At 64.7% G+C, this 229,196-nt stretch carries 220 protein-coding genes and 1 tRNA gene (1 of these 221 running past the window's edge); 129 read left to right on the forward strand and 92 right to left on the reverse strand.

The window, feature by feature from the left end:
- From PSET11_RS12915 to PSET11_RS12930, 4 genes are all read left to right on the forward strand, one after another.
- Positions 1–418 (forward strand): aggregation-promoting factor C-terminal-like domain-containing protein (locus PSET11_RS12915; protein ID WP_462897918.1); only part of this gene is annotated, 418 nt, incomplete at its 5' end.
- Positions 419–436: 18 nt separating this feature from the next.
- Positions 437–796 carry a TraR/DksA family transcriptional regulator gene (locus tag PSET11_RS12920; RefSeq protein WP_124092738.1) on the forward strand — a complete coding sequence of 120 codons (360 nt, stop codon included), beginning with the start codon at positions 437–439 and terminating at the stop codon, positions 794–796.
- On the forward strand, positions 793–1,335 hold the full coding sequence (locus PSET11_RS12925) for a DNA alkylation repair protein (protein WP_124093015.1): 543 nt from the start codon (positions 793–795) through the stop codon (positions 1,333–1,335). The genes PSET11_RS12920 and PSET11_RS12925 overlap by 4 nt, the downstream gene beginning before the upstream one ends.
- Positions 1,336–1,354: 19 nt before the next feature.
- On the forward strand, positions 1,355–1,864 hold the full coding sequence (locus PSET11_RS12930; protein WP_124092739.1) for an NUDIX domain-containing protein: 510 nt from the start codon (positions 1,355–1,357) through the stop codon (positions 1,862–1,864).
- Here PSET11_RS12930 and PSET11_RS12935 read toward each other — a convergent pair.
- A complete protein-coding gene (locus tag PSET11_RS12935; protein ID WP_124092740.1) occupies positions 1,861–2,538 on the reverse strand; it encodes an endonuclease/exonuclease/phosphatase family protein in 678 nt (225 codons plus the stop codon). The genes PSET11_RS12930 and PSET11_RS12935 overlap by 4 nt on opposite strands.
- A 169-nt stretch (positions 2,539–2,707) precedes the next feature.
- Here PSET11_RS12935 and PSET11_RS12940 point away from each other — a divergent pair, with 169 nt between their 5' ends.
- From PSET11_RS12940 to PSET11_RS12955, 4 genes are all read left to right on the forward strand, one after another.
- On the forward strand, positions 2,708–3,511 hold the full coding sequence (locus PSET11_RS12940; RefSeq protein WP_124092741.1) for a thioesterase family protein: 804 nt from the start codon (positions 2,708–2,710) through the stop codon (positions 3,509–3,511).
- Between the two features lie 81 nt (positions 3,512–3,592).
- Complete coding sequence (locus tag PSET11_RS12945) at positions 3,593–4,141, forward strand: PadR family transcriptional regulator (RefSeq protein WP_124092742.1); 549 nt, start codon at positions 3,593–3,595, stop codon at positions 4,139–4,141.
- A gap of 5 nt (positions 4,142–4,146) precedes the next feature.
- Positions 4,147–5,862, forward strand: coding sequence for an ABC1 kinase family protein (locus PSET11_RS12950; protein WP_124092743.1), 1,716 nt, complete (start codon positions 4,147–4,149; stop codon positions 5,860–5,862).
- Between the two features lie 100 nt (positions 5,863–5,962).
- On the forward strand, positions 5,963–6,700 hold the full coding sequence (locus PSET11_RS12955; protein ID WP_124092744.1) for a lipoate--protein ligase family protein: 738 nt from the start codon (positions 5,963–5,965) through the stop codon (positions 6,698–6,700).
- A gap of 11 nt (positions 6,701–6,711) precedes the next feature.
- Here PSET11_RS12955 and PSET11_RS12960 read toward each other — a convergent pair whose 3' ends face one another.
- The 3 genes from PSET11_RS12960 to PSET11_RS12970 form a co-directional block, all read right to left on the reverse strand.
- A complete protein-coding gene (locus tag PSET11_RS12960) occupies positions 6,712–7,353 on the reverse strand; it encodes an MBL fold metallo-hydrolase (protein ID WP_124092745.1) in 642 nt (213 codons plus the stop codon).
- Positions 7,350–8,435, reverse strand: a complete 1,086-nt coding sequence (locus PSET11_RS12965) for an S-(hydroxymethyl)mycothiol dehydrogenase (protein WP_124092746.1) — start codon at positions 8,433–8,435, stop codon at positions 7,350–7,352. Before PSET11_RS12965 ends, PSET11_RS12960 begins: the two co-directional genes overlap by 4 nt.
- Positions 8,436–8,543: 108 nt before the next feature.
- Positions 8,544–8,801 (reverse strand): mycoredoxin, encoded by a 258-nt coding sequence (locus tag PSET11_RS12970; protein WP_124092747.1) that lies wholly within the window; start codon positions 8,799–8,801, stop codon positions 8,544–8,546.
- Positions 8,802–8,892: 91 nt separating this feature from the next.
- Between PSET11_RS12970 and PSET11_RS12975 the strand changes: the two genes are divergently transcribed.
- Complete coding sequence (locus PSET11_RS12975) at positions 8,893–9,651, forward strand: SOS response-associated peptidase (protein WP_124092748.1); 759 nt, start codon at positions 8,893–8,895, stop codon at positions 9,649–9,651.
- 74 nt (positions 9,652–9,725) lie between these two features.
- Entirely contained in the window at positions 9,726–10,046 is a 321-nt protein-coding gene (locus tag PSET11_RS12980) for a chorismate mutase (RefSeq protein ID WP_124092749.1), read from the forward strand.
- On the opposite strand, the gene PSET11_RS12985 is transcribed toward PSET11_RS12980, so the two are convergent.
- Both PSET11_RS12985 and PSET11_RS12990 read right to left on the reverse strand, forming a co-directional pair.
- Positions 10,043–10,432 carry a hypothetical protein gene (locus PSET11_RS12985; RefSeq protein ID WP_124092750.1) on the reverse strand — a complete coding sequence of 130 codons (390 nt, stop codon included), beginning with the start codon at positions 10,430–10,432 and terminating at the stop codon, positions 10,043–10,045. The genes PSET11_RS12980 and PSET11_RS12985 overlap by 4 nt on opposite strands.
- A gap of 79 nt (positions 10,433–10,511) precedes the next feature.
- Entirely contained in the window at positions 10,512–10,862 is a 351-nt protein-coding gene (locus tag PSET11_RS12990) for an ArsR/SmtB family transcription factor (RefSeq protein WP_124092751.1), read from the reverse strand.
- A 100-nt stretch (positions 10,863–10,962) separates the two neighbouring features.
- Here PSET11_RS12990 and arsB point away from each other — a divergent pair, with 100 nt between their 5' ends.
- From arsB to PSET11_RS13035, 9 genes are all read left to right on the forward strand, one after another.
- The gene (arsB, locus tag PSET11_RS12995) at positions 10,963–12,087 is read left to right on the forward strand and encodes an ACR3 family arsenite efflux transporter (RefSeq protein ID WP_377946853.1); all 1,125 of its coding nucleotides are present in this window, start codon (positions 10,963–10,965) and stop codon (positions 12,085–12,087) included.
- The gene (locus PSET11_RS13000; RefSeq protein WP_124092752.1) at positions 12,068–12,490 is read left to right on the forward strand and encodes an arsenate reductase ArsC; all 423 of its coding nucleotides are present in this window, start codon (positions 12,068–12,070) and stop codon (positions 12,488–12,490) included. Before arsB ends, PSET11_RS13000 begins: the two co-directional genes overlap by 20 nt.
- A 104-nt stretch (positions 12,491–12,594) precedes the next feature.
- On the forward strand, positions 12,595–12,963 hold the full coding sequence (locus PSET11_RS13005) for a DUF6504 family protein (RefSeq protein ID WP_124092753.1): 369 nt from the start codon (positions 12,595–12,597) through the stop codon (positions 12,961–12,963).
- Positions 12,960–16,445 (forward strand): DNA polymerase III subunit alpha, encoded by a 3,486-nt coding sequence (locus PSET11_RS13010; RefSeq protein ID WP_124092754.1) that lies wholly within the window; start codon positions 12,960–12,962, stop codon positions 16,443–16,445. Before PSET11_RS13005 ends, PSET11_RS13010 begins: the two co-directional genes overlap by 4 nt.
- 127 nt (positions 16,446–16,572) lie before the next feature.
- Positions 16,573–18,582 (forward strand): threonine--tRNA ligase, encoded by a 2,010-nt coding sequence (gene thrS, locus PSET11_RS13015; protein ID WP_124092755.1) that lies wholly within the window; start codon positions 16,573–16,575, stop codon positions 18,580–18,582.
- Positions 18,583–18,600: 18 nt separating this feature from the next.
- Complete coding sequence (locus tag PSET11_RS13020) at positions 18,601–19,215, forward strand: HIT family protein (protein WP_124092756.1); 615 nt, start codon at positions 18,601–18,603, stop codon at positions 19,213–19,215.
- On the forward strand, positions 19,208–19,831 hold the full coding sequence (gene pgsA, locus PSET11_RS13025; protein WP_124092757.1) for a phosphatidylinositol phosphate synthase: 624 nt from the start codon (positions 19,208–19,210) through the stop codon (positions 19,829–19,831). Before PSET11_RS13020 ends, pgsA begins: the two co-directional genes overlap by 8 nt.
- Positions 19,832–19,984: 153 nt before the next feature.
- On the forward strand, positions 19,985–20,911 hold the full coding sequence (gene pdxS, locus PSET11_RS13030) for a pyridoxal 5'-phosphate synthase lyase subunit PdxS (protein WP_124092758.1): 927 nt from the start codon (positions 19,985–19,987) through the stop codon (positions 20,909–20,911).
- A gap of 111 nt (positions 20,912–21,022) precedes the next feature.
- The gene (locus tag PSET11_RS13035; protein WP_238989152.1) at positions 21,023–22,255 is read left to right on the forward strand and encodes a CapA family protein; all 1,233 of its coding nucleotides are present in this window, start codon (positions 21,023–21,025) and stop codon (positions 22,253–22,255) included.
- Positions 22,256–22,270: 15 nt separating this feature from the next.
- On the opposite strand, the gene PSET11_RS13040 is transcribed toward PSET11_RS13035, so the two are convergent.
- Genes PSET11_RS13040 through PSET11_RS13055 form a run of 4 tightly spaced genes read right to left on the reverse strand, consistent with a single transcriptional unit; the run spans position 22,271 to position 26,227 of the window.
- A complete protein-coding gene (locus PSET11_RS13040) occupies positions 22,271–23,119 on the reverse strand; it encodes a class I SAM-dependent methyltransferase (RefSeq protein WP_124092759.1) in 849 nt (282 codons plus the stop codon).
- Positions 23,116–24,201 carry a glycosyltransferase family 4 protein gene (locus tag PSET11_RS13045; RefSeq protein ID WP_203415974.1) on the reverse strand — a complete coding sequence of 362 codons (1,086 nt, stop codon included), beginning with the start codon at positions 24,199–24,201 and terminating at the stop codon, positions 23,116–23,118. The genes PSET11_RS13040 and PSET11_RS13045 overlap by 4 nt, the downstream gene beginning before the upstream one ends.
- A complete protein-coding gene (locus tag PSET11_RS13050) occupies positions 24,198–24,923 on the reverse strand; it encodes a type 1 glutamine amidotransferase (protein ID WP_282432709.1) in 726 nt (241 codons plus the stop codon). The genes PSET11_RS13045 and PSET11_RS13050 overlap by 4 nt, the downstream gene beginning before the upstream one ends.
- Positions 24,920–26,227 carry a Mur ligase family protein gene (locus tag PSET11_RS13055; RefSeq protein ID WP_203415975.1) on the reverse strand — a complete coding sequence of 436 codons (1,308 nt, stop codon included), beginning with the start codon at positions 26,225–26,227 and terminating at the stop codon, positions 24,920–24,922. The genes PSET11_RS13050 and PSET11_RS13055 overlap by 4 nt, the downstream gene beginning before the upstream one ends.
- 90 nt (positions 26,228–26,317) lie before the next feature.
- Here PSET11_RS13055 and pdxT point away from each other — a divergent pair, with 90 nt between their 5' ends.
- The 9 genes from pdxT to PSET11_RS13100 all read left to right on the forward strand — a co-directional run bounded on the left by pdxT (position 26,318) and on the right by PSET11_RS13100 (position 36,083).
- On the forward strand, positions 26,318–27,004 hold the full coding sequence (pdxT, locus tag PSET11_RS13060) for a pyridoxal 5'-phosphate synthase glutaminase subunit PdxT (protein WP_124092761.1): 687 nt from the start codon (positions 26,318–26,320) through the stop codon (positions 27,002–27,004).
- 3 nt (positions 27,005–27,007) lie between these two features.
- Positions 27,008–27,763 (forward strand): YebC/PmpR family DNA-binding transcriptional regulator, encoded by a 756-nt coding sequence (locus PSET11_RS13065; protein WP_124092762.1) that lies wholly within the window; start codon positions 27,008–27,010, stop codon positions 27,761–27,763.
- A 31-nt stretch (positions 27,764–27,794) separates the two neighbouring features.
- Positions 27,795–28,373, forward strand: coding sequence for a crossover junction endodeoxyribonuclease RuvC (ruvC, locus tag PSET11_RS13070; protein ID WP_124092763.1), 579 nt, complete (start codon positions 27,795–27,797; stop codon positions 28,371–28,373).
- 86 nt (positions 28,374–28,459) lie between these two features.
- Positions 28,460–29,104 carry a Holliday junction branch migration protein RuvA gene (gene ruvA / locus PSET11_RS13075; protein ID WP_124092764.1) on the forward strand — a complete coding sequence of 215 codons (645 nt, stop codon included), beginning with the start codon at positions 28,460–28,462 and terminating at the stop codon, positions 29,102–29,104.
- Complete coding sequence (gene ruvB / locus PSET11_RS13080; protein WP_124092765.1) at positions 29,097–30,176, forward strand: Holliday junction branch migration DNA helicase RuvB; 1,080 nt, start codon at positions 29,097–29,099, stop codon at positions 30,174–30,176. The genes ruvA and ruvB overlap by 8 nt, the downstream gene beginning before the upstream one ends.
- A gap of 119 nt (positions 30,177–30,295) precedes the next feature.
- Complete coding sequence (yajC, locus tag PSET11_RS13085; protein ID WP_124092766.1) at positions 30,296–30,691, forward strand: preprotein translocase subunit YajC; 396 nt, start codon at positions 30,296–30,298, stop codon at positions 30,689–30,691.
- Between the two features lie 90 nt (positions 30,692–30,781).
- The gene (secD, locus tag PSET11_RS13090) at positions 30,782–32,539 is read left to right on the forward strand and encodes a protein translocase subunit SecD (RefSeq protein ID WP_124092767.1); all 1,758 of its coding nucleotides are present in this window, start codon (positions 30,782–30,784) and stop codon (positions 32,537–32,539) included.
- Positions 32,539–33,555, forward strand: a complete 1,017-nt coding sequence (secF, locus tag PSET11_RS13095) for a protein translocase subunit SecF (RefSeq protein WP_124092768.1) — start codon at positions 32,539–32,541, stop codon at positions 33,553–33,555. The genes secD and secF overlap by 1 nt, the downstream gene beginning before the upstream one ends.
- Before the next feature lie 140 nt (positions 33,556–33,695).
- Positions 33,696–36,083: a RelA/SpoT family protein gene (locus PSET11_RS13100; protein WP_377946779.1), complete on the forward strand. Its 2,388-nt coding sequence runs from the start codon at positions 33,696–33,698 to the stop codon at positions 36,081–36,083.
- Here the strand turns inward: PSET11_RS13100 and PSET11_RS13105 are convergent.
- The 3 genes from PSET11_RS13105 to PSET11_RS13115 form a co-directional block, all read right to left on the reverse strand.
- A complete protein-coding gene (locus PSET11_RS13105; protein ID WP_124092770.1) occupies positions 35,964–36,680 on the reverse strand; it encodes a type IV toxin-antitoxin system AbiEi family antitoxin in 717 nt (238 codons plus the stop codon). The genes PSET11_RS13100 and PSET11_RS13105 overlap by 120 nt on opposite strands.
- Before the next feature lie 114 nt (positions 36,681–36,794).
- Positions 36,795–38,411: a DUF349 domain-containing protein gene (locus PSET11_RS13110; RefSeq protein WP_203415976.1), complete on the reverse strand. Its 1,617-nt coding sequence runs from the start codon at positions 38,409–38,411 to the stop codon at positions 36,795–36,797.
- 66 nt (positions 38,412–38,477) lie between these two features.
- On the reverse strand, positions 38,478–39,311 hold the full coding sequence (locus PSET11_RS13115) for a peptidylprolyl isomerase (RefSeq protein ID WP_124092772.1): 834 nt from the start codon (positions 39,309–39,311) through the stop codon (positions 38,478–38,480).
- Positions 39,312–39,539: 228 nt separating this feature from the next.
- On the opposite strand from PSET11_RS13115, the gene hisS reads away from it, so the two are divergent.
- The 4 genes from hisS (at position 39,540) to PSET11_RS13135 (ending at position 44,518) form a co-directional block, all read left to right on the forward strand.
- A complete protein-coding gene (gene hisS, locus PSET11_RS13120) occupies positions 39,540–40,883 on the forward strand; it encodes a histidine--tRNA ligase (RefSeq protein WP_124092773.1) in 1,344 nt (447 codons plus the stop codon).
- A gap of 109 nt (positions 40,884–40,992) precedes the next feature.
- On the forward strand, positions 40,993–42,756 hold the full coding sequence (aspS, locus tag PSET11_RS13125) for an aspartate--tRNA ligase (protein WP_124092774.1): 1,764 nt from the start codon (positions 40,993–40,995) through the stop codon (positions 42,754–42,756).
- A gap of 108 nt (positions 42,757–42,864) precedes the next feature.
- A complete protein-coding gene (locus PSET11_RS13130; protein ID WP_427846148.1) occupies positions 42,865–43,665 on the forward strand; it encodes a GNAT family N-acetyltransferase in 801 nt (266 codons plus the stop codon).
- A 55-nt stretch (positions 43,666–43,720) separates the two neighbouring features.
- Positions 43,721–44,518, forward strand: coding sequence for a dioxygenase family protein (locus PSET11_RS13135; RefSeq protein ID WP_124092775.1), 798 nt, complete (start codon positions 43,721–43,723; stop codon positions 44,516–44,518).
- Here the strand turns inward: PSET11_RS13135 and PSET11_RS13140 are convergent.
- Positions 44,515–45,159 carry an acVLRF1 family peptidyl-tRNA hydrolase gene (locus PSET11_RS13140; protein ID WP_124092776.1) on the reverse strand — a complete coding sequence of 215 codons (645 nt, stop codon included), beginning with the start codon at positions 45,157–45,159 and terminating at the stop codon, positions 44,515–44,517. The two genes, PSET11_RS13135 and PSET11_RS13140, sit on opposite strands and share 4 nt — an antisense overlap.
- A 50-nt stretch (positions 45,160–45,209) precedes the next feature.
- Here PSET11_RS13140 and PSET11_RS13145 point away from each other — a divergent pair, with 50 nt between their 5' ends.
- The 14 genes from PSET11_RS13145 (at position 45,210) to nusB (ending at position 58,570) form a co-directional block, all read left to right on the forward strand.
- On the forward strand, positions 45,210–46,622 hold the full coding sequence (locus PSET11_RS13145) for a replication-associated recombination protein A (RefSeq protein ID WP_124092777.1): 1,413 nt from the start codon (positions 45,210–45,212) through the stop codon (positions 46,620–46,622).
- A gap of 168 nt (positions 46,623–46,790) precedes the next feature.
- A complete protein-coding gene (rpsD, locus tag PSET11_RS13150) occupies positions 46,791–47,417 on the forward strand; it encodes a 30S ribosomal protein S4 (protein WP_124092778.1) in 627 nt (208 codons plus the stop codon).
- Positions 47,418–47,564: 147 nt separating this feature from the next.
- On the forward strand, positions 47,565–47,939 hold the full coding sequence (locus PSET11_RS13155; RefSeq protein WP_124092779.1) for a DUF948 domain-containing protein: 375 nt from the start codon (positions 47,565–47,567) through the stop codon (positions 47,937–47,939).
- A gap of 18 nt (positions 47,940–47,957) precedes the next feature.
- Positions 47,958–48,191 carry a hypothetical protein gene (locus PSET11_RS13160; RefSeq protein ID WP_238989153.1) on the forward strand — a complete coding sequence of 78 codons (234 nt, stop codon included), beginning with the start codon at positions 47,958–47,960 and terminating at the stop codon, positions 48,189–48,191.
- Between the two features lie 123 nt (positions 48,192–48,314).
- Complete coding sequence (gene alaS, locus PSET11_RS13165) at positions 48,315–50,993, forward strand: alanine--tRNA ligase (RefSeq protein WP_124092780.1); 2,679 nt, start codon at positions 48,315–48,317, stop codon at positions 50,991–50,993.
- Between the two features lie 7 nt (positions 50,994–51,000).
- Positions 51,001–51,600, forward strand: a complete 600-nt coding sequence (gene ruvX, locus PSET11_RS13170) for a Holliday junction resolvase RuvX (protein ID WP_124092781.1) — start codon at positions 51,001–51,003, stop codon at positions 51,598–51,600.
- The gene (mltG, locus tag PSET11_RS13175; RefSeq protein ID WP_124092782.1) at positions 51,597–53,189 is read left to right on the forward strand and encodes an endolytic transglycosylase MltG; all 1,593 of its coding nucleotides are present in this window, start codon (positions 51,597–51,599) and stop codon (positions 53,187–53,189) included. Before ruvX ends, mltG begins: the two co-directional genes overlap by 4 nt.
- A complete protein-coding gene (locus PSET11_RS13180) occupies positions 53,186–54,046 on the forward strand; it encodes a shikimate dehydrogenase (RefSeq protein ID WP_124092783.1) in 861 nt (286 codons plus the stop codon). The genes mltG and PSET11_RS13180 overlap by 4 nt, the downstream gene beginning before the upstream one ends.
- A gap of 23 nt (positions 54,047–54,069) precedes the next feature.
- Positions 54,070–55,269 carry a chorismate synthase gene (gene aroC, locus PSET11_RS13185; protein WP_124093022.1) on the forward strand — a complete coding sequence of 400 codons (1,200 nt, stop codon included), beginning with the start codon at positions 54,070–54,072 and terminating at the stop codon, positions 55,267–55,269.
- A gap of 59 nt (positions 55,270–55,328) precedes the next feature.
- The gene (locus PSET11_RS13190; RefSeq protein WP_124093023.1) at positions 55,329–55,838 is read left to right on the forward strand and encodes a shikimate kinase; all 510 of its coding nucleotides are present in this window, start codon (positions 55,329–55,331) and stop codon (positions 55,836–55,838) included.
- On the forward strand, positions 55,835–56,926 hold the full coding sequence (gene aroB, locus PSET11_RS13195; RefSeq protein WP_124092784.1) for a 3-dehydroquinate synthase: 1,092 nt from the start codon (positions 55,835–55,837) through the stop codon (positions 56,924–56,926). Before PSET11_RS13190 ends, aroB begins: the two co-directional genes overlap by 4 nt.
- A complete protein-coding gene (locus PSET11_RS13200; protein WP_124092785.1) occupies positions 56,926–57,444 on the forward strand; it encodes a tetratricopeptide repeat protein in 519 nt (172 codons plus the stop codon). Before aroB ends, PSET11_RS13200 begins: the two co-directional genes overlap by 1 nt.
- A gap of 152 nt (positions 57,445–57,596) precedes the next feature.
- Positions 57,597–58,160 carry an elongation factor P gene (gene efp, locus PSET11_RS13205; protein ID WP_124092786.1) on the forward strand — a complete coding sequence of 188 codons (564 nt, stop codon included), beginning with the start codon at positions 57,597–57,599 and terminating at the stop codon, positions 58,158–58,160.
- A complete protein-coding gene (gene nusB / locus PSET11_RS13210; RefSeq protein ID WP_124092787.1) occupies positions 58,160–58,570 on the forward strand; it encodes a transcription antitermination factor NusB in 411 nt (136 codons plus the stop codon). Before efp ends, nusB begins: the two co-directional genes overlap by 1 nt.
- 79 nt (positions 58,571–58,649) lie before the next feature.
- Here nusB and PSET11_RS13215 read toward each other — a convergent pair whose 3' ends face one another.
- Complete coding sequence (locus tag PSET11_RS13215; protein WP_124092788.1) at positions 58,650–59,888, reverse strand: PrsW family intramembrane metalloprotease; 1,239 nt, start codon at positions 59,886–59,888, stop codon at positions 58,650–58,652.
- Between the two features lie 174 nt (positions 59,889–60,062).
- Here PSET11_RS13215 and pyrR point away from each other — a divergent pair, with 174 nt between their 5' ends.
- From pyrR to PSET11_RS13280, 13 genes are all read left to right on the forward strand, one after another.
- Complete coding sequence (gene pyrR, locus PSET11_RS13220) at positions 60,063–60,650, forward strand: bifunctional pyr operon transcriptional regulator/uracil phosphoribosyltransferase PyrR (protein ID WP_124092789.1); 588 nt, start codon at positions 60,063–60,065, stop codon at positions 60,648–60,650.
- Positions 60,647–61,672: an aspartate carbamoyltransferase catalytic subunit gene (locus tag PSET11_RS13225; RefSeq protein ID WP_124092790.1), complete on the forward strand. Its 1,026-nt coding sequence runs from the start codon at positions 60,647–60,649 to the stop codon at positions 61,670–61,672. Before pyrR ends, PSET11_RS13225 begins: the two co-directional genes overlap by 4 nt.
- Positions 61,672–63,003: a dihydroorotase gene (locus PSET11_RS13230; RefSeq protein ID WP_124092791.1), complete on the forward strand. Its 1,332-nt coding sequence runs from the start codon at positions 61,672–61,674 to the stop codon at positions 63,001–63,003. Before PSET11_RS13225 ends, PSET11_RS13230 begins: the two co-directional genes overlap by 1 nt.
- The gene (locus PSET11_RS13235) at positions 63,003–63,512 is read left to right on the forward strand and encodes a PH-like domain-containing protein (RefSeq protein ID WP_124092792.1); all 510 of its coding nucleotides are present in this window, start codon (positions 63,003–63,005) and stop codon (positions 63,510–63,512) included. Before PSET11_RS13230 ends, PSET11_RS13235 begins: the two co-directional genes overlap by 1 nt.
- Before the next feature lie 6 nt (positions 63,513–63,518).
- Complete coding sequence (carA, locus tag PSET11_RS13240; RefSeq protein ID WP_238989154.1) at positions 63,519–64,754, forward strand: glutamine-hydrolyzing carbamoyl-phosphate synthase small subunit; 1,236 nt, start codon at positions 63,519–63,521, stop codon at positions 64,752–64,754.
- The gene (carB, locus tag PSET11_RS13245) at positions 64,754–68,068 is read left to right on the forward strand and encodes a carbamoyl-phosphate synthase large subunit (RefSeq protein WP_124092794.1); all 3,315 of its coding nucleotides are present in this window, start codon (positions 64,754–64,756) and stop codon (positions 68,066–68,068) included. The genes carA and carB overlap by 1 nt, the downstream gene beginning before the upstream one ends.
- The gene (gene pyrF / locus PSET11_RS13250) at positions 68,061–68,915 is read left to right on the forward strand and encodes an orotidine-5'-phosphate decarboxylase (RefSeq protein WP_124092795.1); all 855 of its coding nucleotides are present in this window, start codon (positions 68,061–68,063) and stop codon (positions 68,913–68,915) included. Before carB ends, pyrF begins: the two co-directional genes overlap by 8 nt.
- Before the next feature lie 114 nt (positions 68,916–69,029).
- The gene (gene mihF, locus PSET11_RS13255; protein ID WP_124092796.1) at positions 69,030–69,347 is read left to right on the forward strand and encodes an integration host factor, actinobacterial type; all 318 of its coding nucleotides are present in this window, start codon (positions 69,030–69,032) and stop codon (positions 69,345–69,347) included.
- Between the two features lie 40 nt (positions 69,348–69,387).
- Entirely contained in the window at positions 69,388–69,960 is a 573-nt protein-coding gene (gene gmk / locus PSET11_RS13260) for a guanylate kinase (protein WP_124092797.1), read from the forward strand.
- A gap of 40 nt (positions 69,961–70,000) precedes the next feature.
- Positions 70,001–70,261 (forward strand): DNA-directed RNA polymerase subunit omega, encoded by a 261-nt coding sequence (gene rpoZ, locus PSET11_RS13265; RefSeq protein WP_003800778.1) that lies wholly within the window; start codon positions 70,001–70,003, stop codon positions 70,259–70,261.
- Between the two features lie 38 nt (positions 70,262–70,299).
- Positions 70,300–71,574 (forward strand): bifunctional phosphopantothenoylcysteine decarboxylase/phosphopantothenate--cysteine ligase CoaBC, encoded by a 1,275-nt coding sequence (coaBC, locus tag PSET11_RS13270; RefSeq protein ID WP_124092798.1) that lies wholly within the window; start codon positions 70,300–70,302, stop codon positions 71,572–71,574.
- Between the two features lie 77 nt (positions 71,575–71,651).
- Positions 71,652–72,887, forward strand: coding sequence for a methionine adenosyltransferase (metK, locus tag PSET11_RS13275; RefSeq protein WP_124092799.1), 1,236 nt, complete (start codon positions 71,652–71,654; stop codon positions 72,885–72,887).
- A 114-nt stretch (positions 72,888–73,001) separates the two neighbouring features.
- On the forward strand, positions 73,002–75,104 hold the full coding sequence (locus tag PSET11_RS13280) for a primosomal protein N' (protein WP_124092800.1): 2,103 nt from the start codon (positions 73,002–73,004) through the stop codon (positions 75,102–75,104).
- Here the strand turns inward: PSET11_RS13280 and PSET11_RS13285 are convergent.
- Genes PSET11_RS13285 through PSET11_RS13295 form a run of 3 tightly spaced genes read right to left on the reverse strand, consistent with a single transcriptional unit; the run spans position 75,101 to position 78,066 of the window.
- Positions 75,101–76,186 carry a glycosyltransferase family 4 protein gene (locus PSET11_RS13285; RefSeq protein ID WP_124092801.1) on the reverse strand — a complete coding sequence of 362 codons (1,086 nt, stop codon included), beginning with the start codon at positions 76,184–76,186 and terminating at the stop codon, positions 75,101–75,103. The two genes, PSET11_RS13280 and PSET11_RS13285, sit on opposite strands and share 4 nt — an antisense overlap.
- Entirely contained in the window at positions 76,183–77,082 is a 900-nt protein-coding gene (locus tag PSET11_RS13290; RefSeq protein WP_124092802.1) for an alpha/beta fold hydrolase, read from the reverse strand. The genes PSET11_RS13285 and PSET11_RS13290 overlap by 4 nt, the downstream gene beginning before the upstream one ends.
- A gap of 9 nt (positions 77,083–77,091) precedes the next feature.
- Positions 77,092–78,066, reverse strand: coding sequence for a sugar-binding transcriptional regulator (locus tag PSET11_RS13295; RefSeq protein WP_124093024.1), 975 nt, complete (start codon positions 78,064–78,066; stop codon positions 77,092–77,094).
- A 123-nt stretch (positions 78,067–78,189) separates the two neighbouring features.
- Here PSET11_RS13295 and PSET11_RS13300 point away from each other — a divergent pair, with 123 nt between their 5' ends.
- From PSET11_RS13300 to glpK, 3 genes are all read left to right on the forward strand, one after another.
- Positions 78,190–80,004 carry a glycerol-3-phosphate dehydrogenase/oxidase gene (locus PSET11_RS13300; protein WP_124092803.1) on the forward strand — a complete coding sequence of 605 codons (1,815 nt, stop codon included), beginning with the start codon at positions 78,190–78,192 and terminating at the stop codon, positions 80,002–80,004.
- A gap of 90 nt (positions 80,005–80,094) precedes the next feature.
- Positions 80,095–80,844: an MIP/aquaporin family protein gene (locus tag PSET11_RS13305; RefSeq protein ID WP_124092804.1), complete on the forward strand. Its 750-nt coding sequence runs from the start codon at positions 80,095–80,097 to the stop codon at positions 80,842–80,844.
- Between the two features lie 97 nt (positions 80,845–80,941).
- Positions 80,942–82,456 (forward strand): glycerol kinase GlpK, encoded by a 1,515-nt coding sequence (glpK, locus tag PSET11_RS13310; RefSeq protein WP_124092805.1) that lies wholly within the window; start codon positions 80,942–80,944, stop codon positions 82,454–82,456.
- Between the two features lie 66 nt (positions 82,457–82,522).
- On the opposite strand, the gene PSET11_RS13315 is transcribed toward glpK, so the two are convergent.
- Positions 82,523–83,221, reverse strand: coding sequence for a cation efflux transmembrane domain-containing protein (locus tag PSET11_RS13315; RefSeq protein ID WP_124092806.1), 699 nt, complete (start codon positions 83,219–83,221; stop codon positions 82,523–82,525).
- Positions 83,218–83,544 carry an ArsR/SmtB family transcription factor gene (locus PSET11_RS13320; protein ID WP_124092807.1) on the reverse strand — a complete coding sequence of 109 codons (327 nt, stop codon included), beginning with the start codon at positions 83,542–83,544 and terminating at the stop codon, positions 83,218–83,220. Before PSET11_RS13320 ends, PSET11_RS13315 begins: the two co-directional genes overlap by 4 nt.
- A gap of 277 nt (positions 83,545–83,821) precedes the next feature.
- Between PSET11_RS13320 and leuS the strand changes: the two genes are divergently transcribed.
- The 5 genes from leuS (at position 83,822) to holA (ending at position 91,433) form a co-directional block, all read left to right on the forward strand.
- Positions 83,822–86,347 (forward strand): leucine--tRNA ligase, encoded by a 2,526-nt coding sequence (leuS, locus tag PSET11_RS13325; RefSeq protein WP_124093025.1) that lies wholly within the window; start codon positions 83,822–83,824, stop codon positions 86,345–86,347.
- Positions 86,348–86,405: 58 nt separating this feature from the next.
- The gene (locus tag PSET11_RS13330; protein ID WP_124092808.1) at positions 86,406–87,401 is read left to right on the forward strand and encodes a DegV family protein; all 996 of its coding nucleotides are present in this window, start codon (positions 86,406–86,408) and stop codon (positions 87,399–87,401) included.
- 234 nt (positions 87,402–87,635) lie between these two features.
- Positions 87,636–88,379, forward strand: a complete 744-nt coding sequence (locus PSET11_RS13335; RefSeq protein ID WP_238989155.1) for a ComEA family DNA-binding protein — start codon at positions 87,636–87,638, stop codon at positions 88,377–88,379.
- A 694-nt stretch (positions 88,380–89,073) separates the two neighbouring features.
- The gene (locus tag PSET11_RS13340; RefSeq protein WP_238989156.1) at positions 89,074–90,507 is read left to right on the forward strand and encodes a ComEC/Rec2 family competence protein; all 1,434 of its coding nucleotides are present in this window, start codon (positions 89,074–89,076) and stop codon (positions 90,505–90,507) included.
- Positions 90,417–91,433, forward strand: a complete 1,017-nt coding sequence (gene holA, locus PSET11_RS13345; RefSeq protein ID WP_124092810.1) for a DNA polymerase III subunit delta — start codon at positions 90,417–90,419, stop codon at positions 91,431–91,433. Before PSET11_RS13340 ends, holA begins: the two co-directional genes overlap by 91 nt.
- Before the next feature lie 259 nt (positions 91,434–91,692).
- On the opposite strand, the gene rpsT is transcribed toward holA, so the two are convergent.
- Positions 91,693–91,953 (reverse strand): 30S ribosomal protein S20, encoded by a 261-nt coding sequence (gene rpsT / locus PSET11_RS13350; RefSeq protein ID WP_124092811.1) that lies wholly within the window; start codon positions 91,951–91,953, stop codon positions 91,693–91,695.
- A gap of 204 nt (positions 91,954–92,157) precedes the next feature.
- The gene (locus tag PSET11_RS13355; protein ID WP_124092812.1) at positions 92,158–92,748 is read right to left on the reverse strand and encodes a type II toxin-antitoxin system PemK/MazF family toxin; all 591 of its coding nucleotides are present in this window, start codon (positions 92,746–92,748) and stop codon (positions 92,158–92,160) included.
- Positions 92,749–92,932: 184 nt separating this feature from the next.
- Here PSET11_RS13355 and lepA point away from each other — a divergent pair, with 184 nt between their 5' ends.
- A complete protein-coding gene (gene lepA, locus PSET11_RS13360) occupies positions 92,933–94,789 on the forward strand; it encodes a translation elongation factor 4 (protein ID WP_124092813.1) in 1,857 nt (618 codons plus the stop codon).
- 25 nt (positions 94,790–94,814) lie between these two features.
- The gene (gene hemW, locus PSET11_RS13365; RefSeq protein ID WP_124092814.1) at positions 94,815–96,044 is read left to right on the forward strand and encodes a radical SAM family heme chaperone HemW; all 1,230 of its coding nucleotides are present in this window, start codon (positions 94,815–94,817) and stop codon (positions 96,042–96,044) included.
- Here hemW and PSET11_RS13370 read toward each other — a convergent pair.
- The 3 genes from PSET11_RS13370 to PSET11_RS13380 all read right to left on the reverse strand — a co-directional run bounded on the left by PSET11_RS13370 (position 96,041) and on the right by PSET11_RS13380 (position 97,971).
- The gene (locus tag PSET11_RS13370; RefSeq protein ID WP_124092815.1) at positions 96,041–96,559 is read right to left on the reverse strand and encodes a 2'-5' RNA ligase family protein; all 519 of its coding nucleotides are present in this window, start codon (positions 96,557–96,559) and stop codon (positions 96,041–96,043) included. The two genes, hemW and PSET11_RS13370, sit on opposite strands and share 4 nt — an antisense overlap.
- Before the next feature lie 31 nt (positions 96,560–96,590).
- On the reverse strand, positions 96,591–97,010 hold the full coding sequence (locus tag PSET11_RS13375; protein ID WP_124092816.1) for a DUF4870 domain-containing protein: 420 nt from the start codon (positions 97,008–97,010) through the stop codon (positions 96,591–96,593).
- 112 nt (positions 97,011–97,122) lie between these two features.
- Positions 97,123–97,971: a DUF3097 family protein gene (locus tag PSET11_RS13380; protein WP_124092817.1), complete on the reverse strand. Its 849-nt coding sequence runs from the start codon at positions 97,969–97,971 to the stop codon at positions 97,123–97,125.
- Between the two features lie 177 nt (positions 97,972–98,148).
- Here PSET11_RS13380 and hrcA point away from each other — a divergent pair, with 177 nt between their 5' ends.
- The 3 genes from hrcA to PSET11_RS13395 all read left to right on the forward strand — a co-directional run bounded on the left by hrcA (position 98,149) and on the right by PSET11_RS13395 (position 101,168).
- Positions 98,149–99,162: a heat-inducible transcriptional repressor HrcA gene (hrcA, locus tag PSET11_RS13385; RefSeq protein WP_124092818.1), complete on the forward strand. Its 1,014-nt coding sequence runs from the start codon at positions 98,149–98,151 to the stop codon at positions 99,160–99,162.
- Positions 99,163–99,261: 99 nt separating this feature from the next.
- Entirely contained in the window at positions 99,262–100,389 is a 1,128-nt protein-coding gene (gene dnaJ, locus PSET11_RS13390; protein ID WP_124092819.1) for a molecular chaperone DnaJ, read from the forward strand.
- Positions 100,390–100,391: 2 nt separating this feature from the next.
- A complete protein-coding gene (locus tag PSET11_RS13395; protein WP_124092820.1) occupies positions 100,392–101,168 on the forward strand; it encodes a 16S rRNA (uracil(1498)-N(3))-methyltransferase in 777 nt (258 codons plus the stop codon).
- A gap of 4 nt (positions 101,169–101,172) precedes the next feature.
- On the opposite strand, the gene PSET11_RS13400 is transcribed toward PSET11_RS13395, so the two are convergent.
- Entirely contained in the window at positions 101,173–102,117 is a 945-nt protein-coding gene (locus PSET11_RS13400; protein ID WP_124092821.1) for a GerMN domain-containing protein, read from the reverse strand.
- Positions 102,118–102,458: 341 nt separating this feature from the next.
- On the opposite strand from PSET11_RS13400, the gene PSET11_RS13405 reads away from it, so the two are divergent.
- From PSET11_RS13405 to PSET11_RS13425, 5 genes are all read left to right on the forward strand, one after another.
- On the forward strand, positions 102,459–103,544 hold the full coding sequence (locus tag PSET11_RS13405; RefSeq protein WP_124092822.1) for a PhoH family protein: 1,086 nt from the start codon (positions 102,459–102,461) through the stop codon (positions 103,542–103,544).
- Complete coding sequence (gene ybeY, locus PSET11_RS13410; protein ID WP_124092823.1) at positions 103,541–104,014, forward strand: rRNA maturation RNase YbeY; 474 nt, start codon at positions 103,541–103,543, stop codon at positions 104,012–104,014. The genes PSET11_RS13405 and ybeY overlap by 4 nt, the downstream gene beginning before the upstream one ends.
- Positions 104,011–105,342 carry a hemolysin family protein gene (locus PSET11_RS13415; protein WP_124092824.1) on the forward strand — a complete coding sequence of 444 codons (1,332 nt, stop codon included), beginning with the start codon at positions 104,011–104,013 and terminating at the stop codon, positions 105,340–105,342. The genes ybeY and PSET11_RS13415 overlap by 4 nt, the downstream gene beginning before the upstream one ends.
- Positions 105,326–106,285, forward strand: a complete 960-nt coding sequence (gene era, locus PSET11_RS13420; RefSeq protein WP_124092825.1) for a GTPase Era — start codon at positions 105,326–105,328, stop codon at positions 106,283–106,285. The genes PSET11_RS13415 and era overlap by 17 nt, the downstream gene beginning before the upstream one ends.
- A 98-nt stretch (positions 106,286–106,383) precedes the next feature.
- Entirely contained in the window at positions 106,384–107,958 is a 1,575-nt protein-coding gene (locus PSET11_RS13425; RefSeq protein ID WP_124092826.1) for an LCP family protein, read from the forward strand.
- Positions 107,959–108,030: 72 nt separating this feature from the next.
- Here the strand turns inward: PSET11_RS13425 and PSET11_RS13430 are convergent, their stop codons facing one another.
- Positions 108,031–109,983 carry a M13 family metallopeptidase gene (locus tag PSET11_RS13430; protein WP_124092827.1) on the reverse strand — a complete coding sequence of 651 codons (1,953 nt, stop codon included), beginning with the start codon at positions 109,981–109,983 and terminating at the stop codon, positions 108,031–108,033.
- Positions 109,984–110,233: 250 nt separating this feature from the next.
- On the opposite strand from PSET11_RS13430, the gene leuA reads away from it, so the two are divergent.
- The 3 genes from leuA to PSET11_RS13445 all read left to right on the forward strand — a co-directional run bounded on the left by leuA (position 110,234) and on the right by PSET11_RS13445 (position 113,710).
- Positions 110,234–111,973, forward strand: coding sequence for a 2-isopropylmalate synthase (gene leuA, locus PSET11_RS13435; RefSeq protein WP_124092828.1), 1,740 nt, complete (start codon positions 110,234–110,236; stop codon positions 111,971–111,973).
- A gap of 157 nt (positions 111,974–112,130) precedes the next feature.
- Positions 112,131–112,883, forward strand: coding sequence for a DNA repair protein RecO (gene recO, locus PSET11_RS13440; RefSeq protein WP_124092829.1), 753 nt, complete (start codon positions 112,131–112,133; stop codon positions 112,881–112,883).
- Between the two features lie 2 nt (positions 112,884–112,885).
- Positions 112,886–113,710, forward strand: a complete 825-nt coding sequence (locus PSET11_RS13445; RefSeq protein WP_124092830.1) for an isoprenyl transferase — start codon at positions 112,886–112,888, stop codon at positions 113,708–113,710.
- On the opposite strand, the gene PSET11_RS13450 is transcribed toward PSET11_RS13445, so the two are convergent.
- Entirely contained in the window at positions 113,671–114,660 is a 990-nt protein-coding gene (locus PSET11_RS13450) for an alpha/beta hydrolase (protein ID WP_124092831.1), read from the reverse strand. The genes PSET11_RS13445 and PSET11_RS13450 overlap by 40 nt on opposite strands.
- Positions 114,661–114,721: 61 nt before the next feature.
- Between PSET11_RS13450 and PSET11_RS13455 the strand changes: the two genes are divergently transcribed.
- The gene (locus tag PSET11_RS13455) at positions 114,722–115,798 is read left to right on the forward strand and encodes a quinone-dependent dihydroorotate dehydrogenase (RefSeq protein WP_124092832.1); all 1,077 of its coding nucleotides are present in this window, start codon (positions 114,722–114,724) and stop codon (positions 115,796–115,798) included.
- Between the two features lie 85 nt (positions 115,799–115,883).
- On the opposite strand, the gene PSET11_RS13460 is transcribed toward PSET11_RS13455, so the two are convergent.
- Positions 115,884–116,483, reverse strand: a complete 600-nt coding sequence (locus tag PSET11_RS13460) for a DUF3043 domain-containing protein (protein WP_124092833.1) — start codon at positions 116,481–116,483, stop codon at positions 115,884–115,886.
- An 82-nt stretch (positions 116,484–116,565) separates the two neighbouring features.
- On the opposite strand from PSET11_RS13460, the gene PSET11_RS13465 reads away from it, so the two are divergent.
- From PSET11_RS13465 to PSET11_RS13485, 5 genes are all read left to right on the forward strand, one after another.
- The gene (locus tag PSET11_RS13465; RefSeq protein WP_124092834.1) at positions 116,566–118,014 is read left to right on the forward strand and encodes a dipeptidase; all 1,449 of its coding nucleotides are present in this window, start codon (positions 116,566–116,568) and stop codon (positions 118,012–118,014) included.
- Positions 118,015–118,187: 173 nt separating this feature from the next.
- Positions 118,188–118,577, forward strand: a complete 390-nt coding sequence (locus PSET11_RS13470; RefSeq protein ID WP_124092835.1) for a HesB/IscA family protein — start codon at positions 118,188–118,190, stop codon at positions 118,575–118,577.
- Positions 118,578–118,763: 186 nt separating this feature from the next.
- On the forward strand, positions 118,764–119,636 hold the full coding sequence (gene ctaC, locus PSET11_RS13475) for an aa3-type cytochrome oxidase subunit II (protein WP_124092836.1): 873 nt from the start codon (positions 118,764–118,766) through the stop codon (positions 119,634–119,636).
- A 10-nt stretch (positions 119,637–119,646) separates the two neighbouring features.
- A complete protein-coding gene (gene ctaD, locus PSET11_RS13480; RefSeq protein ID WP_124092837.1) occupies positions 119,647–121,374 on the forward strand; it encodes an aa3-type cytochrome oxidase subunit I in 1,728 nt (575 codons plus the stop codon).
- Positions 121,371–121,772 carry a cytochrome c oxidase subunit 4 gene (locus PSET11_RS13485; RefSeq protein ID WP_124092838.1) on the forward strand — a complete coding sequence of 134 codons (402 nt, stop codon included), beginning with the start codon at positions 121,371–121,373 and terminating at the stop codon, positions 121,770–121,772. Before ctaD ends, PSET11_RS13485 begins: the two co-directional genes overlap by 4 nt.
- 120 nt (positions 121,773–121,892) lie before the next feature.
- Here PSET11_RS13485 and PSET11_RS13490 read toward each other — a convergent pair whose 3' ends face one another.
- On the reverse strand, positions 121,893–122,216 hold the full coding sequence (locus PSET11_RS13490; RefSeq protein WP_124092839.1) for an HPr family phosphocarrier protein: 324 nt from the start codon (positions 122,214–122,216) through the stop codon (positions 121,893–121,895).
- 199 nt (positions 122,217–122,415) lie between these two features.
- On the opposite strand from PSET11_RS13490, the gene PSET11_RS13495 reads away from it, so the two are divergent.
- The gene (locus tag PSET11_RS13495; RefSeq protein WP_124092840.1) at positions 122,416–123,186 is read left to right on the forward strand and encodes a GntR family transcriptional regulator; all 771 of its coding nucleotides are present in this window, start codon (positions 122,416–122,418) and stop codon (positions 123,184–123,186) included.
- Between the two features lie 114 nt (positions 123,187–123,300).
- Here the strand turns inward: PSET11_RS13495 and qcrB are convergent, their stop codons facing one another.
- From qcrB to ctaE, 4 genes are all read right to left on the reverse strand, one after another.
- The gene (gene qcrB, locus PSET11_RS13500; protein ID WP_124092841.1) at positions 123,301–124,971 is read right to left on the reverse strand and encodes a cytochrome bc1 complex cytochrome b subunit; all 1,671 of its coding nucleotides are present in this window, start codon (positions 124,969–124,971) and stop codon (positions 123,301–123,303) included.
- Positions 124,949–126,019, reverse strand: a complete 1,071-nt coding sequence (gene qcrA / locus PSET11_RS13505; RefSeq protein ID WP_124092842.1) for a cytochrome bc1 complex Rieske iron-sulfur subunit — start codon at positions 126,017–126,019, stop codon at positions 124,949–124,951. The genes qcrB and qcrA overlap by 23 nt, the downstream gene beginning before the upstream one ends.
- 99 nt (positions 126,020–126,118) lie before the next feature.
- The gene (qcrC, locus tag PSET11_RS13510; protein ID WP_124092843.1) at positions 126,119–126,907 is read right to left on the reverse strand and encodes a cytochrome bc1 complex diheme cytochrome c subunit; all 789 of its coding nucleotides are present in this window, start codon (positions 126,905–126,907) and stop codon (positions 126,119–126,121) included.
- A gap of 86 nt (positions 126,908–126,993) precedes the next feature.
- Entirely contained in the window at positions 126,994–127,632 is a 639-nt protein-coding gene (ctaE, locus tag PSET11_RS13515; protein ID WP_203415977.1) for an aa3-type cytochrome oxidase subunit III, read from the reverse strand.
- Between the two features lie 148 nt (positions 127,633–127,780).
- On the opposite strand from ctaE, the gene trpD reads away from it, so the two are divergent.
- Positions 127,781–128,836 (forward strand): anthranilate phosphoribosyltransferase, encoded by a 1,056-nt coding sequence (gene trpD / locus PSET11_RS13520; protein WP_124092844.1) that lies wholly within the window; start codon positions 127,781–127,783, stop codon positions 128,834–128,836.
- Between the two features lie 24 nt (positions 128,837–128,860).
- On the opposite strand, the gene PSET11_RS13525 is transcribed toward trpD, so the two are convergent.
- Both PSET11_RS13525 and PSET11_RS13530 read right to left on the reverse strand, forming a co-directional pair.
- The gene (locus PSET11_RS13525; protein ID WP_124092845.1) at positions 128,861–129,136 is read right to left on the reverse strand and encodes an Lrp/AsnC family transcriptional regulator; all 276 of its coding nucleotides are present in this window, start codon (positions 129,134–129,136) and stop codon (positions 128,861–128,863) included.
- Between the two features lie 109 nt (positions 129,137–129,245).
- Positions 129,246–129,653 (reverse strand): DUF3054 domain-containing protein, encoded by a 408-nt coding sequence (locus tag PSET11_RS13530; RefSeq protein ID WP_124092846.1) that lies wholly within the window; start codon positions 129,651–129,653, stop codon positions 129,246–129,248.
- A 169-nt stretch (positions 129,654–129,822) separates the two neighbouring features.
- Here PSET11_RS13530 and PSET11_RS16755 point away from each other — a divergent pair, with 169 nt between their 5' ends.
- Positions 129,823–129,972: a hypothetical protein gene (locus PSET11_RS16755; RefSeq protein WP_203415978.1), complete on the forward strand. Its 150-nt coding sequence runs from the start codon at positions 129,823–129,825 to the stop codon at positions 129,970–129,972.
- Positions 129,973–130,030: 58 nt separating this feature from the next.
- Positions 130,031–130,783 carry a DNA alkylation repair protein gene (locus PSET11_RS13535; protein ID WP_124092847.1) on the forward strand — a complete coding sequence of 251 codons (753 nt, stop codon included), beginning with the start codon at positions 130,031–130,033 and terminating at the stop codon, positions 130,781–130,783.
- On the opposite strand, the gene PSET11_RS13540 is transcribed toward PSET11_RS13535, so the two are convergent.
- The gene (locus tag PSET11_RS13540) at positions 130,765–131,163 is read right to left on the reverse strand and encodes a VOC family protein (RefSeq protein WP_124092848.1); all 399 of its coding nucleotides are present in this window, start codon (positions 131,161–131,163) and stop codon (positions 130,765–130,767) included. The two genes, PSET11_RS13535 and PSET11_RS13540, sit on opposite strands and share 19 nt — an antisense overlap.
- A 238-nt stretch (positions 131,164–131,401) precedes the next feature.
- Complete coding sequence (locus PSET11_RS13545; RefSeq protein WP_124092849.1) at positions 131,402–131,893, reverse strand: DUF4188 domain-containing protein; 492 nt, start codon at positions 131,891–131,893, stop codon at positions 131,402–131,404.
- 76 nt (positions 131,894–131,969) lie between these two features.
- On the opposite strand from PSET11_RS13545, the gene PSET11_RS13550 reads away from it, so the two are divergent.
- A complete protein-coding gene (locus PSET11_RS13550; protein ID WP_238989157.1) occupies positions 131,970–132,566 on the forward strand; it encodes a TetR-like C-terminal domain-containing protein in 597 nt (198 codons plus the stop codon).
- 1 nt (position 132,567) lies between these two features.
- Here PSET11_RS13550 and PSET11_RS13555 read toward each other — a convergent pair whose 3' ends face one another.
- The 4 genes from PSET11_RS13555 to PSET11_RS13570 are packed head-to-tail and all read right to left on the reverse strand — an operon-like array spanning position 132,568 to position 137,009.
- Complete coding sequence (locus tag PSET11_RS13555) at positions 132,568–133,158, reverse strand: DinB family protein (RefSeq protein WP_124092850.1); 591 nt, start codon at positions 133,156–133,158, stop codon at positions 132,568–132,570.
- A gap of 50 nt (positions 133,159–133,208) precedes the next feature.
- A complete protein-coding gene (locus PSET11_RS13560) occupies positions 133,209–134,330 on the reverse strand; it encodes an ABC transporter ATP-binding protein (RefSeq protein WP_124092851.1) in 1,122 nt (373 codons plus the stop codon).
- Positions 134,331–134,365: 35 nt separating this feature from the next.
- The gene (locus tag PSET11_RS13565) at positions 134,366–135,958 is read right to left on the reverse strand and encodes an ABC transporter permease (RefSeq protein ID WP_203415980.1); all 1,593 of its coding nucleotides are present in this window, start codon (positions 135,956–135,958) and stop codon (positions 134,366–134,368) included.
- A gap of 4 nt (positions 135,959–135,962) precedes the next feature.
- A complete protein-coding gene (locus PSET11_RS13570; protein WP_124092852.1) occupies positions 135,963–137,009 on the reverse strand; it encodes an iron ABC transporter substrate-binding protein in 1,047 nt (348 codons plus the stop codon).
- 224 nt (positions 137,010–137,233) lie between these two features.
- On the opposite strand from PSET11_RS13570, the gene PSET11_RS13575 reads away from it, so the two are divergent.
- The 3 genes from PSET11_RS13575 to PSET11_RS13585 are packed head-to-tail and all read left to right on the forward strand — an operon-like array spanning position 137,234 to position 140,296.
- Positions 137,234–138,427 carry a type III polyketide synthase gene (locus PSET11_RS13575; RefSeq protein WP_124092853.1) on the forward strand — a complete coding sequence of 398 codons (1,194 nt, stop codon included), beginning with the start codon at positions 137,234–137,236 and terminating at the stop codon, positions 138,425–138,427.
- Positions 138,428–138,429: 2 nt separating this feature from the next.
- Positions 138,430–139,149, forward strand: coding sequence for a methyltransferase domain-containing protein (locus tag PSET11_RS13580; protein WP_238989158.1), 720 nt, complete (start codon positions 138,430–138,432; stop codon positions 139,147–139,149).
- Positions 139,139–140,296 carry an FAD-dependent oxidoreductase gene (locus PSET11_RS13585; RefSeq protein WP_238989159.1) on the forward strand — a complete coding sequence of 386 codons (1,158 nt, stop codon included), beginning with the start codon at positions 139,139–139,141 and terminating at the stop codon, positions 140,294–140,296. The genes PSET11_RS13580 and PSET11_RS13585 overlap by 11 nt, the downstream gene beginning before the upstream one ends.
- A 10-nt stretch (positions 140,297–140,306) precedes the next feature.
- Here PSET11_RS13585 and PSET11_RS13590 read toward each other — a convergent pair whose 3' ends face one another.
- Positions 140,307–140,723, reverse strand: coding sequence for a nuclear transport factor 2 family protein (locus PSET11_RS13590; protein WP_124092854.1), 417 nt, complete (start codon positions 140,721–140,723; stop codon positions 140,307–140,309).
- Positions 140,724–140,776: 53 nt separating this feature from the next.
- Between PSET11_RS13590 and PSET11_RS13595 the strand changes: the two genes are divergently transcribed.
- The 5 genes from PSET11_RS13595 (at position 140,777) to PSET11_RS13615 (ending at position 144,560) form a co-directional block, all read left to right on the forward strand.
- Entirely contained in the window at positions 140,777–141,457 is a 681-nt protein-coding gene (locus PSET11_RS13595) for a peptide deformylase (RefSeq protein WP_124092855.1), read from the forward strand.
- A 54-nt stretch (positions 141,458–141,511) separates the two neighbouring features.
- Positions 141,512–142,378: a putative RNA methyltransferase gene (locus PSET11_RS13600; RefSeq protein WP_124092856.1), complete on the forward strand. Its 867-nt coding sequence runs from the start codon at positions 141,512–141,514 to the stop codon at positions 142,376–142,378.
- Positions 142,379–142,505: 127 nt separating this feature from the next.
- Positions 142,506–142,970, forward strand: a complete 465-nt coding sequence (locus PSET11_RS13605; protein ID WP_124092857.1) for an NfeD family protein — start codon at positions 142,506–142,508, stop codon at positions 142,968–142,970.
- A gap of 53 nt (positions 142,971–143,023) precedes the next feature.
- Positions 143,024–143,968, forward strand: a complete 945-nt coding sequence (locus PSET11_RS13610; RefSeq protein ID WP_124092858.1) for an SPFH domain-containing protein — start codon at positions 143,024–143,026, stop codon at positions 143,966–143,968.
- Between the two features lie 244 nt (positions 143,969–144,212).
- On the forward strand, positions 144,213–144,560 hold the full coding sequence (locus PSET11_RS13615) for an RNA polymerase-binding protein RbpA (protein WP_124092859.1): 348 nt from the start codon (positions 144,213–144,215) through the stop codon (positions 144,558–144,560).
- A gap of 68 nt (positions 144,561–144,628) precedes the next feature.
- On the opposite strand, the gene PSET11_RS13620 is transcribed toward PSET11_RS13615, so the two are convergent.
- From PSET11_RS13620 to PSET11_RS13705, 18 genes are all read right to left on the reverse strand, one after another.
- Positions 144,629–145,363: a polyprenol monophosphomannose synthase gene (locus tag PSET11_RS13620; protein ID WP_124092860.1), complete on the reverse strand. Its 735-nt coding sequence runs from the start codon at positions 145,361–145,363 to the stop codon at positions 144,629–144,631.
- Positions 145,364–145,458: 95 nt separating this feature from the next.
- Positions 145,459–147,102: an amidohydrolase gene (locus tag PSET11_RS13625; RefSeq protein ID WP_124092861.1), complete on the reverse strand. Its 1,644-nt coding sequence runs from the start codon at positions 147,100–147,102 to the stop codon at positions 145,459–145,461.
- A gap of 46 nt (positions 147,103–147,148) precedes the next feature.
- Complete coding sequence (locus PSET11_RS13630; RefSeq protein WP_124092862.1) at positions 147,149–150,055, reverse strand: DEAD/DEAH box helicase; 2,907 nt, start codon at positions 150,053–150,055, stop codon at positions 147,149–147,151.
- 20 nt (positions 150,056–150,075) lie between these two features.
- Entirely contained in the window at positions 150,076–150,870 is a 795-nt protein-coding gene (gene tatC, locus PSET11_RS13635; RefSeq protein ID WP_124093032.1) for a twin-arginine translocase subunit TatC, read from the reverse strand.
- Positions 150,871–150,920: 50 nt separating this feature from the next.
- Positions 150,921–151,193, reverse strand: coding sequence for a Sec-independent protein translocase subunit TatA (gene tatA, locus PSET11_RS13640; RefSeq protein WP_124092863.1), 273 nt, complete (start codon positions 151,191–151,193; stop codon positions 150,921–150,923).
- Between the two features lie 32 nt (positions 151,194–151,225).
- Entirely contained in the window at positions 151,226–151,573 is a 348-nt protein-coding gene (locus PSET11_RS13645) for a hypothetical protein (RefSeq protein WP_124092864.1), read from the reverse strand.
- Positions 151,574–151,583: 10 nt separating this feature from the next.
- A complete protein-coding gene (locus tag PSET11_RS13650) occupies positions 151,584–153,587 on the reverse strand; it encodes a helix-turn-helix transcriptional regulator (protein ID WP_124092865.1) in 2,004 nt (667 codons plus the stop codon).
- Between the two features lie 102 nt (positions 153,588–153,689).
- Complete coding sequence (locus PSET11_RS13655) at positions 153,690–154,085, reverse strand: FKBP-type peptidyl-prolyl cis-trans isomerase (RefSeq protein WP_124092866.1); 396 nt, start codon at positions 154,083–154,085, stop codon at positions 153,690–153,692.
- Positions 154,086–154,155: 70 nt separating this feature from the next.
- The gene (locus PSET11_RS13660) at positions 154,156–155,082 is read right to left on the reverse strand and encodes an FKBP-type peptidyl-prolyl cis-trans isomerase (protein ID WP_124092867.1); all 927 of its coding nucleotides are present in this window, start codon (positions 155,080–155,082) and stop codon (positions 154,156–154,158) included.
- A 106-nt stretch (positions 155,083–155,188) separates the two neighbouring features.
- Positions 155,189–156,553 carry a Pup--protein ligase gene (gene pafA / locus PSET11_RS13665; protein ID WP_124092868.1) on the reverse strand — a complete coding sequence of 455 codons (1,365 nt, stop codon included), beginning with the start codon at positions 156,551–156,553 and terminating at the stop codon, positions 155,189–155,191.
- A 7-nt stretch (positions 156,554–156,560) separates the two neighbouring features.
- The gene (gene prcA, locus PSET11_RS13670; RefSeq protein ID WP_124092869.1) at positions 156,561–157,304 is read right to left on the reverse strand and encodes a proteasome subunit alpha; all 744 of its coding nucleotides are present in this window, start codon (positions 157,302–157,304) and stop codon (positions 156,561–156,563) included.
- A gap of 1 nt (position 157,305) precedes the next feature.
- Positions 157,306–158,127, reverse strand: coding sequence for a proteasome subunit beta (prcB, locus tag PSET11_RS13675; protein WP_124092870.1), 822 nt, complete (start codon positions 158,125–158,127; stop codon positions 157,306–157,308).
- 76 nt (positions 158,128–158,203) lie between these two features.
- Complete coding sequence (locus PSET11_RS13680) at positions 158,204–158,407, reverse strand: ubiquitin-like protein Pup (protein WP_124092871.1); 204 nt, start codon at positions 158,405–158,407, stop codon at positions 158,204–158,206.
- Between the two features lie 74 nt (positions 158,408–158,481).
- A complete protein-coding gene (gene dop / locus PSET11_RS13685; protein WP_203415987.1) occupies positions 158,482–160,101 on the reverse strand; it encodes a depupylase/deamidase Dop in 1,620 nt (539 codons plus the stop codon).
- Positions 160,102–160,151: 50 nt separating this feature from the next.
- A complete protein-coding gene (gene arc, locus PSET11_RS13690; protein ID WP_124092873.1) occupies positions 160,152–161,903 on the reverse strand; it encodes a proteasome ATPase in 1,752 nt (583 codons plus the stop codon).
- An 81-nt stretch (positions 161,904–161,984) separates the two neighbouring features.
- Positions 161,985–163,049 (reverse strand): tRNA (adenine-N1)-methyltransferase, encoded by a 1,065-nt coding sequence (locus PSET11_RS13695; protein ID WP_124092874.1) that lies wholly within the window; start codon positions 163,047–163,049, stop codon positions 161,985–161,987.
- Positions 163,050–163,201: 152 nt separating this feature from the next.
- A complete protein-coding gene (locus tag PSET11_RS13700) occupies positions 163,202–164,350 on the reverse strand; it encodes a site-2 protease family protein (RefSeq protein ID WP_124092875.1) in 1,149 nt (382 codons plus the stop codon).
- Complete coding sequence (locus PSET11_RS13705; RefSeq protein WP_124092876.1) at positions 164,337–165,035, reverse strand: HAD family hydrolase; 699 nt, start codon at positions 165,033–165,035, stop codon at positions 164,337–164,339. The genes PSET11_RS13700 and PSET11_RS13705 overlap by 14 nt, the downstream gene beginning before the upstream one ends.
- A gap of 110 nt (positions 165,036–165,145) precedes the next feature.
- Here PSET11_RS13705 and PSET11_RS13710 point away from each other — a divergent pair, with 110 nt between their 5' ends.
- The gene (locus PSET11_RS13710; protein WP_124092877.1) at positions 165,146–166,054 is read left to right on the forward strand and encodes a PAC2 family protein; all 909 of its coding nucleotides are present in this window, start codon (positions 165,146–165,148) and stop codon (positions 166,052–166,054) included.
- A 47-nt stretch (positions 166,055–166,101) separates the two neighbouring features.
- Here the strand turns inward: PSET11_RS13710 and mshC are convergent, their stop codons facing one another.
- Both mshC and PSET11_RS13720 read right to left on the reverse strand, forming a co-directional pair.
- On the reverse strand, positions 166,102–167,379 hold the full coding sequence (gene mshC / locus PSET11_RS13715; protein ID WP_124092878.1) for a cysteine--1-D-myo-inosityl 2-amino-2-deoxy-alpha-D-glucopyranoside ligase: 1,278 nt from the start codon (positions 167,377–167,379) through the stop codon (positions 166,102–166,104).
- 15 nt (positions 167,380–167,394) lie between these two features.
- Positions 167,395–168,228 (reverse strand): undecaprenyl-diphosphate phosphatase, encoded by an 834-nt coding sequence (locus PSET11_RS13720; RefSeq protein ID WP_124092879.1) that lies wholly within the window; start codon positions 168,226–168,228, stop codon positions 167,395–167,397.
- 51 nt (positions 168,229–168,279) lie between these two features.
- On the opposite strand from PSET11_RS13720, the gene PSET11_RS13725 reads away from it, so the two are divergent.
- Positions 168,280–169,218, forward strand: coding sequence for an aldo/keto reductase (locus tag PSET11_RS13725; RefSeq protein WP_124092880.1), 939 nt, complete (start codon positions 168,280–168,282; stop codon positions 169,216–169,218).
- Between the two features lie 11 nt (positions 169,219–169,229).
- Here the strand turns inward: PSET11_RS13725 and PSET11_RS13730 are convergent, their stop codons facing one another.
- A complete protein-coding gene (locus PSET11_RS13730) occupies positions 169,230–169,487 on the reverse strand; it encodes a hypothetical protein (RefSeq protein ID WP_124092881.1) in 258 nt (85 codons plus the stop codon).
- A gap of 39 nt (positions 169,488–169,526) precedes the next feature.
- Here PSET11_RS13730 and PSET11_RS13735 point away from each other — a divergent pair, with 39 nt between their 5' ends.
- Positions 169,527–169,760: a DUF5703 family protein gene (locus tag PSET11_RS13735; RefSeq protein WP_124092882.1), complete on the forward strand. Its 234-nt coding sequence runs from the start codon at positions 169,527–169,529 to the stop codon at positions 169,758–169,760.
- A gap of 4 nt (positions 169,761–169,764) precedes the next feature.
- Here PSET11_RS13735 and PSET11_RS13740 read toward each other — a convergent pair whose 3' ends face one another.
- Complete coding sequence (locus PSET11_RS13740; protein WP_124092883.1) at positions 169,765–170,928, reverse strand: acyl-CoA dehydrogenase family protein; 1,164 nt, start codon at positions 170,926–170,928, stop codon at positions 169,765–169,767.
- Positions 170,929–170,936: 8 nt separating this feature from the next.
- A complete protein-coding gene (locus PSET11_RS13745; RefSeq protein WP_124092884.1) occupies positions 170,937–172,241 on the reverse strand; it encodes a M20/M25/M40 family metallo-hydrolase in 1,305 nt (434 codons plus the stop codon).
- Positions 172,242–172,408: 167 nt separating this feature from the next.
- On the opposite strand from PSET11_RS13745, the gene PSET11_RS13750 reads away from it, so the two are divergent.
- Positions 172,409–172,491, forward strand: a tRNA-Leu gene (locus tag PSET11_RS13750).
- A 74-nt stretch (positions 172,492–172,565) separates the two neighbouring features.
- Here the strand turns inward: PSET11_RS13750 and PSET11_RS13755 are convergent.
- Entirely contained in the window at positions 172,566–173,411 is an 846-nt protein-coding gene (locus tag PSET11_RS13755) for a polysaccharide deacetylase family protein (RefSeq protein ID WP_238989160.1), read from the reverse strand.
- Between the two features lie 354 nt (positions 173,412–173,765).
- On the opposite strand from PSET11_RS13755, the gene PSET11_RS13760 reads away from it, so the two are divergent.
- From PSET11_RS13760 to PSET11_RS13775, 4 genes are all read left to right on the forward strand, one after another.
- Positions 173,766–174,068: a DUF4193 domain-containing protein gene (locus PSET11_RS13760; protein ID WP_124092885.1), complete on the forward strand. Its 303-nt coding sequence runs from the start codon at positions 173,766–173,768 to the stop codon at positions 174,066–174,068.
- 177 nt (positions 174,069–174,245) lie between these two features.
- Positions 174,246–174,983 (forward strand): M50 family metallopeptidase, encoded by a 738-nt coding sequence (locus PSET11_RS13765; RefSeq protein WP_124092886.1) that lies wholly within the window; start codon positions 174,246–174,248, stop codon positions 174,981–174,983.
- A 9-nt stretch (positions 174,984–174,992) separates the two neighbouring features.
- Positions 174,993–176,078 carry a glutathione S-transferase family protein gene (locus tag PSET11_RS13770; protein WP_124092887.1) on the forward strand — a complete coding sequence of 362 codons (1,086 nt, stop codon included), beginning with the start codon at positions 174,993–174,995 and terminating at the stop codon, positions 176,076–176,078.
- A gap of 53 nt (positions 176,079–176,131) precedes the next feature.
- Positions 176,132–177,196, forward strand: coding sequence for an FUSC family protein (locus tag PSET11_RS13775; protein WP_124093034.1), 1,065 nt, complete (start codon positions 176,132–176,134; stop codon positions 177,194–177,196).
- Here PSET11_RS13775 and PSET11_RS13780 read toward each other — a convergent pair.
- From PSET11_RS13780 to PSET11_RS13790, 3 genes are read right to left on the reverse strand one after another with little or no spacing between them, the layout of a single operon-like run.
- Positions 177,193–178,104: a MaoC family dehydratase gene (locus PSET11_RS13780; protein WP_124092888.1), complete on the reverse strand. Its 912-nt coding sequence runs from the start codon at positions 178,102–178,104 to the stop codon at positions 177,193–177,195. The two genes, PSET11_RS13775 and PSET11_RS13780, sit on opposite strands and share 4 nt — an antisense overlap.
- Complete coding sequence (locus PSET11_RS13785; RefSeq protein ID WP_124092889.1) at positions 178,101–179,441, reverse strand: 3-oxoacyl-ACP reductase; 1,341 nt, start codon at positions 179,439–179,441, stop codon at positions 178,101–178,103. The genes PSET11_RS13780 and PSET11_RS13785 overlap by 4 nt, the downstream gene beginning before the upstream one ends.
- 9 nt (positions 179,442–179,450) lie before the next feature.
- Positions 179,451–180,806 (reverse strand): acetyl-CoA C-acetyltransferase, encoded by a 1,356-nt coding sequence (locus tag PSET11_RS13790; protein ID WP_124092890.1) that lies wholly within the window; start codon positions 180,804–180,806, stop codon positions 179,451–179,453.
- Between the two features lie 60 nt (positions 180,807–180,866).
- Here PSET11_RS13790 and PSET11_RS13795 point away from each other — a divergent pair, with 60 nt between their 5' ends.
- Together PSET11_RS13795 and PSET11_RS13800 are read left to right on the forward strand one after the other, a co-directional pair.
- Positions 180,867–181,553, forward strand: coding sequence for a TetR/AcrR family transcriptional regulator (locus tag PSET11_RS13795; protein WP_238989162.1), 687 nt, complete (start codon positions 180,867–180,869; stop codon positions 181,551–181,553).
- A gap of 47 nt (positions 181,554–181,600) precedes the next feature.
- Positions 181,601–183,721, forward strand: a complete 2,121-nt coding sequence (locus PSET11_RS13800; protein ID WP_124092891.1) for an acyl-CoA dehydrogenase family protein — start codon at positions 181,601–181,603, stop codon at positions 183,719–183,721.
- Between the two features lie 82 nt (positions 183,722–183,803).
- Here PSET11_RS13800 and glgA read toward each other — a convergent pair whose 3' ends face one another.
- Positions 183,804–185,009, reverse strand: a complete 1,206-nt coding sequence (gene glgA / locus PSET11_RS13805) for a glycogen synthase (RefSeq protein WP_124092892.1) — start codon at positions 185,007–185,009, stop codon at positions 183,804–183,806.
- Between the two features lie 100 nt (positions 185,010–185,109).
- Here glgA and glgC point away from each other — a divergent pair, with 100 nt between their 5' ends.
- Positions 185,110–186,507, forward strand: coding sequence for a glucose-1-phosphate adenylyltransferase (gene glgC, locus PSET11_RS13810; RefSeq protein WP_124092893.1), 1,398 nt, complete (start codon positions 185,110–185,112; stop codon positions 186,505–186,507).
- A gap of 77 nt (positions 186,508–186,584) precedes the next feature.
- Positions 186,585–188,036 (forward strand): SDR family oxidoreductase, encoded by a 1,452-nt coding sequence (locus PSET11_RS13815; RefSeq protein ID WP_124092894.1) that lies wholly within the window; start codon positions 186,585–186,587, stop codon positions 188,034–188,036.
- A 3-nt stretch (positions 188,037–188,039) separates the two neighbouring features.
- On the opposite strand, the gene PSET11_RS13820 is transcribed toward PSET11_RS13815, so the two are convergent.
- From PSET11_RS13820 to PSET11_RS13830, 3 genes are all read right to left on the reverse strand, one after another.
- On the reverse strand, positions 188,040–188,891 hold the full coding sequence (locus PSET11_RS13820) for a transglutaminase family protein (protein WP_124092895.1): 852 nt from the start codon (positions 188,889–188,891) through the stop codon (positions 188,040–188,042).
- Complete coding sequence (locus PSET11_RS13825) at positions 188,888–189,814, reverse strand: alpha-E domain-containing protein (RefSeq protein ID WP_018761308.1); 927 nt, start codon at positions 189,812–189,814, stop codon at positions 188,888–188,890. Before PSET11_RS13825 ends, PSET11_RS13820 begins: the two co-directional genes overlap by 4 nt.
- Positions 189,815–189,880: 66 nt before the next feature.
- Positions 189,881–191,437 (reverse strand): circularly permuted type 2 ATP-grasp protein, encoded by a 1,557-nt coding sequence (locus tag PSET11_RS13830; RefSeq protein ID WP_124092896.1) that lies wholly within the window; start codon positions 191,435–191,437, stop codon positions 189,881–189,883.
- Positions 191,438–191,550: 113 nt separating this feature from the next.
- Between PSET11_RS13830 and PSET11_RS13835 the strand changes: the two genes are divergently transcribed.
- On the forward strand, positions 191,551–192,597 hold the full coding sequence (locus PSET11_RS13835; protein ID WP_377946805.1) for a YeiH family protein: 1,047 nt from the start codon (positions 191,551–191,553) through the stop codon (positions 192,595–192,597).
- 33 nt (positions 192,598–192,630) lie between these two features.
- On the forward strand, positions 192,631–195,237 hold the full coding sequence (gene pepN, locus PSET11_RS13840) for an aminopeptidase N (RefSeq protein WP_124092897.1): 2,607 nt from the start codon (positions 192,631–192,633) through the stop codon (positions 195,235–195,237).
- 74 nt (positions 195,238–195,311) lie between these two features.
- Here pepN and lplAB read toward each other — a convergent pair whose 3' ends face one another.
- The 5 genes from lplAB to PSET11_RS13865 all read right to left on the reverse strand — a co-directional run bounded on the left by lplAB (position 195,312) and on the right by PSET11_RS13865 (position 199,307).
- Complete coding sequence (gene lplAB, locus PSET11_RS13845) at positions 195,312–196,397, reverse strand: lipoate-protein ligase LplAB (RefSeq protein ID WP_124092898.1); 1,086 nt, start codon at positions 196,395–196,397, stop codon at positions 195,312–195,314.
- A gap of 93 nt (positions 196,398–196,490) precedes the next feature.
- A complete protein-coding gene (locus tag PSET11_RS13850; protein ID WP_124092899.1) occupies positions 196,491–196,748 on the reverse strand; it encodes a type B 50S ribosomal protein L31 in 258 nt (85 codons plus the stop codon).
- A 163-nt stretch (positions 196,749–196,911) separates the two neighbouring features.
- Positions 196,912–197,721 (reverse strand): TrmH family RNA methyltransferase, encoded by an 810-nt coding sequence (locus tag PSET11_RS13855; protein WP_124092900.1) that lies wholly within the window; start codon positions 197,719–197,721, stop codon positions 196,912–196,914.
- On the reverse strand, positions 197,718–198,503 hold the full coding sequence (locus PSET11_RS13860; protein WP_124092901.1) for a sulfite exporter TauE/SafE family protein: 786 nt from the start codon (positions 198,501–198,503) through the stop codon (positions 197,718–197,720). Before PSET11_RS13860 ends, PSET11_RS13855 begins: the two co-directional genes overlap by 4 nt.
- Positions 198,504–198,521: 18 nt before the next feature.
- Positions 198,522–199,307, reverse strand: a complete 786-nt coding sequence (locus tag PSET11_RS13865) for an ABC transporter ATP-binding protein (protein ID WP_124092902.1) — start codon at positions 199,305–199,307, stop codon at positions 198,522–198,524.
- A 135-nt stretch (positions 199,308–199,442) separates the two neighbouring features.
- Between PSET11_RS13865 and serB the strand changes: the two genes are divergently transcribed.
- The gene (gene serB / locus PSET11_RS13870; protein WP_124092903.1) at positions 199,443–200,327 is read left to right on the forward strand and encodes a phosphoserine phosphatase SerB; all 885 of its coding nucleotides are present in this window, start codon (positions 199,443–199,445) and stop codon (positions 200,325–200,327) included.
- A gap of 72 nt (positions 200,328–200,399) precedes the next feature.
- Here serB and PSET11_RS13875 read toward each other — a convergent pair whose 3' ends face one another.
- Together PSET11_RS13875 and fabG are read right to left on the reverse strand one after the other, a co-directional pair.
- Positions 200,400–201,164, reverse strand: coding sequence for an SDR family oxidoreductase (locus PSET11_RS13875; protein ID WP_124092904.1), 765 nt, complete (start codon positions 201,162–201,164; stop codon positions 200,400–200,402).
- A gap of 120 nt (positions 201,165–201,284) precedes the next feature.
- A complete protein-coding gene (gene fabG, locus PSET11_RS13880) occupies positions 201,285–202,010 on the reverse strand; it encodes a 3-oxoacyl-ACP reductase FabG (RefSeq protein ID WP_124092905.1) in 726 nt (241 codons plus the stop codon).
- Positions 202,011–202,155: 145 nt separating this feature from the next.
- Here fabG and PSET11_RS13885 point away from each other — a divergent pair, with 145 nt between their 5' ends.
- The 3 genes from PSET11_RS13885 to PSET11_RS13895 are packed head-to-tail and all read left to right on the forward strand — an operon-like array spanning position 202,156 to position 203,753.
- Positions 202,156–202,608, forward strand: coding sequence for a DUF3099 domain-containing protein (locus PSET11_RS13885; protein WP_124092906.1), 453 nt, complete (start codon positions 202,156–202,158; stop codon positions 202,606–202,608).
- Positions 202,605–202,871: a hypothetical protein gene (locus PSET11_RS13890; protein WP_124092907.1), complete on the forward strand. Its 267-nt coding sequence runs from the start codon at positions 202,605–202,607 to the stop codon at positions 202,869–202,871. Before PSET11_RS13885 ends, PSET11_RS13890 begins: the two co-directional genes overlap by 4 nt.
- Entirely contained in the window at positions 202,872–203,753 is an 882-nt protein-coding gene (locus PSET11_RS13895) for an SURF1 family cytochrome oxidase biogenesis protein (protein WP_124092908.1), read from the forward strand.
- A gap of 52 nt (positions 203,754–203,805) precedes the next feature.
- Here the strand turns inward: PSET11_RS13895 and PSET11_RS13900 are convergent, their stop codons facing one another.
- On the reverse strand, positions 203,806–205,404 hold the full coding sequence (locus tag PSET11_RS13900; protein ID WP_124092909.1) for an ABC-F family ATP-binding cassette domain-containing protein: 1,599 nt from the start codon (positions 205,402–205,404) through the stop codon (positions 203,806–203,808).
- A gap of 223 nt (positions 205,405–205,627) precedes the next feature.
- On the opposite strand from PSET11_RS13900, the gene PSET11_RS16685 reads away from it, so the two are divergent.
- From PSET11_RS16685 to PSET11_RS13920, 5 genes are all read left to right on the forward strand, one after another.
- Positions 205,628–205,975, forward strand: a complete 348-nt coding sequence (locus tag PSET11_RS16685; protein WP_162604192.1) for a hypothetical protein — start codon at positions 205,628–205,630, stop codon at positions 205,973–205,975.
- Positions 205,976–206,012: 37 nt separating this feature from the next.
- Positions 206,013–206,771: a phosphotransferase gene (locus PSET11_RS13905; RefSeq protein WP_238989163.1), complete on the forward strand. Its 759-nt coding sequence runs from the start codon at positions 206,013–206,015 to the stop codon at positions 206,769–206,771.
- Positions 206,772–206,947: 176 nt separating this feature from the next.
- The gene (locus tag PSET11_RS13910) at positions 206,948–207,580 is read left to right on the forward strand and encodes a biotin transporter BioY (protein ID WP_124092910.1); all 633 of its coding nucleotides are present in this window, start codon (positions 206,948–206,950) and stop codon (positions 207,578–207,580) included.
- 10 nt (positions 207,581–207,590) lie between these two features.
- Positions 207,591–208,322, forward strand: a complete 732-nt coding sequence (locus PSET11_RS13915) for an energy-coupling factor ABC transporter ATP-binding protein (protein WP_124092911.1) — start codon at positions 207,591–207,593, stop codon at positions 208,320–208,322.
- Positions 208,319–208,942 carry an energy-coupling factor transporter transmembrane component T family protein gene (locus PSET11_RS13920; RefSeq protein WP_124092912.1) on the forward strand — a complete coding sequence of 208 codons (624 nt, stop codon included), beginning with the start codon at positions 208,319–208,321 and terminating at the stop codon, positions 208,940–208,942. Before PSET11_RS13915 ends, PSET11_RS13920 begins: the two co-directional genes overlap by 4 nt.
- On the opposite strand, the gene PSET11_RS13925 is transcribed toward PSET11_RS13920, so the two are convergent.
- Together PSET11_RS13925 and PSET11_RS13930 are read right to left on the reverse strand one after the other, a co-directional pair.
- A complete protein-coding gene (locus PSET11_RS13925) occupies positions 208,943–210,136 on the reverse strand; it encodes a thiolase family protein (protein WP_124092913.1) in 1,194 nt (397 codons plus the stop codon).
- Positions 210,126–211,532: a class I adenylate-forming enzyme family protein gene (locus PSET11_RS13930; protein ID WP_124092914.1), complete on the reverse strand. Its 1,407-nt coding sequence runs from the start codon at positions 211,530–211,532 to the stop codon at positions 210,126–210,128. Before PSET11_RS13930 ends, PSET11_RS13925 begins: the two co-directional genes overlap by 11 nt.
- 58 nt (positions 211,533–211,590) lie before the next feature.
- Here PSET11_RS13930 and ypfJ point away from each other — a divergent pair, with 58 nt between their 5' ends.
- Positions 211,591–212,490, forward strand: coding sequence for a KPN_02809 family neutral zinc metallopeptidase (gene ypfJ / locus PSET11_RS13935; protein ID WP_124092915.1), 900 nt, complete (start codon positions 211,591–211,593; stop codon positions 212,488–212,490).
- A gap of 77 nt (positions 212,491–212,567) precedes the next feature.
- Here ypfJ and PSET11_RS13940 read toward each other — a convergent pair whose 3' ends face one another.
- The 6 genes from PSET11_RS13940 to PSET11_RS13965 all read right to left on the reverse strand — a co-directional run bounded on the left by PSET11_RS13940 (position 212,568) and on the right by PSET11_RS13965 (position 217,741).
- Positions 212,568–212,900 (reverse strand): metal-sulfur cluster assembly factor, encoded by a 333-nt coding sequence (locus PSET11_RS13940; protein WP_124092916.1) that lies wholly within the window; start codon positions 212,898–212,900, stop codon positions 212,568–212,570.
- Between the two features lie 9 nt (positions 212,901–212,909).
- Positions 212,910–213,698 carry a Fe-S cluster assembly ATPase SufC gene (gene sufC / locus PSET11_RS13945; RefSeq protein ID WP_124092917.1) on the reverse strand — a complete coding sequence of 263 codons (789 nt, stop codon included), beginning with the start codon at positions 213,696–213,698 and terminating at the stop codon, positions 212,910–212,912.
- 77 nt (positions 213,699–213,775) lie between these two features.
- Positions 213,776–214,135 (reverse strand): non-heme iron oxygenase ferredoxin subunit, encoded by a 360-nt coding sequence (locus PSET11_RS13950; protein WP_124092918.1) that lies wholly within the window; start codon positions 214,133–214,135, stop codon positions 213,776–213,778.
- An 11-nt stretch (positions 214,136–214,146) separates the two neighbouring features.
- Complete coding sequence (gene sufD / locus PSET11_RS13955; protein ID WP_124092919.1) at positions 214,147–215,433, reverse strand: Fe-S cluster assembly protein SufD; 1,287 nt, start codon at positions 215,431–215,433, stop codon at positions 214,147–214,149.
- A 2-nt stretch (positions 215,434–215,435) separates the two neighbouring features.
- The gene (sufB, locus tag PSET11_RS13960; RefSeq protein ID WP_124092920.1) at positions 215,436–216,899 is read right to left on the reverse strand and encodes a Fe-S cluster assembly protein SufB; all 1,464 of its coding nucleotides are present in this window, start codon (positions 216,897–216,899) and stop codon (positions 215,436–215,438) included.
- Positions 216,899–217,741 (reverse strand): helix-turn-helix transcriptional regulator, encoded by an 843-nt coding sequence (locus PSET11_RS13965; protein WP_203415981.1) that lies wholly within the window; start codon positions 217,739–217,741, stop codon positions 216,899–216,901. The genes sufB and PSET11_RS13965 overlap by 1 nt, the downstream gene beginning before the upstream one ends.
- A gap of 108 nt (positions 217,742–217,849) precedes the next feature.
- Here PSET11_RS13965 and PSET11_RS13970 point away from each other — a divergent pair, with 108 nt between their 5' ends.
- Genes PSET11_RS13970 through PSET11_RS13980 form a run of 3 tightly spaced genes read left to right on the forward strand, consistent with a single transcriptional unit; the run spans position 217,850 to position 220,582 of the window.
- Positions 217,850–218,818 carry an ABC transporter ATP-binding protein gene (locus tag PSET11_RS13970; RefSeq protein ID WP_124092921.1) on the forward strand — a complete coding sequence of 323 codons (969 nt, stop codon included), beginning with the start codon at positions 217,850–217,852 and terminating at the stop codon, positions 218,816–218,818.
- The gene (locus PSET11_RS13975) at positions 218,815–219,612 is read left to right on the forward strand and encodes an ABC transporter permease (RefSeq protein WP_124092922.1); all 798 of its coding nucleotides are present in this window, start codon (positions 218,815–218,817) and stop codon (positions 219,610–219,612) included. Before PSET11_RS13970 ends, PSET11_RS13975 begins: the two co-directional genes overlap by 4 nt.
- Positions 219,613–219,619: 7 nt before the next feature.
- On the forward strand, positions 219,620–220,582 hold the full coding sequence (locus tag PSET11_RS13980) for a COX15/CtaA family protein (RefSeq protein ID WP_124092923.1): 963 nt from the start codon (positions 219,620–219,622) through the stop codon (positions 220,580–220,582).
- A gap of 106 nt (positions 220,583–220,688) precedes the next feature.
- Here the strand turns inward: PSET11_RS13980 and PSET11_RS13985 are convergent, their stop codons facing one another.
- Positions 220,689–223,004 carry a SulP family inorganic anion transporter gene (locus PSET11_RS13985; protein ID WP_124092924.1) on the reverse strand — a complete coding sequence of 772 codons (2,316 nt, stop codon included), beginning with the start codon at positions 223,002–223,004 and terminating at the stop codon, positions 220,689–220,691.
- Positions 223,005–223,200: 196 nt separating this feature from the next.
- Here PSET11_RS13985 and PSET11_RS13990 point away from each other — a divergent pair, with 196 nt between their 5' ends.
- Complete coding sequence (locus tag PSET11_RS13990; protein ID WP_124092925.1) at positions 223,201–224,445, forward strand: Nramp family divalent metal transporter; 1,245 nt, start codon at positions 223,201–223,203, stop codon at positions 224,443–224,445.
- Between the two features lie 190 nt (positions 224,446–224,635).
- On the opposite strand, the gene PSET11_RS13995 is transcribed toward PSET11_RS13990, so the two are convergent.
- A complete protein-coding gene (locus tag PSET11_RS13995) occupies positions 224,636–225,595 on the reverse strand; it encodes a heme o synthase (protein WP_124092926.1) in 960 nt (319 codons plus the stop codon).
- Between the two features lie 453 nt (positions 225,596–226,048).
- Between PSET11_RS13995 and tkt the strand changes: the two genes are divergently transcribed.
- Together tkt and tal are read left to right on the forward strand one after the other, a co-directional pair.
- Positions 226,049–228,175, forward strand: coding sequence for a transketolase (tkt, locus tag PSET11_RS14000; RefSeq protein ID WP_203415982.1), 2,127 nt, complete (start codon positions 226,049–226,051; stop codon positions 228,173–228,175).
- A gap of 24 nt (positions 228,176–228,199) precedes the next feature.
- Positions 228,200–229,196, forward strand: partial view of a transaldolase gene (gene tal, locus PSET11_RS14005; protein ID WP_124092927.1) — the 5' portion only. Its footprint extends 119 nt past the window's final position; the window shows 997 of its 1,116 coding nt (coding positions 1–997); it begins with the start codon at positions 228,200–228,202; its stop codon lies off the right edge, out of view.

The raw sequence follows: 229,196 nt of genomic DNA on the forward strand, positions 1-229,196 counted from the left end.
GGCGAATCCCGCCCCCGCCAACCCGGTAAATCAGGCCCCGGCACCCCAGCCGGCGCCAGCACCGAGCCCGCCACCCGTCGTCGTACCTTCCGTTCCTGGCGGGGCAGTCAACGATCCCGCCGCCGCCAAGAACTACGCCGCTTCTCGACTGGCGGCCTACGGCTGGGGCCAGGACCAGTTTCCCTGCCTTTCACAGCTGTGGACCAAGGAATCCAACTGGCTGACCACCGCCACGAACCCTTCCTCCGGCGCCTACGGCATCGCCCAATCGCTCCCCGCCGGCAAATACGCCAGCGCGGGCGGCGACTGGCTCACCAATTACCGCACCCAGGTGGACTCGGGCCTGGGCTACATCAGCGGCCGCTACGGCTCACCGTGCGCCGCGTGGAACCACTCGATGGCCACGAACTGGTACTGATTTGGCTAGGCTGCTGGGATGGCAGGCGTTGAACATTTCCGCAGACTTCTCGAGGCGGAGCGCGCCCTCAAATTGACGCTGATTGCCTCCCTCCGGGCGGACATCGCCGCGGCAAACGCTGCTAGGCAAGACTCCAACGTGGACGACGAACACGATCCAGAAGGCGCCACCATCGCCTTCGAGCTCTCCCAGGCTGCCGCCCTGGCCGCCCAATCAGACGCCGGGCTGGCAGCCATCGAGGCTGCCCTCAGCCGCATCGAGGCTGGCACGTATGGGCTGTGCGCGGTCTGCGGCCAAGCGATCGCAGCCGGTCGGCTTGAGGCGCGACCATGGACTCCGTTCTGCATCACGCACGCCAGCGCCGGCCGGAACGCATGACGGATCCCACCGTGGTAGCCGCGGCAGCGGACTTCATCGACGCCACGCTCCAGAAGGAGGGCGCCTGGTATCGGGCGGACGATGTCGGGTCCCGGCTGGGTGGCCTGCTCGGCTCCTACGGGTCGTCAGTGGGTGCCGTGCGCGGTACGGTGCGGGACGCGCTACGGAAGTTCCGCACGCTGGAGCACGACGGCGTCACACTCCTCGCGTCGACGTTGTGGTCGCAGCCTAGGCCCGGGGTCCTGCCCATCTATGAGCGGCGGCTCGCCGCGGTGGTCCTGCTGCAGTCGAGGGTGAACCTCCTCCTGCCTACGGACCTGACCCGGATCGAAGGATTCCTGCGTTCGGCGCACACCGATGAACTGGCCGACCCACTACTTGCCGACGTGGTGGTTCCCCTGCTCCGCGGACTGGGTCAGCGGGACCGGCAGCGCGCCGACGTCATCCTGGCTCGCTGGCGGGCTGACCCCGCACCTGGACTGCCGGCCGCGGCGGCGTACCTGGACCGGCAGTTGGACAAAGACGCGCCACCACGCTGACACCTGCCAGACTGGGGGCATGGATCATCGTTTGGCACCCGGCATGTCTTCCACTCCGCCGCCGCGCATCGGCCCCAGGGACCCTGGTGACGCGTGGGTGGAAGGCGACCAGGGGCGTTTCTGGGGCAGGTTCGGAGCTGCAGGCGTGCTTGCCTACGATCCGGACAAGGGAGTCCTGCTGCAACATCGAGCGATGTGGAGTCATAACGGCGGCACCTGGGGACTGCCCGGCGGCGCGTTACACCAGCACGAAGACGCGGTCACTGGCGCGCTCCGCGAAGCCCATGAGGAGGCAGCGGTGCCGGCGGTCGGCGTGGAGGTTCTCTTCACCTCGGTGCTGGACCTAGGTTACTGGTCCTACACCACGGTGGTGCTGCTGGTGACGGAGCCCTTCGACCCTGCCATCAACGATCCCGAAAGCATTGAACTTCGTTGGGTGCCAGCGGCGGACGTCGCCAACCAGGACCTGCACCCGGGGTTCGCGGCAGCCTGGCCCGCTCTCCAGGAAAAGTTGCTGGCGGCGGGCTAGTAGTCCCGGCCGTACTCCGCTTCCACCAGGATGGGCAGGTGGTCGGACTTGCCGCGGGGCATGGTCTCCACGCTGGTGATGTCCAAGCCCAATGAGGTGGCAAAATCGAAATGTCCCTTGAAGACCTTGTACCGGGTGTAAGTCCGCCGGTTGCTCAGCGAGAGCGAGTAGCCGGACTTCTTCATGTGGACGTCGAGATTCTTGGTGAAGAAAGGGTAATTGAAGTCGCCCACCATCAGCGTCATCAAGCCCTCGCCCATGCTGAGCAGTTCGGCGTGGGCGGCATGGATCTGCTTGCGGCGCAGCGAGTTTGAAGCCGTGAGTGGAGCCGCGTGGAACGAGCCAATGACCAATTCGTGCTGGGTCTCGTTGTCCATGACCCTGGTGCCGATCAGGCGCTCGTGCGCTGGCGCCAAGACCCTGTCATGCATTGACTTCTGCAGGGCGAAAGACTGGGTATCCAGGGCTGTGAAGCGGCTGGTCCGGTAATAGATGGCAAGGCCCAGGCGGTTCCCCTTGGTGGAGTCGGCCAGATGCAGGGGGCCCAGCGTCTCGGGTAGATCGGTGGAATCCACCTCCTGCAGGCAGAGCGCATCGATGTCATGGTTCCGGGCCAGGGCGAGGAGTTCCCCGCTCGCCTGATGCTTGCGGAGGTTGTAGCTGATGACGCGCATGAAACACCTCTTCCGAGGGTGGCTGACAGGATCGGTTCCTGAGTCTACCCAGTAGCTTCCCACCCCGCGCCAACATTTCTCCGCAATCCGGTGCTGGGTTTTGACGGCGGCGCGTTCCTGGCTGGCGATAGGATGGGCGCCATTGCGCCGACTCCCCGAAAGGTACCCGTTGACAGCCCTCCCGTCTGGCTTGGCCGAAGGAAATTCCTACTACCAGGACCTGGGTGCCGGTAGCTTCAGGTCCACGATTCACGCCCAAGGCGCCTGGAACGAACACGAACAGCACATGGCTCCCGCCGCAGGCCTGCTGGCCCACGCCCTGGAACTCCACGCGCCCCGGCCGGAGCTGCGAATGGCCCGGATCAGCTACGAGATTCTCGGCCTGATCCATGCCGGCGACTGCCAGGTTGAGGTTTCCACGCTCCGTCCGGGGCGGACCATCGAACTGGTCCAGGCCGAACTGAGCGCCAACGGCCGGACAGCCATCCGCGCCACGGCGTGGCGGATTCTGACCAGCGATACTTCTGCGGTGGCGGCGGTAGAGGATCCTGCCATGCCGGCTCCTGCTGACTGCGAACCGTTCGATGTCACCAGCATCTGGCCGGGTGGTTTCATCGCCTCGCTGGAGATTCGGGTGGCGGAAGGTCACCGGCCTGGAGCGGGCAAGGTCTGGCTCCGGACATCGCACCCGCTGACGGACCGCGGCGATGCCAGCGACGTGGCCCGGTTGGTTGGCCTGGTGGACACCGCCAACGGCATCGCCTCGCGGGTTCCGCCCGGCAAGGACAGCTACGCGTTCCCCAACGTTGACCTCCAGATCCACATGCACCGGCAGCCGGCTGGCGAGTGGCTGGGCCTGGATAACCGGGTGTCGTTCGGGGGCGATGGAATTGGGCTCACCTCGACCATCCTCCACGACCAGCAGGGGCCCTTCGGCCGTGCGGAGCAGATCCTGACACTGCGGCAGACCTGATCTGGCGGCTCTTCCGGGTCTGCTCGTTCGGATGTATCGTTAGGTATCGTTGTATATCGTTACCGAGCAGAGGAGCCCATCATGCGCAGTTCATTCCCGGCCGGCGGTTTCACCGGCGGACCCAACATTGACGGCATGTGGCAGGCCGTGGAAAACCTTCGGTCCCAGTTTGAGAAGCGCGTGGGAACCCGCGTGGGCAAGGGTGAAGTGCGGGCAGCTGTCCTGGCGCTCCTGGCTGAGCGTCCCATGCACGGCTACCAGATCATCCGCGAGATCGAGGAACGCAGCGGTGGCAGCTGGAAGCCCAGTGCCGGCTCCGTGTACCCCACCCTGCAGCTGCTGGCCGATGAGGGTTTCATCAGCGCCGAGGAAGCCAACGGCAGGAAGATCTATTCGCTGACCGAGGCTGGCCGCGACGACGTAGCAGGTGCAGGCAACGCGGCCCCGTGGGAGAGCGGCCCCAGCCAGCAGGAGAGCCCAGGCGTCACCGCCCTGCCCAAAGCCGGGGTGGAACTGGCCCAGGCCGCTGCGCAAGTGGGCCGGACGGGCACCCCGGACCAGGTCAAACAAGCCGTATCGGTGCTGGACGAGGCTCGCCGTCGGCTGTATTCCATCCTCGCCCAGGACTAACGGGAGTGCCATCGGTTCGCCCCGCTTACTCCACCAGCTCGGGCGCAGGAGCCGGAGACACCAAGGCCCGATACCGCAGGATCCTGCGTTTTGCGGCCTGGAACCTGGCTGTGACGTGGTGGTTCGAGTTATTTCTGCCGAGGGTCGGCTTGGCCCGGGTCGCCGAGCGCACCCGGGCCAAGCGGATGCAACGTTTCGCCCGGAGATTCCACGACCTGGCCGTGGAGCTGGGCGGATTGATGATCAAGGTGGGACAATTCCTGTCCTCGCGCCTCGATGTGTTGCCGCCGGAGATCACCAAGGAACTTGAGGGCCTGCAGGATGAGGTGCCGGCGGTTCCGTTCCCCGCCATCCGGGCGCTGGCCGAAGCCGAGTTTGGTGCACCTTTGGAGAGGGTTTTCGACTGGGTTGACGAGACTCCCATCGCTGCAGCGTCCCTGGGCCAGGCACACCGCGCCCGGCTGCTGCCGGCCGACATAGCGGACACCGGACTGCAGAACGTGGTGGTCAAGGTGCAGCGGCCGGGCATTGAGGCGATTGTCGACGTCGACCTGGCCGCCCTGCGGAAGGTGGGCGGCTGGCTCAGCCACATCCGGCTGGTCTCGAGGCGGGCTGACATGCCGGCACTGGTCGAAGAGTTTGCCCTGACCAGTTTCGAAGAGATTGATTATCTACACGAGGCTGCGAACTCGGTCCGGTTTGCGGAGGACTTCGCCGGCGACGTGCGGGTGGGCGTGCCCCAGGTGGTGTGGGAGCGCAGTACCCGGCGGGTGCTGACCCTTGAAGACGTCACGGCCATCAAGATCACCGATGCGGAAGGGCTCCGGGCCGCCGGCATTGATCCGGCGGACGTGGCGCCGGTGTTCGCTTCGGTCATGTTTGAACAGCTCTTCACCAACGGCTTCTTCCACGCTGACCCGCATCCGGGGAACATCTTTGTGACTCCCGTTCCGGCTGAGGCCGGGGGACAGCCGTGGAAGCTGACGTTCATCGACTTCGGCATGATGGGCGAAGTCACTGCCAGTACCCGCAGCGGGCTGCGTAAGCTCCTGATCGCAGCCGCCGCCCGCGATGGCAAAGGCCTGGTGGCGGCAATCCGGGACGTTGGCGTACTTGTTCCCTCCGCTGACACGGTTGAGTTAGAACGGGCCATGACCCACCTTTTCGGCCGGTTTGGCGGCATGGGGTTCGCCGAGCTACGTGACGTTGATCCGCGCGAGTTCCGTGACTTTGGCCTTGAATTTGGTGACGTGGTGCGTTCCCTGCCGTTCCAACTGCCGGAGAACTTCCTGCTGATCATCCGCACCATGTCGCTGACGTCCGGAGTCTGCAGTTCGTTGAATGAGAAGTTCAACCTCTGGGACTCGGTGGAACCGTTTGCGGCCCAACTGCTCAAGGACGAACGCGGGAACATTGCCCAGGACGTGGGCCGGCAGGCATTGGACATTGCCAGCGTCACCCTGGGCCTGCCCCGTCGCGTGGATTTTTTGCTGACCCGGCTGGACGAGGGGTCGCTGCCCGTAGCCACTCCTAGGCTCGAGCGGCAGGTGGCGCGGTTGGATAGGAGCTCCCGCAGGGCCGCGTCGGCGCTGGTTTTCGCGGGTCTGGTGATCGCCGGGGCGGTGGTGCGGGCAGATGATGCCGTGCTGGGCACCGTGCTCATGATCGCTTCGGTGCTGCCGCTCCTGCACGGACTCTGGGTGGGGCGCCGCGGGGTGTAGCCGGTGATCTCCTTGGGGACTTTGCCGGGACGGCGTACCCTAGGTGTGGTTTTGTGCCCAACGCCGGGCCCAAGCCCATGACCTGAGGGAGCTTTGCACTATGGCCACTGCCGATGTCTTGACCGTGGTGCGCCAGGACCGGACCCTCGGCGCTGCCCGCGATCTAGAGTTTGGGCTGGAGCTGCTGGCCAGGGCCCGCACCGGCGCTGTGGGCCCGATGCTCCGGCTGTACCGGCCAGCTCCCACCGTGGCGTTCGGCCAACGGGACACGCGGTTGCCGGGCTTCGAGTCTGCCCAGCAAGCCTGCCGGGACCACGGGTTTGAGCCGCTGGTCCGCAGGGCAGGGGGCCGCGCCGCCGCCTATCACGAGGGCACACTGATCGTGGACCACATTGAGCCTGATCAGGATGCTGTGGCCGGTTCCAAGACCCGGTTTGGCTACTTTGGCGAACTTTTCGCCGTGGCCCTGCAGCGGGCGGGGGTGCAGTCCGCTGTTGGCGAGATCCCGGGGGAGTACTGTCCCGGTGAATACAGTGTGCACGGTGTTGACGCCGCAGACACCAGTCACCGGGTGAAGCTGGTGGGCACGGCCCAACGCGTGGTGGCCGGTGGGTGGCTGTTCAGCTCCGTGATCGTGGTGGAAAACTCCACGCCGATCCGTACCGTCCTTATCGACAGCTACGCTGCCCTGGGCCTGGCCTGGGACCCTGCCACCGCGGGAGCGGCAGATGACCTGGTTCCCGGCTTGACCGTCGAGGTCGTGCAGGCTGCCCTGCTGGAGACCTATGCGGGTCACGCCACCCTGGTTGAAGCGCCTTTCAGCAGCCTGGGAGCATGACCCGCACGGGATCAGTGACCGCGGGCAATCCATTCGCCGAGTTGGGGAGCCTCCGCGCCGATGGTGGTCGAGTCGCCGTGTCCGGTCCGAACTACCGTCTCGGCCGGCAACGTCAGCAACTGCGTGCGGATTGATTCGATGATGGTGGGGAAGTCGCTGTAGGACCTGCCCGTGGCTCCCGGACCACCCTGGAAGAGGGTGTCGCCGGTGAAAACCGTTGGACCGCCGTCGGGCCCTTCCGCTGCGTGGAAGGACACGGACCCCGGTGAGTGGCCAGGAGTGGGCAACGCCGTCAGGGACAACCCGGCAACTTCGAACGCGTCACCAGCGGCGATCTGCACATCCGGTTCGGTGTCCGGGTACACGGCCTGCCACAGCATCAGGTCCGCGGCGTTCAGGTAGACCGGCGCCGGAACCAGGTCCCGAAGCGCACCTACGGCGGCGATATGGTCATCGTGGCCGTGGGTGAGCAGGATGGCCTTCAACGTCCGGCCGCCGATGGCTGCGGCAATCGCAGCGGCGTCGTGCGCGGGGTCGATGACCACGCATTCGGCGTCGTCCCCCACGATCCAGACGTTGTTGTCCACGTCCCAGGTGCCGCCGTCGAGCGAAAACGTGCCAGAGGTGACCAGCCGGTCAATCCGGGCCGTCACAGCTCAACCACGGAGCGGAGGACGGCGCCGGCGTGCATCTTGTCGAACGCCTCTTCCACCTGGTCGATGCTGATCCGCTCGGTGACGAATGCGTCGAGGTCCAGCTTGCCTTGCTGGTAGAGGCTGATGAGCATGGGGAAGTCGCGGGACGGCAGGCAGTCGCCGTACCAGGAGGACTTCAGCGAGCCGCCGCGGCCAAACACGTCCAGCAGGGGCAATTCCAGCGTCATGTCCGGGGTGGGGACGCCGACCAGGACCACAGTGCCGGCGAGGTCGCGGGCGTAGAAGGCCTGCTTGTAGGTTTCGGGGCGGCCGACGGCGTCGATCACCACGTCGGCGCCGAAGCCGCCGGTGAGTGCGCGGATCTGTTCCACGGGGTCGCCTTCGGAGGAATCGACAGTATGCGTAGCGCCGAGGTGCGTGGCACGCTCCAGCTTCTTGGCGTCGATGTCCACCGCGATCACCGTGGTGGCGCCCGCGAGCGCTGCGCCGGCGATGGCGGCAACGCCCACGCCGCCGCAGCCAATGACGGCAACGGTGTCGCCGCGCTTGACTCCGCCGGTGTTGATGGCGGCGCCCAGGCCGGCCATGACGCCGCAGCCGAGGAGCCCGATGGCGGCGGCATCGGCGTCGGGATCAACCTTGGTGCACTGCCCGGCGGCCACGAGGGTCTTTTCAATGAAGGCGCCGATTCCCAGTGCGGCGGAAAGCTCGGTGCCGTCCTCGAGGGTCATTTTCTGGGTGGCGTTGGCGGTGTTGAAGCAGTATTGGGCTTGGCCCTTGGCACAGGCGCGGCAGGTGCCGCAGACAGCCCGCCAGTTCAGGACCACCCGGTCCCCGGGGACCACGCTGGTGACGTCTGGGCCGACGGCGCTGACGACGCCCGTTGCTTCGTGGCCCAGCAGGAAGGGGAAGTCATCGCTGATTCCGCCGAGCTTGTAGTGCAGGTCGGTGTGGCAGACGCCGCTGGTGATGATGTCCACGAGGGCCTCGCCGGGTCCGGGATCCGGGACGAGGATGGTTTCGAGGGTGACCGGCGCACCTTTGGAGAGGGCAACGACACCTTTGACTTTATGGACCACGGAAGGCTCCCTTGACGCAGATAGACAGAACGGGACCAGCACACGCAGTGTTGGTCCCGTTCTGTCTATCACAAGGGCCGGTGCTCCGGCATGGTGCTCCGCCGTATGTCAGGCAGCCAGCCGGCTCTTCACTTCAGCGGCGGAGGGGTTGGTGGCAGCGCTGCCGTCGGGGAACAAGACGGTGGGGACGGTCTGGTTGCCGCCGTTGAGCTTTTCGACGAGTTCGGCAGTGCCTTCGACTTCTTCGATGTTGATTTCGGTGTAGCCGATGCCTTGGGCGTCGAGTTGCTTCTTGAGCCGGTTGCAGTAACCGCACCAGGTGGTGGAAAACATGGTGATAGTGCCGGGTTCCGGGGTGAAGTCCAAGAAACTCTCCTGTGGGTTGGTACGGGCAGTACTTGTCCTAACCGCTGGATTTCGCCCAGTATTCCCTGCCGCCTGTGGCATGCTGGACCCCATGTGTGGACGCTATGTGATGGCACGCGCCGTCGGGGACCTGCTGGCGCAGTTCGATGCCGAACTGGAAGAGGAAGTCAGCCTCCCGCCGTCGTGGAATGTGGCGCCCACCGATGCCGTGCCGATCGTTTTGGAACGTGTGAAGAACGACGGCGGCCCGCAGCCCGTGCGGCAGCTGCACGTGGCGCGGTGGGGACTGGTGCCGTCGTGGGCGAAGGACCCGGGGATCGGTTCGCGGATGATCAATGCCCGCAGTGAGACGGTGTTGGAGAAGCCCGCTTTCCGCAAGGCCATGAAGTCCCGGCGGTGCGCGGTCCCGGCTGACGGCTACTACGAGTGGAAGCAAGGCCCGGGCAAAACCAAGCAGCCGTACTACGTTCATCCGGGGACGGACGAGGGGCTGGTTTTCGCCGGCCTATATGAGTGGTGGAAGGTGCCCACCGCCAACCCTGAGGAGCCTGCCGCATGGCTGCTCACCACGTCCATCCTGACGGCAGACACGCCGCCGCAGGGAGCCGAGTCAACAATTTTTGGGAAGCTGACCGAACTTCATGACAGGGTGCCGCTGCCCATGGACGCCGACACCATGGCGGCCTGGTTGGACCCTGCCGCCGAAGATCCAGCCGATCTGTTGGACCTGGTCAAGGCGGGAGTCACGGGAGTGGCGGCCGATTGGCGGGTGGAGTCAGTGGGCAAGGACGTGGGGAACGTCCGCAACAACGGACCCCAGCTGATCCATCCGGAGGAGGCCCTTTTCTAGGGGACGGTTCCCAACATCGTCTCAGCCTTTGTCCGGAGGTCGACTCCTGGTTGCCTGCTCGCTACCCTCGAACCATGGCAACTATTCCAGGAAACGACAGAGACGCCCTGGCCGACAAGGAACAACTTGCCGCCGTCCGGATTGCCGTGGACGAGGTTGACGAGCAAATTGTCACCCTCATTGCCCGCCGCGAACGGCTGATTCGCATAGCCGGCACCCTCAAGGGTGACGACGCCGAAGTCCGTGCACCTGGACGCGTCGAACGGATCATTGAGCACGTTCGCAGTGCCGCCGAGAAGAAGGACATTGACCCTGACATTGTGGAGTCAACGTATCGCGCCATGATTTCCGGTTTCATTGAACTGGAAATGCGCGTGCACAAAGAAACCAGCTAGAGCGCTTCGTGGACGGGGACTCCGGATTGGAATTCCCGTCCATCGGCTTCACTGAACCCTGAGATGACGTGGCCCTTGCCGAGCCCATGCACTGCAGACATGGGGAAATTACCGGTGATGTTCGAGCCGGAATGGCTGACACCGGCGAGGTCATAGTTTTCTTCGGTGCCCTGTTCGTGACTGAATGAGTAGAAGGCGATGGCCTCCCCGTTCATGAACTCAATACCGAGCCTGCGCTGGGAAGAGTAGTCAGGGCTCGCAGCCACCAGACCCACCACGTACGCGCCAGCGCCCGGAATGTTTCCCTCGACCTCGAAGGTAGCCACCAGGGTAGCGTCCTTGGCTTCGATGCTGACGTTTTTCAGGAGTGCGTCATGGGTGCTCATTGGTCCATCCTGCTACCTGGCGTCCTGTCCGTCCACCCTTCCTGTGGGCGAACCGCACTTGGGGCTTACCGCCAGGTGCTCAGAGGGTAGCCAAGATCTCGGCGACGTCGTCGAGGGCTCCTGGAATCAGGGAGTAGTAGGCCCAGGTGCCGCGCTTTTCGCGGTGCAGCAGACCGGCGTCGACCAGGATTTTCAGGTGGTGGGAGACCGTGGGCTGGCCGAGATCGAGGGGTTCGGTGAGGTCGCAGACGCAGGACCCACCTGATCCGCCCGCCTTGACGATCGAGAGGAGCCGCAGCCTGTTCGGGTCGGCCAGGGCCTTGAAGACGAGAGCCTTCTGTTGGGCTTCTGCAGCGCTCAAGGCTGGCTTGGCCGTCGGTACGCAGCAGGTGGCGTCGGCTGCGGGCTCAAGAATTTGCAGGGTCTTCATAAGTCCCATTATGCCCATGGATTGACAGTTATCGATATGACTGGGGATACTTCACATATCGATCATCATCAATTTAGTGCTGCACAGGAGACCCGTGAGTATCCGGACTGACATCCCACCCTTCCGCGGGAATGAGGCCGCCGTCGTTGGCAAACTCTCCACCCTGGACCGTTTCCTGCCGGTGTGGATCATTGCCGCCATGGCCTTGGGTCTGTTGTTGGGCAGTCTTATCCCGGGGCTGAACACCGCGTTGGAGGCGGTGAAAGTCGGCGAAGTGTCCCTGCCGATTGCTGTGGGTTTGTTGGTGATGATGTATCCGGTGCTGGCGAAGGTCCGTTACGACCAGGCGCACCGGGTGTTGGCTGACCGGAAACTGATGATCACTTCGCTGGTGATCAATTGGCTTTTGGCTCCGGCCTTCATGTTTGCCCTGGCGTGGATTTTCATCCCGGACTTGCCTGAATACCGCACCGGACTGATCATCGTTGGCCTGGCCCGGTGTATTGCCATGGTGATGATCTGGAACGATCTTGCGTGTGGTGACCGCGAGTCCGCCGCCGTACTGGTGCTCATCAACTCCGTCTTCCAGGTGTTTGCCTTCGGTGCTCTGGGCTGGTTTTACCTCCAGTGGCTCCCGTCCCTGTTGGGTCTGCCTACCACCAGTGCTGACTTCTCCTTCTGGGCCATCACAGCGTCAGTGCTGATCTTCCTGGGCATTCCGCTGCTGGCAGGGTTCCTCACCCGCACCCTTGGGGAGAAGGCCAAAGGCAGAGACTGGTACGAGAACAGGTTCCTACCCAAGCTCGGGCCCTGGGCACTCTATGGTCTGCTGTTCACCATCACGCTTCTCTTTGCCCTGCAGGGCGGCACCATCACTTCCCGGCCCTTGGACGTGGTCCGCATTGCCGTGCCGTTGCTGGTCTACTTCCTGGTTGTCTTCGGGACGGGCATGGTCCTGGGCCGGGTGCTGAACCTCGGTTACGCCAAGACCACCACCCTTGCTTTCACAGCAGCAGGGAACAACTTTGAACTTGCCATCGCCGTGGCCATCGGCACCTTTGGTGTGACATCCGGGGAGGCGCTCGCCGGCGTCGTCGGACCTCTGATCGAAGTTCCGGTTCTTGTCGGGCTCGTCTATGCCGCACTGTGGGCCCGCACGCGCTTCTTCCCCGCCCCACCAGCCGCTACACCCCTAGGAGAAGTCCATGAGCACCGTACACGATAGGAAGCCCACCGTCTTATTCGTCTGCGTCCATAATGCGGGCAGATCCCAGATGGCCGCCGCCTTCCTGACCACCCTCTCTGCAGGTGCCATTGAAGTCCGCTCAGCTGGGTCGCAACCAGCGGACAAGGTCAACCCGGCCGCCGTAAAGGCCATGGCCGAACTCGGAATCGACATGTCAGCTGAAATCCCCAAGATCCTCACTACCGAAGCCGTCAAGGAATCCGACGTCGTGATCACCATGGGCTGCGGCGACGAATGCCCGTACTTCCCCGGCAAACGTTACGAAGACTGGGTCCTGGAGGACCCCGCAGGCCAGGGCGTGGACGCGGTCCGTCCCATCCGCGACGAGATCAAGTCCCGCATCGAAGACCTGATCGCTTCACTCATCCCGGCCGCCAAGTAACCCACCCCATGCGTTCTGCTGGCGGGTAGGCATTGTCATCTGCTGCGCGTAGACTTCCTTTATTCGAACATACATTCGAATAAATTCTTGGGTGAGGAAGCGGGATGGGACTGTTCAGCGAATCAGTGGAGGTTACCTGCTCTGCTGATGGCCAACCAGTTCACGTGCAGTGGGCTGGCCGCTCCTATACTGTCTGCGCCGAATCCGTGCGCTGGTATGAGCGGCGTTCCTGGTGGGCTGAAGAAAGCCGAGCTCCCTTGGGTACCGGGCCGGGACTGGTGGACCACGAAATCTGGCGGCTCCAGGTTCAGCCCGAGCCCCAGCAGGGGCGGCGGGAGCCTGTTGCTGAAGAGCCGCTCACCCTAGACCTCACCAGGAATGCCGGCAACGGCCGCTGGCGACTACTTCGCCTCCACGACGCACTCCACACCGAGCCAGCCGACCCCGATCCACCCCACCCCAGAACAGCATGAGCTTCACACACCTCCACGTTTCCTCTGCCTATAGTGCCCACTACGGGGTCTCCTGGCCCGACGAACTTGCCCGCGCGGCCAAGGCAGGTGGCGCCACCGCGCTCGCCTGCACGGATAGGGATGGCCTTTACGGCACCATCAAACACCTCAAGGCCTGCATGGCAGAGGGGCTGGACCCCATTGTGGGAGTGGACCTCGCCATCCTCGCCGACGACGACCCCCGCCATACCCGAATCACGGGCAGGGTGGTGGTTCTGGCCCGGGGCCACAACAACGGCGCTGGCTACCGCGCCCTGTGCCGGGTTGTCTCGGACGCCCACGCCCGCACCTCAGGAAAGGCAGGCGGAACGGTGCCGGTTGCCATCACCCGGGCAGAGCTGGCCTCCAGGGCAGTGGACCCCGTCACCCTCAAACCGGTTCTGACAGTCCTGCTCGGCCCGGACTCGGACGTAGGCCGCGCCATGGGCGGCAGGAAATACCTCAGGCCACGGACCCTTTTCAAGGACTGGCAAAACGCCATGCCCGCTGGAACCCTGGTGGCTGAAATCGTCTCGCAGCTCAGCGCCCCAGGGACGGCACTGAGTACCTCACACGCCGTCCGGATGTTGCGGCTCGCCGAAGAGCACCACGTCCCAGCCATCCTCGCCAACGCCGTGCGGTACAGCGTGGAAGACGGCGCCCCCACGGCAGATGTCCTCGACTCAGCCCGTGCCCTCAAATCCCTGCCCGAACTGGCCGAGGAACCCTTCCTGCAACCCACCGGGCAAGGCTGGCTGAAAACAGGGGAGCAGATGGTGCGGCTCGCCAGGGAAATCATTACGACCGCAGGATACGGCGCCGCGGACCTCACCCAGCTGATGACGCAGACCGAAGCGCTCGCCGATCGATGCCGGCTGGATCCCGGCACGGACATGGGCTGGAAGCAGCCGCGGGTGCCGGAAGCCTCGGTGCTGGGCATCAGCCAGGACCCATACCAGGAGCTGGTGCAACGCTGTGAGGCGGGGATCGGCCGGCGGTTTCCCGGTGTTGCCGGGACCGCCGCAGCTGCCGTGCAGGACAGGTTGCAGCACGAACTGGGCATCATCAGCAACCTGGGGTTTTCGGCCTACTTCCTGACCGTGGCGGAGGTGTCGCGGATGATTCAGGAGATGGGAGTCAGGGCCGCCGCCCGGGGCTCCGGTGCTTCCAGCCTGGTCAATTACCTGATCGATGTCAGCCAGGTCAACCCACTGCAGCACGACCTCATTTTCGAGCGCTTCCTGTCCCAGGACCGGGCCACCCTGCCAGATATCGACATCGATGTGGAAAGCGCTGAACGGCATAACGTCTACCACCGGATCTTCAAGCGGTTCGGCGCCGAACGGGTCACCTTGATGAGCATGCAGAACGGTTACCGCGCCAGGGGAGCAGTGCGCGACGCCGGGATGGCCCTCGGCATGGACGACGGCGAGGTTGGCGAAATCGCCAAACAGCTGTGGCGCTTTTCGGCGCGAAAGTTCCGCGAAGCGTTGCAGGAGAAACCTGAACTGCGGCAGTTCGCCGGCCGAGTGGAACAGCGGGACGATGACGGAAACCAGCAACTCGACCTCCTGGTGGACCTCACCGAACGCCTGGACCGGCTCCCACGCCACATTTCCATGCACCCTTGCGGGGTGATCCTGGGGGACGCCACCCTGCTGGACCGCACCCCCGTACAACCCAGCGGCATGGGGCTGCCCATGAGCCAGTTCGACAAGCACGACATGGATCCGATGGGAATGCTCAAGCTTGACGTCCTGGGCGTCCGGATGCAGAGTGCCATGGCGTTCGCCGTCCGAGAGATCATCCGGATCCACCCGTCCAAGGATCAGGTGGTGGCTGCCGGCCAGCACCCGGTGGGGATGGACGGGTCCGGCCCCGGCTACATCGCAGCGGACGGGGCTATCGATCTCAATGCCGTTCCCCTCGATGATGAGGCCACCTTCGAGCTGATCAGGAGCACCCACACCTTGGGTTGCTTCCAGATCGAATCTCCTGGCCAACGTGAGCTGATCGGCAAGATGGCGCCGCGGGAGTTCAATGATCTCATCATCGACATTTCGCTCTTCCGGCCAGGGCCCATGAAATCAAACATGGTCAGGCCATTCCTAGAGCATCGGCACGGCTTCGCGCCGGAAGTCTATCCGCACCCAAAACTCAAACCGGTGCTGGCAGAAACCCACGGGGTCACGGTGTTCCACGAGCAGATCCTGCGTACCTTCAATGTGATGACCGGGTGCGGGTTGGCGAAGGCAGATGAATATCGCCGCGCGTTGGGCAACGAGGCGGAAGAGCACAAGGTGGAGGGATTCTTTCGCAAGGCCGCCCGGGAACACGATTTTTCTCCCGAAGTGGTGGACAAGGTGTGGGGGACCCTCAAGGCTTTCGGCAGCTTTGGGTTCTGTAAAGCCCACGGAGCGGCGTTTGCCGTGCCCACCTACCAGTCGGCGTGGTTGAAGGCGCACCACCCCGAGGCTTTCCTGGCCGGATTATGGGAGCACGATCCCGGCATGTATCCCAAACGATTGCTGGTGTCGGAAGCCCGCCGGCTGGGGATTCCCATCCTGCCCCTCGACATCAACCACAGTGGCGCCGAATACCGGGTGGAACGTATTCATACGGGCAAGGATGCCGGCAAGCTGGGCATCAGGCTGAGCCTGAACGGGATCTATGGTCTCTCCGGAACCGAGTTGAAGCGGATTGTGGCGGGCCAGCCGTTCGATTCATTGGCAGACCTCCGGGCCAGGTCACGGGTCAGCAAACCCACCATCAAGCGACTTGCCCAACTCGGTGCCTTCGACTTTTTACACAAGGAAGCAGGCGGCACCGCCAACCGGGCGGACCTGGTCCATCATCTGCAGACGCTGCAGGGGACCGGTACCCGCAAGGGGGTCCAGGTGCTGGACGGCCAACTCGCGTTACCGCTGGGAGATGTGGAACTACGCAACGTCAAACCAGGGCTCCCTCCGCCCACGTTGGTAGAAACCGTGCGGACCGAACTGGACCTGATGGCCCTTGACGTCAGCAGCCACCTGATGGACAGCCATCGGCCCCTGCTGGACCGGCTGGGGGTGAGCACGGCAGATCAGCTGTTGGGCTTGCGCAACGGCACGGAAGTCCTGGTGGCTGGGGTGCGGATCGCCACCCAGACCCCGCCCATGCGTGGTGGCCGGCGGGTAGTCTTCATCAGCATCGACGACGGCACCGGGTGTATCGATTCGGTCTTCTTCCATGAAGCGCAGGAAAACGCCGGGCTGCTGCTGTTCGGCACCAGGTTGCTCCTGATTAAGGGAACAACCCGGCGCACCGGTCCCCGCGGAATCAGCCTGAGTGCGAGCATGGCCTGGGATCTGGGGAAGCCAGAAACCTTGCCGTTCAAGGATCCGGAACCGCCAGCAGACGTTGTGGTGCACCCGCTGGACGGCATCAGCAGGACTCTGGCCATTACCGGTTTCAGCGGGTGATGCCACTGGCCGCGGCGGGTGGGTCGCGTTGGTGGACCCCTGCCGAACCGATAGCATTGACGATGGCTGGCTGTGGTCCCCGTATGCCACAAGCTATGAAGCCTGAAACTTTGAATAGGAGACACCCGTGTCAGATGTCCAGCAGATCACCCTCATCGTCGACGGCGAAGAGACCACGGTGACTCCCGGGACAACCGGTGCGGAACTCTTCTTTGAGCGCCGCGACGTGGTTGTTGCCCGAGTCAACGGCGAGCTCAAAGACCTCGACCAGGAACTCCCCGCAGGCGCAACCATTGAGGCCGTCACCATCGGTTCCCCGGATGGCCTGAACGTCTTGCGCCACTCCACCGCCCACGTCATGGCCCAGGCCGTCCAGCAGTTGCGCCCCGACGCCAAGCTGGGTATTGGCCCGTACATCACGGACGGTTTCTACTTCGACTTCGACGTCGCCGAGCCCTTCACCCCCGAGGATCTGAAGACCCTCGAAAAGATGATGCTCAAGATCGTCAACCAGAACCAGAAGTTTGTCCGCCGCGTGGTCACCGAGGACGAAGCCCGCGAGGCCATGAAGAACGAGCCGTACAAGCTCGAACTCCTGGGCAAGAAAAACGACGCTGCCGAAGCGGGTGAAGGCGTCAACATCGAGGTGGGCGCCGGCGAGATCACCATCTACGACAACGTGGAACGCAAGGAAGGCACCTCCGTCTGGTGCGACCTCTGCCGCGGTCCGCACCTGCCCAACACCAAGCTCATTTCCAACGCGTTCGCGCTGACCCGGTCCTCCTCGGCATACTGGCTGGGCGACCAGGCCAACCAGCAACTGCAGCGCATCTACGGCACCGCGTGGCCTACCAAGGAAGACCTCAAGGCCTACCAGGAGCGGATTGCGGAAGCCGAGCGGCGCGACCACCGCAAGCTCGGCGTCGAACTTGACCTGTTCTCCTTCCCGGATGAATTGGGCTCCGGCCTGCCGGTGTTCCACCCCAAGGGCGGCATCATCCGAAAGGAGATGGAAGACTACTCCCGCCAGCGCCACGTCGAGGCAGGGTACGAATTCGTCTACACCCCGCACATCACCAAGGCCAACCTGTATGAGGTCTCGGGCCACCTGGACTGGTACCGGGACGGCATGTTCCCGCCCATGCATGTGGACGCCGAACTGAACGAGGACGGTACCGTCCGCAAGCCCGGCCAGGACTATTACCTGAAGCCGATGAACTGCCCCATGCACAACCTCATCTTCCGTTCACGCGGCCGGTCCTACCGCGAACTCCCGCTGCGCCTGTTCGAATTCGGCTCCGTTTACCGGTACGAAAAGTCCGGCGTGGTGCACGGGCTGACCCGGGTGCGCGGCATGACCCAGGACGACGCCCACATCTACTGCACCCGCGAACAGATGAAGGACGAGCTCACCAAGACGCTCAACTTCGTCCTGGGACTCCTCAAGGACTACGGCCTCAACGACTTCTACCTGGAACTCTCCACCAAGGACCCGGTCAAGTACGTTGGCGACGACGCCACCTGGGAAGAAGCCACCAACACCCTCGGCGAAGTAGCGCGGGAGTCGGGCCTGGAGCTGGTGCCGGATCCGGGGGGAGCCGCGTTCTACGGTCCCAAGATCTCCGTCCAGGCCAAGGACGCGCTAGGCCGCACCTGGCAGATGTCCACCATCCAGCTGGACTTCAACCTGCCCGAGCGGTTCGAACTCGAATTCCAGGCTGCCGACGGCACCCGGCAGCGCCCGGTGATGATCCACCGTGCACTGTTCGGCTCGATCGAACGGTTCATGGGCGTCCTGACCGAGCACTACGCCGGCGCCTTCCCGGCCTGGCTCTCACCGGTCCAGGTGGTGGGCATCCCGGTGGCGGAGACGTTCAACGAGTACATGTTCGACGTCGTCGATCAGCTCAAGGCCGCCGGTATCCGGGCCGAGGTGGACACGTCCTCCGACCGGTTCCCGAAGAAGATCCGCACCGCCAGCAAGGACAAGATCCCCTTCGTGCTGATTGCGGGCGGGGACGACGCCGAGGCGGGCGCGGTGTCTTTCCGCTTCCGCGACGGCAGCCAGGACAACGGCGTGCCGGTGGCAGAAGCGGTCCAGCGGATCACTGACGCCGTCCGTCAACGGACCAGCTAGCGAACGGAAATCATCACGGTGCAGGAGAACACAGGCGCAGGATATCCGGGGGATGCTGATGTGCAGGATGACTTTGAGCTTGCCGGCGTTCCGGACGCATTCCAGCGCCTGTGGACTCCGCACCGGATGGCCTACATCAAAGGCGGCTCGCAGCAGTTCAAGGACGCTGCGGCCTGCCCGTTCTGCGTAGGTCCCAACCGCACCGACGAGGAAGCGTTGATCGTGCACCGCGGCGCTACCTGCTACGTGGTGCTGAATCTTTTCCCGTACAACCCGGGTCACCTGCTGGTGTGCCCCTACCGGCACATCCCGGAGTACACAGACCTGACACTCGAGGAGACGGCTGAATTTGCTGCCCTCACCCAAACGGCCATGCGCGTACTTCGCAAGGTCTCCAACCCGGGCGGGTTCAACCTCGGCATGAACCAGGGCGCAGTGGGCGGGGCAGGCATCGCGGCCCACCTGCACCAGCACGTGGTGCCGCGGTGGGGCGGCGACGGGAACTTCTTCCCCATCATCGCCCAAACCAAAGCCATCACCCAGACCCTTGACGAGGTCCGCCAGCTGGTCGCTGAGGCGTGGCCCGCTGCAGCTGAATCTGGGCTGGCGCCAGCTGGGGAGCCGGATGCTTAACAGGCACGCCCGCGGTTTTTTTACTGCACTCTTCACCCCCCTCGCGCGGTGGCTCCTCCGAATCGGGGTGTCCCCGGATGCCGTCACCATCATCGGCACCGCCGGAGTGGTGGTGGGCGCCCTGGTGTTCTACCCCCTGGGCCAGCTCTGGTGGGGAACCCTGTTCATCACGGCGTTCATCTTCTCGGATGTTTTGGACGGCATCATGGCTCGGCTGCAGAAGTCCGAGGGCCGCTGGGGCAACTTCCTCGACTCAAGCCTGGACCGGTTGGCGGACGGCGCCCTCTTTGCCGGCGTGGCGATCTGGTTCTTCACCGGTGGTGAGGATACCGTCATTGCGATCGCCGCCGTCGTCTGCCTGGTCCTCGGCATGGTGGTCTCCTACGTGCGGGCCAAGGCCGAGGCGCTCGGTTTCACCGCCAACACAGGGATAGCCGAGCGGGCCGAGCGGTTGGTGTCCGTGTTAGTGGTGACCGGATTCACCGGCTTGGGCCTGCCCACCATCGTGCTGCTGGTGACCCTTTCTGTTCTTGCGGCCGCCAGTTTTGTGACCATTGTCCAACGTATGGTTTCGGTCCGGCGGCAAGCTTTTTCAGACGTCCAGCCTGCCGAGTGACCACCGGCGCAACGTGATTAAGCCCGTCAGCCGTGCGGGGACTAGTATTAACTCTGCCCGGTCAAGGGACCCGGTAATCCGAGTGTGTTTGGCTGGTTGGCAACGCCGCCTGCGCACCCGACGATGGTCATCTATCTACCCATAGGGGTTTTTGTGTCTACACCTGATGTAAGCAACGGAGCCGCCTCGGCCGCGAACAGCGTCACGGGCAGCAACCGCGTGAAGCGCGGCATGGCTGAGATGCTCAAGGGCGGCGTCATCATGGACGTGGTCAACGTTGAACAGGCCCGCATTGCCGAAGACGCCGGTGCAGTGGCCGTGATGGCGCTCGAGCGCGTGCCAGCTGATATCCGCGCGCAGGGCGGCGTGTCCCGGATGTCTGATCCGGACATGATCGACGCGATCATTGCCGCCGTGTCGGTCCCCGTCATGGCGAAGGCCCGCATTGGCCACTTCGTCGAGGCCCAGGTCCTTCAGTCCCTCGGTGTCGACTACATTGACGAGTCAGAGGTCCTGACCCCTGCCGACTACGTCAACCACATCGACAAGTGGAACTTCAAAGTCCCGTTCGTCTGCGGCGCCACCAACCTGGGTGAGGCACTGCGCCGCATCAACGAAGGTGCTGCCATGATCCGGTCCAAGGGCGAGGCCGGTACCGGCGACGTTTCCAACGCCACGGGCCACATGCGCCAGATCCGCTCCGAGATCGCCAAGCTGGCCGCCCTGCCCGAGGACGAGCTGTACGTTGCGGCCAAGGAACTCCAGGCCCCGTACGAACTGGTCAAGGAAGTCGCCGCAGCAGGCAAGCTGCCCGTGGTCCTGTTCACCGCCGGCGGCATCGCCACCCCCGCGGACGCTGCCATGATGATGCAGCTCGGCGCTGATGGCGTGTTCGTCGGCTCCGGAATCTTCAAGTCCGGCAACCCGGCTCAGCGCGCCGCTGCCGTGGTCAAGGCCACCACGTTCTTCGATGACCCCGACGTGATCGCCAAGGCCTCGCGTGGCCTGGGTGAGGCAATGGTGGGCATCAACGTGGACGAGATCCCGCAGCCGCACCGACTCGCCGAGCGCGGCTGGTAACCCCGGCTCCAGCAGTCCGACGGCGGGCGGTCACCTTCTCGAAGGTGGCCGCCCGCCGTCGTCGGCGCCCAAATGACCGGCTTGGCTGGCGAACGTCAGTACCATGTGGGGATGGGGGCAAAGGCGTCGAATTTTCGGGTTCCACTCGTGGCAGCGGCAGTGGCGATCATGCTGCCCGCTCTGGCAGGCTGCGGACTGGTCGCCGAACAGGAGGCGACGACGGCGGCCAGCAGTCAGGCGACCCCCGCCGCCTCCCAGCCGCCAACAGTTCCCGCGCCGACGCCGACACCGGGAAAAGGTCCAGCCTGCCCGGTGCTGCGCTGCACCTCCGTCTTGGTCACCGGCGACATGCTGGTCCACACTCAGCTGTGGCAACAGGCCCAACAAGATGCCGCAGCCGCCAAGCTCCCCGGCCTGGATTTCGGGCCGCTCCTGGAGGGCCAACGCAGCTATATCGGAGCAAGTGACCTGGCCATCTGCCACCAGGAAACTCCCGTGGCCGGCCCGGACGGTCCGTTCTCCGCCTACCCGTCCTTCAGCGTGCCGCCGCAGATCATCACGGCGGCGAAGAACGTGGGTTACCAAGCGTGCACTACTGCCAGTAACCACAGCATCGATCGCGGCACGGATGGCCTGCTGCGCACCCTCGACCAACTGGACGCCGTGGGCCTCAAACACACGGGTTCGTACCGGACCGAGGCCGAGTCCCAGGGCATCCTCATCCTGCAGACCCCCGCGGCCAAAGTGGCACTCATCCAGGCCACCTACGGGCTCAACGGGCAGGTCGCCGACGAACCGTGGCAGGTGGACATGATTGACGCCCCCACCATGATCGCCAAAGCCAAGCAAGCCCGGGCCTTGGGGGCGGACATCGTCCTGGGCGCCCTCCACGCCGGCGACGAATACGCCAGCGAGCCCAACAGCCAGCAACGGGAGGTGGCGCACGCACTGGTGGACAGCGGGCAGTTCACCATGATCTACGGCCATCACACCCATTCGGTGCTGCCCATCGAAAAGTACAACGGCACCTGGATTGTCTATGGGCTGGGCAACGGCGTCACGGAGCTGTCGCCCTGGTATGTGGTGAACAATGAGGGCCTTCTGGTCCGCGCTCAGTTTGGCCAGGACGCTGGCGGAAAGTGGACGGCGACAGACCTGGCCTGGGCGCCGTCGGTCATTATCCGCGATCCTTACCGTTGGTGCTCCGTTGCGGCCGACGCGCCGCAGGGTACCTGTGCCAGCCCTCAGGCGGATGCCGAAACGCGGCAGCGCACCAAGGACGTGGTCGAGTCCATGGGAGCGGCCGACGCCGGCGCCAAGGAATTGTTGATCACTGCGCCCTAGCGCCGCTTACGGGCGTCAGCCTGCCGCCGGCGGTAACGCCAGCACGTCGAGGTGTCCGATCGTGGCGCTGCCCACCGCGGCGCCGTGTCGTGCGGCCTCCCACTCGGCGGCCTGAGCGTCGGTAACGGCCCGCACCTCCAGCGCCGATGCCGCAATACCGGCGACCAGTTCCGCTAGTAACGGGCTAGCGGCCAGCTGCCATGGTGATGCACCCGTGCTGATGGCATAGCCGGCCGTTCGCAGGCTGGATGCGAGGATGCCGACGGCCCGTGGACCGGCTGCCGCACCAAACCCCTTGTCCGTTCGTTGGTGCGCGTTGAAGCCCGCCACCACCGTGTCGTCCAGTGGATGCGGAGGCTGCCACTGCTGCAGCCCGTCGTAGGTGAGGACGGTGTAGAGCGGCAAGCGGACGGCGCTGAGGGCTTCGGTGAAGGTTGCCAGCCACCTCTCGGATACCAGGTCAAACAGGGCCGCGGCGGTGACCAGGTCAGGTTGGACTGCCAAGACAGACGGCAGGTCAGTGGTGAGGTCGGCCTGCACAAACTGCACCCGCAGCTCCGCTGCACCCTTGCGGAGCAGCAGCGTGTCCCCGTCCGGCGTCGCGGAATCGGCCCAACCGGTCAGTTCGGCCCGTGCCGCGACCAGCAGCGCGGGATCGTAGTCCACCAGCGTCCAGTCCTGGTGCTGGGGGAGGTCCTGGTAGGTGCCGCGCAAGTTCGAACCGGCACCGCAGCCAAGATCCAGCACGGTGATTGCTGCCCGGTGGGCGAAGTGTGCCCGGAGCGCGGCAGCCACCGAGCCGGAACGGGCAACGTGGTCAGCCGGCTCGCGGAGAGCCAGCCAGTCTGCGGTGAATCCGGTCATGGCGTCCGTCCTTTGTTAGGTGCCCGTAGGACGCCCGCCACGATCGCAGCGGTGTCGGTCCAGCGTGCCAAATTTTGCCCTGCCGTCCAGGACGCCGCCGCGGCGGCGCGGCGGGCTGCCGGGTCCGTCAGCATGGTCCGCAGCGCAGCCGCCAGCGCGCCGACGTCGGCCGGGGGTACCTTAGAGCCTGCGCCGTCCGGGACCGTATGGCCAGCCGCACCCCCCGTGGTGCTGACGATGGGCAGTCCGCGCGCCATCGCCTCGGTCAGGGCCATTCCGAAGCCTTCGTAGAGGGAGGGCATGACAAAGAGGTCACTCGCCTGGAACGCTGCCTCAAGCGCCGCAGGCTCAAGGAGGCCTGCGAACTTGATCCGGTCTGCCAGGCCGGCACGCGCCACGGCGGCAGTGAGGGCGTCGAACTCTGCGACTGAACGATCGGTATCGCCTACGATCCGTAGCCGCCACGGCAACTCAGAGAGCTGCGCCAGCGCGTCGATCAGCACCCGGTACCCCTTCCTCGGCGTGAGCGTGCCCACGGCGAGGAGGGAGAGCACGCTGTCGCCAGAGCCGCCGGCGCGCTGGGCCGCGTGGGTGCCGGGAACCGCCACCGTGATCCGCCCGGGCGGCACGGCGTAGTCGGTGGCGAGGACGGCGGCGGTGGGCACGCTGGTCACCAGTACGGCTGGCGCCCGCTCCAGCGCCTCGCGTTCGGCGGCCGCCAGCCGCTCTTGCTCGGCAGCAGTGGGCCCGGTCTCCAAGGCGAGCGGGTGATGCACCAGGGGGATGAGCGTCTGGGGGAGCCGTGCGATCAATCCTGCCGGGAACGTCCCGTAAGCCAATCCATCAACGAGGACGACGGCGGCGTCCGGCAGTGCGGCCAGCGCCTGTTCGGTGGCCCGCAGGTCAGCGGGGGTGGGCTGCGGGAAGCCCGAAGGAAGCTGGACCAGGTTCAGTTCCAGGCCGGTAGCTGGCATGGCTGCAAGGAGTTGGCGGGCATACTCGTACCCACCGGTCCGGGAGTGGAGGTCACCGGGCACGGCGAAAAACGTGGGCGCCTGTGCCTGTTCTCCCGGTGCGCTCACCGCGGGCGGCGTCCAGCGTGTTCGCGCGCCAGCACGGCGTAGGTGTCATCGGGGGAGCCGGGAGCAAAATGGCCGAACTTGCGCTCGGCGGCGTGCTGGATCAGGAAGTCCGCGATTGCGGGATTCTTGGGCAGGAGTGAGCCGTGCAGGTAGCTGGCCACGATGTTCCGGTAGCGGGCGCCTTCATGACCGTCGCCGCTGTTGTTGCCCGTACCCTTCGCGGTGGTGCCGAGCGGGCTGACCCCACTTCCCAGCGTGGTTTGGCCACTGTGGTTCTCATAGCCCAACACCTCGCCGAACTCGGTGCTGGCAACCTTGACGTTGCCGATGAGACGTTCGTCCGTTCCGTGGGTTTCCACGTCTAGGATGCCGATACCGGGGATGACTTCGCCGGTGCGGGTCTTGAAGAATTTGCCGAACAATTGGTACAGCCCGCAAATCACCAGCATGGGCAGGTCCGCCTCGGCCAAGGCCCGCAAATCCTCAGCCCTAGCCTGCAAGTCCGCCTGGATTATCAACTGGCCGCTGTCCTGCCCGCCGCCGCCAACAATCAGGTCAACGTCCGCCGGAAACTCGTCCCCCACGTTGTATTCGAGCAGCTCGGGGGTGTAGCCGTGCCAGCTGATGCGTTGCTGCAGGACCAGGGCGTTGCCCCAGTCGCCATAGATGTTCATGTCGCGCGGGTAGAGCTGCAGGACTCGGAGCGTGCCTTTGGTGCTCACGAAACAACCTCCACGGTGGTGATTTTGGCCAGTTCGCGGCGGATGGCCAGCATGGCGGTGTAGGTACAGAAGATCCGCTTCGGCTTCCCGGCCGCGCCCCGGATGAACGCCGCCAAAGCTGGCGCAATTTCGGTGTCTACGCCGCCGATCTGGACTTGGTCGTACTGCAGCCGGAGGGCCATGTCGTACGCGCGGGATCCTGTCAGCTGGTCAACGCCATCGGCGCGCAGGGACTCAAATTCGACGTCCCACAGCCACGACATGTCCCTGCCGTCGGCGTAGTTGTCGTTGATCGCGATCATGGTGGCGTAGCCCTCGGCGGCGAAGGATTTGAGTCCCAGCCGGAACCCGCTAGGGTTCTTGACCAGCACCAGGTCGAGCGGCTGGCCCTCCACCGTGAGGCTTTCGCCGCGGCCGAAGGCAGGGGCCACCTGGGACAACGCGGTCAAGAGCTTGTCGTGGTCAGCCTCGGCGGTCCCGGCGGCGAGGACGCTTCGCGCCAGGACCAACGCCGCGGCAGCGTTGAAAATGTTATAGACGCCGCGGAGCTTCATTGCGGTGCTGACCGTGCCGCCGTCGTACTCAAATTCGGCGCTGTCGGCGCCTACGCTGCGGAGCACGACGTCGGCCGACGGTTTGGCGGGCAGGCCCGCCAAACCGGGAGAAGCGGAGCCGGGGGAACCGGCAGCCGTGCGCATGTCATCGTCATTGGGAAAGGTTGCCAGCAGCGACTCGTCCAACCCGAAATAGCGCACCTCTTGGCTCCCCAACGTGGCGGCGATCCGGGCCACCCGGGGATCTTCGCGGTTGAGGACCACGGTCCCCGTGGTGTTCGCGGCAATGTGTTCTAGCAGTTGCGCCGTCTTGTCGATTTCACCGAACCGGTCCAATTGATCGCGGAGCACATTGAGCAGCAGGCTGAAGCGCGGCGGGACACTGTTGACGAAGTGGACCGCGTGCGCCTCGTCCAGTTCCAGGATGGCGACGTCGGCGTCGAGGCGGCCGCGCCAATCCACCTCTCCGATCAGGGCCGCAGCCACGCCACGGGTGAAGTTGCTGCCGGTGCGGTTGGTGAAGACCTTCAGGCCCTGGCTTTCCAGCAGTTCCACCACCATCTTGGTGGTGGTGGTCTTGCCGTTGGTTCCGCTGACCACGGCAACGCCGTGCGGCAAGCTGGAAAGGGTACGGCGCATGAAGTCGGGATCGATTTTCTCGACCACCAGGCCTGGCAGGGCCGAGCCGCCGCCCCTGAGCCGGGACACCCGGCGGACGAGCTTTCCGAGTGGAACTATGAGCGGGAACATGCTTCGAATATATCCCAGGAGGGGCATGGAACCGCCCGGCGCCGTCTTGCCGGGGCGGATTCGTGAACCGCGGCACCGTATGCTTGGCGGATGACAAATTCCCCCTCTGCGGCTCCCACGCGCCCGGGAACTGGCCTCCGAATTGGTGTCTTGGCGCTTCAGGGCGACTTCCGGGAGCACCTGCGCGCGGCCGAGGACAGCGGCGCCGCCGCGGTGAGCGTGCGCCGGCCCGCCGAACTGACGGACCTTGACGGGCTGATCATCCCCGGCGGGGAGTCCACCGCCATTGACAAACTTGCCCGCGCCTTCGATCTCGCCGAGCCGCTGAAGGCGGCGATTGCGGACGGGCTGCCCGTCTACGGTTCCTGCGCCGGGATGATTCTGCTGGCCGACCAGATCGCCGACCCGGCAACAGACCTTGCGGGCGCCCCGCAGCAGAGCTTTGGCGGCCTGGACATCACCGTTCGGCGTAACGCGTTCGGCCGGCAGCGCGAATCCTTCGAGACGGACCTGGACTTCAAGGGACTCGAATTCAGCGCCGTTGATTCGGTGGTGGCGCCCGTGCATGCCGTCTTTATCCGCGGCCCCCTGGTGGAGCGCGCCGGTCCTGGCGTGGAAGTCCTTGCCGAAGTTACCGCCGGAACCGCGCTTTCGGGGGAAGCTAGAATTGTTGCAGTACGTTCCGGCCGCCTCTTGGCCACCTCCTTCCATCCGGAAGTGACGGGCGAGCAACGTATCCACGAACTTTTTATCCGCATGATCAGAGGAGAAGCGTAAAGCATGTCAGGCCACTCCAAATGGGCAACCACCAAGCACAAAAAAGCCATCCTCGACAGCCGACGCGCCAAATCCTTTGCCAAGCTGATCAAGAACATCGAAGTAGCAGCCCGGATGGGCGGCCCGGACCTGCAGGGTAACCCCGGACTGGAACTGGCTGTCACCAAAGCCAAGAAGACCTCCGTCCCGGCAGACAACATTGACCGTGCCATCAAGCGCGGCGCCGGACTCACCGGTGAAGTGGTCGACTACACCGAGATCATGTACGAGGCCCGCGGTCCGCAGGGCTCGGCCCTTCTGGTGGAGTGCCTCACTGACAACAAGAACCGCGCCGCCTCCGAGGTTCGCTTGGCTATCTCGCGCAACGGTGGCACCATCGCCGATCCCGGCTCCGTGAGCTACCTGTTCACCCGCAAGGGCGTGGTTAACCTGCCCAAGAACGGCTTGAGCGAAGATGACGTGCTGATGGCCGTGCTGGATGCCGGTGCTGAGGAAGTCAAGGACAACGGGGACACCTTTGAAATTCACTCCGAGCCAACCGACTTGCAGGCCATCCGTGATGCCCTCAAGGAAGCCGGCATCGAGTACGACACCGACGAGGCAGAGTTCGTCCCGTCCATGCAGGTGGCACTTGACGTTGACGGCGCCCGCAAGTTCCTGAAGCTCGCTGACGCCCTTGAAGAGCTCGACGACGTCCAGAACGTCTACAGCAACGCTGACCTGAGCGCCGAGGTACAGGCAGCCCTGGAATCCGAGTGATTCCTCCGCGCATGGCTGCTGGGGCCCGGCGTTGACCCTCAGGGTATTGGGGGTTGATCCGGGCCTCACCCGGTGCGGGATCGGCGTGGTGGATGTGGAACGCAACCGCCGGGCCACCATGGTGGCAGTTGGCGTGGTGGGGACCTCGCCTGAGCAGACTCTTGACCAACGACTGCTAGTGATCGCCCTCGCCATCGACGAATGGCTGGACCGTCATAAGCCGGACGTGGTGGCGGTAGAACGGGTGTTTTCGCAGATGAACGTCAGCACCGTGATGGGCGTGGCCCAGGCCTCTGGGGTGGTAATTGCCGCCGCGGCGCGCCGTGGCATCCCAGTGGCCATGCACACGCCGTCGGAGGTGAAGGCTGCCGTCACGGGCAGCGGTTCTGCCAACAAGGACGCTGTCACCAAACTGGTCACCAAGATCCTTCGCTTGGAAGCCGCGCCCCGGCCCGCCGACGCAGCCGATGCGTTGGCGCTTGCCATCACGCATGCTTGGCGGGCTGGCAGCGGCGCCGCGGCGGCCACCACAGGGCCAGGCAGTTCCGCACTGACTCCGGCCCAACGCGCCTGGGCCGACGCAGAAGCGAAGGCGCGCCGCGGCCGCTGAAACCGATGGCTCCTTGCTAGGGTATTCGTAGATATGTTCGGATAGCCGGTCCAGCGAATGACCGGCAGTACACCAGGAGTACGGCCTTGATCAGCTTCCTTCGCGGAACAGTAGCGCATGTGGGCTTGTCCACGGCCGTCATCGACCTCAATGGGGCGGGGATGAGCGTCTTTGCCACTCCGCAGACGCTGAGTCGGCTCAAGGTGGGGGAGGAGGGAAAACTCTTCACCTCCTTGATTGTCCGGGAAGATTCCCTCACCCTCTTCGGTTTCGCTTCTGATGATGAGCGGGAAGTGTTTGACATCCTGTTGAGCGTCAGCGGCGTTGGCCCGCGATTGGCTTTGGCCGTGCTGGCCGTCCACGAACCGGAAACCATCCGCGTGGCAGCACACAGCAGTGACAGCAAGACCTTCACCAAGGTCCCCGGCATTGGGCCCAAGGTGGCGGGCCGGATTGTGCTGGAGCTTGCCGGCAAGCTGGTTCCGCATGGTGACGCCGGGGCTCCCGGTACACCCACCGCGGCTGAGGCCGCCTGGAAGCCCCAGGTCGTGGCTGCCATGACCAGCTTGGGCTGGTCCGAGAAGGATGCCAGCACCAGCATCGACAAGGCGCTGGCAGATGACCCCGAGGTCCTGTTCCGGGGCAACGTCGCGGAAATTCTTCGCACCACCCTCCGCTGGCTGGGGCAGGACGGGGCCCGGGCCGGGAACCGTGTAGGCGCCCGTGGCTGAACCGTCCCTCGTCGCTGCGGGGGAAGAGCCAGAAGAGCGAGTCATCGAAGCCGCGCTGCGGCCAAAGAACCTCGATGACTTCGTGGGCCAGCACCGGGTCCGCAAACAGCTTTCACTGGTGCTGCAGGCCTCCAGGATGCGTGGCCGCAGCGCGGACCACGTTCTCTTTTCCGGTCCACCCGGTTTGGGCAAAACCACCTTGGCCATGATCGTCGCCGCGGAGATGAACTCCCCGCTGCGGATCAGTAGCGGGCCCGCCATCCAACACGCGGGCGACTTGGCAGCGATACTATCCTCCTTATCCGAGGGCGAGGTCTTGTTCCTCGATGAGATTCACCGGATGTCACGGCCAGCCGAAGAAATGCTCTACATGGCCATGGAGGACTTCCGGGTGGACATTGTGGTGGGCAAGGGGGCTGGTGCTACCGCTATCCCGCTGGAACTGCCGCCGTTTACCCTGGTGGGTGCCACCACCCGGGCGGGGCTCCTGCCTGGGCCGCTCCGTGATCGCTTTGGGTTCACCGGCCATCTGGAGTTCTATTCGGTGGCCGAGCTGGAACTGGTCTTGCGTCGCTCCGCAGGCCTGCTTGACCTGAAGGTGAACTCAGCCGGATTCAGCGAAATTGCTGGCAGGTCCAGGGGTACGCCCCGGATCGCCAACCGCCTGCTGCGACGGGTTAGGGACTGGGCGCTGGTGCACGGAATCGAACAGATTGATGCCCGCGCAGCCTCGGCGGCGCTGGACATGTATGAGGTGGACAAAAAGGGACTGGACCGGCTGGACCGGGCTGTCCTAGAAGCACTCATCACCAAGTTTGGTGGCGGGCCGGTTGGCCTCTCAACACTGGCCATTGCCGTGGGGGAGGAAACCGAAACAGTAGAAACGGTAGCCGAGCCGTTCTTGGTGCGGGAAGGGCTGCTGGGCAGGACGCCCCGGGGCCGGATTGCCATGGCGCCAGCCTGGACCCACCTGGGTTATGCCGTTCCTGCCGGAGCGTTTGGCCAGGAGCAGCTGGACCTTTTCGAACCAGCTGCAGAGGACACCGAATCCGGCGACGCCTGGCAGGTGTGACCCACCTGGCAGGCTCCGTTCAGCTTTTCCCCCTAGACTGGTACGACGCTCGGCGCGCCCACTTGGCGTCGCCGGAACTGGCCAGGCACGCAAAAGAACGGATTTTTCCCTTGGATTTAATGTCAATTCTCCTCTTCGTCATGCTTGGCGTGTTCATCTTCATGATGTTCCGTCGCAACAAGAAGACGCAGCAGCAGCAGGCTCAACTCCAATCGCAGTTCTCTCCCGGTGTTGAGGTCATGACCAGCTTCGGCCTGTACGGCCGGATCGTGTCCATGGATGACGCAGAGAACAAAGTCGTCCTCGAACTCTCCCCGGGTAACCTCGCTACGGTGCACCGCCAGGCGGTTACCAAGATTGTGGAGCCCGTGGCGGCGGATGAGGAAGAAACCCCCGCCGTCCCGAACGATCTCTCCTCCCTCTCCGTTGAAGGCGCCGGCACCCCGGCAGCCAGCGAGACCTCCGAAGAGACCCTGAAGCGACTCAACGAAGAGGGCAAGAAGGACAGCCAGTAGCGCTGCCGCTTCCAGGCCTCTACCACTACGGTCAACCGCCGGTGCACGTATGCACCGGCGGTTCGTCCGTGAACAAGAGAAAGATCGACAATGGCACGAACTGGCCGTAAGAAACCAGGCCTGCGGGTCCTGGTCTGGCTCGGCGTCATCCTCGCCGTCCTGACCGCCGTCTTGGCTGGCGGGACCATTGCTGGGCAGGCGAGCTGGGCTCCCAAGCTGGCGCTCGACCTTGAGGGTGGTACCCAGATGATCCTGGCGCCTAAGGTCGAGGGCGACGCGAACATCACCGAAGAGCAGCTCAACCAGGCTGTCGCCATCATCAGGCAGCGCGTTGACGGCTCTGGCGTGGCCGAGGCGGAAATCAGCACCCAGTCTGGCCGCAACGTGGTGGTTAGCCTTCCAGGAACGCCCAGCAAGGAAACCCGGGACCTCATCCAGGCCTCCGCTGACATGAACTTCCGCCCCGTGCTGCTTAACGGCGCCGGTGCCGTGGTCCCGGAAGCTTCCCGCACTCCTGCTGACCAGCTGCCTGCGCCAACGGCAGCGCCCACCAACAGCAGCGACACCAACTGGATCACCCCTGAGGTCTACCAAGAGTTTGAGGCCTTGGATTGCGATAACCCTGGCCCCGAAGAAGTGCAGCGCTCCGACCCAGCCAAGCCGCTGGTGACCTGCGAGCCCGCCACAGCTACGGCCCCGGCCATCAAGTACATCTTGGGCCCGGTGGAGGTCAAGGGCAGCAACATTGTCACCTCCTCGTTCCAGCTCCAGCAGGGCGCCCAGGGCGCCGTCACCAACGAGTGGGCTGTCAACATCCAGTTCGACGACGAAGGTACCGCCAAGTTCAAGACGGTCACCGAGCGCCTGAACCAGTTCTACCTGGCCGCTGGTGGCCAGTCGGGAAGCGACCCCAAAGCCCAGTTCGCCATTGTGCTGGACGACCAGGTCATTTCTGCACCGCGATCCCTAGCGATCATCACTGATGGCCGTCCGCAGATCACCGGTGGATTTACCGAGGCCACAGCCAAGGCGTTGTCTGATCAGTTGAAGTTCGGCGCATTGCCCATCAGCTTCGAAATCCAGAGCGACCAGCAGATCTCCGCCACCCTTGGTGGCGAACAACTGCGCATGGGCCTGTTGGCAGGCATTATCGGGCTCCTCCTGGTGGTGGTTTACTCACTCTTCCAATACCGGGCGCTGGGTTTGGTGACCATCGCCTCGCTGGTGGTTGCCGGCGTGCTCACCTACCTGGCGATCGCCATCCTCGGGTGGACCGAAAACTACCGGCTGTCCCTGGCTGGCGTCGCCGGTATCATCGTGGCCATCGGTCAGACAGCCGATTCGTTCATCGTCTACTTCGAACGGATCCGCGATGAACTCCGGGACGGCCGCGGCCTGGTATCCGCCGTCGAAAACGGCTGGAAGCGTGCCAAGCGCACCGTGCTTGCCTCCAAGGCCGTCAACTTGCTCGCCGCGTTGGTGTTGTACTTCGTGGCAGTGGGTAACGTCCGTGGCTTCGCATTTACCCTGGGCATTACGGCGCTTGCCGACCTCCTGGTGGTCTTCATGTTCACCCATCCCACCCTGCAGATGTTGGCGCGGACCAAGTTCTTCGGCGAAGGCCACCGGTTCTCCGGCCTCGATCCGAAGAAACTCGGCGCGGTGCCCCTATACCGTGGCGCCGGCCGGATCCGCACACCAGACGAAAAGCCGACGGCCGCCCGTGGCAAGAATGCGGGTGCCGCAGCTGAAGCTGAACGCCGGATGACGATCGCGGAACGCCGACTCGCCGAAAAGCAGGACCAGTTGAGCGGTACGTCGACGTCCGCAGCGAAGGAGAAGAAGTAATGTCACGCTTCGCGAATTTTGGTAACGACCTTTATAGCGGCAAGCGGTCCTACGATTTTGTCGGCACCAAGAAGCTGTGGTTTCTCATTGCCGTGATCGGCGTTGCCATCTCCATCATCGTCCCGATTGCCAAAGGCGGATTCAACCTCGGCATCGAGTTCCGCGGTGGCTCGGAGTTCACCGTCTCCAACGTCCAGTCCACCGATCCTGCCCTGGGCGAGAAGATCGTCACCGACGTGGTGGCGGGCAGTGTTCCCCGCGTGGCCAACGTGGCGGGTACCACCATGCGGATCCAGACGGACCGACTCACGGACGATGAGACGCTCAGGATCAAGGATGGCCTCGCCACTGCCTACGGCGTGACGGACAACGAGGTGACCTCGACGTTCGTCGGCCCCACCTGGGGTGCTGACGTCACCAAGCAGGCACTGATTGGCCTAGTGGTCTTTGTCCTGTTGGCGGCGGTCCTGATGGCCCTGTACTTCAGGACCTGGAAGATGTCTCTTTCGGCGATTGCCGGTATGGGCGTCACCATGTTCATCACAGCTGGCGTGTATGCGCTCAGCGACTTTGAAGTCACCCCGTCTGCCATCATCGGTTTCCTCACGGTGTTGAGCTACTCGCTGTATGACACCGTGGTGGTGTTCGACAAGATCCGCGAAAACACCTCGGAGCTGGACGCCAGCACCAAGCGCACGTTTGGCGAAGAAGTGAACCTAGCCGTGAACCAGACGCTGGTGCGTTCCATCAACACCATGATGGTAGCCATTCTCCCGGTGGGAGCCATCTTGTTCATCGGTGCGGGCCTGCTCGGCGCTGGTACCTTGCGGGACCTGTCACTGGCGTTGTTCGTGGGGATCCTGATCGGCACGGCGGCCACCATCTTCATCGCCGCTCCGCTCTACGCACTGCTCCGGCAGAACGAACCTGACCTCGTCAAGCAGGCCAAACGCGTGGCCCAGCGGCGGGAGAACACCGCTGCCGCAACTGCGGCAGGAGATCCTGCCACCGCCTGAGACGCCAGCCCCTGCGGGTAATGGACCGGACTGCGTATTCTGTGCGCGTTCCGGTCCATTCGGCATTTCGGGGCCGGTTATAAAACTGGAAGTCCGGAGGAATAGACTGAGGTAATTAAACGGTGGTGAGGGGTACTTCATTGGAAGAACGTTCGGCGTCGGCGCCAGCTGTTCAGGGACCAGATTCTGGTGGCGTGGTAGCAGAGCCTGCAGAGGCTGGGCGGCCCAGTTCGTTGGTGCCCGTGGACAATTCTGGGACCCGGCCAACATTTCCTGGCCGCCGGGAGCGGACCAGGTCCCGTCTGGCGCGCCTCACGGGTCGCGGTGCCGCCACCTATTCGCCCATCCTGGAACCGCTGCTGCGGACGGTGCGGGCGAACAACCCCAAAGAAGACTTTGATCTGATCCAACGCGCATTTGACGTGGCGGAGCACAGCCACCGCGGCCAGAAGCGCAAAAGCGGAGACCCATACATCACCCACCCGGTGGCCGTGGCCACCATCCTGGCGGAACTGGGCCTGAGTGGGACAACTCTTGCGGCGGCCCTCCTGCATGACACGGTCGAGGACACCCCCTACACCCTGGCCGATCTCACGGCGGACTTCGGCGCCGAGGTGGCAATGCTGGTGGATGGCGTCACCAAGTTGGACAAGGTGAGTTTCGGCGAAGCCGCACAGTCCGAAACGGTCCGCAAGATGGTCGTGGCCATGGCCAAGGACATCCGCGTCCTGATGATCAAGCTCGCCGATCGGTTGCATAACGCCCGGACGTGGCGCTTCGTGTCGGCTGAGTCCTCGGCGCGAAAGGCCCGCGAGACACTCGATATTTTCGCCCCCTTGGCGCATCGACTCGGCATGAACACCATCAAGTGGGAACTCGAAGACCTCTCCTTCGCGGCGCTGTACCCCAAGGTGTACGAGGAAATCGTCCGGATGGTGGGGGACAGGACCCCAGAGCGGGAAAAGAGCCTCAGCGTCATCCGCGACCAGATCACCGATGACCTGCGTACTGCCCGCATTAAGGCCACCATCAGCGGCCGGCCCAAGCACTACTACTCGATCTACCAAAAGATGATCGTTCGCGACAAAGACTTTGACGACATCAACGACCTCATGGGGGTCCGGGTCCTGGTCGACTCGGTGCGGGACTGCTACGCGGCCCTTGGCAGCATGCACTCGCGGTGGAATCCCCTGCCTGGCAAGTTCAAGGATTACATTGCCATGCCCAAGTTCAACATGTACCAGTCGCTGCACACCACGGTGATCGGTCCCGGCGGCAAACCGGTGGAAATCCAGATCCGCACCCACGAGATGCACCGCCGGGCCGAGTACGGCGTGGCTGCGCACTGGAAGTACAAGGACCAACCCAACCGGACGGCAGTAGGCCCCGGGAGCCCGCGCGACGGCGACATGGGCTGGCTCCGGTCCTTGCTGGACTGGCAGCAGGAGACATCCGATCCGGGAGAGTTCCTGGACTCGTTGCGGTTCGAGATCAACGCGCGCGAAGTTTTCGTGTTCACCCCCAAGGGCGAGGTCATGGCCTTGCCCGCAGGCTCAACACCGGTGGACTTCGCCTACGCAGTGCACACCGAGGTGGGGCACCGCACCATCGGCGCCCGGGTGAACGGCAAGCTGGTTCCCCTCAACAGCGAACTCAACCACGGCGACTGGGTTGAGATCTTCACCTCCAAGGCAGAAGGCGCAGGACCCAGCCAGGACTGGCAGCACTTCGTCAAGAGCGCGCGAGCCCGGAACAAGATCCGGCAGTGGTTCAGCAAGGAGCGTCGCGAAGAGGCCATCGACAGGGGCAAGGAACTGCTGACGCGTGCCATGCGCAAGCAGAACCTGCCCCTCCAACGGCTGATGACCCACGAGGCCTTGGCCGCCGTGGCCGAGGACTTCAAGTACGTGGACATTTCCGGTCTGTACGCGGGCGTGGGAGATGGGCATACATCGGCGCAGTCCGTGATGGAACGGCTGGTGGAGAGCCTCGGTGGCAACCAGCAGGCCACGGATGAGGTCACCGAGGTCAGCATCCCCACCCAGGTGGCCAAGACCCGGTTCTCCGATTCCGGTGTGGTGGTCCGAGGCGTTGATGATGTCTGGGTGAAGTTGGCCCGCTGCTGTACACCTGTTCCGCCCGATCCCATCTTGGGATTCGTCACCCGCGGCTCTGGGGTGTCGGTGCACCGGACCGACTGCACCAACATTGCAGACCTCCTCGATCAGCCAGACCGGATTGTGGATGTTGACTGGGCTCCCACCCAGGCGAGCGTGTTCCTGGTGGAAATCCAGGTGGAGGCGTTGGACCGCAAGTCACTGCTCTCCGATGTCACCAGGATCCTCTCCGAAAACCACGTGAACATCCTGGCCGCCAGCGTGCACACCTCCACGGACAGGGTTGCCATCTCAAAGTTTGCGTTCGAGATGGGGGACCCCAAGTACCTCAGCCACGTGCTCAGCGCCGTCCGTCGGATCGATGGCGTGTTCGATGTCTACCGGACCACCGGGAACAAGCGCCGAGGCTAGCAGCTCAAGCTTCTCGAGTGCCGCCCGCTTGTGCGGCACTCGGGGGCTCGCCTCAATGGCCAAGACCAGCAATCGGAGCCTGACATCGTTCTGCGGCCGCGCCAACAGCCTGGCCAGGGCGGCGATGGACTGTTTCGCTTCAACGTGCAGGGCAATGTCAAGGGCGGTCCGCAGCGGGCTTGAGACCATGAGCCCGCCCAGACTGACCACATCCATGGGCCCCAGCTTCACCTCATGCAGGGTGCAGCCTCGGGTGCCGCGCAGGCTGGAGACCCGCCGGCTCGCATCCACCAAGAGGGCCAGTTTGTCCGGCTCTGGCGCGCAACCGTAGATCCAGGCAGCGCTCAGGCGGCCAGCAACCACCCGCTGCCGGATCCGGGCCGGCACCGCGCCGGCTACCGCCCGGGCCCGGAGTTGCGGCGTGACGGGAACCTGTGGCGGGACAAAGCCCTGGTGATGGATCCGGGCCAGCACGCCATCCAGTGCCATGGCCTGCAATTCGGGCCAACCGAACGGTGAGTCCGGCGCATACAGTTCGAGGAAACGCGGCGAGAGGGCGTTTGCCGCTGCCGTGCTGGGGGCCGATGTGGGTGCCATTGCTCCATCCTGCCCCGGACTGCAGCAACGACACAGGCCCGGCACAGGTCATGTGGATAACCTGTGCCGGGCCTGGTGGCCAAGCGATGTTCAGCGAAGCTGGGAAGCTTCGGACTAGCTCAGTTCGTTGGCGGAGCGCTGGATCTGGTCAAGCCAGGCCTGACGCGCCTCGAGGGCTTCCTGGGCAGCCTTGATTTTGCGCTGGTCACCGGTCTTCTCAGCCTTGGCGAGATCGTCCTGCAATCCTGCAATAGCCGCTTCCAGCTGCGAGAGCGCACTGTTGGTGCGGGCCTTGCGCTCGGGGTTGGACCGCTGCCACTGATCTTCTTCGGCGCCGCGGACGGCGTCTTCGACCTTGCGGAGGCCTGCTTCGATCCGGCCCATGTCGGCGCGCGGTACCTTGCCGGCATCCTCCCACCGGTCACGGACGGACTGCAGTGCCTTCTTGGCTGCTGCGAGGTCCTTGATGGGAAGGATCGCGGTGGCTTCGGCCAGGAGTGCTTCCTTGGCGGTGAGGTTGACCGAGTATTCCTGGTCGATCTCATCGTTGGCGGCCTGGCGGGAGCTGAAGAAGACGTCCTGGGCTGCCCGGAAACGGGCCCAGAGAGCATCGTCATCCTTGCGGCTGGCCCTCGGCGAAGCCTTCCACTGATCCATCAGGTGCCGGTACTCGCCGGCGGCGTAACCCCAGTCGGTGGAGCTGGAAAGCGCCTCGGCTTCCAGGATCAGCTTCTCCTTGGCCGATTTGGCGGCCGAGTTGGTGCTGTCCAGCTGGGAGAAGTACGCCCGGCGGTGCCGATCAAAAACCGTCCGTGCCGCGCGGAAGCGCTTCCAGAGGCTGTCTTCGTTACTGCGGCCCAACCGGACGCCGCTCTTCTGCGCGGTCTTCCAGTGCTCGAACAGTTCATTCATCCGAGCCGAGGAGGTCTTCCACTGCGTCTGCGCCGGATCCTGGCCGGAGATCAGTTCTGCCTCGGCAACAATGGCTTCGCGGGCAGCAAGCTCGGAGGTCCGAACAGCGTCGTGTTCGGCCTTCTCGGACTTTTCCAGCTCCGTGATGAGTCCCGTGAGGGTGTCCAGGCGGGCCTCGGCAGCGCGGAGGTCGCCCACCATGTTGCGCTCAGCCAGTTGCTCGCGGAGGTGCGTGACAGTCTTCTGCATGTCGGTGCTGGGAGCCTTGGAGGCAACCCGATGCTCCAACAGGACAACCTGCGCCAGCACGTCGTCGAACTTCCGCGCAAAGTAGGCAAGCGCCTCGTCATTGCTGACGTCCGGGTACTGACCCACAGGGTGCTCGGTGCCGTCGATCGTGAGGAAAACGTGGCCGTCACCTTCAACCCGGCCCCACTTGGCGGCTTCGGCCAGCGAGGTGGCGGGCAGCGGCTGCACCGCTGCTGCGGGGGAGGCCGCTGCAGGCTTGGGCCGCGAAGCGAAAGCTGCGGGCGACGGGGCGCCCGGCTTGGCAGGTGCAGGCGCTGGTGCCGGCGTCGGTGCAGCGGCTGGGGCAGCCTCGACGGCGGTGGCCGCCTCAGCAGCCGGGGCCTCATCGGCTGCCGAAGTCGCTTCTTCGGCTGCCTCAACAACCTCAGCAGCCGGTGCCGCTTCAGTTTCCTCGGCTGCCGCCGTCGTGGGTTCGCTGGTTACCTCGGTAGCTGCTGTACCCTCAGTCTCGGCCACGGGGGCCTCCTGGGTTTCGCTTGCTGTTTCGTCGGATTTCTGACTGTCTGTCACCGCTAAAAGTCTTTCGCTTGGAGGGAAATACTCACGTACTGCACCGGGGCCGCAGCGCCCAATGTCCTACTTCAGAGAAAACGAGTCTATCGTGACTGGTTCCACGGGGGTGCCGTCCGTGTCGCTGTTGCCCGGAGTGATCCCGGCGGCGGCAATGGCGGAGACAAACTCCAGCCCGGACGTTACCTTGCCCACCACGGTGTAGCCGCCAGCTGTGTCTGCTGGGATCACCGTGTCCTTGTAGACAATGAAGAACTGCTTGCCGTTGCCGTAGGCGTTATTGGCGCTCCGGGCCACGGCGATGGTGCCGGCGGCGTAGGTGTTGTCGGCGGGGGTATTTTCCAGCGGACCCCAGGTATAGGTGGGGTCACTGGCACCGGTGCCGTCATCGGATCCGCACTGCAGCAGGGCGAATGCGTCCCCGGTAGTGAGGCGATGGCAGGTCTTTCCGTTGTAGAACCCCTCGTTGCTCAGGGCAGAGAAGACGGCAGCGGCCTGCGGTGCCGCGGTCCCGTTGAGTTCAACGCCCAAGGCGTTCCCGTTGAGGACCAGGTCGCCGTTGAACGTCTTGCCCGCAGCAACGTCCGGTGCGGGGATGTTGGCGCCGTTGCTGGTCTGCACCGGGCTAGGCGACGGGCTGGCGGTCGCCGATGGGGCGGCCGTCGCCGACGGGTCGGTCAGGCCTGCCTGGGCCGCAGCGAACTCGTCCTCGGTGGGATTGCCGGCAAACGCCGTCAGCTGAAGGACGACGGCGAGCACCACGGCGGTGGCTCCCGCGCCGACGGCCACGAGGTTGTCGCGTTTACGCCGGGTGTCCTGGTCTCGCCGGATTTCGCGCTTGGCTTCCATCTGCTGGATGCGCCGCTTGGTTTCACGGGCGTTGCGTGAACTGGCCGCCACGGGTCCTCCTGGTAGTTCGAGCGTCGGCGCCGCATGGAACGGGGCCTGTCCTGCAAAGGGATGGCAGCTGCAGGCGGTGGTGAACCGTATTAGAGATGCACACGGATGCCGCATAAACTGACTGCCGCACACAGTTTATGCATGACCAGCTGGAGCGACGCCCCCAGAAGCCCGTTTCGGGACCGGCGCGGCGCTCCGGCTGCCCGTAACCAGAGGAGATCTCCCACCATGGCACGCAACGCCTCCCTGTCCGGATTCCCCGAGTGGCTGCCCGAGGAACGGTTGGTGGAACTCCATGTCCTGGATACGCTGCGCAACGTATTTGAACTGCACGGATTTTCGTCCATTGAGACCCGCGCCGTGGAGACCGTTGGCCAATTGCTGCGGAAGGGTGAGATCGACAAAGAGGTTTACGGCCTGAGTCGGTTGCAGGACGATGACGGCGAGGCCAGTGCCAAATCTGATCCTCAGGCTTTGGCCCTGCACTTCGACCTCACGGTTCCGTTTGCCCGGTATGTGGTGGAGAACGCCGGTCACCTCGCGTTCCCGTTCCGGCGCTACCAGATCCAGAAGGTGTGGCGGGGCGAGCGCCCGCAGGAGGGCCGGGCCCGGGAATTCACCCAGGCGGACATTGACGTGGTGGGCGACGGCGACCTGCCGTTCCGCTACGACGTCGAGATTGCGCTGGTCATAGCCGAAGCCCTGGGCGCCCTGCCCATCCCGGACTTCCGCCTGCGCATCAACAACCGCAAGCTGGCCGAGGGCTTCTACCGGGGCATCGGCCTGGCCGACACCGCTGGCGTGCTGCGCAGCATCGACAAGCTGGAGAAGATCGGAGCCGCCAAGGTGGCCGAACTCCTCAAAGCCGAACTGGGTGCCACCGACGAGCAGGCCCAGAAGGCCCTGCAGCTTGCCGGTATCCGCACCGAAGACACCTCGTTCGTGGCGCAGGTCCGCGCCTTGGGTGTGCAGGACGACCTCCTCGAGGAGGGCCTGACCGAACTGGAACAGGTGGTGGCCGCCGTCGTACAGCGCGCGCCCGGCAAGGTGGTGGCTGACCTCAGCATCGCCCGTGGCTTGGACTATTACACCGGTACCGTGGTGGAGACCGTGCTGGTGGGGCACGAACAGCTCGGCTCGATCTGCTCCGGCGGCCGGTACGACGCGCTGGCCTCCAAGGGCAACCGCAAGTTCCCCGGCGTGGGCCTGTCCATCGGCGTGACCCGCCTGGTGTCCCGGATTCTCAGCCAAGACCTGGCGAAAGCGTCCCGTTCCGTGCCCACCGCCGTGCTGGTGGCCCTGAGCGCCGACGAATCCTGGAGCGCTGCCCAAGACGTTGCAGCCCAGCTGCGCAGCCGCGGTATCGCCACCGAGGTGGCCGCCAAGGCCGAGAAGTTCGGCAAGCAGATCAAGTACGCGGACCGCCGCGGGATCCCCTTCGTCTGGTTCACCGATGACGACGGCGCGCACCAGGTCAAGGACATCCGCACCGGTGAGCAGGTGGCAGCCGAGCCCGAAAGCTGGGCGCCGCCGTCGGCCGACCTGCGCGTCCAGGTCAGCACCCGAGCCTGACCGGGTAGCCCCGCTGCCCCCAGCGGGTAAACTCGAACGGGATTGCCCTCGAGGCCAGTCCAGAATTTTTCCCTTAGTTTTCCCGCTGTTCCCTCTAGAAAGGTGTGCTGTGCTGCGCACACATGACCTCGGATCACTCCGTTCCGAGCACATTGGTCAAACCGTCACCCTGGCCGGCTGGGTTGGCCGCCGCCGTGACCACGGCGGAGTAGCCTTCGTGGATCTCCGCGATGCCTCCGGCGTGGCCCAGGTGGTCGTCCGTGAAGAGGAAGTCTTCCACGGCCTGCGGAACGAGTACGTCCTACAGGTGACCGGCACCGTCTCCCAGCGCCCCGAAGGCAACGAAAACCCGGCGCTGGCTACCGGCGCCGTGGAGGTCATTGCTGATGACGTCACCATCCTCAACACGTCAGACCCGCTGCCGTTCCAGATTGACGAGCACGTTGAAGTGGGCGAGGAAGCGCGCCTGAAGCACCGCTACCTTGACCTGCGCCGTCCCGGCCCCGCACGCAACCTGCGCCTGCGCTCGGAAGCGAACCGGGTGGCCCGCGACCTGCTGCACCAGGACGGTTTCGTCGAAATCGAAACGCCCACCCTGACGCGGTCGACGCCGGAAGGCGCCCGTGACTTCGTGGTCCCCGCGCGCCTGGCGCCGGGTTCCTGGTACGCGCTCCCGCAGTCCCCGCAGCTTTTCAAGCAGCTGCTGCAGGTGGGTGGCTTCGAAAAGTACTACCAGATTGCCCGCTGCTACCGCGATGAGGATTTCCGCGCGGACCGCCAGCCGGAGTTCACGCAGTTGGATATTGAGGCCAGCTTCGTGGAGCAGGACGACATCATCGCCCTCGGCGAGGGCATCGTCACGGCGCTGTGGAAGCTGATCGACGTCGAGATCCCGACGCCCATCCAGCGCATCACCTATCACGACGCCATGGCCCGTTACGGCTCGGATAAGCCCGACCTTCGCTTTGGCGTGGAGCTCACCGAGCTGACGGAGTTCTTCAAGGACACCAACTTTGGTGTCTTCAAGGCACCCTACGTGGGTGCAGTGGTGATGCCCGGCGGCGCGTCGCAGCCACGCCGGACCCTTGACGGCTGGCAGGAATTCGCCAAACAGCGCGGCCACAAGGGCCTGGCGTACGTCCTCTTCAAGGAAGATGGCGAGCTGGCAGGCCCGGTTGCCAAGAACCTGACGGACACCGAGCGCGAGGGCCTCGCGGCTGCCGTGGGTGCCACGCCCGGCGACTGCATCTTCTTTGCCGCCGGTGAGAAGTCGGCTGCCCGTGCCCTGCTCGGTGCCGCGCGGGTGGAGATCGGCCACCGCACCGGACTGATCAACCCCGCTGACTGGGCCTTCTGCTGGGTGGTTGACGCACCCATGTTCGAGCCCGCCGCCGCCGCCGTGGCCTCAGGCGACGTGGCTGTTGGCGCCGGCAAGTGGACCGCCGTGCACCACGCGTTCACTTCGCCGAAGCCCGAGTTCATGGACACCTTCGACACCGATCCGGAGTCGGCGCTGGCGTACGCCTACGACATCGTCTGCAACGGCAACGAAATCGGTGGCGGGTCCATCCGTATCCACCGCAGCGATGTCCAGGAGCGTGTCTTCGAGGTCATGGGCTTGTCCCAGGCCGATGCGCAGGAGAAGTTCGGCTTCCTGCTGGAAGGCTTCAAGTTCGGCGCGCCCCCGCACGGCGGCATCGCGTTCGGCTGGGACCGCGTGGTTGCGCTGCTCTCCGGCGTCGAGTCCATCCGCGACGTCATTGCCTTCCCCAAAACCGGCAACGGCTACGACCCGCTGACTGCTGCTCCGGCACCCATTACGGCCCAGCAGCGCAAGGAAGCCGGCGTGGACTTCAAGCCCGAAGCCAAGTAACTCCCGCCCCCCTTGACGGGGGCTGGCCAAGTGTCACCCATGAGGCTTCCCGTTCCGGCGGGGAGCCTTATGGCGTTAATCTCATGATGTCGAGGAAGGGAAGAGCCAGTGGTGGAGCTACCGGCGCGGGTGCTGCAACGGGACCTGGAAAAGGCCATGGACGCTTCTTGGCTGGCACCAGACCGTGCCGAGGTGGGGGACTGGGTCCTCCGTGCCGCCGCCGGGGTGACCCAGCGGGCCAACTCGATCTGGCCCCGGGTGGGCCCGGATTCCGGCGCTGACGAGCTGCCAGCGGCTTTGCGCGCTGCGCGGGCCTGGTACCGGAGCCGCCGCCTGCCCGTCATCGTCCAGGTGTTTGCCGGCCCGGACAACGCACAGCTCAACGCCCTGCTGGACAGCGAGGGCTTCACGCGCCAGTCGGAGACCCTGATCCTCGTGGCGTGTGCAGGCACCCTGGCGCCGTGGGCCGCCGTTGGCGTGGAGATCGCCGAGACACCGTCCGAGGACTGGCTCCAGCTCTGGTGGGATGTGGATGGCCGCGGGGGTGTCGCCGAACGCGAGATTGCCCGCGACATCCTCACCGGCTGCCCTGCGCTGTACGCGACGGTGCGGGACGCCGACGGCGGGGCTGCCGCCGTCGGCCGTCTGGCCTTGCCTGCCGAGCCAGAGGGCTGGGGCGGGATCTATGCGATGGCCACCCGGCCCGACGCGCGCCGGGCTGGGCATGCCAGTGCTGTGCTGCAGGCCTTGCTGACCGAAGGTGCCGCCCGTGGAGTGGGTACCTTTTGGCTGCTGGTCACCGCCGCAAACGAGGGTGCGCAAGAGTTGTATGCCAAGGCCGGTTTCCGCGAGGCCGGACGCTACCTGTACCGCCAGGAGCGGCCTGCCCCGGCGCGATCGGGCTGTTAGCAGCACCACGGAACTGACACTTGAAGCTTCAAGCAAACAGGTTTACACTTGAAGCATGACGCAAACCACTGAACTGCCGCCGGTCCTGTTCCTCAGCCACGGCGCACCGCCACTCGCCGACGACGCCACCTGGACCCGCCAGCTCGGTGCCTGGGGAAACTCCTTCACCAAGCCCAAGGACATCCTGATGGTCTCGGCGCATTGGGAAAATGCGCCCGTAACCCTCAGTGCCACCGAACGCAATCCGGGCCTGGTCTACGACTTTGGTGGGTTTGCGCCCAGGTATTACGAGGTCGAATACGACGCCCCACAGGCGCCCGACCTCGCCAACGAGGTAGCTCGGCTGGTGGGCCAGCACGGACATCACGTGGCGCGGGACGAGAGCCGCGGCCTTGACCATGGCGCCTACGTCCCGTTGAAGGAAATGTTCCCTGATGCAGACGTTCCTGTGGTGCAGATGTCCATGCCAACCCTTGACCCGCAAGGCCTGTTCAAGCTGGGCGAATCGTTGGCACCGCTGCGCGATCGCGGCACGCTGATTGTTGGCTCCGGCTTCACCACCCACAACCTGCGCTGGTTCAACCCTGCCGGTGGGCCGGACACCGCACCTCCCGCTGTGTCCAGCGAATTCGATCAGTGGGCCGAGGAGGCCATGGCCCGCGGGGACGTTGACGCCATTCTCGACTTCCTCAACAAGGCGCCGGCCGCCCGCGAAGCGCACCCCCGCAGTGAACACTGGGCGCCCCTCTACGTGACGCTTGGTGCTGCCTACGCGTCTGGGGACCTGCACGCCAAGACGGCGATTGACGGTTTCTGGTTCGGCCTGTCCAAGCGGTCCTGGACCCTGAGCTAGTCTTGCCGTGATGGCGCGTCGGTGACCTGGATCCGCACGGCACACACGTCCTGGGCTGCGCGCTTGAGGACTTCCGCGCGGGGATCGGGCACGTCCAGGTAGGCCAGGCGCGGGTAGCCCGAGTATTTTGCCAGGACGGGCCGCGCCAAGGCTGCGTCGGCGAGGAGTCGATCCCCGCCGGGAACCAAGTACTCGAAATTCTCGCGGGCAAAGACTGCCCTGGCCTGCTCCACGGCATCGGCCAGCATGCTGTCCGAGCTGTCGCCCCGGCCCCGTGACCTGCTGGACTTGCCGCCAACCTTCGACGCCAGGACCTGACCGGCGCCCGTCACCGCCACGCCGTAGCCGCCACGCCGAATCAACAACAGCCCGGTCCGGCGCGGTTGGATGGCCAGCGACGCCAGTCGTGCGACCGCGTCGGGACCGCGGCCCGGCCTGCCGTCCACCGGCCACGGCGGTTGCAGGAGCGCCGTGGTGCCGTCATGCGCCACGAGCCGCAGGCCGCCGTCGGCGTCGTCCAGCTCGGCGCCGCCATGGCTGGCCCCAAACCGTTCAACCCACCCCGCCAACCTCTCACCCGAGACGGCGACCCAGCGGGTTCCAGGCTGGCGGTCTGGTTCGCGGGGTGGGGCGGCTGGCATGGATTCCTTGGCGGCGGGGGATGGGGGTGCTCTGCAAGTAGCCTATCTATGTGGATGATCTCTTTGGGCAGCAACCGGATGACGACGACGATACTTCTGTTCCGGCGTCGGGCCATTCCAACGCGGCGGCTCCCGGGCGGGTCCAGCCACGCAGTCCGCTGGCCGTCCGGATGCGGCCCAAGAACCTCGATGAGGTAGTGGGCCAGCAGCACCTGCTGGGCCAAGGCTCCCCGTTGCGGCAGTTGGCAGCGGGCACCAACGCCACCGGACCGGCGGGACCCAGCTCACTGATTTTGTGGGGGCCGCCCGGAACCGGTAAAACCACCCTGGCGCACGTGATCGCCCGCGGAACGGGCCGGAAATTCGTTGAACTGTCCGCCATCACCGCCGGCGTCAAGGACGTGCGCAGGGTCATGGACGAGGCATTGACGGCGCGTGACCTCTACAAGACCACCACGGTCCTGTTCCTGGACGAGATCCACCGCTTCAACAAGGCGCAGCAGGACGCCCTCCTGCCCGGCGTCGAAAACCGTTGGGTGGTGCTGGTGGCAGCAACCACGGAAAATCCTTCCTTCTCCGTGGTGTCCCCTCTCCTGTCCCGCTCACTGCTGTTGACCCTCAAACCCTTGACGGACGCTGACGTGGAGGCCCTGCTGCTGCGCGCTGTCGAAGACCACCGGGGCCTGGACAGCGCCGTGGAACTCTCCACCGAAGCACTCGCCCACCTGGTCCGGCTCTCCGGCGGTGACGCTCGCCGGGCTTTGACGGCGTTGGAGGCTGCCGCGGGGGTGGCCTTCGGGGACGCCGAGGACACCGACCACGGGCCGGTACAGGTGGAGCTCAAGCACACCGAACGTGCCTTGGACGTGGCAGCGGTGCGGTACGACAGGGCAGGGGACCAGCACTACGACGTCGCCAGCGCCTTCATCAAGTCGATCAGGGGATCGGACGTGGATGCCGCGCTGCACTACCTGGCCCGGATGCTCGAAGCAGGCGAGGATCCCCGGTTCGTGGCGCGCCGGATCGTGATCTCGGCGGCCGAAGACGTGGGCATGGCCGATCCCACGGCGCTGCAGACAGCGGTGGCCGCGGCGCAGGCGGTGCAGCTGATCGGGATGCCGGAGGGGCGGATCGTCCTGGCAGAAGCGGTGGTGCACCTGGCCACGGCGCCCAAATCCAACGCTGCCTACATGGGACTCAACAAGGCGGTGGCCGATGTCCGCGCGGGCCTGGGCAACGGGATTCCAGCCCACCTCCGGGACGCGCACTATCCGGGCTCCAAGCAATTGGGGCACGGCCAGGGCTACAAGTACGCGCACGACGCGCCCCACAGTGTCGCGGCACAGCAGTATCCGCCGGACGACCTGGTGGGCCGGGACTACTACGAGCCAACGGCCAACGGTGCCGAACGCGAGATCTCCACCCGGCTGGAGCGGCTGCGGAAGATTGTCAGGGGCACGTAGGCCCCATGCTAGGATTGATGTTTGTCTGGCAAGGTTCGGGCGCCCAATCACTGGATCGTATCCGCTCGGTTGTGCCCTGAACCCAGTAGCAAAAGGCAGCGGTTGGCCGATGCTCTCCATTGTGGAGGCCAGTAACACCTGAACACCGCAGATAGTGGAAGGACACAAGTGGCTAACAACACTCGTGCTCGCCGTACCGCACGCCTCTCGCGTGCACTCGGCATTGCTTTGACCCCCAAGGCCGCCAAGTACATGGAGCGCCGCCCGTACGGCCCCGGTGAGCATGGCCGTGCCCGCAAGAAGCAGGACTCTGACTACGCAGTACGTCTGCGCGAAAAGCAGCGCCTGCGCGCCCAGTACGGCATCCGCGAAGCACAGATGACCCGTGCCTTCGAAGAAGCCCGCCGCACCAAGGGCCTGACCGGTGAGAACCTCATCGAGCTGCTCGAAATGCGTCTGGACGCACTGGTCCTGCGTGCCGGCTTCGCCCGCACCATCGCTCAGGCCCGCCAGCTGGTTGTGCACCGCCACATTCTGGTTGACGGTATCCGCGTTGACCGTCCGTCGTTCCGCGTTGGCGAAGGCCAGCTGGTTCACGTTCACAGCCGCAGCGAAACCATGGTTCCGCTGCAGGTGGCAGCAGCCGGCGCACACCGCGACGTTCTGCCCACCGTTCCGGCCTACCTTGACGTCAAGCTCGAGGCACTCCAGGCTCGCCTGGTTCGTCGCCCCAAGCGCTCGGAGATCCCCGTGACCTGCGAAGAGCAGCTCGTCGTCGAATTCTACGCACGCTAAATTTCAGCAGCGTATCCAAAGAAGCCCGTGGCAAGCGCCGCGGGCTTCTTTGTATGTAAGGTACTTGGGGGACATCCGCGGGACGCGCCCAGAGCGTCTCTCGTCGATGCCCACCCATGCACTGAACCTCAAGGAGATGAAACGTATATGTCTGGTGGCGATATTGCCGGCCTGATAGCTGCCGGGGTGTTTGCCCTCCTGGTCTTGTTGCTGGCGGTGCCCATCCTGAAGCTCGGCCGGGTGTTTGACGAAGTCCGCACCTCTATCAGGTCCATCAGCGACGGCGCCACGCCCCTCATGGACGAGGTCACTGCCACGGTGTCCACCACGAACCAGCAGCTCAAGAAGGTGGACGGCATCTCCACGAACGTCTCCGACGCGTCCGCCAACATCTCCGCACTGTCGTCCCTGGTGGCCGCCACCGTGGGTTCCCCGCTGATCAAGGCGGCATCGTTCAGCTACGGTGTCCGTACCGCACTGGCCAACCGCAAGAAGCCGGCCGCCGGCCGCCGCAGCCGCTGAATTCCGGAGGATAGCCATATGAAACGACTTGTTTGGATGGGACTCGGCGTGGCCATTGGTGTCATCGCCTTCCGTAAGATCAACGAAGCCCAGACCCAGCTCGGCCCCGCCGGGCTCAACCGGGCCGTCTCGCGGGTCGCGGACACCGTCTACGACTTCGCCGACGCTGTCCGTGACGGCATGCGCGAACGGGAAACCGACCTTCGCGCCGCGCTGGGCATCGACTCAGCCGATGTAGCCCGCCGGCCGTAGCCAGGCCAGCCGCCGTGGCATCCACGGCACAGCAGCAGCAACCCGGTACGAGCCAGCACGGCCCGCGCCACTGAACGAACTTTCCGCCGCACCGGCGGACCACGAAGGGTAAGAAAACAGCTCATGAAGTCGCAGGAGATCACGAAGCGCTGGGTGGACTTTTTTGTCAGCAAAGGCCACACGCCGGTGCCATCCGCATCATTGGTCTCCAGCGACCCGTCGCTGCTGTTCACCGTGGCCGGCATGGTGCCCTTCATTCCGTACCTGACAGCCCGGGAAGAAGCTCCCTACCTGCGCGCCACCAGCGTGCAGAAGTGCATCCGCACCGGTGACATCGAGGAAGTGGGCAAGACTGCCCGGCACGGCACGTTCTTCCAGATGTGCGGCAACTTCTCCTTCGGTGACTACTTCAAGGAAGATGCCATCAAGTTCGCCTGGGAGCTGTTGACGTCCAGTGTGGCCGACGGCGGCTACGGACTGCCCCCCGAACGGCTCTGGGTCACGGTCTACGAAGAAGACGACGAAGCCAAGGACCTATGGCTGCAGCACACTGGCGTTCCTGCCGAGCGGATCCAGAAAATGGGCAAGGCAGACAACTACTGGAACACCGGCCAGCCCGGCCCGGCGGGACCCTGCTCCGAGATCTACTACGACCGCGGTCCGGCCTACGGCATTGAGGGTGGCCCACTGGCGGATGAAACCCGCTACATCGAGATCTGGAACCTCGTCTTCATGCAGTACCAGATCGAGAATGTCCGCTCCAAGGAAGATTTTGACGTCGTGGGCGAACTGCCCAAACGCAACATCGACACGGGCCTGGGCATGGAACGCCTGGCCATGATCCTGCAGGGTGTCGAGAACATGTACGAGACGGACCAGGTCCGCCCGGTCATCGACAAGGCCGCCGAGCTCTCCGGCCGGCCGTACACGTCCGCCGAGACGCCCGAAGACCCGCACCACACCGATGACGTCCGGATGCGCGTGGTGGGAGACCACATCCGCTCAGCCCTGATGCTCATCTCCGACGGTGTCACCCCCTCCAACGAAGGCCGCGGCTACGTGCTGCGTCGCCTCATCCGCCGGGCCGTCCGCTCCATGCGCCTGCTCGGGGTCGAAGAGGCCTGCCTGCCGCAGTTGCTGCCCGCTTCCCGGGACGCCATGAAGGGCGTGTACCCCGTGGTGGAGACGGACTTCGCCAGGATCAGCCGGATCGCCTACGCCGAAGAGCGGGCCTTCCTGCGGACCATCGCGTCCGGTACGGCGCGGCTCGAGGACGCGGTGGCCGAATCCAAGGCCGCCAACCGGCCGCTGTCTGGTGCGGAGGCCTTCGCCCTGCACGACACCTACGGTTTCCCCATCGACCTCACCCTCGAAATGGCCGAAGAGGCCGGGCTGAACGTTGACGAGAAAGCTTTCCGAGCCCTGATGCAGGAGCAGCGGCAGCGCGCCCAGGCAGACGCCAAGGGCAAGAAGGGTGGCCACGCCGACCTCAGCGCCTTCCAAGACATCCTTGCCAAGGGCGAGACCGTCTTCACCGGCTATACCGAACTCGACGGCGAATCCCGGGTCCGCGGCCTGCTGGCCGCTGGCAAACCGGTCCAGCAGGCATCAACCGGCGATGAAATCGAACTGATCCTCGCCGAAACCCCGTTCTACGCCGAGGCTGGCGGCCAGTCGGCGGACACGGGCCTGATCACCGGTGACGGGTTCGTCGTCGAAGTCCTCGACGTCCAGCGCCCCATCAAGGGCCTGAGCGTACACAAGGCGATTGTGCGCGAAGGCGAGATCGGCAACGAGTCCCTGGTGCAGGCCGCCGTGGACCGTGAACGCCGCCACGCAGCCGAGCAGGCCCACACCGGCACCCACATTGTGCACGCCGCCCTGCACCAGATCCTTGGCCCGGAAGCCACCCAGCGCGGCTCCTTCAACAAGGCGGGCTACCTGCGTTTCGACTTCGCCTGGGGCGAGGGGCTGAGCACCGCCACACGCTCGGAAATCGAAGAGGTGGCCAACATCGCCATCCGCAACAACTACTCCGTGCAGACGAACGTCATGGGCCTGGCCGAGGCGAAGGCGCTGGGCGCCATGGCCCTGTTCGGCGAAAACTACGGTAGCGAAGTGCGTGTAGTCGAGATCGACGGCGCGTGGTCCCGCGAACTCTGCGGCGGCACCCACGTGGCCAACACGTCCCTGATCGGCAGCCTTTCGCTGTTGGGTGAGCAGTCCGTCGGTTCGGGAAACCGCCGTGTTGAGGCGTTTGTGGGCATGGAAGCATTCCGCTACCTGGCTGCCGAACGCGCCCTGGTCAACGAACTCACCGACCTCTTGAAGGTACCCTCGGGCCAGTTGGCAGATCGCATTTCCACCACCTTGGCCAAGTTGAAGGCCACCGAAAAGGAACTCGACAGGCTCCGGAAGGACCAGTTGGCTGCAGCCGCCGCTCAGCTGGTGTCCACCGCCAGGGACGCTGGGGGTGTCTCGGTGATCGCCCACGACGCCGGCTCCGTCAGCGGTGCCGACGACATCCGTGGCTTGGCGCTGGATCTTCGCAGCCGGCTCGGCTCAGCAGCGGCCACCGTAGCAGTGGCCGGCGAAGCCAACGGCAGGCCCATCATCCTGGTCGCCACCAACGAGGCAGCCCGGGAGGCAGGCGTGAAGGCCGGCGCCCTGGTTCGCATTGCTGCCGGGATCCTCGGCGGCGGTGGCGGCGGGAAAGACGACGTCGCCCAGGGCGGCGGAACCGACCCCGCGCAGACCGGCGCTGCCCTGGCAGCCGTGGTTGACGCCGTCGCCCGTCGATAGAGAGCCCATGGAGAACGCTACGAACGCTCACGATTACCCCCGCGGCATCAAGCTGGGGGTGGACGTGGGCACCGTCCGCGTGGGCGTGGCGATCTGCGATCGGGACGAGATCCTCGCCACCCCGCACAAGACACTGGACCGCAATCCCCGGAAGAATTCCGACGTCAGGGTGATCGCCAACCTGGTGGCCGAACTCGGCGCTGTCCAGGTGATCGTGGGCTTGCCGCGCACCATGAAAGGCGAAGAGCACGCCTCGGCCAAGATGGCCACGGACTACGCGCTGCTCCTCGCCGCGGAGCTCGCGCACCGTTCCCCTGACGTGCCCATCAACCTGGTTGACGAGCGCCTGAGCAGCGTTTCGGCGCACCGGAACCTGCACGAAGCTGGCATGAGCAGCCGAAACCACCGTAAAGTGGTGGATCAGGTCGCAGCAGCTGGCATCCTTCAGCACGCTATCGACATGCAAAAAGCCAGGGGAGCGGATGTTGGCTCACGCGTGAGCGCTCCTTCCCCTGCCGTGGACTTGGGGGTCAGTGCGGCGCAGGAGTCCTTCCTTGCCGCGCCGGGGGAAACGGCCCGATCCACAGACCTTGGAAGGCAACAGTGAGTCCTGCCAGCAACGACGATGCTACCGGCGACGCGGAGCAGCCCCGGCCGCTGACCCGTAAAGAACTGCGGGAACGCGAAAAGCACCTCGCCGACGAGCAGGGCATCACCGGCTCGCCCGCCGCGGATTCTTTTGACACGAATTCTTCTGACACGGACGCCGCCGTACCGCCGCTGCCGCCCGTGCCACCAGCCACCGCAGGCATTCCTGCCGTGCCCGATGCCCAGCCCACCATCCAGGACGCGGACGCGCACGACGACGGCGGGCAGCCTCCTGTGGCGCCCCACGACGATGCGGCCGCCCACCATGGCCGCCACGAGTTCGAGACCTACGACGCCGACGCGCGTGCGCACGACGCGGCCCATGATGGGCAGACTCATGAGGACGCTGCCCACTACGCAGCTGCGCACTACGAGCCAGAGCACGACGCGCACTACGTTGACGAACACGGCCAGCCCTTCGATGAGCACCACGAGCCGGAGCACGTAGCCTTGTCGGCTGCACCACCGATCGGCGGTGCGGCAAAGACGTCGAAGAAAGTTCGGCGGCGCCGGCGCGTTGTGGCGCTGCTGTTATCGCTTGCCGTCTTCATTGCTGCGGTGGTGGTTGGTGCGCAGTTCATCAAGCCGCTGCTGGGGAACAGCAAACCCGCAGATTTTCCCGGCCCTGGTACCGGCCAAGTCCAGGTGAAGGTAGACAACGGCGAGGGAACCAGGTCCGTCGCGGCCGATCTGGAGAGCAAGAACGTCATTGCCAACTCGGACACCTTCCTGCAGGCCTTCAACGCCTCCGGGGGAGTGCTGGCCCCAGGTGACTACACGTTCCGGACGGAGATGAAGAACTCAGACGCCGTCTCGGTCTTGCTCGGTAAAGACCAGGAGAAGGTCATCTACATCGCACTGAGCGCCGGCCTGCGGATCGGTGAGTCCCTGCAGGCGATCTCGGACGGATCCGGCATCAGCGTGGCGCAGCTGAAAACCTTCAGCGACCAGCCCGCCCAATTCGGGCTGCCAGCCACGGCCAAGAACCTCGAAGGCTTCCTCGCCCCGGGCGAGTACCGGTTCCCGCTGGGTACTTCAGCCAAGGACATCCTGCAGAAGCTCGTCACCACCACGGTGGACGAACTCGTCTCCCAAGGCATCACCGATGCCGCCAAACAGTACGAGGCAGTCATCGTCGCCAGCATTGTCCAGGCCGAAGGCGGGCAGGCCGATTACGGCGATGTAGCCGGAGCAATATACAACCGACTCAAGCCCAACGACCAGACCGGTGGTTTCCTCCAGGTCGACTCGGCGGTCACCTACGGGCTGGGCACGAAGAGCTTCAACTTCACCGAAGAACAGCGCGTGGACAAGTCCAACCCGTACAACACTTACGCCAACCCTGGACTGCCGCCAGGACCGATCGGTTCACCGGGCAAGACTGCCATCGATGCGGCGGCCAAGCCCAAGGCCAACAACTACCTGTACTGGGTCACCATCAACCTTGATACCAAGGAGACCAAGTTCTCCAGCACCTTGGCCGAGCACAACGTGTACGTTGCCGAGTACAACGCTTGGTGCACGGCCAACGCGGGACGTTGCACATGAGTTCTCGGGCTGCCGTCCTGGGACACCCGATCAACCACTCGAAGTCACCGGCACTGCACTTGGCCGCCTACGCGCACCTGGGGATGGAGATCGGCTACACGGCCATCGACGTCACCGAAGGCCTCCTGCCGGCCTTCATGCAGCAGATCGACCAGCAATCCGGCTGGCGGGGGCTGTCAGTGACCATGCCGTTGAAGCTCGCCATGCTCAACGAGGTCGACGAGGTCCGCGGCGTAGCCCAGACCCTTGGCGTGGTGAACACTGTCTCCTTCGAGGAGCAGGCTGGCAGCATTAAAACGGTTGGCTGGAACACGGACGTGATGGGCATTGTCAACGCCGTCAGGCATGCCGGCGTCGGCACCTCGCCTTCCGCGGTTGTCCTTGGTGGGGGCGGGACCGCCGCCTCGGCCGTGGCAGCTTTACGTGAACTCGCCGTCGACACCGTCACGATCCTGGCCAGGGACCCGGCCCGGACCGACGACGTCCGGGCCGCCGCGCAGAGCGTCGGCATGGCCCTGGACATCCGCGACCTGGCGGGGGCCGCGCCGCTCGTGGCGGGGGCCGACGTCGTCATTTCCACCCTGCCACCGCGGGCAGCCGATGGCCTGGCCAGTCAGGTGGCAGCGTTGAAAACGCCAACTCCGGGCGTGCTCCTGGACGTTGCCTACGACCCCTGGCCCAGCCTGATCGCATCCGTGTGGCAGGCCGGCGGTGGCGCAGTGGTGCCCGGACTGGAGATGTTGCTGTACCAGGCGGTCGAGCAGGTTCGGCTGTTTACCGGCCGGGGAGCCGACGTTAACGGAGCTGTCATAGATGTGATGTGCGACGCAGTCGGGCTTCCTCGACGGGCCTTGTAACCGCCCTACGTGGCAGGATGGAAATTATGCGTTGGTTGACTGCCGGAGAATCCCATGGTCCGGCTTTGATGGGAATTATTGAGGGCGTACCCGCCGGTGTGGAAATCACCAGCGGTCACATCGCCGACTCCTTGGCCCGCCGACGCCTTGGCTACGGCCGCGGCGCCCGGATGAAGTTTGAACAAGACGTTGTCACCATCCTTGGCGGGGTCCGGCACGGCTTGACCCAAGGTGGCCCGGTGGCCATCCAGGTGGCCAACTCCGAATGGCCCAAGTGGGAACAGATCATGGCCGCGGACCCGGTCGACGCAGAGACCCTGGCCAACCAGGCCCGCAATGCGCCGTTGACCCGGCCGCGCCCTGGCCACGCTGATTTCACCGGCATGCAGAAGTACGGCTTCGCCGAAGCCCGCCCGGTCCTGGAGCGCGCCAGCGCCCGCGAAACGGCCACCCGCGTGGCCATGGGCACTGTTGCCGCCCGGTTCCTCGGCCAGTTGGGCATCGAACTTGTCAGCCACACGGTGGCGATTGCCAGCGTGAGCGTTCCAGAGGGCCGAGCCTTGCCGGTACCGACCGATGTCATCGCCCTTGACGCCGATCCGCTGCGCTGCTTCGACCGCGAAACCTCCGATGCCATGGTGGCTGAAGTGGACGCGGCCCACAAAGAGGGCGAGACCCTCGGTGGCGTTGTGGAAGTCCTCGCTTACGGCCTGCCGCCGGGACTTGGCAGCTACGTGCACTGGGACCGCCGGTTGGATTCTCGGTTGGCAGCTGCCCTGATGGGTATCCAGGCCATCAAGGGCGTCGAGGTGGGCGATGGCTTCCTCACCGCAGCACGCCGCGGCTCAGCCGCCCATGACGAAATCGTCCGCGACGCTGCCGGCCGGATCGTTCGAACCAGCAATCGCGCTGGCGGCATCGAAGGTGGCATGAGCATTGGCGACGTCCTGCGCGTTCGGGCAGCCATGAAGCCCATTGCCACGGTGCCGCGTGCCCTGAAAACCATCGACATCAGCACTGGCGAACCGGCCAAGGCCCACCACCAGCGCTCCGACGTCTGCGCAGTCCCCGCCGCCGGCGTCGTCGCCGAAGCCATGGTGGCCCTGGTGCTGGCCGAGGCCGTCATCGAGAAGTTCGGCGGCGACTCCGTGGCGGAAACCGCACGGAACATCAAGGGTTACCTGGACAACATTCCGGCAGCCCTGGACACGATCGGTCAGTAGTGCTCCGCCGCAGCAACCCCATCGACGGGGTCCATGGGCCGATCGTCCTGATCGGTCCCATGGCGGTGGGCAAATCTGCCATCGGGAGCCATCTCGCCCAGCAGTTGGGGAGCGCCTACGTCGACACGGACGCCGTGATCGTTGCAGCGCACGGGTCGATCGCCGAAATCTTCGCCTGCCGTGGCGAGCACGCCTTCCGTGAGATCGAAGCCCGAACCGTTGCGAACGCCGTCGAGTCCGCTGCCGGCACCGGAACGGTGATTTCGCTGGGCGGCGGGGCCGTCCTGGACTCCGGCACGCAGCAGGTTATCAACGGCTGCACCGTGGTGTACCTGGAGTGCGATTCCGACACTGTGGCGGCCCGGATTGCCCGTAATTCATCCCGGCCGCTCCTGGCCGGAAACGCCATGGAACGCTGGGTCACCATGTTCGCAGCGCGCCAACCGGTCTACGAACGCCTGGCGGACATCACCTTGGACGTGCGGCACGGTTCGGTTTCCGAACTCAGCCACCAGCTCGAAGCAACGCTGCGGAGCTACGCAGCTGCCCAACAGGAAGTTGAGAAGTGAGCACCGATTCAACCATCATCAAGGTCACCGGCGAAGCTGCCGCCAACAACTACGACGTCGTAGTGGGCCGCGGACTGCTCGGTGAACTCCCCGCGCTCCTGGGGGAGCGGGTCCGCCGTGTCCTGGTCATCCACCCCCGGGCGCTGCGCCTGACCGGCGATACAGTGCGCGACGAGCTGGCCGCCGCCGGCTTCACCTCGCTCACCGCAGAGATTCCCGACGCCGAAGAAGGCAAGCACATCCAGGTTGCCGCTTTCTGCTGGCAGGTCCTGGGCCAAAACGACTTCACCCGCTCCGACGCGATTGTGGCGGTGGGTGGCGGCGCCGTCACCGACCTGGCCGGCTTCGTGGCAGCCACCTGGTTGCGCGGCGTGAAAGTCATCCACATGCCCACCAGCCTGTTGGGCATGGTGGACGCCTCCGTTGGCGGCAAGACCGGCATCAACACGGCAGAGGGCAAGAACCTGGTGGGCTCATTCCACCCGCCGGCCGGTGTCTTGGTGGACCTCGACACGCTGACCACACTGCCTAAGAACGAGATCATTTCCGGCCTGGCCGAGGTCATCAAATGCGGTTTCATCGCCGATCCAGCCATCCTGGACATCGTGGAACGGGACTCAGCGGCCGTCGTAGACCCGCAGTCCGCGGAGCTCCGCGAATTGATTGAGCGAGCCATTGCCGTAAAGGCTAACGTCGTCTCGGCGGACCTTAAGGAATCCGGACTCCGCGAGATCCTTAACTACGGGCACACGCTGGGCCACGCGATTGAGCTCGTGGAGCGATACTCCTGGCGGCACGGCGCAGCGGTCTCCGTTGGCATGATGTTTGCTGCGGAACTGGCCCGCAGCGTGGGCCGGCTCAGCGACGCCGACGCCGATCGGCACCGCAGCATCCTCGAGACCATGGGACTGCCCGTCACGTACCGCCGGGACCGCTGGCAGGGACTCCTCGACGGGATGCGGCGTGACAAAAAGTCACGCGGTGACCTGCTTCGTTTCGTGGTGCTCGACGGTGTGGCCAAGCCCGGCATCCTCGACGTGCCAGACACCTCGCTGCTGTTCGCGGCCTACCAAGAGATTGCCTCCTGATGTACGGGGACCAAAGCGGAACATCGGACTGGCCGGAGGCCGGTTTCCCGGGCATCCGGATCAACCCGGAAACGCTGGCACCGGAGATCGTCAACGCCGAGGCCTGTGCCGCAGCGTTGGAAGCATCTACCGAACCCAAGGACAAGATCTTCGTCCTGTTGGTGGAAGGGCATTCCGCCGAGGCGGCAGAACTGTTGGCCGAAGCCCGGTACAGCGATCCTGAATCGTTCACCCTGCGCGCCTTCGAAGCCGAGGTGCTCCGGGTGACCAACCGTTTGGACCGGGCCCTCGACCTTTTCCGCCAACTGCTCGCAGAGGTCCAAGGCACGCCCCGGGAGGCACAGGGGCTGCAGTACCTCGGCCGGACCCAATATGCGGCCGGGTTGACTTCCGCCGCCGTCGAATCCTTCACCCGTGCCCTCGATCTCCGGGTCGCTGGCTCCGCCGACGCAGCCCAGATCTACTCCTCCACGGTGGCCCTTCGCCGGGCCCGGGACGTGCTCGAACTGGCCTCCTGAGGTAGTAGCCAGCAGCGGCGCAAGCCGGAAGCCGGTAAATGCCGGTAGAATGATTCTTGGATTTTTGAAAAACACGCGCTGGCGAGCTTTTTGGCGTGCCCGCCCGGCATGCAGCGTCGAAGCACGCACCGATATGGAAACCTGAGGATACAGTGGCAACCACTAACGACATCAAGAACGGAACGGTCCTGAAGCTTGAGGGCCAGCTCTGGAACATCATTGAATTCCAGCACGTCAAGCCCGGCAAGGGTGGCGCTTTCGTCCGCACCAAGATGCGCAACGTGTTGTCCGGCAAGGTTGTTGACAAGACCTTCAACGCTGGCCTCAAGATCGAAACCGCAACGGTTGATCGGCGCGATTACCAGTACCTGTACCAAGACGGCGCAGACTTCGTCTTCATGGACACCTCTGACTTTGACCAGATCACTGTCTCCGGCGACACCGTGGGCGATGCCACCAACTTCATGCTCGAGAACCAGATGGTCAACATTGCGATGCACGAGGGCAGCGCACTGTACATCGAGCTGCCCGCAAGTGTTGTCCTCGAGATCACCTACACGGAGCCGGGCTTGCAGGGCGACCGTTCCTCCGCTGGTACCAAGCCGGCAACCCTGGAAACCGGCTACGAGATCCAGGTTCCGCTGTTCGTCGAGAACAACACCAAGGTCAAGGTGGACACCCGCGACGGCAGCTACCTGGGCCGGGTCTCTGAGTAGTGAGCGCACGCGGTAAAGCCCGGAACCGGGCACTGGATGTACTTTTCGAGGCTGAGCAGCGCTCGGTCTCGGCCTTTGACGTACTCCGCGCCCGGCGGGAAAAGACTGACCAGATCATCAACCCGTACACCGTAGAGCTCGTCGAGGGTGTGGTCTCGCAGCAGGCCACCATCGACGAATTCCTGGAAACCTACTCCCAAGGCTGGACCCTGGAACGGATGCCCTCCGTTGACCGGATCATCCTCCGCGTAGGTACGTGGGAGCTGCTCTACAACGACGACGTCCCTGACGGGGTAGCTGTCAGCGAGGCAGTAGCGCTGGCCAAGGTACTCTCCACGGACGAGTCACCCCAGTTCATCAACGGACTCCTGGGTCGGCTCCAGCAGCTCAAGCCGTCCCTGCTGGCCTGACCCCAGCACTGGTGAAGCCCGCTGGCGAAGGCCCTGCTCGATTTCGAGTGGGGCCTTTTCTGCGGTCGAGTGGAGCCGCTTAGCCTGCCAGCGCCGCCCGCATGGCCAGTACCCGTTGCAGCTGGATCCGCTCTTCGCCTTGGTGGTCCTGCACCTGGCGGCCAGCGAGGATGCGTTGGCGGATGTTTGCCAGCCGGGTGGCGGCCCGGATGAAGTCCCGCATCTGCTGCTTGCGGCCGTAGGTTCCAGCCCACGCCAGGGCCCGCTGCCGGCCGGAGCGGGTTGCGAGGAGTTCAACTTCAGCGGGCGTAAACCAGCCTGCAGCGGCATATTCGCCGAGCCGTTGCCGGGTGAGGCGTTTCTCTGCCACCCGGAGCAGCACGATTCCCAGCACGGCCAGGACGAACAGTGGCACCTGGACCGTGACGTACTCGGCGAAGAAACCCTGGCCCATGCTGTTCCACCGGTTGTGCAGGAACATCGCGGGGAGCAGGCCCAGCACGAACGCCAGCACAATACCGCCGGTGGAGGCCCGCCGCGCCGCGAGACCCATGATCAGGCCCGTGGTGCCGGTGAACAAGGCGTGGGCGAAGGGCGACATCACCCCGCGGAGGAAGAACACCTGTGCCAGGTCCACCCCAGGATCCGGGGATTCCGCCAAGGCACGGCCAAAGTAGAGGATGTTCTCGGTAAACGCGAAGCCGCCGGCGATCGTGAAGGCGAAGACCACACCATCCACGGGACCATCGATGTGGCGCCGTGCCAACAGCATGATCGCCAGCAGGCCAAGCGACTTGGCGAACTCTTCCACGATCGGTGCCTGGACTGTTGCCAGGTACGTCCGGAGTTCGGCCGGGTCTGCGGACGGGGACGTCAGGACGAACAGCGGTTGGATCAGTAGCGTGACGGCAATGGACACCGCGGCACCCCACGTGAACGCGAACACCAGCAGCCGCCGTGGTTCTGGCTCCCACCTGTCGATAGCCCAGACGGCCAGCAGCACTACGGACAGCGGAATGAGCGAGGCCAGGAAGCCGATGACGAACCCAGCGGGCCCAATATTCGAAAACAAAAACGGCAGCACAATGAAGAGGCTCAGGAACGCCAATGCCCCGCCTCCCACGCTGAGCAATACGATGCTGCCAGACATCCGGCGGACTGCCGAGGCGGGCTGCGGAACCTGTGCCAGCACCGGTGCCAGCGGATTGCCTTGGTGCCCCGGTGCCGGCCGGAAGTGCTGTTCCTGGACGTGCCCCAGCCAGGTGGGGTTGGCGGTGCCGGGAATTGGCCCGGTGGGTTGGTGTGGAGGCATCGACATGATCGAAGCCTAGTGTCCTGGATGGGGCGGCGAGGACGGCGGATGCGAACCCCCAGTGTGACGAGCAACGCGTGCACCCGGCGGGGCAGTCAGCATCGCCCTATGGTAATTTTGAACTGCACATCATCCTTTTTTAATTCCGTCCAGAGAGGCGGGGAAAGGGGAGACGAAGACTTGACTTCCGTCACCAGCGCACCGGTTCCTGCCAGGGTTGTCCTCAGTTCGGCAGACATTGACCGGGCACTCACCCGTATTGCCCACGAGATCCTTGAAGCCAACAAGGGCTCCCAGGACCTGGTCCTGCTCGGCATCCCGCGCCGCGGCTACCCGCTGGCCCTCCGGCTTGCGGCCAAAATCGCCGACGCCGATCCCACCGTTGACGCAGCCACCATTGTTGGCCAGTTGGACGTCACCATGTTCCGCGACGATTTGTCCCGGCAAGGCACGCGGCCACCGTTCCCCACCAAGCTGCCCCGCACCGGGATCGACAACAAGGTGGTGGTCCTCATCGATGACGTCCTCTACTCTGGCCGCACCATCAGGGCCGCCCTGGACGCTCTTGTCGACCTCGGCCGGCCGCGCATTGTCCGGCTCGCCGTGCTGATTGACAGGGGCCACCGGGAACTGCCCATCCGCGCAGACCATGTTGGCAAGAACCTGCCCACGTCCTCCGCCGAAAAGGTCCGGGTGCGGCTCGAAGAGACGGATTCCACGCCCGACGGCGGCCCGGTCAACGAAGTAGTGATCGAGGCCGGCGCATGAAACACCTACTCTCCACCCAGGACCTCAGCCTCGGTGACGCCATTTCGATCCTCGACACCGCCGAAGAAATGGCAGCCGTGGGGGAGCGTGAGGTCAAGAAACTCCCCGCACTACGCGGCCGCACGGTGGTCAACCTCTTCTTCGAAGACTCCACCCGCACCCGAATCTCCTTCGAGGCCGCCGCTAAGCGGCTATCGGCAGACGTGATCAACTTCGCGGCCAAGGGCTCCTCAGTCTCCAAGGGCGAATCCCTCAAGGACACCGCCCAGACGCTGTCCGCCATGGGAGCGGACGCCGTCGTCATCCGGCACTGGGCCTCAGGAGCGCCGCACCGGCTGGCCTCGACGGACTGGATCGACGCCGCAGTCATCAACGCCGGTGACGGCACCCACGAACACCCCACGCAGGCCCTGCTGGACGCCTTCACCATGCGCCGGCACTGGACCCAGCTGGCCGGCATCGAATCGCAGGGTGCCGACCTCACCGGCATGCGCGTCGCGATTGCTGGCGATGTCCTGCACTCCCGGGTGGCGCGTTCCAACGTGTGGTTGCTCCGCACATTGGGCGCGGACGTCACCCTCGTGGCGCCGCCCACCCTGCTGCCCATCGGCGTCGAGCAGTGGCCCTGCAAGGTCAGCTACGACCTCGACGAGACCATCGCAACCGGCGTGGACGCCGTCATGATGCTCCGGGTGCAGGGCGAGCGGATGAACGATTCGTTCTTCCCCAGCACCCGCGAATACTCCCGGCGTTGGGGCTTCGATGACAGCCGGCTCCGTTCGTTGGACACCCTCGGCATGAAGGACACCATCATCATGCACCCCGGCCCCATGAACAGGGGCCTGGAAATCAGCGCCGCGGCCGCAGATTCACCGCGCTCCACCGTCTTGGCCCAGGTCCGCAACGGCGTGTCCGTGCGGATGGCCGCCCTCTACCTGCTGCTCTCCGGGGACACCCGGGAACCAGCCGCCACCCCGGGCGCAGGCGTTGCCGCCGCCCCTTCCACCAAGGAGAGCATCTGATGGCAGGCACCACCGAAACGTACTTGATCCGAGGCGCAGCCGTCCTCGGCGGTGAAGCAACCGACCTGCTCATCCGAGACGGCATCATTGCAGCGCTGGGGGAGAACCTCGACGCCGATGACGCCGCGGTCATTGACGCCGCCGGCCTGGTGGCCCTTCCCGGCATGGTGGACATCCACACCCACCTCCGCGAACCGGGCCGCGAAGACGCGGAGACGGTCGAAACCGGCACCCGCGCCGCAGCCAAGGGCGGCTACACGGCAGTGCACGCCATGGCCAACAGCAACCCGGTCGCTGACACAGCCGGCGTGGTGGAGCAGGTCCACAGCCTCGGCAAAGCTGCCGGCTGGGTTGATGTCCGGCCCGTGGGCGCCGTCACCGTGGGCATTGCCGGCAAGCAGCTCGCCGAGTTGGGCGCCATGGCCGATTCCCGGGCCCGCGTCCGGGTCTTCTCCGACGACGGCAATTGCGTGTCCGACCCGGTGCTGATGCGCCGGGCGTTGGAATACGTCAAGGCGTTCGACGGCGTGGTGGCCCAGCACGCGCAGGAGCCCCGCCTCACCGAGGGCGCACAAATGAACGAGGGCGAGGTTTCCGCGGTGCTCGGCCTGGCCGGCTGGCCTGCTGTGGCAGAGGAAAGCATCATTGCCCGCGACGTCCTCCTGGCCCAGCACGTGGGTTCCCGGTTGCACGTCTGCCACGTTTCTACCTCCGGCTCGGTGGAGATCATCCGCTGGGCCAAGGAACGCGGCATCAACGTCACGGCAGAAGTCACCCCCCACCACCTGCTGCTCACCGACGAACTGGTCCGCAGCTACGACCCCGTCTTCAAGGTGAACCCGCCGCTGCGCACCAACGCCGACGTCCACGCCCTCCGCGCCGGCCTCGCCGACGGCACCATCGATGTGATCGGCACCGACCACGCCCCGCACCCCAGCGAGCACAAGGAATGCGAATGGGCACAGGCTGCCATGGGCATGACCGGCCTGGAAACCGCACTGTCGGTGGTGCAGGAAACCATGATCGAGACCGGCCTGATGACGTGGGCTGACTTCGCCAGGGTGACCTCCACGGTGCCGGCGCAGATTGGCCGCGTGGCAGACCAGGGCCGGCCACTGGCAGTGGGCGAACCCGCCAACGTCGTGCTGGTGGACCCCGCCGCGCGCTGGACAGTGGACCCGTCAGCCATGGCCACCATGGGCCGGAATTCACCCTTCAAGGGCCTCGAGCTGCCCGGCAAGGTGGTGGCAACGTTCTTCCACGGCCACCCCACCGTCCTCAACGGGGAGCTGAATACGCCCAACCCCGGCGTGCCGGCGGTGGCCCACTGATGGACCGCATTCTCCCGGGCCTGCTGATGTTGGCGATCATCGTCGTTGTGTTCGCCTTGATCTGGCTGGGCTGGCGGAACCGCCTGCGCCGCCAGGCCGACGTCGAAACCCTCCCCCCGGTGCCCACGGAACCGGGGGAGCCCCTCGCCGCAGCGGAGGGCCAGTACGTCGCCACCACCACCGGCGGCGATTGGCTGGACCGGATTGCGGTGCAGGGCCTGGGGATCAGGACCAACGCCACCCTGAGCCTCTACCCCCACGGTGTCCTGTTCGCCCGCGACGGCGCGCCGGACCTGTACATCCCGGCCGCTGCGCTGGTGGGCGTCCGGCAGGACAGTGGAATGGCGGGTAAATTCGTCGAGAAAGACGGCTTGCTGGTCCTGTCCTGGATGCTCGGCACCCGGGAGCTCGACACCGGGTTCCGCACCCGGCACGCAGCCGACAAGGACACGCTCCACCTGGCGCTGCAGGACTTGATCGCAGCAGCCGACACCACCAGCGGAAAGTAGGACCCCATGACCTCCCTCCGCTCAACCACAGACCCAGCAGTGAAAGCGAATACAGTGACAGCAACCAGCCAGGCAGTTCTCGTCCTCGAAGATGGCCGCATCTTCCGCGGCACCAGCTACGGAGCCACCGGCACGGCGCTGGGCGAGGCCGTCTTCGCCACCGGGATGACCGGTTACCAGGAAACCATCACAGACCCGTCCTACGCCCGCCAGCTGGTGGTGCAGACGGCACCACACATCGGCAACACCGGCGTGAACAGCGAGGATGCCGAGTCCCGGCGCATCTGGGTAGCCGGCTACATTGTCCGCGACGCCGCCCGCCGGCCGTCCAACTGGCGCTCGGAGCGCTCCCTCGATGAGGAGCTCGTGGACCAGGGCATCGTGGGCATCCAGGGCGTGGACACCCGAGCTATCACTCGGCACCTGCGCGAGCACAAGACCATGCGCGCCGGGATCTTCTCCGGAGCCGCAGCGGAGCGCACTGACGCCGACCTGGTGGCAGCAGTCCTCGCCAGCTCGCCCATGGAGGGCGCCCGGCTGGCCGAGGAAGTCAGCGTCAAGGACGCCTATGTGGTGGACCCGGCCGATCACGGTTGGGACGGCGAGCCCCGCTTCAGCATCGCCGCGATCGACCTCGGCATCAAGGCCATGACGCCCATCCGGTTCGCCGAACGTGGCGTGCGGGTGCACGTCCTGCCGGCCACGGCCACCCTGGCGGACGTCAAAGCGGTGAACCCCGATGGTTTCTTCATGTCCAACGGTCCTGGCGACCCAGCCACCGCAGATGCGCAGGTCAGCCTGCTCCGTTCGGTCCTGGACGAGAAGCTGCCCTACTTCGGCATCTGCTTCGGCAACCAGATCCTGGGCCGTGCGCTCGGCTTTGGCACCTACAAGCTGCGCTACGGCCACCGGGGCATCAACCAGCCCGTCCTGGACCGCCGCACCGGCAAGGTGGAGATCACCTCGCAAAACCACGGCTTCGCCGTTGACGCTCCGCTCGACGGCGCCACCCAGGCCCCCGAGGAGCGCTACGGCCGCGTCGAGGTCAGCCACATCAGCCTCAACGACGACGTCGTCGAGGGCCTCGCCTGCCTCGACATTCCCGCCTTCTCGGTGCAATACCACCCCGAAGCGGCCTCGGGCCCGCACGACGCCGCCTACCTCTTCGACCGTTTCATCGACCTGATGGCGGAGACGAAGACAGCGAACACCAAGAACATCAACACTGAGGACACGAAGTAATGCCAAAGAGAACTGACCTCAAGAGCGTCCTGGTCATCGGCTCCGGCCCCATCGTGATCGGCCAGGCCGCGGAATTCGACTACTCGGGTACCCAGGCGCTGCGCGTCCTCAAGGAAGAAGGCCTCCGGGTCATCCTGGTGAACTCGAACCCGGCCACCATCATGACGGACCCCGAGTTCGCCGATGCCACCTACATCGAGCCCATCACCCCCGAGGTGGTGGAGAAGATCATCGCGAAGGAACGCCCGGACGCGATCCTGCCTACCCTCGGCGGCCAGACAGCCCTCAACACCGCAATTGCCCTGGACAAGAACGGCGTGCTGGCGAAGTACAACGTGGAGCTGATCGGTGCCAACATCGCGGCGATCGAGTTGGGTGAGGACCGGGAGAAGTTCAAGGGCGTGGTGGAGCGGTGCGGCGCCGAGTCTGCCCGCAGCCACATCATCCACACCATTGACGAGGCCATCGCCGCTGCTGAGGACCTCGGCTACCCCATGGTGGTCCGCCCCTCCTTCACCATGGGCGGCCTGGGCTCCGGCCTGGCGTATGACGAGAATGACCTGCGCCGCATTGTGGGCCAGGGCCTGCAGTACAGCCCCACCACCGAAGTCCTGCTCGAGGAAAGCATCCTGGGCTGGAAAGAGTACGAACTTGAGATGATGCGGGACAAGAACGACAACGTCGTTGTGGTCTGCTCCATCGAAAACTTCGATCCGGTAGGCGTGCACACCGGCGACTCCATCACGGTGGCGCCAGCATTGACCCTGACGGACCGCGAATACCAGCGCCTCCGCGACATCTCCATTGCGGTCATCCGCGAAGTGGGCGTCGACACCGGTGGCTGCAACATCCAGTTCGCCGTGGAACCCGACACGGGACGCGTCGTCGTGATTGAAATGAACCCGCGCGTGTCCCGGTCCTCGGCGCTGGCGTCCAAGGCCACGGGTTTTGCGATCGCCAAGATCGCCACCAAGCTTTCGCTGGGCTACACCCTGGACGAGATCCCCAACGACATCACGCAGAAGACCCCCGCGTCCTTTGAGCCCACCCTCGACTACGTTGTAGTCAAGGTGCCCCGGTTCGCGTTCGAGAAGTTCCCCGCCGCTGACAACACGCTGACCACTACCATGAAGTCGGTGGGCGAGGCGATGGCCATGGGCCGGAACTTCACCGAGGCCCTGCAGAAGGCGCTGCGCTCCCTGGAGCAGAAGGGCTCGCAGCTGGACTTCAGCTCCGTCCCCGAATACCAGGTTGCGGAACTGATCGAGAAGGCCAAGCGGCCCACCACCGACCGCCTGCACCAGGTCCAGCGTGCCCTCCTGGGCGGCGCCACCGTGGAACAACTGTTTGAAGCCACCAAGATCGACCCGTGGTACCTCGACCAGCTGCAGCTCCTCAACGAGATCTCCCACGAAATCCGTAAGGCGCCGGCACTGACCCAGGACATGCTGGCGCGCGCCAAGCGGCACGGCTTCTCCGATGAGCAGATCGGTGCCCTCACGCACAACTCGGAGGCAGTGGTCCGTGGCGTCCGGCAGGCCCTGGGCATCCGCCCGGTCTACAAGACGGTGGACACCTGCGCCGCCGAGTTTGCCGCGTACACCCCGTACCACTACTCCTCCTACGACCAGGAAGACGAGGTGGCGCTGCACGCGAAGCCGTCCATCTTGATCCTGGGCTCCGGCCCTAACCGGATCGGCCAGGGCATCGAGTTCGACTACTCCTGCGTGCACGCCTCCATGGCACTGCGCAAGGCCGGCTACGAGACCGTCATGGTCAACTGCAACCCGGAAACCGTCTCCACCGACTACGACGTCTCCACGCGGTTGTACTTCGAACCGCTGACCCTTGAGGACGTGCTGGAAGTCATTGCCGCCGAGGAGCGCACCGGTGGCGTCATGGGCGTCTTCGTGCAGCTCGGCGGGCAGACCCCGCTGAAGTTGGCACAGCAGTTGGCCGACGCCGGCGTGCCCATCCTGGGTACCTCGCCCGAGGCGATCGACCTGGCCGAACACCGCGGCATGTTCTCCCGGGTGCTGGAGAAGGCTGGCCTGGTGGCACCGAAGAACGGCACTGCCGTCTCCTTCGAGGACGCCAAGAAGATTGCCGACGAAATCGGCTACCCCGTCCTCGTCCGGCCGTCCTACGTGCTGGGTGGCCGCGGCATGGAAATCGTCTACGACGAGCCCAACCTGTCCCGCTACATCGCCAACGCCACGGAAATCACCCCCGACCACCCGGTGCTGATTGACCGGTTCCTGGAGGACGCCGTCGAAATCGACGTGGACGCCCTCTTCGACGGTGAGGACATGTACCTGGGCGGTATCATGGAGCACATCGAGGAAGCCGGCATCCACTCCGGTGACTCCGCCTGCGTCCTGCCGCCCATCACCCTGGCCGGCAACGTGATTGAGCGGGTCCGGACCGCAACCCGGGCCATCGCCGAGGGCGTGGGTGTCCGCGGCCTCATCAACATCCAGTTTGCGCTGGCCTCCGACGTGCTTTACGTGTTGGAAGCAAACCCGCGGGCCTCCCGTACCGTGCCGTTCGTCTCCAAGGCCACCGGCGTGCAGATGGCCAAAGCGGCTGCCCTGATCGGCACCGGCGTCACCATCAGTCAGCTCCGGAGCGCCTACAAGATGCTTCCGGAAACCGGCGACGGCTCCACCCTGCCCTTGGACGCACCTGTCTCGGTCAAGGAAGCCGTGCTGCCGTTCAGCCGCTTCCGCACCCCTGAAGGCAAGGTCGTCGACTCCCTCCTCGGCCCCGAAATGCGCTCCACCGGCGAGGTCATGGGCATCGACAAGCACTTCGACACCGCCTTCGCCAAGAGCCAGGCCGCGGCCAACAACGCGTTGCCCACCGAGGGCAAAGTTTTCGTCTCGGTGGCCAACCGGGACAAGCGGTCCGTCATCATGGGCGTCAAGCGACTCTCGGACCTCGGCTTCGAAATCGTCTCCACCGGCGGCACCGCCGATGTGCTCCGTCGGAACGGGATCTCCGCAACCAACGTCCGCAAGGTAGCCGAGGGCAGCGGCGCGGACGGCGAGGGCACCATCGCGGACCTGGTCATTGCCGGCCAGATCGACATGGTCTTCAACACCCCCTCCGGTGGCGAAGCCCGCAGTGACGGCTACGAAATCCGCGCAGCAGCAACCTCGATCGGCATCCCCTGCATCACCACGGTGGCCGAGTTCAACGCCGCCGTGCAGGCCATCGAGGCGATGCGCACCTACGAATGGTCGGTGAACAGCCTGCAGGAGCACGCTGCGGCACTGGCCAAATCGCAGGAAGCGGCCCGCAACAATGCCTGAGCAGGATAGCGCCGGCCGGGAGCCGTTCGGTTCCCGGCTGGCCGCCGCCATGGCCAGCCGGGGCCCGCTGTGCGTCGGGATCGATCCGCACCCAAGCCTGCTGGCTGCGTGGGGATTGAACGACGACGCCGAGGGGTTGCGGGTGTTTTCCCGCACCGTCCTTGACGCGGTGGGGTCCCTCGCTGCCGCGATCAAGCCGCAGGTGGCCCTCTACGAACGGCACGGTTCCGCCGGGATGGCTGTTCTGGAGGAGCTCGTGGCGGCGTCCCGCGAGGCTGGCGTGCTGACCATTGCCGACGCCAAACGCGGCGATATTGGCTCCACCATGGCCGCCTATGCCGATGCCTGGCTCCGTGAGGGCTCGCCCTTGGCGGCTGACGCAGTGACCCTCAGCCCGTACCTTGGCTTCGAGTCGCTCCGGCCGGCGCTGGACCTGGCAGCAGCAACGGGCCGTGGCGTGTTCGTCCTGGCGTTGACCTCCAACCCGGAAGGCGCATCGGTGCAGCACGTGGGTGGGGCTGACTCCGTGGCCCGTCGCATCGTGACGGCGGCGGCCGCCGAGAACGTACGGTACGCGCCCGGGATGGGGTCGGTGGGCCTCGTGGTGGGCGCCACCGTTGGATCGGCACTGAGGACCCTGGACCTGGACCTGGCGGCCGTTCGCGGTCCCATCCTGGCTCCCGGACTGGGTGCGCAGGGCGCGACTCCCGCGGACCTGCGGGCCACCTTCGGTTCAGCGTATCCGCAGGTCCTTGGCACTTCGAGCCGGGATATCCTTGCCGCCGGGCCGGATCCGGCCCAGCTTCACGCTGCTGCCACCAGGACCTTGGCGGGGCTGCGCGGGTAACAGGACGTCGATTAGCCGAATCCATTGCTTAGCGCCCCACCAGGGGGTAGTTTCAGGACAGGTTCAACGGCGGCCGCCGTCGACAATTTCTGCCGAATCCGGGGGTGTCCTTACATGGTCCTACGACCGCTGTCCGCGACGGAACGCGCCGATGCACTCACCAAGGCGGCAGCCGCCAGGGTCACCCGGGCTGCCGCCAAGGAAAGCTTGAAGAACGGCAAGCGGTCCGCCGCGGACATCATCGCCGCCGCAGGGGAGGATGACGCCCTCGCCAGGATGCGGGTGGCCGAACTGCTGGAGGCCTTGCCGGGTATCGGCAAGGTCCGGGCAGCAGCCATTATGGACCAATTGAACATCGCTGCGTCGCGCCGGGTGCGGGGGCTCGGCGTCCATCAGCGCCAGGCGCTGGTAAATTTTATAGACGAGAGTTAGCGGCCAGCAGCGCCGCCCCCACCCCTGGCAAAAGGAATACGTGAGCAAGAACCCTGGACTGACAGTCCTCGCTGGTCCGACGGCTGTTGGCAAAGGCACCGTGTCCACCTACATTCGAGACAACTACCCGGAAGTCTGGTTGTCCGTCTCTGCCACCACCAGGGCGCCCCGGCCCGGCGAAGTGGACGGCACCCACTACTTCTTCAAGTCCCGGGAAGAGTTCGAACGCCTCATCGGGGAAGGCGAGTTCCTGGAATGGGCAGTAGTCCATGGCCAGAACACGTACGGCACCCTGAAGAGCACCGTGAACCAGGCCATCGCCGAGGGCAAGTCTGTCCTGTTGGAGATTGACCTGCAGGGCGCGCGGCAGGTTAAGGCAGCACTTCCGGAGGCCAATTTCATCTTCCTGGCACCGCCCAGCTGGGATGAACTGGTCCGCCGACTGGTGGGTCGCGGCACCGAATCGGCCGAAGAACAGCAGCGCCGGCTAGAAACCGGTAAAGTAGAGCTTGCTGCTGAACCGGAGTTTGACCATACCGTCATCAATGATGACGTCCGCCGGGCAGCGGACGAGCTTGTTTCACTCATGGGTCTGACTCCGCATCCACACTGATCGCAGGAATCTTTCAGCCCGCTAGTAATTTGGAGAATTCGTGTCTACGAACCTTGAAGGCATCATCAACCCGCCGATCGATTCGCTGCTTGAGGCAGCCGATTCCAAGTACGGCCTGGTGATCTTCGGTGCCAAGCGTGCTCGCCAGATCAACGCCTACTACGCCCAGCTGCACGAGGGCCTCTTCGAGTACGTTGGCCCGCTGGTCGACACCAAGCTGAACGAGAAGTCGCTTTCGATCGCCTTGCGCGAAATCAACGAAGGCAAGCTCGTTTCGACCCCCATCGAAGCTGCCGAGTAATTTCCGCGCGAAGCTGAGTACTAGTTGACGGAGCGTACGTGCGCATAGTCCTCGGAGTCGGGGGAGGGATCGCCGCCTACAAGGTGGCATCCCTCCTCCGACTTTTTACTGAAGCCGGACACAACGTGACGGTCATTCCCACGGAGGCCTCCACCCGTTTCGTGGGAACGGCCACCTGGGAGGCGCTCTCCGGCAACCCGGTCAGCAACAGCGTTTTCGACGGCGTCCATCAGGTCAACCACGTGCGCCTGGGCCATGAGGCGGATTTGATCGTCGTGGCACCGGCCACCGCCGATCTTCTGGCCAAGGCCGCTGCCGGCCAGGCTGGCGACCTTCTCACCAACACCTTGCTGATGGCCTCCGGGCCGGTCCTCTACGCCCCGGCCATGCATACCGAAATGTGGCAGCACGCGGCGACCCAGGCTAACGTGGCCACCCTGCGAAGTCGTGGTGTCACGGTGCTGGACCCCGCCGTCGGACGCCTTACGGGCGCCGATTCCGGGCCCGGCCGCCTGCCCGAGCCAGACGCCATCTTTGCCGCGGCCCTGGCGTTGCTGCAGCCCACCGACCTGCCACAGCCCATCGAACCGCCACAGCCCACCGACCTGCCACTCGCCGGGCGCACCGTCACCATCAGCGCCGGAGGTACCCGGGAACCGCTGGACCCGGTCCGCTTCCTGGGCAACCGCTCCTCCGGCAAGCAAGGCGTGGCCTTGGCCATCGCTGCCAAGGAAGCCGGCGCCACCGTGCGGTTGCTGGCTGCCCACATGGACGTCCCGCCGCCCGCTGGCGTCGAGGTGGTCCCGGTGGAAACTGCGCTGGAGCTTCGCGCTGCCGCACTCGCCGCAGCAGCGGATTCTGGTGTCATCATCATGGCGGCTGCCGTGGCGGACTTCAGGCCCGCTGAGGTTTCCGGGACCAAGATCAAGAAGCGCGACGACACCGCCGACCCCACCATCTCCCTGGTCCGTAACCCAGACATCCTGCAGGAACTCGTGCAACTCCGCGATGCCAGCCCGGAAGGATCGGCCCGTCACGACCAGCTCATCGTGGGCTTCGCGGCCGAAACGGGGGATGGGCAGGGCGACATCCTGGCCTACGCGGAAGCGAAGCTGCGGCGCAAGGGGTGCGACCTGTTGGTGCTGAACCAGGTGGGAACCGACAAGGTGTTCGGCCAGGAAACCAACGCTGTGGTCATCCTCGCCCGTGATGGCTCCGAACCACAGGAGACCGCTGGCACCAAGAAGGACGTCGCGGCCGCCCTGATCAGCCGCATCGGCTGTGAACTGACCAACGAAGCACCACGCCGCTGACGTGTTCCACGCCACACCCGCTTAGCACGGGGACATGTCCCGCGGGGCGCACTGAATCCAACCAGTAAGGTAGTTGAGTGACTTTACCGCTGCACCTTCCCCAGTCCTCCCGGGCCACGCCCGCCGCCCTCCGGCTCTTCACCTCAGAGTCCGTGACGGAAGGCCACCCGGATAAGATCTGTGACCAGATCAGCGACTCGATCCTGGACGCACTGCTCGCCAAGGACCCGGAATCGCGGGTGGCGGTGGAGACCATGGCCACCACCGGGCTGGTGCACGTGGCCGGCGAGGTCACCACCGACGCCTACGTGGAAATCCCGCAGATTGTCCGCGAGACCATCTTGGGCATCGGCTACGACTCCTCGGCCAACGGGTTCGACGGCGCCCGGTGCGGAGTGTCCGTCTCGATCGGCCAGCAGTCCAACGACATCGCCGGCGGCGTTTTCAACTCCCTGGAAGCCCGCGAAGGCCGCCACGAGGACGACTACGACTTGCAGGGCGCTGGTGACCAGGGCCTGATGTTTGGTTACGCGAGCGACGAAACCCCGTCCTTCATGCCCACGCCCATCTGGTTGGCGCATCGGCTCTCCGAACGGCTCACCAAGGTCCGCAAGTCCGGCGAACTCGCGTACCTGCGCCCGGACGGCAAGACCCAGGTGACCATCGGGTACGACGGCGACGTCCCCGTCTCCGTGGAAACGGTGGTCATTTCCAGCCAGCATGCTGAAGGTACCAGCCTTGCCCAGTTGCGCGCCGATTTGGCGTCGATGGTGATCGAGCCGGTCCTCGCCGCAGCCGACCTGGACATCTCCCGTGCAGCAAACATCCTGAACCCGGCCGGTGAATTCGTCATTGGCGGTCCGGTGGGTGACGCCGGCCTCACCGGCCGGAAGATCATCGTTGACACTTACGGCGGGATGGCCCGGCACGGCGGCGGCGCTTTCTCCGGCAAGGATCCGTCAAAGGTTGACCGTTCCGCCGCCTACGCCATGCGCTGGGTCGCCAAGAACGTGGTTGCTGCAGGATTGGCCAAACGGGCCGAAATCCAGATTGCCTACGCCATTGGCCAAGCACGGCCTGTGGGTACCTATGTTGAAACTTTCGGCACGGAAACGGTTGATCCGGCCCAGATCAGCGCAGCCATCGTGGAAATTTTTGACCTGCGCCCCCGCGCCATCATCGACGCCCTGGACCTGAAACGACCCATCTACGCCAAAACCGCCGCGCACGGCCACTTCGGCCGGGACGATCCCGACTTCACCTGGGAGCGACTTGACCGCGTTGACCAGCTGAAAGCGTTCTTCAACGCCTAGGAAACACGTCAGCGGATCAGGCAGGAACGGATCCATGACGAACAGGGCACCGGCAGCAATGTCGGTGCCTTGTGTTTTGCTGGGAACCACCAAGGATCGAGCGGAGGGAGCTGAATGAGCACTGACCAGCCAGCCCAGCCCTCCTTGCTGCAAGGATTTCCGGACACCCGGATCCCCAAGGGCGTCGTCCTCGCCGAGCGCTTGCCGGTGGCGCGAATCCTCGTGGAGTCCTCGCTGCCACACCTGGACCGGCCCTTCGACTACGCCGTCCCCGCCGCCCTGGACCAGGACGCCCAGCCGGGGGTGCGCGTCAAGATCAGCTTCAACGGCCAAGACCTCAGCGGTTGGCTCCTGGAACGCGTTGCAGAGTCCGACGCCGGCCACACCTTGGTCCCGCTGGCAAAAGTGGTGTCCCCGGTGCCAGCCCTCACCCCGGCCGTCAGGGACCTGGTCACCGCCGTTGCGGCTCGCTATGCAGGCACCATCAGCGATGTGCTCCGGGTGGCCATTCCACCCCGGGTAGCCAAGCTGGAACGGGACTACCTGGCTGGCATCGGCGCGGGGACGGACGAGCCACCCGCGGAGGTGCAGACTGGCGCCGAACCGCTGACCCCTCAGCCTTCTGCTTGGGCTGATTACCACAATGGTCCTGCCTTTCTGCGACACCTGAGTGCTGGCGGCTCGCCGCGGGCTGCCCTGAACCCGCTGCAGGGATTCGGTCCGTCCGGCTGGCCGCAGCTGCTGGCCGAAGCTGTTGCTGCCAACCATCTGGCTGGCAGGGGAGCGATCGTCATTGTCCCGGATAACCGCGACCTCGATCGGCTCGAGTCCGCCGTTGCTGCCCTGCTGCCGAGCCACGTTGTTGCCCGACTGACCGCGGAAGACGGCCCCACCCCTCGATACCGGAATTTCCTGCGACTCCTTGCCGGCACCGCCACGGTGGCCATCGGCACACGGTCGGCCGCGTACGCGCCGGTCCACAATCTCGGCTTGGTTGCGTGCTGGGACGACGGCGATGACCTTCACATCGAGCAGCGTGCGCCCTATGCCCACGCTCGCGAAGTCCTGCTCTTGCGGGCCGAGCAGGAGGGAACTGCCTGCCTGCTGGCCGGGCACTCCCGCAGCACCGAGGTCCAGCGACTGGTGGCCGCCGGCTGGGCGCAGCCGGTGGACTCACCCCGGACGGTGCTTCGGCGGACAGTGCCCCGGGTCCTGAACACCGCCGACAGCTTCGAACAGGAGCGGGATCGGTTGGCTGCCATCGCCCGCCTGCCCGGCGCGGCTTGGCGGGCCGCGAAGGAGGGCCTGGAGCGCGGGCCCGTCCTGGTGCAGGTGGCCCGGGCCGGGTATGCGCCGTCCCTGGCCTGCGAGACCTGCCGGGAACCTGCCCGCTGCCAGACCTGCCAGGGGCCGTTGGCCTTGGCCGGCGCCGACTCTCCGATGCCGCAGTGCCGCTGGTGTTCAACCCCAGCGCCGGACTGGCGTTGCAGCCATTGCGGCGGTCCCCGGCTGCGCAAGGGTGCCACTGGAGTGCTGCGCACCGCCGAGGAGTTGGGGCGCGCCTTCCCGGGAAAGCCGGTGGTGACCTCTGCCGGAGACCACGTGAAGGCAACGGTAGGCGACGCCCAGGCCTTGGTGGTGGCGACCGTGGGTGCAGAACCGGTGGCAGCGGGCGGTTACGCGGCGGCCCTGCTGCTCGACGGCGATGCGCTGCTTCGCCGCGAGTCCCTCCGCGCCGGTGAAGATACAGTCCGACGCTGGTTCAACGCCGCGGCACTGGTGCGGCCAGCTGCCGACGGCGGCCTGGTGGTGATCACCGCAGGGGATACCACCGCAGTGGGCGCGCTCCTCCGGTGGGACCCGGCTGGCTATGCCGCCCGGGAACTGGCATTGCGGGCGGAGCTGGAACTCCCACCATCGGTGCGGATCGCGTCCGTCACGGGGCCGCGCGCCGCCGTCGACCATTACATCGGTGCCGTGACCGCCAACCTTGCGTCAGCCGGAATCACCTTGCGGACGGCAGGTCCGGCGCCCGTGCTCCTCACCGGGCAACCGACCGCCCGCCGGGCCGAGGAAGACGTCCGGACCCTCCTGTTTTTTCCGTACGCGCAGGCTGCCCCCGTGGTGCGGATCCTGCGCGCCAACAGGGCAGCGGCCGCCGCCAAACGCACCGTGGAGCCGGTGCAGCTGCGGCTCGACGGCGTGGACGTCCTCTAGCGCTGCCCGCGTTTCCTGCGGGCCACGATCTCTTCGGCCACCACCAGCAGTTGCCGGGCAGATTCATCCCAACTGAACATGCCGGCTCGGGCCACAGACCGGCGCGAGACGTCCTGCCAGTGTTCCCCATCAGCCAGCGCGAGCACCGCCGCAGCAAAATCTGAGGCGGACGCCGGGTCCACGTAGGCGGCAGTGTCGCCACCCACCTCACGGAAGATGGGGATGTCACTGGCGATGACGGGGGTGCCCACCGCCATGGCCTCCACCAGGGGAAGGCCGTAGCCTTCGGCGCGGGAGAGGCTCACCAGGGCTGTCGCCCGGCGAAGGAGGGCGTCATACTCCTCATCGCTGACACCGTTGTGGAACACGATGTCTGCACCCGGCGGAGCCAGGATCTCCAGCTCGGCTTTGCGCTGTGGCGTGATCCTGCTCAGCAGGTGCAGCGTGAAACCAGGCAGGGTGGCCATCCCCGCCACCATGGTCTCAACGTTTTTGTAGGGCATGAAGGAGCCCATGTAGACGATGCTGCGGTCGGCGCCAGTGGTGGCGTCGCGGGGGACCTGATCGGGCTGCGGGGCGTTGCTGATGATCCGGACCGGGCGCTTGGTGAGGCGGTACTTGGCCATCAGCGCCTCGGTGGTGCTGCTGATGGTCGCCACCGTATCGGCCCGGTTCAGCAAGACCCGCTGCGGCCAGAACGCCTTGTGGTAGAGCCGCCACAGGAGCCGGACGGGTGCCGGCAGGAAGCCGGGCGGCGCCGGGTGCTCGTAGTAGATGAGGTCGTGCAGGGTGAGGACCAGGCCGTAGTTACGCCACCATGTGCCCATGGTCTGCATGGGGCAGACCACCACGTCGGCGCCCAGCCCATTGACCCGGCGGGCCACAAACAGCTCCAACGGCGAGAGCGGGCTGTTGATGAGGGTGTACGGCACGTCCGGCAACAGCGCCAGCTGGCGGCGATCGGAAATCAGCATTTCGACGTCGGCAACCTTGGCCGTGGCGGCAATCAGGCTGGCACCGTATCGGCTGATTCCGTCGTGGTGGTCGGTGCGGGTGAATCGGGCATCGATGACTATCTTCACGCGGGGTGGTCCTTCAGGAAGCTGCGGATGAATCGTGCTGCGGGTTCTGGCGTTTCGTAGTGGATCAGATGCCCGACGTCGGGGATCACGTCCAGGTGCCCGTCCGGGAGGCGCGCCACGAGGCGGTGCTGGTCCGGGAGGGCGGCAATCTCGTCTTTTTCGCCCGCGATCAACAAAACCGGAAGGTTCAGCTGGTGAGCCACCTCTGTGACGTTGCCGCTCACCGAGGCGGTGAAGGATTCCAGCAGGCTGTCGCGGTCTGCGAAGGCACTGAAGTAGGAATGGTGCTGGCCGTGGATGTACGTCCGAAGCTCAGGGTTTTTTGTCTTGGCCATGGTCTCGCTCATGACTCGGACAATCAGCGAGTTCCGGAGCAGGCCCAGGCCCAGGCGGCGGGGGAGCTTGGCCGCCAATCGGTAGTAGAGCACGGCCAGTTTGGTCATGATCCCCTTGGGTCCCTCCAGGGCCGGCGCCGCGATGGGGTTGATCAGGATCAGTGGCGACACCGCCGCCGGGTGGGTGGCCACGAAATGGGCGGCAACGATGGAACCAAATGAGTGGCCCAGCAACACCGTGTCGGGACCAAGGTCAAGGGCTGCCATGAATTCGGCAATGAACTCGCCATAGTGGGCTACCGAGTGCCCGCCGCTGCCAAATGCGGTGGACGCGCCAAAACCCGGGAGATCCGGCATGATCACCCGCATCTCCGGCAGGAGATCGGCAACCCGGAGGAGGCCGTGATGGTCGCCGCGGAAACCGTGGATGACCAGGATGGTCCTGGTCTCGGCAGTGGCGTCCACCGGTTCGTAGCACCAGTACGCCACCGTTGAATCGGTGAGCCGGACCGTTCCCGCCGTGGTGCGGTGGGGCAGGCTGGAGCTCAGGAATGTTGGCATGCTTCGACTCTACCCATTGGCGCCCGTGAGTCCGTCGAACGCCACCAACCGCCGGGCTGTTGCTTCATCCACGATCAGGTCGGTGGCCAGCCGCGCGGCCAGAGCTCCTCGCAGGCCGTTGATCTTGGAGACCCCTGACACCACACAGATCCGGCGGCGCACCTGGCGCAGTTGGAAGAGGGAGGGCCCAGTGGACCGTTCGTTGAGGACGATGCCGTGCGAGGAGCCGTCGGCGCGGAAGAACACTGTTGCCACGTCGCCCACCACGTCGGAGGTGGCAAGCACGGCGAGGTCGGATTCGTCCAGGTAGCCGCCTGCGTAAACGTGGCTGGGGTAATCGGCATCCACCGAGCCCACCCCAAAAATGGCAATGCTCATCTTGGCCTGCAACTCCAACACCCTTTGCACGCTCCGTTCATTCCACATGGCTGTTTTGGTGCCTGCATGGTCGAAGAACGCCGGCACCGGGAACTGCTCCACCCGGGCACCGTAGGCACTGCCAAACCGGCGCATGATGTCACTGGCGTAGGTGATGCCCGTAGTGTGCATATTGCCCGCGCCGTTCAATTGCACGATCACGCTGTCATGGGTGATCTTCCTGGTCAGGTGCCTGCTCACGGCGCTGAGGGTGGAACCCCAGGCCACCCCGATGATGGCGTTCGAGTCCACCAGCGGCCCGATGGTGCGGGCGGCCTGCATGGCCACCCGGTCCAGGGTCTCAGCCTCGTTGAGCGTGTCCAGGACAGGCACAACATGGACGTCAACGTTGTATTGGCGGCGAATTGCGCCCTCGAGCTCCGGTCCGGTGTCCATCGGATTGCGGATCTGGATCTGCACCAGACCCGTATCCCGGGCGGCCGAGAGCAGCCGTGAGACCGTGGATCGTGACGTGCGGAGCTCGCGCGCAATCGCGTCCATGGTCAAATCCTGCAGGTAATACATCTGTGCGGCCCTGAGGGCGTCAGAATGCCGGGACGGCGCCACTGCTGCTCCATTCTGCACGTTTGTGCATTGTGCTTGACTCCATTTTCCATTATTCCAAAGAATGGTTGTGAACAGCGGCTCACCACGCGGTAGCCGCACCGTACCAAGCCTAAGGGAGTCGTTTTGGGACCGAAGGATTCACCCGTCACACCATCAGCTGCTGCAACGGGGCCGCGCGCTGAACGAACGTCCGTGCAGAGCCTGCGGCGCAGGCCGCACGCAAAGGTGCTGGTGGTTGGCGGCGGCATCAACGGGGTGGGTACCTTCCGGGACTTGGCGCTCCAGGGTGTCGACGTGGCACTGGTGGAACGCGGCGACTACTGCCAGGGCGCCAGCGGCGCGTCCTCGCACATGATCCACGGCGGCATCCGCTACCTCGAAAACGGCGAGTTCCGGCTGGTCCGCGAGTCCGTCGTCGAACGTAACCGCCTGCTGCGCATCGCACCGCACTACGTGAAGCCGCTGCAGACCACCATCCCCATCTTCAGTACCTTCTCCGGCATCCTGTCCGCGCCGGTCCGCTTCCTCACGCACAAGCAAGGCAAGCCCCAGGAGCGAGGCGCGTTCCTGATCAAACTGGGCCTGAGCCTTTACGACTCCTTCTCCCGCGATGGTGGCAGCGTGCCGCGCCACCAGTTCCGCACCGGCCAGCGCGCCCTCGCCGAACTGCCGAAGCTGCGCCCGGACGTGAAGTTCACAGCCACCTACTTCGATGCCTCCGTCCACAACCCCGAGCGGCTCACCCTCGACGTCCTGCAGGACGGCGAAAAGGCAGGCCAGACAGGCGCCGCTGCCGGCCAGGGCGATACCGCCCGCGCCAGCAACTATGTGTCCCTGCAGGCGGTGACCAACCAGCCCAACGCCGGAACGGGCACCGGCAGCACCGTGCGGCTGCGGGATGAACTGACCGGCGAGGACTTTGATTTCACCGCCGATGTCATCGTCAACACCACCGGCGCCTGGGTGGACCTGACCAACACGGCCATGGGTGCCGCTTCCACGTTCATGGGCGGAACGAAGGGCTCCCACATTGTCCTGGACCACCCCGAACTGTTGGCTGCGTGCAACGGCCGCGAAATCTTCTTCGAACACACCGATGGCAGGATCGTCCTGATCTACCCCATGGGTGACCGGGTCCTGGTGGGAACTACTGACGTTGATGCGGACATGGGCCAAGACGCCGTCTGCACTGACGAGGAAATTGCCTACTTCTTCGAACTCATCGGCCACGTTTTTCCGAGCATTCCTGTTTCGGCCGACCAGATCGTCTACACCTTCTCCGGGGTCCGGCCCTTGCCGAAGCACGATGCCACCCAGCCTGGCTTCGTCTCCCGTGACTACCGGATCGAACGCCGCAGCCCGTCGGCCGAGAATGCCAAGGGCGCTCCCGTGCTGAGCCTTGTGGGCGGCAAATGGACCACCTTCCGTGCCCTCGCCGAACACCTCACCAACGATGTGCTGGCCGAACTGGGACTGCAGCGGAAAGTCTCCACCGCGCAGTTGGCTATCGGTGGCGGCGCCAACTTCCCGGCAGACGACGCAGCGGTCCAGGCCTGGATCAAAGCCCACATGGCCCCAGGACGCGACGCTGACCGGACGGCCGTGCTGCTGACCCGGTACGGTACCCGGGCAGAAGACGTCATCGCCTACCTCGACGCCGGCCAGGACAAGCCCCTGCAGTCCACCCACGAACTGAGCGTCCGCGAACTGGAGTTCATGGCCGCCAACGAACAGGTGGGCCATGTGGTGGATGTTTTGATCCGCCGCACCTCCCTGGCCTTCCGCGGCCTGGTGACGGGGGAGTTGCTGGCAGAGCTGGCAGAGATCCTGGCAGGGCCGCTGAAGTGGGACGCGGCAACGCGTGCCGCAGAGGTCAAGCACGCCCGGGAAGTCCTCTGGCGCTTCCACCGGGTAGAAACTCACAGCCTGGTCGCCTAGGCCTCGCTGCTGCCGGGGTGGCACACCGCCCCGGCTCAACGGCTCCCCAACCAACGGGGAGTCGACAACTGAAAAAAGAAGGAGTCAAAGATGTCTCTTGGAATTGTGTTCCTGTCCGAAATGTTCGGCACAGCGATGCTGACCCTGTTGGGTTGCGGTGTCGTGGCCAACGTTGCCTTGAAGGGGACAAAAGGTAACAACGCTGGTTTCCTGATGGTCACCTGGGGCTGGGGCATTGCAGTTTTCGCCGGCGTCTACGTGGCAGCCAAGTCCGGTGCCCACCTGAACCCGGCCGTCACCTTCGGCCTGCTGGCCAACGGGTCCGCCACCTACGCCCCGGACGTGCCCATCACGTTCGCCTCCACCTTGACCTACCTGGGCGCCGAATTCCTGGGTGCCTTCCTCGGTGCGGTGGTCTGCTGGTTGGCGTACAAGCAGCACTTCGACGCAGAGCCGGAAGCAGGCAGCAAGCTGGGTGTCTTCTCCACCGGCCCCGCCATCCGCTCCAACCCCTGGAACCTGGCCACCGAGATCATCGGTACGTTCGTCCTGGTGTTCGTGATCCTCGCCTTCGGCGGAACTCCCTCGGGCCTCGGCCCGCTGGCCGTAGCCCTGCTGGTTGTCGGCGTCGGTGTCTCCCTGGGTGGGCCCACGGGCTACGCCATCAACCCGGCCCGTGACCTCGGGCCGCGTATTGCCCACGCACTGCTTCCCATCAAGGGCAAGGGCTCCAGCGACTGGAGCTACGCCTGGGTGCCCGTCGCTGGACCACTGATTGGTGGTGTCCTGGCCGGTCTCGTCGCCAAGGTCCTGCCCATCATCTTCGTGGCAGCAGCCTGACCGCTCCCTCATGGCGCCCCGGCGCCGCCGCACATTGTTGGTTGCCAGCAGCCGTTGAGCAGCACCAAACCTCGGACCACAAGACAAGGACGTCATCATGAACCAGTACGTAATCGCCATTGATCAGGGCACCACCAGCAGCCGGGCCATCATCTTCGATCACAGCGGCAGCATCGTCTCTTCCGGCCAGATGGAACACGAGCAGATTTTCCCGCAGGCCGGCTGGGTTGAGCACAACGCAACGGAAATCTGGGCAAATACCCGCGAGGTGATTGCCTCCGCCCTCTCCAAAGCGAACCTGACGCGGCACGATATTGCCGCCGTCGGCATCACCAACCAGCGCGAAACAGCGGTGGTGTGGGACAAGAACACCGGCGAACCCGTCTACAACGCGATTGTCTGGCAGGACACCCGGACCCAGGACATCGTGGACGAGCTCGCCAAGGATGGCGGCGCGGACCGGTTCAAGCAGAAGGTTGGCTTGCCCCTGGCCACCTACTTCTCCGGCACCAAGATCAAGTGGATCCTGGACAACGTTGAGGGTGCCCGCGCCAAAGCCGAAGCCGGCGACCTGGTCTTCGGCAACACCGACGCCTGGGTGCTGTGGAACCTGACCGGCGGAGTGGATGGCGGCGTGCACGTCACCGATGTCACCAATGCATCCCGCACCCTGTTCATGGATCTTGAGACCCTGTCATGGGACGAGGAAATCCTTGGCATCTTCGGGGTCCCGCTGAGCATGATGCCGGAAATCCGGTCCTCCTCGGAGGTCTACGGCCACGTGCACACCTCTCAGCTGCTGCGTGAAACTCCCGTTGCCGGCATCCTGGGTGACCAGCAGGCGGCAACGTTCGGCCAGGCAGCGTTCCAGGCTGGCGAAGCCAAGAACACCTACGGCACCGGCTGCTTCCTGATCTTCAACACCGGCGAAGAAATCGTGCACTCGAAGAACGGCCTGCTCACCACGGTTGGCTACAAGCTTGGCGATGCTGCCCCGCACTATGCCCTGGAAGGCTCCATTGCGGTCACCGGCTCGCTGATCCAGTGGTTGCGGGACAACTTGGGCATGATCAGCAGTGCGCCAGAGGTAGAAACGCTCGCTGCGTCGGTGAAGGACAACGGTGGCGTGTACATCGTGCCAGCCTTCTCCGGCCTGTTTGCGCCGTACTGGCGCTCCGACGCCCGCGGTGCGATCGTGGGCCTGACGCGCTTTGTGAACAAGAACCACATTGCCCGTGCTGCCCTGGAGTCCACGGCATTCCAGACCCGCGAGGTGTTGGACGCCGTCAACGCGGACTCCGGCGTGCCGCTTACCGAGTTGAAGGTCGACGGCGGAATGGTGGCCAACGACGCGCTCATGCAGTTCCAGGCAGACATCCTGGGCGTTCCCGTAATTCGTCCCAAGGTGGTGGAGACCACGGCGCTGGGCGCTGCTTACGCTGCGGGCCTCGCCGTCGGCTTCTGGAAGGACCTTGGTGAGCTCTCGGCCAACTGGTCTGAGGATAAGCGCTGGGAGCCGGCCATGGAGCAGGCGGAGCAGGATCGCCAGCTGCGGCTCTGGAAGAAGGCCGTCACCAAGTCCATGGACTGGGTGGACGACGACGTGAAGTAAGTCCGCCAACGAAATGGCTCCGGCCCATCACTGATGACGTGATGGGCCGGAGCCTTTTCGCTTTTCTCAGTCCGAGCAGCACCCAGCTTTTGAGTCTCCGGCGCAGCAGCCAGACTCCTGCGGGGCCACTCCCGGCGAAAGAGGCGTGCAGCACGAGTCGCCACGCCAGGCGTTGGTGCCCTCGCGGACCGCGAGGACGGCGATGACCAGGGCCGCCGCGGCATCTGCCCACCACCACCCCAGTGCGCTGTTGAGGAGGAGTCCAACCAGTAGCACCGCGGAAAGGTACGTGCACAGCAGGGTCTGTTTGGAGTCGGCCACCGCGGTCCGGGAGCCCAGTTCCTTGCCTGCGCGGCGTTGGAGCCATGACAGGCCGGGCATGATGGCCAGGCTCAGGGCGGCAATGACGATCCCGATCGTAGAGTGTTGGGCCTGCTCGCCTCCGACTAACGAGCGCACAGCGTCTGCGCTGACAATCACGGCAAGCGCAAAGAACGAGACGGCAATGATCCGCAGCGTCAGCCGTTCGCGCCGGGCTGGATCCTTGGCGGCGAACTGCCAGGAGAGTGCCACCGCCGAAGCAACTTCGATCAGCGAATCGAGTCCGAAGCCGAGCAAGGCCGACGAATCAGCAATGTCGCCTGCCCACAGGGCAGCCACTGCCTCGATCAGGTTGTACGCGATGGTGCCGGCAGCCAGGAAGCGGATCCGCCGGGTCAGGACCACGCGGCGATCTTCGGTGGGCAGCAGCAGATGCGTCGTCATGCCAGCAGCCGCCCGTCGGGAGCGCAGCAGTCGGGATCGACAGCCAGCACGACGCCGAGCAGATCGGTCAGTGCGTGGCCCAGCTTGGCGTCGGCCAACTCGTAACGGGTCCTGCGACCAGCGGGTACGGCCACCACCAGGCCGCAGCCGCGCAGGCAGCTGAGATGGTTGGACATGCTTTGCCGCGATACTGCCAAGGTCTCAGCCAAATCGGACGGGTAGGCGGCGCCCTGTGCCAGGGTCAGCAGCACGGTGGATCGGGTGGGGTCTGACAAGGCATAGCCGAGGCGGGCCAGCACGGCAGCATGCGTGAGCGTTTCCATGATTCGATAGTACATCCATCAATGAATTCAGGGAACGCTGAAGTCTCTTCGATGGTCGGCTCATCGCTGTGTGGGGACAGGTGCGCTAAAGTAGACGAATGCGCGCAATGCTCCTGCTTAGTCAGCCGCCGGGTCCCCGTTCCAACGGATAGCCCCGCGGCAGCCCCTCCCGTGTGAGGGGCTTTTGTGTGTCTGGGGTACCCCGGGCGCGCAGCAGGAGAAACCAAGGGCCGTGAAGGCCAGCGCAGAGGCCGTAGCAGAACAGAAGAGGGCAGCAGTGGGCGTTCAGCCGGAAATAGAGACCGGAGCATCAGTATCGGCAGCGGAGGCACCTGAGGAAGGTGCTTACAGCTTTGCGGCCATGGAGGCCCGGTGGCCAAAGGTGTGGGACGAGCTCCAGGTTTTCACGCCTGTTGATGATGGTTCCAAGGAACGCCGGTACGTCCTGGACATGTTCCCTTACCCGTCGGGTGACCTGCACATGGGTCATGCCGAAGCGTTTGCCATGGGCGATGTGGTCTCCCGCTACCTGCGTCAGCAGGGCTTTGACGTGTTGCACCCGATCGGTTGGGATTCCTTCGGCTTGCCGGCGGAAAACGCTGCGATCAAGCGCAACACCCACCCGAGCGAATGGACCTACGCCAACATCGAGACGCAGGCTGCGTCCTTCAAGCGCTACGCCATCTCCGCGGACTGGTCCCGCCGGCTGCACACGTCCGACCCCGGGTACTACCGCTGGACGCAGTGGCTCTTCAAGCGCTTCTACCAGCGCGGCCTTGCCTACCGCAAGAATTCCCCGGTGAACTGGTGCCCCAAGGACCAGACCGTCCTGGCCAACGAACAAGTGGTCAACGGCGCCTGCGAGCGCTGCGGAACCATCGTCACCAAGAAGTCCCTGAACCAGTGGTACTTCAAGATCACCGATTACGCGGACCGACTGCTCGATGACATGGACCAGCTCCGCGGGCACTGGCCCGAGCGGGTGCTGGCCATGCAGAAAAACTGGATCGGCCGCTCCGAAGGTGCCCATGTCACCTTCGTGATTGAGGCCGACGGCGACAAACCCGCCAAGGACGTCCCGGTCTTCACCACCCGCCCGGACACCCTCTACGGCGCAACATTCTTCGTGGTCGCGGCCGACGCGCCGATCGCCGTCGAGCTTGTCACTCCCGAGCACGCGGCTGCCCTGGACGATTACCGCGAGCAGGTCAAGGCACTGTCGGACATTGAGCGGCAGTCCACCGAGCGGGAGAAAACAGGCGTTTTCACCGGTCGGTATGCCATCAACCCGCTCACCGGCGAGAAGTTGCCGGTCTGGGCCGCCGACTATGTCTTGGCGGACTATGGCACCGGTGCCATCATGGCCGTTCCGGCGCACGATCAGCGTGACCTGGACTTTGCCCGGAAGTTCGGCCTGAACGTCCGCACCGTCCTCGACACCGGCGAAGAGGATCCGGCCGTGTCCGGCACGGCGACCGCTGGCGAGGGCACGCTGGTGAACTCTGGCGAGCTCGATGGATTGCCCAAGGCGGAGGCCATTCCAGCCGCCATTGCCATCCTGGAGCGGCAGGGCACCGGCGAAAAGTTCGTCAACTTCCGGCTGCGCGACTGGCTGCTCAGCCGGCAGCGCTTCTGGGGCGCGCCCATCCCCATTATCCACTGCCCGTCGTGTGGCGAGGTCCCGGTTCCCGATGACCAGTTGCCCGTGACGCTGCCCGAGAACCTGCGTGGCGAGGACTTGTCCCCGAAGGGCACCTCCCCGCTGGCCGCCGCCGAGGCCTGGGTCAATGTGGATTGCCCCACGTGCCACGGCCCGGCCAAACGCGACACGGACACCATGGATACGTTTGTGGATTCGTCCTGGTACTTCCTGCGCTTCGTTTCCCCCGACTACACCGAAGGTCCGTTCGACCCGGCCAAAGTAAACGACTGGATGCCGGTGGGCCAGTACGTGGGCGGCGTCGAGCACGCCATCCTGCACCTGCTCTATGCACGTTTCTTCACCAAGGTCATCCACGATCTGGGCCTGATCGAAGCCAACGAACCGTTCAGCGCACTGCTCAACCAGGGCCAGGTGCTCAACGGCGGCAAAGCCATGAGCAAGTCCCTGGGTAACGGCGTGGATCTTGGCGAGCAGCTCGACAAGTTCGGCGTGGACGCGGTCCGCCTGACCATGGTGTTCGCGTCCCCGCCCGAGGACGATGTGGACTGGGCCGACGTGTCCCCGTCCGGTTCGGCCAAGTTCCTGGCCCGCGCCTGGCGGTTGGCGCAGGACGTCAGCAGCGCAGCCGGTACGGATGCTGCTGCTGGCGACCGGGGGTTGCGTTCGGTGACGCACCGCACCATTTCTGATGCTGCCGACCTGCTGGACTCGAACAAGTTCAATGTGGTGGTCGCCAAGCTGATGGAACTGGTCAACGCCACCCGGAAGGCCATTGATACCGGGGCCGGCGGCTCAGATCCCGCCGTCCGCGAAGCCACCGAGGCCGTTGCCGTCATCCTCAGCCTCTTTGCCCCCTACACGGCTGAGGACATGTGGAACGTGCTGGGCCACCCCGCATCGGTGGCGAATGCAGGCTGGCCGAAGCACGATCCGTCGCTGCTGGTCCAGGACACCGTGACAGCTGTGGTTCAGGTCCAGGGCAAGGTCAGGGACCGCCTTGAGGTGTCGCCGGACGTCACCGAAGAGCAGTTGCGCGAGCTGGCCCTCGCCTCGGAGAACGTGCAACGGGCCTTGGACGGCCGCGACATCCGCACGGTGATCGTCAGGGCACCTAAACTGGTCAACATCGTTCCGGCCTGACCGGAGACCGGCCGCCAGCCTTGTGCTGGTGGCCGGTTCACCACACCTGGAGGTCCACGTGCCTGAGAGCGCAGCAGTGGCCTGGCCTTGGCTCCGGGCCCGACTGGCAGGCCTCCGACCCGCCCCACGCCTCGGCGTTCCGGCGGCCGATCAGCCCCAGGCGCGCACCGCCGTCGTGACCGATTCCGCCGCCGCGCTGCCAGCGGAATGGTTGGCCGCCCACAGCGGCGAAGGGGCGTTGACGGTCATTCCCATGCCCGTCATGGTGGGTGCTGATATCTACGGTGAGGGAGAGGATGACATCCTCGAGACCATTGCCGTGGCGTTGGCCTCCGGCGTCGCGGTGAAGACGTCTCGGCCTTCGCCCGGGCAGTTTGAGCAGGCGTTCCGCGCCGCGAAGGCCCGGGGGTACGACGCAGTGGTGTCCATCCACATGTCCGCTGAGCTTTCGGGAACGGCCGACGCCGCGCGCTTGGCTGCCAGCAAAGTGGACATTCCCGTGGACGTGGTTGACTCGCGGACCGTGGGGATGGCCCAGGGAATGGCAGTCCAGGCGGCCGTTGCTGCCGCTGCGCTGGGCGCTGACGCCGCCATGGTGGTTGCCAGCGCGTTGGGGCAGGCGGACCGCACCCGGGTGCTGTTCTACGTCCCCAGCCTGGAGCAGCTCCGACGCGGTGGCCGGATCGGCGCGGCGGCGTCGCTGGTGGGGACCATGCTGGCCATCAAGCCCCTGCTCGCGGTGGACGGTGGCAAAATCGTCCCCCTTGAGAAGGTGCGTTCGGCCGCCAAAGCGATTGCCAGGCTGGAGGAACTCGTAGCCGAGGAGGTGCGGCTGCATCCGGTGCCCATCCCACGGTTGGCGGTCCACCACTTCGGAAACTCGGCCGAAGCCGTCGCGCTGGCCGGCCGGCTGGCAGCGGACCTGCCCCAGTGCGAGCCCGCGCAGATCAGCTCGTTGCCGGCAGTCCTTGCTGCCCACGCCGGATTGGGTGTCCTGGCCGTCATTGTGGGGCACGACCTGCCGGACGAGATCGTCTCGGAGCTTTCCACATAGGACTAATGCCTGCTGGTGCTGGTCGCATCGATTTCCTAGCGTGGAGGCATGTCACGTCGGGAGAGTGCAGCAACGGGGCCACCCGGGCGGCACGCCTCCGCCCGGTTGCAGTCAGCTTTAGGACCTCCACCGCGGGGGCTCCTGGCAGGACCGTCGGCGGAGGCGTTCGAATTCCGATCGCCAGAGGCTGATGCCGATTTGCTCGGTGCGGCGGGGATTTGTGCCGAGGGTGCTGTGGGCCCGCGCACGCGCTGGCGGTTGAGTGTGCGGCTGGCGCTGCTGGTCGCTGCTTTTGCTGTGGCCGGTGGTGCGTGGTTTTGGTGGCAGGTGGCCACTGGGGCGCCCCAGGTGCTGCCGTTGGCTGCCACCAGCGGCCATCCAGGGTCTGATGGCTCGGGGCCCGGTGCTGGCCAGGATTCAGGTTCTGCGAGCGAGCCTCCTGAAACCTCGCCCAGTGCCTCGGCGTCGACTGCTGCGGGCGAAGTTTTAGTGCACGTGGTGGGTGGTGTGGTGCGGCCGGGTGTGGTGCGGTTGGCACCTGGCAGCCGGGTCGCGGATGCCCTTGCGGCTGCCGGCGGTGCCCAGGCGGGTGCCGATGCGGATCGGCTGAACCTCGCAGCCGTGGTGGTTGATGGGCAGAAGATCCGTGTACCACTAGTGGGGGAAGAGCTACCCACTGGCGCCGAAGGTGGCGATCCGCTGGCTGGCGCTTCACCACAGGATGCTGCGGACGGCTCGGGAGCGTCGGCTGCAGCGGGTTCGTTGGGCTCGTCGGGGCTGCCGATGGCCAAGGTTAACCTGAACACCGCCAGCGTTGAGCAGCTGGCCACCCTGCCCCGGGTAGGTCCTGTCCTGGCGCAGCGGATTGTTGCTTGGCGGAAAGAGCACGGTGCCTTCAAGAATCCTGCAGAACTGGATGCTGTTGATGGTGTGGGGCCCAAGATGCTGGAAACCCTGCTGCCGCTGGTGACGGTGTAGCGTGCGCCGGCATAGCCCGTGGCAGCGCTACGTCGACTCCGCGGTGCGAGGCGATGCCGCCTCGATGTCTGCCGGGCCAGGCGCTCCGCACCCTGGCGCCGAAGCGCAGGACGATGTGGATTCGCTACTTGCCGTCTGGGCGGGCAGGGGCTCGGCAAAGGCTCGCGCGCACGCAGCCGTGCGAGCTTGGCGCCCGCGTGTTCCGGTGTCTGCGAGTCAGGACAGGAGGGGCGGCGGCCGTGCGTTGGTTGCAGGGTGGGGGCAGTCTTGGCGGACAGGCTACCGCCGCGTCGTTGCTGGTGCGCAGCGGAGTATCAGGGAGGCAGCAGAAGCAGGGAGCACATCAACTGGCCAGGTGGCTGGAACTGAGCGGGCCCTGGAGGCGGGTCGCAGGCGTGCTGATCTCCGGCTGGTTTTTCCCACGGGGTGCGCGTGGGTTGCGGCCGTAGCTGGGCTTTGGCTCTCGCCGGTGACGTTAGCCGTCCTGGGGAGTCTACTTCTGATCGTGGCTGGCCTGCTGCTGTCCCGATCCCGGCGGCATGGTCGTCGTTTCGGGCGCAGTTTCCGGGCCACCTGTGCTATCTCCTGTGTACTGGCAGCGGTGGTGCTGGCGCACTCCGCGGTGGCCGCAAGCCAACGATCGGACGGCCCTCTTGCTGCGGCCATTCAGGGAGGGAAGGGGGTCGCCGCCGTGGTGGAAATAGCCAGTCCGCCCCGGGCGTTGACGCTTCCCGGCCTCGCTGGCACGGCAGAACGGTGGGCAGTGCCGGTCTGGACACAGGAAGTCAGTACCGGGGGAGTGCTCTTGCGAACCCGGGCCCAGTTGGTGGTCATTGGCAGTGGGGCCTGGGGCGCTGCAGTACCTGGGCAGGTGGTGCGCGCCACGGGAAAGTTACGGCCGCCGGACCTTGGTCGGCAGGAGGCTGGCAGCTTGGCTGCGTCATCGCCGCCGACGCAATATTCGTCTGGAGCGGTCCTGGAGGTGGCCGCCAAATACCTGCGCGGACAATATCTGGCCTCGTGCAGCTTCCTGGGACCAGATGTTGGCGGCCTGTTGCCGGGAATGGTGACCGGCGATACCAGCGCATTGGATGAGAGCCTGGCGCTGGCGATGAAAAACGTGGGCATGACCCACCTGACAGCCGTCTCCGGCGCGAATTGCAGCCTGGTTCTGGGCGCACTGTTGCTGTTGTGCCGGCGTCTCCGGTTGCGCAGGGTGGCCGCTGGCGGTGTGGCCTTGTGCGGGCTGGGACTCTTTGTGGTGCTCGTGGGTCCGGATGCCAGTGTGTTGAGGGCTGCCTTGATGGGCGCGGTGTCGGTCGCGGCTCTTGCCACCGGCAGGGCTGGCCGCGGGCTGAGTTTCCTGTGCGTGGCGGTCATGGGGCTTCTGCTCATTGATCCTGCCCTCGGTGCCAGCTTCGGCTTCCTGCTGTCCGTGCTGGCTACGCTGGGGATCATCGTGGTGGGCAGAGAAATCATTGATTGGGCCCCAGCCCAGATTCCGCTGTGGCTACGTGCAGGCGTTGCGGTCCCACTGTCGGCCCAGCTGCTGTGTGGTCCGATCATTGTCCTCTTGCAGGCTCAGTTCTCCACCTACTCGCTGCTTGCCAACGTCTTGGCGGCTCCGTTGGTCGCCCCGGTGACGTTGGTGGGAACACTCGCAGTCCCGCTTTCGGCCCTTGCGCCGTGGGTCGCTGGGCCCCTTATCGCGGTGGCGGGTGCGTTTTGTGCAGGAGTTGCCTGGGTAGCGAGGTTTGCCGCGGAGTTGCCGGGCGCATCCTTGCCCTGGGCGGAGGGCATCCCAGGGCTGGTGTCAATGGTGCTGCTGTCTGCACTGACCTTGGGGTTCGTATGGATGGTGAGCCACCCAGGCCGGACCCTTCGCTGGCTGTTCAGGTGCCATCGGCGGATTGAAGTCGCCCTCGAATCATGGGAGCGGAGCCGTGACGGTCAGCGGGGCCGTCCTCGTGGCTTGGCCGAGTGGCCCCGACATGGCAGGCTGGAAGACTCCACAAGTCACTCCGAGAGGACACCCCCATGGCCGCTGCGCCGAAACGCGCAACCCGTTCCTCGGCGTCGAACGCGGCCAACTGGCGGGACGCCAGCCCGGCGTCGATCGTCCTGGTAAGCGGCCCCGAAGAATACCTGGGAATCCGCGCCATGGACTCGATCCGGGCCCAGGTCCGGGCGGCGTCCCCCGACGTGGAACTCAGCCGCATGAACGCGGCGGCCTATGAGCCGGGCATGCTGCTCATGCAAGTCAGCCCGTCGCTATTCGGCGAAAGTAAGCTCATCGAGGTTGAGTCCGTGGAGGCCATGAACGACGCCTTCCTCACCGACGCCTTGGCGTATGTGAGCCGTCCCGAGTCAGATGCCGTCCTGGTCCTCCGGCACAGCGGCGGAAACCGCGGCAAGAAACTCCTCGACGCCATCAAGAAGGCCAACTGGCCAGTGGTGGATTGTCAGCCGCTGAAGAAAGACGCCGACAAGGCAGCTTTTGTGGTCTCCGAGTTCCGCGCAGGCGGACGCCGCATTGAGCAGGACGCTGTGCAGGCGCTCGTCAACGCCGTCGGTGCCAGCCTCTCCGAGTTGGCGGCTGCCTGCAACCAGCTGATTGCCGACGCCGACACCACCGTGAGCGCCGAAACCGTCGACAGGTACTACGGCGGCCGGATCGAGGCTACCGCCTTCAAGGTTGCCGACGCTGCCATGGCTGGAAACGGGCCGCTGGCCCTCTCCACGCTTCGGCACGCTCTGGCCACCGGCGCGGATCCGGTGCCCCTTGTCGCGGCGTTGGCAGCGAAGCTGCGCACCGTGGCCCGCGTCGCCGGCTCCACCGGGAGTTCGGCTCAGATCGCCAGCGAGCTCGGCATGCAGCCCTGGCTGGTTGAACAGGCACAACGCGATGTTCGCCGCTGGACTCCGGACGGCCTGGTGCGCTCCATCCAGGCCACAGCTGAGGCTGATGCGCAGGTCAAGGGCCTGTCCCGGGACCCTGTCTACGCCGTCGAGCACGCAGTCACCGTTATCGCCATGTCCGTCCAGGGCCGCTGATCGCCCCGGAGCTTGTCCAGGGCCGCTGCTCCGACCCAAGGATCCGCCAGCCCCAAGGATTCGTGCGGGCTCGAATCCTAAGCTTGTTCGCAGATCAGAACCTTCAAGGCTCGGATCTGCGAACAAGCTTAGGAATAGTGCGTTCGGGCCCAGGACGGGCGTGCGTTCCAGCTGAGGACTGACGCACTTTCGGCTTAAAGCGGTGTGGCCAGCACCTTTCGGCACTGGCCACAACCATCAGTTCAGGGAACTGGAAACCTTACAGCGCGTTGACCTTCTTGGAGATGGCCGACTTGCGGTTTGCTGCGTTGTTCTTGTGCAGAACACCCTTGCTGACGGCCTTGTCCAGCTTGCGGCTGGCGGTGGCCAGGGCAGCAGTTGCTGCATCCTTGTTGGTGGACTCAACGGCGGTGTTGACGGCGCGGATGGCCGTCTTCAGCTCGGACTTGACTGCGTTGTTGCGCAGGCGTGCCTTCTCGTTGGTAAGGATGCGCTTCTTCTGGGACTTGATATTCGCCACGTGTGAACTCTCTTTTTAATGCGGAAATGGTCTAGAGGGCTTTCAGATTGGCCATCGACTGAGCGGCGTGGGGATACCTATGGCGACCAACCATCTGTGGCCGTCGACCTGCACGGACACACAGCTATAAAGAGTAGCAGGTCAGCACTGCGACTGGCCATTTCAGTACTGCCGCTGAGGTCGTGTCGCCGATGTGGCCGGCAGCTACTTCCAGCCGTGCCGTTGCCGCAGGACCGCTGCGACCTGGTCAAAGCGAGCACGGTCCAAGACTGCACCCTCACGCCGGATACTGTCCGGGCGGAGCTGCAGGACGCGGTCCAGCAACACCTCGCTGGGCCTGCCCTGACGGTCCCACGGCCCGGTGCCAACATCAACATAGGAGCCATTGGTGCTGGCGGCGGGGACATGATCCTTGCTGGTCAGCATCAGGCCCAGCAGAGTGGAGCCGGTGCTGCCGATCAGGAGTACCGGACGGTCCTTGCCCTGGCTATGGTCCTCCTCGTAAGGCACCCACGCCCAGACGATCTCGCCGGGATCGGGGTTGCCGTCCGGAGCAGGCGCGTAGTGGATTGTGCCGGTGCCACGGAAATCCCCTGGATAGCTGCTGCCGGCGGCGGATGCGGCGGGGCCGGACTGTGGGCGCGGGCTCGACTGTGGGCGCGGCCCCGATCCAGCGTTCCTGGGCCGCGAAGGAGCGGACTGACGGGTGGGCGTGGATTGTGAGCTGCTGGCCTTCTGGAAGATCTCGATGCCCATCCGGACAGCCTTGAGCACAGCATTGAAATTGATTGCCATGGACGCAACCTTAGCGCCAGGGTTGTCGCGGGACCGTAGGCCAGGGCCACCCAGCCGTCAAAGAATGCCAAATCCCGGCCCCGGACGTGGGACACTGGAAGTTGAAGATGGCGGTACTCCGGCCCGTGCGTCCAGGACGCGTGCCCACCCACCGCCACGTCCATGCCAACAGTAAGGACCCTGCGTGTCTCCCATGGCCCGCACCGCCCCGGTGCCCGCCGCGACAGATCCGGCTATTATTCGGAACTTCTGCATCATCGCGCACATCGACCACGGTAAATCTACGCTTGCTGACCGCATGCTGCAGTACACGGGCGTGGTGAAGTCCCGCGACATGAAGGCCCAGTACCTGGACCGGATGGATATTGAGCGCGAGCGAGGTATCACCATCAAGTCCCAGGCCGTCCGGATGCCGTGGGAACGCGACGGCGTCAGCTACGCCCTGAACATGATCGACACCCCGGGCCACGTGGACTTCACCTACGAAGTGTCCCGATCGCTCGCTGCCTGCGAAGGTGCGGTCCTGTTGGTGGACGCAGCCCAAGGCATTGAAGCGCAGACCCTGGCCAACCTGTACCTGGCCATGGAGAACAACCTCACCATCATCCCTGTGCTCAACAAGATCGACCTGCCTGCTGCGCAGCCGGAAAAGTATGCTGCGGAACTTGCCAACCTGATCGGTGGAAACCCCGAGGACGTCCTCCGCGTTTCCGGCAAGACCGGTGCCGGCGTCGAAGACCTGCTGGACAAGATCGTCCATGATCTGCCTGCCCCTGTGGGCGATCCGAACGCCCCTGCCCGGGCCATGATTTTCGACTCGGTGTACGACACCTACCGTGGCGTGGTCACCTATGTTCGGGTGGTGGACGGCAAACTCAACCCGCGTGAGCGCATCCAGATGATGTCCACCCGCGCCACCCACGAACTCCTTGAGATTGGCGTCAGCTCCCCGGAGCCCACCCCTTCCAAGGGACTGGGCGTCGGTGAGGTGGGCTACCTCATCACCGGCGTGAAGGACGTCCGCCAGTCAAAGGTGGGCGACACTGTCACCAACCTGGCCAAGCCGGCGTCGCAATCGCTGCCCGGCTATGCCGACGCGAAGCCGATGGTCTTCTCCGGCCTCTACCCGCTGGACGGCGCCGATTACCCGGTGCTCCGCGATGCGCTCGAGAAGCTCATGCTCAACGATGCCGCCTTGGTGTACGAACCGGAGACGTCCGCCGCGTTGGGCTTCGGCTTCCGCGTCGGCTTCCTGGGTCTGCTGCACCTGGAGATCACCCGGGAACGCCTGGAGCGCGAATACAATTTGGCGCTCATCTCCACTGCCCCCAACGTGGAGTATGAGGTGACCCTGGAGGACAAGAAGATCGTCCAGGTGACCAACCCCAGCGAATACCCCACGGGCAAGGTCGCCGAAGTGCGCGAGCCCATGGTGTCTGCCACCATCCTGGCGCCGAACGAATTCGTGGGGGCCATCATGGAACTGTGCCAGGGCCGCCGCGGCGTGCTCGGTGGCATGGACTACCTCTCCGAGGACAGGGTGGAGATCCGTTACCGCCTGCCACTGGCGGAAATCGTCTTCGACTTCTTCGACATCCTCAAGTCCAAGACCCGCGGCTACGGCTCGCTGGACTGGAAGGCCGACGGCGAACAGGCGGCAGACTTGGTCAAGGTTGACATCATGCTCCAAGGCGAACAGGTGGACGCCTTCAGTGCCATCACTCACCGGGACAAGGCCTATGCCTACGGCGTCATGATGACCGGAAAGCTCCGTGAGCTTATTCCGCGCCAGCAGTTCGAAGTGCCCATCCAGGCCGCCATCGGCTCGCGGATCATTGCCCGGGAGAGCATCCGCGCCATCCGCAAGGACGTTCTGGCCAAGTGCTACGGCGGTGACATCACCCGTAAGCGCAAGCTGCTGGAGAAGCAGAAAGAGGGCAAGAAGCGGATGAAGATGGTGGGCACCGTTGAAGTGCCGCAGGAAGCGTTCATCGCGGCCCTGACCACCGACGAATCGAAGGACAAGGCCAAGAAGAAGTGACCACTGCGGTGCGGGGGACGCGCTGATGCCCAGCGTTCTTCCCCTTGGCGACCCGGCGCCGTCGGACGGTCTGTTGCCTGCCCAGGCTGCGGAGGGTGCGGCGGACCGGGCGTTTGGCCTGTATGTCCACATCCCGTTTTGCGCCGTTCGCTGCGGTTACTGCGACTTCAACACCTACACGGCCACGGAGTTGGGCGGCGGCGCCTCCCAGGACGCCTACGCGGCCACCGCAGCCAGCGAAGTTGAGTTCGCGGCGGCCGCCCTGGACGCATCGGGACTGCCGCCGCGCCCCCTCAGCACGGTGTTTTTCGGCGGCGGGACGCCCACGTTGTTGCCTGCCGAAGATCTTGCACTGATCCTGAGCGCCGCCGTCGACCGATGGGGAATTGTCCCGGGCGCGGAGATCACCACCGAGGCGAACCCGGACTCCGTCACGCCGGAATCGTTGGCCGTGCTCAAAGCAGCCGGTTTCACGCGGGTCTCCTTCGGCATGCAGTCAGCCGTGCCGCATGTCCTCAAAGTGTTGGACCGGACCCACAGCCCTGCCCGGGTCCCCGAGGTGGTGCGGTGGGCGCGTGACGCCGGCCTGGCCGTCAGCCTGGACCTGATCTACGGGACGCCCGGCGAATCCATGGCTGACTGGCGAACCTCGCTGGAGACGGCGCTCTCCTACGAAGCGGACCACATCAGCGCCTACGCCCTGATTGTGGAGGACGGCACCAAGCTGGCCGCGCAGATTCGCCGCGGCCAGGTGCCGGGAATCGACGACGACGACCACGCGGCAAAGTACGAACTCGCCGACCAGCTGATCACCGCAGCCGGGCTCGGCTGGTACGAGGTCAGCAATTGGGCGCGAACCCCGGAGCAAGCGTGCCAGCACAACCTCGCCTACTGGCAGGGTGACGATTGGTGGGGGATCGGTCCCGGCGCCCACTCGCATGTGGGTGGGGTCCGCTGGTGGAACGTCAAGCACCCCACCGCGTACGCTGGCCGACTGGCCCAAAGCGCGTCGCCGGCCGCTGGCAGGGAGACGCTCGATACGGAAACCCGGAACGTGGAGCGGGTCATGCTGACGGCACGGCTCAACACCGGACTCGACATTGCCTCGCTGGGGCCTGCGGGCCGGCATCAGGTAGCCGGGTTGATTGCCGACTCTTTGGTGGAACCGACGGCCGCTTTCAAGGGCACGTTGATCCTCACGCTCAAGGGCAGGCTGCTGGCTGACGCCGTGGTGCGCAGGATCCTGCCCGACTAACGAGGCTGGGTCGCAGGACCAACCAAGGACTTGGTGGTTTTGCTGGTGCTGTCCCAGAGCCGGGCATCCGTGCAATGCACAGGTGTGGCGGTAGAGAGCAACTCCAGCGCCGGCGTCACTTGGGCTCCCGTGATTTTGCTGGCCAGGGTAACGTGCGGCGTCCACGCGTCAGGCCTGGTCAGTGGCGTGGCCCCTGCCAACACCCGGTGCAGCCCCGCATGCAAATCCAAAAGGGCCCTGGTCACCACCACGAGTCGCACCAGGACAAAGGTTCCCTTGTGCCCCGGAAACAGGGTCAAGCCGGCGAAATCGACCTCGAGTGGGAGCGACTTCCAGGGGTCTGCACCCGCAGGATCGAGGGCCAGGTCATTTCCAGCCGCCAGGGTGATGTGCGGGCGGTTGCTGGCGGAGGTGTGGTGGGCCAGGCTGGGCAGTCCAGCCGCCGCCAGAAGGTCCCAGTCTGCCCTGATCCGCGCTTCGGCCTCTGGATCGAACGTCAACTCGACGCTGCGCACGGTCCCGCTTCCAGGGTGGGGACGAGCCTGGTTACTTGATCCAGCGCAGGTTGAACGGGTAGCGGTAGGGCTGGCCGCGGTTGACGCGGACACCGGCAACCACCGAATAGCAGGTCAGGGCGATCCAGATGAGCGTGGCCACCACGGCAAAGATGTTGCCGACCACCGGAATGAAAACCAGGATGTTGGCGATGATCGCGGCAACAGTGGGCGGCAGACTGAAGTTCAGGGCTTCCTTGGATTCCTGGGCGGTAAACGGCCCGCGCTCCTTGAAGATGAGATAGATCAGCAGTGACGGGATGAAGCCGAGGATTCCCCCGAAGTGCGCCATGGTGGCCCACTGGCGGTCCTCGCTGGCCGTCAGTGGCAGCGCGTTGGCTGGGACGCCGTGGTATTCGGAGCCGCCTTGGCCATTCTGCGGGTCCCGCGACTCGCGCGCATTCTCTGCCACTGTGATGATCCTTTAGGTGCAATGGTGCCGGTTCAGGCCGGATGGCCGGCCGCCGGGCATGGTGGGTGCTGCAGTAATCAGCCTACTGGTTCTTGGCTTCAGCGCCCGGTTTTCACGGGACCGTGAGGAAATCGATAACTTCCTCAACCCGCCCCAGCAGTGATGCTTCCAGATCGGCATAGGTGCGGACCGCACCCAGCAGCTTCTGCCAGCCCAGGCCAATGTCCTCCTTCGTTTCGTGCGGCCAGCCGAATGCTGTCAGGATGCCAGTCTTCCAATCCTGTCCGCGGGGAACCGCCGGCCACTTCTCGATGCCCAGCACTGCGGGTCGGATCGCCTGCCAGACGTCCACGTAAGGGTGGCCCACAATCAGGACGTTTCCGGCGGCGCCGGGGGAGCGCATGACTTCCTCGGCAATCCGGGATTCCTTGGACTGGGGAACCAAGTGGTCAACCAGGATGCCCAACCGGCGCCCCGGCCCCGGTTCAAAGTTTGCTACCGCACCGGCCAGGTCATCAATGCCATGGAGGGGTTCGACGACGATGCCCTCCACGCGCAGGTCATCTCCCCACACCTTTTCCACCAGTTCGGCGTCGTGCTTGCCTTCGACCCAGATGCGGCTGGCTTTGGCGACGGCGGCCCGTTGGCCGGTGACGCGGACAGAACCCGACGCGGTCCGTGCGCCAGCTGCGTCCCGGGCTGGCCGTGCCGCCGGCGGCAGGAGCTTGATGGCCTGACCTTCCAGGAGGAAACCGAAGCCCAACCGGAACGACCGGGACTTGCCGCGCCGATCCTCCAGCGCCACCACGTGCATGCCGCCAGACTTCTCCACCCGCGTCACGGCACCCACCCAGCCGGACTGGACTTCCTCCAAGACCATGCCGCGCTGCACGGGAACCTCAGGCAGTTCGGTGCGGACAGGCGCTGAGATCTGGCCCGGCCCCCAGTTCTGGTATTCCATTGCGTCTGTCCACCTCGTGATAGGTCTGCAGCCCGGAATTTCGCCCGGAGCGGTACCAATGCTAACAACGGGGCAAGCCGTAATAGACTGGTTGGCACTGGGGCATGTCGAGTGCTAACTGGTGGGGTGGCTGGAAGCCAGTGGCAACCACCTTGGAATCGTGGAGGAGGTGGACAATTGAGCGAGCCGCGCAAGCTTGAAGTACTGCGTGCCATCGTGGAGGATTACGTCCACTCCCGCGAGCCCGTCGGCTCCAAGGCGTTGGTGGAACGGCACCATCTGGGTGTCTCCAGCGCCACGATCCGCAATGACATGGCGGCGTTGGAAGAAGAAGGCCTCATAGCCGCACCACATACCAGCGCGGGCCGGATACCCACAGACAAGGGCTACCGCCTGTTCGTGGATCAGATCTCGGCCGTCAAGCCGCTGTCCGCCGCCGAACGCCGTGCCATCCAGTCCCTCCTGGAAGGATCCGACGACGTTGACGACGTCCTGGACCGCACGGTCAGGATGCTTTCACAACTGACCAACCAGGTGGCAGTGGTCCAGTACCCGCACCTGAGCCGCGCACTCATCCGACATATCGAGTTTGTTTTGCTGGCACCCCGGAAAGTCCTCGTGGTCCTCATTGCCAACAGCGGCAAGGTGGAACAACGGGTCATCGACGTCGGTGTGGACCTGGCGGACGACGCCTTGGCCGACCTCCGCACCCGGTTCCTCGGTGCCCTTGCCGGGATGCCGCTGGGCCAGCTCAACAAAACTGTGCCCGCCGTCGTCGCGATGGTGGCGCCGCCACTCCGACAGGCAGCGCATGCACTGGCGCAAGGGCTGGAGGTCCTGGGCCAGAGCAGCCGCGAGGAGCGGATGGTCATGGCGGGCACTGCTAACCTGGCCCGGTCCACTGTGGACTTCCCACTGAGCATCGGACCCGTCCTCGAAGCGCTCGAGGAACAGGTGGTGATGCTCCGTTTGCTGAGCGAGATGGCTGATGACCACCGCGGTGTCGCCGTCAGCATCGGCCGCGAAAACCCGTACGACGGCTTGGCTGAGGCCTCCGTCGTCGCTACCGGGTACGGGCCGGACAGCGTCGCAAAGATTGGCGTCCTGGGACCCACCCGGATGGACTACCCCACCACCATGGCCGCCGTCAGGGCGGTGGCCAGATACCTGTCCAGGATCCTCGGACCCTGACGCTTTCGCCCGCCCAGCCGTCTGGGCAGGCCACCTGGCAGTGCCGGAGCTGAGCCTCCAGCAGCAGAACTGCAGTACAAGAAGGAAGAGAAACGAATTTTGAGCAGCCACTACGACGTCCTGGGAGTCTCATCGGAGGCCACGGGCGAAGAGATCAAGAAGGCCTACCGCAAGTTGGCCCGGACCCTGCACCCCGACGTCAACCCCAGCGATGACGCCTCGGATCGGTTCAAGGCTGTCACGCATGCCTACGAGGTGCTCTCAGATCCGCAGAAGCGGCGCGTGTATGACACCACCGGTAACGAGAACGGTACCGACAATGGCTTCGGTGGCGGCGGCTACTCGGGCCAAGGCTTCGCGTTCCAGGACATCTTCGAGACGTTCTTCGGCGCCGGCGGCAGCTCCGGCCCCGCATCGCGGGTCCGTCGCGGCCAGGACGCCCTCATCAGCGTCCGCATCGACCTTAAAGACGCCGTCTTTGGCGTCAACCGGAAGCTTGAGGTGGATACTGCTGTCACGTGTCCCACCTGCGAGGGTTCCTGCTGCCAGCCGGGCTCACACCCGGAGCGCTGCGACATCTGTGGCGGCAGCGGGCAGGTCCAACGGGCTGTCCGGTCCATCCTGGGACAGGTCATGACGGCAGCCCCCTGCGGCAGCTGTGAAGGCTTCGGCACCGTGGTCAAGGACCCTTGCAACGAGTGCAACGGCCAGGGCCGGATCCGCAGCCGCCGTTCACTGACCATCAAGGTTCCGGCCGGCGTGGCAACGGGCACCCGCATCCAGCTGTCCGGCCAGGGCGAAGCTGGCCCCGCAGGTGGTCCGTCCGGTGACCTTTACGTGGAAATCCGCGTCAACAACGACGCCACCTACGTCCGCGACGGCGATGACCTGCACGCCACGCTCAACATCCCCATGACGGCAGCCGCACTGGGGACAGACGTCAGCCTGGAGACCTTCGACGGCAGCCAGGATATCGACGTTAAGCCGGGCACCCAGTCCGGGGAGATCATCACCCTGCGCGGCCTGGGCGTCACGCACCTGCGCGGCTACGGTCGTGGCGATCTCAAGGTCCACCTGCAGGTGGACACGCCGGTCAAGCTGGACTCCGCCCAGGAGGAACTCCTGCGGCAACTCGCCAAGCTGCGCGGAGAGCAGATCACCGACGGAAAACTCGCTGCCAGCGGCGGCATGTTCGCCAAGCTGCGCGATCGGCTCGGTAACCTGTAGGCGTGAGCAACCCCGTCTTCTTCACCGCCCCCGGATCGCTGGACCACCTCCACCCCGGCGGCCGGTTCCTGCTGGAGGGTCCCGAGGCGCGGCATGCGGTGGCGGTCAAACGTCTGGGCGCCGGCGAGGCCGTTGACATTGTCGACGGTGCCGGTGTCCGCCTGGTGGGTACTGTGGCGAACGCCTCCGCGGCCGGCCTCGACGTTGAGTGTGTGAGCCTCGAACGGGAAACGCCGCCGGCCATCCGCCTGGTCCTGGTCCAGGCCCTCGCCAAGGGCGACCGCGATGAACTGGCCATCGAGACGGCCACGGAGCTTGGAATTGACGCCGTGATCCCTTGGCAGTCGGAGCGGTCAATCGTCCGATGGAAGGGAGACCGGGCCGCGAAGGCGCACGCCAAGTGGCAATCCACCGTTGCCGCGGCCGCCAAGCAGGCGCGCCGGGCGTGGGTCCCCGAGGTGCGGCCCGCCGTCGACACCGCCGCCCTGGCAGCCACCGTAGGCACGGCCGACCTGGCCGTCATCCTGCACGAGAACGCCGTCACGCCGTTGCGTTCGGTCCTGGCGCGGTGGGCGGAGAAGCACGACGGCGACCGGGAAGTTTTGCTGATCGTCGGCCCCGAGGGCGGCATCAGCCCCCGCGAGGTGACGCGACTGTGCGATCAGGGCGCCGTGACGGCGTTGCTGGGGCACCACGTCCTCCGGTCCTCCACGGCGGGACCCGCCGCTGTCGTGCTTGCCAGCGACGTGTTGGGCCGTTGGACCGTTCCAGCGCCGTAAAGCCCTACTTCACCGAGAAGAAGCGAGTTTCCTCGTTCCGGTCCACTTGATCGTCGGGACCCAATTGGGCGATTTTAGCCTCGTATTCGCCAACCGGGAGGGTCAGGGACAGGCTGAAGAGTCCTGCACCGCCCGTGTCCGCGGCAGCCGTGGTCTCGCCGGTCAGGAATGCCGAGGTGGTGCCGTTGGTGGCTGTCCGCAGGATCTGCCAGCGGAGTTTGCCGCCCGCAACGGTGCTTCGGCCGGTGATCTTGACGCTGCCGGGAGCCAAATCGACGTTCTCCTGCGGGTCGATAATCCACACGGGTGCTGACAGTCCCGGCATTCGGGTCATCAGGGCACCGAGCTGTACCTGGCCAAAGGCCATGTAGTCCGTGTGGCCGTCCACCAGGATCCGGACCCTGATCTGTTGGCCGCTGTCGATCAGGCCCGAACTGGCCGCCGCCGCTGTGGCCGTGTACACGAGCTGCTGGACGGCCCGCAGGGCAGTGTCCGCATCGAGGTTGGAGTTGAAGGCATCCTCGGAAAGGTCGACAGTGATGGTGTCCTTGCCCGAAATGGACGTCGCCAGCTTGCTCGGGTTCTGCCACGGCGTGAAGAAGTCGGCGTCCAGCGGTTTGTCGGCCATCATGGCGCGCAAGGCCCTGGTGACAGGGTTTTCCTGTTCCGGGACGTCCCTGAATTCGCGGTAGAGGAATACACCATTGCCTGTGCGGCCCAGCCAGTACACGGGTGCCTTATTGGAAGACTGGGTGGTCTCCAACGGCGAGCTGGTAGCGGGGACGCTGGCGCTGAGGGAGGGGGCGGTCAACAGGCTGGCCGACGACTCCGGCGTGGTGTTGGCGATGCAGCCGGTCAGAGCCGGGGCCACCACAAGACCCGCGAGGACAAGCGCCCAGAACCGGGCAGCAGGTCGTCCAGCCCGGTGGGGCGCAACAAACTCCGGCACCTTGCCAAACCTTTCGTCGGTGGTGGTGGGCCGATCCCCGGGCGGCCTGCTGTCTCTGCTCCCAGCACACGCTGGCTCTCCAGCATTACACAGGCGCCTGGCCGGTCCCGACCCAGAACGGGCCTCCGGGTGAAATGCAACGGGAACGATATAAGGCCGAGATGAAGTTGCAACGTTGCCCCGGGAATAGCACCTTGGAGCAGGCCAAGGGCCCGCCACGAGCGGTGGGCTGCTGGCGTAAGATGGATAGACAGGCCAGGGCGGTCTTTCGAACAACCGCCAAGCCTGCCAGGAAGCGTACTTTGAACCTCGAGGGGACTACGGGCCTGCGGGCCAACACTATGACTGAATCAGCGAATGGAAAGCGCCGTGCCTCGGGAGATGGCGGGGTTGCAGACTTCCCGCATTCACTGCCCGGCATCCGGACCGAGGTGGTGGTCTTTGAAAACTCCGATCAGATGGTCCAATCCCTGGGCAGCCACGATGAGGCACTGCGCTTCATCGAAGAGCAGTTCCCCGACGTCAACTTCCACGTCCGCGGCAACGAACTCACCATCAGCGGTCCCACGCGGGACGTGCCACGGATCATGCGCCTCATGCAGGAGATCAAAGGGCTCGTAGCCCGCGGCACGATCATCAGCACGGCAGTCCTGGAGCAGCTGGTTTCCATGCTCCGCACGCAGTCCGTGCAGAACCCCGTGGACGTCCTGACCCACGACATCCTCTCCAGCCGCGGCCGCACCATCCGCCCTAAAACCCTGAACCAGAAGACGTACGTGGACGCCATCGATGCGAACACCGTCATCTTTGGCATTGGCCCGGCGGGCACCGGCAAGACGTACCTCGCCATGGCCAAGGCCGTGCAGGCGTTGCAGCAGAAGGAAGTCAGCCGCATCATCCTGACCCGCCCCGCCGTCGAAGCCGGCGAGCGGCTGGGCTTCCTGCCAGGGACCTTGAGCGACAAGATCGATCCGTACCTGCGGCCGCTCTACGATGCCCTGCACGACATGATGGACCCCGAATCCATTCCACGGCTGATGGCTGCCGGAACCATTGAGGTGGCACCGCTGGCGTACATGCGTGGACGGACCCTCAATGACGCGTTCATCATCCTTGACGAGGCCCAAAACACCACCCCGGAACAGATGAAGATGTTCCTGACCCGGCTGGGCTTTGGCTCCAAGATGGTGGTTACCGGTGACGTGACGCAGGTGGACCTGCCGTTCGGCACCCGCTCCGGACTGCGGGTGGTGGAGGAAATCCTGACCGGAATTGATGACGTGAACTTCTCCACCCTCGACGCAACAGACGTTGTCCGGCACCGCCTGGTCGGTGACATCGTCAAGGCCTACAGCACCTGGGATGACACCCAGCGGAGCCGCGTCAAGCAACCGGCCAGCAGCCATAAACGGGGAGAAACGGCATGAGCATCGAAGTCAACAACGAGTCGGGCGTCGAGGTTCTTGAGGCGGACCTGGTTGCCCTGTCGCGCTACATCTTCGAACAGCTCTACATCCACCCCCAGGCCGAGCTGTCCATCCTTCTGGTGGACGAGCCTGCCATGGAGAAGCTCCACATCGAACTGATGGACGAGCCGGGCTCCACGGACGTGCTGTCGGTGCCTATGGACGAGATGACACCTGGCACGCCGGGCCGGCCTACGCCACAGGGCATGCTGGGCGACATTGCCATCTGCCCACAGGTCGCCAAGGTCCAGGCCAAAAATGCGGGCCACTCGCTGCAGGACGAAATGCTGCTGCTGACCACCCACGGCATTTTGCACTTGCTGGGCTATGACCATGCCGAGCCGGAGGAGAAGACCGAAATGTTCGGCCTCCAGCGCGAACTCCTGACGGGCTTCACCGGAAAAGAAGCTCCCGCAGAGACCACTTCGTGACGCCGCTGCTCCTGGTGCTGATGGCGCTGGTCTTCCTGGCCATCGCTGCACTCCTCACCGCCGCCGAAGCGGCTTTCAATTTCCTGCCACGGCACGACGCCGAAGACGCCCTCGAGCGCAGCCGCGGCAATGCCATGCGCAAGATCCTCGCCCAACCGGTGGCGCACATCCGGGCCTTGCGGTTTTGGCGGGTGTGGTTCGAGACGGCCTCGGCTGTCGCCGTGGCAGTCCTCTTCCACAGCCTCCTCGACAATGTCTGGCTTGCCGGACTGGCGGCCACGGGCATCATGGCGCTCCTCGGGTTTGTCCTGGTGGGCGTCTCGCCACGCCAGCTCGGGCGGCTGCACTCCGCCGCCATGGTCCGCTTTACCGCACCACTCATCCGGTTCCTCACCTGGGTCCTCGGCCCGATTCCCCGGTGGCTGGTGGCGCTGGGCAGTGCTGCGGCCCCAGGGGCTCCCGGTGGCGACGAGGCGTTCTTCAGCGAAGAGGAATTCCGCGAGCTGGTGGAGCGTGCCAGCGAGTCGGACATGATCGAGGACACCGAAGCCACCATGATCCAATCGGTCTTCGATTTCGGCGACACCCTGGTCCGCGCTGTCATGGTGCCCCGCACTGACATCCTCAGCGTTGACGCCGGCTCCAGCCTGCGCCACGCCATGTCGCTCTTCCTCGGCTCGGGGTACTCCCGGATGCCGGTGATCGGCGAAAACAACGACGACATCCGCGGGATCATCTACCTCAAGGACGTGGCGGCTGTCCTCCACGAACTCGGTCCAGGCCAGGAACCGCCACTGGTGGAATCCCTTACCCGCGAAGTGCGGTACGTGCCGGAGTCCAAACCCGTGAGCGATCTCCTCAGCGAACTGCAAAAGGAATCGACCCACGTCGCCATCGTCATCGACGAGTACGGCGGAACCGCCGGTTTGGTGACGTTGGAAGACCTGTTGGAAGAGATCGTCGGTGAGATCGTCGACGAGTACGACACCGAAAGCGCCGAAGCTGTTGCCCTGGAGGACGGCTCCTACCGGGTCAGTTCGCGCATGAGCATCGATGATCTCGGCGAACTGTTCGACGTGGAATTGGACGACGACGAGGTGGACACCGTGGGTGGACTCCTCGCCAAAGCCTTGGGCCGGGTCCCCATTGTGGGCAGCGCCGTTGAAGTCCACGGCGTCAGCCTCCGGGCCGACCGGCTCGAAGGACGCCGGAACCGCGTCAGCCACATCATTGCGGCGCAGGTTCCAAGAGTAGACACTGACCTTGAAGACCTCCTCGTTGAGGCGGAAGCAACCCAGCAGGGAGTTCCACGTGAACAAGAAAAATAAAGACTCCAGCGACGACGAGTTCGGCGGCTTCCGGGCCGGTTTCTCCGTCTTGGTAGGCAGGCCCAACGCGGGCAAATCCACGCTGACCAACGCGTTGGTGGGGCAGAAAGTGGCCATCACCTCGGCCAAGCCACAGACCACCCGGCACACGATCCGTGGGATCGTGCACCGGGAGGACTCCCAGTTGATCTTGGTGGACACTCCGGGCCTGCACCGCCCGCGCACCCTCCTGGGCAAGCGGCTCAACGACCTGGTGGCCGACACCCTGGCCGAAGTGGATGCCATTGGCTTCTGCCTGCCGGCGAACGAGAAAATCGGTCCCGGCGACAAATACATCGCCGCGCAGCTTGCCGCGCTGGGCAACAAACCCATCATTGCGATCGTCACCAAGACCGACACCGTGGACCGGCAGGCGCTCACCGAGCAGCTGCTCGCCGTCGCGGCCCTGGGCCGGGACGTGCTGGGCGACGACGGCTGGAAAGACGTGGTGCCAGTCTCCGCGACGGACGGATTCCAGGTGGAAACCGTCGCCGACGTCCTCATCAGTCACATGCCGCCGTCGCCTCCGCTGTACCCGGACGGGCACCTGACCGACGAACCTGAGGCCGTCATGGTGGCCGAACTGATCCGCGAGGCTGCGCTCGAAGGCGTCCGGGACGAACTGCCGCACTCCCTGGCCGTGGTGGTTGAGGAGATCGTGCCGCGGGAGGGCCGGCCTGAGGACAGCCCGTTCCTCGACGTCCGGGTGAACCTGTATGTGGAACGGCCGTCGCAGAAGGCCATCATCATTGGTAAGGGTGGCAGCCGGCTCCGCGAAGTGGGCACGAATGCCCGCAAAGGCATCGAAGCGTTGCTGGGGACCCGGATCTATCTTGATCTCCACGTCAAGGTTGCCAAAGACTGGCAGCGCGACCCGAAACAGCTGGTCAAACTCGGCTTCTGAACCGCCCCGGCGACCCCGCCGGGGTGGTCAATCCGGCGTTTTCCCAGAATGAGCCACTAAAATGGGTCGGATTTTGTTTTTAGAGGAAGGTTCATCACGTGGGGCGAGGCCGCGATCAGCAGGACACCGGCGGTGCTGGTTCAGCCGCGCCCGTAACCGGGAACCGTCGCTCTGATGGCGTCCCTGCGGGGGCCGCCCGACACCTCCGCCCGGAACGGCGACTGCCGCTGTGGCTCAAGGTGGTCACCACGGTGCTTGCCGTCGTCGTGGTTGGCAGCCTCGCGTTTGGCGGGTTTTGGTTCCTCCGCCTGCAGAACAACATCTCCAAGGCGCCGCTCAACGCTGGTGGCGGGAACCCATCGGAGCAGGTCGATGACGCAACCGGCCGGATGCAGATCCTGATCCTGGGCTCCGATACCCGCGATGGCAAGAACGCAGATTACGGCACGGCCGACGATTCCACGGGCTACGGCAACTCGGACGTCATGATGCTGATGGATATTTCTGCTGACAACAAGCGGGTCAACGTCATCAGCTTCCCGCGTGACCTGCTTGTGGACATTCCGCAGTGCACCGATGAGAAAACCAAGCAGACCTACCCAGCCCGCAGTGGCGTGATGATCAACGAGGCCATGGCCGAGGCCGGAATTGGCTGCGCCGTGGACACGGTCAACAAGCTCACCGGGATGGAAATTGACCACTTCATGATGGCGGACTTCAACGCCGTCAAGGAGCTGTCCAACGCTGTGGGCGGCGTGAACGTGTGCGTCAGCGACGCGATCTACGACCCCGATTCCCGGCTCCGCCTGCCGGCCGGCACCTCCGCCGTCCAGGGCGAACAGGCACTCGCGTTCCTCCGGACCCGGCACGCCTTTGCTGACGGCGGCGACCTCGGCCGAATCAAGGCCCAGCAAGGCTTCCTGTCCTCCCTGACCCGGAAAATCAAGGACGACGGTACCCTTTCGGACCCCGTGAAGATGCTGAAGATTGCCGACGTCGTCACCCAGAACCTCACCGTCGATGAGGGCCTCGGTTCTGTGCCCACCTTGTTGACCATCGGCAACCGGCTCAAGGATATCGACGTCGGAAAGGTCGCCTTCGTTGCTGTCCCCACCACCCCGGCGGCCCTCGATCCGAACCGGCTCGAGGTGGCCCAGCCAGCCGCGGGTCAACTGTTCGCGGCGCTTCGCCAGGACGTTGACCTGACGGACCCCACCGCGCCCACGACGCCCAGCGCCGCTCCCAGCCCCACGCCGTCGGCCGTTCCAACCGAGACCACCCCTGCAGCGCCGCCGTACGACAAGGCCTTGCAGCCTGTCTCCGTCTCCAACGCGACCGGCACGGTGGGCCGCGCCCAGGAGATCGTCCAGGCACTGGTTTCTGGCGGGTTTACCCAGGTCAGCCAGTTTGACGCTGCAGTGGTGTCGCAGACGACGATCTACTACAGCGCCGACTTTGCCGATGTCGCCGCGGATACCGCAGCGCTGCTGGGGATCCCGGCCACGCAGATTGTCGCCTCGGCGAATGTCTACGGAGTCCAGATCTCTTTGGGCTCGGATTTCACTTCCGGCACTAAATACGGCGCTACCACGGCGCTGCCCGACAACATCGTGAGCCAAACAGCAGGGGACGCGGTCTGCCAGCAGGCCAATCCGGAACTCATCGTTCGCTGAGCGCCTTTTGGCAGATGATGGCAATGGCCGGGCCCCATGGGGACCCGGCCATTGCCATTGCTGCAGGTGTGGCTACCAGATGCTCACGCGCTCTGCCGGTGGCATCCACATACCGTCTTCTTCGCCCACGTTGAAGGCATCATGGAAGGCGTCCAGGTTCCGGGCAATAGCATTGGTCCGGAACTCGTTGGGGGAGTGGGGATCCGTTGCCAGCCTGCGGATTGCTTCCTCGCTGCGGATCACCTGCCGCCAGCCAGCCGCCCACGAAGCGAAGAACCGCTGCTCGCCCGTGAAGCCATCGATCACTTCTGGTTCTGTTCCGTCCAGGCTGAGCTGGTAGGCCTTGTAGGCGATGGTCAGTCCGGCCAGGTCACCAATGTTTTCGCCCAGGGTAAGCCTGCCGTTGACGTGGTGTTCCGGTGCGGCGATGGGCGCCAGCGCATCATATTGGGCTACCAGTTTGGTGCTCAGGACCTCGAACGCGGCCCGGTCCTTGTCAGTCCACCAGTTACGCAACGCACCGTTGCCGTCGAACTGGGAGCCCTGGTCATCAAAGCCGTGCCCAATTTCGTGGCCAATGACGGCACCGATACCGCCGTAGTTAACTGCATCATCGGCGTCGGCCGTGAAGAACGGCGGCTGCAAGATGGCCGCCGGGAACACGATTTCGTTCATCAGCGGGTGGTAGTAGGCGTTGACGGTCTGCGGGGTCATCAACCATTTGTTGAGGTCAACAGGCTTTCCCACCTCGTCGAGGTGCCTGTCGACGTCGGCGTTGTGGGCTCGCTCCACGTTACCGAGCAAATCGGTCGGGTCGATCGCCACCGCTGAGTAGTCGATCCATTCCTCCGGGTAACCGATCTTTGCCCGGAAACTCTCCAGCTTTCGCAACGCTTCGGCCTTGGTGTCTTCGCCCATCCACGACACAGCCTGGATGCTCTCCCGGTAGGCGGCGATAAGGTTCGAGACGAGTGCCTGCATCCGTTCCTTGTGGGACTCGGGGAAGTGTTTGCCAACATAGATCTGCCCCACAGCCTCGCCCAGGGCAGCTTCAACCACTGCCACACCGCGTTTCCAGCGGTCCTTGTTGCGAGGCGTTCCGCTGAGGGTGGTGCCGTAAAACGCGAAGTTGGCAGCCACCACATCGCTGGACAGGTACGGTGCTGCGGCACTGACCACCCGCATGGCCAGCCATTCCTGCCAGGCCTGCAGCGGGATGGAGTCGATCAGCGATGCGGCGCCGGCAAAGAAGTCAGGAGTGCTGACCACGAGTTCCGTGCGCTTGGCCGGCTCAACCCCGGCCGCTTCAAACCACGGGGCAAGCTGGGGGAACAGCGTCTGGGCTTCTTCGGCCGATTTGAGGTTATACGTCTTGAGGGGATCGCGCAGCGTGACGTTGTCCCAGTGGTGGCTGGCCAGTTGCGTCTCCAGGTCCAGCACCCGGTCCGCAGCAGCAGGGGCATCTGCCACATCCGCCAGCGCCAGGATCCGCGCCACATGCTCGCGGTAGGCAGTCACCATGGGTGCAAACTTCTCGTCACGGTAGTACGACTCGTCAGGAAGGCCCAGCCCACCCTGGCCGAGGTAGAGCAGGACCCGGTCCGGATTCCCGGCGTCCGGTGACGGGTAGATCGAGAACAGGCCACTGACATCGGCCCGGAACAAACGACCCGTGAGTGCCACCAACTCAGCTGTTGAGGTGGTGCCAAAAACGTCCGCCAAGCGCTGGCGGATGGGCTCGATCCCCTTCGCTTCTGCCGTGGTCTCGTCCATGAAGCTCGTATAGAGGTCACCGATCTTGCGCTCAATGCCACTTGCCTGTTCGGCCTTTGCTGCGGCCGCTTCAATGATGTCCCGGACAGCGGCTTCCGAGCCGTCGCGCAAGGCAGTGAAGGTTCCTTCGAGGGACCTGTCATCAGGAATTTCCGTGACCTTGAGCCAGGCGCCATTCACATGTTGGTAAAGGTCATCCTGCGGCCGGACGGTGTCATCAATTGTGGTCAGGTCGATCCCCGAAATGGGCACTGATTCTCCTTTTGCTGACGCGCTGCGGCCGGTTGAATCCGGTATGCGTCTGCATGGTGGACGTAACGGACGGTAGGACTCTTTCATCTTACGCACCCGTGTTACCCTCAGGTGGTGCGTGCAGAACTCCTTCTCCTTAGCTGCCGCGGCGAGGCCTCAGACGCGATTTATGCGCAAGGCCCATCCTCGCTGCGGAGTTAGTGTTGCCCGGCCTACTTTCGAAGCAGATCTATAGAAAAGGCCCATAGCCATGCACAATGCACAAAAGCCCTCCGGTATGCCTGCACACCGCTACCAGTCCTTCCAGGACCAGATCACCGTTGAGATGCCGGACCGTACCTGGCCGGACAAGCTGATCACCAAGGCACCGCGCTGGTGCGCCGTCGATCTCCGTGATGGAAACCAGGCGCTGATCGACCCCATGAGCCCAGCCCGGAAAATGAAAATGTTCCAGCTGCTGGTCCGGATGGGCTACAAGGAAATCGAGGTGGGCTTCCCGTCCGCTTCGCAGACGGACTTCGACTTTGTCCGTCAGCTGATCGACGGCAACCACATCCCCGACGATGTCACCATTCAGGTCCTCACTCAGGCTCGTGAGCACCTGATCGAGCGCACGTACGAATCACTGGTAGGGGCCAAGCAGGCAATCGTGCACCTGTACAACTCCACGTCCGTGCTGCAGCGGCGCGTGGTGTTCAACCAGGACGAGGACGGCATCCTGGACATCGCCCTGCAGGGCGCCCGGCTCTGCAAGAAGTACGAAGAAACCCTAGTGGACACCAAGATCACCTACGAATACTCGCCTGAGTCCTTCACCGGAACCGAGCTGGAGTACGCAGTCCGGGTATGTAACGCCATTGCCGACGTCTTCGAAGCCTCCGCCGACAGCCAGGTCATCATCAACCTGCCTGCCACGGTGGAAATGGCCACCCCCAACGTCTACGCCGACTCCATCGAATGGATGAGCCGGAACCTGCACCCACGCGAAGGCATCATCCTCTCCCTGCACCCGCACAACGACCGCGGCACGGGTGTCGCAGCCGCCGAGCTGGGCTACCTGGCAGGTGCCGATCGCATTGAGGGCTGCCTGTTCGGCAACGGTGAGCGAACCGGCAACGTTGACCTCGTCACCCTGGGCCTGAACATGTTCGTGCAGGGCATCGACCCCATGATTGACTTCTCCGACATCGACGAAATCCGCCGCACCGTCGAATACTGCAACCAGTTGCCCGTGGCTGAGCGCGTCCCGTACGGCGGAGACCTGGTCTTCACTGCGTTCTCCGGTTCGCACCAGGACGCCATCAAAAAGGGCTTCGACGCGCTGGAGCGTGATGCCGCAGCCGCCGGCAAGGACGTCGCGGACTTCACCTGGGCCGTTCCCTACCTGCCCATTGACCCCAAGGACCTGGGCCGCAGCTACGAGGCCGTCATTCGCGTAAACTCGCAGTCCGGCAAGGGCGGCGTGGCGTACCTGCTGAAGAACGAACACAGCCTGGACCTGCCGCGTCGCGCGCAGATCGAGTTCTCCGGTGTAATCCAGAAGCGCACCGACACTGTGGGCGGCGAGGTCAGCGGCGCCCAGCTGTGGCAGGCCTTCCAGGATGAGTACCTGCCGTCCGGTGAGTCCGACGGCAAGTGGGGCCGTTACTCCTTGGGTAAGGTCAGCACCGAAACGGACGCCGACGGCGGCATGACCCTGCACGCCTCGCTCACCGTTGACGGGGTGGCCGTTAATCGCACGGGCACCGGAAACGGTCCCATCGCCTCGCTGCTGAGCATCCTGCGCGAAGACGGCGTCGACGTCCGCGTGCTGGACTACAGCGAGCACGCCCTGTCTGAAGGTGGCAGCGCCAAGGCAGCCGCCTACGTTGAGGCGGCCGTGGGTGACCGCGTGCTGTGGGGTGTGGGCATCGACGCCAACACCAGCATGTCCTCGCTGAAGGCCGTCATCTCCGCCGTCAACCGGGCCGTCCGGGACGCCCAGGCCTAGGTTGTTCCGTCGGGCCGCTGGAACTTTTCAGCGGTCCGACGGTCGCACCGGGCACTCCGGTTCCGTGATTCTGTGCGCGGGCGCACTGTTGTATCTGGTTTGATGGTTCGGTGCGGCCTGGTGCCGTGTGCCCCGCCGAAGATGGGAAGATGTCCACGTGGCCCAACAGTCTTTCGCTTCCCGCGCGTACCGCGACGACGCCGTGGTCCTGCGTACCCACAAATTGGGCGAGGCAGACCGGATTATCACTCTCCTGACCAAGCACCATGGCCAAGTCCGAGCCGTGGCCAAAGGCGTCCGCCGAACCAGCAGCCGGTTTGGGGCCAGGTTAGAGCCTTTTATGGTGGCTGATCTGCAACTGATATCGGGCCGCTCACTCGATATCGTGACGCAGGCTGTGGCCAAGGGGGCGTACGGCGGCACCATTGCGGCTGACTACGGCCGCTACACCGTCGCCGCAGCCATGACGGAGACGGCTGAAAAGCTGACGGACGTGGACGGCGAGGCAGGAACCGCTCAATACAACCTTCTGGTGGGGGCGCTGGCAGCCCTGAGCCGGGAAGACCACGCGGCCGGCCTGATTCTAGACTCCTACTTGCTGCGCGCCTTGGCCACGGGTGGCTGGGCACCCAGTTTCACCGACTGCGCGCGTTGCGGCAGGCCCGGACCTCACACTGCATTCTCGGCTCCGCTTGGCGGAATGGTCTGTGCTGACTGTCGCCCGCCGGGATCCCCAGCTCCTGCTGCAGAAACAGTGATTCTGCTGGCGGCGCTGCTGACCGGAGACTGGCCCACCGCCGACGCCTCGGCTGCAGTACACCGAAAGGAAGCTGCCGGGCTGGTAGCAGCCTACCTCCAGTGGCACCTGGAACGAGTCCTCAAATCCCTCAAGCATGTGGAGCGAAGCTGACAGTGGCACTGGGTAAGAAGAACAGCACCATCCGGCAGCGAACAGAGCCGGTGTTGGCACCGTACCCGCACCCGTCCGGCGCAGTGGCGCCCCGGATTCCGGCGGAGTTTGTGCCACGGCACGTGGCTATCGTCATGGACGGAAATGGTCGGTGGGCAAATCAACGGGGGCTGCCCAGAATCGAAGGGCATAAGGCTGGCGAGCCGGCACTCCTGGACGTCATGGCAGGCGCCATCGAACTCGGCATCGAGTACGTCAGCGTGTACGCGTTCTCCACCGAGAACTGGCGGCGTTCGCCCGAAGAGGTCCGCTTCCTGATGGGATTTAACAAGGACGTGCTACGTCGGCAACGGAACCAGCTCAACGAGTGGGGCGTCCGCGTGCGGTGGTCGGGCCGGCGTCCCCGCTTGTGGGGTTCGGTGATCCGTGAACTGGAAGAAGCAGAGGAATACACCGCGGGCAACAGCACCTGCACGTTGACCATGTGTGTTAATTACGGTGGTCGGGCCGAGATCACGGATGCTGTTTCGGCCATTGCAGCCGAGGTCGCAGCTGGCCGGCTCAAACCGAACGCCATTACTGAGCGCACCATCCAGAAATACCTCGACGAGCCCGACCTGCCCGATGTGGACTTGTTCCTCCGCAGTTCCGGAGAGCAGAGGCTCTCCAACTTCCTGCTGTGGCAATCGGCTTATGCAGAGTTCGTCTTCATGGACACCCTCTGGCCGGACGTGGATCGTCGCACCCTCTGGGCAGCCGTTGAAGAGTACGCGCAGCGAGACAGGCGCTACGGCGGGGCCGTAGACGCGGCCGCGGCCGGACCGTAGCCGCGGAGCCAACGGGCGAGCCGCTGGTACGCTTCGGCGCGGACGGCGGCGGGGGAGAGGAAGACATCGTGCAGGGCCCCCTCGATCCGCTCCACGGTGACGCTGGCGCCCAGGTCAAGGGATCGGATGGCGATGGTGCGAACGTCCAGCACCGCATCGCTCCGGCGCATTTCTTCGGACCAGATCATGCCGTTGGCGCTGCCATGGGAGATGAGCACCAGGACGGGAATGCGGAGGTTCAGCCCGGCTGCTACGTCGGCGTGACCGGCGAGGATGGCTTTCAACCACCCGACGCGGACCGGGAAGGCCATGGGCGGCCGAAGGGAATCGTTGAGGTCCCACTCACCGTCGGCCGAGCTGCTGATGGTGCGCCAGTAAAAACCGCGCTCGGGGAGTTTCAGGACAGTCTCCGGCCGACGCTGCGCCAACGGTCCAATCAGGCCCGCTGCTGCCCGCCGCACCAGGTGGCTGCCGTGCGTCTCCAGCCATGGGCTGTTCAGGACAAGCGCGCTGACGGCGGTCTGGTTCCGGCTCGCCCACAGGGCGGCCACCAGGCCGCCGGTGGAGTGGCCCATCAGGGTCAGCGGACCCGGCCCACCGTCACCGTCGATCAGTGCGCAGGCGTGCTGGATTTCGGCGTCGTAATCTTTCAGGTCGGCGACGTAGCCGCCGGGACGTCCGGGCTGCAGGCTGCGGCCGTGGTTATGCATGTCCAGTGCGTAGAAGCGGTAGCCGGCAGCCGTCCAGAACCTCGCCAGCTCCGGATTAAAGAAGTAGTCGCTCCAGCCATGCAGGAACAGGACGGCGGGCTGCGGATGCGCGGCGCCGCCCGAAGGCTCCTGGACGCGGTATCGAACCAACGTTGCGGTCCGCTCCACCCCGTCCGGACCCGCCGACGCGAACGGCTGGGACTGGAAATCTTCCCCCAACACATCTGATTCCCATGCCATATCCCCATGCTATTGCGTCGCCCGTTTGGTCTGCGCCGCCCGAGACGGAAAAATAGGGAGCATGCGCGTCTACCCCACCTTTTTCAAGCTTGCCTTCTCCTGGATGGACGCCGAACGCGCCCACACCATCGGCTTCAAGGCCATCCGACTGGCCCACACCACCGGCGCCGGCAAAGTCCTCGCCCGGCTCACCGCTCCGGCGCCGTCCCTGCAGACCTCCACGCTGGGCCTGACCTTTCCCTCGCCGTTTGGACTCGCCGCCGGGTTCGACAAAGAGGGACACGGCATCGAGGCACTTGCCCAGCTGGGCTTCGGCCATGTGGAAGTAGGCACCATCACGGGTCAGGCCCAGCCCGGCAATGAGAAGCCACGCCTTTTCCGGCTGGTGCAGGATCGCGCCGTGATCAACCGGATGGGGTTCAACAACGACGGCGCTGCTGCTGTAGCGCCACGGCTGAAAGCAGCGCGGGCCGCGCTACAGCGGCGGTATCCTGCCGTCCGGCCCGTCATCGGCGTGAACATCGGTAAGACCAAGGCCGTGGAACTGACAGACGCCGTGGCCGATTACCTGGTCAGCGCCCGTACTCTGGCGCCGGCCGCCGACTACCTGGTGGTGAACGTCAGTTCCCCCAACACACCCGGGTTGCGCCTGCTCCAGGATGTGGAGACCTTGCGGCCGCTGCTGACCGCAGTGGGTCGCGAGGCAGATGATGCCGCAGGCCGGCACGTACCCCTGCTGGTCAAGATCGCGCCGGACCTCAGTGATGAGGACATCGACGACGTTGCTGCCTTGGCGCTGGACCTGGAACTGGACGGCATTATTGCCACCAACACCACGATCGGCCGCACCGGGTTGGGCACCGATCCAGCTGAGGTGGAAAAATGCGGCGCCGGCGGTCTCTCCGGAGCGCCACTGAAGGCACGGTCCCTGGAGGTGCTGCGCCGCCTGAAGTCGGCCACCGGGGACGCGCTGACGTTGATCGCCGTGGGCGGGGTGGAGACAGCCCAGGATGTCCAGGACCGTCTCGACGCCGGCGCCACCCTGGTGCAGGGTTATACGGCGTTCCTGTACGAGGGGCCTTTCTGGGCAGCCGGGATCAATCGGCACCTAGCCAAGGGCCGCCGTCGTCCGCTCTGAGCCGCACCCACCAACAGCGTGGTGCCAGAACAAAAGAACCCCGGCGGAATCAATCCGCCGGGGTTCTTTGATGCATATGGTGTGACTAGGAGACGGACGCGCCGCGCTTGACCTGCGGCTTGGGCAGGCGGAGTTTGCGGAACTGTAGGGAGCGCATGGAGCCGTACCAGACGGTACCCCGCTCAACGTCGCCAAACTTGGCGGCAAGGCGCTTCTTCAGGCTCCGGGAGAGGATGAAGACGTCCACGAAGACGGCCAGGAACATCACCCAGAAAGCGCCAAGGACGTAAACCATCATTTCGCTGGCGGCCGGGACCAAAAGCGAGACAAGAACAAAGACCAGCGCGCCAAACATCAGGTATTCACCGAGGCTGAAACGGGCATCCACAATGTCGCGGACGAACCGCTTCTGCGGACCCTTGTCGCGGAGCGGCAGGAATTTCTCATCTCCGGTATCGAGGGCCTGGCGCATTTTTTGCCGCTGGTCCTGAATGACCTGCCGCTCTGCTGCCTTGGAGGCCTTGCGATCCTCGGGGACCAGAGGGCGCTTGCGCGCAGCTTCCTGGGCTTTACGCGTGGGAGTGGGAACTCCCTTTCCGGGTCCACTGAGCTGTGCCGCCGCGGCCGCAGCCTGCTGGTCAACTATGTCCTGCGCCGAGGGCGCTTCCTTTTTACGTCCAAACACCCCTACAGAATACCTTGCGGGGGCACGCGGTCCCGCTCCTGCGCAGCATCCGAGAGAATGCCGACGGCGGTAGGGTGTGGCCATGACTTCTTCACCTACAGCCAATCCGTCGGATTCCACCCTGCCCACACCCCAGGGCGCGGATGTCAGCGCGGCTGCGGATCACCTCCGCAGCGCCATCGATGCTTCGTTCGCTTCCACCCGCCAACACCTCAAAGATCTGGTGGCCATTCCAGGGATTGCCTGGCCGAGCTTCGACCAGGCGCCCCTGCAGAGCAGCTCCGAGGCGGTAGCCGGGCTCCTCCGCGCCGCCGGACTGGATGACGTCCAGATCCTGGCGTGCGCCAAGCCCGATGGCACCCAGGGCGGGCCAGCCGTCGTCGGCCGTCGACAAGCCGTAGACGGCAAGCCGACTATCCTGCTTTACGCACACCACGACGTGCAGCCGCCGGGGGACGAGGACCTGTGGGACACGGAGCCGTTCGTCGCGGTGGAGAAGAACGGTCGGCTGTACGGCAGGGGAGCGGCGGATGACAAGGCCGGCATCATGGCGCATGTCGCTGCCTACACCGCCGTGACTGAGGTATTGGGTGACCAGCTGGGCCTCGGCGTCACCTTCTTCTTCGAGGGTGAAGAAGAAGCCGGCTCGCCCACCTTTCGTGCGTTCCTGGAGGCCCACCGCGAGCTCCTGCGGGCAGACATTATTGTGGTGGCAGACTCCAGCAACTGGAAGGTGGGCATTCCCGCGCTCACCACCAGCCTGCGCGGCCTCGTTGACGGCGTCATCGATGTCCAGGTCCTGGAGCACGCGGTCCACTCCGGAATGTTTGGCGGCCCGGTCCTTGACGCCCCGACGCTCCTCTCGCGCTTGATCGCCACACTGCACGACGACGACGGCAACGTCGCCATCGCCGGGCTGGTCGCCACCGACACGGCAACAGTTGACATGGCTGAAGCTGACTACCGTGCCGATGCGTCAGTTCTTGACGGTGTTCGCCTTGCGGGCACAGGCAGCCTCGCCTCGCGCCTGTGGACCAAGCCAGCATTGTCCATCATCGGCTTTGATGCACCGGCCGTTGACGTCGCCTCCAACACACTCATTCCACGGGCCCGCGCCAAGTTCAGCCTGCGCCTGGCACCCGGCCAGGATCCGGCCGCAGCGATGGCCGCCGTCGAGCAGCACGTGGCGGCCAACGCACCCTTCGGTGCGAAGGTGACGTTTACACCGGGGGAGAGCGGCAACCCGTTCCAGACGGACACCTCATCGCCCGCCGCAACGCTGGCCATGTGGGCGCTGGGCGAAGCTTGGGGAGTACCCGCCGTCGAAACCGGGATTGGCGGGTCCATCCCCTTCATCGCCGACCTGACAGAGCTCTACCCGGACGTCCAGATCTTGGTGACCGGCGTCGAAGATCCTGATTCCCGGGCCCACAGCGCCAACGAGTCCCTCCACCTTGGCGACTTCCGCAACGCCATTGTTGCCGAGGCCCTCATGCTGGACCGACTCAACCGGGAGGGGCTGCAGCCTTAACGGACTGCTTCCCTGGCAGGGGACCAGGGAACAAGCCGGGTGTTCCCATAGTTACGCAAGGAGTTAGAGCTATATGTCTGTCGGACGTAGCATGTAGCTATAGCCCATACCGAAAATGTAGGGGCAGGCTTCGCTGACGCGGGGCCGCCAGATCGTCCTAAGAAGGTAGGCCAATGAGCACTGCAACCAATGAGAACGCCACCGAAACCGTCAGCGCGGCCAGCGATGAGCTGGCCAGCCACGAGGTCAAGCTGTCTGACGTCGCTGCGGGTAAGGTACGCAGCCTTCTCGAACAGGAAGGCCGCACAGACCTGCGCCTCCGGGTTGCCGTGCAGCCCGGCGGTTGTTCCGGCCTGATCTACCAGCTCTACTTCGATGAGCGACTGCTCGACGGCGACGCCGTGCGTGACTATGACGGCGTTGAAGTTGTTGTCGACAAGATGAGCGTTCCTTACCTGTCCGGTGCCAGCATCGACTTCGAGGACACCATCGCGAAGCAGGGCTTCACCATCGATAACCCCAATGCAGGCGGCTCGTGTGCCTGTGGCGATTCGTTCCACTAAGCCGGTTCTTTCGCCCGATGCCGGCGCCGTTCCTTCAGTCACGAAAATGGCTGCAAGGCACGGCGCCGACATGTGGGCGAAACGCCCGGCGGAGCGGTAAGCTCTACACCGAGTAGTAAAACTTTCAGTGTGCCCCGGGAACCTTTAAGTTCCCTGGTCAACAGCATCAAGTAGGAAGGGCCGTCTGTGAGTTCGCAGAACCGAACCGGCAGCCGACGCAAAACGATCGTAACGATCACTGGCTTGGCAATGGCCGGCGCGTTGGTTTTGACCGGATGTTCGCCAGAGGTAGAGAGAGGGTGGCTGCCCACCGAGCGTGGCACCACCAGCAACACCGATCGCATCATGGACCTCTGGGTCAACTCATGGATTGCCGCCCTTGTGGTTGGCATCATCACGTGGGGCCTGATCGTCTGGTGCCTGGTGGCTTACCGTCGCCGGAAGGGAACAGTTGGCTTCCCCCGGCAGACCAGCTTCAACCTCCCGCTCGAGGTCTTCTACCTGACGATCCCGCTCTTCATGGTCTTGGTGTTCTTCTACTTCACCGACCGTGACCAGCAGGCCATCGATGACCGCTCCCAGCCTGCCGACGTCGTTGTTGACGTCCGCGGCAAGCAGTGGGCCTGGGACTTCAACTACAAGGCTGGCGAGGTCATCAACGAAGACCTCCACGAAGCCGGCGTGCAGGCCAACCTCACGGGCAACACCATCGACAAGGAACTGCTTCCCACGCTGTACCTGCCGGTGAACAAGTCCGTGGACCTGGAGCTCAACGCCCGCGACGTTATCCACTCCTTCTGGGTTCCCGCCTTCCTGCAGAAGCGCGACATGATCCCCGGCAAGACCAACTACATAAGGTTCACCCCCACTAAAGAGGGAACCTTCGACGGCAAATGTGCCGAACTCTGCGGTGAGTACCATTCCGAAATGTTGTTCCGCGTCAAGGTGGTCTCGGAAGCTGAATTCCAGACCCACATGGACGGACTCCGGGCAGCAGGAAACACAGGCCTTCTCGGCGCTGAGTACGACCGCAATCCGAACCTGAACGAAGTTAAGTAAGGGAATCGACGTGGCTACGTACACTCAATCCGCACCCACCGAGGCCTTGTCGGCCCCCGTGGTACCCAAGTCCAAGGGACGCATCGTCGTCAACTGGATCACCTCGACCGACCACAAAACGATCGGGTACATGTACCTGATCGCGTCGTTCATCTTCTTCTGCCTGGGCGGCGTCATGGCCCTCCTGATCCGGGCCGAGCTCTTCGAGCCCGGCATGCAGATCCTGCAGACCAAGGAACAGTACAACCAGCTGTTCACCATGCACGGCACGGTCATGCTCTTGATGTTCGCAACCCCGCTGTTTGCGGGCTTCGCCAACGTCATCATGCCGCTCCAGATCGGTGCACCTGACGTTGCCTTCCCGCGACTGAACGCACTGGCATTCTGGTTCTTCCTGTTCGGTTCCACCATTGCGGTCTCCGGCTTCATCACCCCGCAGGGTGCTGCTTCCTTCGGTTGGTTCGCTTATGCGCCCCTCTCGAACACGACGTTCAGCCCAGGTATTGGTGGCGACCTGTGGGTCTTCGGCCTGGCACTGTCCGGCTTCGGCACCATCCTCGGTGCCGTCAACTTCATCACCACCATCATCTGCATGCGTGCCCCGGGCATGACCATGTGGCGGATGCCGATCTTCACCTGGAACGTCCTGGTCACCGCCATCCTGGTGCTTATGGCCTTCCCGCCACTGGCAGCTGCGCTCTTCGCGCTGGGTGCTGATCGACGCTTTGGGGCTCATATCTTCGACCCGGAAAACGGCGGAGCCGTGCTCTGGCAGCACCTCTTCTGGTTCTTCGGCCACCCTGAGGTGTACATCATCGCGCTGCCCTTCTTCGGCATCGTTTCCGAGATCTTCCCGGTCTTCAGCCGCAAGCCGATTTTCGGTTACAAGGGTCTCGTCTACGCCACCATCGCTATTGCTGCGCTGTCCGTGACCGTCTGGGCACACCACATGTACGTCACCGGCTCGGTACTGCTGCCGTTCTTCTCGTTCATGACCATGCTGATTGCGGTACCTACGGGTGTGAAGTTCTTCAACTGGATCGGCACCATGTGGCGAGGGTCAATTACCTTCGAGACGCCCATGCTGTGGAGCATCGGCTTCCTGATCACCTTCCTCTTCGGTGGCCTGACCGGCATCATCCTGGCATCCCCGCCGCTCGACTTCCACGTATCAGACTCCTACTTCGTGGTGGCCCACTTCCACTACGTCGTCTTCGGCACCGTCGTGTTCGCCATGTTCGCTGGCTTCTACTTCTGGTGGCCCAAGTGGACCGGCAAGATGCTCAACGAGCGCCTGGGCAAGATTCACTTCTGGCTCCTGTTCCTCGGCTTCCACGGCACGTTCCTGATCCAGCACTGGCTGGGTGTCGAAGGTATGCCGCGTCGTTACGCTGACTACCTCGTGGAAGACAACTTCACCTGGATGAACCAGTTCTCCACCGTGTCCTCATTCGTTCTCGGTGCCTCGCTGATTCCGTTCTTCTGGAACGTGTACATCACCTGGCGCAGCAACGAACGCGTCACCGTGGATGACCCGTGGGGCTTTGGCGCCTCGCTGGAATGGGCAACATCCTGCCCGCCGCCGCGACACAACTTCACCTCGCTGCCACGGATCCGTTCCGAGCGGCCCGCACTGGACCTGCACCACCCTGAACTGCGCCAGGTCCACACCGTTGACTCACCGTCACCCGTGGCTAATGTCCTGGGCAACGCCGAGCAGAAGGATGCCTCACAGTGAAAATTGAGACTTGGATCTTTGGCTCGGGAGTCTTCTTCTTCGTCCCCATCTCCATCGTGTACGGCTTCTTGACGCACTGGAATGAATGGGTTGGCACGCTGGGTATCCTCCTGGTGGGTGGACTGGCCGGCATGATTGGCGCCTACCTCGGTTTCACCGGCAAACGTGTGGGTCTCCGCCCCGAAGACCGCAACGACGCCGAAATCCACGAAGGCGCCGGCGAACAGGGTCACTTCAGCCCCTGGAGCTGGTGGCCGCTGGTTCTCGGACTCGCATGCGCCACTGGATTCCTCGGCTTGGCCGTCGGTTGGTGGATTCTCTTCATCGGCGCTGGCCTTGCAGTCGTTGCACTCGTTGGATGGGTGTACGAGTACAGCCGCGGCGACCATGCCCACTAACTAATAGTTCACCTTACGACGGCGGGCCCCACCAAAAATGGTGGGGCCCGCTTCGTTGTTGTTGGTGCTGTCGAGCTGTTGATTCGTTTGAGTGGCAGGTGCGGTATCCGCCCCGGCGAGCTAGGAAGCCTGGCGCACACTCACTGTGGACGTGCTGCTGCTCTGGGCGGACAAGAGGCCCGCGAGGTCCTGGAGGGCTTCCTGCGCCGCTGCAGGGGCGCCTGTGGCCGTGGGTCCCGCATCGGAGATCCGTAGTTCGACCTCGCAGGCATGGTTGAAGTCAGCCGCCATGACCTGCAGCAGGGATCTGGCATCGACGGCAGGAGCACCAGCCTTGGCGATGGTCACTGCGAAGCCTGTGCCGTTGACCGCCCGGACGAAATCCGCCGCAGGCCGGGCATGAAGGCCCAAGGGTGACGCAACTACAGCCTTGAGTACTGGCAAGGTTCTCCTTCAACAGGACAGCTGGGCCGCCGTGACATTTCTTCTAAATATATCTGCTGACAATGAGCGGCAAGGAATCATGAGTTTCTGCGGAACCAGCAGGCCGCGCGCCATCTGGAAAGTCTCCCGACGGCGGCCAGCCGTCACCAGTGGTCTAGACCTGACCTACCATTGAGGAAGAACGTAGCCGAGGAGAACAGTGGCCGCTGGAGCAAAAGGAATCGCTGGCGAAATTGATCGCAGCAGCGGCACCGCCATCTATGTGCAGCTGCGTGAGATTCTGAGGGCGCACATCACCGACTACTGCAGCCCTGGTGCGGCGTTGCCGTCAGAGCGGGACCTGGCGGAGCGGTTTGGCCTGGCACGGATGACTGTCCGCCAGGCCATCGATGCGCTGGTGGGTGAGGAAGTCATTGAGCGGGTAGTGGGTTTGGGCACCTATGTCCGACGCCCCAAAATGGACCTTCAGGTGAAGCTGACCTCCTACAGCGAGGAGATGCAGCGCCGAGGCATGGTCCCCGCTGCCAAGGTCCTCAGCTTCGAGCAGATCGCAGCCAGTGCCTTCCTGGCGCGCGAGCTGCAACTCGAGGAGGGTACCGCTCTGGTACGGTTCAGGCGGCTGCTGCTGGCCGATGGGGAACCCATGAGCGTGGATGAGAACTTCATACCCGCACATCGCGTTCCAGGCCTTCTCGATGGCGAGCCACCCACGTCGCTGTACAACGTCCTCAACGAGCAGTTCGGGCTCGTCATGGAGTGGGGTGAGGACATGATCGAGGCAACAGCCGCATCTCCTTCGACGGCCCGGCTCCTCAACGTCGAAGTTGGTTCGCCGTTGCTGAAGATTCAGCGGCACGCGTTCGTTGCCAAGTCCATGGTGGACTACTCAGTGTCCTATTACCGTGCTGACCGCTACAAGCTGTGGGTCCCGCTGCAGCGGCCTGGCGTGCGCCGCACCCGTACTCGCTGAAAGGGACTTCGGCTTCTCGCCGGCCTGAGTCTCCGCAAGGCAGGCCGCAGCCTTACAGACGATACAAAAATGCCCGGTCCGTGTGGACCGGGCATTTCTGTGTCTTGCGGGTGACTAGTGCGTCAGGGACTTGGAGTCATCTGCTGCTTCGATGGCGGCGTGACCATGGCCGTGTGCGGCTTCCAGTTCCGCCGGGGTAGCCGGAGCAACCCGATCCTCGAAGAACCACTTGGAGAGGAACGCGCGGCGCTTCTCCTTGGCGGTAACAACACCGTTTTCGTTCGGCTCTGCCGGCAGTACCTCGGGGGATTCGAAGTCCACGAGCTTGTAACGCTTGTATTCATCCAGCGGCGCGTGCACCTCGATGAACTCGCCGTGGGGCAAACGAACGATCCGGCCAGTCTCGCGACCGTGCAGCGCGATCTCGCGGTCCTTGCGCTGTAGCGCCAGGGCCACACGCTTGGTCACGATGAAGGCAATGATCGGGCCGATGAAGAACAGGGTCCGAAGCCAGTAGGTGACGTCGTTCAGCGACACGTGGAAGTGCGTGGCGATGAGGTCAGAGCCTGCAGCCGCCCACATCACCGAGTACCAGACGAAGCCGGCGACGCCGATTGCGGTCCGGGTCGGAGCATTGCGAGGACGGTCGAGGACGTGGTGTTCGCGCTCGTCCTTGGTGATCCAACGCTCGATCCAGGGGTACATGAACATCACGGTGAACAGGATGCCAGCAGGCACCAAGGCCGGCAGCAGCACGTTCAGCGTCAGCGTGAAGCCGAAAATCACATACTCAAAGTGGAAGTTGTTGATGACACCGGGCATCAGGCGCAGGGCACCGTCAACGAATCCGATGTACCAGTCAGGTTGGGTACCGGCCGACACGGGGGAGGGGTCGTACGGTCCGTAGTTCCAGATCGGGTTGATGGTGAAGAAGCCTGCCATGAGGGCCAGGACACCAAACACGATGAAGAAGAAGCCGCCAGCTTTGGCTGCGTATACGGGGCCGAGGGGGTAACCCACAACGTTTCCGTCATTCCGGCCAGGACCGGGGTACTGGGTGTGCTTGTGCACAACCACCATGAAGAGGTGCATCACGATCATCAGCAGGATCAGTGCCGGCACCAGAAGGATGTGCAGCATGTACAAGCGGCTGATGATGGCCGTACCGGGGAACTCGCCACCAAAGAGGAAGAACGAGATGTACGTGCCAACGACCGGGATGGACTTGATGACGCCGTCGATGATTCGCAAGCCGTTGCCGGAGAGCAGGTCATCGGGGAGGGAGTAACCGGTGAAGCCGGCGGCCATGGCCAGGATGAGCAAAACGCTGCCCACAACCCAGTTCATTTCCCGGGGCTTGCGGAACGCGCCAGTAAAGAAGACGCGAAGCATGTGCACGGCCACGGAGGCCACGAACAGCAGCGCTGCCCAGTGGTGAACCTGGCGCATGAACAGGCCGCCACGGATGTCGAACGAAATATCCAGTGACGAGCTGTACGCCACGGACATCTCGACGCCCTTGAGGGGAATGTACGAGCCGTCGTAGTGCGTCTCAGCCATGGATGGATCGAAGAAGAACGTCAGGAACGTGCCGGAAAGCAGCAGGATCACGAACGAATAGAGTGCCACTTCACCGAACATGAAGGACCAGTGATCAGGGAAGACCTTCCGGCCGAATTCGCGGAGGATGCCGGAGCCGCCCACCCGCGAATCGACGAAGTCAGTGAACTTGCCTGTTTTGGTCGTGGCGACGAATGCGGGCTCAGCTGTTGTTTGCGCGCTCATGCATATCACGCTCCCAGTAACTCGGTCCTACAGGTTCTTTGAAGTCGCTGGTGGCGACCAAGTAGCCTTCATCGTCCACTGCGATGGGCAGCTGGGGAAGAGGGCGGCTGGCGGGGCCGAAGATCACTTTGCACTCTTGCGTGAGGTCAAAGGTGGACTGGTGGCACGGGCACAGCAGGTGGTGCGTCTGCTGCTCGTAGAGAGCAACAGGGCAGCCAACGTGGGTACAGATCTTGGAGTAGGCAACGATGCCGTTGTAACCCCAATCTTCACGGCCTGCTGAGGGGTTCAGCGAGGCAGGATCCAGACGCATGAGCAGAACGACGGCCTTAGCCTTTTCGTTGAGCTTGCCTTCTTCGAGTTCGTTCAGGCCCTCAGGGATCACGTGGAAAGCTGACCCGATGGTGACGTCCGAGGCCTTGATGGGGGTGCCGTCAGGGTCGCGTGCAAGCCGCTTCAGGTTTCCGTCCTGCGGAGCCCACATGGTGTGTGCGAGCTTGTCGTCAGGGCGGGGACCTAGATCGCCGAAGATGGCGATGGCGGGAAGCGGAGCCAGGGCCACGGCACCAAGCAGCGTATTGCGGATGAGCGGCCGACGCTTGATGCCGGTCTCTTCCAGAATGTCGTCGACGATCCGGACAGCAGCCTGCCGGTCCTCTTCGGTCCGGATGGCGTGGCGCTCTTCGGAGACTTCGTGGTCGGGCATCAGGGCCTTGGCCCAATGCACGATGCCGGTGCCGATGCCCAGCATGGCGAAGGCGGTGCCAATGCCCAGGAGCATGTTCTGCAGCCGGATGGTGGCAATGCCTGCATCGCCACCCAAATCAATGGCGAAGTACGCCACGATGAAGATAATGGTGCCGACAACAGAGAGGCCAAAAAGTAAGGCGACCTGCCGTTCTGCGCGCTTTGCGGCCATCGGATCCGTGTCGGCCAGGCGCAAACGGTGCGGGGGAATTCCAGGATCTTGGAACTTCTCCACCTCATTCTGACCAGCCTTAGCTACGGTGCCCGAGTGGCTCGGACTGCCGTCACTATGGTTGCCCATAATTCGCCTCATCCTTCTCTCGTCCCGGCGGCTGCCGGGTTAGTTTCTAATTTCAAGCTGCTGACGAATCAGCAGAAGTTGTGCGGTGTTGCGGAGACGTCAGGACGTCCGGGAGGTAAGCCAGATGGTGAAGGCGATGATGACGCCCAAGCCGGCGATCCAGACGAAGAGACCTTCAGCAACCGGCCCCAAGGAACCAAGGTCTGCGCCGCCCGGCGAACCGGAGGACTCGATCTGCTTGAGGAAGGTGATGACGTCGCGCTTACCCTCAGGAGTGATGTTTGAATCACTGAAGACGGGCATGTTCTGCGGGCCGGTAACCATGGCTTCGTAGATGTGCTTGCCGGTGACATCGGCAAGGGCGGGAGCAAACTTGCCACGCGTCAGGGCACCGCCAGCAGCAGCAGCGTTGTGGCACATGGCGCAGTTGGTGCGGAAGAGCTCGCCGCCAGCAGCGGCGTCGCCGCCCTCATCCAACAGGTGTTCCTCAGGAATTGCCGGGCCAGCTCCCAGGGAAGCTACGTAGGCTGACAACTGGTGAGTCTGTTCGTCGTTGAACTGGGCCGGCTTCTTCATGGCCTGCGGGCCATTCATCTGCATCGGCATCCGGCCGGTGCCGACCTGGAAGTCGACTGCGGCAGCGCCGACGCCAACCAGTGACGGGCCGGCGGGGGAGCCGCTGGCACCCATGCCGTGGCACGTGGCGCAGTTGGCGGCGAAGAGCTTGCCACCTTCTTCAGTGTCATTGGCACTGTACGTGGTGGTGGATGCCTTGGCCTCATTGACGGTGGTCGCGACGGCGTAGAGGCCACCCATGACCAGGAGCCCCATAAGGAGCAGGGCTACTGCTGCTAGTGGGTGACGCCGCTTTTGCGAGAGAGCCTTCACGTGGTGGTTCCTTTATTCGATCCTGCGTCGGCTCCGGGAGCCGCTACCTGAAATTCTGCCTCTTGTAGAAAAAGAATCAAAGCTGACTACTTGAGGACGTAGATGACCAGGAAGAGCCCGATCCAGACAACGTCGACGAAGTGCCAGTAATAAGAGGTGACGATCGCAGACGTAGCTTCAAAATGGCCGAACTTTTTGGCCGCGAAGGACCGGCCCATGATGAGCAAGAAGGCGATGAGGCCGCCGATGACGTGCAGGCCGTGGAAGCCGGTAGTCATGTAGAAGGCCGAGCCGTATGCGTTGGAGGACAGCGAGACGTGCTCGGAAACCAGCATGGCGTACTCGAAGGACTGACCGCCCACGAAGATCGCACCCATGATGAAGGTCAGGGTGAACCATTCATTCATTCCCCACTGGGAGAACTGGAAGCGGCTGCCTGAGCGGCGCGGCTGGAGCCTTTCGGCGGCGAAGACGCCCATCTGGCAGGCAAAGGAGCTGGCCACAAGGACGATCGTGTTTGCTAGCGCGAAGGGGAAGTTGAGCTTGGCTGTCTCTTCGGCCCACATTGCTCCGCTGGTGGAGCGCAGTGTGAAGTACATGGCGAAGAGACCGGCGAAGAACATCAACTCGCTGGACAGCCAGACTACGGTTCCAACAGAAACCATATTGGGGCGGTTCAGCGTGGGGTGCGCCGGGGTACTGGGGGCATGAGTCGCAGATGTCACATAGACATTATGTCTGTAAAAGTCCCTGCTGCCCAACGCAAACCGCCTTTTGGGGGGACTTTTTCTACAAAGACGCGAATTTGCTCTGAAAAGTTCCCACGCGGCTCACCATTGGTCAGCGTGGCGGGTTGGTCGATAGCATCAGTGGGTGACTTCACCGGCAACTTCAGCCCCCACCAACACGTGGCCCCGGCTCATTTCAGCGCTCATCAACGGTTCGGATCTGACCTCGGAGAACACGTCCTGGGCGATGGACACCATCATGTCCGGCGCTGCAACTCCTGCGCAGATCGCCGGTTTCTTGGTGGCGCTCAGTTCCAAGGGCGAAACGGTGGAAGAGTTGTCCGGTCTTGTCGCAGCGATGTTGGAGCATGCCAATCCCATTGCCATCAGCGGTGAGAAGCTGGACATCGTGGGCACTGGCGGGGACCAGCTCAACACGGTGAATATCTCCACGATGGCAGCACTGGTGGCAGCTGGCGCCGGTGCAAGGGTGGTCAAGCACGGCAATCGGGCGGCGTCGTCGTCGTCTGGTTCTGCGGATGTCCTGGAAGCTTTGGGTGTCCGCTTGGACCTTCCGATTGACCATGTGGCGCGCAACGCTGAGGCGGCAGGGATCACGTTTTGTTTTGCTCAGGTATTTCATCCTTCGTTCCGTCACACAGCTGTGCCGCGCAAGGAATTGGCCATTCCCACAGCGTTCAACTTCCTTGGTCCGCTGACGAATCCTGCCCAGGTGCAGGCCTCGGCAGTGGGTGTCGCGAACGCGCGGATGGCGCCGCTCGTGGCCGGTGTCCTGGCCAAGCGGGGGAGTCGCGGCCTGGTCTTTCGAGGCGGAGACGGACTCGATGAGTTGACCACCACCGGGCCCTCCACGGTGTGGGAAATCCGGGTTGGCCGGGTCGCTGAGTTTGAGTTCTCACCCCAGGACCTGGGGATAGCAAAAGCGACGGTCGATCAGCTGCGTGGCGGTGACGCCGCTGCCAACGCTGGCGTGGTGCACGAGGTACTTGCCGGAAAGCCGGGGCCCGCACGGGATGCGGTCCTTCTCAATGCTGCCGCTGGCCTGGTTGCTTTCGACCTCGCCGCGGATGGATCGTTCCTCGATCGGATGCAGGTGGCCTACCAACGGGCGGCAGTGTCCATCGATTCAGGAGCGGCCGCCGCTGTCCTGGCCAACTGGGTTAGGTTGACGCGCGCCTGAGGCCGCCGGCCGCCGTCGTGCGCCCTAGAAACCCAGCGAAAACGCGGCGTCCAGGTCGTGCTGGGAGTACGCGCGGAACGCGATGTGAGTGGTGGTGTGCACCACTGCCGGAACCTTGGAGAGACGGTCGGCGATGACGTCGGCAAGATCCTCGTGCCGAGGCACCCGCGCCACCGCGATCAGGTCCCATTCGCCGGTGACCGAGTAGACCTCGCTGATGCCTTCGAGGGCAGAGATCTGTTCTGCGGTCTCGGGGATACGGGAGGCGTCAGTTTTGATCAGTACGAAAGCGGTGATCACGGGAATCCTTTCGGATCAGTTGCGGGGGATTGCCTGCGGGAATGGGCTGCTGCGCCCAGCCTATTACAGTCCCCGGGTCTGGGAAGGCTAGTGCGTGCGGCGGGTTTGATCAGCTTTCTCGGGGCCGCCGTCGACGAATTGCGGCGACGAGCAACCGGTAGCCAACCAGCAGGATGCCCAAGGAAAGCAGCGCCACTATAAAGAACGGTAAAACGACTGTCTGGCCCGTCACTGCGCGGAGTAGCATGCCGCCAATCAGGGCGCCGAACCATATACCGATCCCGGCATGTATGGGGGATAGCGGATGCCGCCAGGCACGCATGGCCAGCCAGCCGAGCGCAGCGCCCACCAGGAAAGGCCACGCTGTAAGGAACACGCCGGTGACGACGTCGCCGCGGGCGTGTGCGTCGCGTCCGACGGCGGCAAACACCAGGATCAGGACCACGTCAGTGATCGCGGCGATCGCCACCGTCGTGGCTGATGGGGGAGTCGACGTGCGGATTTTGGGCGAAGTCATGGGTTCCAGCCTATCGGCCGGGAGCATTGCCGCGGTCCGCGGCGACGGCTTTCACCCCATAAGACGCTGCCTTACCGATTGTCACCGAATGTCTCGCTGAGGAATGCGAGGATTAGGCGAGAAACGATCGATAGTGGGCTGCCCTGACGGGCCGCTGCGAGGAGGTTCCATGAATAGGCCGCTGTGGATCTGCACTCTGGTGGGCGCCGCGGTGGGGTTTTCCTTCGGACTGGCGGTGTACGACAGCCCGGTGGTGGGTTTCGCCGTCGGAATCGGGTTGGGTGCCCTGGTCGGCGCCAGCTTCCGACGGCGGCACTAGGCTTTTCGCGTGGGCGGGCGCCCGCGCTGAATATTGGGCTTACTCGCAAGGAGGAATCGTGGCGGAGACCGAAGTGCAGAGGGTGCTGGCCGAGTTGGCTGCGCTGGACGATCCCAAGGTACGCGCCGTCAACCTCAGACGGGGCGATGACCACGGACTGAACCTGTCCAAAGTGCGCTTGATCGCGAAGCGGCTGAAGATCCAACAGCCTTTGGCGCGTGATCTGTGGGCAAGCGGTGACACCGGGGCGCGATTGCTTGCCCTGCTGATCTGCCGGCCGAAGGATTTCACGGCAGCCGAACTCGATGCCATGGTGCGCGAGCCGTCTGCACCGAAAGTCCATGACTGGCTGGTGAATTATGTGGTGAAAAAGAGCCCCCATGCCGAGGCGCTCCGTGTGGCGTGGAGTACAGACGCCGACCCTGTGGTGGCCAGTGCAGCATGGGCGTTGACAAGTGAGCGTGTGGTCAAAAAGCCTGCTGGCCTGGACTTGACTGCCCTGCTCGACGCTATCGAGGCCGAGATGAAGATTGCGCCGGATCGTTTGCAGTGGGCCATGAACCATACTCTGGCGCAGATCGGGATCAACCACGCTGAGTACCGGCCGCGCGCCCTGGCCATAGGCGAGCGGCTCGAAGTGCTGAAGGATTATCCAACGCCTGCCAACTGCACCTCACCGTATGCACCGGACTGGATCAACGAAATGTGCGGCGGAGCGAGGAAGCTGCAGCGGCGCCACACTGAGGCGCCGGGGGAGTGGGGCTGCTTCGAGTCCTTCTTTTCCTACGGAGTTCAGGCTTGTGGTTCGTAACCAATCAGCCAGTGCAGGCCGAACCGGTCACGTACCTGGCCGTCAGATGCTCCCCAAGGTTTGGGCTCCAACGGATCGATGATTTCCCCACCGTCAGCCAGCTTGTCGAACCACTCATGCAGGCTTGCAGGTTCCGCCGTGCCCAACAGGGACAACATGAGTCCTTCAAACCGGACGGGTGGTTGGCCCGCTGCGGCGTCTGAACCTGCCAGGACCACCGGTCCGTCGAGAACACCGTGGGCGATGCCGTCCGGATCGCCTGCCGCGCCGAAACCCGCGTTGGTGTGGAGACTGACGCTGCCGCCGAAAATGCCGGCGTAGAAGGTGAGAGCTTCACGAGTGGTACCCGGAAACGTGACGTAGATCTGGGGTGCAGTCATTTTTACAGCCTAACTGCGGTGGAGTAACTGCCGCTTTCTGGACAGAGGAGCAGAGGCGTCGGACGGATTCCGCCATCCTGTGAGCATCTCGGAGAACATGAGATTTACAGCTCAATGGACGACGGCAGATCCTGCACCACATGCAAGCATTCTTCTTCTACTTTACATAATGTAGATTATCGGCGCATTTGAAATCTCGCTGGGAGTAGCTACAACTCAGCCAGTCCGCCGCGCTCATCTAGCCCGCTTGCGCCGAACGGCCCATGCGCTGCTTCGCCGTTTGCGTCCCCTTGCCAATCGGGACCTGCGCGGTGGCTTTGGCCAGGCCGAACAGTGGCATTCCGCTGTAGATGGTTTCGATCCCGGACGTCTGCACCTGGTAAGTCTCATGCCAGATCCCGATCTCCCCCGACCCGGCGTGTTCTTTCATGAAGCTCCGCCATGGTTCCAGGTGCGGAGCTTCCCGGTCGGCGGCAAACTTCCTTAGATGTTCGGGACTCTGCCAGTAGGTGACCATCAGGGTGGTGCGACCAAACCACTGTTCAACCCCAAGCATGCCGGTATCGGGGTTCTCGGAAAGATGACGCAGCATGCGTGGCATCGAGGCAGCCACCCGGGCAACCTTGCCGATTTTCCACCAGCGATTGGCACGCATGCCGATCAGAAACACTGTCACGGATTCCTGTCCGGGGTTGGCCGTGAATCGGCCGGGATAGATCTGTTGCCCCACGATGTGGCTCCTATGTAGTTACTGACAGCGGATTCATAACGTTGTTACAAAACAATGTTATGAAATAATGGTGGACATGGCAAGACCTGTAGTGCATACCAGTGACCTCCGAGCTGAGCTGTTGTTGGTGACTGCTGTCCTGGTGGACCGAGGCGGCCCGGACAAGGTCACGGTGCGGGACGTGGCTGCGGCAGCAGGAACATCCACGACGGCGGTCTACTCACTGTTCGGCGGGAAGTCGGGGCTGCTCAACGCCGTTGTCGATGACGGCTTCCGCTCGTTTGGTGACTCCCAAAAGACTGCCCTGAAGGGCGGGCTGCGTGGCCTGGGCGCGGCCTATCGCGATTGGGCACGAAGCCATCCAGCGCTGTACCGGCTGATGTTCGGTGGTGCGCTGGCTTCCCTGACCGAATGCCAACCCAGTCCGGACGAGCCCATGGACGCCATGGGTCCACTCAAAACGGCGGTGGCTGAAGCTCAGCAGGGCGGCGATGCTAGCCAGGCACAGGTGGACGTCGTCGCAGCAGCAATCTGGGGACAGGTCCACGGTCTGGTAAGCCTGGAACTCGCGCAGATGGGACCGCCCGGCGTGGATTGGGATGCAGCTTATGACGTCGCCCTCGATGCCATCTCTCGCTGCTGGGATATCTCGGCGGCACGGCCAATCGAGTAGGCTACCCGTCGCCCTTGTAACCAAGGGCAACAGCTTCCAGCTGATCGCAGTACTGGCGCCACCACTCGGTGTCCCCCGCTGGCATGTTGCCGTTGCCGTCCCGGAGCCCAACACCGCCGTCGGCCAACTCGCGCACAATGTCTGCGTGACCGGCGTGCCGGTGCGTTTCGGCGGTCACATGAACAAGGATCCGGGCAAGGCTGACGGGGTTGCTCTCCTCGCGCCACCAGGGAACGTGGCCGGTCGCGTCCAGGGGCAGCAGCGAGATCGTTTCGTCGGCGTGCGCCCACACCTGGCGGTACAGATCGAGGATCGCCGTGCGGGACTCTTCGGGCCGGGCCCACATGTCCTCGTTTGGCTCGGCAGTTGAAGACAGCCACGGGATGTCTGCTGGGAAGGGGCGGTTGAAGACCACGCCAAAGTACTCAGCTTCGACCCCAGCAAGATGTTTGACCAATCCCAAGAGGTTCGTACCGGTCGGGGTCAGCGGCCGACGAACATCGTACTCGGGCAAGCCATCAAGCTTCCAGAGAATCGTATTGCGGCCTTCCTGCAGGTACCGGAGCAATTCCGCCTTCACAAGCTCGCTCATGCGCTCCAGCTTGTCCTACCCGTCTGCGGATGGCAATCAATCCCCCGTCGTCAGGAAACGTCCACGGGAAAGGCCACGCCCTCCCCCACCACTCGCAGGAACAGTTCCGTGCCGGGCTTGGTGATGGACGCGTTCCAATGCCTGATGGTGATGACCTCACCGCCCGGGCTTGTTTGGTCAGGAAGCGTCCCTGAGAAATTCTCGGGTGGCAACAGCTTGATCCGTACAGTGGTTTCCGGACCGAAGTAGTCGGTATCCACCACCACGCCGCGAATTGGCCCATCGGCAGCGATCCGGATCTGCTCCGGGCGCAGCATGAGCTGGACCCGGCCCTGAGCCGGCGGCCGCCGCACTGGAATTCCCCCCAGTGAACACGTGGCGAGTGAGCCTTCGAGCCAGGCATCAAGGATGACGGCATCGCCCAGGAATTCGGCAGTGGCACGGTCCGCTGGGCGCGTGTAGACAACGAACGGATTACCGATCTGCGCCAGCGTCCCGGCGCGCATGATGGCCACCTGGTCGGCGAAGGACAAGGCCTCAGCCTGGTCATGCGTTACCAAAATGGTGGTCACGCCAGCGTCGCTGAGCACCTTGGCCACTGCCCGCCGAGTGGCCACCCGGAGGCCGGCATCGAGGGCGGAGAACGGCTCGTCCAGCAGCATCAATTCCGGTTCGCGGGCCAGCGCCCTGGCCAGCGCCACCCGCTGCTGCTGCCCACCGGAGAGCTGGTGCGGGCGCCGCTTTGCCATGTCAGCGTCAAGGGACACCATGTCCAAAAGTTCCTGGACCCTGGCCTTCACCGCTTGGCGACCACCGCTCAGCTTGCCGGCAGCCAAGCCGAAGGCAATGTTCTGGCCAACCGTCAGGTGCGGAAAGAGTGCACCGTCCTGGGCCACGTAACCCACCTTCCGCTTGTGCGCTGGAACCCAGGAGCCAGCGCCGGCAACAGGTCGGCCATTGAGGCTGATGGCGCCCGTCGCCGGGTGTTCGAATCCCGCGATCAGGCGCAGCAGGGTGGTCTTCCCCGAGCCGGACGGTCCCACAATGGCAGTAGTCCCGCCCTTGGCCACGGACAGGTTCACACCCTTCAGCACGGCCTGGGAACCGAAGTTCTTGGTGACTTCCGCGATGTCCAAGTACGTGTTGGTGGTAGGGGCTACGGATGCGGACACCCGGGGTGCTGACAGTCTGGAAGGCGATGAGTCGGTCACTGTCCGGCTACTTTCTTGGACTGCTGGAACAGCAGATACGTGATGGGGGCGGAGAGCAGGATCATGAGCAGCGCATAGGGAGCGGCGCCGGCGTAGTCGATCTCGCTGCTCTTGCTCCAGAATTCGGTGGCCAGGGTTCGGGTCCCGTTGGGCGACAGGAGCAGGGTGGCGGTGAGCTCGTTGATGATGGCCAAGAAGACGAGTGCGGCGCCACCGGCGGCAGCCGGTGCTGTGAGCCGGAGCGTCACCGTCAGGAAGGAAACCAGCGGAGCCTTGCCGAGCGACTGGGCGGCCTCATCGAGTTCCCTAGGTGCCTGGGCCAGCCCGGAGCGGATGTTGACCAGCGCCCGTGGCAGGAAAAGCAGGACATAGGCAGCGATGAGGACGACGGCGGTCTGGTAAATTCCCGGCACGGCACGGATGCTGACCGTGACAAAGGCCAGGCCCACCACAATTCCAGGCATCGAGCTGGTCACGTAATTGGAGAGCTCGAGCATCTTGCTGAACCAACTGGGGCGCCGCACCGCCAAGTACGCCATGGGGAACGCAACCACGGTGGTGACGACTGCTCCTGCCGCCCCGTAGGCAAAAGTCTGCAACAGTGCGGGGAGGAATTCGGTGGCCGTCCAAACCGACGCTCCCCCGGCGGACACCCAGCGCAGCACCATCAGGACGGGCAGGCCAAAGGCGAGTCCTGTCAGCGCCAACAGCGCCAGCTGTGCAGGAAGCTGGTAGCGGTGCAGTGGCACTCGCGTTGCCCTGGCCTGAGCGCCCGAGCCAACACGCGCATAGCGGGCTGTACCACGGCTCCGGATCTCCACCAACAGCAGAATCAGGCACAAAATCACCAGCACGCTGGCGAGCATGTTGCCGGCCGTGCCGTTGAACGTGGACTGGAACTGCACCATGATGGCGGTGGTAAACGTATCGAAGCGAATCATGGCAAACGCGCCGTATTCGGCGAGCAGGTGCAGGGATACCAGCAGCCCGCCGCCCGTCATGGCGATCCGCAACTGCGGAACCACCACCCGAAAAAACACCGACCAGGGGCCAAATCCCAACGACGCGGCCGATTGCTCGATCGCCGGATCAAGCCGACTCAGTGCTGCGGCCGTTGGAATGTAGACGAGTGGGAAGTAGGACAGGGTGGCAATAAGCACGCCGGACCAGATGCCCTCGAGGGATGGCACTGCAGAGACCCATGCGTAGCTGTTGACGAACGCCGGGATCGCCAGCGGGGCGGCTAATGCTACGGCCCACCAGCGATGCCCACGCAGCCTGGTCCGCTCCACCAGCCACGCGCCACCCACGCCAAGTACCAGGCACAGCGGCACAGTGATCACGGTGAGCAAGATCGTGTTGAACAGCAATTCGCCCACGCGCGGTCTGACAATAAGTTCGACGGCGGTGTCCCACCCGGTCGCGACCGTCATGACGGCGACGTAACCCAACGGGATGAGCGAAAACAATGCGATCAGGAGAGCGAGCAGCGACAGCGCCGAAACGCCGAAAGGCGGGCGAGGGCGCTTGCCCTGGCCCGCCGTCGTCGTGCTCCCCGACGTTGCGGGAGCCGATGGATCAGTGATCACGTGGTTACAGCAGTCCCGCCTTGGTCATCAGTTCGGTGACCTTGGTGGAATTGAGTCTGGCCGGGTCCACGGTGGGAGCCTGCAGGTCCTTGATGGGAACCAGCTTGGCGTTGGCGTCCACCTGGGAAGCGATGGCATATTCGAACGAGGTGCCGTTCTTCAGCACTTCCTGGCCCTGTTTGCCGGTCACGAACGCCAGGAATGCCTGGGCTGCTGCGGCGTTCTTGGCTGATGTGAGGACACCGCCGCCGGAGACGGACAAGAAGGCACCCGGATCTTCGTTCTTGAAGTAGTACGGGGTGACCTTGTTGGAGTTCTCCCCGGTCTTGGCCTGGTCGCCATAGTAGTAGTAGTGGTAGATCAGCGCGGCATCAACTTCACCGGCGTTGACGGCCTTCATAGCGGTGCTGTTGCCCTTGTACGCCTTGAAGTTTTCCTTCATGCCTGTGAGCCACTCTTCGGTGGCAGCTTCGCCCTTGAGCTCCAACAGCGCGGCGACGATGGCCTGGAAGTCGGCACCGGACGGCGATGCAGCCCACTTGCCCTTCCATTCGGGCTTGGCCAGGTCCAGCATGGACTTGGGCAGGCTGTCCTCGCTGATCTTCGTCTTGTCATAGACCAGGACGGTCGAGCGGGCGGCGATGCCTGTCCACTTGCCCGTGGTGGGGCGGAACTCTGCTGGAACCTGGTCCAGGGTGGACTTGTCCACGTCAGCGAACAGGCCGGCGTTCTCTACCTGCGCCATCGCAGGAGAGTTTTCGGTGAGGAAGACGTCAGCTGGGGATGCTGCGCCCTCCTGCACGATCTGGTTGGACAGTTCCGTATCAGAGCCCTGACGGATGGTGACCTTGACGCCGGTTTCCTTGGTGAACGCATCCACCCACTCTTTGGTGAGGCTGTCATGCTGGGCGTTGTACACGGTAATCTCACCGGACACCGCGGAGCCTGATGCTGCGGGTGCGGTGCCTGCGGGCGAGCCGCACGCTGCCAGGCCAAGTGCCGCCGTTGCGGCCAACGCGATTCCGGCCAGCGTGTACTTGCGAATCTTCATGGGTGCTTCTTTCTGCGAACTACAAGCCAAGGGATCAAAAGTTCTCCCCTGCGAGTTTAGGTTAGCTGTGCCTAAGTCTCACAATGAGCCGACGTATTGTGATATGCGTCATAAGTACTTTGCCGGCTCGAGTGCCGACCACCGCTCAGACCGAGTCGAGCTCCCCGCAGCCGCTGGCCGGGGCAGCCATTGTCTTATCCCCTCAGGTCGCCAACAATGAACCAATGACGGTCTACGTGCGATCCCTGGAAACCGCAGTCCCGCCCACTATCCTGGTCCAGGCCGAAGCACGTGACGTTTTCGCTGCCCAACCGGGGCTCACCCGGTTGGGGTCCCGCCTGGTCAGCACCTGTTTCGATTCCGCAGCAATCAGTACCCGGCACACAGCCGTGGATGAGCTCACCGTGGCTGCCCGCTCCGACGATCCGCAGTTCTTCGACCCACAGACCGGCCTACTGCTGAACCCCAGCACCAAAGTCCGGAACGAGATTTTCGCCCGTGAGGCCACCAAATTGTTCATCGAAGCGGCCCGGGCGGCGGTGAGCGCATGCCCGGGACTCCAGCCTTCCCAGGTGACGCACCTGATCACCGTCTCCTGTACTGGCTTCTTCAACCCGGGCCCCGACTACAAGATCGTCAGGGAGCTGGGACTCGAGCCGTCCGTCCAGCGGTACCACCTTGGCTTCATGGGCTGCTACGCCGCGTTCCCCGCCCTCCGCGCCGCCAAACAGTTCTGTGAGGCTGACCCGCAGGCCGTGGTGCTGGTGGTCTGTGCGGAACTCTGCTCTCTGCATGTCCGCACCTCCAACGATCCAGACACCATCATGGGCTCAGCCCTCTTCGCCGATGGTGCGGCCGCCGCCGTCGTCAGTTCCCAACCCGGCGCAGCTGGCGAGGCGCTGCTGCAGCTTGACCATTTCGAGACGGTCCTGACCCCGGTGGGTGAGGACGCCATGGCGTGGAACATCGGCGATCACGGCTTTGAAATGGTGCTCGGCAACTACGTCCCACACATCATCGACGACCACATCACCGGAGCGCTCAAGCCCCTCCTGGCCACCGAGCCCGAGCTTGCAGCGCAACCCTTCAGCTCCATCGCCCACTGGGCCATCCACCCCGGCGGCCGCAGCATCCTGGACAAGGTGCAGTCGCGGCTGGCGCTGACCGACGAGCAACTCGTTCCGGCCCGGGAGATCCTCCGAAACTACGGCAACATGAGCAGCGCCACGGTCCTTTTCGTCCTGAAGTACATCCTGGAGCAAGAGCAGGCCCGCGACGGCGAGCGCATCTGTTCCATGGCCTTTGGACCCGGCCTCACGGTGGAAACTGCCCTCTTCACCAAGCTGCGGCATTGCCCCACCACTGCGCTCCGTGAGCGTGCCTACGCCAGCCGGCACCTCGAGGCGCCGGTAGCGTAGCCGTGGTCCTTCCCCTGCAGCAGCGGGCAGCCAACGCCGTGGAGCTCATGGATGACCCGCAGTGCGATCCTCGGTCCCTCACCAACACCTACCGCCAGTTCGGCCTGGTCAACAGGCTGTTTGCTGGCTGGCGGGGACTGTACCAGCGGGAGCTTGCCCCGTTGGTACGGCTGAACCAGGGCCCATCAGCGCCGTTGCGCGTCCTGGACGTTGGCTGCGGCGGGGGCGACCTACCGGTCCTGCTCGCCAAGTGGGCGGCCCAGGACGGTTGTGCCGTGGACATCACCGGCATCGACCCCGATCCACGCGCCGCAGCGTTCGCGGCCACTCGACCCGTGCAGCCTGGCGTCACTTTTCGGGCGGCCCACAGTGCCGACCTGGTGGCGGCCGGTGACACGTTCGACGTCGTGATGTCCAACCACGTGCTGCACCACCTCGCTGCTCCGGAGTTGGCAGCGCTGCTGGCGGATTCCGCAGCGCTTGCGGGCCGACTCGTCCTGCACAACGACCTGCGCCGAAGTGTTGCCGCCTACGGACTATTCAGCGCGGCCGCGTTGCCGTTCCGGGGTTCGTTTATTCGTGCCGACGGTCTGACGTCGATCCGGCGCAGCTACACTCCGGCCGAACTGGCTGCCGCGGCCCCGGCTGGTTGGTCGGTGGCGCGGGTCCCACTGTTCCATCAGGCGCTGGTCTTGCGGAAAGGCTACGCCGGTGCCCGATGATCCAGTGGACGTTGCCATTGTGGGTGCCGGCCCCGTAGGGCTTTACCTGGGGGCACTGCTGCTGCAGTCCGGGGTCCGGGTGCGGGTTGTGGAACAGCGTGTTGCCGCCACTGAGCACTCACGGGCCATTGGCATCCACCCGCCCGCCTTGGCAGCCTTGGCCGAGATCGACGTGTCAGGGCAGATGATGAGCGCTGGCCAGCCCATCCGCGGCGGGATCGCGCTGAGCCGGGGCCGGGAAGTGGGTCGGCTCGACTTTGGCAGCATTCCCAGCCGCTATCCGTTCGTCCTGGCGCTGCCGCAGACACAAACGGAAGACATTCTTGCCGCCCGCGTTGCAGCGCTGGATCCAACTGCTCTCCGTCGTGGCGTCAAGGTTACTGCCGTGGCGGACGACGGCGGCACCGTTAGGATCACTGCCGAGCCCGCGGCAGGTGCCGGGCCGGGAGCCCGCGGATTCGCGGCCAGGCTGGTGATCGTGGCGGACGGCGCCAAATCGACCCTGCGCGCTTCCTTGCCGACAAGGATCCATGCCCGCACCTACCCGGACCACTACCTCATGGGCGACTTCGCGGATGACGGACGTTACGGACACCAGGCGGTGTTGTTCCTGGAACCTGGCGGCATCGTGGAGTCGTTTCCCCTGCCGGGAGGGCTGCGCCGCTGGGTTGTCCGGCTTGGTGCTTCGGCGGTGGGGCCAGGGGTCAGTGAGTTGGTGACCCTGGTGGCGGATCGAACCGGCGTGGAGTTGGCGTCGCACAGCAACAGCATGCTCAGCGCCTTCAGTGTCCGGACCGCCACCGTTGCCCAGACCGTGCACGGCAACGTGGTGTTGCTGGGCGACGCCGCCCACGAGATCAGCCCCATCGGCGGCCAGGGCATGAACCTTGGCTGGCTCGATGCCCAAGCCCTCGCCCCGCTCATCTGCCGGACGCTGGCTGGTGCGGCAACCAACGGTGACGTGGCGGCGTTCGAGGCTGGCCGTCGTCGTGCCGCGAACCGGGCACGACAGCAGGCCGGCATCAACATGGCCCTGGGCCGGCCCGCGCCAGCCGCCCTGCTCCGGCTGCGCAACGCGGGCATCGGCGCCCTTGCCAGCATCCCGTCGGTGAACCGCATGGTGGCGCGCCGGTTCACCATGCTCTGAGCAGGCGGCGTCAGGGCCGGTGGTAGCAGTCGTAACTGGCCTGCCGGGCAATGCGACCCTTCTGGAGGTCAAACACCGAGCACGTCGTGGCGCGGATCCGCTCGCCCCGGTCCCAGTACCGCAGGTCCATTTTCACCGTGGCAGACCAGTCTGCCTCCACCACCACGCGGCTGCCCTCTACCGTGGTGCGGTGGATCTCGAAGCGCTGGTCAGAGACCACCTCGGCGCTTTGGTCCGCACCGGACAGCACGTCGGTCAGCGACCGCCGCGAGCCCTCCGGAGCCAACAGGTGCGGCGCCTCGACCAGCTCAAAGTCGTCAGCAAGATAAGGCCGGATCTCCGCTGCTCCCCCGCCGGCTTCCAACACGCGGATGAAGCTGAGGACGAGGTCGCGGGCGGACGTGGGCAGGGCGGGGGTGATGGCCATGGTGTAGACCCTAGCAATCCTCCCGGGCCGGCTTGCCCCGTTAGGCTGAGCGCATGAGTTCGCTTCCACCCAACACGACCCAGGGCGCCGCACAGATTCGCGAAGCGGTTGAGCAGATCCTGGCGCTGACCGACCTCCCGCGTATCGTCCAGGCCGGGCATCCGGCGTTGCGGCAACGCGCTGCAGCGTACGACGGGCAGCTCGATGACCAGCAGTTGGCGCAGCTTCTCGACGTGATGCGCCGCGTCATGCATGACGCACCGGGCGTGGGCCTCGCCGCGCCCCAGCTGGGCATTCCGCTGCAGCTCGCAGTCCTCGAAGACCAGTACGACGTCGACCCCGAAGTAGCTGTCATCCGGCACCGGGAGCCACTGGAGTACCTCGCCATCATCAATCCGCGCTACGCCCCCGTGGGCGGCACCCAGGCCGCTTTCTACGAAGGGTGCCTGTCCTTAGACGGTCTTCAGGCTGTGGTGGCCCGGCCAGACGCCGTGATTCTGGACTTCACCGATCCCGCCGGGAACGCCCAGCAACGTGAGTTCTCCGGCTGGCAGGCCCGCATTGTCCAGCATGAAACGGACCACCTCCACGGGGTCCTCTACATCGACAGGGCCCAGCTGCGCTCGCTGGCAAGCAACGTCGAATACGCCAACCATTGGGCCGGGCCCGGCATCGACTCTGCCCAGGCGGGGTTGGGGTTCGACGCCGGTCCGGCAGGGATCAGCCTCCCCTGACCACGGCGGTCGGCCTGGTCAGCGGTGCCACCCGCCGGACCTAAGATGGAGCCCATGCCCGTTGCGCCAGAGTCCGCCCTGCAGTGTCCCATCTGCCAGCGTCCCTTGGAACTGGCAGCGAATGCACTGACACAGCTTCGCTGCGCTGAAGGCCACTCCTACGACGCCGCCAAACAGGGCTACTTCAACCTCCTGGTGGGCAAGGGAACGGCCTTCGAAGCTGACTCAGCTGCCATGGTGGCGGCCCGCCACAACTTCCTGGCCGCTGGGCATTACCTGCCGTTGGCAACTGCCGTTGCGGCCGCCGTCGTGCCTCATCTGCCGGCAACCGGCGGCGCCGTGCTGGACTCCGGGACGGGGACCGGACAGTACCTACGTGTGTTGCTTGATACAGCCGCCGCGGCGAACGTGCCGGTGGCATCGTATGGGCTCGATATTTCCAAGTACGCCCTCCGTCGCGCGGCCCGCCTCAACCCCGAATCCATCAATGTGGTCTGGGATGTTTGGCAACCGCTACCCCTGGCGGACCACTCAGTGGATGCTGTGACAGTGATTTTTGCGCCCCGCAATCCAGCCGAATTTGCCCGGGTGCTGCGTCCGGGAGGACGCCTGCTCGTGGTGGCGCCGGGCAGCGGCCATCTTTCTACGCTGGCTACAGCCACCGGGATGTTGGCCATTGAGGACGACAAGGAGGACCGTCTCCGTGCAGCTATGACCGGACACTTCAGCCTGGAATCCGCGGCGGACCTCACCATTCCGTTGGTCTTGAGCCGCACCGAAGCCGCCGATCTGGCCTTCATGGGTCCCGCCGGACACCACCTGGACCAGGCTTCGCTGAGAACCACGGCTGAGCTGTGGACCGAGCCAGTAAACGTGGAGGCGAAGTTTCGGCTCCTGGCATTCACCCGACAGACAGCGTAACGAGTTGACTACTATCCCCTCCCCCGCCACAAGGATCCCAGCGCCGCCGAAGCTGCCGGACTAGGATGAAAGTGCAGTAACTGGGGATTCTGCGTACGCAACTCCAGGAAGCAGGAGGGGGAACGACATGTTCGAATGGCTCGGCGAAAACTGGTGGGCACTGTGGCTCACGGCGTTCCTGGCCTTTGCGGTGATCGAAATGATCACCCTTGACCTGTTCTTCATCATGCTGGGCGGCGGCACATTGGCGGCCTTGATCGCTGACTTCGCAGGCGCAGACGGCTGGCTCCAGATCGTGATCTTCTGCATCGTGTCCTTGCTGATGATCGCGTTCGTCCGGCCTGTGGCCCTGGCCCACATCAAGAAGGGCCCGCCGGAACAGCGCACCAACATTGACCGGCTGATCGGCGAGTCCGCCGTGGTGATGGAGCCCGTCACCACGGCTGGCGGCCTCGTCAAAATTGGCGGCGACATCTGGAGCGCCCGGTCATCCTCGGGCGAACTGAGCGCCGGACAAAAGGTGGTGGTGGCCGCCATTGACGGCGCCACCGCTGTGGTCACCACACCGCCAGAGGCGCTTGACCAGGCTTGAGAAGACCAGAAACATCCTGACAACGCTGTATCACTTGGGGAAAGAGGAGACGTATGGATAACGCAGGAGGGACCGCCTTGGCCATTGTGCTGGTGGTCCTTATTATTTTCGTGGTCATTGTTTTGGTTCGTTCGGTACGGATTGTGCCGCAGGCCAGAGCTGGTGTGGTGGAGCGACTGGGTAAGTACCAGCGCACCCTCAACCCGGGCCTGACCATCCTGATTCCGTTCGTAGACCGGCTGCTGCCCATGCTGGACCTCCGCGAACAGGTGGTGTCCTTCCCGCCCCAGCCCGTCATCACGGAGGACAACCTGGTGGTGTCCATCGACACCGTTGTCTACTTCCAGGTCACCGATGCCCGTGCTGCGACGTACGAGATTGCCAACTACATCCAGGCCGTGGAACAGCTCACCACCACCACCCTGCGTAACGTGGTGGGTGGACTCAACCTTGAAGAAGCACTGACGTCCCGCGACCAGATCAACGGTCAGCTCCGCGGAGTGCTGGACGAGGCAACTGGTCGTTGGGGTATCCGGGTTTCCCGCGTTGAACTCAAGGCGATCGATCCGCCCCACTCCATCCAGGATTCCATGGAGAAGCAGATGCGTGCCGAGCGTGACCGCCGTGCAGCCATCCTCACGGCTGAAGGTACCAAGCAGGCTGCCATCCTCACCGCAGAAGGCCAGCGCCAGTCCTCCATCCTTGCAGCAGAAGGTGACGCCAAGGCTGCCATCCTTCGAGCTGATGGCGAAGCGCAAGCCATCCAGAAGGTCTTCGATGCCATTCACAAGGGCAACCCCGACCAGAAGCTGCTGGCGTACCAGTACCTCCAGACGCTGCCCAAGCTCGCCGAAGGCTCCGCCAACAAGCTGTGGATCATCCCCAGCGAATTGACCGAGGCACTCAAGGGAATCGGCGGTGCCTTGGGTGGCACCAACCCGGACCCCACGGCCGGGGATCGTTCGGACAATACTCCGTCCGCGGCGCCACTGCTGTAACGCAAAAGTACTGCTCAGGGAGGGCGCCCGCACCGTGTGCGGGCGCCCTCCCGCTTTTGTGCAGAGCCCACCACACCCCGTATAGTGGGGTATTTGTCCGGCCCGAGCAATCGGCCGGAACAACACAGCTTCGCGATGCGTTGAATCCTATGATGCAACACAGCGCACCAAAAGTCCGGCGGCGATTCATTCCCGCCGGCAAGCGCGGGGTATCAGAGCCGCGTAACGACCAGAGGGAGAAAACATGAGCGATCGCAGCCTGCGGGGTATGCGCCTTGGCGCGCAGAGCATGGAGACCGAGTCCGGTGTAGAGCCGGCGCCGCGCCAGCGGGTCGAATATCGCTGCGCAGACGGCGAGCAGGTTTTCGTTACCTTCTCCTCCGAAGCGGAGATTCCCGCCGTCTGGGTTTCCAAGACCGGCAAGGAAGCGCTCCTGGTCAACGGCGAGAAGCCTGACACCAGCAACGAGAAAGCCGTCCGGACCCACTGGGACATGCTGCTGGAGCGCCGGTCCCTGCCGGAGCTGGAGCAGATCCTCGAGGATCGCCTCACCATCCTGCGTGAACGCCGCGGTGAGCGTCGCTCCGCCTAGAGCGTTGATGACATAAAAGAAGGGTTGGCCTGCAGGCCAACCCTTCTTTTATGTCTCGACCAGGAGGACTAGGCAGACTTCTTACCGGTCAGTGCTTTCCACCGGGCAGCCAGGCCCCACTTGGTGACGTTGATCATGGCCTCAACCACAATGTTGCCGCTCATCTTTGAGGCGCCCAGTTCACGTTCCACGAACGTGATGGGGCGTTCCTCAATCCGCATCCCCATTTTGGACACCCGCCAGGCGAGGTCCACCTGGAAACCGTAGCCAACGGAGTCCACTTCAGCGAGGTTCAACCGTTCCAAGGTGGTGCGCCGGAACGCGCGGTAGCCACCGGTGACATCCTTGATGTTCAGCCCAAGCATGAGCCGCGCATAGGTGCTGCCCACCCGCGAAATCGCCTGCCGGTAGAGCGGCCAGTTGACCACGCTGCCACCGGGAACCCAGCGGGAGCCCATGGCCAAGTCTGCGCCCTGCTCAATGGCCTCAAGCAGCTGCGGGAGCTGTTCGGGCTGGTGCGAGCCGTCAGCATCCATCTCCACCAGGACGTCATAGCCGGCGTCCATGCCCCAGCCGAAGCCGGCAATATATGCGGCACCCAGGCCCTCCTTGCCCTTGCGGTGCAGGACGTGGACCTGCGAATCCGCAGCGGCGATCGTGTCCGCGAGCTTGCCGGTGCCGTCCGGGCTGTTGTCGTCAACCACCAAAACGTCCGACGCCGGGACGGCCGCGCGGAGGCGCTGCAACGTCTTGGGCAGGGATTCGAGCTCGTTGTAGGTGGGAATGATGGTTAGGACGCGCACGAAGGGCCTTTCCTGGAGGGAGCGGTCGATGCACCTGATGGCAACCGTGTCACCGGTGGGCGCAACTATTCATTATAGGGTGGACGGGCTGGCTGTCAGGACCTCAACGCCGGACTTGCAAAGAGTTCGACGCCGTCCCGCACGGTCTGCAGGCAGGCCGGGTCGGTGCCGGTATCGAGGGCCGGCAGCAGGGGGGTGCGTGCGCGGGGGTCGGTGCTCCAGGACTGCACCCTGCCGTCCGCTACCTGCACCATCAACTCGGCCACATCCCACACGGCGAAGCTGGCGGGAGCGCCGGGGACCAGTTGCCCTGCCATGAAGTTGGGGTGCCGGGCAGCACGCCAGCCAGCACGGGTGTGCCCCAGGAACGCGGCCCGGGCGGAAATTCGCTGCTCCGGGTTGTTGTGCTCCAGGCACGCCCTGATGCTGGACCAGGGCCGCAACGGTGTGACGGGGCTGTCGCTGCCGAAGCTGATGGGAACACCTGCGGCGTAGAGTGCTGCGAAGTGGTTCAGCCCGGTACTGCGCTCCCCCAGCCGCTGTTCGTAGAGTCCGCCGGGTCCACCCCAGGCTGCGTCAAACCCCGGCTGGGCGCTGACGGTCACTGAGTATTGGGCGAGTTTGGCGATGGCACGGGCATCCACCATTTCCACGTGTTCGAACCTGTGGTTGGCGGCCCGGACCCGCTGTTCACCGACCTCTTCGGCAGCCAGGTCCAGGGCAGCGAGGGCCGCGTCCAGGCCGGCGTCGCCAATCACGTGGAAGCCGCCCTGGATGCCCAGCAGCGAGCAGGCTGCCAAGTGGGCTGCCGCCTGGTCGACGCTGAGGTAGAGGCTGCCCCGTTCGGCGGAGTCGCTGTAGTCGGCGCGGAGGGCCGCTGTCCTGGACCCCAGGGAACCGTCAATGTTCAGGTCCCCGGCCAGGCCGTGCACTTCGAAGCCGAAACCGGCCATGATGCTGCGGGCGTGCGCCTCGGATTCTGCGAGTTCGCCCCAGTACGGCAGCACTTCCGGCCGTGCCGGCCCGCCGTGCACACCGGCGTTCCAGCCAGCGGCGATGGCGAGGTCTTCCGCGCCGCCAATGTGCGGGGCACCCATTTCGGCCACGGCCACGTACCCGTTGGCTGCCAACTCGGTGAGCGCGGCCGCCTGGAAATCGCGGAGGGAATCAGCCGGCAGCGCCCGGGTGAAGCGACGCGCCGCTGTGTGGGCGGCCCGCCGAACCTGGGCGCCGCCGTCGTACCCGTCAGCATCAGTGAGGCCAGCCGCGGCGGCCAGCGACGGACTGACCAGGGCCGAGTGCACGTCTACCCTGGCCAGATAGACCTCTCGGCCGCCAGCCGCCCGAGCCAACTCGGCGGCGGTGGGCAAGGTGGCATCATGCCAGCGAGTCTCATCCCACCCGTGTCCCAGCACCGGACCGTCGCCAGGGACCGCGGCTACAGCAGCCAGAAGCTCACGAGCGGAAGAAGCCTGGCCCAACGCCAACGAGTCCAGGGCCAGGCCCGTCTCCGTGAGGTGCACGTGAGAGTCCACGAATCCCGGTGTCACCAGGGCACCGCGCAGGTCGATGATTTCCATCGAGCTGTCTGCAATTGACGTGGCGGCCTGTTCGGAACCCACCCACGCAACGGTGTCGCCGTCCACCACCATCGCCGTAGCGAAAGGATCGGCGGCCGTGTAGACCGAACCATTACGGTAGAGGACAACTTTGGGACGGTCGGATGCCGGCGTGGTCATGGGGACAGGAACTCCTGGGATTGCGCCAGCGAACGCCGGCAGGGGGCTAAAGGACGGAAGAATACGCGACGACGCCGCGCCGGATGAGCGTGATGGACTCACCACAGAGGCGGGACAGTCGGGGGTCAAGGCCGGGAATCTTGGCGAGCTGATCGAGGAGGTCCACTACCTGCTTGACCCAGCGGACAAAGTCGCCGGCGGCCAGGTCGGTGCCGTTGAGGACGTCCTGCAGGTGCCGGCCGCGGGCCCATTTGTACATGGGCCAGACCAGCCCGAGTTCAGGCTCACCGGTGAGTGGAAGCTTGCTCGCTTCCTCAACATCTTCGAGCGCCGACCATTCATGGACCACGAGATCCACCGAGGTCTCCAGCGCGACGCTGGGCATCCGCGGCCGGAGCCCGCGGTCCTCCCGTTTGGCTTGGTAGACCAGCACGCTGGCCAACGCAGCGATTTCCACGGCGTCGAGGTCGTTGAAGGCGCCCAGCCGCAACGACTGGGAAATCAGCAGGTCTTTCTCACCGTAAATCCGGCGCAGGCGTTGGCCATCGCGGCTGATGGTCAACGCGCCCTCCGCCGACGGCTCAAGGTAGCCGTATTTGGACAGCACCTCACAGACCCGGTCGAACGTTTTGGCGATGGTGTTGGTCCTGCCCTGGATCTGCCGTGCCAGGACGTCAGTCTCACGGCGAAGCTTCCACCAGCGCTCGGCCCAGCGGGCGTGGTCTTCCCGTTCGCTGCACCCGTGGCATGGGTGGGAGCGCAGAGCACGCCGCAATTCGGTGATGCGGCGGTCTTGGTCCGGCAGCGCCGCGGCTTTGCCAAAATCGTCATTGCGATTCTGGCCGGGCGGCAGTGGCCGGTTCTCCCGGAGCGCATTCCGGGCCGAGGACGCCAGGTCCCGACGGGATTTGGGCACCTTGGCGTTGAAGGCTTTGGGAATCCGGATCCGGGTCACCGGCGAGATGGGACCGTCGAGGTCGTCGGTGCCGATCCGCCGCAACTGATTGTCGAGCGTCAGGATCGCCGGGCGTGGTTCACGGCTGCCGTGGTCGGCGCTGAGGACGATGGCCGGGCCTGGCGCGCGGCCAGCCGGGATATTGACGACGTCGCCGGGCAGCAATCGTGCCAGCGAATCGTCGATGAGGGACTTACGGTTGCGGTACTTGGATTTGGTGCCTGCGGTCTCGGCGTCCGAGAGTTCCCGGCGGATCCGGGCATAGTCGGTGAAGTCACCCAGGTGGCACGTCATGGAGGCGGTGTAGCCGGCCAGGGATTCTTCCCGGGCACGCACCTGGCGAGCCAGGCCAACAACTGACCTGTCAGCCTGGAACTGCGCAAAGGAAGACTCGAGGATCTCGCGGGCCCGGGCACGGCCAAACTGCGCCAACAGGTTGATACTCATGTTGTACGTGGGCCGGAAGCTTGAGTTCAGCGGGTAGGTCCGCCGCGACGCCAGGCCCGCCACAGCGGTGGGATCCGAACCGGGCTGCCAGAGAACCACGGCATGGCCTTCGACGTCGATGCCGCGCCGGCCGGCGCGCCCGGTCAGTTGGGTGTACTCCCCCGCCGTGATGTCCACGTGGGCTTCGCCGTTAAACTTGTCGAGCTTTTCCAGGACCACTGAGCGGGCAGGCATGTTGACGCCAAGGGCAAGGGTTTCGGTGGCGAAGACCGCCTTGACCAGGCCATCGACGAAGAGTTTCTCCACCACTTCCTTGAAGGTGGGGAGCATACCGGCATGGTGGGCTGCGAAGCCGCGCAAGAGTCCGTCGCGCCAGGACCAGAACCCCAGGACGTCGAGATCATCCGGTGGGATGTCTTGGCCGGCCTCATCGACACGTTGGGCAATGATCTGCTGTTCGCGTTCGGTGGTCAGCCACAGGCCGGAAGAAACACACTGTGCCACGGCACCGTCGCACCCTGCGCGGGAGAAGATGAACGTGATGGCTGGCAGCAGGTCCATCCGGTCGAGGCTGGCGATAACTTGGGGACGGCTGGCCCGGCGCACGGCGGATTCCTGCGGGCCGCGGTGTGGTTGATCGGATCCGCGTCGACCCCGCTGCCCGCGGCCACCGCCGCGGCCGTTCCGGAAGCCTTGTTGGCCCTCGCTGCGAGCAACGCTCAGCAGTTCCGGGTTGACCTCGAAGCCTGCCCCGGGGGTGGCGGTCCTGGTTGTGGTTGCTGGCTGTGAAGTCTCGGCGAGAGCGGCGTCCACCGGTGGTGCGATCTCGTCGAAGGTGGTTTCGCCCGCGAACAGGTCAACGATCTGGCGGCCCACCATGACGTGCTGCCACAGCGGCACCGGCCGGTGTTCGGAGACGATGATGTCCGTGTCACCGCGCACAGTGTCCAGCCAGGCGCCGAACTCCTCGGCGTTGGACACCGTGGCGCTCAGGGACGCCACTTGAACCTCGCTGGGGAGGTGGATGATGACTTCCTCCCAGACGGCGCCGCGGAACCGGTCCGCCAGATAGTGCACCTCATCCATGACCACATAGCCCAGGTCATCAAGGGTTGCCGAGTCCGCGTAGAGCATGTTGCGCAGGACCTCGGTGGTCATCACCACCACTGGCGCGTCGCCGTTGATGCTGGTGTCGCCGGTCAGCAGGCCAACGTTTTCGGTGCCGTACTTTTCGCCCAGCTCACTGAACTTTTGGTTGCTCAATGCCTTGATAGGCGTGGTGTAGAAAGCCTTCAGTCCGCGCTGCAACGCCAGGAAGATAGCGAATTCGCCAACGATGGTCTTGCCGGCACCGGTCGGGGCGGCTACCAGCACGCCCCGACCCTCCTGGAGTGAACGGCACGCATCCCGCTGAAAGTCATCAAGCTCGAAGTCGAGGCTGCGGGCAAACGCACCGAGGTAGGTGGCGCTTTCCGCCTGGCGCTGGGCGCTGGCCCGGTACTTCTCCGCCGGTGAGAGCTCTGGATAGTCGGGCTCAGTGGAAGAGAACATATCCCCAGCCTAGCGGCCTGTCAGAGGTTCTTGAGCTCACTGCTGGGAGTGGCGATGTTGGCGTTGGCCTCATTCTCCACCGCGGCCTTGGCGGTCCGCTTGTCCCGGCGCTTGTCATTGACAATGCACAGGCCAATGGCAGCAAAGAACAGGATCAGCAACGGCGCGGCCAGCAGCAACATGGACAACGCGTCCGTCCCGGGAGCGGCCAGCGCAGCCAGCACAAACACCAGGAAGACGATGATCCGCCAGGCTTTGAGAATGGTCTTACCGCGAACCACACCGGCCATGTTGATGCCCACCAACAGCACCGGCACCAGGAAGGAGATGCCCAGGATCAGGAACATCTGCGTGGTGAAGGTGAGGTAGTCAGTGGCGGAAATGTTGTTGGCAGCCGTGGTGGGGGTGAACTGCAGCAGGGCCCGCACCACCGTGGGGAAGACCAGCCAGGCAACGTAGATGCCGGCCAGGAAGAGGGGTACCGCCGCCGCCATATAGCCCAGGGTGAAGCGGCGTTCCTTGCCGGTCAGGCCGGGCGTAATGAAGGCCCAGACCTGGTAGATCCAGACCGGGCTGGAGATCACCACGCCAATCTGGATCGCGATCTGGAACTTGAACGCAAAGGGATCGGCAATCGTGGCGAAGTTCAGGACCGCCGTGCGACCCGTCTCATGGGCAATGGTGATCAGGGGTGCAGAAAGGGCGGAGACCACGGGATCGTAGAGGAACCAACCCGCAACGGCAGCCAGCACCACAGCGATGGCCGATTTAATCAGCCGGTTCTTGAGTTCCTTGATGTGGTCCCATAAAGCCATCCGCCCCTCCGGATTGGCTTTGCGGCCCTTGGTCGGCGCCACGGTGGGAACTATGCGCGGGTCGACGGCGGAACGTCAGTTCCGTCAGTTGGCTCACCAGGCTGGGCCTTGGGGTGATTCACAATGGTTCCTTCGACCGGACCCGACGAATCGGTGGTCTCTGGCTTGCCATCGTTCTTCATTTCCTTGACCTCGGATTTGATGATGCGCATCGACTGGCCAAGGCTCCGGGCCATGCCGGGCAGCTTGGGCGCCGCAAAGAGCAACAGTGCAACGACGATGATGATAACAATCGGCCAGGGGCCGTCAAAGAGTCTTCCCACGGGAAATCCTTTCCTCTAAGTACATCCTACTTCTATGTGAAGTCGAGATCTCCGAGCGCCTGCGGTTGGCCCCGGTCTGTCCTGCGTTGCACGCGGCGTTGGCGCCGTACCTCGCGCCGTTCCGCCTTGGCGGCCCCGTAATCATGCCGCATCGCCTCGGGTGAGGCAAAAACGGCTGATCCGGGAGCAGCCCGTGTTGGGTTGGGCGTTTCAGCTGGCATGTCCAGGGGCTGGATCGATCCGAATTTCTCGGCCGCCGCCCCTAATTCCTTGGTGGTTGCCATGAAATTGCGGAACAACCGGATGCCCAGTAAGAGGTAAAAAAGCAGGGACAGCGCCACAAGCGCCACCCACAAAAGTATCCACGACCACCAAGGCATGCTGTCGAGTCTAACTGCCGTAGTGGGCCAACGACGCCGCCAGCCAGTCCCGGGCCGCGTCGGCCAGATCGGTGGGGGCCAAAATCCGCGCCTGCCCGCCATGCTGGGCCACAAACATGGGCAGCCAGTCGGTATTGCCGAACTGGATGTCCGCGATGAGGCCGCCGTCGGGTAGTTCAGCGGTGCGGCTGGCATCGTATTCGTCGGCAAGGCCGCGGCCCTGGCCGGTGAGTTGGATGGTGACTGCAGTGTCGCCGTCGTTCGCGGTGAAAAGGCTTGCTGAGCCGCTGCTGGCGGCAACGGCGTCGGACATGATCTGCGCGCCGTTCGGCGCCATGGCCTCTACGCGGTCCAGACGGAAGTTGCGGAGCGCGTGCGCGCGGTGGCAGTAGGCCTCCAGGTACCAGGTGTCATCCAGGGAGAACAGCCGGAGCGGATCCACGTCACGTTCCGAAACGGTGTCGCGTTGCGGGGAGAGATACCGCAGGTGGAGTTGGGAGCGCGTCCGGAGCGCTTCCCTGACCGTCAAGTGCACGGCAGCGTCGGCAGGCGCCATGGGCGGGCCGGCAAAGGACCCCGACTGCAGCCCCGCTTCCCCCGCGGCGGCCATCAGCTTGAGGGTCACCGATTCCAAGGCGCCACCGGGGGCCAGCTCCGGGAGGCCAATCAGCGTCTCCAGCCCGGTCAGCAGGGCGCAGGCCTCCGTCACGGTAAAACGGACCGGCTTGGTGAGGTCGAGGTCCTGGGTGATGAAGACGTGGTCGTCCTCCCACTGGATGTCCAGGAGGTCGTCGGGATAGCCACCGGGCAGCCCCGAACAGATCAAGATCCGCAGGTCAGCCTCGAGTTCCCGCCGGGAAATACCAAAGTGATCGGCAACTTCCTGGATGTGGAGCCCCTGGTTATGGACGAGGAACGGCACCAGCTGCAGCATGCGTTTGAGCTGGTCCTCAGCCGTACCTGGCCGGTCGGTCCGGTGCCGGGCACCGGCGAGCGAATAGGACGGCACCGGAGCCGCGCTGAACGCCGCCGCTGCCCGGAGCCGACGGTGGACGGCTGCTACAAGCTCCGGCGGCGCCGTGGCGATGGCGTCAGGACCATAGGACGCGATCTCCTCGGCCAACACCTCGACATCGCGGTAAGGAATCTGCAGGCTGTCAAAGCTTGTCTCGGAGTTCTCCGGCTGATGCTGCGTCTGGGGTGCGCTGGAGTCCTGGCCTTGCAACGCGCGCCGCCGTAGGGCCAGCAGCTTGCCGGTCCGGACGCTGATGGTTGCCGTCCGCTGCGGCAGTTCGGGCAGCCGATCCAGTTCCTTGCGGATGTTGAAGCCGGCGGGCGGTGTGCTGGTCTCCTTGGCCACGGTGGAGACGGCGGTACTCACTCTTGATAGCCGGAAGTGGCGGGCCGCCTGCCGGGTGCGGTCAAAGCCAATGAGGTACCACTGGCCGAATCTGCTCCCCAAGCCCCAGGGTTCCACGGTCCGGAGTTCGTCTCGACCGGTGCTGGCCGCACGGTAACCGAAGGTCACGGGGTGGCGCTCCTGCATGGCGGCCAGGAGGTCGTCGAAGATCTGACCGGCAGGCCTGATGCGCGGCTGGATCCCCGCTGGCAGTTCGATGTCCGCCATCTGCCCAGCTGCCTGAAGCTTCCGCATGGCACTTCGCGCGGCAGTTCCCAGGGCCGAACGCTCCCATAACTGGGCCGCCAAGAGGAGCACTGTCCACTCCTCTGGGCCAAGGTGGACGTCCGGCAGCCGGTTGGACTCCTTGCCGATCCGGTAACGGGTGCTTGTTGGATCGTCTTCGCTCCAGCCAAGATCCGTGAGCGTTTCTACGTCGAAGCCGAACTGCCGGAGGTCGTTCTTGTCCCGTTCAAACATTCTTCCAAAGGCCACGTCGTTGCCGCTGACGTCACGGTAGACGGTCTCGCGCAACTCACTGCGGCGCAGGCCGTAGCGCGTGTTGAGGAGGGCGATCAGCAGGTTCAAGAGACGTTCGGTGCGGGATGCAGACACCCAAGCTACGTTACTCAATCGGAGGCCGGAACGCGCAAAGCGCGGCAGCGCAGAGCCAGTTGGCCCCGCTGCTGCCGCGCTCGGCGGACTGTCGTCACGCTGCTAGCGGACGCCCATCAGGTCTACCACGAAGATCAGAGCCTCGTTGGGCTTGATCGCTCCACCGGCGCCACGGGATCCGTAAGCCAGTTCGGAAGGGATTTCGAGCCGACGGCGGCCGCCCACCTTCATGCCCAGCAGGCCCTGGTCCCAGCCCTGGATGACCTGGCCCACGCCGACCCGGAAGTCGAGCGGTGCGCCGCGGCCCCAGGAAGCGTCGAACTCTTCGCCGGTGGACCAGGCTACGCCGACGTAGTGGGTGGAGACGGTGTCGCCGGCCTTGGCCTCCTGGCCATCGCCTTCAACGATGTCGGTGATGACGAGTTCCGTGGGGACCTCGCCCTCAGGGAAATCAATCTCGGGCTTCTGGCGATCAAAATCTCGCTGTCCAAAGGACATGGGTGCTCCTTCTCGGGGATGTAAGGGTTGCTGTGCCACGGAAAAACCCGCGGCCCGGTATCAAGTGTGGTTACTTGGCGCCCAGGATGTCCACTACGAACACTAGGTCGCCCTTGGCTTTACCCTGGCCGGCGTCACCGTAAGCGAGGTCCTTCGGGATCACCAGGAGGACTCGCGAGCCAACGGTCTTGCCGGTCAGGCCCTGGGTCCAGCCCTTGATGACGTTGCTGAGGGCAAACGGAATCGGCTTGCCGGAGTCGAAGCTGGAATCAAACTTCTCGCCGCCCACCAGATTGACGCCCACGTAGTTGGCCGTCACCGTGTCGGTTCCCTTGACCACGGCACCGGTGCCCTTGATCAGGTCCTGGGAGATGAGTTCGGTCGGTGCTGCGACGCCGTCAACGGAGATCTGCGGAACGCCGTCGCTGTTTTCCGTCACGGTGGGCAGTCCGGCGGGCGGCGTGACGGTTTCGCCTTCAGGCTTGCTGAGGACGGGAGTTGCGTCAGTGGCCGAGACAACCTTCACCACGAGGATCTGGGTGGGCTGTGCTGCGGCGCTGGCAGTGGCTGCCTGGCCGGGAACGGCGATGGCGATGTTGGAGCCTACCTTCGAACCGACGATCGCGTTGTAGACCACGGCGCCACCCGTTTTCAGGCTGTCGTCAAGTTCCAGAGCTTCGGGTTCACCGGCGAAGGTGTCTTCGAGGGTGCTGCCGTCCTGGCCGTTGAGGGCAAGGATGGACAGGTGGGCTATCTGGTTGGCCTTGACGGTGTCACCGGTGCCTTCGGTGATCTGCTTCGCGGTAGGCTCGCTGACTTCGAGGGGCTTGTCGAACTCGACGCCGGGAGCCTTCCCGTCGCCGTTCTCGGTCAGTTTGAGGGAGTCGAACTTGGCAGTCTCACCAGCGGATTGGCTGGTGGGTTCCGGGTCGCCGGCACCACCGCAGGCGGTCAGGAGCAGCAGGCCGGGAAGGAGGATTGCTAGTAATCGGCGCACGTAAAAACTTTCGTCGGGGCAAGATGGGTGCGGCGCCCAACGAGGTGGCCATCTAAGGCAGCAGTTCGAAAGGGGCCTACCCAAGGATAGCCGCCGAAGCTGAGTGTCAGCCCATAGAGTCCAGCAGTGCGTCCACCCGCTCGTCGACGTTCCGGAAGGGGTCCTTGCACAGGATGGTCTGGTGCGCCCTGTCGTTGAGCTTCAAGTGCACCCAGTCCACGGTGTAGTCCCGGCCGAGTTCCTGGGCCCGGCGGACAAAGTCGCCCCGAAGCTTGGCCCGGGTCGTGGCAGGCGGAGCATCCACCGCATCCTTGATCACCGTGTCGTCCACGATCCGCCGCACGGCGCCCCGGGACTGCAGCAGGTAGTACAGGCCGCGGGTCCGGGAAATGTCATGGTACGTCAGGTCAAGTTGGGCGATGCGGGGAGCGTCCAGGCTCAAGCCATGCCGCTCACGGTAACTGTCCATCAGTTTCTTCTTGATGGCCCAGTCAATCTCGGTGTCAATGCTCTTGGTGTTGCCCGACTCGATCGCTGCCAGTGTCCGTTCCCACAGATCGAGGATGAGCGGGACATGGGGATTGTGGGCCCCATTTTCCTTGACGAATGCGGTGACCTTGGCCAGGTACTCCTGCTGGATCTCCAAAGCCGTCAACTGCCGGCCGTTGGCAAGCCGGACCAGGGCGCGGCCGGTGAGGTCATGGGAGATTTCGCGGATACTGCGGATGGGGTTTTCCATCCGCATGTCCCGCATGATGACTCCTGCTTCCACCATGCGCAGCACCAGGTCCACCGTGCCCACCTTCATCAGCGCGGTGGCCTCAGACATGTTGGAGTCGCCCACAATGACGTGCAGGCGACGGTAGAACTCCGCGTCGGCGTGCGGTTCGTCCCGGGTGTTGATGATGGGCCGGGAGCGTGTGGTGGCGGAGGACACGCCTTCCCAGATGTGATCGGCGCGCTGCGAAAATGCGTAGGTGGCGCCGTGCGGGGTCTTGAGGATCTTGCCGGCGCCGGCGATCAGTTGCCTGGTCACCAGGAACGGAATCAGGATCTCCGCGAGCCGCGAGAACTCACCTCGGCGTGGGATCAGGTAGTTTTCGTGACTGCCGTAGGAGTTGCCTGCCGAGTCGGTATTGTTCTTGAACAGATAGACGGTGCCATTGAACCCCTCAGCCGCGAGGCGTGTTTGCGCTTCGTCCACGAGATCATCCAGAATCAGTTCACCGGCCCGGTCATGCGCAATGAGTTGCGCCAGGTCGTCGCATTCAGCCGTGGCGTACTCCGGGTGGGATCCCACGTCGAGGTACAGGCGGGAGCCGTTGGTGAGGAAGACATTGGAGGATCTCCCCCACGAGACCACCTTGCGAAAGAGGTAGCGGGCCACTTCTTCGGGGGCCAGCGGCCGCGAATCAGGGCTGGAATAGGAGATGCCGAATTCGGTCTCGATGCCGAAAATTCTCTTGTCCATCTGTCTCCTAGCTCAGCAGGGCCGTGATGTCACGGTTGTCGAGGCGGCGGAAAGCCCGCCGTAATCCACGGGTGGTGTTCGGATCGCGATCCAGGACGGCGACCTCCAGGGCAGGCGCCTGCAACGGCGGGCCCTGCACTGCGGTGGTAGTTCCGGCCTCAGCCGTAGGCGTGGCCGGGTCTGCGGGCGGCGCGAGTGCCCCGGCGGCCAGCCGGACGGCGTCGGCAAAGCTGATCGAGGTGCGCCACCCCGTTTCGACGCCGGTTGAAACCCGTTCCGCTTGGCCGCCCATCACCACAAAGCGGTGCTCATCGGCGATCGAGCCGTCAAACGTCAGCCGGTAGAGGTGGTCCTCCGCCTGGCTGGCACCCACTTCTGCCACGGCCAATTCCACTTCGAAGGGCTTTGATTCGGTGGTGAACACGGCCCCCAGGCTCTGGGCGTAGACGCTGGCGAGTCCCCGCGCGGTGACGTCGGCGCGGTCGTAGGAGTACCCCCGAACATCGGCGTACCGCACACCAGCCTGGCGCAGGCTTTCGAATTCGTTGTACTTCCCCACCGCGGCGAAGGCGATGCGGTCATAGATTTCGCCGATCTTGTGCAGCGAGGGCGATGGGTTTTCGGCAACCAGTGCAATGCCCTCCGCGCAACTGATCACCACCACTGATCGGCCCCGGGCGATGCCCTTCCGCGCGAAATCTGCGCGGTCTTTCATGACCTGTTCTGGGGATACGTAGAACTGCTGCGTCATGTCAGGCCTCCCGTCCGGCAATGGTGCGGGCCCCGATGATGGCCCGGGCGATGACCGCCAATTCGTCGTCCGGGACCCGACGGGTACCGCCCTCGTCCACGGTGTACACCACCGGCCAAAGTTGCCGGACGGTGTCGGGGCCGCCGGTGGCTGAATCGTCGTCGGCCGCGTCGTAGAGGGCCTCGACCGCGACGCCGAGCGCCTCGCCGGCGGTGAGATTGGGCCGCCACAGCTTTTTAAGTGCACCGCGCGCGAAGACGGAGCCCGAGCCCACCGTATGGTGTTCGCGTTCCTCATAGCGCCCGCCGGTGACGTCATAGGAAAACAACCGGCCGGTCCGGGCGCCGGTGTCGAAACCGGCAAACAGTGGCACCACGGCCAACCCCTGCATGGCCAATGGCAGGTTGCCGCGGATCATGGCGCCCAACCGATTGGCTTTGCCTTCCAAGCTGAGCAGGGTGCCCTCGATTTTCTCGTAGTGTTCCAGTTCAACCTGGAACAGCCGGGTCAAGTCAATGGCGATCCCGGCTGTGCCGGCGATGCCCAGGACGGAATAGCGGTCTGCGGGATAGACCTTTTCAATGTGCCGGCTGGCGATGACGTTGCCCATGGTGGCGCGGCGGTCCCCTGCCATGAGGACGCCGCCAGCGTAGGCCATGGCCACGATGGTGGTGGCATGGGGGGCCTGGAGTGGGACCCCCGCGGCGGGCAAGCCCGCAAAATGCTGACTAAAGGGCAACAGCTCAGGACGGTCTCGTTGCAGGTGCTCGGTGAATGAGGAGGTAGCGTTGGCGGCTACCTGGTTGGCGGTTGATTCCTGCACTCGCACTCCTTGAACGGGGTCCAGTGACGCTTGGACAAAGTAGACCGACCGGGGCTGGGCCACCCTGGTGCCAGGGTTACTGGCCACCCTTTTGCACAAACGCACGGACGAATTCCTCGGCGTTGGACTCAAGGACGCCATCGATTTCGTCCAGCAGATCGTCAACTCCCTGCGTCGATTCGGACGCCTGGGCGGCCGCGGGAGCAGGCGGCGCCTCGGGGATGTCCTCGTCAACCTGATTGTCCCGTGACTGTGGCTGCTGTTGCTCCTGACCTGCCATGATGGCCCCTTCTCCTGATAATGATGCGGATCCAATACGTTCATCCTGCCACGCAAAAGACCCTGTGACAGTGTTTACGCCGCAGGCGGAGCGGCGGGGTGTCCCAGCAGTTCAGCGAGGAATGGGCCCGCCTCCTGATGGCGTTCGAACAACTCGCCGGCCAAGGCTTGGGTACCCCGGAGCGGCTCCCTGGTGGCGACCCGCTGCAGGCGCCCATATCCGGGGACGTCGAAAATTACCGAGTCCCAGCTGGCTCCCACCAGGTCCTTGCCGAAGGAGCTGACGCAGCGGCCGCGGAAGAAGGCCCGGGTGTCCACCGGCGGATTCACCACAGCCGCAGCCATGGCATCGTCGGTGCTGACCCGCTGCATGCGGCCCCTGGCCAGCAGCCGGTGATACAGGCCTTTTTCGGGTCTGATATCTGACCACTGCAGGTCCACCAGGCCCAGCCGGGCGTCATCCCAGGACAGCCCGTCGCGTTGCCGATAGCCATCGAGGAGGGAGCGCTTGGCCAGCCATTCCACGGAGGACGCCGCGGCGTCCCGGTCGGAGCCGAGCTGGGTAAGGACTGTAGCCCAGCGATCCAGCACCAGGTGCGTGTGCCCGTCCCCGCTAACGGGGTCGGCAACGCCGGTATCCTGTGCCAACTTGGCCGCGGCCGCGTAATACATCCACTGCAGGTCCAGGGCGCTGACCCTGCGCCCGTCGATGAGCCGGAGCAGTGCGGAAAGTTCCGTGTCATGGCTGACCGCCTGGAGCGCAGCCACGGGCTCATAGACCTCAACCTTGGGCGCCAGCCCGGCTTCGATCAGGCTCAAAACCATGGCGGTGGTGCCAAACTTCAGGTAGTTGGCGACCTCCGAAAGGTTGGCATCGCCAATGATGACGTGCAACCGGCGGTACTTGTCCGCGGTGGCGTGTGGCTCGTCGCGGGTGTTGATGATGGGCCGGCGGATGGTGGTCTCGAGTCCCACCTCTGCCTCGAAGAAGTCAGCCCGCTGACTGATCTGATAGCCGGGAACGGAATTGTCCTGGCCGCGCCCCACCCGACCGGCGCCGCACATGATCTGGCGAGTGACGAAGAACGGTGTCAGGCCGCGGACAATGTCATTGAAGAGGACTGACCGTGGCATCAGGTAGTTCTCGTGCGAGCCATAGGAGACGGACTTGTTGTCCGTATTGTTCTTGTACAAGTTGACGCTGGGGAGCTCCGGATCGGCAGCAAGGCGCCGGACCGTGGCCAGCGCCACCAGGTCTCCCGCCGCATCCCAGGTGACCGCGTCCAGCGGGTTGGTGACCTCGGGACTGGAGTACTCGGGGTGCGCATGGTCCACATACAGCCGGGCGCCGTTTCCCAGCACCATATTCATCAGCAACGAGCCGGAGTCGTCCTGGCCATCCAGCTCAAAATCCTCCCGACCGTAGGCCAGTGCCACAGCCTCGGCATCAAGGACAGGCGGCTGGTCCGTGAGTTGGCTGGGGTGGGCAGCTCCCCTGTCCACCGTCCAGCCCCGGGCATCGTGCAGCGGTTCCTCGTCGGTGTAGTCCCAGCGGGCCTCAGCTCCCCCAGCGGCGCGTTGGCGCGTCACCTGGGCGTAGGCCTGCACCACCCGTGCGCTCATCATGGTGGCATTTGCCGATGGCGCGGAGGGCGCGTGGATGCCGTACTCGGTCTCCGAACCCATGACCCGCATGGCCCCGCCAACAGGGAGTGCATCCCCGTTGGCGGGCGACTGCGCAGCCGTCACAGATACTGTCCGGTGCTGGGCATGGTTTCGATGGACTTGCCGGGCTCCTGGCCCGCCTTGCCTTGGACGATCGTGCGGATGTAGGTGATCCGTTCGCCCTTCTTGCCTGAAATCCGGGCCCAATCATCAGGGTTGGTGGTGTTGGGCATGTCCTCGTGCTCGCGGAACTCGTCCACAACAGCCCGCAGCAGGTGTTCAATACGCAGGCCGCGGTGGCCCAGGGTGAGCAGGTCCTTGATGGCGTACTTCTTGGCCCGATCCACCACGTTCTGCACCACGGCGCCGGAGTTGAAGTCCTTGAAGTAGAGCATCTCGGTGTCGCCGTTGGCGTAGGTGACTTCCAGGAACTCGTTGGACTTGTCGGTGGAGTACATGGCCTCCACAGTCCGCTGGATCATGGCGTCTACGGTGGCCGCGATGTCGCCGCTGTACTCGGCCAGGTCCGACTCGTGGAACGGCAGGTCAGTGGTGATGTACTTCTTGAAAATGTCGGCAGCTGCCTCGGCGTCTGGTCGCTGGATCTTGACCTTCACATCGAGCCGGCCGGGCCGCAGGATGGCGGGGTCAATCATGTCCTCGCGGTTGGAGGCACCAATCACAATCACGTTGTCCAACCGCTCCACGCCGTCAATCTCACTCAGCAGCTGCGGCACAATAGTGGTTTCGACGTCGGAAGAGATGCCCGTCCCGCGGGTCCGGAACAGCGAATCCATTTCGTCGAAGAAAACCACCACTGGGCTTCCGTCAGATGCTTTTTCCCTGGCGCGGGCGAAGATCAGCCGAATGTGGCGCTCCGTCTCGCCAACGTACTTATCCAGCAGCTCTGGGCCCTTGATGTTCAGGAAGTAGCTTTTGAGGTCCACGTTGCCGGCGCGTTCTGCGGCGCGCGCGGCCAGCGAGTTGGCCACGGCTTTGGCGATCAGGGTTTTGCCGCAGCCTGGCGGGCCGTACAGCAGGATGCCCTTGGGCGCCTTGAGTCCGTGCTCGCGGTACAGGTCGGGATGCAGGAACGGCAACTCCACGGCGTCCCTGATCTGCTCGATCTGGGGCCCCAGACCACCAATGTCCTGATACGTAATGTCCGGTACTTCCTCGAGGACCAGGTTCTCCACCTCGGAGCGTGGCACTTTCTCCAGCGCATACCCTGTCCGTGAATCGATCGAGAGGGCGTCTCCCACCCGCAGCTTCTGCGCCATCAAGGCACCGGAAAGCCGGACCACGCGCTCTTCATCGGCGCGGCCCACCACCAGGGCCCGGTCGGTCCCCAGCAGTTCCTTGAGGGTGGCCAGTTCGCCGGCGCGCTCGTAGCCGAGGCCGGCTACCACCAGGAGGGCCTCGTTGAGCAGGACCTCCTGGCCCACGGCGAGCTGGTTGAGGTTGACGAGTGGGCTGACCCCGACCCGCATCTTCCGGCCCGCGTTGAAGATGTCCACTGACTCTTCGGTGGCCGCCACCCCGCTGCTGCCAACGCCGGCCTGGCGCTTGGCGTTGAGTTGGAGGATGGTGCCAAAGCTGTAGGGCGGTTGTCCCTCCTGGTCCAGCGCGTTCTTCAGCCGGATAATTTCGGCCTTGGCCGCCTCCAGCATGCCCACCAACTTGGAGTTGTTTTGCGAAGCCGCAATCAACTGCCTGTCAATGTGCCTGAGCTTGTCCCGGAGTATGTTGACCTGGCGGTCTGCAACCGAGAGGTCGTTGGCGGCAGACTCCTCTGCCGGTGTACGTCCGGAGTCCTGGTTCGGTGTCTCCATGATGTATCAGCCCCTTCCTGCGCTTCCTTTAGACACTAGTCCCAAGACACCGGGTAGGGGCGAAGGCTCCCGAAATGTGGACTAGTTCGTGACCTCGGGTGCGTCCTTGACGTTGGTACCGGCGATGGCATCCCGGGCAGCACGGCGCAGTTTCTTGTCCGAGACGGGTCGCTCCCCCACCGCGCCTGGGGTCCAGGCGTTGACGTCCTCGGCATTGAAGTCGGTCTTGGACGGCCGGCGCTTGACCGAGATGCCCGTGACGCCGTCTGCGAGCCGCCGCGTCACCAGGAGAAAGCCGGTGTGGGCCACCATGCGGTGGTCGGGGCGAACGGCCAGGCCTTCGAGGTGCCACCCACGGACCATTGATTCCCAGGCGTCGGGCGCGGTAAAGCGACCGTCTGCGCGGATGGCCTCGGCGGTCCGGGAGAGCTGCGTGACGGTGGCAACGTAGTTGATCCATACGCCACCCGGTGCCAGCACGGTGGCTACGGCGTCCAGGCACTCCCAGGGCGCCAACATGTCCAGGACCACCCGGTCCACGGAGCCTGGCTCCTCGGTGCGGACAACTTCCTCCTGGAAGTCGCCCAGGGAGATCTGCCAGGCGGGGTGTGGTCCGCCGAAGATGGTCTCCACGTTGCCGCGGGCAATGTCCGCGAACTCCTCGCGGCGTTCAAAGGAGTGCAGGTAGCCGTTGTCGCCCACGGCCCGGAGCAGGGAGATGGACAGTGCGCCGGAGCCCACGCCGGCTTCCACCACGCGCGCGCCGGGGAAGATGTCGGCCATGGTGACGATCTGGGCCGCGTCCTTGGGGTAGACCACTGCGGCGCCGCGGGGCATGGACAGCACGAAGTCGGACAGCAGGGGCCGGAGGGTCTGGTACTGCTGGCCCACGTTGTTGGTCACCACCGAACCGTCCGGGGCGCCAATGATCTCGTCGTGGTTCAGGAAGCCCCGATGGGTGTGGAACGCGCCGCCGGCTTCCAGCGTCACGGTGTTCATCCGGCCACGCTCGTCAGTCAGCTGCACACGTTCGCCTTCGCGGAAGGGCCCACGACGGCGGGCGGCGCCGACCGGCTGCGAGGCACCGTTGGCGGCACGCGCCAGAGTTGCTGGTGTGGTTTCGTTGACGGCAGATTCGCTGCTCATGGAAATTCCTCGCTCCTGTAAACCCTGAAGTCTGTTGGCGTCACGGCAGGACGCCAACAGATGGATGCCGACGTCGGGATGGGGCCACGGGGTGGCATCGCGGCGTCGCACCGACCGGCAGGTAACTCTACCGGTTCTGCCGCCCGGGTTCCCTATTGGGCCCGCGGCGCCTTTCCGGTGATGGCGGTGATCACGCTTTCCTGGCTGAGGAGGCCCGTGACTGCGCCGCGATGGTCCACGACTGCGTAGAGGCGGCCCTCAACCTTTGAGAGGAATGTAATGAGTTCTTCACCTTTGGACCACTCGGGAACGTAGGCGCCGGGCGCGAGGGCGAAAGACACCGCACTGACCGGCGTCGTCGCCGCCGCAACGGACGGCACGGACGCCAGGGCGGCAGCATCCACCACAGCTGCCGGCCGGCCATCCGGTCCGAAGACCACCACGGCAACGGAGCCGCCAGCGCTGGCCGCGAGTGCGTCCTGGGCGCTGGCCGACGTCGGCAGTCCGGTGGCCGGCGTCGAGAGTCCGCTGGCGGTCACGCCGGGAAGTCGCTGCCGGAACGTTGCCTGTTGGATGGACGCGCCGGCACCCATCCAGAGGAAGCCACCCACCAGGACGGTGATCAGGAGGAAGCTGAGGTCCGGCGATTCGCCGGCAAGGAACGGCTTGACCAGGAACCAGTAGGCGATGGCGACGACGATGAGGCGGCCAGCCCAGCCAGCGGCAATGGTGCCCTTGGCCTGGCTGCCGGTGGCTTTCCAGACGGCAGATTCCACCATTCGGCCACCATCCAGGGGCAGGCCGGGCAGGACGTTGAACACGCCAATCAGGAAGTTCGCCCACATGAAGATGTTGATGAGGATCTCAGCCACACTGCCCAGGCTGAAGGTGGTCAGGACCAGCCAGGCACCGCCGGCCAGCACAAAGTTTGCGGCCGGTCCGGCCAAGGCCACCAGGACCGAACGCCCGGGCGAGGCGGTGAAACTCTCGAACTGGGTGTGGCCGCCCCACAGGTTCAGGACGATCTTCTCGGTGGGCCAGCCGTAGATGCGGGCGGTCAGGGCGTGCGCAAGTTCATGGACCAAGACAGAGAGCAGTAGCAGCACGGCGTAGGCAAACGCCACGACGTAGGCTGCCGGGCCGAGGGCTGGGTTGCTCCGGTCCAGGACGGGCCCATAAACGATCACCGTGAAGGCGGCGATGATGAACCAGGAAAAGGCGAGGACCACGGGGACGCCGAAAATCCTGCCCAGCGGAATACCTTCGCGGCGCGCGCGGGTGGGTGCCTCAGTCACGGACAGGGACTCCGACCAAGAGCGCGGCCAGGTCCGCAGTGGTGCGCCCGGCCAGTGTCTCCCACCGGGTGTAGCTGGGGTCCAGCGGCAGTGGCACTACATGCGGAATCGCCACGGTGGGAACGCCGGACGCGACGGCGGCGCTCACGCCGGGCAGTGAGTCCTCCAGCGCCACGCAGTGGTGCAGGCCCAGGTCCGGGTCGGCTTCCTGCAAGCGTTCGACGGCGGTCAGGTAGGCCTCAGGGTGTGGCTTGCCGTTGGTCACGGAATCGCCGGTCACCACCACTTCGAAGTACGGCCGCGGCAGGCTGGCTACCACTTCGGCGGCCAACGGACCCTCGGACATGGTCACCAACGCGCAGCGCACGCCCTCTTGGTGGAGTTCCTCGAGGAGTTCCTTGGCGCCGGGACGCCATGGGACCTCGTGCCGGATGCTGGCGATGACCTGGCTGGTGAGTGTGTCGATGATCTCGCGGATTTCCAGCTTGACGCCTGCCTGCTGGAGCAAGCTGGCTGAGAACGTCAATGACTGCCCCACCAGCTGGATGGCTTGGCTGTGGGACCAGGAACCGCCGTGGGCTTCAACCATCGCGTGTTCGGCGGCCATCCAATACGGTTCGGTATCCACAATGGTGCCGTCCATGTCCCAGAGGACGGCTTTGAGCGGGGACGCTGTCGCTGAGGATTGCATACTGCGAAGTCTACGGGGGTTGGCTGGACGGTTACTGAAGGTATGCCCTCGGCGGAGCCGCGGCCAGCCGGGTACCTGCGGGCACCGTTACTTCGACGTAGGGTGAAGAAATGAATAGCTTCGAGGATGACACCACCGAGTCCGGTGCCACCGTTCCTAGCCACGAGCGTTTCCTGCAGCCTGCGACGGATGGCCGGCGCGTCACTGTCATGCTGGCCGCGTTCGAGGGATGGAACGACGCCGGGGAAGCCGCCAGCGATTCGCTGCGATACCTCAACAAGCTCTGGGGCGGCAAGAAGGTCGCCTCGATTGATGCCGATGAGTACTACGACTTTCAGTTCACCCGGCCCAGCGTCCGCCGGAACTCCGCCGGTGAACGAAAAATCAAGTGGCCCTCCACCAGGATCTACAAGGCCAGCGCACCCACTGCGGCGGTAGACGTGATTTTCGTCCAGGGTATTGAGCCGTCCTACAAGTGGCGGGCCTATACAGCTGAACTCCTGCTTCAGGCGGAGACACTGAACGTGGATTACGTGGTGTTGGTGGGTGCCTTGTTGGCCGACGTGCCGCACAGCAGGCCCATCCCCGTGAGCACGTCCTCCGACGATGGCCCCCTCCGGGAACGGATGAACCTTGAGGCGTCCCAGTACGAGGGACCCGTAGGGATCGTGGGAGTGCTGTCCGAGGTTGCCTTGCTGGCCGGTCTGCCCACAGTGTCGTTGTGGGCAGCGGTGCCGCACTATGTGGCGCAGTCCCCCTCGCCGAAGGCGCAGTTGGCCCTCCTGCACCGGATCGAAGAGTTGCTGCAGATCCCGTTGTCAGTCCACGACCTTGCGGAAGAGTCGGATGCTTGGGAGCGCGGCGTGGACGAGTTGGCCACTGAGGACCCTGAAATTGCTGCCTACGTCCGGCAACTGGAGGAAGCCAAAGACACGGCGGACCTGCCGGAGGCCACGGGTGAATCCATCGCCCGCGAATTCGAGCGCTACCTTAAACGGCGTGGCCAGGACCGGCCATAAATAAAAGGGGCCAGTCCGGATGGACTGGCCCCTTTTATTTATGCTGTCTAGAGGACAACTCCCAATAGCGCATCCAGGGCGTCGCGGATCAGTGCCTGGTCGGCTGCGGCGGCCGGACCGGCGTCGGACAGTGCCTCCCGTGCCCACGACGTAACGGCCGCAACTGCGGCGGGAGCGTTGAGGTCGTGCGCCAGCGCCGCCCGCATGGCGGCGATGAGTGGCTCGGCAGAGCCGTCGACGGCGTGCGCCAGGGCACTGCGCCACAGCGCCAGGTCGGCCTTGGCGGCGGCAAAGCCTTCATCGGTCCAGGACCAGTCCGAGCGGTAGTGGTGGGCCAGGATGGCCAGTCGGATAGCGGCAGGGTCCTCCCCCGCTGCCCGCAACTTGGATACCAGCACCAGGTTGCCCTTGGACTTGCTCATTTTTTCGCCGTCGAGCCCCACCATGCCGGCATGGGCGTAGTGCCGGGCCAGCGGGACGCCAGCCAGTGAGTAGGCGTGCCCGGCCCCCATTTCGTGGTGCGGGAAAATCAGGTCGGAGCCACCGCCCTGCACCGTGAACGGAGCGGGCAGGTACGTCTGTGCAATGACCGTGCATTCGATGTGCCAGCCTGGCCTACCGTTGCCCAGGCTCGCGCCTGGCCAGTTCGGTTCGCCGGGGCGGGCCACCCGCCACAGCAATGGGTCCAAGGCCTGGCGCTTGCCGGCCCGGCCAGGATCGCCGCCACGCTCTGCAAACAACGCCAACATGTCCGTTTCGCCCAACCCGGACACGGACCCGAGTGACCACGCATCAGGTGCGTCCGACTGCTTACCGGCCGCTTCGACGTCGTAGTAGATGTCCCCATCCGGTTCGCCGTTGGTGCCCGCCACGGTATACGCCAGCCCCATCGATACCAGCCGCTCCACCTCGGGAACGATCGATTCGATGGCTTCGACGGCACCCACATAGTGATCGGGGGCCAGGACGTTCAAGGCCACCATGTCGGTCTGGAACAGATCGATCTGGCTCGCCGCGAGGTCACGCCAGTCCACCCCGGTGGCGGTCGCGCGCTCCAGCAAGGGATCATCGACGTCCGTGACGTTCTGCACGTAGGAGACCGTCAGGCCGGCGTCGCGCCAGACCCGGTTGAGCAGGTCAAAGGCCACATAGCTGGCTGCGTGACCCATGTGGGTGGCGTCGTAGGGCGTGATGCCGCAAACGTACATTGAGGGTGCCGGGCCCGAATCCAGCGTGACTTCGTGGCCTGCTGCGGTGTCGAACAGCGAGATGGCAGGCATGCTGCCGGGCAGGTTTGGAACGGGGCGGGAAGTCCAGGATTTCACAGCCCAAGCCTAGTGCTAGGCGCTGATGACATTGAAACCGAGCAGCAGGTACAGCGCCAGACCAAGGATGATCCGGTACCAGACAAAGAGCCGGTAGCTGCGCGTGGAGACGAACTTCAGGAACCAGCCAATGATTATGTACCCCACGACGAAGGCGATGACCGTGGCCAGCGCCGTCTCCGGCAGGCCGTAGGGACCGGTGATGCCATCCTTCGACACCACTTTGTACAGCTGGTAAAGGCCGCTGCCAAACACTGCCGGGATGGCCAGCAGGAAGGAGTACCGGGCTGCCGCTTCGCGGGTGTAACCCATCAGGAGGCCGGCGGTAATGGTGCCGCCAGAGCGCGAAACACCCGGAATCAAGGCCATGGCCTGCGCCAGGCCAAAGAAGATGCCGTGCTTGTAGGTCAGTTGGGTGAGGTCCCGCTCCTGCCGGCCGATGGCGTCTGCCACGGCCAGGATCAGGCCAAAGACAATGAGCATGGTGGCAACAATCCACATGCTGCGGAAAACGGACTCAATCTGGTCTTGGAAGAGCAGCCCCAGCGCAATGATGGGCAAGCTGCCCAAGATCACCAGCCAGCCCATCCTGGCGTCGGGGTCCTGCCGGGAGACCTTCCCCCGCAGCGAGCCCCACCACGCCTTGACGATCCGGACAATGTCGCGCCAGAAATAGACCACCACGGCGGTCTCGGTCCCCAACTGGGTGATGGCCGTAAAGGCCGCCCCCGGGTCCTCTGCATTCGGCAGGAATTGGCCCACGATGCGTAAGTGGGCGCTCGACGAGACCGGCAAAAACTCGGTCAAACCTTGGACAAGGCCCAGCAGGGCTACCTCAAACCAGTTCACGCTAAGACCCTACGGCATGGGCGGCAGCACTGACGCCGTAAGCTTGCAGCTATGCAGCAGCGTTACGTCGGCAACAGTGGTTTGCGAGTCTCAGCCCTCTCCTTGGGCACCATGTCCTGGGCAGCCGAAACGGACGAACAGGACGCCGCAGACACGTTGCGCGCCTACCTCGACGCCGGCGGCCGGCTCATCGACACCGCCGCCTCCTACGCTGACGGCCGCGCCGAAGCAATGCTTGGCAGCCTGTTGGGCGACGTCGTGGCCCGCACCGAGGTCAGCATCGCCACCAAGGCAGGAATGACGACGCCGGGTGGCCGGCTCGCGATCGATGCCTCACGCAGCGCAATGCTGAGCGGCCTCGACGCCAGCCTCGCGCGGCTGGGCACCGACTACGTGGATGTGTGGTTCGCGCAGGCGTGGGACGGAAACGTGCCCCTGGAAGAGACCTTGTCTGCCCTGGAATACGCTGTCCGCTCCGGGCGGGCCCGGTACGCCGGCATCTCGAACTTCAGCGGCTGGCAGGCGGCCAAGGCAGCAGCCACCGCGGGCTTCCCCTTGGTGGCGGCCCAAGCCGAATACTCGCTGATGCGCCGCAGCCCGGAAGCGGAACTCGTTCCGGCCATCGAGGACGCGGGCCTTGGCCTCCTGGCCTGGGCTCCGCTGGGCCGGGGCGTCCTCACCGGCAAGTACCGTGGCAGCATTCCTGCCGGCTCCCGGGCCGCCTCCGAGGCTGATGCACCCTACGTGGAGCCCTACCTCAATGATCGGGGCTCCAGCATTGTGGAGGCCGTGACCATGGCAGCAAAAGGACTCGGCCGTTCTGCCCTGGATGTTTCACTGAGCTGGTTGCTGCAGCAACACGGGGTGGCCACCGCGATTGTTGGCCCGCGGACCCCCATCCAGCTCAAGGAGATCCTTGACGCCCAACTGACTCCCCTGCCGGCAGAGATCGCCCAAGCCCTGGACGACGTCTCCAGCCCACAAGCCTAGGGCGCCCTGCGTCAGTCGGTCACGAGCTCCAGGTCTTCGTCTGGATCGCGACCGTCGTCATCATCTTCATCGTCAAAGATCTGCAGCGGAGTGACTTCGTTGTACGCTTCGTAGATGGCGTCTTCATAGACCTCAAAAGCGTCAGCTACAGCGAAAAACGCAGCTTCCACTGCCGGATCGCCGTCGCCCCGGCGGTTCGAGGACGCACTCAAGTGTTCTTCCAACGCTGATGTCAGGGACGAAAGCGCGACGCGCGGATCGATGCTCATGACTCCACGCTAGCCGGAAAAACAGTTAAAAGGAGGGCAATGAAGGAACAATTTCTCACCAGCTCAGTCCAGCGCGAGCGGGACTACCTGCGGCATTACGAGTACCTGGTCCTCACCGTCAGCCCCGAGGATTCGCTGCCCGAAGCCCGCCGCCGCGTGGTGGAACATTCCGAATATGGCAAGTGGGAACTGGAGCGCAGCAAGCTCTACGTGGGCGGTGGCCGCCGATTCTGGCTTCGGCGCCGCGTGATGCAGGTTCAACGCACGGTCTAGCCTGCTAGCTGTCCGCCAACGGTCCCAGCCAGGCGTTGGCCACCGTAGCGTGAGCCGAATCGTCACTGGAGGGGTGGAACATGCCGGCCAGGACATCCCGGTAAAGCCGTTCGAGTTCCGCTCCCCGCGAGTAGCTGGCTCCGCCGCTGACGCGGATCGCAAAGTCCACCATCCGGCGGGCGGTTTCGGTGGCGTTGACCTTCAGTCCCACGAGCCGCGGGAACCATTGCGCGCCATGCTCGGCGCGTGCGTCGACGTCCGCGGCAACGGTAGCCAGGTGCGGGTACAGCGCATCCATGGCCATGGCGGCCTGGGCCACCTTCCGCCGCGCGTCGGGGTCCTGCGCCAGGCTGCGACCACCGTTCCGCGCCGAGGTCCGGCGCTGGACGGCTTGCACCCCGAGCTGGAGCGCCCGTTCGCCCATGCCGGTATAGACGGCGGCAATCAGCGTTTCAAAGCAGGCAAATATGGCGAAGACCAACGGGTCAGGGTTGGGCCCGGTGGGTAGTTTCCGGAAAATCCGGTCTGCAGGGACGTATGCACCCTCAAGCACCGTGCTGCGGGACTGGCTGGCCCGCATTCCCAAAGTGTCCCAGTCGTCCAGGATCCTGTAATTGGGGCTGTCCCTGCGACGGAAGCCGTGCACCAGTTCGCCCTGGCCATCGCGCGCCATCGGGTCCTTGCCGAAGATCCCCAACCTGGTCCACGCCGGTGCCAGGCTGGTGAAGATCTTGGTACCTGTGAACGCATACCCGCCGGCTGAATCCGCAACGGCGGTGGTGGTTGAATCGAACAACACCGAATCATTGCCCGCCTCAGAGAGGCCAAACGCAAAGATCTCGCCCTGTGCCGCCTCGGCCAGGACGAAGTCCAGCGACGTGTCACCACGGTCAGCCAGGACGTGCGCGACGCCGGTCCAGACCAGGTGCATATTCACCGCCAGCGCAGTCGCTGGCCCAGCCGTGGCCAACCTGCGTTGGCACTGCACCGCAGCTGCGAGCCCAAGGCCCAGGCCGCCGTCGTGCGTTGGCACGAAAAGCTTGAGGTAACCGGCTGCGACCAGCTCGTCCAGGTCCTCCTGGCAGAAGGCATTGTCGCGGTCGTAGCCGGCAGCCCGACCCCGGATCCGGTCCAGCAGATCGTCGGGCAGGATGTCCTCAGGCGTCATCGGTGGGCTCAGTAGTTGGTCAGGAGCGTATTCAGCACGCGGGCACCGAACTTGAGCGAGTCGGCCGGCACGCGCTCGTCGACGCCGTGGAACATGCCGGTGAAGTCCAGGTCTTCCGGCAGCATCAGCGGCGCGAAACCGTAGCCGGTGATCCCCAGCCGGCTCAGCGACTTGTTGTCCGTGCCGCCAGACAGCGTGTAGGGCAAGACCTTGGCGCCGGGATCCTCTGAGTGCAGGGCGTCGATCATGGAGTCCACCAGGTTGCCGGCGAACGGCACCTCCAGGGAGACGTCCTGGTGGACATAGCTGACGTCCACGCCGGCGCCCGCGAGGTCCCGAACGATTTCCAGGACCTGGTCCTGCTGGCCCGGCAGGGTGCGGCAGTCCACCAGCGCCTCTGCCGATTCGGGGATCACGTTGTGCTTGTAGCCGCCCTTGAGGAGGGTGGGGTTGGTGGTGTTCTGCAGGGTGGCGCCCACAAAGCGGGCCACCGTGCCCAACTGGTCCAGCAAGAGGTCTGGATTGTCGGCGTCGAACTCCACGCCGGTGAGTTCGGTCACGCCGTCAAGGAATTGCCGCGTGGTGGGGGTCAGTTCGATGGGCCATTTGTATTCGCCGATCCGCGTGACGGCGGCGGCGAGCCGGGTCACGGCGTTGTCGGTGTTGATCTGCGAGCCGTGCCCGGCCCGGCCGTGGGCCACCAACCGGAGCCATGAGATCCCCTTCTCAGCGGTCTGCAGCAGGTAGGTGCGCTGGCCGCCGATGGTGGCCGAGAAGCCGCCCACTTCGGAGATGGCCTCCGTGGCGCCCTCAAAGAGCTCGGGGCGTTTGTCCACGGCGTACCGGGCGCCGTACTCGCCGCCGGCTTCCTCGTCGGCGAAGAACGCGAAGATGATGTCCCGCTTGGGCTTGGTCCCGGTGCGGGCGAAGCTGCGCAGGACGGAGAGGATCATGGCGTCCATGTCCTTCATGTCCACGGCGCCGCGGCCCCAGATCAGACCGTCCTTGAGCTCGGCACCAAAGGGGTCCACGGACCACTGATCACGCAGGGCCGGCACCACGTCGAGGTGGCCGTGGACCACCAGGGCGCTGGCCGAAGGGTCAGACCCTGCCATCCGGGTGATCACGTTGGCCCGGCCCGGCGCGGACTCGAAGATCTCGGCGGGCAGGCCAACCTCCTCGATCAGCCCCGCCACGTATTCCGCAGCCACCCGCTCGCCCGGTCCGGAGCCGTCGCCGTAGTTGGAGGTGTCAATCCGGATGAGTTCCTGGCAGATGCGGACAACTTCGTCCTGGGGCAATACGTCAGACATGGATACTCCTCGCGTGGGCTGGCATTCTGCCGCGGTTGGGCTGCTCACCTCAGCCTACCCAGTTGGCCCGATTGGTTCTTTCGGGAAAGTTCATGTTAGAGTCTTTCTCGCTGCTTCCGAGAGATGCGAAACGCTGAAAGGCGCAAACAGTCCTCGGGAAACACCCTGCGCGGGTGGCGGAATGGCAGACGCGCTAGCTTGAGGTGCTAGTCCTCGAAAGGGGGTGGGGGTTCAAGTCCCCCTCCGCGCACGAACGAAAACCCCGGAAAATCATTGATTTTCCGGGGTTTTCTGCGTCTGCCCGGGGTGATCCCCCGGGGCCGATTACACGACGCCCAGGAACTCCTCCAACAGCACGACCTCCAGGCCGGCCGCCAACTGGGCAGCGCGGAACGCTTCGAGGTCCGCTGCGAACTCGGGACGGAAATGCATCAGCACAATGTCTCCGGGCCGCAGTGCGTTGCCCACCTGGTAATCCATCCGGCCGGCGTTGGCTTTGGCCTCCCAGGTAATGATGGCCCGTAGCCCGGCTGCCGCGACGGCCTGCTGCATGGCACCGGAGTAGGCGCCACCCGGCGGCCGGAACAGAGTTGGCGTCCGCCCATACTGCGTCGTGGCAAAGTCCTGCATCCCGGAAATTTCGGCCAGCTGTTGCTGGTACCCCATGGTGCGGATCATGTTGATGTTGTGATTGACGGTGTGGTTCTCCACCAAGGATCCTTGCGCCGCGAACTGGGTGAAGAATGCCGGGTCGGCGCTGACGGTGGACTGGGTGAGAAAGAGCGACGCCGGATAGTTGTAGGCGCGCATCAGCCTCACCATCTCCGGGGTCCGGGTGAGTCCGTCGTCGATGGTCAGGAACACGATGGGATGTGCCGTGGGAATCCGGGAAATGACCGGGGCCAGGCCATTCACGATCGGCGGCAGGACATAGTCGGGCACGAAGATCCGCTTGGTGGGGGTGGGAGCGGGAACCGCCGTCGGTACCGGCGTCGGCGTTGGTGAAGTGGCAGAAGTAGGCGAGGTGGATAAGGGCTCCGCCTCGACAACCTGTTCTGCGCCACTCCCCACCGTGGCGCCACACCCTGTCAGGGCAGCCGCAGCGGCCGCTCCCAGGTATCCCAACAACGCCCGCCGTCGGACCGATGCCACGTCCAAGACCTGTTCCATGCCGCACTCCCCCTGAAGAACCAACCGACCCATGGGTCCAGCACCCAGGTCGACGACTCTGAGGCTACCGCGATGGTGCGGAAATCTCCGCTCTGCGCGAACTTCTTCCGCATTGGCTACCGGCGGAATGTGTGTGCAGTTACACAGTAACTACCGGGCAGCTGCAGAATGCGGGGCGAATCGTCCTGCTCGCTGGCGTCACAGCAGCGATGACGCACCTTTGAACAGCGTTGGGGTAACTATTTCGGCCCCCACATTTTGGCGCCGCGCCCGCTCATGCTATTGGGGAATACCGGGTTCATGCTGTACGTTTCATACGCGACAGGCGAACCAAAGAAAAGAGAAGCACCTAAAGTGGCAACCGATTACGACGAACTGCGGTCCGACGTCAAGGAATCGCAGGACAACTCACTTGAGCAGCTCCAGTCTGCCAACGCTCCGGATGCGCGCAGCGTTGTCCTTGAGCTGGACGAGGCTGACGGCCTGGACGGCGCCGGCGTTCCCGGCGGCGAATTTGTCGCCGAAGAGCTCGTAGTTCAGGTCATTCCGCAGGCAGATGACGAGTTCACCTGCTACTCCTGCTTCCTGGTCCGGCACCGGTCACAGATTGCGAAGCAAAAGGATGGCCACACCTACTGCACCGAGTGCGAAGGCTAAGACCCCCCATAGCGGCAGCACCCAGGACACCTGGTGTGCTGCTTCTGCCCACAGGGCACGCCTGCGTTCTGGCGTGCCTTTCGGCTTTAAGCTGCCGCTCAGCTCTTGCCGCTAACGTGACAGGTCAACGTACTGCGTGGCTGGTTAAGCTGGCCACCTAAATTAGAGGAAACCCGCGTGAGCCTGGAAACCGGATGGCAGTGGCTGGCCAGCGTCTTCAGCCGGGCTGAGCTGCCCGCCATCACCGTGGTGGAACTACTGCTGGTGGTGGCCGCCGCCGTCGCACTTTCCATCCCGCGGAAGTCATGGCGCTACTTCGGGCTGCTGACCACCGCCACCCACGAACTGGGACACGCCTTCGCTGCGGTCCTGAGCGGCCAGCGACTGTCCGGCATCACGCTGCGGCTGGATCATTCCGGCACCACCACCAGCTATAGCAGGAGCCGCCTGGCAGCAGCCTGGTCCTGCTTCTGGGGCTACCCCGTTCCCGCCGTGGTGGGGGCAGCCTATGTCTGGTGTGGCTTCCACGGCTGGGGGCCTGCCGCCCTGGCCGCCGGCGTCGGGGTCCTTGCGGCGTCGCTCCTCTTTCTTCGCAACGCGGCAGCCTTCGGCATCACCTTGGGCGCGATGGCCCTGAGCGTCGTCCTGCTTATCAGCGTGCCGCACGCCTTTGTGGGCCACCTCAGCGTAGGCCTCGGTCTGGCACTCCTGGTGGGCGCCGTCCGCGATCTAGTGAAACTTTGCCACGTTCACCTCCGACGGCGGCAGCAGCTCGCTACGTCAGACGCCTACCTGCTCTTCCGGGCCACGAAGATCCCGTCGCCGCTGTGGATTGCGGCGTTCGCTGCGGTGACTGGTGGCTCCTGGCTGGTGGCCCTGGCGCCACTTGCGGCAATCGGCGCGGGAGGCGCCTAGGGTGGAGGCATGAGCGACATCGAAGGTAACGAAGGAACGCGCGACGGCGGCACAGGAAACCACAGCACGTTGGGCGCCTATGTGACCGGCGGCGAATTCACCCGCGACACCAACTACATTGAGGACCGGATCACCCGGGACGGTACTCCCGGACCCAACGGCGAACCGGGGTGGCCGGTCGAAGCGGGCCGGTACCGGCTGGTTGCCGCCAGGGCCTGCCCGTGGGCCAACAGGACTGTCATTGTCCGCCGCCTGTTGGGCCTTGAAGACGCCATCTCGCTGGGACAGCCCGGTCCCACCCATGATGCCCGGTCGTGGACCTTTGACCTGGATCCAGAGGGTAAGGATCCCGTCCTGGGCATCGAGCGGATCCAGGAGGCGTACTTCAAGCGTTTCCCCGATTACCCCCGAGGCATCACGGTGCCAGCCATCGTGGACGTTGCGACCGGTGCAGTGGTCACCAACAACTTCCCGCAGATCACGCTGGATTTCAGCACCGAGTGGACGCAATTCCACCGGCCCGGGGCACCTGACCTGTACCCGGAGCACCTGCGCGCTGAAATTGACCAGGTCAACAAGCGGGTATTCACCGAAGTCAACAATGGCGTCTACCGGTGCGGCTTCGCCGGCTCGCAGGACGCGTACGACGCCGCCTACGATCGGCTCTGGACGGCCCTCGACTGGCTCGAGGAACGGCTGACCGGGCAGCGTTACCTGGTAGGCGACACCATCACCGAAGCTGACGTGCGGCTCTTCACCACGCTGGCCCGCTTTGACGCTGTGTACCACGGGCATTTCAAGTGCAACCGGCAGAAGCTGACGGAGATGCCGGCCCTTTGGGCCTACGCCCGGGACCTCTTCCAGACCCCGGGTTTTGGCGACACCACCGACTTCGTCCAGATCAAGCAGCACTATTACATCGTGCACGAAGACATCAATCCCACGCAGGTGGTTCCGGCCGGGCCGGACCTGCGCGGCTGGCTGAGCGCGCACGGCCGTGAGGCACTGGGTGGCCGGCCGTTCGGTGATGGCACCCCGCCAGGCCCGGTCCATCGTGGCGAGGAAGTCGCAACCGGACACGGCGCCACACACTGAAGACCGTGGTACCCACGGCAGCCAACGCCCGTTGGGAGCGCAGCACCAATGCACTGCGACGGGCCGCGTCGAACCTCACCTCGGCCTTGGCCACCCAGCGGCTACAGTTGGCTGCCAAGGCGGCCCTGGCTGCGGGTGTGGCCTTCTGGGTGGCCCCGCTGATGCCCGGCGCCGCCGCCCATTACCCCTACTACGCGCCGCTGGGTGCCTTGGTGGTGATGTACCACAACGTGGCCGGCTCGGTCCGGCAGGGGCTCCAAGCCCTTGCCGGCCTGGCTGTCGGAATCGGCCTGGCGTTCGTGCTGGTCACCTTCGCGTCGCCGTCACCGCTGAGCGTGGCCCTGGTCATGGGGGTGGGTGTCCTGCTGAGTGGGCTGCCCTGGATCGGCTCCGGCTCGGATTGGATTCCGACGGCGGCCCTGCTGGTCCTGTTGATCGGCGGCAGCGATCCGGACGACTTTTCCCTGGGCTACCTCACGCAGATGGGCGTTGGTGTGCTCGTGGGGGTCGCGGTGAACTTTCTGGTGTTTCCCCCGCTTCATATCAAGGCAGCGGCGTCCAGCCTCGCGGACCTGCACCGGGCCCTGGGGCAGCAGCTCATGGACATGGGCGCCGCCCTTACTGAACAGTGGCCCCCGGAACACGAGTTGTGGTCCAGCCGATCCGACGAACTCGCGGCGGCTGCAGGCAAGGTGAGGCATCTGGTACAGGAAGCTGATGCCAGCCGGCGCGCCAATGTGCGGCGGAAGCTGCATCCCCGCGACATTGACCAGGATTACCAGGATCTGCGCAACCTGGAGACGGTCACCTTCCACATCCGCGATATGACAGATGTCTTGAACGATGTCATCTGGGAATCGGAGGCGCCCTATGAGATTCCCATCCCGGATTGCGGTCCGATCGCCACCGCGATGAGCGCTACCGGGAACTTACTGGTGGCCAGGGGTGAGACGGACAGCCAGGTTTCCCAGGAACGCTTTGAGACTGCCGAAGCGGCGGTCAGGACCTGCATGGCCGCCACCACCCCCGCCGATCCTGACCGGACAGGGATCCCCACCTCTGATTCGTTGTTGTTGAGCCTGCATCGGATTGTGCGGACCCTCGCTCCCGCCAGCTAGAGCGGCACCACACCGCCGCTGAAGTGCTTCCGGCCGGTCCGAGGATTCCAGGCAACGAAGTCAGAGCCCTCCCACGCTCCTGCGCTGGGCTGCACCGAGGTGATGTCCAGGGCTACTCGGCTGGGGAGGAACACGGGCGCATCAAAGCTGACATCCCAGCTGAAGGCGTCCGTCCGGGCGGGGCCTACCTCGGCCAGGGCGCGGGAAGCCAAGTACATGCCGTGTGCCAGTGACCGGCGCATCCCCAGCGCTTTGGCGGAGAGTACGCTGAGATGAATCGGGTTGAAGTCTCCAGAAACCGCCGCGTAAGCCCGGCCCGCGTCGACACCGAGCTGCCAGATCGCTGTGGGGTCGGGCGCCACAAAGTCGGTCCGCTCTGCCGGGGCGGACGGCTTGTCGATCCCGGGCAGGAAGACCCCTTTGGCCAGGTAGGTAGAGATCCCCCTCCAGATGATGCTCCGGTTACCGGCCCGCCGCACCTCGGTCCGAATGTCAACCTGGGTGCCGGCCCGGTGTCCGCGGAGATTTTCGGCCACCGCATCAATGTCCAGGGATTCCGTGAAAAGCACGGGCGATCGCTGCTCCACCGTGTTGCGTAGATGAATCATCCCCAGCAGCGGCAAGGGAAAGTCGTCCCTATTCATGACGCTCATTGCCAACGGAAACGCGAGGGCGTGCACAAATCCGGCAGGAAGCAGGTCGCTGGCAGGTTCGCCGATCAGGTGCTGGTAGGCGGTCAGGTTAGCGACGTCGACGGTGACTCCCCGGACGGTGTGGCCGTGTGGGGGCAGGTCCGCGGCATCACTGGCGCCCAGCAATCGGCGACGGGCAGCCTGCGCCGCCGCATTCACGTACAGCTTGGACAGTGACGGCATCTCGCCAAGGATCAGCGGCTGGTCGGCGCTCATGCCCCTACCAGGTTTTGGCCACAGACCCGCAGGACGTCGCCGTTGATGCCGCCCGCGGCGTCACTGGCCAGGAAGGCGATGGTCTCCGCGACGTCGGTGGGCAGCCCGCCTTGCTGGAGTGAGTTGAGCCGACGGCCAATTTCCCGCACGGCGAAGGGAATCCGCGCCGTCATGTCCGTTTCGATGAATCCCGGAGCGACGGCGTTGATGCTGCCACCATGGTTGGCCAGCAGGGGCGCTGTGGCTCGCACCATGCCGATCACACCGCCCTTGGAGGTGGCGTAGTTGGTCTGCCCTCGGTTTCCGGCAATACCGCTGGTGGACGCAACCGAGACGATCCGCGGTGACGAACGGAAATGCGGCGAGGCGAGCAGCGCCTCGTTGATCCTGAGCTGCGCGGCGATGTTGATGCCGATGACCGAGTCCCATTTCTGCTGGTCCATGTTGGCCAGGAGCTTGTCCCGGGTAATGCCCGCATTGTGGACCACAATATCCAGCCGGCCATGGCGTTGAACGGCGTGATCGATAATGCGCTGGCCGGCGTCGGGTGCGGTGACATCGAGCTGCAGGGTGGTTCCCCGGACCTCGTTGGCCACAGCGGCCAGGTGATCTCCCGCCGCGGGGACGTCCACCACGATGAGCGTGGCACCGTCGCGGGCCAGAGTCCGGGCAATCTGGGCACCGATGCCGCGGGCGGCGCCCGTGACGACGGCGATCCGACCTTCCAGCGGGCGTTCCGGCTGGGGCGGCAGGACGCCGTCGTTCGTGGAAACGGTGAGGAACTGGCCGTCCACAAACGCCGAACGGCCGGAAAGGAGGAACCTGATGGCTGCCAGCGCGCTGGGGCTGCCGGGCTGCACGCTGTCGGCGAGGAGTACGCCGTTGCCGGTGGCACCGGCCCTGAGCTCCTTCGCCAGCGACCGGACAAAGCCGTCAATGCCCTGCCGGGCTGCGGCGACCGGGGGTGTGTCAGCGGCCGTGGCGGGCCGGGACACGGTGATGACCCGACCGCTCGGGGCCAGGTCACGCAGGGAGGCGGCAGCGGTCAGGATCGGTTTGGCCAACCCCTCGGGTGACTCGACGGCGTCCAGGACCAGGATGATGGCCCCCAATTTTTCCCGTGGAACGGCGTGCCGGCGGACATCGAGTTCCCAGCCGAGCAACGCCGAGGCAAGGCTGTCGGCGCCAGCCGTATCACCTTGGACCAGAATGGGGCCTGTGATCAGCGGTTGTCCTGGTTGATAGCGCCGCAGCACTGCTGGCTGCGGGAGCCCCAATTTCTTGGCGATATTCCGGCCCAGGCCCTGGTTGACCAGGTTGCTGTACGTGTCAGTCATTGGTTGCCCCTAGAGTGATTCGAGAAGTGCTACGACGCCTTGGCCACCTGCAGCGCAGACCGAAATGAGGCCGCGGGCCGGACGGCCGCCGGTGCTGCCCTTCTGCTGCAGCAGCTTGGCCAGCGAGGCCACGATACGGCCCCCGGTGGCGGCGAAGGGGTGCCCTGCTGCGAGTGAGGAGCCGTGGACGTTCAGCCGGCTGCGATCAATACTGCCGAAGGCGCCAGGTAGGCCCAGCCGGGTCTTGCCGAATTCTTCGTCCTCCCAGGCAGCGAGGGTGCTGAGCACCGTTGACGCGAAGGCCTCATGGATCTCGACGTAGTCGATATCTGCCAGCGTGAGTCCGTTGCGGGCCAGGAGTCGAGGGACGGCGAAGGCAGGCGCCATCAGCAAGCCGTCCTTGCCGTGCACAAAGTCAACGGCAGCGGCCTCGGAGTCGACGAACGCCGCAAGCTTGGGCAGGTCGTGGGCATCTGCCCAGTCCTCGGAGCCCAGCAGGACGGTGGCTGCACCGTCGGTGAGGGGGGTCGAGTTTCCGGCAGTCATGGTGGCAGTGGCGCCAAGGCTCTTCCCAAAAACTGGCTTCAGGGTGCTGAGTTTTTCCAGCGTGGTGTCAGCCCGCATGTTGCCGTCCCGCGACAGGCCCCGGTACGGGGTCACCAGGTCATCGAAGAACCCTGCCTGGTACGCTGCGGCCAAATTGCGGTGGCTGTTGAAGGCAAGTTCATCCTGAGCCTCACGGGTAATCCCCCACTGCGCGGTGGTCAACGCCTGGTGCTCACCCATGGACAGGCCGGTGCGCGGCTCCCCGGTTCCCGGCGCCAACGGAGCAAGGTCCTTGGGCCGCAGGCGTGTCAGGATCTGCAACCGCTGTGGGAGGGTCTTGGCCCGGTTCAGGTCGAGGATCACCTCGCGCAGGCCCTCACTGACCACCACTGGCGCATCCGATGCCGAGTCCACACCGCCGGCGATTGCCGAATCGATCTGGCCCAGCTTGATCTTGTTGGCAAGCCCGGCCACTGTTTCCAGCCCCGTGGCGCACGCCTGCTGCAGGTCATAGGCCGGAGTTTCCGCCGACAGGGCAGAGCCCAGGACGGCTTCCCGGGTCAGGTTGAAGTCGCGGCTGTGCTTGAGGACAGCACCAGCAGCGACCTCGCCGATGCGCTGGTCCTGCAGGCCAAAGCGGGCAATGAGCCCGTCAAGGGCGGCGGTCAGCATGTCCTGGTTCGAGGACTTGGCGTAGGCACCGCCGGAACGGGCGAAGGGGATCCTGTTGCCACCGACAATGACGGCTCGGCGGACAGTGGTGGGCGCTGCAGCTCCAACTTCGGTGGAGCCTGCGGTGGACGGTCCGGCGGTGGACATGGAATCTCCTCTGATTACGAGCGGTTACCGATACCCAGCGTACCTGATACGCTGAGTATCGTGAACATCTCCGAATCAGTGGCCGCCCCTGCCACCGGCACCAGCTCCGATGGGCGTTCGTCCCGGTGGCAAAACCACCGCGAGGAACGCCGTCGGGAACTGATCAAGCAGGCCCGCCGCGCAGTCCACGCATTGGGTAGCGATGCTTCCATGGAGGACATTGCTGCCGATGCGGGGACGTCAAAATCAGTGTTCTACCGTTACTTCGGTGACAAGGCAGGACTGCAGCAGGCCGTCGGCGAGGTGGTGCTCCGGCAAATGCAACACCGCATCCACGATGCCGCCCAGGGCGCCCAGACGCCGCGTGAGGGTTTGTTCGCCATGGTGTCGGCGTACCTGCAGATGGCGGAAACCAGCCCCAATGTCTACACGTTTGTCACCCGCTACGGCGTAGGCGAACCAGACTCCACGCCAGGATCAGCTGCAGCGCCGGGCGCGCTCGGGCACTTCTTCGACGCGATTGCCGACATGATCGCCCAGCCCATGCGCATCCACCTTGGTGCGGACCAGGACGATGTCCTGGGCTACTGGCCCAAGGCCGCTATTGGCCTGGTCCGGAACGCCGGTGAGCAGTGGCTGGGAACGCCCAACTCCCCCGCCAAACCCGGCCAGGAGGCCATGGCCCGCCAGATCACCGCCTGGCTGTGCGTCGGCGTGGCCGCTGAACGTTCAACACCCCGCCCTTAGGGCCGGATTCAACCAACGACTTGTCAACACCAACGAAGGACAGCGACATGACCGAAGTAGTGGACCGCTCCGACTCCAGCACCACCTCGAAAACAGCCAGCACCTCGGCGTCCGCAGCCATAGTAGGTGCGGCCGGGACCCCCGCCGTCGACGTTGCAGCGCTGGGCGAGCAACTCCTGGGTAAGTGGGCCGCGATCCGGCACCAAGCCCGGGACCTCGCTGGCCAGCCGGAACTCCACAAGATCGAGGGCCAGCATCACACCGAGCACCGCGCCCGGGTCAGCAACCAACTCCAGTTCCTGGTGGACCACCGCGCCGTACACCGCGCCTTCCCGGCTCACCTGGGTGGCGGTGACGATCACGGCGGCAACATCGCAGGCTTTGAGGAACTGGTGGTGGCTGACCCGTCGCTGCAGATCAAGGCGGGCGTGCAGTGGGGGCTGTTCGGCTCGGCAGTGATGCACCTTGGCACCGATGAGCACCACCGGCAGTGGCTTCCCGGCATCATGGACATGACCATCCCCGGCTGCTTCGCCATGACGGAAACCGGCCACGGCTCCGATGTGGCGAGCATCGCCACCACGGCCAGCTACGACACCGACAGCCAAGAGTTTGTCCTGCACACCCCATTCCGGGCCGCCTGGAAGGACTACATCGGCAACGCAGCGATCGACGGCCTGGCCGCCGTCGTCTTTGCCCAGCTGATCACCCAGGGCGTCAACCACGGCGTCCATGCCTTCTACGTTGAGCTCCGCGACCCGGTCAGCAAGGAGTTCCGGCCGGGCATTGGTGGCGAGGATGACGGCATCAAGGGCGGCCTGAACGGGATCGACAACGGCAGGCTGCACTTCACCAACGTGCGGGTCCCCCGCGCCAACCTGCTCAATCGCTACGGCAACGTGGCAGCAGACGGCACGTACACCTCGTCCATCCAGAGCCCCGGGCGCAGGTTCTTCACCATGCTCGGCACGCTGGTCCAGGGCCGGGTTTCTCTCGACGGTGCCGCTGTGGCTGCCTCCAAGCTGGCTTTGAAGGCCGCCATCCAGTACGCCTCCGAACGCCGCCAGTTCAATGCCTCTTCCAGCACCGATGAAGAGGTGCTGTTGGACTACCAGCGGCACCAGAAACGTCTCTTCACCCGTCTGGCCACCACCTACGCCGGCAGCTTTGCGCACGAGGAACTGCTGCAGAAGTTCGACGACGTCTTTTCCGGCGCGCACGACACGGATGAGGACCGCCAGGATCTGGAAACCCTCGCGGCGGCGCTGAAGCCGCTGAGCACCTGGCACGCCCTCGACACCCTGCAGGAATGCCGCGAAGCGTGCGGCGGCGCAGGGTTCCTGATCGAGAACCGGTTCGCCTCCCTCCGCGCTGACCTGGACGTCTACGCCACGTTTGAAGGCGACAACACCGTGCTGCTCCAGCTGGTTGCCAAGCGCCTGCTGGGTGACTATGCCAAGGAATTCCGGAATGTCGATTTCGGCGTCTTGGCCCGCTTCGTGGTGGGCCAGGCCACCGGAGCGGCGATCCACCGCACCGGCCTGCGCCAGGTGGCCCAGTTCGTTGCGGACAACGGCTCCGTGCAGAAGGCAGCCATCGCGCTTCGGGACGAGGCAGGCCAGCGGGCGCTGCTGACCGACCGGGTGGAAACCATGGTTGCTGAAATGGCCACTGCGTTGAAGGGCAGCAACAAACTCTCCCAGGCGCAGGGGGCGGCACTGTTCAATCAGCATCAGAATGAGCTGATCGATGCTGCCCAGGCTCATGCTGAGCTGCTGCAGTGGGAGGCTTTCACGGCCGCTCTGACCAAGGTCAAGGACCCCGGTACAGCCCAGGTCCTGACCTGGCTCCGCGATCTTTTCGGCCTCTCGCTGATCGAAAAGAACCTGTCCTGGTACCTCATGAACGGCCGGCTCTCCATGCAGCGCGGCCGCACCGTGGGTGACTACATCAACCGGTTGCTGGTCAAGATTCGGCCGCACGCCCTGGACCTGGTGGACGCTTTTGGCTACGGCGAGGAGCACGTCCGCTCCGCGATTGCCACCGGCGCGGAGAAGGTACGCCAGGACGAGGCCCGCGCCTACTTCCGTAACCAGCGTGCCAATGGCCAAGCTCCGGTGGATGAGAAGGTCCTGATTGCGCGCGCCGCGGGTGCCCGCACGGCCTGACCCGGCCAATCCACGGCTGGGATAAGGAACGACGACGGCGCCGCACCCTGTGAAGGGGGCGGCGCCGTCGTCGGTTCTTCAGTCAGTCCTTCGTAGGCAGCACCGAACGGTAGACCTCGAGGGTGGTTTCGGTGATCGATTCCCAGGAGAAGTGCTTCTCGGCGCGGGCCCGACCGGCCTCACCCATGGCGCGGGCACGGGCAGGATCAGACACTACCTCGATCAAGGCGGCAGCAAACTCGCTGACGAACTTTTCCGGGTCCAGTGGCGTGCCGGTTCCGTCCGTGACCTGCTCCAGCTCCACCAGGAGGCCGGTTTCGCCGTGCTGGACCACTTCCGGGATGCCGCCGGTAGCGCTGGCCACCACGGCAGCCCCACACGCCATCGCCTCAAGGTTGACGATGCCGAGCGGCTCGTAGATGGACGGGCACGCGAATGCGGTTGCGTGGCTCAGCACCTGGATGAGCTCGTTGCGGGGCAGCATCCGTTCGATCAGCACCACACCGGTGCGCTGTTCCTGCAGCTCCGCGATGAGGCGGGCGGTCTCGGCTGCCAGTTCGGGCGTGTCGGCGGCGCCGAGGCACAGCACCACCTGGACGTCTGCCGGGAGTTTGGCGGCAGCGCGCAACAGGTACGGGACGCCCTTCTGCCGGGTGTTACGGCCCACGAAGACCACGCTTGGCTTTTCCGGGTCGATGCCCAGCGCGCGGATGGCGTCGCTGCTTTCGTCCCGGTTCCACATCTCTACGTCAATGCCGTTGTGGACCACCCGCACCTTGGCAGGGTCAACGTCCGGGTAGCTGCGCAGGATGTCTTGGCGCATGCCCTCGGAGACGGCGATGATGGCGGCGGCGGCCTCGTAGGCGGTCTTCTCCACCCATGATGAAACGGCGTAGCCGCCACCGAGCTGCTCGGCTTTCCATGGCCGGAGCGGCTCCAGGCTGTGGGCGCTGAGGACGTGCGGGATGCCGTGCAGCAGCGACGCCAGGTGGCCTGCCATGTTGGCGTACCAGGTGTGCGAGTGCACTAAGTCCGCCCCGGCAACGTCTGGCACGATCCGGAGGTCAACCCCGAGCGTCTGTACGGCGGGATTGGCGCCGCCAAGCTCGTCGGGCACGGCGTAGGAGGTCACCCCGGCGCCGTGATAATCGTTGTCGCGGGGGGCTCCGAACGCACGAACCTGCAGTTCAACGTGCTTACTAAGCACCCTGCTCAGTTCGGCGACGTGGACGCCGGCGCCTCCGTAGATCTCGGGCGGGAACTCTTTTGTCACAATGTCTATTCGCACATCACCTAAGGTAGTCCTTCAGGCTTATCTGTTCTAGTGTGAAGGGGTCCGGGGCAACCGGACTGTTTGGGGAGTTACGAAGGTGTACAGGAGCGACCACATGCCGTTGAACAAAAGAGTTTTGGCAATCGTCCTCGCGGGTGGCGAGGGCAACCGATTAATGCCACTCACGGCGGATCGGGCCAAACCAGCAGTACCCTTCGCAGGCAGTTATCGCCTGATTGACTTTGCGCTTTCGAACTTGGTGAACTCGCGCTATCTGCAGATTGTGGTGCTGACGCAGTACAAGTCGCACAGCCTTGACCGGCACATCTCGGAAACGTGGCGGATGTCCACGCAGCTGGGCAACTACATTGCCTCGGTGCCCGCGCAGCAGCGCGTCGGCAAGAGCTGGTTCCTCGGCAGCGCCAACGCGATCTACCAGTCTTTGAACCTGATCCACGACGCCAAACCCGACATTGTTGTTGTGGTGGGCGCCGACCACGTGTACCGGATGGACTTCTCGCAGATGGTGGCGCAGCACGTCAACAGCGGCGCCAAAGCAACTGTCGCGGCAGTGCGCCAGCCGCTGTCCATGGCTGACCAGTTCGGTGTGATCGAAGTGGACCAGAACGATCCGCAGAAGATCTCGGCGTTCGTAGAGAAGCCCTCCAGCACCCCTGGCCTCGCCGCAGATCCGACCCAGTTCCTGGCCTCCATGGGCAACTACGTCTTTGACGCCGATGCGTTGGTGGACGCCCTCCGGGTGGACGCCGAGCGGTTGGACACCAAGCACGACATGGGTGGGGACATCATTCCCTACTTCGTGAACCAGGGCGAGGCCGGAGTGTACGACTTCACCCTCAACGAGATTCCCGGCTCCACCGAGCGCGACCGGACGTACTGGCGGGACGTTGGCACCATTGACTCCTTCTACGACGCGCACATGGACTTGATTTCCCCGTTGCCCGTGTTCAACCTGTACAACTCCGCGTGGCCCATCTACACCCGGCAGACCACCTCCCCGCCGGCCAAGTTTGTCCGCGGCCAGAACGACACCGTGGGAACTGCACTGGACTCCATCGTGGCGAACGGTGTGCTCATCTCCGGTGGTGTGGTGGAAGGCTCGGTCCTCTCCAACGACGTCCGGGTCAGCTCCGGCAGCCGCGTCACCGACTCCGTCCTCATGGACAACGTGATCATCGGTGAAGGCGCCGTGATCAAGCGGGCCATCCTGGACAAGAACGTCAAGGTTCCTGCCGGTGCCACCATTGGGCTCGACGCCGATCTGGACCGAGCGCGCGGGTTCAAGGTCACCGAATCCGGCATCACCGTCCTGGCCAAGGGGCAACTGGTTCCGGAGCCGGATGATGCTGAGCGTCAGCTCGCCGCCCAGAACCTGCCGTTGATTCCCAACTCGCTCCGGTTTGCCACCGAAAAGAACGCCGAACTGCGTGAATCGGTGGACAAGATTGCCGGCAACCATGTAGAAGCAGGACAAGCGGCCGGCCTGTCCTAGCACCTGCCCGAAAGGCCGGGGCGTGGCAGCTGATGCCCCGCCCCGGCCTTTGCTGTGCAGGCTGTAAAATTGATCCAATGAGCTCCCCCGATCTGACGCCGGAAGAAATCCAGGCGTGCCTGAAGGTTTTGAACACCATCCACGCCTATGACGAGGAGCACCCGGACTACGTTTCGGTGCGCCAAGCCACCGGCAAGATGTTCAAGGCCGTCAAACGCCACCGGCGCGTCACCAAGCGGGACCTCATCGCCGAAGCTGACCGGGCCGTCCTTGCCCAGACCGCCACTGCTGCCCCTGATCGGATCGACGACGAGACCCGCGGCAACAAGCTGGCACCCTCTGCCACCGGCAAGGTGGCTGGCCACCTGATCAGGTCGCGGCCGTGCTACATCTGCAAAAACCATTACACCCAGGTGGACGCTTTCTACCACCAGCTGTGCCCGGAGTGCGCTGCGTTCAGCCACGGCAAGCGTGATGCCCGGACCGATCTGACCGGCCGGAGCGCTTTGCTGACGGGCGGCCGGGCCAAGATCGGTATGTACATCGCCCTACGCCTGCTGCGCGACGGAGCCCACACCACCATCACCACCCGGTTCCCCAAGGACGCGGCCCGCCGGTTTGCTGCCATGGAGGACAGCGCCGAGTGGCTGCACCGGCTCCGCATTGTGGGCATCGACCTGCGGGATCCCGCCCAGGTGATGGCGCTCACCGATTCGTTGACCGCCGCCGGTCCGTTGGACATCATCATCAACAACGCTGCCCAGACGGTGCGCCGCAGCGGCAATGCATATAAGCCACTGGTGGACGCCGAGGATGAGGCCCTAACTGCGGAACTCGAGCACGCCAACGGCGGACCGGAGCTGCTGACCTTCGGCCACGCGCACGACAAGCACCCGCTGGCCCTCACCGGCAGCGTGACAGAGCATCCAGTCCTGGCCGGTGACGCGGTGACCTCGCTGGCGCTCTCCACCGGCTCGGCGTCACTGGAACGGATTGCCGCAGGCACCGCGATCGACGCCGGCGGGCTGGTCCCGGACCTGGCGGACATCAATAGCTGGACCCAGGTGGTGGACGAGGTCGATCCCCTGGAGATGCTCGAAGTCCAGCTCTGCAACGTCACGGCACCGTTCCTGTTGGTGAGCAGGCTGCGCGGGGCCATGCAGAAGTCGACGGCGGCGCGCAAGTACGTCGTCAACGTCTCCGCCATGGAAGGCCAGTTCTCCCGCGCGTACAAGGGCCCCGGGCATCCGCACACCAACATGGCGAAGGCTGCCCTGAACATGATGACCCGAACCAGCGCGCAGGAAATGCTGGACAGTGACGGCATCCTGATGACCGCGGTCGACACCGGCTGGATCACCGACGAGCGTCCGCATTACACCAAGGTCCGGTTGATGGAAGAGGGCTTCCACGCTCCCTTGGACCTGGTGGATGGTGCGGCCCGCGTCTACGACCCCATTGTCATGGGGGAAAACGGCGAAGACCAGTACGGGGTCTTCCTCAAGGACTACAAACCCAGTCCCTGGTGAGGTTCAGGCTACCTGGGTGATCTCCACGCTGACGCTCAACGCTGATCCCCCACCACCGGACAGGATGCCTTTCAGCGGCGGAACGTCCCGGTAGTCGCGGCCTCTGGCGACGGTCACGTGGAAGTCTCCGGCGGGCTTGTGGTTGGTGGGATCCCAGCTGCGCCAGCTGCCGTCCCACCATTCGAGCCACGCGTGGGACTGGCCTGCCACGGGCTCGCCGATCCCGGCGCTGGACCGCGGGTGCAGGTAGCCGGAAACGTACCTCGCCGGAATGCCGCAGCTGCGGAGCGCCCCAATGGCCAGGTGAGCCAGGTCCTGGCACACGCCCTGGCGCTGCCCCCAGGCCTCCTCGGCGTTGGTGGTGACCGCCGTGGAGCCTGACATGTACGTCATTTCGCCCCGCATCCAGGCGAAGATCGCCATCGCAGCCTCATGCGGGTTTTTCCCGGCCACCACGCCCGGGACAATGCCCAACACTTCGTCGCCGGGGCCACTGAGCCTCGACTGCGGCAGCCAATCGCTATGCAGATCGGTGATCTCGGGGGCCGCCAGTGCATCCCAGCCCACAATCTCGGATTCGGCCGGGATGCGTTCGGCCCGGTGTACCTCCACAGTGATGTGTGAGGTGACTTCCAGGTGTTCGTGCGGCATCTGCATGTCGAAGGCCGTGACCCGGGTGCCCCAGTAGTCGCGGTAGGAGCTGACGGCTGCCTGTGTGGGTGAGACCTTGACGGTCGATTCAAGCACCACCTGGTTGGCGTCGGTCAACGGCGTCATCCGCGCCTCGTTATAGGACAGCGTGACGCGCTTGTTGTACTTGTAGGCCGTCCGGTGGACGATGCTGAGCCGAGTCATGAAACTTCTCCCACCCAGGCCAGTTCATCTGCCTGATTGAAGTACTTACGGGAAATGGCGTCAGACGCCTGGGAAACAGCTTTCTGGACCCGCTCCATGTGTTCGGGCAACTCAGACATCAGGTCATCGGTGCGGTGGAACTCGAGGAAGGTCCTGGCTTGGCCAACAATGCGGCGGGCATCGTTGATGAAGCCCACCCGCTGCGCTGACGGGTCCAGCTTGGCCAGGCATTCGTCGGCGTCGCGCAGGGCGTACACAATCGAGCGGGGGAACAAACGGTCCAGCAGCAGGAACTCGGCAGCATGCTGGTCCCCGAACGCAGCTCGCCGGGTCCGCAGGAACGACTCGTAGGCGCCGGCACACCGAAGCATGTTCACCCAGGACATGCCTGCCGAGAGGACATCCCGGGTGGACAGCATCCGGGCCGTCATGTCCGCCCTTTCCAAGGACCTGCCAAGAACCAGGAACAGCCAGCTCTCGTCATGGCTGACGGTGGTGTCGGCGAGCCCGCTGACCATCGCCGTGCGTTCCAGGGTCCAGTTGCAGAACCGGTAGGTTCCCACCACGTCCTTGCGGTGCTGGCTCAGCCCGTAGTAGGTGGTGTTCAGGCTCTCCCAGAGTCCGGAGGACACCGTTTCGCGGGCCCGGCGGGCGTTTTCCCGCGCCGCCCCCAAGGAGCCGGCAATGGAAGTGGCGCTGGTCTTGTCATAGGCCAGGGCGTGCAGGAGCTCGGGCAATCCGAAGTCCTCGCTTTGCGGCCGGGCCCCCATCACGGCCAGGAGTTCCTGGGCCACGCTGCGGCGCTCCTCCATAGGGAGGTGGTTGAGGCGTTCCAGGTGGACGTCCAGGATGCGGGCCGTACCATCGGCGCGCTCCACATAACGGCCAATCCAGAAGAGTGATTCGGCAATACGGCTAAGCATTCGGGGCTACCTCCTGGACTGCGATTGGCGAATTGGGCTGTTGGCTCTTGCGCGGGGCACGGAGCCTCACTGCTGTTGCTCCGACTGGCGGTCACGCCAGTTGCTTTCGACCGGCCAGACCGAAACCCGTTCGCGGATGGCGATGCTGGGTCGCGGCACAGTCTCTACGGGGACCTGCGGAGAATCCGCGAGGACCCAGGTGTCCTTCGATCCACCGCCCTGGCTGGAGTTCACAATCAGTGACCCCTCCTTCAGTGCCACGCGCGTCAGGCCACCGGGAAGCACCCAGACGTCATCGCCGTCGTTCACGGCAAAAGGCCGCAGGTCAACGTGCCGGGGGCCGAATTTGTCGCCGCTGAGCGTGGGCACGGTGGACAGCTGCAGGACGGGCTGTGCAATCCAGCCACGGGGATCGGCGATGATCCGCTGCCGCAACGCATCGAGTTCATCCTTCGTGGCGTCCGGGCCAATGACCAGGCCCTTGCCGCCGGAACCGTCCACCGGCTTCACCACCAGTTCTGCAAGGTTGTCCAGGGTGTACTCCCTGGCTTCCTTTTCCTCGAGCCGGAACGTGTCAACGTTCGCAATGATTGGCTCCTCGCTGAGGTAGTAGTGGATCAGGTCAGGAACGTAACTGTAGACCAGTTTGTCGTCTGCGACGCCGTTGCCCACGGCATTGGCAATGGTGACGCCGCCCGCCCGCGCAGCGTTGACCAGACCGGGGCAACCCAGCATGGAATCGGCGCGGAACTGCAACGGGTCCAGGAAGTCGTCGTCGATGCGCTTATAGATCACGTCCACGCGCTGCTCACCAGCGGTGGTGCGCATGTAGACGCGGTTGCCGCGGCAGATGAGGTCGCGGCCTTCCACCAGTTCCACGCCCATCAGCCCGGCCAGCAGGGTGTGTTCGAAGTAGGCGCTGTTGAAGACGCCGGGGGTGAGTACGACGACGGTGGGATCGTCGACGCCCGACGGTGCGGTTTTGCGCAAGGCAGAGAGCAGGCGGCGGGGGTACTCTTCAACCGGCCGGATGAGCTGCTGCCCGAAGGCTTCGGGCAAACCCTTCGCCATGGCGCGACGGTTTTCCAGCACGTAACTCACACCGGACGGGACACGAACGTTGTCCTCTAGCACCCGGAAGGTGCCGGCAGCATCCCGGACCACGTCGATCCCGGAGATGTGCACGCGCACGCCACCTGCGGGTTCGAAGCCCTGGACCTGCCGGTGGAAGTGCGCACTGGTGGTCACCAGCTGACGCGGGATCACGCCGTCGGCCACCACCGTCATCTTGTCGTAGACGTCGTTGAGGAAGGCTTCCAGGGCGCGGACACGCTGGGCCACGCCACGTTCCAGGACATCCCACTCCGCGGCGGGAATGACACGCGGAACGATGTCCAGCGGGAAGGGCCGCTCCTCCCCCGCGAAGTCGAAGGTGACACCGCGGTCCAGGAACGTCCGCGCCATTGAATCGGCCCGGGCGGTGACGTCCGTCAGGGACAACGTCCGCAGGGCATCCGCCACCTGCCCGTAGGAGTCCCTGGCCTGCTGACCGGGCGCAAACATCTCGTCGTAGGCTCCGGAGCGGCCGGCGGCCTGGGAGTAATCCTGGAATAGGTCTGACATGTCCAATAGCCAACCATCTTTTTGTTTCGAATTCATTACTGTCATCCATTCTGGCGTGTTGTCACGATCGCACCAGTTCGCTGATTCAAGCGCATTTCCGGCAAAGTAGGTGAGTGCCAGAGAATGAAAACGTTCCACCGGCCCGTGACAGGGCAGCCACCACCCGCCGACTGCTGCCGGGACTGGCCACCGCCGCAGTAGCCCTGGCCGTCTCCCTGCTGGTTCATGCGCAGGTTCCTACCTTGCCGGCGATGACCTTGGCCGTGGTTCTTGGCGTCCTGGCGGCGAACTTGCCGGGCACTGGGGCGTGGACCGCCGGCCGCGCCCGGCCTGGACTGGATTTCGCCGGAAAACACCTGATGCGGGCAGGCATTGTGGTCCTGGGCCTGAAAGTTAGCGTGGTGGACGTGCTGGGGCTCGGCTGGCTGGCGCTCGTCCTGATCGCTGCGGTGGTGGCTGCCAGCTTCGCCGGCACTTACCTCATCTCCCGGCTGTTCCGGCTGCCGCCGGTCACCGCGTTGCTTGTGGCGACCGGCTTCTCGATTTGCGGTGCCTCAGCGATTGGGGCCATGGCCGCTGTCCGCCGGATCAAGCACGTGGATACGGTCCTTCCGGTGGCGCTGGTGACGTTGTGCGGAACGTTGGCCATTGGCGTGCTACCGCTTCTGGTGACACCCCTGCAGCTGAGTGCGCCGGTCTTTGGCGCGTGGACGGGTGCATCCGTGCATGACGTCGGCCAAGTGGTGGCTACCGCCCAGACCGGCGGCGCGGCCGCCCTGGGGATCGCCGTCGTCGTCAAACTCACCAGGGTCCTGCTGCTGGCGCCGGTGGTAGCCATTGCCAGCGCCCAGCAGCGGCTCACTGAGCCGGCCGGACAGACGCACGACGGCGGCAGGCGTCCGCCGCTGATCCCCCTGTTCGTCCTCGGTTTCATGGCCATGGTGGCCTTGCGCTCCACCGGCTGGTTGGGTGCCGGCTGGCTGGAAGCGGGCGCGCTGCTGCAGGACCTTCTGCTGGGCGCCGCGCTCTTCGGACTGGGCTCGGCAGTGCGGATCCGGTCCCTGTTGCAGACGGGTGCACGCGCCCTCCTGGCGGCCCTGGCCTCGTGGCTCCTCATCGCGGTCCTTGGCCTGGGCGCCGCAGTGGTGATTGCTGGCTGACTCGCCCTGAGCGTCGCGTGATTAGATAGCTGAGTGTCACATGAGAATCTACAGCGCGATGAAGCCGCCCACCGTTCAGCCCTGATCACCACCACCAGCTATGACGTCAGCCTTGACGTCCGGCAGGCCGAGGATCCCACGACGCGAGGCTATGGCAGCCGCACCGTCATCACGTTCTCCGCCAACCAGCCCGGCAGTTCCACGTTCCTCGACTTCATTGGCGGGGACGTGCACAGCGTGGTCCTCAACGGGGAGGAACTTACCGTTGCCGACGTCGTCGATGGTGCGCGGATCCGGCTCGACAGCCTGCAAGCGGATAACCAGGTCACCGTGACTGCGACGGCACTGTACAGCCGCTCGGGTGAGGGCATGCACCGGTTCGTGGATCCAGCCGATGGCCAGTGTTATCTCTATACCCAGTACGAACCGGCAGACGCACGCCGGGTCTTCGCCAACTTTGAGCAGCCTGACCTGAAGGCCACCTTCACCTTCCACGTCACGGCGCCCGCGGCGTGGACCGTGGCATCCAACGGGGTGGAAACCTCGCGCACGGTCCTGCCGGAGGACACCGCCGTGGCGTCGTGGGACTTCGCCACCACCTTGCCGATGTCCACCTACATCACCACCGTGCTGGCTGGGCCGTACTACGTCGCCCAGGACCGGTGGCAGGCCACCCTGGACGACGGCACCGCCATGGACGTTCCGCTGGCCCTCTATTGCCGGGCGTCCTTGGCCGGTTCGTTCGACACCGAGTCCCTGTTCACCCTGACCAAGAATGGCCTGGACTTCTTCAACAGGCTCTTCGACTTTCCCTACCCCTGGGGCAAGTATGACCAGGCGTTCGTCCCGGAGTACAACCTGGGCGCCATGGAGAACCCAGGCCTGGTGACCTTCACGGAGAGCTACGTCTTCACCTCGCGCGCCACCGATGCGCAGTACCAGGGCCGGGCCAACACGCTGATGCACGAAATGGCGCACATGTGGTTTGGCGACTTGGTGACCATGCAGTGGTGGGACGATCTGTGGCTGAAGGAATCGTTTGCCGACTACATGGGCACCCTGGGCGTGGACAGCGCCACGGACTGGGACTCGGCCTGGGTCAACTTCGCCAACAAACGCAAGGCTTGGGCCTATGTCCAGGACCAACTGCCCACCACCCACCCGATCGTGGCGGACATTCCAGACCTTGAAGCTGCCAAGCAGAACTTTGACGGCATCACCTACGCCAAGGGCGCCTCCGTCTTGAAGCAACTGGTGGCCTACGTGGGTTTCGAGGCGTTCATCGCCGGCTCGCGGACGTACTTCCGCGACCACGCCTACGCCAATACCACCCTTGCTGACCTGCTGGCGTCCCTGCGTGCCGCCTCGGGCCGGGACCTCACGGACTGGGCGCAGCAGTGGCTGCAGACCTCGGGAATCTCCACCCTGGCTCTGGAAATTGCCGCTGGCGCTGACGACGAGATCCTGGGCACGGTCAGCATCCGCCAGGACGCCACAGATCCAGTCACTGGCCGCAGCGAGGCGCGGCCGCACCGGCTGCGTGTTGGCGCCTACAACTTTGCTGCGGGTGAGCTGGTGCGGACCGCCAGCGTGGAGCTCGATGTGGACGGTGCCAGCACGCCGGTCCCCGAACTCAGCGGCACCGCCAGGCCTGCCCTTCTGCTGCTCAATGACGATGACCTGACGTACGCCAAAGTCCGATTGGATCCGCAGTCGCTCAGCACCGTGCTGGAATCCCTGGACAAGCTCAGTGATCCAATGGCGAGGGCACTGTGCTGGACCGCGCTGTGGAACGCTGCCCGTGATGGTGAGAGCCCCGCTCCCCGCTACGTCGATGCGGTGGCAGCGTTTGGCCCCGCAGAGACCGGGATTGGCGTCCTGCTGAACATCCTGGAAAACGCGGGCACCGCCGTCGAACGTTACACGGCAACCGGCCAGCGCGACGCCGTGCGGTCAGGTTTTGTTGCCACAGCTGTTGCCGAGCTGGCTGCGGCAGCGCCAGGGTCTGATCAGCAGTTGGCGTGGGCCAGGACGCTGGGAACTTTCAGCCGGGCCGACGCCACCGCGCTGGACCAACTGGCTGGCCTGCTGGCGGGAACAGTAGCGGTGCCGGGCCTCGTGGTGGACGCCGACCTGCGCTGGCATTTCTGGTTCGCGCTTGCCGCGCATGGCCGGGCAAGTGAGGCAGAGCTGGCCGCGGAGTTGGCCCACGACAACACCGCCTCAGGCCAGGCCGGTCATGCAACAGCGTTGGCCGCCCGCCCCGATGCTGCGGTGAAGGCAGCTGCCTGGGCTGCGGCCGTGCAGGGTACTGAGCTGTCCAACCAGCTACTCACCGCCACCATCACCGGGTTCACCGCTGCATCTGCAGAGTTGCTGGCACCCTATGCTGAACCGTACTTCGAATGCCTGCGGGACGTGTGGAGCACCCGGAGCATCGAAATCGCCAGCCGGATTGTCCGGGGCCTCTACCCTGCCGCCCAGGACCTTGCCGAAGGGACGGCACCCGCGGACCACCCCATCCTGCGCCGCACAGACGCGTGGCTGGACGACAACCTGGATGCGCCCCGGGCACTGCGGCGCATCCTCATCGAGCAGCGCAGCCACCTGCTGCGCGCTTTGACGGCACAGGCGGCCTGAACCGCCCTGCACAGTGAACCCTGGGTTCGTTGTGCAGGGACGGTCCCTGCACAACGAACTCGGGGTTCACTGCGCTACGGGACGCGGTTGAGCCACTGGTCGGTGCCGAATTGCTCCGCAACCCGCTGCTGGGCGGCCGCGAGCTCGGCCTCAGTGAGTTCGGTGGGAGTGGCAGCGTAGCGTTCGGTGAACACTTCGGTCATGGCCGCGATGATGTCGTTGCGAGCCAGCCCAGTCTGGCGCCGGAGCGGGTCCACGCGCTTCTTGGCGCTGCGGGTGCCCTTGTCCGAGAGCTTCTCCTTGCCGATCCGGAGCACCTCCACCATCTTGTCGGCGTCAATGTCGTAGCTCATGGTGACGTGGTGCAGCATGCCGCCGTTGGCCAGCCGCTTCTGCGCGGCCCCGCCAATCTTGCCCTGGTCGGTGGCGATGTCGTTGAGCGGGACGTAGAACGCCTGCACACCGATCTTCGCCAGCGCCGCCATGACCCAGGCATCCAGGAACGGGTAGGAGTCCGCGAAGCTCAAGCCGTCCACCAGCGTCTGCGGCAGGTACAGGGAGTACGTGATGCAGTTGCCAGCCTCCATGAACATGGCGCCGCCACCGCTGATGCGTCGCACCACTGAGATACCGTGCTTGGACACCCCGTCCGGGTCCACCTCGTTCCGGACTGATTGGAAGCTGCCAATCACTACCGACGGCTCCTGCCAGTCCCAGAAACGCAGGGTGGGGTTGCGGCGGCCCGCTCCCACTTCCTCTGCCAGCACCTCATCAAGGGCCACGTTGATCTGGGTCGGCAGGACGGTTGGGCCCATAATGTCCCAGTGATGGTCCGTCCACGCGGTCGCCTTGGCCAGGGCCCGGCGCACCGTGATGGCCACGGCCTCCGCGGAGAAGCCGAACAGGACTGCGGCGGCAGGCAGCGCGGCAGTGACGGCAGCGGCCAGGTCAGCCGCCGTCGTGGTTTCCGGAAGCCCGGTGAGGGCTCGGTTGATGTCCAGGAGCGCTTCGTCGGGTTCCAGGAAGAAGTCGCCACTGACCGAGACGTCCGCCAAGGCGCCTTCCACGACTGCGAGGTCAACCACCACAAGTTTCCCGCCAGGCACCTTGTATTCGCCGTGGAGGAGGGGGGTGGCTGCGGAACTCGATGCTTGTGTCATGGTTCCATCCTGCCCCACCGGCGTCGGCGCCAAAAAAACGCAGAAGGCCCCCCCCGATTCGGTGCGGGCCTTCTGGCTAAGCTCAGGCGAAAATTACTTCTTGCCGCCGAAGCCCTTGAAGCGAGCGTTGAAGCGCTCGACGCGACCTGCGGAGTCCATAATGCGCTGCTTGCCCGTGTAGAACGGGTGGGACTCGGAGGAGATTTCGACGTCGATGACCGGGTAGGTGTTGCCGTCTTCCCACTCGATGGTCTTCTTGGAGCCAACGGTGGACTTGGTGAGGAACTTTACGCCGGAAGCCAGGTCGTTGAAGACAACAGCTTCGTACTTCGGGTGGGTGTTCTGCTTCATAATGGGGCCTTTTGTTCACGCACCTGGATTTTGCCAGTGTGCAGGTATGAATGGGATGGTGCGCAATGCGGCCGATCGAGCAGGCACGGCAAGGGAACCAGCTACCTATCATAGCGGACCGGAACCGCCCTGACGAACCAACGGCGGTCAATCCGCAGGTCAGCTAGTCGCGAACCCGCAGCTCCCAGAAGGCAACGGCAGAAGCTGCCGCCACGTTCAGCGAATCCACGCCGCGTCGCATGGGGATTTTGACGGCCAGGTCGACGGCGGCAAGGGTCTCAGCGCTCATTCCTGCCCCTTCGGTGCCCAGCACCAAGGCCAGCCGCTCTGGGTTTCGGGCGGCAACCACATCGACGTCTTCGGCGTCCGGCGTGAGTTCGAGTGCGGCCACGGTGAACCCGTGCTCCTTGAGGACGGCGAGGTCCGCGGGCCAGCTTTCCAGGCGCGCCCACGGCACCTGGAAGACGGTGCCCATGCTCACCCGGACACTGCGCCGGTACAAGGGGTCCCCGCATCGTGGCGAGACTAGGACCGCGTCTAAGTCCAGCGCGGCTGCCGAACGGAAGATGGCGCCCACGTTCGTGTGGTCCACAATGTCCTCAAGGACGGCGACTCGGCGGGCGCCCGCCAGGATCGTAGCCAGCGGCACGGGAGCGGGGCGCTGCATGGCGGCCATGGCGCCACGGTGCAGGTGGAAGCCGGTAATTTCCTCCAGGAGGGCGGCGCTGCCAATAAACGCCGGTACGTTGGGGTGGGCGGCCAAGACATCTTCAAGGTCTGCCAGCCACTTCTCCGCGAGGAAGAAGGAGCGCGGCTGGTGGCCGGCTGCGAGGGCGCGCCGCAACACCCGCGAGGACTCTGCGATGTACATGCCCTCCGCGGGTTCGCGGAGCTTCCGCAGGTGCACATCGGTCAGTTGGGTGTAATCGGAGACGCGCGGATCAGCTGCCGTCTCGAGGTAGTGGAGCGTCACTTCAGCAGGTTGGCGATCATGAAGCCCAGCGCCACCAGGCCCAGGACGAAGATCACGCCGCGGAGTACCGCAGGCTTGAGCTTGCGTCCTACCTTCGCGCCCATCAAGCCGCCAATGGTGGAGCTGATGGCGATCAGCAGGACAACCCACCAGTTGATCCGATCGAACGCGAAGAGCAGGTAGGAAACGGCTGCCACCACGTTGACGCCGAGGACCAGGAAGTTCTTCATGGCGTTGGCGTTTTGGATGCTGCCGCTGAGGAAGATCCCCAGGATGCCCACCAGCAGGATGCCCTGGGCCGCCACGAAGTATCCGCCGTAGACGCCCGCCAGGTAGACCAGCACCACCAGGAGCACGCCGTGGTGTTTGTCCTTGGCAGCCTGCGCGGGGTCGGCTTCGCGCTGCCGGACCCAGGCCTGGAGTTTGGGTTGAAACATCACCATCAGCAGTGCAACCACCAGCAGGACGGGCGCAACGTAGTGGAAGACCTTCTCCGGGAGGTGCAGCAGGAGCCACGCGCCGGAGATGCCGCCCAGGAGCGAGGCGGGCAGCAGTTTCAGCAGCTGCCGGCCACGGCCCTTGATTTCTTTGCGATACCCGTAGGCACCAGCCGCGCCCCCGGCCACCAGGCCCATGGCGTTGCTCATGGAGGCCACCACGGGCGAAATCCCGAGCGCAATAAGCACGGGGAAGGTCACCAGCGTGCCGGAGCCCACCACGGCGTTGATGGTGCCAGCCCAGAGGCCGGCGACGAACACGAAAATACTGCTCAGAAGGTCCATGACGACGGCCCCTTGAGATCAGCGAAGAGCGACGGCGGAATACCGGCCGTCATTGACACTGACACTGAGCTCAAGCCCGAAGGTCGCACTGAGGTTGGCGCCGGTAAGAACCTCGGTGATGGGTCCAGCGGCAACCACCGCTGCATCCCGGAGCAACATGGCGTGGGTGAAGCCTGGCGGTACTTCTTCCAGGTGGTGCGTTACAAGGACCATTGCTGGTGCTGCCTCATCCCGGGCCAGTTCACTGAGCCGGTGAACCAGGTCCTCGCGGCCGCCCAGGTCAAGCCCCGCTCCGGGCTCGTCAAGGAGGAGGAGTTCAGGATCGGTCATCAGGGCGCGCGCGATCTGGACACGTTTCCGCTCGCCTTCTGAGAGGGAGGCAAACTTCCGGTTCAGGAACGGTCCCATCCCCCACTGGTTCAGCAGTCGGAAGGCGCGCCGTTCGTCGTCGCGCTCGTAGCCTTCGCGCCAGCGCCCGGTGACGCCGTATGCGGCCGTGACCACCACGTTGAGGACGGTTTCGCTCTCGGGGATCTGGTTGGCCAGCACTGCGGAGGACAGGCCAATCCGCGGCCGTAATTCGAAGACGTCGACGGCGCCGAGCACCTCGTCGAGGATCCCGGCCGTTCCACTGCTGGGGTGTAGCCGGGCGGCAGCGATCTGGAGGAGCGTCGTTTTTCCGGCGCCGTTGGGGCCAAGGATGACCCACCGCTCGCCTTCGTTGACCTCCCAATCGACCTTGTCGAGGAGCGTCTTTGCGCCCCGCACAACGCTGACTGCGGCCAATTCCAGAACTTCGCTCATAGGCATAGACACTAGGACAAAACGGGCACTGACTGATAACTGGAGGGTCATCTTCGCAGCTCACCACCGCGGCAGCCCCACGACTCCCCCGCAACAGGTCCGAGGGCCGCCACACGGCTGACTAAGATTGCAGGCATGACTTCGAATGTGACAGCTGTCAGCTACGGCCCCACAGTAAGCTCCGACGCGCTGGATCTGCTCCGCTCAACGCTCTCTGCTCACGGTGCTGTTGTGGGCGTGGAAGCTGATTCCGGTGACGCGCGTTATCAGGTTCACAGCATCGAGCTGACGGTACCGGAGTCAGGGCTCGCCGATCTTCGCAGCGGCGTGGCGGCTGCTGCCCTGGTCGGGATGGACACGGCCTTGGTGCCGGCCGAGTTGCGCAGCGCAGCCCGGAAGCTGCTGATCATGGACGTCGACTCCACCTTGATCCAGCAGGAAGTCATCGAACTTTTGGCAGCCCATGCGGGCAAGCGCGAGGAAGTCGCGGCCGTGACCGAAGCTGCCATGCGCGGTGAGCTGGATTTCGCCCAGAGCCTGCACGCCAGGGTGGCAGTCCTCGCCGGGCTGCCGTCCGACGTCGTTACCTCCGTCCGCGAGGAGGTGCTGCTCAGTGCCGGGGCGGCGGAGCTGGTGGCGGCTTTCAAAGCAGCCGGGCATGTTGTTGCGGTGGTTTCTGGCGGCTTCAACCAGATCCTCGCCCCGATTGCGGCCGAGCTGGACCTGGATTACTGGCAGGCGAATGAGCTGGAGATCGTGGACGGCAAGCTAACCGGCAAGGTGCTTGGCGCCGTGGTTGACCGGGCCGCCAAGGAAAAATACTTGCGTGAATGGGCCGCCGCGGAGGGCATTGCCATGGAACACACGGTGGCGGTGGGCGATGGCGCCAACGATCTCGACATGCTGGGCGCGGCGGGAATCGGCGTGGCGTTCAATGCCAAGCCTGCGGTCCGGGCTGTTGCTGATTCCGCCATCAACATGCCTTACCTGGACGCCGTCCGGCACATCGCCGGCGTCTAGTTGACAGACAAGAAAGCGCCCGGTCGGTTGCCTGTGAAGGCAACCGACCGGGCGCTTTTTCGCGTGGTGAGCCTAGCTTGCGGACTCTTCGCCGGACTTGCCGAAGTAATCGGCACCGCCGGCGTATTCGGTGTGGCCCGATTCGACGTCGGCGGTTGCCATGCTGGCCACGACCTCGGCGAATTCGGCGACTGAGTAAAGCTTGCCGGCCTCGGCCCGGCGTGCCTCAATGGCGCCGGGGGTGGAACGGTCCAGGAGCGTTGCGGTGACAGTTCCTTCGATCATGTCGCCGGACACCACCACCAGGGTGATGCCCTTGTCTGCGAGGCTGGGGACGAGTTCCCGGAGGGCGTCCTCCCCTGCGCGCTTGCTGCGGGCGACGCCCTCATAGGCGGGCATGGTGGGAACCGAATCGATGAAGTGCGCCTGGTGGCTGGTGACGAACACCACGCGTGAACCCTCGGCCATGACGGGAACAGCGGCGTTCAACATGGCCACCTGGGCGTCCCTGTTGAGCTTCAACGCATAGTCGTCACCCATGCCGGCTTCCATCCCGCCGGAAGCGTTCAATACCAACAGGTCCAGGCGGCCGAAGTTCTCCATGGCAGCGCTGGCCAGGGCGTGAACGCCCTCCTCGCTGGTCAGGTCGGCGCCAATTGCTACGGCGCGGCCGCCTGCAGCCTCGATTCCTGCCACCACCTTGTTGGCCCGCGGTGCCTTCTGGCGGTAGTTGACCACCACTGCGGCTCCCTGCGCTGCCAGAATGGTGGCCACATCGGCTCCGATGCCACGGGAGGATCCAGTGACGATCGCGGTCTTGTTGTCCAGCAGTCCCATGGGGCTCCTTCGTTTGAAACGTAAAAATTGCTTTCGGCCTGCCACCCATCATGCCAGCGGAGGCGGTCGAATCCCTGGTCCAATCTCCTCCATGAAGGCTGGACCACCAGACGTCGGGGCTCAGTGACCCATTCCCAGGCCGCCATCAACGGGGATCACGGCACCAGAAATGTAGGCTGCTTCATCGCTGGCTACCCAGCGCACCACGTTGGCTACCTCTGTCGCTTCTGCGAACCGGCCTGCCGGGATGCTGGACAGGTAATCCTTCTGGGTGGCTTCGGGGAGTTCCGCGGTCATGTCTGTGTTGATGAAGCCGGGTGCCACCACGTTGGCGGTGATGCCGCGTGAGCCAAGCTCGCGGGTGAGGGACCGGGCGATGCCCACCAGGCCGGCTTTGGACGCCGAGTAGTTAATCTGGCCGGGAGCGCCGTAGAGGCCGGAGACCGAAGAAATCAGCACTACCCGGCCCTTGCGTAGTTTGATCATTCCCCGGGAGGCGCGCTTGATGACGCGGAAAGCTCCGGTGAGGTTGGTGTCGATGACGGAGGTGAAGTCTGTTTCGCTCATCCGGAGCAACAAGGTGTCCTTGGTGATGCCGGCGTTGGCGATCAGCACCTCCACGGGGCCGTGGGCGGCTTCAACCTCTTTGAACGCAGCGTCCACGGAGGCCTCGTCGGTAACATCGGCCTGGACGCCCAGGATTCCTTCGGGCAAGTCAGCGGTGCTGCGGTAGGTCACGGCCACTTTGTCCCCGTTGGCCAGGAAGGCTTTGGCAATGGCCAGCCCGATCCCACGGTTTCCGCCGGTGACGAGGACGCTGCGGGGTGCGGGTACTGCTTCAGTCATGGTGGTGAGCTCCAGTTTTCTGCGACTAAATGCGCTGGGGTGTGACGGCTGAATCCGATCCTATCGTCCGGCCCCGCCTGCGTTTGGGCGCAACTGCCGATGGTGCGAGAATTAGGAAGAAGCCTTTGGAGTGTGATCAAACACCGTGACCCTCGAAAATCATGCGGGAGCCGCCAAGCCGGGCCAACCTGATCGGTTTGCGGGCGACGCGGAAGTACACAGCATCACTGGAGCTGGCAGCAGCCATTCCGAGGCGATGCGGCAACGGATGCGCAAGTATGCACTGGCCATGGGTATCAGGATGGTATGCCTGGTCCTTGTTTTCGTGGTGGACGGTTGGTTCAAGATCGTGGTGATTGCCGGCGCCGTGTTCCTCCCCTGGGTTGCCGTCCTGATCGCTAATGGCGGGGACTTGGCGGCCAAGCCCAGTGAACTCCTGATTGACTCGGCACCGCTATCCGAACTGGACAGCCCGGAGCCCCCGCCGGCATATGCCGCTGGTAGTGAAGTTTTCGAAGGCGAGATCCTGTCCGATGACGTGCTGCAGGGCGAAGTGATCGAGGACGACGACACCCCAGACCCGAGGACCACCACGTGAGTATTTTTGACCTGGCAGCAGGATCAGGGTCTCCTGCGTCCGCGCCCGGAGCCATCTGCGCCCGGAAAGCCTGCCGGGCGCAGGCTTCGTGGCAACTCCTCTGGAACAACCCCAAAATTCACACCCCGGAACGGCGCAAAATCTGGCTCGCCTGCCAGGAGCACCGGAGCTGGCTGGAAGACTACCTGCAGACGCGCGGTCTGTGGAAAGACACGATTGAGCTGCCGGCCACCCCGGCACACGGCACCCTGGAGCAGGACTGAATGTACCGTTTTCTCTTTTCCAGCAAGTGGCTGGGATACCTACTGCTCGCTGCCATCTTCGCGACGGCCTGCGTGTTCCTGGGCCGCTGGCAGATGGACCGGCGCGCTGAAACGCTTGCAGAAATCGACCGTGTGGTCACGAACTATTCGGCAACACCCATTCCCTTCTCTGCAGCCAAGGACCAGTTCGCCGCCCTGGATCCCGCCAAAGAGTGGACCCAGGTGGAAGTCACCGGCAGCTATGATCCTGCCGGCGAACGGATTGTCCGGAACCGGCCGCTCAACGGGCAACCGGGGTATGAAGTGGTGGTTCCGTTCCGGCTGACGTCAGGCGAAACAATCGTCATTGATCGCGGTTGGCTGCCCATCGGCAACAACAATCCTGGCAGGCCGGACTCGATCCCTGCCCCACCCACCGGAACCGTGACCGCCGTCGTACGCCTGCAACATGGTGAGCCGGAGCTCCAGCGGGGCGCCCCGGAAGGCCAGCTCGCCTCCATTGACCTGCCCACCTACTCGAGTGAACTCGGCTATCCGCTCATGACGGGCGCCTACGGACAGTTGGCCAGCGAGACCCCGGCCGTTGCCGAGATGCCGTTTCCCTTCCCGAAGCCAGCCACCGAGGAGGGGACACACCTGTCCTACTCGCTGCAGTGGTTCGCGTTCGGCGTCCTGATGTTCATCGGGTTTGGGTATGCGGCCCGGCAGCAGGCCAGGAACGCCGCGATCGACGCCGAGGCGGATGCGGCGGAAGGGCTTCCGGAGGGAACCACCCACGCAGCTGCTGCCGCGTGGCGGCCACGGCCCGCGCCCGTGCGCAAACGGCGGCACCCCACGTCGGAGGACGAGGAAGACGCACTTCTGGACGCGCAGGGCTACTAGGCACAAGCCGCAGGACCCGGCCGCGGCGCGGTCGGTTCCTGCGCGGAACCGCTTAGGCCAGCGTGATCAGGTCCAGGTAATCTTCGTTCCAGTGGTCCTCGATGCCGTCCGGCAGGAGCACAACGCGCTCGGGGTTGAGCGCCTCCACGGCGCCCTCGTCGTGGCTGACCAGCACGACGGCGCCGCTGTAGTTCTTTAGCGCGCCCAGGATTTCGGCGCGGCTGGCGGGGTCCAGGTTGTTGGTGGGTTCGTCCAGGAGCAGCACGTTGGCGCTCGATGCCACGATGGTGGCCAGTGCCAACCGCGTCTTCTCACCGCCGGACAGGACGCCGGCCGGTTTGTCGACGTCGTCGCCGGAGAACAGGAATGAACCCAAGATGCCGCGCACCTCTGCGTCTTTCATGTCCGGAGCTGAGGAGCGCATGTTTTCAAGGACTGACCGGTCCACGTCGAGGGTCTCGTGTTCCTGCGCGTAGTAGCCCACCTTGAGGCCGTGGCCGGGAACCACTTCACCAGTATCGGGCTTGTCCACACCGGCGAGCATCCGCAGCAGGGTGGTTTTGCCGGCACCGTTGAGGCCCAGGATGACCACTTTGGAGCCGCGGTCAATGGCCAGGTCCACGTCGGTGAAGATTTCGAGTGAACCGTAGGACTTGCTCAAGCCTTCGGCGGTGAGTGGGGTGCGGCCACACGGTGAGGGATCCGGGAAGCGCAGCGCTGCCACCCTGTCGTTCTCCCGGACTGCTTCCAACCCGCTCAGCAGCCGCTCGGCACGCTTGGCCATGTTCTGCGCAGCAACGGCCTTGGTGGCCTTGGCGCGCATCTTGTTGGCCTGGTCGAAGAGGACCTGGGCCTTCTTCTCGGCGTTGGCACGTTCGCGCTTGCGGGCGCGCTCGTCGGTTTCGCGCTGGGTGAGGTAGCGCTTCCAGTCCATGTTGTAAAAGTCGATCTGGGCGCGGTTGGCGTCGAGCAGGAAGACTTTGTTGACGGTGGCCTGGAGCAGTTCCGTATCGTGACTGATGACGATCAGGCCACCCTGGTGATTCTTCAGGAAGTCACGCAGCCAGGAGATGGAATCGGCGTCGAGGTGGTTGGTGGGTTCGTCGAGGAGCATGGTCTCGGCGTCCGAGTAAAGGATGCGGGCGAGTTCCACGCGACGGCGCTGGCCACCGGAAAGGGTCTTGAGCGGCTGGTTGAGCAACCGGTCCGGCAGGGCCAGGTTTGAGCAGATCGCTGCGGCTTCGGCTTCGGCAGCGTAGCCGCCGGCGGCAAGGAATTCAGCCTCGAGCCGGTCGTACCGGTTCATCGCCTTGCGAGCCACAGCAGCGTCCTCGCTCGCCATCTCATCCTGCGCCTTGCGAAGCTTACCGACGGCGATGTCCAGGCCGCGGACGGACAGGATCCGGTCGCGTGCCAACTGTTCCATGTCCGGGGTGCGGGGGTCCTGCGGCAGGTAGCCAATCTCACCCGTCCGCGTCACCTTCCCGGCAGCGGGCAGGCCCTCGCCGGCAAGGACGCGGGTGAGGGTGGTTTTGCCGGCACCGTTACGGCCTACCAGCCCGATCTTGTCGCCCTTGTCGATCCGGAAGCTCACCTGGTCCATGAGGAGGCGGGCACCAGCACGCAGTTCAAGATCCTGGACAGTAATCACAGCAGGTAAGGCCTTTCACAACAGGGGAACGCCACGGTCGCAACAACAGATTCAGTGCGGGCGGGCAGAGTGGCCGGAGAACGGCCCTTTCAAGTCTACCGTCCAGGGCTAGACAGGATAACCGGGTTTCAGACCCTGGCGTGGCTCCCGCAAAGGCGGCAACGTGCGGCGACCCGCTCAGAGAAGCCGTATCCTCCTCATAAAGAAAGAGGGGATGTTAGCAATGACACAAACACCAATAGATAATCCGCAGGCGGTCGCAGACGGAGGTTCGCTGGAACTCCTCCGAGTACCGGCCTGGCAGGCCAAGTACAAACTCAGTTCGAATCCGGAAGAGCTTGCACACATGGTTTGTTGTCGGGATCTGGATTGGCGTCGGGCCATTTGTGGATATTACGAAGAGCACCAGTCGATCGTGGACCACGCGCACAACGTCTGCTCGATGTGCGTGGAAACTGCCGAAAGCATGGGAGTAACCATTGGTGACAGACAGTGCCCCATCGAGCAAAGGGCGTGCCCCGATGATGAGGAAGTCGACAAGATCATTGCCGAACGAACGTCCAGGTCCTGATTACGTCGTCGTGGGAGGCGATCCACGAGGGCATGCAGTGGACACCGAGCAGATCCTCGACGGCGGCAACACCAGCGGCGTTGTTGTTCGCGTTGGTTCGACAGTTCGGAAGCCGTGGACGGATGCGAGCGCTACCGTCCAGTCCTTCATGGCTGCAGTCAGGGAGGCCGGCGTCGACGTGCCTGAGGTCTTTGGCCGAGACGAGCAGGGCCGGCAGGTCATCGAATATGTTCCTGGCCAACTAGCCATCGATGCGGATCCACTGACACAGCAGCAACTCGGCCGGATTGGAGCGATGGTAGGGGCGATCCACGATGCGAGCACGGAGTTCGTTCCCGCGCTTGACGCACCCTGGATCACGGCCATTCCCAGTCCTGGCAGCGAGCTCATCTGCCACAACGACTTGGCTCCGTGGAACCTGATCGTTGGTGAACGGATGACGTTTATCGATTGGGATGCAGCTGCCCCTAGCACCCGGTTGTGGGATCTTGCCTACGCCGCCCAGGCGTTCACCCTCTCCAACACCCAGCAGCCTCCTCAGGAGGCCGCCCAGAACCTGGCGGCGTTCGTGGACGGTTACAGGGCCGACGTCGGACTCCGCACTGAACTCCCTGCCGCCATGCATCGTCGGGCTGAGGCGATGCATCACCTGCTGGAATCCTCGCACGCAGTGGGGCAGGAACCGTGGGCCAGTATGTACGCCGACGGACACGGTGACCAGTGGCGGGCAGCAAGCCTGTACGCGGAGCAGCACCAATCCGTCTGGGCCAGTGCCCTCGCTGTGCCCACTGAGTGAAGGGTTGACGCGGCAGTTTCGCAACGCGGCCACAGGCGGGCGCCGAATCTGTGCCTTTCAACCGAGTCCACGCCAAAAGTACTGTCGAAACCCTACAAGAAAGTGCCTTACCGGCGGGCGTAATGTCAGCGATACCTAGACGCAGTACCTTCGCATCCCCTCCGACAGGACCACCCATGAGCACCTCGACCCCCACCAAACAGCTGAACCGGGCGCGCACCCGCTGGAACGCCACAGACCTTGGCCTGATTGCCGTGTTTGCCGCGCTCGTGGCTGCCGCGGCCTTGGCTCCGGCTCTGGCCATCACGGGCATCGGGGTACCTATCACCTTCCAGACCCTCGCGGTGATGCTGACCGGTCTGGTTCTCGGCCCGGCACGGGCATTCGCCGCCGTCGGGCTGTATGTCCTGCTGGGCCTGGCCGGGCTGCCCATCTTCAGCTTGGGCCGCAGTGGACTGAGCGTCCTGGCGGGCCCCTCGGCCGGTTACATCATCGCCTTCCCCATCGCAGCAGCGGTGGTGGGCTGGCTCGCCACCGTGGTGATCCGCCGGACCGTCAAGGCCCGGGCCATCTGGTTCTTCGTGGCCGCGGCGGTGACCAGCGCCGTCGTGATTCACTCCCTGGGTATCGCCGGCATCGCCCTGACCACCAAAGCAACCCTTGGCCAGGCGTTCCTCAGCGATGCCGTGTTCTACCCCGGCGACATCGTGAAGAACATCGTGGCAGCCGGCATTGCCGTTGCCCTGCACCGGGCCTTTCCGGACATCCTGGTCCGCCGCGCCAAGCGCGCAGTCCGCACTACCGCCTAGGCTTCTCACCATGCCCGCCATCTGCTTCGACGCCGCTACTGTTGCCATTCCGGTGGACCATCTGCCAGAACCCAAGGTGCTGCTGGACGCCATCACCTTGGACCTGACGGAACGGCGGGTGGGGGTCATTGGCGCAAACGGGTCCGGTAAGTCCACCCTCCTCCGCCTGATCAACGGCCTGGTGCAACCCAGCGCAGGGATCGTCTCCGTGGCTGGGCTCGACACCAGCCGGGACGTCCGGAAAGTACGTCGCTGCGTAGGGTTTGTTTTCACCGATCCGTTATCCCAACTGGTGATGCCCACCGGCCGGGAAGACGTGGAGCTCTCGCTCCGCCGGACTGCGCGCAACGGGGCTGAACGGGCCCGCTTGGCCGAGGCAGCCCTGAACCGGTTGGGCCTGCTGGCCTTGGCCGACCAAAGCATCTACGAACTGTCCGGCGGAGAGCGGCAGCTCCTCGCGCTGGCGGCCGTGTTGGCCGTCAACCCCTCGGTCCTGGTCCTTGATGAACCCTCCACTTTATTAGACCTGCGGAACCGCGAGCTCCTGCGCCGCACCCTGGCCGGGCTGGACCAGCAGATTGTCATGTCCAGCCACGACCTGGACCTGATGCTCGATATGGACCGGGTGCTGGTGATCGACAACGGCACGGTCGCGTTTGACGGTGAACCAGTCGCAGCAGTCGCCTACTACCGTGCCCTGTCCCTGGCCAGCCTCGACGCGCCGAGGCCCGGTGTGACATGAGGGATCACGGCTTCCTCCTCGCCACCTACGTCCCCGGCACCTCATTGATTCACCGGGCACCGCTGGCCCTGAAATTCCTGTTGGTCTTCGGCTGCGGGATTGCGTCCTTTGTTGTGGCCGACTGGCGCTGGTCTGCCTCCGCCCTGGTGGCCTTGAGCGCCTTGTTCCTGCTGTCCGGGGCCGGCCTGAAACGGCTGTGGCGGGCAGTGCGGGTCCTGGTTCCTGTCCTGCTCCTGATCGGGATTTTCCAGTGGTGGCAGCTGGGCGGCGCCACGGCTGCCCGAATCGTGCTGAACATCCTCACCTGCGTGGTGGCGGCCTCGCTGCTCACGGTCTCCACCCCGGTTCAGCGGCTACTGGACGGCGTGGTGTCGCTGGCGACTCCGCTGCGCCGGTTTGGCGCGGACCCGGAACGCTTCGCCCTCACCATCGGCATCATGCTACGCAGCATTCCGTTCATCGCGGGCACCTTTGCTGACGTCCGGGATTCCGCCAAGGCGCGTGGCCTGGAACGCAATCCGCGTGCCCTGGTCCTGCCCGTATTCATCAGTTCGGTGGCGTACGCCCGGCAGACCGGCGAGGCGCTGGCCGCCCGCGGGTTGGGTGAAGCCGAGGACTGACTAGGCCGCCCGCAGGTCCTCGTACTGCAGCAACGCTGCCGTTCCCATCCCGCCGGCAATGCTGATCATGGCCAGGCTCGGAATCCCGGTGCTCCCCGACCTGCGGGCGCGTGCCAAGAGTCGCGTCACCAGCACCGCCCCCGACGCGCCGTAGGCATGCCCCAGGGCCAGTGCGCCGCCGTCGGTATTGGTGACGTCCTCGCTGAGCCCCACGAGGTCGAGACAGGCCAGGGTCTGCGATGCGAAGGCCTCGTTGAATTCGACCATGCCAATTCCACTGCCAGTCAGTCCTGCGGCCGCGAGGACGTGACGCGCTGCCGAGGCCGCACCGACGCCTAGCAGGGTTGGCTCCATGCCGGCGGTGTCGGTGCCGAGCACCAGCAGACCGTCGGTTGCTCCCAGGTCCCGCGCGCGTTCCAAGGAAGTAATTACGACGGCGGAGGCTGCGTCCGCGTCGAAGCATGAGTTTCCGGCGGTGACGGCTCCGCCCGGGACAAACGCGGCGGGGAACCTCGCCATGACGGCTGGGGTGAGGTTGCGGCGTGGGCCGTCGTCCGCTGCGACCTCACCGGCGGGCGGATGGAGGGGGACGATCTCGCGCTGGAAATGCCCGGCAGCGGCGGCCGCCAAGGCCTTTTTATGGCTGGACAGCGCGAACGTGTCCTGCCGATCCTTGCTGACGGCATACTCGCGCGCCACGTTTTCCGCCGCGATGCCCATGTCTGGATCACCAAAGCTGCCCGGCACAAACTGGGCCCGGGCGAAAAACTCCGGTTCGCCGTCGTCGTTCCGCCGCGCCCTCAGCGGCGCGGTGCTGGTGCTTTCGGCTCCCCCAGCCAGATAAATCGGGCTACCGCCAGCCGCAACCAGGCGCGACGCCAGGACAATGGCGTCCAACCCCGAACCGCACTGGCGATCCACGGTCACGCCTGGCACCGTGACGGGCAGGCCGGCAGTCAGCGCCGCAAGCCGCGCCATGTTTCCACCCGCCCCCACCGCATTCCCCATGATCACGTCCGTGACGTCCTCGGGCGCCACGCCGGTATCCGCGAGCAGCCGAACCAGGACTGGCGCGAGGAGCTCATGGACAGGGACGCCACGGAGCGCGCCCTGGGTACGGCAAACCGGAGTGCGGAGCGCGGCGATGATGACCGGTTGCCGGTCCGGCGGGAGCGCAAGATGGTCAGGAGCCAAGGCTGCGCACCCGCTTGTCGTTGGCTGCGATCCAGTCAAGAAGCAGTCCCCTGCTGACCTTGCCGCGATCGGTGGTGGGCAATTCGGCGAGCAGGTAGTACTGGAGCGGCCGCTTGTCCCGTGGGAGCAGATCCTCCAGGCCAGCCTTGATTTGCGTGGCGGTCAAGGCGCCGTGGGCGGGCACGATTCCGGCCACCACCCGCTGGCCGCGGATGTCGTCCGGCATGCCAGCGGCAATGGCCGAGCCCACTCCGGGAACAGCGGCCAGGGCGAGTTCCACCTCATGCGGGTAAACGTTCTTTCCTGCAGTGAGGATCATGTCGGCCCGCCGGCCCAGGATGTGCAGCTCGCCGTCGTGCAGGAAACCCTGGTCACCCACGGTGTACCAGTCCCCGAACTGGCGGAGGGCCTCGCCGTCATCCCCCCAGAGGTAGCCGTTGCTGACCATGGGGCTGCGGACGCTGATATTGCCGGGGATGCCGTCCGCCAGCGGTTCGCCGGCGTCGTCAATGATTCTGACGTCCACCCCGGGGAACGGTTTGCCGATGCCCGTGCCACCGAGTTCCAGGGGTGCGCTCGCGGGCAGGCCAGTGCCGGAGACGAAGCTGAGCTCGGAGGCGCCGTAGTACTCAAAGATCGTCGCGTTTGGTGCCCAGCGCCGGGCCGCCTGCAAGGTGCGGGCGTCCAGCTTGGATCCGGCGCAGATGATGGTGCGGATGCCTGCAGCGTCCACGCCACCGGCAATACCGCGTTCGCTGAGCATCCGCAGCATGGTGGGGACCAAAACTAGACGGGTCACCCGATCGTAGGTGATGGCCGCGTGCACGTCGCCCACATCGAACGTCGTTAGGGTCTGGAATTCGGCACCGGCGTAGAGGCACTCGGAAAGAGCGTAGAGATTCAGGCTTGCAGCCAGTGGTCCAGGTGCCAGTGTGACGTCGTTGGGTTCCAAGCCGAAGAACTCAATGGACGCGTCGAAGGACGTCTGCCAGGAGCGCCTCGAACGGGTAAAGGCTTTGGGAACTGATGTGGTCCCGGAGGTAAGGCCGATCAGGAAGGTCGAGCCGCCAGGTCCGTCCGTCAACGCATCGTCGGCGCCCGCAGAGCCCGGGACGGCGTCTGCTGCAATGTGTTGGGAGATGGTGGCGCGCAGCCCAGCGGACCAGGCGGGATCCAACACTGCGCATTGCCGCTCCCCTGCGACGGCGGCCGCGTAGTTGAGCACAAAGTCCGCGGAATTCTCCTGACACAGGGCCGTCACCGGACCGGTCGCCGCCAGCCGTGCCGTTGCCCCATCCCGAAGTTCGGACCAGGTCACCCGGACACCACCGATCACCACCGCAGGCTGGTGCGGGCGCTCTGCGGCCCAGCGCTGGATACGGTCGAGGAATGGCACGCCTCAACTTTACTCACGGGCTGGGCGCCTGCCAGCGCCCAGGAGCTATTGTGACCGTATGAGCTTCAATGACAATGCGCGGTTGGACCCATCGCAGGTCCAGGATCGACGGGGTTCCGGCGGCGGAATGGGCCGGGGCGTCAAAGTGGGTGGCGGATTGGGCGGCGGACTCGTGCTGCTCGTCGCCATCCTCCTCGGCGTCAACCCTGATCTCCTGCAGGGGTTGACGGGCGGCACCGATACCCCGCAGGTCCAGTCCCAAGGCACGGCACCGGCCTGCGTGACCGGTGCCGACGCGGATGCGCGCGTTGACTGCCGGATCACCGGCACCGTCAACAGCCTCAACGCCTTCTGGCCCACTTACCTAAAGCAGTATGGGGTGGACTACCCTCGCCCGCAGACAGTGATCTTCTCCTCGTCAACCAACACTGGTTGTGGAGCGGCCACCAGCGACGTTGGACCGTTCTACTGCCCCACGGACACCACCGCCTATTTCGATCCCGGCTTCTTCCAGGAGCTTGTTGACCGGTTCGGCTCTTCCGGTGGCCCGTTGGCGCAGGAATACGTGGTGGCGCACGAATTTGGCCACCACGTCCAGAACATCTTGGGCTACCTGGAACGGGCGCAGCAGGATCCGCAGGGGCCCGAGTCGGGAGCGGTTCGGACGGAACTCCAGGCCGATTGCTACGCGGGTCTCTGGGTCCGCCATGCCACGTCCGTTGCGGATCCCAGCACTGGTCAGCCCTTCCTGGACCCGCTCACGCAGACCGACCTGAACGATGCCTTATCGGCAGCTTCCGCGGTGGGCGATGACCGCATCCAGCAAGCCGCCACGGGCCGCGTCAATCCAGAGGCCTGGACGCATGGCTCCAGCCAACAACGGCAGGCCTGGTTCAGCCGCGGCTACGAGTCCGGCGATATCAACCAGTGCGACACCTTTTCAGCTGCCACCCTCTGACCCAGAGTTAACGACGCCGGCCGGGCACCTTCGCGAAAAGGTGCCCGGCCGGCATCGTAAATCTATGGCGGTGATGACTAGATGTTGAACCCGAGGGCGCGCATCTGGTCCTTGCCGTCGTCGGTGATCCGCTCAGGACCCCACGGCGGCATCCAGACCCAGTTCAGGCGCCACTCGTCGACAACGCCGTCAAGCGACTTGCCAACCTGTTCCTCCAGCACATCCGTGAGGGGGCAGGCAGCGGTGGTAAGGGTCATGTCGATGAGGAGCGCGCCGTCGTCGTCCGAGTATTTCAGCCCGTAGAGCAGGCCGAGGTCCACGATGTTGACACCGAGTTCGGGGTCGATGACGTCCTTGAGTGCCTCTTCGACGTCATCGAGGGCCGTCTGGCCAGGCTTGATTTCGGTCATGGAAGAATCCTACTGCGCGGGAACGGCAGCGATGGCGGCTGCGCCGGCACCCTTGGCGTAGCGGTCATAGCCTTCGTCTTCGAGACGGTCGGCGAGTTCGGGGCCGCCCTGCTCCACAACCTGGCCGTCAACAAAAACGTGAACGTAGTCAGGCTTGATATAGCGCAGGATCCGGGTGTAGTGCGTGATGAGCAGGGTGCCCATATTGCCGCCGGAGTGTGCGCGGTTGACGCCCTCGGAGACGACCTTGAGCGCATCGACGTCGAGGCCTGAGTCGGTCTCGTCAAGGATCGCAAACTTGGGCTTGAAGAGTTCGAGCTGGAGGATCTCCACCCGCTTCTTTTCGCCGCCGGAGAACCCCTCGTTGACGTTGCGCTGGGCGAAGTCGGCGTCGATCCGCAGCTCGGCCATGGCAGCCTTGACGTCCTTGGTCCAGGTCCGCAGCTTGGGAGCTTCGCCGTCAATGGCGGTTTTGGCGGTCCGCAGGAAGTTGGTCATGCTGACGCCGGGAACTTCCACGGGGTACTGCATGGCCAGGAAGACACCGGCGCGGGCGCGTTCGTCAACGCTCATGGCGAGGACGTCTTCGCCGTCCAGCGTGATGGTGCCTCTGGTGACGTTGTAGCGCGGGTGGCCGGCGATGGTGGAGGCTAAGGTGGACTTGCCCGAGCCGTTGGGACCCATGATGGCGTGGGTTTCGCCGGTCCGGATGACCAGGCTGACACCCTTCAGGATTTCCTTGGTGCCCTGCTCCGTCTCAATGCTGACGTGCAGGTCCTTGATCTCAAGAGTAGACATTCTCGTGTTCTCCTCTGCACCGTGCCTCTGGCAGCCGGTGCGGTTTCTGGCTGGAAGTTGGTTCGTAATTCTGGGTGTTAGCTGAATTTTGGCGCATCGGCGCCGTTGAGCACATTGGTGAAATCCACGTAGACCTCACCGGCGCGAATCTCGACGGCAAACACCGGCACGGGATCGTAAGCGGGAAGCTGCAGCGGGGCGCCGGTGCGCAGGTCGAACTGTGAGCCGTGGCCCCAGCATTCGATCGCGCAACCTTCCACCTCACCCTCGGAGAGGGAGATATCCGCGTGCGAGCAGGTGTCCCCGATCGCGTGGATGTCCCCCATCGAATCCTTGACGATGGCTACGGGGTAGTCGTCGATCAGGATCCGGAGGGCCTGCTTGGGCGAAATGTCATCCACTGCGCAGACAAGTTCGCCTTTTAGCTGTTCAGTCATGCCCCGTTGGCCTAGTTTTCCGTCAGCGCGAGTTCGCGCTCAACGGCGTCGGTCAGGCGCTCTTCGATGCTGGGCACCTTGATCTGCTGGATGATCTCGTTGAGGAATCCTCGGACCACCAGGCGGCGGGCCACATTTTCAGGAATTCCCCGAGCCATCAGGTAGAAGAGGTGCTCGTCATCGAGGCGGCCGGTGGCGCTGGCGTGGCCGGCACCCTCGATCAGGCCGGTTTCGATTTCCAGGTTCGGGACCGAGTCGGCGCGGGCGCCTTCGGTGAGCAGCAGGTTGCGGTTGGCCTCGTAGGTGTCGGTGCCTTCAGCTTCCTTGCGGATGAGGACGTCGCCTACCCAGACTGCGTGGGCGTTGCGCCCCTGCAGTGCGCCCTTGTAGAGCACGTTGGACTTGCAGTTGGCCACAGCGTGGTCAACGAACAGGCGCTGTTCAAGGTGCTGGCCGGCGTCGGCGAAGTAGAGGCCGAACAGTTCAGCTTCGCCGCCGGTGGCGGTAAATCGGGCTGACGGCGTGACGCGGACCAGGTCCCCGCCCAGGCTCACCATGACGTGCTTGAGCTTGGCGTCGCGGCCGATCTTGGCCTGCTGCGAGGACGCGTGCACGGCGTCCTCGTTCCATTCCTGCAGCGAGACAACGGTGAGGGAAGCTCCGTCTTCGACGATGATCTCTACGTTCTCGGAAACCACGGCGCTGCCCGAGTGGTTCAGCACCACTACAGACTTGGAGAATTTCTGCGCAACGATGACCACGTGCTGGGCAGCGGGGTCGGTGGAGGCGCCCACGATGTCGACGGTGATTTCCGTATCAGCCTCAAACTCGGCGGGCACGGTGATCACGGTGGCAGCAGCGAAGTTTTCCCACGCGTTGGCGGACACCCGGTCCTCCGGGATACCCGCGGCACCAATCCGTTGGTCATCGCGGCCAACGGTTTCGACGACGACGGCATCCGGACCGGTCACGGTCACGGCCGGTGCCGCGCCAGAGAGGACGTCGCTGTGCAGTCCGCGGAGCCGCTTCAGGGGGGTGAAACGCCAATCTTCCTCCAGCCCGGTGAGCGGTTTGAAGTCCGCCAGGGAGTAGGAGGTGAGCCGGCCGGCGCGTGAGCTGTCCGGGATGCCTTCGCCGCCACCGTGTGAGTGGCTCTTGGCGGAGTCTCCGGCCAGGGGCGCCTTGGAGGCGTTGGCGTTGATGGGTGAGAGGCTTTCGCCTTCCTCGGTGAAGCCGTCGATGAACGGCTGGGCCGAGGGCGCGCCAATGCGCGCCTTTTCAGTAGTGATATCAGTCATCGTTATCCGACGGACCCTTCCATCTGCAATTCGATCAATCGGTTCAGCTCCAGCGCGTATTCCATGGGAAGTTCGCGGGCAATCGGCTCAATGAAGCCGCGCACGATCATGGCCATGGCCTCGTCTTCGCGCATGCCGCGGGACATCAGGTAGAAGAGTTGCTCTTCGCTGACCCGGGAAACGGTGGCTTCGTGCCCCATCACCACGTCATCCTCGCGGATGTCGATGTAGGGGTAGGTGTCGGAGCGGCTGATGGTGTCCACGAGCAGCGCGTCACAGCGCACGGTGTTGGCCGAGTGCTTGGCGCCTTCGCGGACCTGGACCAGGCCACGGTAGGCGGCACGGCCGCCACCGCGGGCTACCGACTTGGAGATGATGGAGCTCTTGGTGTTTGGTGCGATGTGCACCATTTTGGAACCGGTGTCCTGGTGCTGGCCTTCGCCGGCAAACGCGATAGACAGCGTCTCGCCCTTGGCGTGCTCGCCTACCAGGTACACGGCCGGGTACTTCATGGTGACCTTGGAACCGATGTTGCCATCGACCCATTCCATGGTGGCGCCGGCTTCGCAGATGGCGCGCTTGGTCACCAGGTTGTAGACGTTGTTGGACCAGTTCTGGATGGTGGTGTAGCGGACGCGGGCGCCCTTCTTGACCACAATCTCAACCACTGCGGAGTGCAGCGAGTCGGAGGTGTAGATCGGGGCGGTGCAGCCCTCGATGTAGTGAACGTAGGAGTCCTCGTCAGCGATGATCAGGGTCCGTTCGAACTGGCCCATGTTTTCGGTGTTGATCCGAAAGTACGCCTGCAGCGGGATGTCGACGTGGACACCCTTGGGGACGTACACGAATGAGCCACCGGACCAGACGGAGGTGTTCAGGGACGCGAACTTGTTGTCGCCCACCGGAATGATGGTGCCGAAGTATTCCTTGAAGATCTCCGGGTGTTCCTTCAGTGCGGTGTCGGTGTCCAGGAAGATGACGCCCTGCCGCTCGAGGTCCTCACGCAGCTGGTGGTAGACAACCTCGGACTCGTACTGGGCGGCCACGCCGGAGACCAGGCGCTGCTTTTCAGCTTCGGGGATGCCCAGCTTGTCGTACGTGTTCTTGATGTCCTCGGGCAGTTCCTCCCAGCTGGTGGCCTGCTTTTCCGTGGAGCGCACGAAGTACTTGATGTTGTCGAAGTCGATGCCGGAGAGGTCTGCACCCCAGGTGGGCATGGGCTTGCGGTCGAAGTACTTCAGGCCTTTCAAACGAAGATCGAGCATCCACTGGGGTTCGCTCTTCTTCGAGGAAATATCCCGAACAACCTCTTCGCTGAGCCCACGACGGGCGTTGGCTCCGGCGTCGTTCTTGTCCGCCCAGCCGTACTCGTAGTTTCCGATGCCGTGGAGCTCGGGGTTCTTTTCCAGAATCTCCGAGATCACAGTGCTTTCGGCTACCGCTTTCTCTGATAGTTGGTCCGTCATCACGGCCTTCCTTGCTGGTGGTTTGATTGCGTCGTGCAGGTGGTTGCTGCTGGAACTGAGTCGGTTGACTCTGCCGTTGGCAACCTGCCTGTGGGTATGTGGGTGGTGCAGACGTGGCCGCCGCGGGCCAACGTGGACAGCCGGCGGACGTCCACACCCACCAACCGGGAAAAGACTTCGGTCTCCACGTCGCAGAAGACGGGGAACGTGGCAGCCAACTCCTGGATGGGACAGTGGCCCTGGCACAACTGGACACTGGCAAGGGCTGCCGGCAGGGGGGTCTTGGCCGTGATGGTGGCGGCTGAAGCCACGAAGTTGTCCCGGTTCAGGGCTGCGGAGAGGGCGCGGGCGCGGTCTGCGATGTCCGGTCCGGCGCTTTCCACCTCCGGTGCGTAGCGACGTTCCATCTCAGTGAAGCGTTCGACAGCGAATGCCCGCACAGCCTCGCTGCCGGCGGCTTGTTCGAGCTGCTTGAGCGCCTGCGCCGCGATATCAAGGTAGTCGTTGCCGAGGCTTGACTGGCCCTGCGAAGAAAGGACGTAGCGGCGGGCGGGCCTCCCCGCGCCCGCGCCCGACCGGGCAACACGCTTGACCTCGATGACGCCGGCACGTTCCAGGTAATCGAGGTGGCGACGGACGGCCGCAGGGGTGAAGCCAAGCAGCTCGCCGAGTTCCGCGGCGCTGACGGGCCCTTGTTCCAGGACCGCAGCGAGTACCTTATCCCGGGTGCGGTCATCCACGTCGCCGACTGGACCGGAAGCCTGCAGGCTTCGGTCGACAGAGGCTTGATGGCCCCTCGCCCCCTTCGCGGGAACAGTCGCAGCATTACTCACGGAATACACAACACAATAGTGTCGTAATTTAGTCCCAGCTTCCAGTAAGGGCAGGCTGACCTTCAGCTGGCGACGGTGTCCAACGATTCGAAATACTACGTCGCGTAGAATACTCGGGTGCCTTCCTCTCTTTCTCCCGTCCTGGCCATCAACGGCCTCATCAAGGACGTCGGCCCATTACCCAGCTTGGACGGACGCATGTTGCGCGTGGTGAGTGGCGTCACCCTGCAGGCCCATCGAGGCCAAGTGACCGCCTTGCTAGGTGCTAACGGCGCTGGCAAAACCACCACCTTGGAATGCGCGCAGGGCCTGCAGAAGCGAAACGGCGGCACTATCTCCCTCTTGGGCGAAGACCCCGCTACGGCAGGGGCAAGCCTTCGCTCCCGGGTTGGCGTCATGCTCCAGGATGGTGGGCTCCCGCCGTCGGCCCGGCCCATTCCGCTGCTGAACCACGTGGCCCGCCTCTACGCGAACCCATGGCCGGTGGCCGATCTGGTGTCCCGCCTGGGAATCGACAGCTTCAGCCGAACCACCGTTCGCCGGCTCTCCGGTGGACAGAAGCAGCGGCTGGCGCTCGCGGCGGCCCTGCTGGGACGGCCCGAGGTGCTCTTCCTTGATGAACCGAGCGCGGGCCTGGACCCACAGTCCCGGCAACTGGTCTTCGACCTGATCGCCGAGCTCCGGGATTCCGGCATGGGCATCATCTTGACCACGCACCTGATGGACGACGCCCAGCGGCTTGCCGACTACGTTTACATCATCGACGGCGGCCGCAATGTTGCCGAGGGCACCGTCCAGGAACTCCTGCAACGCGAACCAGGCCGCGGCGCCGGAGCCGAACAACTGCGGACCCTGACGTTTGAAACCACTGCAGGCCTGGTGTTCGACGGCGTCCTGCCGCCGGGCGCCGACCTGGTTGAGTCGCGTCCCGGCCACTACAGCCTGACGGGCCAGCTGACCCCAGCGCACCTGGCGGCGTTGACCACCTGGTGGGCTGCGCGCGACCTCATGCCATCCGCGATGACGCTGCAGGCGCGCAGCCTCGAAGACGTCTTCCTGGATATTTCCGGAAAGGACATCCGATGAGCCAGGCCAGTACCGGCGCGCCAGCAGCAGCACCGGGCACACCAGGAACGCATGCAGGCCCGGCGTCCATGCTGCGCCGGGTGCTGATGCAGGGACAATATGAAGCCGTGGTGATGTTGCGGAACGGCGAACAGCTGATTCTCGCGATTGTGTTGCCGCTGCTCGCCCTGGTTGGCCTGACCGTGACGCCATTGCTTGATGGACTGGGCGGTAGCAGGATCGACGCCGCAGTGCCGGGGATCCTTGCCTTGTGTGCCATGTCCACCGCGTTCACCGGCCAAGGCATCGCCACGGGCTTCGACCGGCGCTACGGTGTCCTTCGCTTCCTGTCCACCACGCCGCTGGGCCGCGGCGGGCTGGTGGCTGGAAAGGTCCTCTCGGTCTTGGTGGTGCTGTGCATCCAGGTGGCGGTGGTCACGGTGGTGGCGCTCCTGCTCGGCTGGCACCCGCTGCCAGCCGGCTGGCTGCCGGGCATGGCCCTGCTGGTCCTCGGCGCGGCTGCGTTCACGGCGTTGGGGCTCTTGGTGGCGGGCACCGTCCGGCCCGAAGCCACCTTGGCCATCACCAACCTGCTGTGGATCCTCCTTGGCGCGCTGGGCGGCATCGTCATTCCGGCCGACCGCCTTCCCGCCCTGGCCCAACAGATTGTGCACTTCCTTCCGTCCGGGGCCTTGGGCGAGTCGATGCGCCTCGCCTTCCTCAGCGGCAGCCTGGACGGCGCCGCCACCATCATCTTGCTGCTCTGGACAGTCCTGGCCGGCGCAGCAGCCATCCGCTGGTTCAAATGGAATTGAGAATTTCGTGACTACCCTTTCCCGCCTCCCCCAGCTTGCCTCGCGACTGACGTCGCGGCTGCCTCGCACGGTGGACAAGACCATTCGACGCCTTTCGGTGGCCTCGCTGATCGGGCAGACCTTGCTGGTGGTTACCGGTGGCGCGGTTCGTTTGACGGCCTCCGGGCTGGGCTGCCCCACCTGGCCTCGGTGCACCGACACGTCCCTGGTGAACACCCCGGAAATGGGTGTCCACGGGTTCATCGAGTTCGGGAACCGGATGCTCACGTTTGCGCTGGCCACCGTGGCAGCGCTCATGCTTGTCTACTTGTGGAACTTGCGGAAGGAACGCAAGGACCTGTTCCTGCTGGCGCTGGGCCTGCTGGCAAGTATTCCGGCGCAGGCCGTCATTGGTGGAATCACAGTGCTCTCCAACCTCAACCCCTGGGTAGTGGGTCTACACTTCCTGGTCTCCATGGCCTTGGTGGTCTTCGCGACGCTGTTGGTCAACAGGACCTACGGCCGGACTGGCAGGTTCGCCACACGCCAGCTTCCCGCCATCCCCGGAGTCATGCGCCCGCTGACGTCGGCCGTCGCCGTCTTTTCCGCCATCGCCGTGATGCTCGGCGTGGTGGTCACTGGCGCCGGACCGCACGCTGGCGATGCCGATGCGCCGCGGAACAATCTCGACTGGGATCTCTTCTCGCACATCCACGCTGTGCCCGCCTACCTGATCACGGCCGGAACGCTCGTGGCCGTTTTACTCGTCCTTCGGCACCGAGTCACAGGCCCGCTCCGCGTTGGAGTCCTTGGCCTGCTCGCCGTCACGCTCCTCCAGGGTGTTATCGGCTTCACCCAGTACTACAACGGCATCCCGGCCCTCCTTGTTGGTACGCACATGCTGGGCGCCGCGCTCTTGATGTCGGCCGCCACCAACGCTTGGGACCTGGCCCGGAACAGCCCTGTGTCACGCGGACAGCGCGTCAGCTAACGCTCATGGTCTACTGTCGCCCGGGCCAAAGCTCGTTGGCTTGACCAGTCGCCCAGGCCCGCCGGCTCGGCCAAACAAGAGCGAGCCCGGGCGACAGCGGCCAGTATCAGCCTGCCGTTGCCGTCACGGGCTGGGCTTCCAGCGCCGGCGACCCGTCCAGGATCTCGATCCCTGCAGCGGTCACCAGGATGACGCGCGCCGTCGCAATGTCGTAGAACAGCCCGGTGGCCACCAAGCTCCCCTTGGCAAGGGCCGGTCCAGCCACCGCATGGGTCTCGAGCTTGGCCAATTGCACCGCCACGTTGACCATGCCCAACTGGTCCAGCCTGCTGTAACCAGCCTCGGCAGCAGCAGCGGCCACCGGGTGGCCGGCAAGGAACTGCCGGAAACTGGGCCGGGCATGGTCCAACCAGGCATCGAAGCCCGCACCGGGGGTTTCCCGCGCCGCTGCAGAGGCGCCGTCGGCAGTGCCTGCGGAGCCGCCGTCGAGCAGTGCCTTCATGGCTCCGCAGTTTGAGTGCCCGCAGATCACGATGGCGTTGACCTCGAGGCCATGCACCGCAAAGTCGATCGCCGAATCGATCGAGGCATCCTCCCCCGCGTGGCAGGTGACGTTGCCGATGTTGCGCAGGGTCAGCAGGTCCCCAGGCCCGCTGCTGGTGATGAGGTTCGGGTTGACCCGCGAGTCGACGCAGGCCACAAACAGGGCGTCGGGGCGTTGGCCTTCCGCCAGGTCCTTGACCAGCGGCCGGACCTGATCGGCGAAGCGGCGGTGGTACCTGCTGATGCCTCGAAGAATGGATTGCGAGGTGTCCTGCCCGGAGTTGCGCGGGTGCAGGGGCAGTTCGCGGGTCGACTGCCGTTGCGGTGCACGGTGCTCTGCATCCTGGAAGGACGTGTTGCCGTGCTCTTCGACCCTGACGGTGCCGGCAGTGGCCTGGTACTGGCGCTGCCACGCCACGAGCGCCTCGCGGAACGCGTGATCCAGGTAGTCTGCGTTGACCTCCACCACCACGTCCTTCCGCAGCGGCACAGAGGCGAGAATGCGGTTGAGCCGCGGCAGGGCGAAGAAGCTGCAGGAACCCGAAATGCGCACTCGGTGGGGTGAGGCGGGCAGACCGGGAGACTGCACCTGCATCTCGGGGCGCAGCACGCGCGACAGCACGCTGGCCGCCGCAAGGGCCAGGCCGATCATGACGCCTTCGAGCAGGTTCAGGAACACCACGCCAGCCAGCGTCACCACGTAGATGGGCAGGTCCCCGGTGCGCAGGCTGGTCCGGATATCCGCCACCTTGATCAGGCGCACTCCAATAATGATCAGCAGCCCTGCCAGCACGGAGAGCGGAATGAGCTGGATCGCGCCGGCGAACAGCGCTGAGAACGCAAGAATCCACACGCCATGCAGCACTGCCGACGCGCGCGTCGCGGCGCCGGCTTCAACATTCGTGGCACTCCTGACGATCACACCGGTAACGGGCAACCCGCCCAGGGTGCCGGAGACCATGTTGGCGGCTCCTTGGCCGATCAGCTCGCGATTCAGGTTGGTCCGCGGCCCGGTCTGCATTTTGTCCACGGCAACGGCGGAGAGCAGGGACTCGATGCTGGCTACCAGGGCCATCGAGAGGACGGCGAACGCCACGGTGCGCCAGTTACCGTCGGGCAGCTCCGGCAGGGCAACGGCGTCGAAGATGTTGCCGTCGAGGGAGATTCGTTGCACTCCGGGCGCGAACGCCATGGACAACGCCGTCCCCGCGGCTACGGCTGCAAGTGGCCCGGGGACCCGCTGGACCGCGGTGGGCAGGTACTTCCAGCCCAGGAGAATCACGACGACGGTACCCCCTAAGAGCGCAGCTGCGACGTCCATGTCGGCCAGGGCAGCCGGTAGGGCTGTCACATTTTCGAGGGCTGAGCTGGCTGAGGTGGAGCCGAGAAGAACCTGGCTCTGTTGAAGCATGATGGTGATTCCGATTCCGGCCAACATGGCCTTGACCACCACGGGCGAGACGGCCAGGGCGGCCCGGCCCACCCTGCTGATGCCAAGCAGCAGTAGGACCACGCCAGCCGCGGCCGTAATGGCGCAGGTGGCCTGCCAGCCGAACTGATCCACCAGGCCGGCCACGATCACCGTCAGGCCGGCAGCGGGACCGCTGACCTGGAGGGGTGAACCGCCCAGGCTTCCAGCCACGATGCCGCCGATCACCGCTGCGATAAGTCCGGCCATGATGGGTGCGCCAGAGGCTGCAGCGATGCCGAGCGAGAGGGGCAGCGCCACCAGGAATACCACCAGGGACGCTGGCACGTCGGCACCCAGGCGGGACAGGACCGCTGGTCTAGATAGGGCAAGGGGGCGGCGCTTGGCCAGGGGTGGTGTGCCGGGTGGGCTATGGCTGGCGGATGAGCTGTTGGGCAGACCGGATGCCATGGGTTTCCTAACGTGGGGGAAAGAATCCTCTCTACGGTATGCAGACCGCCTCTCTGATTGACAGTTAATGTGACAGATGTGACAAGTCAGTCACAAGCTGGCCCAGGATTCCATGACAGTCTGCCTAAATATTTTATTTCGGTATGCCTAAATATCAGCTATCCTCGTAGCAGACACACCAAGGACGAGGATTCCCATGGCCATCCCCACTCTCAAGAGCCCAGCACCCAAAGTCTGGTCACGACTGCTCCTGCTCGGCCCCGCCTTCGTGGCCGCGATCGCCTACGTCGACCCAGGAAACGTCGCAGCAAACCTGACGGCCGGCGCAAATTACGGCTACCTCCTGGTCTGGGTCCTTGTCGCTGCAAACGCCATGGCAGTCCTGGTGCAGTATCAGTCCGCCAAGCTGGGATTGGCCACCGGGTTGAGCCTGCCGGAAATCCTGGGCAAGCGGCTCGGCACACGGCGGCGACGCGCCTACTGGGTGCAGGCCGAAGTTGTTGCGGGTGCCACGGATATGGCGGAGGTCATTGGCGGCGCCGTCGCCTTGAACCTGCTATTTGGCGTGCCGTTGCTCCTGGGCGGCGTCATCGTGGGCGTCGCGTCCATGCTATTGCTGGCCCTGCAGTCCCGCCGCGGCCAGAAGTCCTTTGAGTACGCGATCCTGGTGCTGCTGCTCATCATCGCGGTGGGATTCATGGCGGGCCTCTTCGTCAGCCCGCCCGACGCCGGCGCCGCCCTGGGTGGGCTGGTCCCCCGTTTCGAGGGAACAGACACCGTCCTGCTCGCCGCAAGCATGTTGGGCGCCACCGTGATGCCCCACGCCATCTACCTGCATTCGGCCCTGTCCAGGGATCGGCACGGCTTTTCCAGCGACCCGCTGGTTCGCACCCGTCTCATCCGGGCCACCCGCGTCGATGTCGTGGGCGCCTTGCTGCTTGCCGGCGTCGTGAATATTTCCATGCTGCTGCTGGCCGCCTCAAGCCTGCGCGGGATTGAAGGCACGGACACCATTGCGGGGGCACACGCGGCTGTCAGCGCAGCGCTGGGGCCAGCCATTGGCGCTATTTTTGCGGTGGGCCTGCTGGCGTCGGGCTTGGCGTCAACGTCCGTGGGCTGCTACGCCGGTGCCACCATCATGGGCGGCCTGCTCAAGGTCCGCATTCCGCTGCTGACTCGCCGTGTGGTCACACTCATTCCGGCCCTCATCGTGCTGGGCGCCGGCGTGGAGCCTACCCTCGCCCTGGTGCTCAGCCAGGTGTTGCTGAGCTTTGGCATCCCGTTCGCGCTCATCCCCTTGATCAGGCTGACCGGCAGGCGCGACGTCATGGGGATCCACACCGATTCGCTGCCGCTGAAGATCGCAGGCTGGGTCAGTGCAACGCTGATTGTTGGCCTGAACGTGGTCCTGATCACCCTGACGGTAGCGGGCCAGTCCTAAACGTGGCCCCGCCCGAGCCGTCGTGCACAGCGAGGGTGGTGTTCGTTGTGCAGGGACGTCCGCCCCAAGCCGCCGTGCACACTGAGGGCAGAGTTCACTGTGCAGGGACTGCCCGTGCACAACGAAGTCCCCTGTCGGTGAGCAGGTAAGTACGCGGAAGCAGGCGCCCGCGGGAAAGTTCGGCTGGCTCCTAGCCAGCCATGACGGCCGAGCCCACGAAGGGGTCAACGGCCAGCGCAATGAAGAGCAGGGTCAGGTAGCTGATGGAGCCGTGGAAGACCTTCATGGCGGTCTTGTTCGAGATTTCTTCGTGCTGCGCGCGGTTGTACAGCGAGTGCGATTCCCGGAGGAACCATGCGCCAGCCACCACCGCAGTGACACTGTAGACCCAGCCAGCGCCGCCAGCAGGAATCAGCAGCAGCGAGCACGCCACCATGGCCCACGCGTACAGCACTACCTGGACCGAAACCACCTTTGCTCCGGCAATCGCGCCCAGCATGGGCACGTTGGCGTTGCGGTAATCCTCGCCGTACCGCATGGACAACGGCCAGTAGTGCGGGGGCGTCCACAGGAAGATGACCATGAAAAGGATGATGGCAGGCCATTCAACCGCATTGGTGACGGCCGCCCAGGCAATGAGGACCGGGAAGCAGCCTGCCGCGCCACCCCAGACAATGTTCTGCGCGGTGCGACGCTTGAGGATGATGGTGTAGATCACCACATAGAAGAAGATGGCTGCGAGGCCAAGCCAGGCAGAGAGCGGGTTGGCGCCGAACCAGAGGATGGCGATGGCCGCGGCGCCCAAGAGCCACGCGAAAACCAAGGCCTCTCGCGGCGTGACCTCGCCGGTAACCAGCGGCCGGTTCTCGGTCCGGTGCATGAGCTTGTCAATGTCCCGGTCAAGGTAGCAGTTAAAGGCGCCTGCACTGCCGGCCGCAAATGCGCCGCCCACCAGCGTGGCAAGGATCAGGCCAATCGACGGGAAGCCCCGCTCAGCGTAGATCATGGTGGGCAGGGTACTGACCAGCAAAAGTTCAATAACACGGGGCTTGGTGAGGGCGAAGTACGCCTTGGCCTTCCGGGCAAATCCGGGACTACCTGTCCCGGCGGCGGTCAGCGGCGTATCGGTTGTGCTCACGGTGGCAGTCACCCGTTCTGTGTGGCAGTTCGTCTCAGGCATTCCAGCTCTCAAGCCGGATGCCTCCGGAAATGGGGTTAAAAGACCCAAAAACCAGAATTGGTCTTCGTCAATCATACCGTGCCGGCCACCGCTCACGGGCCGCCAAATAGTGCCTGGTGATCGCTCGTAGGGTGATTCGATCAGATTAACTCATGCTCACTTCACATCTTTCAAGAAAACGTGAAATAGCGTCCACAACGTGAGATTTCCGCGGATTTTGGGCGCTGTTGAAGCTAAGCTGAAACCAGATCAGCCAGTCTCGCGAACCTCGAAAAGTGAGTTCGTGCGGATGAGTGGCTGAGTGATTAATCAACGATTCGATGGCGAATGGCGGGTACACACCTCAGCAGACGCCTAGCGGCGTGCCTGCTGCCGGAATCTTGTGTACCGCCGCCCATCACCACAGAGAGGGGCCCGGTTTTGGTGCCACATTTTGAAGAGCAAGAACTGTCATGGACCGAGTTGGATCAGCGTGCGGTGAACACTGTCCGCGTTTTGGCGGCAGACGCGGTAGAGAAGGTCGGCAACGGTCACCCCGGTACGGCCATGAGCCTGGCTCCGGCGGCTTACTTGCTGTTCAACAAGTTGATGCGGCACGATCCGAAGAACCCTGATTGGTTGGGTCGCGACCGGTTCGTCCTCTCCCCCGGGCACACATCGCTGACGCTGTACATCCAGTTGTTCCTCTCCGGCTATGGCCTGGAGCTCAAGGACCTCGAGGCGCTCCGCACTTGGGATTCCCTCACACCGGGCCACCCTGAGTACAAGCACACGGCGGGCGTGGAGATCACCACCGGTCCGCTGGGCCAGGGCTTGGCTTCCTCGGTGGGCTTCGCCTACTCGCAGCGCCGCATGCGTGGCCTGTTCGACGCCGATGCTCCCGCCGGCGAAAGCCCGTTTGACCACACCATCTGGGTCATCGCCTCCGACGGCGACCTGCAGGAGGGCGTCACCTCTGAGGCGTCCTCACTCGCTGGCCACCAGGAACTCGGCAACATGGTCGTCATCTACGACGAGAACCACATCTCTATCGAAGACGACACGGACATCGCCTTCACCGAGGACGTGCTCAAGCGGTACGAAGCCTACGGCTGGCACACCCAGCGCGTTGACTGGACCAAGACCGGCGAATACGTCGAAGACGTCCAGGAACTGTACTCAGCCCTGTTGGCTGCCAAGGCTGAAACGTCCAAGCCGTCCATCATCTCGCTGCGGACCATCATTGGTTTCCCGGCACCGAAGAAGCAGAACACTGGCAAGATCCACGGCTCTGCCCTGGGTGCAGAGGAAGTCGCCGGCCTGAAAACCATTCTCGGCTTCGACCCCGAGAAGTCCTTCGACGTAGACCAGGACGTCCTGGTCCACGCCCGCTCCGTTGTGGAGCGTGGCGCAGCCGCCCACCAAGAATGGGACAAGTCCTTCACCGCGTGGCAAGCCGCGAACCCCGAGGGTGCTGCCCTGCTGGAGCGCATCGAAGCCAAGGAACTCCCGGCCGACGTCGATGCTGCCTTGCCCGTCTTCGAAGCCGGCAAGGACGTTTCCACCCGCGCCGCGTCCGGCAAGGTCCTCAACGCCTTGGGACCGGTGCTTCCGGAACTGTGGGGCGGTTCGGCCGACCTCGCCGAGTCCAACAACACCACCATCGAAGGCTCACCGTCGTTCATCCCGGCGTCCCGCTCCACCGACGCCTGGTCCGGTAACCCCTACGGCCGGGTCCTGCACTTCGGTATCCGTGAGCACGCTGCAGCCTCGATCGTGAACGGCATCAGCCTGCACGGCCGGACCCGCGCGTTCTCCGGTACGTTCTTGATCTTCAGCGACTACCAGCGCCCCGCGATCCGCCTTGGCGCACTCATGGGTGTCCCGTCGCTGTACGTCTGGACCCATGACTCCATCGGCCTCGGCGAAGACGGCCCCACCCACCAGCCGGTGGAGCAGCTCGCTACCCTCCGCGCCATCGTGGGCCTCGACGTCGTCCGTCCAGGTGACGCGAACGAGGTTGCCGTTGCCTGGAAGACCATGCTGGAGAACCACAGCAACCCTGCCGGCATCGTCCTGACCCGCCAGAACATCCCCACCTGGGAGCGCGGTGAAGGTGTAGCCACTGGCGATGTCTTCGGCTCCGCTGCCGGTGTGGCCAAGGGCGGTTACGTCCTCGCCGAAGCCAGCAAGGACGGCGCGACTGTTCCGGCTGACGTTGTTTTGATCGCCACCGGGTCTGAGGTCCAGCTTGCTGTCCAGGCCCGCGAAGCACTGCAGGCCGACGGCGTTGCTGCCCGAGTAGTCTCCATGCCGTGTGTCGAGTGGTTCACCAAGCAAGACGCCGCCTACCGCGAGTCCGTCCTGCCCGCCGCTGTGAAAGCACGCGTCTCCGTCGAAGCTGGCCTGGCCCTGGGCTGGCGCGAGTTCGTTGGCGACGCCGGCCGGTCCATCAGCCTGGAGCACTACGGCGCTTCCGCTGACTACAAACGACTCTTCCAGGAGTTCGGCATCACCGCGGAGGCCGTCGCCGCCGCAGCCAAGGATTCCCTTTCCGGCCTGCAGGCCTGACCCTAGATTTAGGAGAAATACATTATGACTACACCCACAGCTCAGCTCTCCGCCGCTGGCGTATCCATCTGGCTCGATGACCTTTCCCGTGGTCGCCTGGATTCCGGTAACCTTCGCACCCTGATTGAAGAAAAGAACGTGGTTGGTGTGACCACCAACCCGTCGATCTTCCAGGCCGCCATCACGTCCGGCACGGATTACGACGCCACCATCGCCGCCAAGGCCGCAGCCGGCGCCAGCGTTGAAGAGACTATCTTCGCGATCACCACCACCGACGTCGCCGACGCCTGCGATCTGTTCGCGCCGCTCTACGCGTCCACCAACGGTGCCGACGGTCGGGTGTCCATTGAAGTGGATCCCCGCCTCGCCTGGGACACCGCCGGCACCATCGCCGAGGCTCAGACCCTGTACAAGCAGGTCAACAAGGACAACGTCCTGATCAAGATCCCCGCCACCCTTGAGGGCCTCGAAGCCATCACCGCCACCCTGGCAGCGGGCATCAGCGTCAACGTGACCCTGATCTTCTCCCTGGAGCGCTACCGCGCCGTCATCAACGCCTTCCAGGCTGGCCTGGAGCAGGCCAAGGACAACGGCCACGACCTGACCAAGATCCACTCCGTCGCTTCGTTCTTCGTGTCCCGCGTTGATTCCGAAATCGACAAGCGCCTCGACGCGCTCGGCACCGACGAGGCGAAGGCACTCAAGGGCAAGGCCGGCGTCGCCAACGCCCGCTTGGCCTACCAGGTCTACGAGGAACTCTTCAGCACCGAACGCTGGAATGTCCTCGCCGCCGCAGGCGCCAACGCCCAGCGTCCACTGTGGGCCTCCACCGGCGTCAAGGACCCGGCCTACCCCGACACCCTGTACGTCACCGAACTCGTGGCTGCCAACGTCGTGAACACCATGCCCGAGAAGACCCTGGACGCCACCTTCGACCACGGCGTGGTCACCGGTGACACCATCACGGGCACCTACGCGGACGCCAACGCCACCCTCGACGCACTCGACGGCCTCGGCATCT

Source organism: Arthrobacter ulcerisalmonis (assembly GCF_900609065.1).
Lineage (GTDB): Bacteria > Actinomycetota > Actinomycetes > Actinomycetales > Micrococcaceae > Arthrobacter > Arthrobacter ulcerisalmonis.

What these genes read in the sequence shown, in the direction of transcription:
- sufD (WP_124092919.1), bottom strand. Translation starts at nt 215,433, where the DNA reads ATGACTGATATCACTACTGAAAAGGCGCGCATTGGCGCGCCCTCGGCC.
- PSET11_RS13830 (WP_124092896.1), bottom strand. Translation starts at nt 191,437, where the DNA reads ATGTCAGACCTATTCCAGGATTACTCCCAGGCCGCCGGCCGCTCCGGA.
- PSET11_RS13800 (WP_124092891.1), top strand. Translation starts at nt 181,601, where the DNA reads ATGACCGAAGTAGTGGACCGCTCCGACTCCAGCACCACCTCGAAAACA.
- PSET11_RS13180 (WP_124092783.1), top strand. Translation starts at nt 53,186, where the DNA reads ATGAGTTCTCGGGCTGCCGTCCTGGGACACCCGATCAACCACTCGAAG.
- PSET11_RS13575 (WP_124092853.1), top strand. Translation starts at nt 137,234, where the DNA reads ATGACGGTCTACGTGCGATCCCTGGAAACCGCAGTCCCGCCCACTATC.
- PSET11_RS13540 (WP_124092848.1), bottom strand. Translation starts at nt 131,163, where the DNA reads ATGACTGCACCCCAGATCTACGTCACGTTTCCGGGTACCACTCGTGAA.
- PSET11_RS13405 (WP_124092822.1), top strand. Translation starts at nt 102,459, where the DNA reads ATGACTGAATCAGCGAATGGAAAGCGCCGTGCCTCGGGAGATGGCGGG.
- PSET11_RS13450 (WP_124092831.1), bottom strand. Translation starts at nt 114,660, where the DNA reads ATGGCATGGGAATCAGATGTGTTGGGGGAAGATTTCCAGTCCCAGCCG.
- alaS (WP_124092780.1), top strand. Translation starts at nt 48,315, where the DNA reads ATGAAGTCGCAGGAGATCACGAAGCGCTGGGTGGACTTTTTTGTCAGC.
- PSET11_RS13755 (WP_238989160.1), bottom strand. Translation starts at nt 173,411, where the DNA reads ATGGAACAGGTCTTGGACGTGGCATCGGTCCGACGGCGGGCGTTGTTG.
- PSET11_RS13065 (WP_124092762.1), top strand. Translation starts at nt 27,008, where the DNA reads ATGTCAGGCCACTCCAAATGGGCAACCACCAAGCACAAAAAAGCCATC.
- PSET11_RS16685 (WP_162604192.1), top strand. Translation starts at nt 205,628, where the DNA reads ATGACACAAACACCAATAGATAATCCGCAGGCGGTCGCAGACGGAGGT.
- PSET11_RS13305 (WP_124092804.1), top strand. Translation starts at nt 80,095, where the DNA reads ATGTCTCTTGGAATTGTGTTCCTGTCCGAAATGTTCGGCACAGCGATG.
- PSET11_RS13860 (WP_124092901.1), bottom strand. Translation starts at nt 198,503, where the DNA reads ATGGACCTTCTGAGCAGTATTTTCGTGTTCGTCGCCGGCCTCTGGGCT.
- PSET11_RS13625 (WP_124092861.1), bottom strand. Translation starts at nt 147,102, where the DNA reads ATGACCACGCCGGCATCCGACCGTCCCAAAGTTGTCCTCTACCGTAAT.
- PSET11_RS13780 (WP_124092888.1), bottom strand. Translation starts at nt 178,104, where the DNA reads ATGAGCGCCGACCAGCCGCTGATCCTTGGCGAGATGCCGTCACTGTCC.
- PSET11_RS13975 (WP_124092922.1), top strand. Translation starts at nt 218,815, where the DNA reads ATGAGCCAGGCCAGTACCGGCGCGCCAGCAGCAGCACCGGGCACACCA.
- leuA (WP_124092828.1), top strand. Translation starts at nt 110,234, where the DNA reads ATGCACAATGCACAAAAGCCCTCCGGTATGCCTGCACACCGCTACCAG.
- PSET11_RS13315 (WP_124092806.1), bottom strand. Translation starts at nt 83,221, where the DNA reads ATGACGACGCATCTGCTGCTGCCCACCGAAGATCGCCGCGTGGTCCTG.
- PSET11_RS13470 (WP_124092835.1), top strand. Translation starts at nt 118,188, where the DNA reads ATGAGCACTGCAACCAATGAGAACGCCACCGAAACCGTCAGCGCGGCC.
- pgsA (WP_124092757.1), top strand. Translation starts at nt 19,208, where the DNA reads ATGCTTAACAGGCACGCCCGCGGTTTTTTTACTGCACTCTTCACCCCC.
- glpK (WP_124092805.1), top strand. Translation starts at nt 80,942, where the DNA reads ATGAACCAGTACGTAATCGCCATTGATCAGGGCACCACCAGCAGCCGG.
- PSET11_RS13850 (WP_124092899.1), bottom strand. Translation starts at nt 196,748, where the DNA reads ATGAAGCAGAACACCCACCCGAAGTACGAAGCTGTTGTCTTCAACGAC.
- PSET11_RS13230 (WP_124092791.1), top strand. Translation starts at nt 61,672, where the DNA reads ATGGCAGGCACCACCGAAACGTACTTGATCCGAGGCGCAGCCGTCCTC.
- PSET11_RS13730 (WP_124092881.1), bottom strand. Translation starts at nt 169,487, where the DNA reads ATGAGCATCGATCCGCGCGTCGCGCTTTCGTCCCTGACATCAGCGTTG.
- secF (WP_124092768.1), top strand. Translation starts at nt 32,539, where the DNA reads ATGTCACGCTTCGCGAATTTTGGTAACGACCTTTATAGCGGCAAGCGG.
- PSET11_RS13985 (WP_124092924.1), bottom strand. Translation starts at nt 223,004, where the DNA reads ATGGCATCCGGTCTGCCCAACAGCTCATCCGCCAGCCATAGCCCACCC.
- PSET11_RS13615 (WP_124092859.1), top strand. Translation starts at nt 144,213, where the DNA reads ATGAGCGATCGCAGCCTGCGGGGTATGCGCCTTGGCGCGCAGAGCATG.
- carA (WP_238989154.1), top strand. Translation starts at nt 63,519, where the DNA reads ATGACCTCCCTCCGCTCAACCACAGACCCAGCAGTGAAAGCGAATACA.
- PSET11_RS13865 (WP_124092902.1), bottom strand. Translation starts at nt 199,307, where the DNA reads ATGAGCGAAGTTCTGGAATTGGCCGCAGTCAGCGTTGTGCGGGGCGCA.
- PSET11_RS13155 (WP_124092779.1), top strand. Translation starts at nt 47,565, where the DNA reads ATGTCTGGTGGCGATATTGCCGGCCTGATAGCTGCCGGGGTGTTTGCC.
- glgC (WP_124092893.1), top strand. Translation starts at nt 185,110, where the DNA reads ATGCCGTTGAACAAAAGAGTTTTGGCAATCGTCCTCGCGGGTGGCGAG.
- PSET11_RS13705 (WP_124092876.1), bottom strand. Translation starts at nt 165,035, where the DNA reads ATGCAATCCTCAGCGACAGCGTCCCCGCTCAAAGCCGTCCTCTGGGAC.
- PSET11_RS12985 (WP_124092750.1), bottom strand. Translation starts at nt 10,432, where the DNA reads ATGAGCACCCATGACGCACTCCTGAAAAACGTCAGCATCGAAGCCAAG.
- PSET11_RS13910 (WP_124092910.1), top strand. Translation starts at nt 206,948, where the DNA reads ATGAGCACCTCGACCCCCACCAAACAGCTGAACCGGGCGCGCACCCGC.
- arc (WP_124092873.1), bottom strand. Translation starts at nt 161,903, where the DNA reads ATGGAGACACCGAACCAGGACTCCGGACGTACACCGGCAGAGGAGTCT.
- ybeY (WP_124092823.1), top strand. Translation starts at nt 103,541, where the DNA reads ATGAGCATCGAAGTCAACAACGAGTCGGGCGTCGAGGTTCTTGAGGCG.
- PSET11_RS13290 (WP_124092802.1), bottom strand. Translation starts at nt 77,082, where the DNA reads ATGCCAACATTCCTGAGCTCCAGCCTGCCCCACCGCACCACGGCGGGA.
- PSET11_RS12990 (WP_124092751.1), bottom strand. Translation starts at nt 10,862, where the DNA reads ATGAAGACCCTGCAAATTCTTGAGCCCGCAGCCGACGCCACCTGCTGC.
- PSET11_RS12975 (WP_124092748.1), top strand. Translation starts at nt 8,893, where the DNA reads ATGTGTGGACGCTATGTGATGGCACGCGCCGTCGGGGACCTGCTGGCG.
- carB (WP_124092794.1), top strand. Translation starts at nt 64,754, where the DNA reads ATGCCAAAGAGAACTGACCTCAAGAGCGTCCTGGTCATCGGCTCCGGC.
- PSET11_RS13895 (WP_124092908.1), top strand. Translation starts at nt 202,872, where the DNA reads ATGTACCGTTTTCTCTTTTCCAGCAAGTGGCTGGGATACCTACTGCTC.
- PSET11_RS13010 (WP_124092754.1), top strand. Translation starts at nt 12,960, where the DNA reads ATGAGCTTCACACACCTCCACGTTTCCTCTGCCTATAGTGCCCACTAC.
- PSET11_RS13740 (WP_124092883.1), bottom strand. Translation starts at nt 170,928, where the DNA reads ATGACGCCTGAGGACATCCTGCCCGACGATCTGCTGGACCGGATCCGG.
- PSET11_RS13135 (WP_124092775.1), top strand. Translation starts at nt 43,721, where the DNA reads ATGACGCAAACCACTGAACTGCCGCCGGTCCTGTTCCTCAGCCACGGC.
- PSET11_RS12955 (WP_124092744.1), top strand. Translation starts at nt 5,963, where the DNA reads ATGGCCACTGCCGATGTCTTGACCGTGGTGCGCCAGGACCGGACCCTC.
- PSET11_RS13570 (WP_124092852.1), bottom strand. Translation starts at nt 137,009, where the DNA reads ATGAAGATTCGCAAGTACACGCTGGCCGGAATCGCGTTGGCCGCAACG.
- sufB (WP_124092920.1), bottom strand. Translation starts at nt 216,899, where the DNA reads ATGACGGACCAACTATCAGAGAAAGCGGTAGCCGAAAGCACTGTGATC.
- qcrB (WP_124092841.1), bottom strand. Translation starts at nt 124,971, where the DNA reads ATGAGCGCGCAAACAACAGCTGAGCCCGCATTCGTCGCCACGACCAAA.
- pafA (WP_124092868.1), bottom strand. Translation starts at nt 156,553, where the DNA reads ATGGACAAGAGAATTTTCGGCATCGAGACCGAATTCGGCATCTCCTAT.
- PSET11_RS13745 (WP_124092884.1), bottom strand. Translation starts at nt 172,241, where the DNA reads ATGTCTGACGTATTGCCCCAGGACGAAGTTGTCCGCATCTGCCAGGAA.
- secD (WP_124092767.1), top strand. Translation starts at nt 30,782, where the DNA reads ATGGCACGAACTGGCCGTAAGAAACCAGGCCTGCGGGTCCTGGTCTGG.
- PSET11_RS13055 (WP_203415975.1), bottom strand. Translation starts at nt 26,227, where the DNA reads ATGTTCCCGCTCATAGTTCCACTCGGAAAGCTCGTCCGCCGGGTGTCC.
- PSET11_RS13950 (WP_124092918.1), bottom strand. Translation starts at nt 214,135, where the DNA reads ATGACTGAACAGCTAAAAGGCGAACTTGTCTGCGCAGTGGATGACATT.
- dop (WP_203415987.1), bottom strand. Translation starts at nt 160,101, where the DNA reads ATGCGGGTCATGGGTTCGGAGACCGAGTACGGCATCCACGCGCCCTCC.
- PSET11_RS13655 (WP_124092866.1), bottom strand. Translation starts at nt 154,085, where the DNA reads ATGTCCTTTGGACAGCGAGATTTTGATCGCCAGAAGCCCGAGATTGAT.
- ruvX (WP_124092781.1), top strand. Translation starts at nt 51,001, where the DNA reads ATGGAGAACGCTACGAACGCTCACGATTACCCCCGCGGCATCAAGCTG.
- PSET11_RS13200 (WP_124092785.1), top strand. Translation starts at nt 56,926, where the DNA reads ATGTACGGGGACCAAAGCGGAACATCGGACTGGCCGGAGGCCGGTTTC.
- PSET11_RS13140 (WP_124092776.1), bottom strand. Translation starts at nt 45,159, where the DNA reads ATGCCAGCCGCCCCACCCCGCGAACCAGACCGCCAGCCTGGAACCCGC.
- PSET11_RS13555 (WP_124092850.1), bottom strand. Translation starts at nt 133,158, where the DNA reads ATGAGCGAGCTTGTGAAGGCGGAATTGCTCCGGTACCTGCAGGAAGGC.
- PSET11_RS12980 (WP_124092749.1), top strand. Translation starts at nt 9,726, where the DNA reads ATGGCAACTATTCCAGGAAACGACAGAGACGCCCTGGCCGACAAGGAA.
- PSET11_RS13605 (WP_124092857.1), top strand. Translation starts at nt 142,506, where the DNA reads ATGTTCGAATGGCTCGGCGAAAACTGGTGGGCACTGTGGCTCACGGCG.
- PSET11_RS13455 (WP_124092832.1), top strand. Translation starts at nt 114,722, where the DNA reads ATGCGCGTCTACCCCACCTTTTTCAAGCTTGCCTTCTCCTGGATGGAC.
- PSET11_RS13920 (WP_124092912.1), top strand. Translation starts at nt 208,319, where the DNA reads ATGAGGGATCACGGCTTCCTCCTCGCCACCTACGTCCCCGGCACCTCA.
- PSET11_RS13710 (WP_124092877.1), top strand. Translation starts at nt 165,146, where the DNA reads ATGAATAGCTTCGAGGATGACACCACCGAGTCCGGTGCCACCGTTCCT.
- PSET11_RS13215 (WP_124092788.1), bottom strand. Translation starts at nt 59,888, where the DNA reads ATGTCGATGCCTCCACACCAACCCACCGGGCCAATTCCCGGCACCGCC.
- mihF (WP_124092796.1), top strand. Translation starts at nt 69,030, where the DNA reads ATGGTCCTACGACCGCTGTCCGCGACGGAACGCGCCGATGCACTCACC.
- PSET11_RS13355 (WP_124092812.1), bottom strand. Translation starts at nt 92,748, where the DNA reads ATGGCAATCAATTTCAATGCTGTGCTCAAGGCTGTCCGGATGGGCATC.
- PSET11_RS13680 (WP_124092871.1), bottom strand. Translation starts at nt 158,407, where the DNA reads ATGGCAGGTCAGGAGCAACAGCAGCCACAGTCACGGGACAATCAGGTT.
- PSET11_RS13280 (WP_124092800.1), top strand. Translation starts at nt 73,002, where the DNA reads ATGAGCACTGACCAGCCAGCCCAGCCCTCCTTGCTGCAAGGATTTCCG.
- hemW (WP_124092814.1), top strand. Translation starts at nt 94,815, where the DNA reads ATGCCCAGCGTTCTTCCCCTTGGCGACCCGGCGCCGTCGGACGGTCTG.
- PSET11_RS13590 (WP_124092854.1), bottom strand. Translation starts at nt 140,723, where the DNA reads ATGGCCATCACCCCCGCCCTGCCCACGTCCGCCCGCGACCTCGTCCTC.
- PSET11_RS13630 (WP_124092862.1), bottom strand. Translation starts at nt 150,055, where the DNA reads ATGTTCTCTTCCACTGAGCCCGACTATCCAGAGCTCTCACCGGCGGAG.
- PSET11_RS13770 (WP_124092887.1), top strand. Translation starts at nt 174,993, where the DNA reads ATGAGCGACATCGAAGGTAACGAAGGAACGCGCGACGGCGGCACAGGA.
- PSET11_RS13645 (WP_124092864.1), bottom strand. Translation starts at nt 151,573, where the DNA reads ATGCCTTGGTGGTCGTGGATACTTTTGTGGGTGGCGCTTGTGGCGCTG.
- PSET11_RS13530 (WP_124092846.1), bottom strand. Translation starts at nt 129,653, where the DNA reads ATGACTTCGCCCAAAATCCGCACGTCGACTCCCCCATCAGCCACGACG.
- PSET11_RS13735 (WP_124092882.1), top strand. Translation starts at nt 169,527, where the DNA reads ATGAAGGAACAATTTCTCACCAGCTCAGTCCAGCGCGAGCGGGACTAC.
- PSET11_RS13825 (WP_018761308.1), bottom strand. Translation starts at nt 189,814, where the DNA reads ATGCTTAGCCGTATTGCCGAATCACTCTTCTGGATTGGCCGTTATGTG.
- holA (WP_124092810.1), top strand. Translation starts at nt 90,417, where the DNA reads ATGGCCGCTGCGCCGAAACGCGCAACCCGTTCCTCGGCGTCGAACGCG.
- PSET11_RS13105 (WP_124092770.1), bottom strand. Translation starts at nt 36,680, where the DNA reads ATGGCACCCACATCGGCCCCCAGCACGGCAGCGGCAAACGCCCTCTCG.
- hisS (WP_124092773.1), top strand. Translation starts at nt 39,540, where the DNA reads ATGGCACGCAACGCCTCCCTGTCCGGATTCCCCGAGTGGCTGCCCGAG.
- sufC (WP_124092917.1), bottom strand. Translation starts at nt 213,698, where the DNA reads ATGTCTACTCTTGAGATCAAGGACCTGCACGTCAGCATTGAGACGGAG.
- PSET11_RS13815 (WP_124092894.1), top strand. Translation starts at nt 186,585, where the DNA reads ATGAGCTCCCCCGATCTGACGCCGGAAGAAATCCAGGCGTGCCTGAAG.
- PSET11_RS13790 (WP_124092890.1), bottom strand. Translation starts at nt 180,806, where the DNA reads ATGTCCACCGCCGGACCGTCCACCGCAGGCTCCACCGAAGTTGGAGCT.
- PSET11_RS13190 (WP_124093023.1), top strand. Translation starts at nt 55,329, where the DNA reads ATGGCGGTGGGCAAATCTGCCATCGGGAGCCATCTCGCCCAGCAGTTG.
- PSET11_RS13785 (WP_124092889.1), bottom strand. Translation starts at nt 179,441, where the DNA reads ATGACTGACACGTACAGCAACCTGGTCAACCAGGGCCTGGGCCGGAAT.
- PSET11_RS13725 (WP_124092880.1), top strand. Translation starts at nt 168,280, where the DNA reads ATGCAGCAGCGTTACGTCGGCAACAGTGGTTTGCGAGTCTCAGCCCTC.
- PSET11_RS12935 (WP_124092740.1), bottom strand. Translation starts at nt 2,538, where the DNA reads ATGCGCGTCATCAGCTACAACCTCCGCAAGCATCAGGCGAGCGGGGAA.
- PSET11_RS13820 (WP_124092895.1), bottom strand. Translation starts at nt 188,891, where the DNA reads ATGACTCGGCTCAGCATCGTCCACCGGACGGCCTACAAGTACAACAAG.
- PSET11_RS13040 (WP_124092759.1), bottom strand. Translation starts at nt 23,119, where the DNA reads ATGACCGGATTCACCGCAGACTGGCTGGCTCTCCGCGAGCCGGCTGAC.
- fabG (WP_124092905.1), bottom strand. Translation starts at nt 202,010, where the DNA reads ATGACTGAAGCAGTACCCGCACCCCGCAGCGTCCTCGTCACCGGCGGA.
- PSET11_RS13695 (WP_124092874.1), bottom strand. Translation starts at nt 163,049, where the DNA reads ATGAGCAGCGAATCTGCCGTCAACGAAACCACACCAGCAACTCTGGCG.
- PSET11_RS16755 (WP_203415978.1), top strand. Translation starts at nt 129,823, where the DNA reads ATGAATAGGCCGCTGTGGATCTGCACTCTGGTGGGCGCCGCGGTGGGG.
- PSET11_RS12925 (WP_124093015.1), top strand. Translation starts at nt 793, where the DNA reads ATGACGGATCCCACCGTGGTAGCCGCGGCAGCGGACTTCATCGACGCC.
- PSET11_RS13940 (WP_124092916.1), bottom strand. Translation starts at nt 212,900, where the DNA reads ATGACCGAAATCAAGCCTGGCCAGACGGCCCTCGATGACGTCGAAGAG.
- PSET11_RS13595 (WP_124092855.1), top strand. Translation starts at nt 140,777, where the DNA reads ATGAGTTCGCTTCCACCCAACACGACCCAGGGCGCCGCACAGATTCGC.
- serB (WP_124092903.1), top strand. Translation starts at nt 199,443, where the DNA reads ATGACTTCGAATGTGACAGCTGTCAGCTACGGCCCCACAGTAAGCTCC.
- PSET11_RS13990 (WP_124092925.1), top strand. Translation starts at nt 223,201, where the DNA reads ATGGCCATCCCCACTCTCAAGAGCCCAGCACCCAAAGTCTGGTCACGA.
- ypfJ (WP_124092915.1), top strand. Translation starts at nt 211,591, where the DNA reads ATGAGCTTCAATGACAATGCGCGGTTGGACCCATCGCAGGTCCAGGAT.
- PSET11_RS13035 (WP_238989152.1), top strand. Translation starts at nt 21,023, where the DNA reads ATGGGGGCAAAGGCGTCGAATTTTCGGGTTCCACTCGTGGCAGCGGCA.
- qcrA (WP_124092842.1), bottom strand. Translation starts at nt 126,019, where the DNA reads ATGGGCAACCATAGTGACGGCAGTCCGAGCCACTCGGGCACCGTAGCT.
- lplAB (WP_124092898.1), bottom strand. Translation starts at nt 196,397, where the DNA reads ATGACACAAGCATCGAGTTCCGCAGCCACCCCCCTCCTCCACGGCGAA.
- PSET11_RS12930 (WP_124092739.1), top strand. Translation starts at nt 1,355, where the DNA reads ATGGATCATCGTTTGGCACCCGGCATGTCTTCCACTCCGCCGCCGCGC.
- PSET11_RS13225 (WP_124092790.1), top strand. Translation starts at nt 60,647, where the DNA reads ATGAAACACCTACTCTCCACCCAGGACCTCAGCCTCGGTGACGCCATT.
- PSET11_RS13160 (WP_238989153.1), top strand. Translation starts at nt 47,958, where the DNA reads ATGAAACGACTTGTTTGGATGGGACTCGGCGTGGCCATTGGTGTCATC.
- PSET11_RS12945 (WP_124092742.1), top strand. Translation starts at nt 3,593, where the DNA reads ATGCGCAGTTCATTCCCGGCCGGCGGTTTCACCGGCGGACCCAACATT.
- PSET11_RS13465 (WP_124092834.1), top strand. Translation starts at nt 116,566, where the DNA reads ATGACTTCTTCACCTACAGCCAATCCGTCGGATTCCACCCTGCCCACA.
- PSET11_RS13600 (WP_124092856.1), top strand. Translation starts at nt 141,512, where the DNA reads ATGCCCGTTGCGCCAGAGTCCGCCCTGCAGTGTCCCATCTGCCAGCGT.
- PSET11_RS13875 (WP_124092904.1), bottom strand. Translation starts at nt 201,164, where the DNA reads ATGGGACTGCTGGACAACAAGACCGCGATCGTCACTGGATCCTCCCGT.
- pdxT (WP_124092761.1), top strand. Translation starts at nt 26,318, where the DNA reads ATGACAAATTCCCCCTCTGCGGCTCCCACGCGCCCGGGAACTGGCCTC.
- PSET11_RS13610 (WP_124092858.1), top strand. Translation starts at nt 143,024, where the DNA reads ATGGATAACGCAGGAGGGACCGCCTTGGCCATTGTGCTGGTGGTCCTT.
- pyrF (WP_124092795.1), top strand. Translation starts at nt 68,061, where the DNA reads ATGCCTGAGCAGGATAGCGCCGGCCGGGAGCCGTTCGGTTCCCGGCTG.
- PSET11_RS13000 (WP_124092752.1), top strand. Translation starts at nt 12,068, where the DNA reads ATGAGCACCGTACACGATAGGAAGCCCACCGTCTTATTCGTCTGCGTC.
- yajC (WP_124092766.1), top strand. Translation starts at nt 30,296, where the DNA reads ATGTCAATTCTCCTCTTCGTCATGCTTGGCGTGTTCATCTTCATGATG.
- PSET11_RS13380 (WP_124092817.1), bottom strand. Translation starts at nt 97,971, where the DNA reads ATGGAATACCAGAACTGGGGGCCGGGCCAGATCTCAGCGCCTGTCCGC.
- PSET11_RS13005 (WP_124092753.1), top strand. Translation starts at nt 12,595, where the DNA reads ATGGGACTGTTCAGCGAATCAGTGGAGGTTACCTGCTCTGCTGATGGC.
- prcA (WP_124092869.1), bottom strand. Translation starts at nt 157,304, where the DNA reads ATGACGCAGCAGTTCTACGTATCCCCAGAACAGGTCATGAAAGACCGC.
- PSET11_RS13550 (WP_238989157.1), top strand. Translation starts at nt 131,970, where the DNA reads ATGGCAAGACCTGTAGTGCATACCAGTGACCTCCGAGCTGAGCTGTTG.
- PSET11_RS13235 (WP_124092792.1), top strand. Translation starts at nt 63,003, where the DNA reads ATGGACCGCATTCTCCCGGGCCTGCTGATGTTGGCGATCATCGTCGTT.
- PSET11_RS12920 (WP_124092738.1), top strand. Translation starts at nt 437, where the DNA reads ATGGCAGGCGTTGAACATTTCCGCAGACTTCTCGAGGCGGAGCGCGCC.
- PSET11_RS13320 (WP_124092807.1), bottom strand. Translation starts at nt 83,544, where the DNA reads ATGGAAACGCTCACGCATGCTGCCGTGCTGGCCCGCCTCGGCTATGCC.
- tatC (WP_124093032.1), bottom strand. Translation starts at nt 150,870, where the DNA reads ATGGCTTTATGGGACCACATCAAGGAACTCAAGAACCGGCTGATTAAA.
- PSET11_RS13915 (WP_124092911.1), top strand. Translation starts at nt 207,591, where the DNA reads ATGCCCGCCATCTGCTTCGACGCCGCTACTGTTGCCATTCCGGTGGAC.